Below are 196,248 nucleotides of genomic sequence, written 5' to 3' on the forward strand. Positions count from 1 at the left end.
TAACTGTCAACCATCAGCCGAAACACTGTCGCCCATCAACCGAAGACGAAATGTCAAGCCTCAACCGCACTAATACATCATCCCTGCGCCCCCGGCAGGACTCGAACCTGCGGCCGACCGCTTAGAAGGCGGTTGCTCTATCCGCTGAGCTACGGGGGCAGCGCACTCACCCTAACGGAAAAGCCGCAAACCGATGGACCACCTCAACCCGCCTACCTGCTGGCAAGACAGCTAGTAAAGGGCTCTCGCGTGGACCGACGGCCGACTAGCGTGGTGACGACAGCAGTCACAGCGAGGAGGTTGCGACGGCCCATGAGCGACGTGCCGGAACTCGATGCGGCGGGACTCCCCGAGGAACTCAGCCCGCTGGACCAGATCCTGCACCGTGGCGAGGCCAACCCACGCACCCGATCGGGGATCATGACCGTCGAGATTCTCGACTGCGCTCCGGACTGGGATACGTTCCGCGCCAAGTTCGACACCGCCTCCCGCAAGGTGCTGCGGCTGCGGCAGAAGGTCGTGATGCCGACGCTGCCGACCGTGGCGCCGAGGTGGGTCGTCGACCCCGACTTCAACCTCGATTTCCACCTGCGGCGCGTTCGCGCCCCGGCACCGGGCACCTTCCGCCAGGTGCTCGACATCGCCGAGGTCGCTGCTCAGTCGCCGCTCGACATCTCCCGGCCGCTGTGGACGGCCACGCTCGTCGAGGGGCTCTCCGGCGACCGCGCCGCGCTCGTCGTTCACCTCAGCCATGCGGTCACCGACGGTGTCGGCGGTGTCGAGATGTTCGCCAATCTCTACGACCTCGAGCGTGACCCGCCGCCACAGCCGGTCCCGCCGCTTCCCATCCCGCAGGACCTGTCGCCCAACGACCTGATGCGCCAAGGGATCAACCGGCTGCCCGGCACCATCGCAGGCCGGATGCGCGGAGCGCTGTTCGGCGCCGCGCACGTCGCGGGGGAGGTGATCCGCGATCCGATCTCGCGGTTGGGCAGCGTCGTCGAGTACGCGATGTCGGGCGCGCGAGTGGTCGGTCCCGTCGCGGATCCCTCGCCGGTGCTGCGGCGGCGCAGCCTGTCGTCGCGCAGTGAGGCGATCGACATCGAGTTCGGCATCTTGCACCGGGCCGCCAAGGCGGCGGGTGGCTCGATCAACGACGCGTATCTGGCCGGCGTGTGCGGCGCGCTGCGGCTGTACCACGAAGCCAAGGGTGTGCCGATCGACACGCTGCCGATGGCGGTGCCGGTCAACCTTCGGTCCGACGCCGATCCGGCCGGCGGAAACCGGTTCGCGGGCATCAATCTCGCTGCGCCGATCGGTCTCAGCGATCCCGAGGTGCGCATCCGGCACATCCGCTCGCAGATGACCACCAAGCGCGAGGAACGGGCCATCGACATGGTCGGCGCCATTGCCCCGTTGGTGGGCCTGCTGCCCGACTCGGTGCTCGAGTCGATGGCCGGCTCGTTCGTCAATTCCGATGTCCAGGCCAGCAATGTCCCGGTGTATGCGGGCGACACGTTCATCGCCGGCGCAAAAGTCCTGCGGCAGTACGGGCTCGGCCCGCTGCCGGGGGTGGCGATGATGGTGGTGCTGGTGTCACGCTCCGGCTACTGCACGATCACCAGCCGCTACGACCGCGCTGCAGTCACCGATCAGGAGTTGTGGGCGCGCTGCCTGCTCGCGGGGTTCGATGAGGTCCTCGCCCTCGGTGGCGACGGCCGAGCCGACCCCGCCTCGTTCAGCGTCGACGCGACGTCCGCCGTTTCCTCGTCACCCAATGGGAGTGCAGCGCAATGACTTCGCCAAACGGTCAGTCCTCGCGGCGCACCATGCGGTTGCCGGGCTCGGTCGCCGAGATCCAGGCCAGCCCGCAAGGGCCCGAGGTGGGGGCGTTCTTCGATCTCGATGGGACCCTGGTCGCCGGCTTCACCGGTGTCGTGATGACGCAGGACCGATTCCGCCGCCGTCAGATGTCGATGGGCGAGTTCATCGGCATGGTGCAGGCGGGCCTCAATCACCGACTCGGTCGCTCGGAGTTCGAGGACCTCATCGGCAAGGGTGCGCGCATGCTGCGCGGCAACTCGCTCGCCGACGTCGACGAGCTCGCCGAGCGGCTGTTCGTTCAGAAGATCGTCAGCCGCATCTATCCGGAGATGCGGGAGCTGGTGCGCGCGCACATGTCTCGCGGTCACACCGTCGTGCTCAGCTCATCGGCGCTGACGGTGCAGGTCGAACCCGTCGCGCGGTTTCTAGGCATCGAGAATGTACTGAGCAACAAGTTCGAGATCGAGGAGAACGGATTGCTCACCGGCGAGGTGAAGCGACCGATCATCTGGGGGCCGGGAAAGGCCAGGGCGGTGCAGAAATTCGCCGCCGAGCACGGCGTCGACCTGGCCAAGAGTTACTTCTACGCCGACGGCGACGAGGACGTCGCGCTGATGTACCTCGTCGGTAACCCCCGGCCGACGAACCCGGAGGGCAAGCTCGCCGCGGTGGCGGCCAAACGAGGCTGGCCGGTGCTGCGCTTCACCAGTCGCAGTGGCGCAAGCCCGATTTCGCAACTGCGCACGGCTGCAGGAATCGCGGCGATGGGCCCGATCGCGGCCGGTGCGCTCGGCCTGGGGCTGCTGACCCGTAACAAGCGCACCGGCGTCAACTTCTTCACCGCGGCCTTCGGCCGGACGCTGATGAGCACGATCGGCATCAACGTCAACGTGGTCGGCAAGGAGAACTTGACCAAGCAGCGGCCGGCGGTGTTCCTGTTCAATCACCGCAATCAGGCCGACCCGTTGATCGCGGGCCACCTGGTGGATACCAACTTCACGTCGGTGGGAAAGAAGGAACTGGAGAAGGATCCGATTGTCGGCACCCTCGGCAGGATCATGGACGCCGCGTTCATCGACCGCGAGGATCCACAGAAGGCGGTCGAGGGGCTGAAGAAGGTCGAGGAGTTGGCCCGCAAGGGGCTGTCCATCCTGATCGCCCCGGAAGGCACCCGGTTGGACACCACCGAGGTCGGGCCCTTCAAGAAGGGTCCGTTCCGAATCGCGATGTCGGCCGGAATCCCGATCGTGCCCATCGTGATTCGCAACGCCGAGGTGATCGCCGCCCGCGATTCGAGCACCTTCAACCCCGGAACCGTCGACGTGGTGGTCTACCCGCCGATACCTGTCGACGACTGGACGCACGACAACCTCGCCGAACGCATCGACGAGGTCCGTCAGCTCTACCTCGACACGCTGCGAGACTGGCCGCACGACGAGTTGCCCACCCCGGAGCTGTACACCCGCGGGGTGCCGACGACGAAGAAAGCGGCCGGCAAGAAGCCCGCGCCGAAGAAAGCCGCGAAGAAGACGGCTGCCAAGTCTGCTGCGACCAAGTCTGCGGCGACAAAGACGGCGGCCAAGAAGACGGCGGCCAAGTCTGCGGCCACCAAGACGGCGGCCAAGAAGCCGGCAACGAAGTCGGCAACGAAGTCTGCGGGGAAGGGCCGTCCGTGAAGCCCTCCGCCGACCAGTACGCACCGTTCACGCCCACCGGTGATGCGTTGGTGCTGGCGTCGGCTTCCTCTGCGGCCGAACGGGATCTGCTCGACGACTGGCTCGATCGGCAGCGGCGCGAGAACCCCGGCTCCAAGATCGACGTGCTGCTGTTGCCCGACGATGACCCACCGCCCGGCGTGCTCGCCCAGCTCGTGGGTGAGCTCGAAGCCGGCGATGACCGCTCCGTCGTGCCGGTGCGCGTGTTCTGGGTGCCGGGCGGACTGCCCACCCGCTCCAAGGTGGTCGCGCTGATCTCCGGCCGGGACACCTACCGCCCGCCCGATATCCTGCAGCGCCGCATTCTGCGCCGCGACCCGTCGCGAGCCCGCGTCGTCGCCGGTGAACCCGCGAAGGTCTCCGAGCTTCGCCAGCAGTGGGCCGATACCACCGTCGCCGAAAACCCCCGCGAATTCGCGCGTTTCGTCATCCGCCGGGCGATCCTTGCCATCGAACGCGTCGAGCTGCGGCTGTTGGGCCCGGAGTACAAGTCACCGCGACTCATCAAACCGGAGTTGTTGGCGTCGGCCCGTTTTCGGGAGGGCCTGGAGCGCATCCCGGGCGCAAACCTGGAGACTGCGGGGGAGATGCTCGACGAGCTGTCGACCGGGTGGAGCCGGTTCTCGGTCGACCTGATCCCATCGCTCGGGCGCGCGATATTCAGCCGTGGCTTCGATCCGAACATCGACTACGACCGCGCCGAAGTCGAGGTGATGCGCCGCAATCTGGAAAACCATCCGGCCGTGCTGTTGTTCTCGCACCGGTCCTATCTCGACGGGGTGATCGTGCCGGTTGCGATGCAGGAGAACCGGTTACCGCCGGTGCACACGTTCGCGGGAATCAACCTCTCGTTCGGCTTCATGGGTCCGCTGATGCGCCATTCCGGCGTGATCTTCTTGCGCCGCAAACTCGACGATCCGCTCTACAAGTACGTGCTGCGGCAGTTCGTCGGGTACATCGTGGAGAAGCGGTTCAACCTCAGCTGGTCGATTGAGGGCACCCGGTCGCGAACGGGAAAGATGTTGCCGCCCAAACTCGGACTGCTCGCCTACGTGGCTGACGCCTACCTCGACGGTCGAAGCGAGGACATCCTGTTACAGCCGGTGTCGATCAGCTTCGACCAGTTGCACGAGACAGCCGAATACGCCGCCTACGCCCGGGGTGGCGAGAAAACGCCCGAAGGCTTGTCGTGGTTGTACAACTTCATCAAGGCGCAGGGCGAGCGCAACTACGGCAAGATCTACGCCCGCTTCCCGGAGGCCGTGTCGATGCGCGAATACCTCGGCGCGCCCCACGGGCCGATGACCACCGATTCCGACGCCAAACGCCTTGCGCTACAGAAGATGGCGTTCGAGGTGTCGTGGCGAATTCTGCGCGCCACGCCGGTGAACGCCTCCGCGCTGGTCTCGGCGCTGCTGCTCACCACCCGCGGGGTCGCACTGACGCTCGACCAGATTCATCACACGCTGCAGCTCTCGCTGGACTACCTGGAGCGCAAGCAGACCCCGATGACGAACAGCGCGTTGCGGTTACGCACTCCGGAAGGTGTACGGGCGGCGCTGGACGCGTTGTCCAACCGGCACCCCGTGACGTGTGTCGAAGGGGGCCGCGAGCCCGTTTGGCGGATCGCACCCGAGGATGAACACGAGGCGGCGTTCTACCGCAACACGCTCATCGACGCGTTTCTGGAGACCTCGCTCGTCGAGTTGGCGCTGGCGCACGCCGGACGCGCGGAATCCGATCGGCTCGAAGCGTTCTGGACCCAGGTGATGCGGCTGCGCGACCTGCTGAAGTTCGACTTCTACTTCGCCGACTCGGCGGCGTTCCGTGAGCACGTCGCCGAAGAGTTGTCCTGGCATGACGGTTGGGAAGAGCAGGTCTCGGCGGGCGAGCAACAGGTCGACGCGCTGCTGCGCACCAAACAACCTCTGTTGGCCGCCGCCATGCTGCGACCGTTCTTCGAGGCCTACGAGATCGTCGCCGACGTGCTGCGCGATGCACCCGCCGAGATCGACGAGAAAGACCTGACGAAAAAGGCACTCGGCTTGGGCAACCAGTACGTCGCGCAGAGCAGGGTGCGCAGCAACGAGTCGGTGTCGGCGCTGCTGTTCGCAACGGCCCGCCAGGTTGTCGCCGACCAGCATCTGCTGGAGCCCGCCGCCGATCTGGCCGAGCGGCGCACCGCGTTTCGCGATGAGCTCCGCGCGATCATGCACGATATGGACAAGGTCGAGCAGATCGCCCGCGAGCAGTTCTACGCGCGCGAGGTCGAGCGTCGCGCCGCGCGCCGCGGGACGACCTGAGCCGCTTGTAGAAGCCTGGTCATACGCTGGTGGTATGACCACGGTGGCATCGGGTGTGCGCAGTCGCGCGGTATGGCCGGTGCTCATCGGGGTCGCGGCGTTGGCGGGCGCGGTCGCCGCGGGCATCGGCGCACTGTCGCTGGCTGACGCGTTGAGCGCGACCGGGTTGCCGGATCCCGGCCCGGTCACCACTTACGGGCTGCCGTTCGTGCGGGCCGCCGGTGAGATCGCGGCGGTGATCGCCATCGGATCGTTCCTGTTCGCCGCGTCCCTCACGCCGCCGCAGCCCAACGGTGTGCTCGACGCCGGCGGTTACCGGGCGTTGCGCCTGGGCACCGGCGCGTCGGCGGTGTGGACGGTGTGCGCGGCGCTGATGGTCCCGCTGACGGTGTCCGACGTCTCCGGCCAACCGCTGCGCCAGAACCTCGACCCGCTGGCCGTCTGGTCGGCCGCGAGCCTCGTCGAAACCGCGGGCGCATGGCGGTGGAGCGCGTTCCTCGCCGCGGCCGTCACCGTGGCCAGCCTCCCAGTGCTGCGTTGGTCGTGGACGCCGGTGCTGTTGGCCGGATCATTGACGACCCTCATTCCGCTCGGCCTGACCGGGCACTCCTCGACCGGCGGCGCCCACGACCTGGCGACCAACAGCCTGCTGTTGCACCTCGGCGCCGGGGCGCTGTGGGCGGGCGGGCTGCTCGCCTTGCTGGCGCACGTCATGCGCGGAGGCCGGCATGCCGGTCTGGCTGCGCGCCGTTTCTCGGCCCTCGCGCTGTGGTGCTTCGTGGTGATGGCGATCAGCGGCGTGATCAACGCGCTGGTGCGCATCGAACCCGCCGACCTGCTGCGCACCGAGTACGGCTGGCTGGTCGTCGGCAAAGCGGCGGCGTTGATCCTGCTCGGCCTGTTCGGCTGGCGGCAGCGCCGCAGCGGCCTGGCCGCGCTGGCGGCCGAACCGGAGTCGCGGGGCCCGTTGATTCGGCTGGCGCTGATCGAGGCGGTGCTGTTCGGGGCGACCTTCGGAATCGCCGTCGGACTGGGGCGCACGCCTCCACCGCCGCTGGCCGCACAACCGGGTCCGGTCGAGGTCGCGATCGGATACGACCTCGCCGGGCCGCCCACCTTCGAGCGGATACTCGTCGACTGGCGCTTCGATCTGATTTTCGGCACCGCCGCGATCGTCTTCGCGGTGGTGTATCTGCTGGGGGTACGCCGGCTTCGCCGCCGGGGCGACGCCTGGCCGGTGGGCCGGACGCTGGCCTGGCTGTGCGGGTGCGCGGCGTTGCTGTTCGCGACGTCCTCGGGGTTGGGCAGGTACATGCCCGCGATGTTCTCGATGCACATGATCGCGCACATGGTGCTGTCGATGCTGGTGCCGGTCCTGCTGGTGCTCGGCGCGCCGATGACCCTGGCGCTGCGGGCGCTGCCGGCCGCCGGCCGCGGAGATCCGCCCGGTGCCAGGGAGTGGCTGCTGGCGGCGCTGCATTCGCGGGTGTCGCGGTTCTTCACCAATCCGGCCGTGGCGACGGTGTTGTTCGTCGCGGGTTTCTACGGGCTGTACTTCGGTGGCCTGTTCGACGCCGCGGTCGACAAGCACGGCGCCCACGTGTTGATGAACCTGCACTTTCTGCTCAGCGGATACCTCTTCTATTGGGTCGTGATCGGCATCGATCCAGCGCCGCGGCAGATTCCCCAGCTGGGCAAGGTCGCGATGGTGTTCGCGTCCCTGCCGCTGCATGCGTTCTTCGGCGTGGTCCTGATGGGCATGAAGACGGTGCTGGGGGAGCCGTTCTACCGGTCGCTGCAACTGAGCTGGCACACCGATCTGCTCTCCGATCAACGCACCGGTGGTGGCATCGCGTGGGCGGCGGGCGAGATCCCGCTCGTGCTGGTGATGTTCGCGTTGCTGATCCAGTGGTCCCGCAGCGATCGGCGTACCGCCCAGCGGATAGACCGGGCCGCCGACCGTGACGACGACGCGGAACTCGCCGCTTATAACGCGATGCTCGCCGAACTTGCGCGGCGCGACGGTTCCTCGCGCTGAGTCCGGCATCGTGTGCGCCGAGACCGACGCTTTGGCTGGTTTCCGGCCGTCGAATCGACCATTGCGTCGGTTTCGAGAACAGCGGGAGCCCGACTAATGCCCGACTGCGTCCAAGCAGTGTGGACATTCCGTTCATCGGCAGTGACGCCATAGCCGCCGGCCACCTCACGAGAGCCCGCCTGCGCAGTCAGTATCGGCCGCTGTACCGCGGCATCTACGTGCCGAGACGCTACAACGTCTCGCTGCGCGAGAGGATCGTCGGCGTGGCTCTCGCCGCGCCTGACGCGGTGATCGCGGGCGTGGCCGCATCCTCGCTTCACGGGGCGAAGTGGATCGATGATGACGTTCCGATCGAAGTGGTCAAAGCGATCCGACGCCAGCGCGGGTTGATCGTCCGCGACGAGACGCTGGACGAGAGCGAGGTCACCACGGTCGCGGGCATTCGCGTGACCACCCCGGCCCGAACCGCGGTCGACCTTGCCCGCCACCTCCCGCGCGACAAGGCGGTCGAACGATTGGACGCGTTGATGAGCGCGCGTCCGTTCGCTCCGGAGGATGTGGTGCTGCTGGCGAAACGTCATCGCGGTGCGCGTGGTCTGCGGCGGCTGCCGGTGGCGTTGCCGCTCGTCGACGGCGGCGCCGAGTCGCCGAGAGAAACCTGGCTGCGGCTGCTCTTCATCGATGCCGGGCTACCCCGCCCCACAACGCAATTCGTGGTTCATGACGAATTCGGCCGCTACGTCCGGCGCATTGACATGTGCTGGGAGGAGTTCAAAGTCGGCGCCGAGTACGACGGAGAACAACACCTCAACAGCCGGCGACAATATGTGTTGGACGTCCAGGTCAACCGCGCGCTGCAGCGGCTCCGCTGGCACGTCGTCCACGTCATCAAGGAGGACCGGGCGGCTGACATCGTCGAGCAGGCGCGCACCGCCTTGCTATCGCGGGGCTGGCGGCCGAGCAAATGAGTGCCTCGCTCGAAACCGACGCAATGGTCGATTCGGCGGCCGTAAACCAGCCAAAGCGTCGGTCTCGGCCCGTGACTATTGACCAGAATCGTTTTTTGGTCAACTATTGGACTCGTGAACGCGCGACGGGCACGGGCGGACCGGATCCTCGACACCGCCAAGGACTTGTTGCTGCGCTGGGGTTATCGGCGTATCCGCATTGACGAAGTCGCCAAGCGGTCCGGAGTCGGCAAGGGAACCGTCTACCTGCACTGGCGCACCCGCGAGCAGTTGTTGTCCGCGGTCGGCACGCGAGAGACCGCGGAAATGGTTGACGCCGTAGTGGCCGCGATCCGAGCCGATCCGCTTCAGGTGATGCCGCATCGACTGATGCGTCGGGTTTTCATGGAGGCGATGCACCGGCCCGTGTTGCGCGCGATCTACACCCAGGACACCGACACGATGGACGCGCTCGTCGCCGACAGCTCGCAGAAAGCGATGGGCGGTGCCAACTTCGCCGGCTGGCGCGAGTACTTGTCGATTCTCGATGAGCACGGCTTGCTTGGCGAGGGCCTGACGGCGGACGACGTTCACTATCCCCTCACCGCCAGTGTTTTCGGCTTCTTCGCTGCCGAGCCGATGCTGCCCGACGAGTTGGGCCTGAGCCTGGACGAGAAGGCTGACCAGCTGGCGAACATGTTGCGCCGGGCTTTCGAACCGGCTCGCCCGCCGGCAACCAAGCGCGTGCACGCTGCTGCCGACAAGGTCAGCGCCCTCTACGAACGACTCGCCGACGAATTCCGGACGCTCACCTATGGAGGAGATCACGATGACTCGAAGCGATGATGACAGTTGGGATCTGGCGACGAGCGTCGGCGCCACCGCGACCGTGGTCGCTGCCCAGCGCGCTGTCGCGGCGAAAACTTCGCTGATCGACGATCCGTACGCCGAGCCGCTGGTCCGGGCGGTGAACGCCGATTCCGTGACGCGTCTGCTCGACGGTGGCACCGGCGAAGTCGACGACGGGACCTTCACGGTGCAGCAGGCGGCCGAAGCGATGGCGGTACGCACGCGCTTCTACGACGAACTGTTCACGCGGGCCGCTGCGGCGGGAGTGCGACAGGCGGTCATCTTGGCCTGCGGGCTCGACACCCGCGCCTACCGTTTGCCATGGCCGGCCGGCACGGTCGTATACGAGCTCGATCAGCCGGCGGTGATCGAGTTCAAGTCCAAGACCCTGGCAGATCTCGGGGTACGCCCCACCGCTGAGCGCCGCGCAATCGGGATCGACCTACGCGAGGACTGGCCGAAAGCGCTGCTGGAAAATGGCTTTGACCGATCTGAGCCGGCGGCCTGGATCGCTGAAGGGCTGACGATTTACCTGCCTCCGGAGGCGCAGGACCAGCTGTTCGAGAACATCACCCGGCTCAGCGCGCCGGGCAGCCACCTGGCCACCGAATACGTCCCTGACGCCGCCGTGTTCGCCGACGGCCGGTCGGAACGGGTGTTGGAGGGCTTTCGGAGGTCCGGCCTGGACACCGAGTTGTCTGATCTTGTGTACTCGGGGCGCCGTAGCGACGTCCTCGAATTCCTGGCGGCGCGCGGTTGGGACGTGTCGTCGCAGACCCTCGAAGAGGCGTACGCCATCAACGGCTTCGAGCTACCCGACGAGGACATGTTCGCCGCGTTCGCCGAGGCGCGCATCGTCACGGGGACCCTCACTTAGTCGGTCGATGAGTAACGCCGCGACGATCGTCGCAGCGTGCGACTTTGCGAACCATCCCCAACGCTCGATTCATCCACAGGCCCACCAAGCCGACTGAGCTTGTCGCGTCCCTGTGTCGGTGCCGCGGCGCTCAATGACGGTGTCACCGACGCGCCAACGGGCCGTCGGCAATCAAACAAGTCGAGGGAGATCATCATGTTCGAGACACCGTTCACCATCGTCGGCAACATCGTCACCGACCCGATCCATCGGCGGGTCGGCGATCAGGAGATGGTCCGGTTCCGTGTTGCGAGCAACTCGCGCCGCCGTACCGCCGAGGGAACATGGGAGCCGGGCAATTCGTTGTTCGTCACGGTGAACTGCTGGGGTCGCGTGGTCGCCGGTACCAGTGCAGCTCTGGTCAAGGGCGATCCCGTCATCGTCGTCGGACACGTCTACACCAGCGAGTACGACGATCGTGACGGCAACCGACGCTCATCGGTCGAAGTGCGCGCGACATCCGTCGGCCCCGACCTGGCACGTTGCACAGCACGTATCGATCGGATCAAGCAGCAGACCGACCAGCGGTCCACCGAAACAGACGACCACCCGGTGAATCCGGATGATGACGACGACGCGGAGCAGCCCGACACGGCGCTGCCCCTGACCGCGTAGCGCGGGTAGACGCCCGGCGCGGCCGCCTCGAGTAGCTCTCTCGGCTGCGCCGAGGCGGCCCCGCCTACGATGGTCCGCGAGCATCACCCGAGATTCGCGATTTTCGAAAGGCACATCACGGCATGGCCGAATTCATCTATTCGATGCGGAAGGTCCGCAAGGCGCACGGCGACAAGGTGATCTTGGACGACGTCAGCCTGAACTTTCTTCCGGGCGCGAAGATCGGCGTCGTCGGCCCCAACGGGGCGGGCAAGTCGAGTGTGTTGCGGATCATGGCCGGGCTGGACCAGCCCAACAACGGCGATGCACTACTGCAACCCGGCGCGACCGTGGGCATCCTTCAGCAGGAGCCGCCGCTCAACGAGGAGAAGACCGTTCGCGAGAACGTCGAAGAGGGCGTGGCGATCAAGGAGAAGCTCAACCGCTACAACGAGGTCGCCGAGCTGATGGCCACGGACTACTCCGATGAGCTGATGGAGGAGATGGGGCGGCTGCAGGAGGAACTCGACGCGGCCGACGCCTGGGACATCGACTCCCAGCTCGAGCAGGCGATGGACGCGCTGCGCTGTCCGCCGCCCGACGAACCGGTCACGCACCTGTCCGGTGGTGAGCGCCGCCGGGTCGCGCTGTGCAAGCTGCTGCTGTCCAAACCCGACCTGCTGCTGCTCGACGAGCCGACCAACCACCTGGACGCCGAGAGCGTGCAGTGGCTCGAACAGCACCTCGCTGAGTACAAGGGCGCGATCCTCGCGGTCACCCACGACCGGTACTTCCTGGACAACGTCGCCGAGTGGATCCTCGAACTCGACCGTGGGCGCGCCTACCCGTACGAGGGCAACTACTCGACCTACCTCGAGAAGAAGGCCGAGCGCGTCGCGGTGCAGGGTCGCAAGGACGCCAAGCTGCAGAAGCGGCTCCAAGACGAGCTGGCGTGGGTGCGCTCGGGCGCCAAGGCCCGGCAGGCCAAGAGCAAGGCCCGGCTGCAGCGCTACGAGGAGATGGCCGCGGAGGCCGAGAAGAGCCGCAAGCTCGACTTCGAGGAGATCCAGATCCCGACGCCACCGCGGCTGGGCAACGTCGTCGTCGAGGTCGAGCACCTCGACAAGGGGTTCGGCGGCCGCACCCTCATCAAGGACCTGTCGTTCACGCTGCCGCGCAACGGCATCGTCGGCGTCATCGGCCCCAACGGCGTCGGCAAGACGACGCTGTTCAAGACCATCGTCGGCCTCGAGCAGCCCGACAGCGGCACGGTGAAGGTCGGCGAGACGGTCAAGCTGAGCTACGTCGACCAGAGCCGTGCGGGCATCGACCCGAAGAAGAACGTGTGGGAGGTCGTCTCCGACGGGCTGGACTACATCGAGGTGGGACAGAACGAGATTCCGTCTCGCGCCTATGTGTCCGCGTTCGGTTTCAAGGGCCCCGATCAGCAGAAGCCCGCCGGGGTGCTCTCGGGCGGTGAACGCAACCGGCTCAACCTGGCGCTGACGCTCAAAGAGGGCGGCAACCTGATCCTGCTCGACGAGCCGACCAACGACCTCGACGTGGAGACACTGTCATCGCTGGAGAACGCACTCGAAAGCTTCCCCGGCTGCGCGGTCGTGATCTCCCACGACCGCTGGTTCCTCGATCGCACGTGCACGCACATCCTGGCGTGGGAGGGCGACGAGGACAACGAAGCCAAGTGGTTCTGGTTCGAGGGCAACTTCGGTGCCTACGAGGAGAACAAGGTGGAACGACTCGGTATCGAAGCCGCGCGTCCGCACAGGGTGACCCACCGAAAGCTCACGCGCGACTGATCCGGCGGGGTAAGAGCGAAGCGACTGGGGGAATACTAAGGTCATGTCGGTGACTCCGGGAGCCGACGGAAGTCCGGCCGGCGTGGCCGGGCCGGGACGTTCACCGGCATTGGACGACCAGACCACGGCGCGGCTCTCGCGTGCCTATCTCGAGACGTACCGCGGCCCGCACGCCGACGCGCCCTCGGCGGACGCCGCGGTGACGATGCCGATGACCGTGACGGTGCACGACATGGTTCCCCCCGGCCTCGTCAGCGCGCATCACCGGCTGGCCCGCAGCAGGCGGGCCGGCGACACCCGCGTCGCGGTCTACGCCGCCGACGACCCGGCCGGATTCGGACCCGCGCTGCAGATCGTCACCGAATACACCGCGATGGTCCTCGACTCGGTCACGGTGCTGCTACACCGCTTCGGTGTCGCCTACACCGCGATCATGAACCCGGTCTTCCGGGTCCGTCGAGGACCGGACGGCGAGCTGATCGAGGTGGCGCCGATCGGCGAGGACGGCCGCGACACCCGCGGCGACGAGGTGTGGATACACGTCAAGCTGGCGCCGACGGCGGATATGACGGCCGTCGCCCGCGTGGCGCAGCTACTGCCCAGCGTGCTGGCCGACGCCCGACAGGTCGCGCGCGACTCAGACGCGCTGTCGTCGACGATGCGCTGGCTCGCCCACGAACTCGACGCCGATTCGGGTAACCGGTTCGCCGGCTCGGATCGCGCCGATGTGGCGGCCCTCTTGCGCTGGCTGGCCGACGGACACTTCGTGGTGTTGGGCTACCAGCGCTGTCAGGTCCGCGACGGGCGGTCGGCGGTCGACCCGGCCAGCCGGCTGGGGGTGCTGCGGCTGCGCCACGACGCGCTACCGCAACTGACGAACACCGACGAGTTGCTGGTGCTGGCGCAGGCCACCATTCCGAGCTACCTGCGCTACGGCGCCTACCCGTACATCGTCGTCGTCCGCGAGAACCAGGGCGCCGCGGCGATCGAGCACCGTTTCGTCGGCTTGTTCACGGTCGCGGCGATGAACGCCAACGTCGTGGACATACCGCTGATCTCGCGTCGGGTGAACGAGGCGCTGGCACTGGCCCGGCGCGATCCGAGCCATCCGGGACAGTTGCTGCTCGACATCATGCAGACCATTCCGCGATCCGAGTTGTTCGCGCTGCCAGCCCAGAACCTGCTGGACATGGTGACGGCCGTCGTCGACCTGGGCTCGCGTCGGCGCACCCTGCTCTTCCTGCGCGCCGACTCGCTCGCCCATTTCGTGTCATGCCTGGTGTATCTGCCGCGTGACCGCTACACCACCGCGGTTCGCCTCGAGATGCAGGACATCCTGGTTCGCGAACTGGGCGGCGTCAGTATCGAATACACCGCGCGGGTCAGCGAATCACCCTGGGCGGTAGTGCATTTCTCGGTCCGCATGCCGGACTCGACCAAGCCCCGCGACATCGACACGTCCGCCGACAACGAGACGCGGATCCAAAATCTGCTCACCGAGGCCGCCAGGACATGGGGCGATCGGCTGATCGGCGCGGTCAAGACCGGCTCGATCGACCAGCGCAAGGCGGAGCACTATTCGACGGCGTTCGCCGAGTCGTACAAACAGTCGGTCTCACCGCTCGGCGCGATCGACGACATCGCGATCATCGAAGAGCTGCAGAACAATTCGATCAAACCGGTGCTCGTCGACACCGACGAAGAAGGCACCGCACAGCTCACCCTCTACCTCGGCGGCCACTCAGCATCGCTGTCCGATCTGCTGCCGATGCTGCAGTCGATGGGCGTGGTGGTGCTCGAAGAGCGGCCCTTCACCGTGGTGCGGCCCGACGGGTTGCCGGTGTGGATCTACCAGTTCAAGATCTCGCCGCACAAATCCATCCCCCGCATAGCGCCCGACGAGCGCGACCAGACCGCGGCGCGGTTCGCCGACGCGGTGACCGCGATCTGGCAGGGCCGCGTGGAGATCGACCGGTTCAACGAACTGGTGATGCGGGCAGGCCTGAACTGGCAGCAGGTGAGCGTGCTGCGCAGCTACGCAAAGTATCTGCGGCAGGCGGGTTTTCCCTACAGTCAGTCCCATATCGAGGCGGTCATCAACGACAACGCCAAGACCGCGAGGTCGTTGGTGGAGCTGTTCGAGGCGCTGTTCTTCCCCGCGGCCGACCCCGATGAGAGCACGCCGAAGCGCCGCGACGCCCAGGCCGCCGCGGCAGCGGTGTCGGCCGACATCGACGCGCTCGTCAGCCTGGACACCGACCGGGTGCTGCGCGCGTTCGCGTCGATGATCCAGGCCACGCTGCGCACCAACTACTTCGTCACCAACCCGCAGTCCGCGCGCGCACAGGACGTGCTCTCGTTCAAGCTCAATCCCGCATTGATCGACGAATTGCCGTTGCCGCGGCCCAAATTCGAGATCTTCGTGTACTCGCCGCGGGTGGAGGGCGTCCATCTGCGGTTCGGATACGTCGCCCGCGGCGGTCTGCGCTGGTCGGACCGACGCGAAGACTTCCGCACCGAGATCCTCGGCCTCGTCAAGGCGCAAGCCGTCAAGAACGCGGTGATCGTGCCCGTCGGCGCCAAGGGCGGCTTCGTCGTCAAACAGCCACCGACACCCACCGGCGACCCCGCCGCCGATCGCGATGCGCAGCGCAACGCGGGCGTCGCATGCTACAAGCTGTTCATCGCCGGCCTGCTCGACGTCACCGACAACGTCCACAAGGCCACCGGTGAGGTGGTGCCGCCGCCCGATGTGGTGCGCCGCGACGGTGACGACGCCTATCTCGTCGTCGCCGCCGACAAGGGCACCGCGACCTTCTCCGACATCGCCAACGAGGTCGCGAAGTCCTACGGCTTCTGGCTCGGCGACGCGTTCGCCTCCGGCGGTTCGGTGGGCTATGACCACAAGGCGATGGGCATCACCGCCAAGGGGGCGTGGGAATCGGTCAAGCGCCACTTCCGTGAGATGGGCGTGGACACCCAGTCCGAGGACTTCACCGTCGTCGGCGTCGGCGACATGAGCGGCGACGTGTTCGGCAACGGGATGTTGCTGTCCAAGCACATTCGCCTGCTGGCCGCATTCGACCACCGGCACATCTTCATCGATCCCGACCCGGACGCGGCGCGGTCGTGGGAGGAACGCAAGCGCCTGTTCGATCTGCCCCGGTCCAGTTGGGAGGACTACGACCCGTCGTTGATCAGCGAGGGCGGTGGCGTCTACAGCAGAGAGCACAAGTCCATTCGGATCAGCCCGCAGGCCCGCGACGCGCTCGGAATCGACGGTGGTGCCGAAGAGCTGACGCCGCCCAACCTGATCAAGGCGATCCTGAAGGCTCCCGCCGACCTGCTGTTCAACGGCGGCATCGGCACATACATCAAGGCCGAGACGGAGGCCGACGCCGACGTCGGTGACCGGGCCAACGATCCCGTCCGGGTGAACGGAAACCAGGTGCGCGCCAAAGTGATCGGCGAAGGCGGCAATCTCGGTGTCACGGCGCTGGGGCGCATCGAATTCGACCTCAATGGTGGGCGCATCAACACCGACGCGCTGGACAACTCCGCGGGTGTCGACTGCTCCGACCATGAGGTCAACATCAAGATCCTGATCGACTCGCTGGTCACCGCCGGCAAGGTCAGCGCCGAAGAGCGCACCGACCTGCTGCTGTCGATGACCGACGAGGTCGGCAGGCTGGTGCTCGAGGACAACGAGGACCAGAACGACCTGATGGGCACCAGCCGCGCCAACGCGGCCAGCCTGCTGCCCGTGCACTCGCGGATGATCAAGGAGTTCGTCGCCGACCGCGGGCTCAACCGTGAGCTCGAGGCGTTGCCGTCGGAAAAGGAGATCCGGCGCCGCACCGACATCGGAATCGGGCTCACCTCACCGGAACTCGCGACTCTGATGGCACATGTGAAATTGGCGCTCAAAGCCGATGTGCTGAGCAGCGAGCTGCCTGACCAGGAGGCGTTCGCGGCACGCCTGCCCTGGTACTTCCCCGCAAAACTGCGTGAGCAGTTCAGCAGCGAGATCCGCGCGCATCAACTGCGTCGGGAGATCGTCACCACCATGCTCGTCAACGATCTGGTCGACACCAGCGGCATCACGTACGCCTACCGCATCACCGAGGACGTGGGAGTGGGTCCGGTCGACGCGGTTCGCAGCTATGCCGCCGCCAACGCGATCTTCCGGATCAACGACATCTGGCGCCAGATCCGTGCCGCGAGCGCGACCGGGGTGCCCGTGGCGGTCTCGGACCGGATGACGCTGGATCTACGCCGGCTCGTCGACCGGGCCGGCCGCTGGCTGCTCAACTACCGTCCGCAGCCCTTGGCGGTGGGCGCCGAAACCAACCGGTTCGCCGCGAAGGTCGCCGCGTTGACGCCGCGGATGTCGGAATGGTTGCGCGGCGACGACGAGGCCATCGTCACCAAGGAAGCGGCCGACTTCGCCTCCCAGGGGGTGCCGGAGGATCTGGCGTACCTCATCGCGACGGGGCTCTACCAGTTCAGCCTGCTCGACATCATCGACATCGCCGACATCGCCGACCGGGAACCGGACGAGGTGGCCGACACTTACTTCGCGTTGATGGATAACCTCAACACCGATACCCTGCTCACCGCGGTTTCGCGGCTGCAGCGAGAAGACCGGTGGCATTCGTTGGCGCGGTTGGCGATTCGTGACGACATCTATGGCTCGCTGCGGGCGCTGTGCATCGATGTGCTCGCCGTCGGCGAGCCGGAGGAGACCGGTGAGGAGAAGATCGCCGAGTGGGAGGCGACGAACGGGTCACGGGTGAGCCGCGCGCGCCGCACGCTCACCGAGATCTACGAGAGCGGTGAGCACGACCTGGCGACGCTGTCGGTGGCGGCCCGCCAGATCCGTAGCATGACCCGCACCAGTGGAACGGGGACGTCTCGGTGACCAACGGTTTCGTCGCGCCGGTGCATGTCCGGTGGTCGGACATCGACATGTATCAGCACATCAACCACGCCACCATGGTGACGATCCTCGAGGAAGCCCGGATTCCGTTTCTACGTGAGCCGTTCGGCCCGGAGATCGAAACCATCGGGCTGCTCATCGCCGAGGTCAACATTTCGTACAAAGCTCAACTGCGACTGGTGGACTCACCGCTGCAGGTGACCATGTGGTCCAAACGGGTACGCGCAGTCGATTTCACCATCGGGTACGAAGTGCGCCCGGTTGGTGCAGCCGCCGATGCGAAGCCGGCGGTGATCGCCGACACTCAGTTGGCGGCCGTACACATCAAAGAGCAGCGGCTGCAGCGACTTTCCGAGCAACAACGGGAATACCTGCGGCGCTGGACCCGATGACGCGATCAGAGCGGGGTCTCTGGCTGACGGATACGCCGCACCGCGACGACCTGGCCGCTTTCGCCGAGCGCGCGATGCGCCTCGACGACGCGGCGGTGATCCGGCTGCGCCAACGGCCGGGCAGGCTTGTGGTCGCCTGGGTGGCAACGGGATTCGACGTGCTGGCCAGCCGGGTGGTCAGCGGTGAGGTCAACCCGCCAGATCTGACCGCCGGTGCCGACACGCTGGCCGCCGGGCTGCGCGCGATGGACCGCAGCGGGTATGTCGAACCGGGTTTCGCGCTGGACTCCGCGTGGCACGGCGCGCTACCGCCGGAGTCTGGCTTCGTCCACCTGGACGATGTGCCCGCCCGCGTCATGCTCGACCTCGCCGAGCGTGGTGGGGCGCTGGCCAAGCAACATTCCAGCAACCACGGACCGCCGGTGTCGCTGCTGGACCAGGAGGTGGTCGCGGTGAGTTCGGGCGCGGACAGCGTCGGAATCCCGATGCGATGTGTATTCGCGTTGACGGCAATGGGTTTCCTGCCACAAGCGGGGTCGGCGGTGTCTGCGGAGGAAATCGTGCGGGTGCGGGTACTCCCGACGTGGCTGCGCATCGACGCACGGTTCGGCTCGGTGTATCGCCGCCGCGGCGACCCCGCCGTCGTCCTGCGGTAGTTTCGCTGGCGCGAGTGTGCGAAAGAGAAGAGCTACACCAGCCAGGCGGCGGTGTCCGGCGGCAGCCCGTCGTCGACCAACGCTCCGCTGGCGAGCAAGATCTCGCACTCCGGCAGCGGGATCGATCGGGTGCCCGCGTTGAGCACGCACACCAGCCCGCCGCCGCGGTGGAACACCAGGCTGTCGGCGGGGGAGTCGAGCCACTCGATGGTGGGCCCGTCGAATTCAGCGCGGCTACACCGCAATTGGAAGGCCCCACGAAAGAACGACAGCGTCGACTCCGGATCCTCGAGTTGGCGCGCCACGGTCAACTGCGTCCATTCCGGCGGAATCGGCAGCCAGGTCTCGGGGTACTCGGAGAACCCGAAGGGCGGAGCTTCGCCCTCCCACGGCATCGGGATCCGGCTGCCGTCGCGCCCGCGGCGGGTGTGTCCGGACCGCTCCCACACCGGATCCCGTAACGCTTCGTCGGGCAGGTCGACATTCGGCAAGCCGAGTTCCTCGCCGTTGTAGATGAACACCGCCCCGGGCAGTGCGAGCATCACCAGCGCCATCGCTCGTGCGCGCGCCAGCCCGACGTGTCCGCCGCCGTAACGGGTCGGCACGCGGTCGACGTCGTGATTGGCCAACGTCCACGTGGGCACCGCATCGGCCAATTCTGCTGCGGTGAGTGAGTTTTCGATCGCATGCCGAATGTCTGCGGCGTCGAATGCCGATCGCAGCAGACGGAAGTTGAAGCCGAGGTGCAACTCGTCGGGTCTCACATAGCGGGCGAACTGTCCGTTGTCGTAGACCCAGACTTCGCCGATCGCAACGGCTTGCGGGTAGTCGTCGAACACCCGGCGGATCCGGCGGTGGATCTCGTGCACGCCGTCATTGTTGAAGCGGGGGTCGTCGTCCATTTCGGCCAGCAGCATCTCGCCTTTGACCACCGCCATGTCCGGGAGCCCGGGCGGCTTGGCCATGCCGTGCGCGACGTCGATGCGGAAGCCGTCGATGCCGCGGTCGAGCCAGAACCGCAACGTCCGCTCGAGGTCGTCGAACACCTCGGGGTTCTCCCAGTTGAGGTCGGGCTGCGACGCGTCGAACAGGTGCAGGTACCACTGGCCGGGGTTGCCGTCCGCTTCGATCACCCGTGTCCAGGCCGGCCCGCCGAAGATCGACAACCAGTTGTTCGGCGGGTGCTCACCGTGCGGTCCGGTGCCGTCGCGGAAGATGTACCGCTCGCGCTGGTCGCTGCCGGGGCTCGCGGCGAGCGCCGCCTGAAACCACGGATGCGCCGAGCTGGTGTGGTTGGGCACCAGGTCCATCGTCACCTTCATGCCCAGGTCGTGGGCTGCGGCGGTGAGACGGTCCAGCGCCGCCATGCCGCCGAACAGCGGGTCGACGTCGCGCGGGTCGGCCACGTCGTAGCCGTTGTCGGCCATCGGCGAGACCATCACCGGGTTGAGCCAGATCGCATCGACTCCGAGCGCCTTGAGGTAGTCCAGCCGGGCGGTCACACCGTCGAGATCGCCAACGCCGTCGCCGTCGCTGTCCTGAAACGACCGCGGGTAGACCTGGTAAAACAGCGCGTGCGACCACCAGGGCGTCATCAGAACGGCGAGTTGACCATCGAATCGGCGGCCATCTCCAAGTAGGCCAACAGCTCTTTGCGATGCTCGTCGTCGAGCGTCTGAGAATCGATCTCGGCGATCGCACTGTGCATGCAGCGCAGCCACGCGTCGCGTTCGAGGTAGCCGATGCGGAACGGGGCGTGGCGCATCCGCAGCCGCGGATGCCCGCGCTGGTCGGAATATGTGCGCGGCCCGCCCCAGTACTGCTCCAGGAACATCCGCAGCCGCACCTCGGCGCCTTCCAAGTCCTCCTCGGGATACAGCGGACGCAGAATCTCGTCCTCGCGGACAAGCTCGTAGAACCGCCCCACGATCGCGCGGAACGTCTCGTGGCCACCGACTTCGTCGTAGAACGACTGCAGGGGCTGTGTCACGCCACCATTGTTCCCTGTTGCTGGATTGACCAGGTCAGCCGGTCGGGTCACTCGATGTTCACCGGACTGACCTGCGAACACGCAAAGAATTGTCGTGCGATTGTCCGCGATCCGTGGTGAACTGTCGGACGGAGGACGTATGGCGCATCGCAAGAAAGGCCCGTCCAGAAGGGCCGGCCAGCGGAGTCACGGTGCCGCGACCGCCCTAGCCGGGTCGGTGGTACCGGGCGCGCAAGCGCGCGTCCTACGCAGCGTCGACATCCATCCGCCAAGTACCACCGAGGCCTCGATCTGGGGCCGCCGCCGTGTCCTCCTGCTGAACTCCACCTACGAACCGTTGACCGCTCTGCCCATGCGGCGGGCGGTCATCATGCTGATGTGCGGCAAAGCCGACGTGGTTCACGACGACCCCAGCGGCCCGGTGATCCATTCGGCGACCCGCTCGATTGTGGTGCCGTCGGTGATCCGCCTGCGGTCGTACGTGCGGGTGCCGTACCGCGCGCGCATCCCGATGACCCGCGCGGCGCTGATGCACCGTGACCGGTTTCGCTGCGCATATTGCAGCGGCAAGGCCGACACCGTCGACCATGTGGTGCCGCGCAGCCGCGGCGGAGCCCACTCCTGGGAGAACTGCGTGGCCGCCTGTTCGACGTGCAACCACCGCAAAGCCGACCGGCTACTCGGCGAGCTGGGATGGACGCTGCGCACGGTTCCGATCCCGCCGAAGGGACAGCACTGGCGGCTGCTGTCGAGCCTGAAGGAACTCGACCCGGCGTGGGTGCGATATCTAGGCGAAGGCGCGGCGTAATCGCGGCTGGTATACGGTTTGCGACGTGAGCACCGCACTGACACATGCGCTATTGATATTGGTGCCGCTCGGGCTGACGGCCGTGCTTGCCGCGCTGATCTGGCGCCACAAGGGCCCGCACCCGGCGACCTACAAGATGTCCGAGCCCTGGAAGCACGCCCCGATCCTGTGGGCGTCCGACGAGCCGGCCGATCACGGGCACGGCCACGACACGCATGCGGCGACGATTGGAGGCGGCGCAAGTGGCAAGTGGTGATGTTGCGGTAACCGGCCATCGGGGCGCGGTCGAGCGCTCGGATCTCCCCCTGGGATGGGTGGTCACCTCCAGCGGCCGGATCTCCGGCGTCACCCAGCCGGGGGCGCTGTCGGTCGACTACCCGTTCCCGGTCAAAGACCTGGTGGTTCTCGACGACGCGCTCAAGTACGGCTCCCGTGCGGCCAAGGCGCGCTTCGCCGTCTACATCGGTGACCTCGGAGTCGACACCGCGGCGACTGCACGCGCGATCCTGGCTCAGGTGCCCACCCCCGACAACGCTGTGCTGCTGGCGGTCTCGCCGGACCAGCACGCGATCGAGGTGGTCTACGGCGCCGCCGTCAAGGGACGCGGCATCGAGGAGTCCGCTCCGTTGGGAGTCTCCGCTGCGGCGGCGTCCTTCAAGGACGGCAACCTGATGGACGGGCTGATCAGCGCGGTGCGGGTTATGAGCGCCGGCGTCACCCCGGCGTAATCAGGGTGCGCTGACTGTCAACGCGGCGCGAATCTGGACGTAGCGCTCGAGGAACCGGCGTTCGTCGAGGCGCTTGCGACGCAGCCAGCCGGTCACCTCGTCATTGCACTTGCTGGTGTTGCAGGAGGCGCAGGCGGGCACGACGTTGTCGATCGTGTAGCGGCCACCTCTGCTGATCGCCATCACGCAGTCGCGCTGCAGCGGCCGGTCGGTCACACCGCAATACGCGCAACCACTCCACGCGGCTTTGATGGCCTCCCACTGGGCTGCCGTGAGGTCATGGTCGACGGCGTCGAGCCGGCGCTTCCGTTTGCGGGCAGCCCTCGCGCGACGACTTCTGTTGACAGGCACCTGAAAAGCATGCCCCGCGAGCGACCACCAACTGCACACGAAATGCGGCGTGTCGCTGTACAGACTCGGTCGCTCGCGCGGTAGTGCGGTAGTTAGGACACGTCGAACGCGCGGGCGCGTAGCGCGCGCTCAACACCAGCGCGGCCCTCGATGACCAGCCGATGCAGCGGCGGCGGCACGTCGGGGTCTGCGAGGAACTTGTCGGCGGCGGCCAAGCCGGCCTCGCTGACATCCCACGACGGATACAACCCGATGACAACGGTCTGGGCGACCTCGCTGGACCGTCGTTGCCACACGCCGGAGATCGCCCCGAAGTACTTGGCACTGAACGGCTTCAGCATTTCCTGCTGGCCCGGCCGTACGAAGCCGCCGATGATCGACCGCGCGGTGATGTTCGGCAGCGCGTCGTCCTCGATCACCTGCTGCCAGGCCGCTTCTTTCACCGGTGCCTGAGGCCGGGCCGCCGATGCCGCCGCGGCGTGCCGCTGACCCGCGGCCGTCGGATCCCGTTTCGCCTCGGCGTCGATGAACGGCGTCTCCGGACTCTCGGCGTCGACAGCGCCGGCCGCCGCCAGCGCGGTGACGATGCGCCACCGCAGATCGGTGTCGACGACCAGCCCGGGCAGCCCCTTGGCCGCGGGATCCACCTCCAGCAGTTCCGTCAGCACTTCGATATGACGCCCGCTGAGCACCGAACTGCACAACGCGTTGACATAGGCCAGTTGATGATCCGAGCCCGGCTCTGCCTCGCGCCCCAATTCCAGGAGCCGGTCGGCGAATTCGGGCCAGCCCTGCTCCTGGGCCCACTGCGGATCGGCGTACGCGCTCAGCGCGGTCTGCGCCTGCAGCAGCAACCGTTGCAGCACCCCGACTTCGGTTTCGGCTTGTACGCCGCCGCACACCAGCGACACGAAGTCGCGGGCCTTCAACTCCGCCTCGCGCGTCATCTCCCAGGCCGCCGACCACGCCAACGTGCGCGGCAGCGGGTCAGCGATGTCGGCGATTCGCGTCAGCACCGTCTGCAGCGAGTCCTGGTCCAGCCGCAGCGAGCAGTACGTCAGATCGTCGTCGTTGACCAGGATCAGCTTGCCGCGCGGAACGCCGTGCAGCGCAGGAACATCGGTGCTCGAACCTTCGACATCGAGTTCCTCGCGGTGTACGCGCGTCAGCTTGCCGGAACCATCGTCGTCGTACACTCCGACCGCCAACCGGTGCACCCTGGTCTCCCCGGCGCCGGGGGCGGCGCCGCTCTGGGTGATCGCGAACCGGGTGAACCGCCCGTCGGCATCGAGATCGAAGTCGGGCCGCAGCGTGTTCAGGCCGGTCGTCTTGAGCCACTGCCTGCCCCAGCCCGACAGGTCGCGTCCAGACGCCTTCTCCAGCGCGCCGAGCAGATCACCGAACGTGGCATTGGCGAAGGCGTGGTCGCGGAAGTAGTCGCGCAGCCCCGACAGGAACTCCTCGAGCCCGACATACGCGACCAGTTGCTTGAGCACCGAAGCGCCCTTGGCGTAGGTGATTCCGTCGAAGTTCACCTCGACGGCCGCGAGGTCCGGGATGTCGGCGGCCACCGGGTGTGTCGAGGGTAGTTGGTCCTGCCGATACGCCCACGACTTCTCCACATTGGCGAACGTCGTCCACGCTTGGGTGTACTCGGTGGCCTCGGCCTGGCACAGCACCGAGGCGAACGTCGCGAAAGACTCGTTGAGCCACAGGTCATCCCACCACTGCATGGTGACCAGGTCGCCGAACCACATGTGCGCCATCTCGTGCAGCACGGTCTCGGCGCGGCGCTCGTAGGAGGCACGCGTGACCTTGCTGCGAAAGACGTAGTCCTCGAGGAACGTCACCGCGCCGGCGTTCTCCATCGCCCCGGCGTTGAACTCCGGAACGAACAGCTGGTCGTACTTGCCGAACGCGTAGGGGACACCGAAGTTGTTGTGGTAGAAGCCGAATCCCTGCTTCGTCTCGGCGAACAGCCGGTCGGCGTCCATGTGCTCGGCCAGCGACCTACGGCAGAACAGGCCCAACGGGATGTCGCCGTGCTCGTCGCTGTAGACGTCGTCCCAGCGCGCGTATGGGCCCGCGATCAGCGCCACCAGGTAGGTGCTCATCCTCGGGGTAGCGGCGAACGCGTGCCGGCGGGCCGGCCCGTCGTCGGTGACGTCGATCGTGGCGCCGTTGGACACCACCTCCCAATGCGACGGCGCGATCACCGTGACGTCGAAGGCCGCCTTGAGGTCGGGTTGGTCAAAGCACGCGAACATCCGCTTGGCGTCAGCGGTTTCGAACTGGGAGTACAGGTACACCTCGCCGTCGACCGGGTCGACGAACCGGTGCAGGCCCTCACCGGTGTTGGAGTAGCGGCAGTCGGCCTCGACGACCACGACGTTGTGCCCGGCCAGCCCGGTCAGCGGGACGCCGATGGATTCGTCATAGCCCGACACGTCGATGTCGCGCCCGTTGAGGGTGGCGCTGTGAATGGTGTCGGCCGCGATGTCGATATAGGTGTCGGCGCCGGCGAGCGCGTCGAACTCGACGGTCGTCGTCGACCGGAACGTGCGCTCGCCGGGCTTGCCGCCGCCTTCGGTGACGTCGAGAACAATGCGGTAAGAGTCGACGGTGACGAGGGCGGCGCGTTCAACGGCTTGGTCGCGGGTCAGGTTGGGAAGTGCCACGCGACCAACTTATCGCCCGCCGGGATTAGAAGCCCGGTATGGCCCGCGCAGCCGGGAGCCAGTCCAGCACCGTCCCGTTGCCGATCGACGAGATCGCCTGCGGGCAGTACATCGAGATCGCGATGCCGGTGAAGAAGGCGGCTATCTCGGGCGGGACGCCGTTGTCGGCCACCTGCGAGTACACTCGCGCGACGTTCTTGCCGGGTTCGACGAGCATCGGGCACACGGACCTGCCGAGGGCCACGGTGTCCGTCGGGTTGTCGAAGGCGACCCCCGCGTCGCTCAGCGCGGCGAGGAAGGAGTCGTCGATCGGTTCGGCCTGGGCCGGCGCGGCGACCGTCGTTGCGACCGCCGCCAAACCCACCACAAACGTCATAGCGCGGGCGTAGAGATCAAAGTGTTTGTTCACTTCGGTAACGATTCTTCACATTGGTCACAGGGGCAACACGGTTCGGTCACCGTTCGCACACTTAGGCGTTTCTTATTCGCGTCCGCCGCCGTGCATCGCTAACGGGACACACCATGAAGGGCGGCCGCCTTGAGCGGGGCCGCCATTCATGCCTTCCCTATGGCTTGCGGATCGGATCGCCGGTGCCGACCGTGAGGAGGTTCGGCAGGCTCCGGTTGATGTAGAAGTCCCAGCCTCGCGAGCAGGCCTCGTAGCACTCGACGGTTGGCCGAAGGCCCTCGTGAGTGAACCGCAGACTTGTTCCGCCGGGCGTGGGGTTGATGTCGAAGATCACCTGCGTGCCGGTCCATTCGGTGTGGTCCTCGACGAAGTCGAGCCGGCTGTCGATGACCTGCCACACGATCCGCTTCGGAGGGGTGACTTGGGTCAGGCGAAAACGGCACCAGAGGTCGTTGAAGTCGGTGAAGGTGAATTCTCCGCCGCCGGCGGCGGTTTCGCCGTCGATGCCCTCGCTCCACCACTTGTCGACGTTCGTGACGGCCTCGAAGACCTCCTCGGGGGTGTTCGGCACGACGATCTCGATCGTCAAACTGTTGTCACTCATGTTCCTACTTCCTTTCTTCGGGTTGGGTGGTGCATGACGGTGGGGTGAGTCGGTTGGTGGCCCACGCGACGGGAATCGCGACGAGCGCGATCACGAATCCGGTGACGACGGCCGCGGAGGTGGTGAACGCCGCGAGCGCTACACCGCCGGCGAAGGAGCCGAACGCGATCCCGAGGTTGATCGCCGAGGCGGGCAGCGATTGCGCCAACTGTTCCCCGGGACCAGCCAGCGCGACGACGCGGTACTGCAGCGACGGGCCCAGGCCCATCGAGAAGACGCCCAGCGCCAGTAGGAGTACCGCCACGAGGAACGGGTTGGCGCCGAACAGGTGGAGCGCCGCCAGAGATCCCGCGGCACCGACGGATCCGAAGATCAGGGTGCGCCCGGCGTTCCAGTCGGCGAACCGCCCGCCACCGAACGAACCGACCGCGGTGGCGGCACCGTAGGCCAAGAGGAAGACGCTGACCCAGCCGTCTGAGATCCCGGTGACCTCGTGCAGGAACGGCACGATGTAGGTCAGCGCCGCAAACGTCGAACCGAACACCAGGGCGCACAGGACCAGCACCGCGAGTACCCGCGGGGCGAAGGCGTACCTCGCCTGGTCGCCGACGCCGCCACCGGTGCTGGGCACGGACGGAACAAGCGCCACCGTGGCGACGAGCGTGACCGCGAGCAGCACGACGATGGCGGTGTAAGAGCCCCGCCAGCCGAGCGCTTGGCCGAGCAAGGTGCCTAGCGGCACGCCAACCGCGGCGGAGACCGCGACGCCGGAGATCACCACCGCCAGTGCCCGCCCGGCCCGCGCGGGTGGGACCACGGCGAGGCCGACCGCGAACGCGGTGGCGTCGAACAGACCCGCGAATGCGCCTGTGAGACAACGTGCCACCAGGGTGAGGTCATAGCTGGTGCTGACCGCGACGACGAGGTTGCACGCGATCGACAACGCGAGCGCGCCGCACAGTACCCTGCGCTTGTTCAGCCTGATCGTCAGCGCGGTGAGGATCGGACCGCCGATGGCCAGCACCAGCGCATACGCGGTCACCAGGGTTCCCGCCGTCGAGACGGAGACGCTCAAGTCGTCGGCGACGAGGTCGAGCACCCCGACGACGAGCAGCTCAGAGGTGCCCATGACGAACGCGCCCACGAAAAGCATGGCCAGGGCGCGGGTGGCGCTGGCAGGCACCACAGCCGCTTGCTGAGTACTCACGAGACTTCCCCTTCTGTTCGGTGGGCTTTGCCCTACCGACGAAGGAGGACGGCCGAAATGGACATCGGCCGGACGGGAAATTCGTCAGAGTTGGCGAAGGCGTTCGGCCAGGTAGCGGCGCTCGGCCTCGGTCGGCGCGAGCTTGCGGGCCTCCTCGTAGGCCGCCCTGGCCTCGTCGGTGCGTCCGACTCGGCGCAGCAGGTCCGCCCGGGTGGCGGGCAGCAGGTGGTATCCGTCGAGGCGGCCGGACGCCGCGATCTCGTCGACGAGCGCCAGTCCGGCCGAGATGCCGTCGGCCATCGCGACCGCGACGGCCCGGTTGAGGTCCACGATCGGCGATGGCGCGAGCCGGGCCAGCTCGGTGTACAGGGCGGCGATCTGCCGCCAGTCCGTGCTCGCCACGTCGGGCGCGGTCGCGTGGCAGGCGGCGATCGCGGCCTGCAGCTGGTACGGCCCGGCCCGGCGCATGGCCAACGCCTGATCGAGCGTCTCGGTGCCCTCGGAGATCAGCGACCGATCCCAGCGGGACCGGTCTTGGTGCTCCAGGGTGACCAGCACCCCGTCATCCGTGCGCGTCGCCCGGCGGGCCTCGTGCAACAACATCAGCGCGAGCAGCCCGCGCGGCTCGGGCTCCTGCGGCATCAGCTCGACCAGCACCCGCGTCAGCCGGATGGCCTCGGCGCTCAGCGCCCGGCCCACACCCTGCTCGTCGTAACCCGCGTTGAAGATCAGGTACAGCACGGCGAGCACGGCGGCGAGTCGCTGCGGCAGCAGTTCGGCGGGCGGCACCCGGTACGGGATTCCGGCCTCTTTGATCTTGCGCTTCGCGCGGGTCAGGCGTTTGGCCATCGCCGGCTCAGCGGTCAGGAAAGCGCGGGCGATCTCGGCGGTGCTCAGGCCGGCCAGCGTGCGCAGCGTGAGTGCCACCCGGGCTTCGAACGGCAGCGCCGGGTGGCAGCAGGTGAAGATCAGCCGCAGGCGCTCGTCCGGGATCTCGTCGGGCGGCGGCGCTTCTGGTTCCTGCGTCGCGACCGACTGACGCAGCTTGGCGGCACCGGCGGCATCGCGGCGCAACCGATCGGTCGCCCGATTGCGCGCCGTCGTCGTGAGCCAGGCGCCCGGCCGGTGCGGGACGCCGTCGCGGGGCCAGGTCGTCAGCGCGGCGGCGAACGCGTCCTGGGCGCAGTCCTCGGCCAGGTCCCAATCACCGGTCAGCCCGATCAGCGTCGCGACCACCTGGCCCCACTCGTCGCGGTACGCGGCGTCGACGGCCGTGCGGATGTCGTCGGGTGCGGTCACTCCCATTCCCAGACCGGGCGGATCTCGATGCAGCCCCGGCGCGCGTAGACGTGGCCGGCGGCGATCTGGATCGCCTCGTCCAGGTTCGCGCACTCCAAAATCACGACGCCGCCGACGAAGTCCTTGGTCTCGGCGAACGGTCCGTCCGAAACCAGGGTCTCGCCGTCGCGCACCCGGACGGTGGTCGCGGTCTCCGACGGCCGCAGTCGCTCACCGGCCAGTTCGGCGCCCCGCCGCTGCAGGTCCGCCTCCCAAGCCTGATGCGCCGGGTCCGCGGCCAACTCCTCGTTGGTCGGGGCGTTGACCTCGTCATCGCAGATCAGCAGCACGTACTTCATGCGCCGATTCTGCCCCGACTGTAGGGAGCGGACGGCCGGAAGCCGCCCATCGCGGCAGCGTCGTTACGGTCGGCCCGCAGGTGGGAACATCGACCGGGTGGCCGCAGTTGTCACAACTGACGTCTGAACCCCTGCGCTCGAGAGGACTCCCATGCCCGAGAAGTCAGTCGCCGATTTCTGGTTCGACCCGCTGTGCCCGTGGTGCTGGGTCACGTCGCGCTGGATCCTCGAGGTGGAGAAGGTCCGCGACATCGAGGTCAACTTCCGGGTGATGAGCCTCGCGGTGCTCAACGAGGGTCGTGAGCTTCCCGAGCAGTACCAGGAGGCGATGAAGAAGGCGTGGGGCCCAGTGCGCGTGGCCATCGCGGCCGAACAGGCCAAGGGCCGAGAGATCCTCGGACCGCTGTACGCCGCGATGGGTACCCGTATTCACAATCGGGGATATGGAGAATCGGACCCCGATTTCACGCGGGTGATCGAGGAATCGCTGGCAGAGGTGGGATTGCCCGCCGAGTTGGCCGAAGCCGCCGCCAGCGACAAGTACGACGAGGCGCTGCGCAAGAGCCACCACGAGGGCATGGACGCGGTCGGCGATGATGTGGGCACGCCGACGATCCACGTCAACGGCGTGGCGTTCTTCGGACCGGTGCTGTCGAAGATTCCGCGCGGCGAGGAGGCCGGCAAGTTGTGGGACGCGTCGGTGACGTTCGCGTCGTACCCGCACTTCTGGGAACTCAAGCGCACCCGCACCGAGCCACCGCAGTTCGACTGATCGCACGCGGCGGCACCGCGGATCGCGTCTGCCACAATGGCCGCCATGCGCGTCTACCTGGGAGCCGACCACGCCGGCTTCGACCTCAAGCAGGCCATCATCGAGCACCTGCGCGGCACCGGGCATGAACCCGTGGACTGCGGAGCGTTCGTCAATGACCCCGACGACGACTATCCGGCGTTCTGCATCGCCGCCGCCGAGAAGACGGTGGCCGACCCGGGCAGCCTCGGCATCGTGCTCGGCGGTTCGGGGAACGGAGAACAGATCGCGGCCAACAAGGTGCTCGGTGCCCGGTGCGCATTGGCGTGGAGCGTCGAAACCGCGAAACTGGCGCGCGAACACAACAACGCGCAGCTGATCGGCATCGGCGGGCGGATGCACACCGTCGATGAGGCGTTGGCCATCGTCGACGCCTTTCTGAGCACCGCGTGGTCGGAAGCCCAACGGCACCAACGCCGTATCGACATCCTCGCCGAGTACGAGCGGACCCGCGTAGCGCCTCCCGTGCCCGGCGCTTAGGGATGCCCGAGGGCCACACGCTGCACCGGCTCGCCCGGTTGCACCAGCGCCGCTTCGGTCGCGCGCCGGTGATGGTGTCCAGTCCGCAGGGCAGGTTCGTCGACGGCGCCGCAGCGGTCAACGGGCGAGTGCTCAAGAGGGCCACGGCGTGGGGTAAGCACCTGTTCCACCACTACGAAGGCGGCCGGGTCGTGCATGTCCACCTCGGTCTGTATGGCACGTTCACCGAGGTGCCTCTCCCGATGCCGTTGCCGGTCGGCCAGGTGCGGATGCGGATGATCGGCGCGGAATACGGCACGGATCTGCGCGGGCCGACGGTGTGCGAGGTGCTGGCCGAACCGGAGATCGCCGACGTGATCGCTCGGCTCGGCCCCGATCCGCTGCGTCGCGATGCCGACCCGTCACCGGCGTGGGCGCGAATCCGTAAGTCCCGCAGGCCGATCGGGGCGCTCCTGATGGACCAGTCGGTGATCGCGGGAGTGGGCAACGTGTACCGCAACGAGCTGCTCTACCGGCACGGCATCGACCCGCACCGACCAGGCGCGCACGTCGACGAAGAAGAGTTCGACGCACTGTGGACCGACCTCGTCGCGCTGATGCGAATTGGACTGCGGCGCGGCAAGATTCATACCATCCGCCGCGAGGATGACCACGGGCTGCCGTCGTACGCTCCCGGCCGACCCCGCACCTATGTCTACCGGCGCGCAGGCGAGCCCTGCCGGGTCTGCGGAACCGAGATTCGCACCGAGGTGATGGAGGGCCGCAACGTGTTCTGGTGCCCGAAGGATCAGAGTTAGGGCGTGGCTCTTCGCCGAAACTGAACTTATGTCTGAAAGTCGGGCGGCTGAATCACGTGCACAACTTCAGTTTCAGCGGAGGGTGAGTCAGAAGCCGCCGAAATCGCCGAAGCCGCCGCCCCAGTCGCCGCCGCCGTCACCGCCGCCGCCCCAGTCGCCGCCGTGATCACCGCCGGGGTCCTGTCCCTGATCGAACCCCTGGTCGTAGCCCTGGGCGAAACCTTGCTCGTAGCCGGTTCCGTGCATGCCCGAGAACAGCGCGTCGAACAGCAGCACCGAACCCAGACCCCAGGCGCCGGCGACGAGCGCGGGCTTCCACCACGGCTCGGAGTACCACCCCGCCGGAACGGGACGGCCGGCGACGCGGCCGCCGGGGTAGTAGTTGGGCGTGCGTTCGGACGGCGACGGCGACGCCTCGATCTCGCGACCCTCGAAGTCGACTCTGCGATCCTCGGTCACCGCGCCCGCGGCGCGTTGACCGGCCAGCGTCTCCAGCTCCGGTCCCGGATCCATGCCCATCGCGATGCGCGCGGCGCGCACGTAGTAGAGGCCCTCGAGCGCGCTCTCCTTGGCGAGCAGCGCCTGCTTCGCGGTGTTGGCCTGCTCGATCTGCGAGCCGGCGGCGGTGTAACGCTCGGACGCGTCGGCCAAGGCCTGTTTGGACGCGTCGTCGGTGCCCGTCAGGTTGATGACCTGGCCGCCGAGGCGTTCGATCACGCGACGGGCGTCGGCCTTGGCGTCGTCCAGCGAGGCGGCCTTGCGCCGGTCCGAAGCCTTCATCGCCGCGTAGACAACCACGCCCAGTGCGACGATGACCAGGACAACGAGCACGAGCAGAACGCCGTTCATGACGCCAGCGTACCGAGCAAACCGGCCGAAAAACCGGTGCCGACCTCGACCGGAATTACGCCGACAGCTGAGTGCACGGGGGACACGGATGGTCGGCGAGAACGACGTGAGCGTGATCGCGGCGAAATCGAATCCACATCGCTCGTTTGGAAACCGTAGCCGCGGTTACTGTCGAGTAGGGCCATCTGTGAGGAGGTCTGCGATGACTGTTACGGAAGAAGTCAGCGAGCGACAGGCCAGGGAGTTCGCCGAACAAGCGCGGGAGGCGCAGTGGCGCCAGCCCAGCTTCGGTAAGGAACTGTTCCTCGGCAGATTGCGGTTGGACCTCGTCCATCCCCACCCCAGCGGCTCGGCGGAATCCAGAAAACAGGGTGAGGCCTTCCTGGCCAAGCTCCGGGAGTTCTGCGAGTCGCAGATCGACGCCGCGGTGATTGAGCGCGACGCGCAGATCCCGGACAAAGTGGTCGCCGGCCTCAAGGAGCTCGGGGCGTTCGGCATGAAGATCAGCACCGAGTACGGCGGCCTCGGGCTGTCCCAGGTGTACTACAACAAGGCCCTCATGCTGGTGGGTTCTGTGCACCCCTCGCTGGCCGCGTTGCTCTCGGCGCATCAGTCGATCGGAGTGCCGCAGCCGATCTCGATGTTCGGGACTGACGAGCAGAAGCGAATCTGGCTGCCCCGGTGCGCGCAGGAGATCAGCGCATTTCTGCTCACCGAACCGGACGTCGGCAGCGACCCGGCCCGGCTGCACGCCACCGCGACCCCGGACGGTGACGACTACGTCCTGAACGGAACCAAGCTGTGGACCACCAACGGCGTGGTCGCCGACCTGCTCGTTGTGATGGCTCAAGTACCCAAGAGTGAGGGACACCGCGGTGGGATCACCGCGTTCGTCATGGAGGCGGACACACCGGGCATCGTCGTGGAGAACCGCAACGCTTTCATGGGGTTGCGCGGTATCGAGAACGGCCTCACCCGGCTGACCGACGTGCGGATACCGGCGGCCAACCGGATCGGCCGCGAAGGCGACGGGCTGAAGATCGCGCTATCGACGCTCAACGTGGGACGGCTCTCGTTGCCGGCCATCTGCGCCGGCTCGGCGAAGTGGTGCCTGAAGATCGCGAGGCAGTGGTCCCGCGAGCGGGTGCAGTGGGGCCGGCCGGTCGGTGAGCACGAAGCGGTGGCCGGCAAGGTCGCGTTCATCGCGGCCAGCGCCTACGGCCTGGAAGCTGTGGTCGAACTGGCCAGTGAATTGGCCGATGCCAAGCAGAACGACATTCGGATCGAGGCGGCGCTGGCCAAGCTCTACGGCTCAGAGATGGCTTGGCTGATCGCCGACGAACTGGTGCAGATTCGCGGCGGGCGCGGCTTCGAGACGGCCGATTCGTTGGCCGCCCGTGGCGAGCGCGGAGTGCCCGCCGAGCAGATGCTGCGGGACATGCGCATCAACCGGATCTTCGAAGGCTCCACCGAGATCATGCACCTGCTGATCGCCCGCGAGGCGGTGGATGCGCACTTGTCGGTGGCCGGCGACGTCATCGACCCCGAGGCCGATCTGTCGCGCAAAGCGAAAGCGGCGGCCAATGCCGGCAAGTTCTATGCCCGGTGGTTGCCCACCTTGGTCACCGGCAAGGGCCAGCTGCCCGCGTCGTTCCGGGAATTCGGGCCGCTGGCCACCCATCTGCGCTATGTCGAGCGGGCCAGCCGCCGACTGGCCCGCAGCACCTTCTACGCGATGTCGCGGTGGCAGGGCAAGCTGGAGCAAAAGCAGCGGTTCCTGGGACGGATCGTGGATATCGGCGCGGAGCTGTTCGCGATGACCGCCGTTTGTGTGCGGGCACAACGTGATCGGGAGGACGACAGCGCCGTCGAACTCGCCGCGGCATTCTGCGAGCAGGCCCGAATCCGGACGGAGCAACTGTTCGACCAGCTGTGGCGCAACTGCGACGACTCCGACCGGGCACTTGCTCGCGGCGTGCTCGAGGACCGATTCACATGGCTCGAAGAAGGGATTCTGGACCCGTCGATCGACGGGCCGTGGATCGCCCAGGAAGGCGGCGACGAGAAGCCCGACGTCCACCGCGTCATACGGTGATCACGCCGAGGACTCCCAGCTTGGAGCGGGCGACGGGAATCGAACCCGCGTAGCTAGTTTGGAAGACTAGGGCTCTACCATTGAGCTACGCCCGCGTGTACAGCAAGAGCAGATCGTACCGGCGGCACCCGAATCAAATCCAATTGAAGGCTTCGCGTGTCCAGCCCGTAGTATCTCGCGTGGTCGTTTCGTGTTTTGCGGGCAACCACACGGGCACGGGGTGTAGCGCAGCTTGGTAGCGCATCCGCTTTGGGAGCGGAAGGCCGCAGGTTCAAATCCTGTCACCCCGACTGCGACACCGAACCAGCGCCAGAACCAACGCCAGACCAACAAGGAGCAGATCGTGAAGAGCACCGTCGAGAAGTTGAGCCCGACCCGGGTTCGCATCAACGTGGAGGTGCCCTTCACCGAGCTCGAACCCGACTTCGACCGCGCGTTCGCACAGTTGGCCAAACAGGTCCGGCTGCCCGGCTTCCGTCCGGGCAAGGCGCCCCGCAAGCTGCTCGAGGCCCGCGTCGGCCGCGAGGCGATGCTCGATCAGGTCGTCAGCGACGCCCTGCCCGGCCGCTACAGCGAAGCGGTCACCACCTCCGAGGTGCAGCCGCTCGGCCAACCCGAGATCGAGATCACCAAGAAGGAGTACGGCGAGGACCTGACCTTCACCGCCGAGGTCGACATCCGGCCGGAGATCGAGATCCCCGACCTGTCCGAGCTGAAGGTCACCGTCGACCCCATCGAGGTGACGGACGACGAGGTCGATGCCGAACTGCAGACGCTGCGCGCCCGCTTCGGCACGCTCAAGGGAGTGGACCGTGCCGCCGAGACTGGCGACTTCGTCTCCATCGACCTGTCCGCCACGGTCGACGGCCAGGAGCTACCCGACGCCACCACCGAGGGCCTGTCCCATGAGGTCGGCTCGGGCCAGTTGGTGGAGGGCCTCGACGAAGCGATAATCGGGCTCAAGGAGGGCGAGACCCGCGTCTTCACCACCAAGCTGGCCGCGGGTGAGCACGCCGGCGAGGACGCGCAGGTGACCGTCACCGTCAAGTCGGTCAAGGAGCGTGAGCTGCCCGAGCCCGACGACGAGTTCGCGCAACTGGCAAGCGAATTCGACACCATGGAGGAGCTGAAGAACTCGCTCACCGAGCAGGTGCGTGGGACCAAGCGTGCCCAGCAGGCCGAGCAGATCCGCGACAGAGCCCTCGAGACATTGCTCGATCAGGTCGACGTGCCGCTGCCGGAGAAGGTGGTGCAGGCGCAGATCGACGACACGCTGCACAACGCGATCCACAGCCTCGATCACGACGAGGCCCGCTTCGCCGAGCTTTTGGAGTCTCAGGGCAGCAGCCGCGAGGAGTTCGACGCCGACACCCGCAGCAACGCGGAGAAGGCCGTCAAGACCCAGCTGCTGGTCGACGCGATCGCCGACAAGCTCGACGTCCAGGTCACCCAGAACGACATCACCGAGCGCCTGATGCTGATGTCGCAGCAGTACGGCCTGCAGCCCCAGCAGCTGGTGCAGGCACTGCAGCAGAACAACCAGATGACGGCGCTGTTCGCCGACGTGCGCCGTGGGCTGACGCTCGCCGCCATCGTCGAGGCCGCGACCGTCACCGACTCCGACGGCACCGTGATCGACACCTCGGAGTTCTTCGGGCGCGCGCAGACCGAGAGCGAGGCCGAACAGGCTTCGGGGACCGCCGAAGAGACGACCGAAGCCGCAGCCGACGAGGAATCGGCCGACGCGAAGTGACGCTGTGAGCGAACGCAGCCCGTCTCGGGAGTGCGTGCGCTCGCGGGTTGGTTAGTGTCGGTGAGTATCAAGCTCTTGAAGAAAGCAGGTATCCAGTCGTGACCCACATGCGTGGCGCCTCGCAAGGCCTAAACCTTGTCGACTCGGTCTATGAGCGGTTGCTGGCGGAGCGGATCATCTTCCTGGGCTCACAGGTCGATGACGACATCGCGAACAAGCTGTGCGCGCAGATTCTGCTGCTGTCCGCCGAGGACCCCACCAAGGACATTCACCTCTACATCAACTCGCCCGGCGGCTCCATCAGCGCCGGCATGGCCGTGTACGACACCATGGTGTTGGCGCCGTGCGACGTCGCCACCTATGCGATGGGCATGGCCGCTTCGATGGGTGAGTTCCTGCTCGCCGCGGGCACGAAGGGTAAGCGGTACGCGTTGCCGCACGCGCGGATCCTGATGCACCAGCCGCTGGGCGGCATCACCGGCGGTGCGGCGGACATCGCGATCCAGGCCGAGCAGTTCGCTGTGATCAAAAAGGAGATGTTCCGGTTGAACGCCGAGTTCACCGGGCAACCCATCGAGCGGATCGAGGCGGACTCCGACCGCGACCGCTGGTTCACCGCGCAGGAAGCCCTCGAGTACGGCTTCGTCGACCACATCATCACCAGCGCGAGCATCAACGGCTCGGGACCAGGAGCAGGACTAGACAAATGACCGACCACACTGATCCGCGTCTGGCGCCGCAGGCGCGCTACATCCTGCCGTCGTTCATCGAGCACTCGAGCTTCGGCGTCAAGGAGTCCAACCCGTACAACAAGCTGTTCGAGGAACGCATCATCTTCCTCGGCGTGCAGGTCGACGACGCGTCGGCGAACGACATCATGGCGCAGCTGCTGGTGTTGGAGTCGTTGGATCCGGACCGTGACATCACGATGTACATCAACTCGCCCGGCGGTTCGTTCACCTCGCTGATGGCGATCTACGACACCATGCAGTACGTGCGGGCCGACATTCAGACCGTGTGTCTGGGCCAGGCCGCCTCGGCGGCCGCGGTGCTGCTCGCGGCCGGCACCCCCGGTAAGCGCATGGCGCTGCCCAACGCCCGCGTCCTGATCCATCAGCCCGCGCTGGCCGGTGTCATCCAGGGCCAGTTCTCCGACCTGGAGATCCAGGCGGCCGAGATCGAGCGGATGCGCACGCTGATGGAGGTGACGCTGGCCAACCACACCGGCAAGTCCCCCGAGCAGATCCGCAAGGACACCGACCGCGACAAGATCCTCACCGCCGAAGAGGCCAAGGAATACGGCGTCATCGACACGGTTCTGGAGTACCGCAAGCTGTCGGCGCAGTCCGCCTGACCTTCGGTTGACCCTCATTTTCACCTCCGGCGTCGCGCCCGGCGTCGAGGACAGCGTGCTCTCGGTCGAGTAACGTCGGCGACACGCCAAGGACACGGTCGCGGTTTGGAAGGCCCTACGGCGGATTCAAACGATATGTTCTGCGAACACAGTTAAATACCACCGACGCGATTCGGGTTTATCGGTCGCCCCCCAGGTAACCGAACGGGTAGCGTCGAAGCAGACGTTCGACACGGACCGAGACGGATGACGAACAGGAAGTAGGGACCCCACCACCATGGCGCGCATTGGAGACGGCGGTGACCTGCTGAAGTGCTCGTTCTGCGGAAAGAGTCAGAAGCAGGTCAAGAAACTCATCGCCGGCCCCGGCGTATACATCTGTGACGAGTGCATCGACCTCTGCAACGAGATCATCGAAGAGGAACTGGCAGACGCCGACGACGTCAAACTCGACGAACTTCCCAAGCCGGCCGAGATCCGCGACTTCCTCGAGGGCTATGTCATCGGACAGGACACTGCGAAGCGCACGCTGGCGGTCGCGGTCTACAACCACTACAAGCGAATCCAGGCGGGGGAGAAGACCCGCGATTCGCGGTCCGAACCCGTCGAACTCACCAAGTCCAACATCTTGATGCTGGGCCCGACCGGCTGCGGCAAGACCTATCTCGCGCAAACGCTGGCCAAGATGCTCAACGTTCCGTTCGCGATCGCCGACGCCACCGCGCTGACCGAAGCCGGCTACGTCGGCGAGGACGTGGAGAACATTCTGCTCAAGCTGATCCAGGCCGCCGACTATGACGTCAAGCGCGCCGAGACCGGGATCATCTACATCGACGAGGTCGACAAGATCGCCCGCAAGAGCGAGAATCCGTCGATCACCCGCGACGTGTCCGGCGAGGGCGTCCAGCAGGCGCTGCTGAAGATCCTCGAAGGCACCCAGGCGTCGGTGCCGCCGCAGGGCGGTCGCAAGCATCCGCACCAGGAGTTCATCCAGATCGACACCACCAACGTGTTGTTCATCGTCGCAGGCGCTTTCGCGGGTTTGGAGAAGATCGTCTCCGACCGCGTCGGCAAGCGCGGGCTGGGCTTCGGCGCCGAGGTGCACTCCAAGGCGGAGATCGACACCCAGGACCATTTCGCCGAGGTCATGCCCGAAGACCTGATCAAGTTCGGGCTGATTCCGGAGTTCATCGGCCGGCTGCCGATCGTCGCGTCGGTGACGAACCTCGACAAGGACTCGCTCGTGCAGATCCTGTCCACGCCGAAGAACGCGTTGGTGAAGCAGTACACCCGACTGTTCGAGATGGACGGCGTCGAGCTGGAGTTCACCGATGAGGCCCTGGAAGCGATCGCCGATCAGGCCATCCACCGCGGCACCGGTGCCCGCGGCCTGCGCGCCATCATGGAAGAAGTCCTGCTGCCGGTGATGTATGACATCCCCAGCCGCGACGACGTGGCCAAGGTGGTCGTCACCAAAGAGACGGTCCAGGACAACGTGCTGCCGACCATCGTGCCGCGCAAGCCGTCTCGACCGGAACGCCGCGACAAGTCCGCCTGACGACGATCAAGCGGCGAGGCACGAGCCGCGTTTGAGAAGTCAGGCAATAAGCAGCGCGTAGTTCTCGGGAGGTTTCCCGGAAGTATTGCCGTCGAGATCGACGGTATGGCTGCATTGCGAGCCGGATTGCGACCATTACGTCGGTTTCGCGGCTGGACTGGGAGTCAGCGGGTGATGCGGTCGGGCCGGGTGTAGACGTTCATCGACTCGCCGCGCAGAAATGCGACCAGCGTCAGCCCGGACTGGCTGGCCAAGTCCACCGCCAGCGAGGACGGCGCCGACACCGCCGCCAGCACCGGGACGCCCGCCATCACTGCCTTCTGGGTCAATTCGAACGACGCTCGTCCGCTGACCAGCAGCACCGTGCCGGCCAGTGGAACGCGGCCGTGTTCCACCGCCCATCCGATGACCTTGTCGACGGCGTTGTGCCTGCCGATGTCTTCGCGTACAGCGAGCATGGTGCCGTCGGCCGCGAACACGGCGGCGCCGTGCAGGCCGCCGGTACTGGCGAACACCTTCTGCGCCTTGCGCAATCGGGCCGGCAGTGCCGAGAGCGTGTCGGCGGTGACCGTGGTCGGATCGTCACCAGGACCGTGGCGGCTGCTCAACCGCACCGCCTCCAGCGACGCCTTGCCGCAGACCCCGCAGGACGAGGTGGTGTAGAAGTTGCGCGTCACATCGACGTCGGGTGCCGGAACATGCGCCGCCAGCCGCACATCGAGCACGTTGTACGTGTTCAGATTGTCGGGGCCGGCGCCCTTGCAGTAGCGCGCCGCGAGCACGTCGTCGCGGCCACCGATGACCCCTTCGGTGAGCAGAAAGCCCTGCGCGAGTTCGACATCCGAACCCGGGGTGCGCATCGTCACGGTGATCGGCACACCGTTGACGCGGATCTCCATCGGCTCCTCGACCACCAGGGTTTCGGGCCGCGCGACCGCGGTGTCAGCGGTCATGTGCTGTGCCCGTCGCCTGGCTGTGACCCGACCCATAGGCCCACCCTATGACCTGCGGGTGCGGGCGAGCGTTCCATTGCCGTTCACCCCTCAGGCACGCGCGCCGGGCGGCGGTATCGCCGAAGAGACGGCACAATGTCAGGCGTGCACAACGATCTCGAACCGAAGCGCCATTCGCCGGCCTGGCGTGATCCGCTGTCGGCTGGATTCCGCGCGCACCAACATCTGCTGTTGTTGAAGCTGCGCTGGCACGAGCGCCGAGCGGAATCCCCAGCCGGCCCCGCCGACAGCTGACGCGTCGACCCTGCTAGCTGTCAGCTACTGATCGGTAACCATTTCCTTAGAAAACGTTGTCTCGTGAACGTGACGAACAACACAGTTCTGTCTCATCGGTACCGTCAACACACCGCATGAGCTGTGTGTTCACCTCCACGGAAGCGACGCGCCGTCCGCGAGTCCGGTGAAGGGCTGCCTAAGAGAAGTGCAATAATCGGTACTGGCAGTGACATAAAAACTTTGGTGGCGTTTTCCGGCGGCGCGTCGGCCCGACTGCGACTCGGAGGGCATCGCCAAGACAGCGTGGGAGGCAGGCTTCGTGGCAGCGAAAGACAACGCCGTCAGCCCCGGGACTGCGGGACCCCGGCAGAAGCTCGAGAAGGTCGTCATCCGCTTCGCCGGCGACTCGGGCGACGGCATGCAGCTCACCGGTGACCGGTTCACGTCCGAGGCCGCGTTGTTCGGTAACGACCTGGCCACACAGCCCAACTACCCCGCCGAGATCCGCGCACCGCAGGGCACGCTGCCCGGGGTGTCGTCGTTCCAGATCCAGATCGCCGACTACGACATCCTCACCGCCGGGGACCGGCCCGACGTGCTCGTTGCGATGAATCCCGCCGCGCTGAAGGCCAACGTCTCGGATCTGCCCCGAGGCGGCCTGATCATCGCCAACTCCGACGAGTTCACCAAGCGCAACCTCGCCAAGGTCGGCTACGAGGGCAACCCGCTGGAGAGCGACGAGCTGTCCGACTACGTCGTACAGGCCGTCCCGATGACCACGTTGACGCTGGGCGCGGTCGAGTCGATCGGCGCCTCGAAGAAGGACGGTCAGCGCGCGAAGAACATGTTCGCGCTCGGTCTACTGTCGTGGATGTACGGCCGCGAACTGCGGCATAGCGAGGCGTTCATCCGGGAGAAGTTCGCCCGCAAACCCGACGTCGCCGAGGCCAACGTGCTGGCACTCAAGGCCGGCTGGAACTACGGCGAAACCACCGAGGCGTTCGCCAGCACCTACGAGGTCGCGCCCGCCAAACTGAAAACCGGTGAGTACCGCCAGATTTCCGGCAACACCGCGCTGGCCTACGGCATCGTCACCGCCGGGCAGCTGGCTGATCTGCAGGTCGTGCTCGGGACCTACCCGATCACCCCCGCGTCGGACATCCTGCACGAGCTGTCCAAGCACAAGAACTTCAACGTGCTGACCTTCCAGGCCGAGGACGAGATCGCCGGCATCGGCGCGGCCATCGGCGCCTCCTACGGCGGGGCACTGGGCGTCACCAGCACCTCTGGCCCCGGTATCTCGCTGAAGTCGGAGGCGATCGGGCTGGCCGTGATGACCGAGCTGCCGCTGATCATCATCGACGTCCAGCGCGGCGGCCCGTCGACGGGCCTGCCCACCAAGACCGAGCAGGCCGACCTGCTTCAAGTGATGTACGGCCGCAACGGCGAGTCGCCGGTTGCGGTGGTCGCGCCCCGGTCGCCTTCGGACTGCTTCGACGTGGCTGTCGAGGCTGCCCGCATTGCGGTGAACTACCACACGCCGGTGGTCATCCTGTCCGACGGCGCGATCGCCAACGGCTCTGAGCCATGGCGCATTCCGGACGTCAGCGGCTACGAGCCCATCGAGCACACCTTCGCCAGGCCCGACGAGCCCTTCCAGCCCTACGCCCGCGACCCAGAGACCCTGGCCCGGCAGTTCGCCATCCCCGGCACGCCCGGCCTGGAGCACCGGATCGGCGGACTCGAAGCGGCCAACGGTTCGGGCAACATCTCCTACGAGCCGAAGAACCACGATCTGATGGTCCGGTTGCGGCAGGCCAAGATCGACGGCGTCGCGGTTCCCGACCTCGAGGTCGACGACCCGACCGGTGACGCGGAGTTGCTGATGATCGGCTGGGGCAGCAGCTTCGGGCCGATCGGCGAGGCATGCCGGCGCGCGCGGCGCAAGGGCATCAAGGTCGCCCAGGCGCATCTGCGCAACCTCAACCCGTTCCCGGCGAACCTCGGCGAGGTGCTGCGGCGCTATCCGAACGTCGTGTGTCCGGAGATGAACCTCGGCCAGCTCGCGCTGCTGCTGCGCGGCCGGTACCTGGTCGACGTGCAGTCAGTGACCAAAGTGGAAGGTATGGCGTTCCTGGCCGACGAGGTCGAAGGCATCATCGACGCCGCGTTGGACGGGACGTTGGGTGAGAAGGAAAGTGACAAGGCCAAGTTCGCACGGTTGGCGGCGGCGACCGTCGAGATCGGTGCGACTGGTGTGGGAGCAAGCGCATGACTGACCTGATCGGTAGTGATCTCGGGTTGACGGCAGGCACCAGCCGGGTGCCGACCACCGACCAGCCGCAGAAGTCCAAGGACTTCACCAGCGACCAGGAGGTCCGGTGGTGCCCGGGCTGCGGCGACTACGTCATCCTCAACACCATCCGTAACTTCTTGCCCGAACTGGGGCTGCGGCGCGAGAACATCGCGTTCGTCAGCGGCATCGGGTGCTCGAGCCGTTTCCCCTACTACCTGGAGACCTACGGGTTTCACTCCATCCACGGTCGGGCCCCGACGATCGCCACCGGTCTGGCGCTGGCGCGTGAGGACCTGTCGGTGTGGGTCGTCACCGGTGACGGCGACGCGCTCTCGATCGGCGGCAACCACCTGATCCACGCGCTGCGCCGCAACATCAACATCACGATCCTGCTGTTCAACAACCGGATCTACGGGCTGACCAAAGGTCAGTACTCACCGACCTCGGAGGTCGGCAAGGTCACCAAGTCGACCCCGATGGGCTCACTCGACTACCCGTTCAACCCGGTGTCGCTGGCGCTCGGCGCCGACGCAACGTTCGTCGGCCGGGCGCTGGACTCCGACCGCAAGGGCCTGTCCGAGGTGTTGCGCGCGGCGGCCGCGCACCGCGGCGCCGCGCTCGTCGAGATCCTGCAGGACTGCCCGATCTTCAACGACGGCTCCTTCGACGCGCTGCGCAAGGAAGGCGCCGAGGAGCGGCTGATCAGCCTCACGCACGGCGAGCCGATCACCTTCGGCGCCGACGGCGAGTACTGCGTGGTGAAGTCCGGCTACGGCCTGGAAATCGCCAAGACCGCCGATGTGTCGGCCGAGGAGATCGTGGTCCACGACGCCAATCTCGAGGACCCGGCGTACGCGTTCGCGCTGTCGCGGTTGAGCGAGCAGAACCTCGAGCACATGGTGATGGGCATCTTCCGGCAGGTGAGCAAGCCGACCTACGACGACGCCGCGCGCCAGCAGGTCGTCGCAGCGCGTAACGAGAAGGCGCACGACACGACCGCGCTTCAGTCACTGCTTCGCGGCAAAGACACCTGGACTGTCGACTAACGTCACGGTCATGACGACCGACGTTCCGTTGGCCGCGGTGATCCTGGCGGGCGGGGCTTCCCGCCGCATGGGCCGCGACAAGGCCACGCTGCCGTACGAAGGAAGCACGCTCGTCGAGCGGATGGTCGACATTCTCAAGCCGCGCTGTGCGCCGGTCTTCGTCATCGCGGCGCCCGGGCAGGCGCTGCCCGCGCTCGACGCCGAGGTTTTGCGCGACGAGGTGCGTGGGGTGGGGCCGCTGTTGGCCACCGGGCGAGGGTTGCGGGCGGCCGCCGAGGCAGGGTCGGCCCTGGCGTTCGTCGCCGCGGTCGACATGCCGCTGCTGACCGTCGAACTGATCGACGAACTTGCCGGACCGGCTGAGCGTCTCGGCGCGGACGTGGTGCTTCCGTGGGACGGTCGCGACCATTACCTGGCCGGCGTCTACCGAACTGCACTGGCCGGCCGTGTCGCGGAGTTGGTGGCCGCAGGTGAGCGCAGCATGCGTGCACTGGTCGAGACAGTCGACACGCAGCGGATCGTGCTGCCCGAACAAGCGGCCCTGACCAACGTCAACACGGCCGCCGACCTCGCCGCGATGCGCGGCGAGAAAATCGCCTAGCAAATTCGAATTATAAATTGCGCATAATTCTGAAATTCCCATGCGGAATTCCCGGCAGTGAATTAGTCGGCCTGCAGCCGTGATATACCGCGCGTTTTGCGCATGGATACCGAGCGAATGAACTCAGCCGATGCCGACCGACGCCCTTCCGAATGCCTATGCCCGGCAAGGACTCTCAGGTAGGGCTTGAGCATCGCCGGGCCTAATTCAAGCGACCTGGGGCACGTTTTTCCGCGCTGACGGCCCCAAAAGGGATTCCGACGTCCCGCCTGCAGGCATCGGCGACCGTTCCGAACCTGGCGCCGCGGCGACGGGTGCGCTGTGCCGGCGGCTGAACCTCGGACATGTCCAGGTGAAACACACTGGCGGCCAGTGCAATTGCGGCTGACCGCGATTGACGCACAACGCTCTACGAACATGTTATTGCAAACGAGCGACATCGAGAGCACCTGAGGTGCATGACATTTCGATGATGTCGGTGGTGGGCAGGCCAGCGAACCGGTCTGCCAACACCGCCATTCAACAGCATGTCATTACGATTTGTGCGTTCGCACTGAACGTTTCGACCCATGTCAGCGGTGTCGTGAACGTGGTCCAGCTCACAAACAGCCCGTGAGATGGCTCACGCGCAGCCGCGGTAAGCGGTGCTCGGCAGCTTCGGCAAAGCCCGCTATGACCTGCGATAACGAAAAGGCGGCCGCGTCGTGATCAGTCCGTGATCTCCCCGCGACACGCTCGTCGCGAATATGACTTTCGCCGGATCGGTTTGTACGGTCCCAAACGGCTCTACCCGGAGCAAATAATTTCAAAACCACGAACCTGCGTGTGAGTGGGGCTGTCGGAGGCGTCGCGACCTCCATCGGCCACCGGCGCTGATGCCCGGTGAGGCTCTTCTGGCCTCCCGCTGTCGCACCTGACCGAGACGGTGCGGCCCAACTCCCTGCCTGGATGCCAGGCATGTCCACCCGTGCGCTTTGCGCGGGTGTGTTGGTGCGCGCGTGGCGAAAGGATTGACGTTGAAGAACATCCGCAAGACATTTGGCCTGGCGACCTTTGCCGGTGCGCTCGCGTTGGCGCCGATGGCACTGGCCACGGGCACTGCCAATGCGGACAGCGGTGTGGACTGGGACGCCATCGCGGCGTGCGAGTCGGGTGGCAACTGGTCCATCAACACCGGTAATGGCTACTACGGCGGCCTGCAGTTCACCATGGGGACCTGGCGGGCCAACGGCGGCAGCGGCTCTCCTCACAACGCGAGCCGTGAGGAGCAGATTCGCGTCGCCGAGAACGTGCTGCAGTCGCAGGGGATCGGCGCTTGGCCGTCCTGTGGCGGCAACGGCTGACCAGCCGATCGTCGACAAGAACAGGCGGTGCCGGGACCTCCCGGCACCGCCTCTTCTTTCTCAGAGGGCTCTTACACCAGATAAGTAACGATTAAAACTTTCGACCCTTCCGTAACACGTGACGTTCATCACCCGACAGACCGGATGACCGCAGCGGAGATCGAGGGGTTCTCAGATGCGGGCCTTGTGTCAAACGGTCGGGGAAGGACCGCAGTGATGAACATTCGTACCGCAGTAATCAAGGGCCTGTGGGCCACCGCGATCTCGGGAGCTCTCGCGGTCGTGCCGATGGCGCTGTCAGAGGCTTCGCTGGCCACCGCCAGCGCCGACTCGGTGAACTGGGACGCGATCGCCGAGTGCGAATCCGGCGGGAACTGGGGAATCAACACCGGCAACGGTCACTACGGTGGCCTGCAGTTCAAGCAGGCGACGTGGACTGCCAACGGTGGCGTCGGCAACCCGGCGACGGCGTCGCGCGCCGAGCAGATCCGCGTCGCAGAGAACGTCCTGCGGACCCAGGGGCTCAAGGCGTGGCCCAAGTGTGGCCCTCGCGGCGCGACACCCGCCGTGTGGACCAATCCGTCGGCGCCGACCGCACGGACCACGGCGGCCGCGTCGACCGGCTGCGCGGCGATGCCGTCCAGCGGCCTGTTCGGGTTCGTCAACCCGCGTCAGATGTGTTCGGCCCTGCTCAACCCGATCGGGACGCTCGCCCGCTGAACCGCGGGGTCAAGCCCCAGCCAGACCGCAGTCGGTCGGCAGGGTGAACGCCGACCGCGCCGCCACGGCGGCCAGGTGCCGGGCCACGAGCGTCTCGGGTCCCAGCACGGTCGCGCGGGCGGCCAGCTCGCTGAGCAACGGCGGCAGGTTCATCACACGGCCGATCAATCGCGACTCGCGCACCAGCGACCGGACCCGCGGACGGCGGAACGCCACGAACCGTGCGAATGCCGACGCGGTGTCCTCGTCGCCGTCGAGGAACCTCGCGAGGATCGCGGCGTCTTCCAGGCCTTGGCAGCCGCCCTGTCCGAGATGCGGCCGCATGGGATGCGCGGCGTCGCCGACCGCCACGACCGGACCCCGCGCCCACTGTCGCGCCTCGTCGCGGTCATACAGGTCATTGCGCAATACGGCGGTGGGCTCCGTGGTGGCCAGGATCTCGGGGATCGGCTGCGCCCAGGAGGCGAACCGCTCCCGGAGATAAGCCAACTCACCCTGCGGCGCGGTGTGTCCTTCGGGCAGACGTTCGGTGGCGAACCAATACGTGTTGTGCGCGCCGAGGGGCACGTGGCCGAACTCGACCGCGGGGCCGAGCGTCTCGCCGGCGAGATCGGGGTCGATTCGGCACTGCGCCACGCCGCGCCACGCCGTGTAGCCGACGTACCTGTTGCGCAGCGGCCCGTTGAGGTGGCGCGCCACCATCGAATGGGTCCCGTCCGCCCCGACGACCGCGTCGGCCTCCAGCACCGTGTTGTCCGCCAGCGTGACCCGCACCCCGTCGGCGGTCACCGCCAGCGCGTCCGCGGCCAGTCCGGCGCGCAGCGTGCCCTCGGGGAGCGCGGCCGCGAGTATCGAGGTCAACGCCGAACGCCGGATGACGACCAGCGGCTCGCCGAGCGCTGTGACGATGCGCGCCGGTGCGGGCCGTCGCAGCCAGGTGCCGTCCCGCCAGCGCGCTGCGCCCGCGGTCACGCTGCCACCGGCCTCGCGCACCGGGTCGCCGAGGCCGAGGTCGTCGAGTGCCGCCAACGCGTTCGGCCAGATGCTGATCCCGGCGCCCGACGACGCGTCGGTGCGCTCCTCGATCAACGTGACGTCGTGCCCGCGTTGTTGCAGCGCGACGGCGGTCGCCAGTCCGGCGATACCCGCGCCGATCACCACGATTCGCTTTGGCATTCGTCGAACGTAGCCTGTGCCGCGGTCGTGGCCGCTGCCACGGCTCGACCCGGTCGGTGTGCTACGAACGGGGGATGACCGCGACGACCCCTGGCGCCACGGCCTCCCCGTTCTCCACGCCCTTCGACGACCTCGACGAGTACGTCGCCCTGCCACGGGTGTCGGGGCTGGCGCTCTCACCCGACGGGTCTCGGCTCGTGACCACCGTCGCGGAACTCGACGACAAGAGAACCGAATACGTCAGCGCCGTATGGGAACTCGACCCGGCGGGTGTGCAACCGGCGCGCCGGTTGACGCGCGGGGCCAAGGGCGAGTCGGCGCCGGCCTTCGCCGCCGACGGCGATCTGCTGTTCGTCGCCGTGCGGCCGACGGCCGACGACGACAAGCCGCCTGCCGCGCTGTGGCGGCTACCGGCAGCAGGCGGCGAGGCGGTGGAGGCGCTCTCGCTGCCCGGTGGTGTCGAGGCGGTGCGCCCCGCCCGCGAGGCCGACGTCGCCGTGGTGCGGTCACCGCTGATGCCCTCCGCGCGCACCGTCGAAGACGACCGCCGGTTGCGGGATCTGCGCAAGGACAACAAGATCACCGCGATCCTGCACGCCGGCTATCCCATCCGGCACTGGGACTCCGATCTCGGGCCGGCAGAACCGCACCTGCTCGGCGTCGAGCTGGCCGGCGACCCCAACGGTGATCACGTGCGCGACCTGACCGCCGGCCCGGGAGGCGCGCTGCGCGACTCGGAGTTCGACGTCAGTTCTGACGGGCGCTTCCTTGTGACGACGTGGCAGCGGCCGGCGCCGGGAGCGTCTCGGCACTCGGTGCTCGTGCGTATCGACCTGGACAGTGGTGAGCGCACCGTGCTGGTGGACGAACTGGACGCGGACGTGTGGCGCCCTGCGGTGTCACCGGACGGTTCGACGGTCGTCTATCTTCGCGAGACGTTTTCCACACCCGAGACGGCGCCGCGAATCACGTTGGGCTGCCTGCGCTTCGGCGGTGAACCCGCCGTACTCGCGGCCGACTGGGATCGGTGGCCCGCATCGGCGACATGGTCGCGTGACGGCTCGACGGTGATCGTGACCGCCGATCAGAACGGTCGCTCGCCGGTGTTTCGCGTCGACGTCGCCGATGGCGCGGTGACGCAGGTGACGTTCGACGACTATTGCTACTCCGACGTCGTGACCGCACCGGATGGGGTGATGTTCGCGTTGCGAAGCTCATACGCCGCGCCGCCGCACCCCGTGCGCATCGATCCCGACGGCGCGGTCACCGAATTGCCCTGCGTGACGTTGCCGTCGCTGCCGGGCACGCTGAGCGAGCTCGAGGCGACGGCCGACGACGGCACCCGGCTGCGCTCGTGGCTGGTGCTACCCCCCGGCGACGGCGAGGCGCCGTTGCTGCTGTGGATTCACGGCGGCCCGCTGAGCAGCTGGAACGCCTGGTCATGGCGATGGAACCCGTGGCTGCTCGCCGCGCGGGGATACGCGGTGCTGCTGCCGGATCCCGGGCTGTCCACCGGGTACGGCCAGCGGTTCATCCAACGCGGCTGGGGAGCATGGGGCGGCGCCCCGTTCGACGACCTGATGGCGGCGACCGACGCGGCGTGCGCGCATCCCCGCATCGACGCCGACCGCACGGCGGCGATGGGCGGATCCTTCGGCGGCTACATGGCCAACTGGGTTGCCGGTCACACCGATAGGTTCGACGCGATCGTCACCCACGCCAGCCTCTGGGCGCTGGATCAGTTCGGCGCCACCACCGACTCGTCGTACTACTGGCTGCGTGAGATGACCCGGGAGATGGCACAGAACAACTCGCCGCACCACCATGTCGAGGAAATCCGCACGCCGATGCTGGTGATCCACGGCGACAAGGACTATCGCGTGCCGATCGGCGAAGCACTACGGCTGTGGTACGAGTTGCTGACCCACTCTGCGCTGCCCGCCGACGACGACGGCGACAGCCCGCACCGGTTCCTGTACTTCCCGTCGGAGAATCACTGGGTGCTCACCCCGCAACACGCCAAGATCTGGTATCAGGTGGTGACCGGGTTTTTGGCCCGCCACGTGCTGGGCGAGGACGTCGAGGTGCCCGAGACCCTCGGGTAGGCCGTCTTCGAGTTTCGTTTTTTGTCCAGCCCGAAGATAGTGGTTGGCAACGAGTTGCGGCTGTCCGCGCGTCAATATTCTGCCTGCGCAACGGATTCGACCTGCAAAGATGACACATCGGGCCGATGTGTGCACTGTGAGCGGTACGCCATCGTTCCACTACGTCGCAACTGAGCAGCGCCGCAAACGTAGGCCCCACAACGGAATTGGTTGCCGTTACGGTCGGGCGCCATGACGAAACACAACCCCAACAACTATGACCAGAGCCCGTACGAATCGATCACTCGCCCGGCGCCGTATGGCCGGTATGCCGGCCGACTCGGGGCGTTCGCAATCGCGATGGGCGTCGGGGCCGCCGTCGCCGCGACGCCATGGGTGGCATCCGCGGAACCCTCGGACACCGGTTCCGCCAAGGGGCCCGATGTCAGCGTCTCGACCAATGGCGAAACACGAGTGCAGAAAGGCACTGCGACTGCCACATCCGACGGGACAGGATCGGTAGCGATCGCGCACGGCGACGACAGCTCCGCCACCGCGGTCGGCGGTAACCGCAACAGGGCAATCGTCAACGGCGACAACAGCTCCGCAAGCACATCCAGGGATGGCGTCAGCTACGGCGACGGCAACACCGCACGCGTCGTCGGTGAGGACAGTAGTGCTCTGGCCGGTTTGGGTGATGGCAACACCGCGACGGTGAATGGCGATAGGGGAGTGGCCCAGGCTGGCTTGGGTGACGGCAACACCGCGACCGTGGTCGGCGACGACGGATTGGCCGTGGCCGGTGAAGGCGACGGAAACACCACCACCGTGATCGGCGATGGCAGCGCCGCCGGCGCCGGCGAAGGCGACAACAACACCGCCACCGTCAAGGGTGATGGAAGCAGTGCCGGCGTCGGCGATGGTGACAACAACACCGTCGCCGTCCACGGTGATGGAAGCACGGCCGGGGCCGGCGACGGCGACAACAACACCGCCATCACTCGCGGTGACGGCAGTGCGTCTGGGGCAGGTGAGGGCGACAACAACACCTCGACGGTGAATGGTGACGGCAGCGTTGCCAGCTCCGGCGACGGCGACAATAACACCGCCACCGTCAACGGCGATGGCCTCACCGCCGTTGCGACCGAGGGGGATGGCATCACCGTCGAAGCTCCGTGAGGTGCCTTGACCGAGGAACCTGTATCGGCCGGCGGCCCCGCTGATGTCGGGGCCGCCAGCCGCACCCATTCCCGCGTGTCGGTAGCGTCGCGCACATGAGCACATCGGAGCGGGAATTCGACATCGTCCTCTACGGCGCCACCGGATACGTCGGAAAGCTGACCGCTCAGTATCTGGCGAAGGCGGGTGCGAACGCGCGGGTCGCGCTGGCCGGCCGGTCACCCGACAAGCTGCTCGCGGTGCGCGAGACACTGGGCGAATCCGCACAATCCTGGGAGCTGATCGCGGCCGACGCGTCGCAGCCCTCGACATTGAGCGCAATGGCGGCACGGACGCAGGTGGTGGTGACGACCGTCGGCCCCTACGCGAAGTATGGGCTGCCGCTGGTGGGCGCGTGCGGGGCCGCGGGCACCGACTACGCCGACCTCACCGGTGAAGCGAACTTCGTTCGCGACAGCATCCGCCTGTACCACGAACAGGCGATCGACACGGGCGCCCGGATCGTGCACTCGTGTGGATTCGACTCCGTCCCTTCGGATCTCAGCGTGTTCGCGTTGTATCGGCAGGCGGAGAAGGACAATGCCGGCGAGCTGACCGACACCAACTTCGTCGTGCGGGAGTTCGTCGGCGGCGTCTCGGGCGGCACCCTGGCGTCGATAATGGAAGTGATGCGCGTTGCCTCGACCGACCCCGAGGTGAGGCGAGCGTTGGACGATCCGTACACCCTGTCACCCAATCGCAGTGCCGAACCTGAACTCGGCGCACAGCCCGACGTGCGGTGGCGGCGCGGCCGCGAGGTCGCGCCCGAGCTCGACGGGTACTGGCTCGGACCGTTCATCATGGCGCCGGTGAACACTAGGATCGTCCGACGCAGCAACGCTTTACTGGACTACGCGTACGGACGCCGGCTGGAGTACGGCGAGCAGCAGAGCGTGGGTCGCTCGGTGCTCGCGCCGGTGGCCGCGGCGCTGGCCGCCGGTGGCAACGCCGCAACGTTGGCGCTGGGCAACCGGTTCTTCGACAAGGTGCCGGACAAACTCGTCGAACGCATCATGCCGAAGCCGGGCACGGGGCCCAGCGAACAATCCCGCGAACAGGGCCACTACACCGTCGAGACGTACACCACCACGACCGCCGGCGCACGCTACCGGGCCACCATGGCGCAACAGGGCGACCCGGCATACAAGTCGACTTCGGTCATGCTGGGCGAGAGCGGGCTGGCCCTCGCGCTCGACAGGGATCGCCTCTCGGATCTGCGCGGTGTACTGACCCCGGCGTCGGCGATGGGCGACGCATTGTTGGCTCGATTCCCCGGGGCCGGAGTGATATTCGAGACCACCCGGCTCAACTGATCGGGACTACCCGAACCGCTGTCAATCACGATCCATTGCATTAGTGTCGTCACCGCGGTTGTGCAATTCCCGGCGACATCCCAGCAACGAAGGTGGACATGCAATGGCTGGACTCGACGAACTGTTCGCTCAAATTCCGGTGCAGGACATCGCGAAGAAGGTCGGCGCCGATGAAGGCGAAGTGAACAACGCGATTCGCACGCTGGTACCGGCGCTCGTCGGTGGTGTGGCGGAGAACGTCCAAGCCAACGAGATCGACTCCGGCGACCTCGAGTCAGCTGTTGCTCAGGAGGGCAGCAGCGACCTGCTTGACGGCGGGGTCAACGTCGACGCGGTCGACGCCAACCGAGGCGACCAGTACGTCGCGAAGATCTTCGGCGGCAACGACAGCAATGCGGTCGCGTCGGCGCTGGCCGGCGGCGGCGCAAGCAACAGCGACCTGATCCAGAAGCTGCTGCCGATCCTGGCCCCGATCGTGCTCGCATACATCGGCAAGCAACTGTCCGGCGGGACCACCCCGGCCCAGCCCCAGGCGCAGGAGCCCGCGGCGCAATCCGGCGGCGGCCTGGGCGACGTGCTGGGCAGCATCCTCGGTGGCGCCGGCGGCGCGGGCGGCGGGAACAATCCGCTCGGCAGCATTCTGGGCAGTGTGCTCGGCGGTGGCGGCGGCAAGGGTGGCGGACTCGGCGACATCCTCGGCGGGTTGCTCGGCGGCAAGAGGTAGGCAGTTCACACCGCGTGAGCTCGACCTCGCGCCGTCTCCCTAGAATTGCGGGGTGACCGCCAGCGCTCGTTCCGATTCCGGCACCTCGCCGGTGACCGCTCTGCCCAAGTCCTGGAACCCGGGCGAGGTGGAGAGCGACATCTACGAGGGCTGGGTCAGGGCCGGCTACTTCACCGCCGACGCGGCCAGCAGCAAGCCCGCCTACTCCATCGTGCTGCCCCCGCCGAACGTGACCGGCAATCTGCACATGGGGCACGCGCTGGACCACACGCTGATGGACGCGCTGTGCCGGCGCAAGCGGATGCAGGGCTACGAGGTGCTGTGGCTGCCGGGCATGGACCACGCCGGCATCGCCACCCAGACGGTCGTGGAGAAGCAACTCGCCGTCGACGGCAAGACCAAGGAGGATTTCGGCCGCGAGCTGTTCGTCGACAAGGTCTGGGACTGGAAGCGGGAATCCGGCGGCACGATCGGCGCACAGATGCGTCGCCTCGGCGACGGCGTGGACTGGAGCCGTGACCGGTTCACCATGGACGACGGCCTGTCGCGCGCGGTGCGCACCATCTTCAAGCGCCTCTACGACGCCGGCCTCATCTACCAGGCTGAGCGACTGGTCAACTGGTCGCCGGTGCTCGAGACCGCGATCTCCGACCTCGAGGTCAAATACGACGACATCGAGGGCGAGCTGGTGTCGTTCCGCTACGGCTCACTCAACGATGACGAACCGCACATCGTGGTCGCCACCACCCGCGTCGAGACAATGCTGGGCGACACCGCGATCGCCGTGCACCCCGACGACGAGCGCTACCGCGACCTGGTCGGCAAGACGCTGCCACACCCGTTCATCGACCGCGAGATCGTGATCGTCGCCGACGAGCACGTCGACCCCGAATTCGGCACCGGCGCGGTCAAAGTCACCCCCGCGCACGACCCGAACGACTTCGAGATCGGCCTGCGGCATGCGCTGCCGATGCCGTCGATCATGGACACCAAGGGCCGAATCACCGGCACCGAAACGGAATTCGACGGCCAGGACCGCTTCGAGGCGCGCGTCAAGGTGCGCGAAGCGCTGGCGCGTGAGGGCCGTATCGTCGCCGAGAAGAGGCCGTACGTGCACAGCGTCGGGCACTCCGAGCGCAGTGGTGAGCCGATCGAGCCCCGGCTGTCGTTGCAGTGGTGGGTCAAGGTCGACGCGCTGGCCAAGGCGGCCGGCGACGCGGTTCGCAACGGCGACACCGTGATCCACCCGTCCAGCCTCGAACCGCGCTGGTTCGCGTGGGTTGACAACATGCACGACTGGTGCATCTCCCGGCAGTTGTGGTGGGGCCACCGCATCCCGATCTGGCACGGACCCAACGGCGAGACGGTGTGCGTCGGCCCGGACGAGACACCGCCGCAGGGCTGGGAGCAGGACCCCGACGTGCTCGACACCTGGTTCAGCTCGGCGCTGTGGCCGTTCTCCACGATGGGGTGGCCCGAGCACACCGCCGACCTCGCCAAGTTCTATCCGACCACCGTCCTGGTGACCGGCTACGACATCCTGTTCTTCTGGGTGGCGCGGATGATGATGTTCGGAACATTCGTGTCCGACGATCGGGCGATCACGCTGAACGGTCAGCGTGGCCCGCAGGTCCCGTTCCAGAACGTCTTCCTGCACGGCCTGATCCGCGACGAGCACGGCCGCAAGATGAGCAAGTCGCGCGGCAACGGCATCGACCCTCTGGACTGGGTGGAGCTCTTCGGCGCCGACGCGTTGCGGTTCACGTTGGCGCGGGGCGCCAGCCCCGGCGGCGACCTCTCCATCGGTGAGGACCACGCCCGCGCGTCGCGCAACTTCGCCACCAAGCTGTTCAACGCGACCCGCTTCGCTCTGATGAACGGCGCCGCGCCCGCACCGCTGCCGGACGTCGGCGAACTGACCGACGCCGACCGGTGGATCCTCGGCCGAATGGAACAGGTTCGCGCCGAGGTGGATTCGGCGTTCGAGGCGTACGAGTTCAACCGCGCATGTGAGTCGCTCTACCACTTCGCCTGGGACGAGTTCTGCGACTGGTACGTGGAGCTGGCCAAGGTGCAGCTAGCGTCCCAGCAAGAAAGCAGTGTCGGCCACACGACCGCGGTGTTGGCGGCCGTGCTCGACACCCTGCTCAAGCTGCTGCATCCGGTGATGCCGTTCGTCACCGAGGTGCTGTGGAAGACCCTGACCGGGGGTGAGTCGCTGGTGATCGCCGACTGGCCGACGCCTTCCGGTTTCGAGCTGGATTCGGTTGCCGGGCAGCGGATCGACGATATGCAGAAGCTGATCACCGAGGTGCGTCGCTTCCGCAGCGACCAGGGCCTGGGCGACCGGCAGAAGGTGCCGGCGCGGTTGTCCGACATCGCCGGCGCGGACCTGCGGGCACAGGTGCCCGCGGTCCGGTCGCTTGCCTGGCTGACCGCCGACGGCGATGGATTCCACCCGACCGCAGCAATCGAGGTGCGGCTGTCCCGCGGCACCGTGACCGTCGAAGTGGACACGTCGGGCACGGTGGACCTGGCCGCCGAGCGGCGTCGGCTCGAGAAGGATCTGGCGGGCGCGCAAAAGGAATTGGCCAGCACCACAGGCAAACTCGGAAACGAGGCGTTCCTCGCCAAGGCGCCCGCCGACGTCGTCGAGAAGATCCGCGACCGTCAGCAGCTGGCGCGGGAAGAGGTCGACCGCATCACGGCTCGGCTGGCCGGCCTCCCATGACTGAGCCGGTTCCGACGCCGGACGAAATCGCAGCGCTTCTCCAGGTCGAGCACCTGCTCGACCAGCGCTGGCCCGAAACCAAACTCGAGCCGAGCACGACCCGCATCTCGGCGCTGCTGGAACTGCTCGGCTCGCCGCAGCGTGGCTACCCATCCATCCACATCGCGGGCACCAACGGCAAGACCTCGGTGGCACGGATGGTCGACGCCCTGCTGACCGCGCTGCACCGTCGCACCGGGCGGACCACCAGCCCGCACCTGCAGTCCGCCGTCGAGCGGATCTCGATCGACGGCAAGCCGATCAGCCCGGCGCTGTATGTGCAGACCTACCGCGAGATCGAACCGTTCGTGCAACTGGTCGATCAGCAGTCCGAAGCGGGGCTCCTCGGGGGGGAGGGCCCGCCATTGAGCAAGTTCGAAGTGGTGACCGCGATGGCGTTCGCCGCGTTCGCCGACGCGCCGATCGACGTCGCCGTCGTCGAGGTGGGCCTCGGTGGGCGCTGGGACGCGACGAACGTCGTCAACGCGCCCGTCGCGGTCATCACCCCGATCGGGGTGGACCATGCCGAATACCTCGGCGACACCATCGCCGAGATCGCCGCGGAGAAGGCCGGAATCATCACCAAGCAGGACGACGACCTCGTTCCGACCGACACTGTTGCGGTGATCGGCCGTCAGGCGCCCGAAGCGATGGAGGTGCTGTTGGCCCAGGTGGTGCGCGCGGATGCGGCCGTCGCACGTGAGGACTCCGAGTTCGCGGTGCTGGGCAGGCAGGTCGCGGTCGGCGGGCAGCTGCTCGAATTGCAGGGACTCGGCGGCCGCTACTCCGACATCTTCCTGCCGCTGCACGGCGAACACCAGGCGCACAACGCAGTGCTGGCGCTGGCGGCCGTCGAGGCGTTCTTCGGCGCCGGCGCAGAACGCCAACTCGACGTGGACGCGGTCCGGGCGGGCTTCGCCGCGGTGACCAGTCCGGGGCGACTGGAGCGGATGCGCAGCGCACCAACGGTTTTCATTGATGCCGCCCATAATCCGGCGGGTGCTGCGGCGCTGGCGCAGGCGCTGCAGGAGGAGTTCGACTTCCGCTTCCTCGTCGGCGTCGTTTCGGTGATGGGCGACAAGGACGTCGACGGCATCCTGGCAGCGCTGGAGCCGGCGTTCGACCAGATCGTCATCACCCACAACGGATCCCCCCGCGCGCTCGACGTCGAGGCGCTGGCGGTGCGGGCCGAGGAGAGGTTCGGCCCCGAACGGGTGGTCACCGCCGCCACGCTGCCCGACGCGATCGAGACCGCCACCGCGATCGTCGAGGATGCCAGTGACGAGGGCGAACTGTTCGGCGGCGCCGGGATGGTGATCACCGGCTCGGTGGTCACCGCCGGAGCGGCGCGCACGCTGTTCGGAAAGGACCCGCAGTGACCGACCCTGCGCCCCAGCCGCAACCCGATCCCGATGCCGCCGGCTCCGCGGCTCCGGACCCGTGGCGGAGCTTCCGTGGCGTGATGGCGGGCACGCTGATACTGGAAGCCATCGTGGTGCTGCTGGCACTGCCGGTGGTCGGACGGGTCGGCGGCGGCCTGACCGTGGTCAGCGGCGGCTACCTCGTCGGGCTGGCGGTGGTGTTGGTGCTGCTGGCCGGTGTGCAGGGCAGACCATGGGCCATCTGGGTGAACCTGTTCATGCAGGTGGTGCTGATCGCCGGCGTCGTCGTGCACGGCGCGATCGGCTTCATCGGTGTCGTGTTCCTGGTGGTCTGGCTCGTGATCGCCTATCTGCGCGCCGAGGTGCTGCGCAGGCAGAAGCGTGGCCTTCTGCCGGGACAGCAGCAGCGTCCTCCCGAGTAGTGTTCGGCAGTTATTCTGTCGGCCGTGACTGAGCCGACTGAGCGGACCCTCGTGTTGATCAAGCCCGACGGCGTCAGACGACGCCTCGTCGGCGAGATTCTCGGCCGAATCGAACGCAAGGGCCTGTCCATCGCCGCGCTGCAACTCGTGACCGTCGGCGACGACCTGGCGCGCCGGCACTACGCCGAGCACGAAGGCAAGCCGTTCTTCGGGTCGCTGCTCGACTTCATCACGTCCGGCCCGGTCGTGGCGGCGATCGTCGAGGGGCCGCGCGCGATCGCGGCGTTCCGGCAGATCGCCGGCGGAACCGATCCGGTAGAGAAGGCCACGCCGGGCACCATCCGCGGTGATCTGGCCCTGATCACCCAGGACAACCTGGTGCACGGTTCGGATTCGGCGGAGTCGGCGGCCCGCGAGATCGAACTCTGGTTCCCCGACACGTAGCAAGATCGGGGCCCAGCTCGCACAGCCTGGTCAGGCGGGTTGGCGTGATGTGGGATACTTGGCTCGGGTAGCCGGCCATCAACCGGGGCCGGACGCCCGAATGAAGACTTAGACGTGCGCGACCATCGCCACGCGTGATGCGGCGCCGACCGTCCAGCCATCATTCAGACCGGCACCGGGATGGTTCACCAGTGGACCGCCCGGAGCGAGACCACAACAAGCCCGGGCGAAGTCACCCGGGTCAATAGCGGAAGCCCTCGCGTGGCCGCGTCGATCGAGACGCGCCCGGGGGCTTAAGGAGAATACGTGGCCGAAGATGCCCCAACCGAAGACCTTTCAGAAGACACGCGACACGCGGAGGACAGCCAGCCGGAGGAGTCGGCGACCGAAACCGCCGACGCGGCCGGGCCTCCTTCCGACGGTGACCAGCCCGAATCCCAATTGACCTCGGAAGCGTCCGCGGCGAGCCCCCAGGAGCACGCCGACTACCTTCCGCTGTTCGTGGCGCCGCAACCCGTCCGGTTCGACTACGACGCTGACGCCGCCGACGACGATGACGAGGACGACGACAGCGACGACGGCCAGGACACCGACGATGACCAGTCCGAACGGCCATCCGGACGGCGTCGTCGCCGGGGCCGGCCCGGGCGGGGCCGCGGCCGCGGCGAGCAGAACGGCGACGACGCCGACTCCGACAGCGACAACGACCAGGGCGGCGAGCAGGACAGCGACGACTCGGACGACTCAGATGACGAGTCCGGTGACGACGAGAACGCCGGCGCCGACGGTGCCACCCGCCGCCGCCGCCGCCGACGCCGCCGCAAATCCGGCTCAGGGGACGACAGCGACGGAGGCACGTCGCCCGACGACCCGCCCAACACCGTCGTCCACGAGCGTGAGCCGCGGAAGTCCGCGAGGGGCGACAAGTCCGGCCAAAGTGGCGACGGCGAGATCCAGGGCATCAGCGGATCGACCCGGCTGGAGGCCAAGCGGCAGCGCAGGCGCGACGGCCGCGACGCCGGCAGGCGCCGCCCGCCGATCCTGAGCGAAGCCGAGTTCCTGGCCCGGCGCGAGGCCGTCGAGCGGATGATGGTCGTCCGCGACAAGGTCCGCACCGAACCGCCTCACGAAGGCGCCCGCTACACCCAGATCGCCGTGCTCGAAGACGGCGTCGTGGTGGAGCACTTCGTTACGTCGGCGGCTTCGGCCAGCCTGGTCGGCAACATCTACCTCGGCATCGTGCAGAACGTGCTGCCGTCGATGGAGGCGGCGTTCGTCGACATCGGCCGCGGCCGCAACGGTGTGCTCTACGCCGGCGAGGTGAACTGGGAGGCCGCTGGCCTCGGCGGGCAGAACCGCAAGATCGAGCAGGCCCTCAAGCCGGGCGACTACGTCGTCGTGCAGGTCAGCAAGGACCCGGTCGGCCACAAGGGCGCCCGGCTGACGACGCAGGTGTCGTTGGCCGGCCGCTATCTGGTCTACGTGCCGGGAGCCTCGTCGACCGGCATCAGCCGCAAGCTGCCCGACACCGAGCGTCAGCGGCTCAAGGAGATTCTGCGGGAGGTCGTGCCGCCCGACGCCGGGGTGATCATCCGCACCGCGTCGGAGGGCGTGAAGGAAGAAGACATCCGCAACGACGTCGAACGCCTCGCCAAGCGGTGGGCGGAGATCGAGGCCAAGGCCGCGGAGATCACCGCGAAGAAGGCCGGCGCGGCAGTCGCTCTCTATGAAGAGCCCGATGTGCTGGTCAAGGTGATCCGCGACCTGTTCAACGAGGACTTCACCGGCTTGACAGTGTCCGGCGACGAGGCCTGGAACACCATCAACGAATACGTGAATTCCGTTGCGCCGGAACTGCTTCCGCGCCTGACGAAGTACGAGCCCGTGTCACCCGACGGTCCCGACGTGTTCGCGGTGCACCGCATCGACGAGCAGCTCACCAAGGCGATGGACCGCAAGGTGTGGTTGCCGTCGGGCGGCACGCTGGTCATCGACCGCACCGAGGCGATGACCGTCATCGACGTCAACACCGGCAAGTTCACCGGCTCCGGCGGCAACCTCGAACAGACCGTCACGCGCAACAACCTCGAGGCGGCCGAGGAGATCGTGCGCCAACTGCGGTTGCGTGACATCGGCGGCATCGTCGTCATCGACTTCATCGACATGGTGCTCGAGTCGAACCGCGACCTGGTGCTGCGCAGGCTGACCGAAGCGCTGGCCCGGGACCGCACCCGACACCAGGTCTCCGAGGTGACCTCCTTGGGCCTCGTGCAGTTGACGCGCAAGCGGCTCGGCACCGGTCTGGTGGAGGCGTTCTCGACCTCGTGCACCCACTGCGGCGGGCGGGGGATCGTGCTGCACGGCGACCCGGTTGACTCCATGTCGAGCGCCGGACGCAAGTCCGACGGCGGTGGCGGTCGGCGAGGTAAGCGGGGTAAGCGGGGCGGGAAGTCCGACGATGTGGCGGTCGCCAAGGTGCCGCCGCATCCGGCAGGCGAACACCCGATGTTCAAGGCGATGGCGGCCGCCAACGGTCGTCACGACGAGGACGAGGACGAGACCGAGGAGCAGAAGCCCGTCGAGGAGGTCGCTGCGGCCGATTCGGAGGCCATCCGCGCCGCGGTGACCGAGACCGACGACGAGGACCTCGAGGACGAGGATTACGACGACTCGGACGAGGACTCGGACGACGATTCGGACGAGGACTCCGACGACGATTCGGACGAGGACTCCGACGACGACGAGATCGATCTGGATTCCGACGACGATGAGGACGACATCGACGACGACATCGAGGTCATCGACGAAGACTCCGACGAGTCCGACGACGACGATTCCGATGACGAGTCCGACGACGATTCGGACGAGGATGACGACGATTCGGACGACGACTCGCAGGGGTACGGCGCGAACGGGGCCCCATCGACGGCGACAACGGCCTCCGGTGGGCGGCATCGGCGCCGGGCGGCCGCTCGGGCCGCGGGTCCACCGGCCCACGAGGGCTGACCGGTGGCGTTCGCCGCCCACGACGCGTGACCTGCGGTGATTTGACCCTCGTCCGGCGACTCAAGTAGCCTTGAGCAGTTGTCGCCAGGCTCTGGACCAAGTGGAGTCGGCGACACTCCGAGATCCGGAAACCCAGACATGCGCAGCAGCAAGTCGCGCGCGCCCAGTGAACGACGTAGGAGTAGCAAGACGATGGCAGCCGAAAAGGTTACGTACGCAATCGTCAAGACCGGCGGCAAGCAGTACAAGGTCGCCGTCGGCGACGTGGTGAAGGTCGAGAAGCTCGATTCCGAGCCCGGCTCCAACGTCTCGCTGCCCGTTGCGCTGGTCGTCGACGGGGCGAAGGTCACCGCGGACGCCAAGGCGCTGGAGAAGGTCGCGGTCACCGGCGAGGTGCTCGAGCACACCAAGGGCCCGAAGATCCGCATCCACAAGTTCAAGAACAAGACCGGCTATCACAAGCGGCAGGGACACCGTCAGCAGCTGACGGTCCTCAAGGTCACCGGCATCAAGTAGGAGCGACGACGACATGGCACACAAGAAGGGCGCTTCCAGCTCGCGTAACGGTCGCGACTCCGCCGCACAGCGGCTCGGCGTCAAGCGGTTCGGCGGCCAGATCGTCAAGGCCGGCGAGATCATCGTGCGCCAGCGGGGTACTCATTTCCATCCCGGCACCAACGTCGGCCGTGGCGGCGACGACACGCTGTTCGCGACGGCTCCCGGCGCTGTCACATTCGGCAGCAAGCGCGGCCGCAAGACGGTCAGCGTTCTCCGACCAGAGGCTTAAGCTCGCGAAGGTAACGCTGCGGCGGTCTCGTGAGCTGACGGTCCGCCATGGCGTTTCTTCGAAGGAGTGATCACCGATGCCTCGGTTCGTCGACCGCGTCGTGATCCACGCGCGGGCCGGCAACGGCGGTAACGGCTGCGCCTCGGTCCACCGCGAGAAATTCAAACCGCTCGGCGGCCCCGACGGGGGCAACGGCGGCCGCGGCGGCAGCGTGGTGCTGGTCGTCGATCCGCAGGTGCACACGCTGCTCGACTTCCATTTCCACCCGCATGTCGTGGCGCCGTCCGGCAAGCAAGGCGCGGGCGGCAACCGGGACGGAGCCGCAGGTGCGGACCTCGAGGTCAAGGTCCCCGACGGCACGGTCGTGCTCGACGAGGACGGTCGACTGCTGGCCGATCTGGTCGGTGCCGGCACCCGCTTCGAAGCCGCCGCCGGCGGCCGCGGTGGCCAGGGCAACGCCGCGCTGGCGTCGCGTGCCCGCAAGGCCCCCGGCTTCGCGCTGCTCGGCGAAAAGGGGCAGGTCCGCGACCTCACGCTGGAACTCAAGACCGTGGCCGACGTCGGACTGGTCGGGTTTCCGTCCGCGGGCAAGTCATCGCTGGTGTCGGTCATCTCGGCGGCCAAACCGAAAATCGCGGACTACCCGTTCACCACGCTGGCGCCCAACCTCGGCGTGGTGTCCGCCGGTGAGAACACGTTCACCGTCGCCGACGTGCCCGGCCTGATCCCCGGTGCTTCGCAGGGCCGCGGTCTCGGCCTGGACTTCCTGCGCCACATCGAGCGCTGCGCGGTACTGGTCCATGTGGTGGACTGCGCGACGCTGGAACCGGGACGCGACCCGGTGTCCGACATCGACGCCCTGGAAGCCGAATTGGCCGCCTACACCCCGACGCTGCAGGGCGATGCGGCGCTGGGTGATCTCGGGGAGCGCCCGCGGGCGGTGGTGCTCAACAAGATCGACGTGCCCGATGCGCGCGAGCTGGCCGACTTCGTGCGCGACGAGATCGCGCGCCGATACGGCTGGCCGGTCTTCGAGGTCTCCACCGTGACCCGGGAAGGGTTGCGGCCGTTGACGTTCGCGCTGTGGGAGATGGTGTCGGCCTATCGCGAATCGCAACCCCCGGTGGTGCCGCGCCGGCCCGTCATCCGGCCCGTCGCCGTGGACGAGAGCGGGTTCACCGTCGAGCCCGACGGACACGGCGGCTTCGTCGTCCGCGGCACCCGGCCCGAACGATGGGTTGCCCAAACCGATTTCGACAACGACGAGGCGGTCGGTTATCTCGGTGACCGGCTGGCGCGGCTGGGCGTCGAGGAGGAGCTGTTCAAGCTCGGCGCCCGCCCCGGCTGCGCCGTCACCATCGGAGACGTCACCTTCGACTGGGAGCCGCAGACCCCCGCGGGGGTGGACGTGCCGATGTCGGGTCGCGGCACCGATCAGCGGCTGGAGCAGACCGACCGGGTCGGCGCCGCCGAACGCAAGGCCGCCCGACGGGAGCGGCGACGACCGGGCGGGGAACCCGGATGAGCGCACCGCTGAGCACCCGGGACGCGATCCGCACTGCGCGCAGCATCGTCGTCAAGGTCGGCACCACCGCGCTCACCACGCCGTCAGGGGTGTTCGACGGGCGCCAAGTGGCCACGATGGTCGATGCGATCGAAAAGCGCATGCAGGCGGGTTCGGATGTGGTGATCGTGTCCTCGGGTGCGATCGCGGCGGGTATTGAACCGCTCAAATTGTCCAGGCGACCGACGGATCTGGCCACCAAGCAGGCCGCGGCCAGCGTCGGGCAGGTGGCGCTGGTGAACTCGTGGAGCGCGGCGTTCGATCGCTACGATCGCGTCGTCGGGCAGGTGCTGCTGACCGCGCATGACATCGCGATGCGGGTGCAGCACACCAACGCCCAGCGCACGCTCGACAGGTTGCGCGCGCTGCACGCGGTCGCGATCGTCAACGAGAACGACACGGTGGCCACCAACGAGATCCGGTTCGGCGACAACGACCGGCTCTCGGCGCTGGTGGCCCATCTGGTGGGCGCCGACGCGCTGGTACTGCTGTCGGACATCGACGGGCTCTACGACTCGGATCCTCGAAAGGGCAACGCCCGCTTCATTTCCGAGGTGACGCGTCCGGAGGATCTGGACGGCGTGGTCGCCGGCCGCGGCAGTCATCTGGGCACCGGTGGCATGGCATCGAAGCTGTCGTCCGCGCTGTTGGCGGCCGACGCGGGCGTGCCGGTGCTGCTCGCCGGGGCATCGGACGCCGCCACGGCGCTCACCGACGCGTCGGTGGGCACGGTCTTCGCGCCGCGGCCCGAACGGATGTCGGCGCGCCGGTTCTGGGTGCGCTACGCCGCCGAGGTTGCGGGCGCTCTGACGCTCGACGACGGTGCGGTGCAGGCGGTGGTGCGTCAGCGGCGGTCGCTGCTGCCGGCGGGCATCACCGCGGTGTCGGGCCGCTTCTACGGCGGCGACGTGGTCGAGTTGCGGTCGCAGGACGCGACGATGGTGGCGCGCGGCGTGGTGGCTTACGACCACAGCGAACTTGCCACCATGTTGGGCCGGTCGACGTCGGACCTGCCGCCAGAGCTGCGCCGTCCCGCAGTACACGCCGACGACCTGGTGGCCATCTAGCAGGGATTTCGGTGTCCAAACCGTCGGTCAGCGATCGTTTCGACACCGAAATCGCTAAGAAAGGCGGGCCTGCAGCTTGCCGAGCACCGACCTGATCTGCTCGGCGCGTTCGTCGGCGTCCTCCATGACGTCGTCCTCGGCGGGCGTCACCGACACCGCGTGGGCCTTGGCGGTCGCTTCGAAGCACTGGCGGACGGCGGGATCGGCGAGGATCACCGCGGCGAACATTCCCGGAGCGAGTTCGCGGGTCCACAACAGGCCGTCGTAGCGCACCTCGGCGGGGATCCGGATCTCCAGCGCACCGCCTTCCAGTTGCTGCTTGGCCGCGGCCAGTAGCAGCGTCAGGGCGGCCCGCGAGATCGCGCCGAGCACCTTGCGACGGAACGGGAACCACGGCAGCGGCAGCTTGTCGATCTGCTTGTCGACGCCGCCGGTGAACAGGTACTCGATCAGGCTGCGGGTGCGGATCTCCTCCACTTTCGCCCACTCGACGGTGTCGCCGTCGAATTCGATACCGTCCTCGCTGATCGCCACCCCGCCGAAGTGGTTGAGCTTGCGTACCAGCCAGCGCAACTTGGCCGGCGTCAGCGAGTGCTCGGCGAGCATGTCCCCGACGCCCAGCGCCCACCGGCCGTTGACCGGTCCCGGTTCGGGCCGCCGCCGGTCCAGCAGCGCACGCAGCCACGAGGCGTCGTCGTCGGTGGTTTCCGTCACGCCGTCATTCAAGCCGAAGTGGCGACCTCGGGCAGCTCGTCGGCCAACAACGCCAGCATGGGGGAGCACCCGTTGTCGATCTTCACGGTCGCCAAGCCATCGCCGCGAGTCGGTCCGCGGTTGACGATCGCGATCGGCATGCCCGCCGCCGCGGCGTGCCGCACGAACCGGTAACCCGAATACACCGTCAACGAGGATCCCGCCACCAGCAGCGCATCTGCCGCGTCGACCAAAGAATATGCTTGCGCGACACGGTGCTTGGGCACATTTTCGCCGAAGTAGACGATGTCGGGTTTGAGCATCCCGCCACACTCGGGGCAGTCGACGATGCGGAACGACGCGGTGTCGCGGACGACGGCATCGGCGTCCGGAGCGACAGCGATGCCACCGACGGATCGAGCGGCCTGCCGGGCGAATCCCGGATTGGCTGCCTCCAGCAGATCGGCGAGCACGGCCCGCGGCATCGTGTGCCCGCAGTCCAGGCAGATCACCTGCGCGTAGGTGCCGTGCAGGTTGACGACGTTGCCGCTGCCCGCCTTGGTGTGCAGCAGGTCGACGTTCTGGGTAAGCAGCCCCGACACCACGCCCGCGGCTTCCAGCGCGGCGAGGGCTCGGTGGCCGGCGTTGGGCAGCGTGGCGTCCATGTGGCGCCAGCCGAGGTGGTTACGGGCCCAGTAGCGCTGGCGGAACACCGGGTCGCCGGTGAACTGCCGGATGGTCATCGGATTGCTCGGCGGCGAGTCCGGGCCGCGGTAGTCGGGGATGCCCGAGTCGGTGGAGATGCCCGCACCGGTGAGCACGGCGACCCGGCGGCCACGCAACAGGGCGACGAGCTCGGGCGCTTCCACGTGATCGAGAGTAGGCGCTGTCCGGGCCGTCGAGGGCGCAGAGTCAGTTCATCAGGGCCTGCGGCGACAGCTCCTTGAGCATCGCATTGGCCCAGCGCATCTGCCGCAGCGCCTGCGGATGGCACCGCTGGGTCAGCTTCAGCAGCCGGTCGTCCTTGGCGGCCTGCGCGCCCTGCCCCAGCAGCTCCCAGTCGAGGGAAACGCCGGCCGCCAGGCGGTGCAGCCGCCGCAGGTCGGCGAGCAACAGCAGCGCGGGTTCGGGGCGGCGGCCGACGCGGTCGCTGATCCACTGCTGCGCGGACTCGGTGATCGCCGACGTGCGGGGGTGAGCGCGCAGTCGAACACCGTAGCGCCGGCCGGTTTCGGCGATCAGCTCCAGATGCTCGCGTGACCAGCCGGCAAGACCGAGCGCCACATAGTAGATGGCTTGGTCGTTGTGGTGCCGCGCGGCGGTCGCGTCCAGCGAGCGGGCCAGCCGCAGTTCCGACCGGTGCAACTCCCGCAGCGCCATGCCGAGTTTCATGGTGTCTCCGAAGAGGTCAGGGATTCAGTCGCTTCGGCCGCCGCGCCTCCGCTTGTCGCATCGACGCCGTCGGAAACCGGTGCCGAGGCGGCGGTGGTCGGCGCTGGAGCAGGTGATGACGAACCGGTTACCCGGCGCAGGCTCGCCGCCGCGGTCTTGTAGACGGGCTGTTTGGACACCGGATCCCAGTCCGTGATGGTCAGCTCGTTGGCGGCGCGGTGATGACCGTCGTCGACATCGACATCCCAATAGCCGTAGTGGAACGGCAGGAACAGCACACCGGTGCGGATCCCGCAGATGCGGGCCTTGGCGGTGACCGAGCCCCGCGGCGTGCCGATCTCGACGACGTCGCCCTCTGCAATGGTGAGCCGTTGGGCGTCGGCCTTCGACACCTCCACCCACACCTCCGGGGCGGCGGCCTGCAGTTGCGGCGCGCGGCCGGTTTTGGTGCGGGTGTGGAACTGGTAGAGGGTCCGGCCGGTGATCAACGCGAACGGAAACTCGGGGCGCGGCGGCTCGTGCGGTGAAATGTATTCGGCCGCCTTGATGATCGCCTTGCCGTCCGGATTCATCGCGCGGTATTCGGTGGGCTCCAGTGGTGCACCGGTGATCAGGTCCTTGCCATAGGCCTCGCAGTAATCGGGTGAGGCCCAGAACCGGCCGTTGGCGTACAGTCGCTCCGTTCCGTCGGGATTGTCTGCGTTGCAAGGCCATTGGATGCCGGCGGAGCCACGGAGCTTGTCGTAGCTCAGGCCGGTGTAGTCGCACGGGCGGCCGGCGCTGCAGCGTTTCCATGCTTCGAACGCCGATTCGGCGTCGGTCCACGACGGCAGCGGTGCGCCGTCGTTGTCGCGGAAGTCCATCCGGCGCGCGTAGTCGAGGAAGATGTCCAGGTCGGGCCGAGCCGCGCCGGGCGGATCGACGGCTTTCTCCGAAAGGTGAACGGTGCGGTCGGCGTTGGTGAAGGTGCCGGTCTTCTCACCCCACGCCGCGGCGGGCAGGACCACATCGGCGAGTTCGGTCGTCTCGGTGCGGAAGATGTCCTGCACGATCACAAAAAGCCGGTCCTGGCCCAGAATGCCTCGAATACGTCGCAGCTCGGGAAGCGATACGGCGGGGTTGGTGGCGCTGATCCACAGCAGGCGCAGCGTGCCCTGCTCGGCGTAACGGAACATCTGCATCGCGTGCGTCGGCGGCGCGTAGTGCGGAATCTGCAGTGCGTCGATGTTCCACAGTCGGGCGAGCTCTTCGATGTGGGAGTCGTTGGACCAGTTGCGGAATCCCGCCAGATCGCCGTCCGCGCCGCATTCGCGGGTGTTCTCGGCCGTGGGTTGGCCATTCATCTGCAGGATTCCGCAGCCCGGCTTGCCCAGCATTCCGCGGACGATGTGAATGTTGTTGACCTGCACCGCCGCCGCCGTCGCCTGATGGGACTGGTAAAAGCCCTGCAGGACCGTCGAGAGTAGCCGCTGCGCGGTGCCGAGCCGCCGAGCCGCCTCCCTGATGTCCTCGGCGGGCACGTCGCAGATCTTCGCCACGCGCTCGGCCGGGAACTCGGCCACCCGCTTTCGCAGTTCGTCGAAGCCGACGGCGTGGGCGTCGACGTAGTCATGGTCCACCCAGTCGTTGCGAAGAATTTCGTGCAACAGTCCGTTCATCAACGCCACGTTGGTCCCGGGCAGCGGCGCGAGATGCACTGTGGCGGCCTGCGCGACGGGTGTCGGCCGGGGGTCGACGCACACGATGGCGGGTGGGTCGTCACCGGCGAGTCGGTCGAGCATTCGCATCCACAACACGGTTTGGGTTTCGGCGACGTTGTGCCCGAAAAGGGCGATCACGTCGGCGTGGTCGACGTCGGTGTACGAACCGGGCTGGCCGTCGCAGCCGAACGATTCCTTGAGCGCCTCGGCGGCGGTTGCGGTGCACAACCGGGTGTTGCCGTCGACGTGGTTGGTGCCGATCGCCCCGTGGGCGATCACGCCCTGCGTGTAGTACTCCTCGAGAAACAGCTGACCGCTGGTATAGAACCCGAATGCGCTCGGTCCCACCGTTTCGAGCAGCTCTTTGCTGCGGCGGACGATCCGGTTCATCGCTGTGTCCCAGTCGGTTTCGACCAGCTTGCCGTTCTCGCGCACCAGCGGCATGGTGAGCCGGTCGGTCGACGCGTTGGCCTGCCACCCGAAGAGATCCTTGGTGTCGACCCGGCCGCGGTTGACGCGATCGACGGACCGGCCTCGAATGCCGACGATGCGGCCGTCTTTGACCGCGATGTCGAGGCCGTCACCGTTGGAATGCAGCACAGACGCCGACTGCACCCATCGGTCGACCGCATCGGGGGCCAGCCCGTCGGCCAGGTGCATGTCGACGCGTTCTGGCCAATGTTCGCCTTTTCCGTAAGGCGTCCGAGTGCCCCACGGTTCGGCGATCCGATCGCGCTTGGTGTTGATCATCGGTTTGGTCGGGCTACCCGCGAACCGCTACGTCAAACGCGTCACCGCAAACACTCTGCGACCGGGGTGATGTCGGCGCTCATATTGCTCTTCATCATGGTCAGCGCCGCGTCGCTGAGTTCCGGGTCGATGTGGGCGACCGCATCCGGCGGGACGACGACCGGAAAATGCCGGACGTAGGCGTCCAGCGCGGTGTAGAGGATGCACTGCTCGGTGACCTGGCCGGTGAGGATCACCCGCTCCGGCTTCAGTTGGCTCAGCAGGTACGCCAGCGCGGTGGCGTAGAAGGCGCTGTGACGCACCTTGGTGAGCATCCGGCAACCCTTGCGGGGCACTATCGGCTCGACCAGATCGGGGTGCTCACCTCGCAGCGCCGATTGCACGATATCGCCGAACTCCGCGCTGAAATCGCCGTAGTTGTCGTTGACGTAGATGAGGTCCACGTCGTCGCGATCGTGGGCCGTGTCGACGAGCCGGGCCAGCGGGTCGATGATCTCAGCGACGTGCGGAGCCAACTTCTCGGCGTCGGGGTGACGGTAGGTGTTCATCATGTCGATGACCAGCACAGCGGTCGCACTCATGGGGACTTGCATACCCCGTTCCGTTTTCGGGCAACAATGAGGCATGGACTTCTACTCGGCGTACCGGCACGGCTTCGTCCGCGTCGCCGCCTGTACGCACCATACGGCGCTCGCCGACCCGCAGGCCAACGCCGAGTCCGTGCTGCGGATGGCGCGCGACTGCCACGACGACAGCGTGGCGCTTGCGGTCTTCCCGGAGCTGACGCTGTCGGGGTATTCGATCGAGGACATCGTTATGCAGGACGCGCTGCTCGATGCGGTCGAAGACGCGGTGCTCGACATCGTCGTGGCCTCGGCCGATCTGATGCCGGTGTTGGTGGTCGGCGCGCCGCTGCGCTACCGGCACCGGGTGTACAACACCGCCGTGGTGATCCACCGCGGGCGGGTGCTCGGCGTGGCGCCGAAGTCTTACCTGCCGACGTACCGCGAGTTCTACGAGCGACGCCAGATGGCGCCCGGCGACGACGTGCGCGGGGCGATCCGGATGGGGCGCGGTGATGCCTGGGCGGACGTGCCGTTCGGCCCCGACCTGTTGTTCACCGCGACCGACATGCCGGGTTTCGTGCTGCACGTCGAGATCTGCGAGGACATGTTCGTGCCGATTCCGCCGAGCGCGTCGGCGGCATTGGCCGGTGCAACGGTGTTGGCGAACCTGTCGGGCAGCCCGATCACCATCGGCCGGTCCGAGGACCGCTGCCTGCTGGCCCGCTCCGCTTCGGCGCGCTGTCTGGCCGCATACGTCTATTCCGCGGCGGGGCCGGGGGAGTCGACCACCGACCTCGCCTGGGACGGCCAGACGATGATCTGGGAGAACGGCGAGTGCCTGGCGCAATCCGAGCGGTTCCCGAAGGCTGAGCAACGCTCGATCGCCGACGTCGACCTGGAACGGCTGCGCTCCGAACGCATCCGGATGGGCACCTTCGACGACAACCGGCGTCACCACGGTACGTCGACGGACTCCTACCGGCGGGTGGAGTTCCAGCTCGATCCGCCATCGGGTGACATCGGGCTGCTCCGGCACGTCGAACGCTTCCCGTTCGTTCCGTCGGATCCGCAACGGCTGGAACAGGATTGCTATGAGGCCTACAACATCCAGGTGGCCGGGCTCGAGCAGCGGTTGCGTGCGCTCGACTACCCCAAGGTCGTGCTCGGGTTGTCCGGTGGCCTGGACTCGACGCACGCGCTGATCGTGGCGGCGCGGGCGATGGATCGCGAACAACGGCCGCGCAGCGACATTCTCGCGTTCACCATGCCGGGGTTCGCCACCGGCGACCGCACCAAGGGCAATGCCGTGCGGTTGGCCGAGGCGTTGGGCGTGACATTCGACGAACTCGACATCAAGTCGACCGCGGAACTGATGCTCAAGAACATGGACCATCCGTTCGGGCGCGGCGAGGAGGTCTACGACGTCACGTTCGAAAATGTGCAGGCCGGCCTGCGCACCGACTACCTGTTCCGGTTGGCCAATCAGCGCGGCGGCATCGTGCTGGGCACCGGCGACCTGTCCGAACTCGCGCTCGGGTGGTCGACCTACGGCGTCGGGGACCAGATGTCGCACTACAACGTCAACGGCGGCGTGCCGAAGACGTTGATTCAGCACCTGATTCGCTGGGTGATCACGTCCAAGCAGTTCGACGAGACCGTCAACGAGGTCCTGCAGTCGGTGCTCGACACCGAGATCTCCCCGGAGCTGGTGCCCGCCGGTGAGGACGAGGAGATCCAGAGTAGCGAATCCAAGGTCGGCCCCTATGTGCTGCAAGATTTCTCGTTGTTTCAGGTGCTGCGCTTCGGGTTCCGGCCCTCGAAGGTCGCGTTCCTCGCCTGGCACGCCTGGAGCGATCCCGCGCGCGGCGACTGGCCAACCGGCTATCCCGAGGACAAACGACCGGCGTACTCGCTGAAGGAGATTCGGCACTGGCTGCAGGTGTTCGCGCAGCGATACTACTCGTTCGCGCAGTTCAAGCGGTCGGCGCTGCCCAATGGGCCGAAGGTGTCGCACGGCGGGTCGCTCTCGCCGCGCGGTGACTGGCGGGCGCCGTCGGACATGTCCGCGCGCACCTGGCTCGACGAGATCGAGCGGGAGATCCCCGAGGAGTGACTGTGATTTCGGTGTCGTCGGGTGCGGTCAGCGCAACCAGCTATCCCGAAATCACGCCGATGCCGGGCACGAACCGGCCGACTGTCGCGAGGTAGTCGCGGTAACTGTCGCCGTGCGTCGCGAGCAGATACGGCTCTTCGACGACGCGCACCTGCGCCTCGATCGTCGCGACGAGAAGCGCGAAGCCGATGATAGCTACGAGATTCGGTGTGACGAGGGCGATTCCGAAGCCGAAAGCCATCATCGCGGTGAAGATCGGGTTACGCACCCGGGCGAACACGCCGCTGCGGATCAGAGTCGTGGTCTCGCTTGCGTCGACGCCGATCCGCCAGGAGTCGCCCATGTCGAACTGCGCGTAGAGCGTTGCGCCGATGCCCGCCACGGCCAACGCGATGCCGACGACGTTCAGCCACGGCCGGTCGAGAACTTCCAACGGCGCGACCACGCCGGCGAGCTGCAGGATGGGCGCGAACACGGCGGCGGCCATCGCGACGACGAACCCCACCCCGGCGAACCACTCGGGCGACAGCGGCCGCCCGCTGATGCCACGAAACCCGGTCGATCCGGTCCGGCGCCGTTGACGCCAACTGCGCCAACCGAATCCGAGTACGGCGAACAATCCGAACAGGACGAGTGCGATGATCGGCATGCTGACTCCTTGTAGATGTTCACGCGCAGCAGGGATCACCGCGCCACGCGTCGACGCCTTCGCGGACCGCGATCACCGCGATACCGAGCGCCGCGACGGGATCGGCCCACGACCAGCCGAAGAGGCCGTTGAGCAGCAGGCCTGCCAGCAGGATCGCCGACAGGTAGGTGCACAACAATGTCTGCTTGGAGTCGGCGACGGCCGACGTCGAACCGAACTCACGGCCGGCGCGCCGCTGCGCCAGCGACAGCACGGGCATGATCGCCAGGCTCAGCGCGGCGAGCACGATCCCGACCAGCGACGGCGCGGCCGCGCCGCGGCCGGTCAACGCGAGCACCGCGTCGACGGTTACGTACGCCGCGAGGGCGAAGAACGAGAACGCGATGAAGCGCAGCGCGGTCTTCTCTCGCGTCTCAGGATCGCGCGCCGCGAACTGCCACGCGACGGCCGCCGCGGAGGCGATTTCGACAACTGAGTCCAGCCCGAAGCCGATCAGCGCCGACGACGACACCCGGGTGCCCTCGGCCAGCGCGATGGCCGCCTCGATGACGTTGTAGGTGATCGTGGCGGCCACCAGCCATCGGATACGACGGGCGAGTACCTCGCGCCGGGCGGTGGTGGGCATCAGCAGCAGTCGTCGGCGACCGCGCTCGGGCAGCAGGCCGGATCGACGTCGAGCACGAGGCCGACCAGGTCGTCGAGTGCGTGGGCGATGCGCTCGTCAGCGAGTTCGTAGCGGCTGCGGCGGCCCTCCGGCTGCGCGAGCACCAGTCCGCAGCCCCGCAGACAGGCCAGGTGGTTGGACAGAATCTGGCGGGAGACGCCGATCTTGTCGGCGAGCTCCGAGGGATAGCCGGGCCCGTCGCGCAACATCAGCAGGATCTCGGCGCGGGTCGGGTCCGACAGCGCGGAACCGAACCGCGACAGCGCGTCGCTGTGGGTGACCGTCTGCATGGCCCGATAGTACAGGGAATTCTGTACTATCGGGGCCTCGGTTTGTGGAGCCGCACCGGCGCTCAGCGCCGGTAGCGCTCCACAAATCGCTCGCTAGAGGCGGCCGTCGACACGCAGGTCGGGGTGCACCCAGTCCGGCGAACGGCGCTCCTTGAACGACCGGAAGCCCTCCATCGCCTCGGCCGAGGAGTAGCTGGCCTGCATACCGATGCGGTCGAACAACCCGAGATAGTTGTCCAGGCTCGACTTGACCACGCCGCGGGCGCCGGGAGCGGTCCGACAGCACTGGCCGAGCACCTCGCGCGCCGCATCGAGCAGAGCGTCGTGGGGCACCACGCGCGTCACCATGCCCCACTCCAGCGCCTCCCGCGCCGACAACGTCCGGCCGGTGAACATCAGATCCCGCGTGCGGACCGGGCCGATCAGGCGGGCCAGCATCTGGCTGTAGTACGTGTCGGCGATACCGCGCAGCAGTTCGGGCACCCGGAACGTGGCCCGCTCACTGACGACCGTCATGTCGCTGCACAGCGCGATCTGCAAGCCGCCGCCCTGACACAGCCCGTTGACCGCCGACACCACCGGCTTGACCGACTGCCGCAGGGTCTCGAACGGTGTCACGTCCATGCCGAGCGCCGACCCGAACGTCAGCCAGTTGTCGCTGCCGTCGCCCCCACCCATGTCACCGCCGGGCGCGAAGACGTCGCCGGTGCCGGTGATCAGCAGACCGGCCAGATCCGGATCGGCGTCGACGTGGCGCACCGCGTAACGGATTCCGAAGTACATCGCGGGCGTCATCGCGTTGCGGGCCTCCGGCCGGTCGAGCCGGCACACCCCGAACGGGCCCTCGCGGGTGAACTTCAGGTAGGGGGTGCCGAGCCAGTCGCCCTCGGGTGGCCGCGGGCCGCCGGTGGTGCTCGGCTGGGTGCTCGTCATAACTGCCTTTCCGTCGCTCGATTGGATACCGCGTCGTCGATGGCTTCGGCGTAGGGCGCACAATCGCCGGCCCCCGGAACGAGCGTGGACAATGCGGCGGCGGCGCAGGCCCGGCGCAGCGCGGTCTCGTGGCCGTCGAGCCAGTGCGCGGCGAGCACACCGGCGAACACGTCGCCCGCGCCGGAGGTGTCCACGGCCCGCACGGTGGGTGCCGGGACGACGAAGCGCTCGCCGTCGCCCAGATAACTCGCACCGCGCGGACCCCGGGTGATCACCAGATGCGGGACGGGCCAGTGCCACTCGCCGGCCTCGGTCTCGTTGACCACGACGACGTCGGCTGACTCGGACAGCGCGAGCAGCTCGTGCGGCGGGGCACCGGGCGGTGAGGCGTTGACGATGACGACCGCACCGGCCTCGCGCGCCACCCTCGCGGCGGCGATCGCGGTGGGAAGGGGAATCTCCAATTGCAGCAGCATCACGTCGCAGTCGGCGATGACGCCACGCACGTCCGCGGAATTCACGTCGAGCGCGGCATTCGCCCCCGCCGCGACCACGATCGTGTTCTCTGCCGACGAATCCACCAGGATCACGGCCGATCCGCTCGGCCCAGGCACCGTGATCACGCCGTCCAGACCGACCCCGTTGGCGCTGAGGTGACCCCTCAGCGCCTCGGCCGCCGCGTCGCTACCGAGCGCGGCGACGAGTCGCACCTCCGCGCCCGCCCTCGCCGCGGCCACCGCCTGGTTGCCGCCTTTACCGCCCGGTGAGGTCGACAGGCCGGACGCCAGCACGGTCTGGCCCGCGCGGGGCAGGGCGCTCACCATGAACGTGTGGTCGGCGTTGACACTGCCGACCACACACACCCGCGCCACCATGACCCCCAACGCTAATGCAGCACCGCTACCTGACACGTGTCGAACTCCCGAAGCCCGTTCGATACGCTGGTTTGATGAGTGTGCAGGTCCCCTTGGCTTCTGATGCCGCCGATCTGCGTGGTCAGGTACACGACGCCGCCCGCCGAGCCCGCGTGGCGGCGCGCGCGCTGGCCACCCTCAGCTCGGAAACCAAGAACCGCGCGCTGAACACCGCCGCCGACCACGTGCTGATGTCGACGCGGCAGATCCTCGAGGCCAACGAGCAGGACCTCGCCGCCGCCCGCGCCGCGGGCACCCCCGACGCGATGCTCGACCGGCTCAAGTTGAACCCGGACCGCGTCGACGGCATCGCCGACGGACTGCGCCAGGTGTCGCGGCTCCCCGACCCGCTGGGCGAGGTGCTGCAGGGCCGCACACTGCCCAACGGTCTGCAACTGCGGCAGCTGCGTGTCCCGCTCGGTGTCGTCGGCATCGTCTACGAGGGCAGGCCGAACGTCACCGTCGACGCATTCGGGTTGACGCTGAAGTCCGGCAACGCGGTGTTGCTTCGCGGCAGCTCCTCGGCGGCCAACTCCAACGCCGCGCTGGTGAACGCGCTGCGCGCCGCGCTGGCGACCGAACTGCTCGACGTCGACGCGGTGCAATTGCTGCCCAGCTCCGACCGCGCCAGCGTCACCCACCTGATCCAGGCGCGCGGGCTGGTCGACGTCGTCATCCCGCGCGGTGGCGCAGGGCTGATCGACGCGGTCGTCCGGGACGCGACGGTGCCGACGATCGAGACCGGCGTGGGCAATTGCCATGTGTACGTGCATGAGTCGGCCGATCTCGACGTCGCCGAACGCATCCTGCTCAACGCCAAGACGCGCAGGCCCAGCGTTTGCAACGCGGCCGAATCGGTTCTGGTCGACGCCGCGATCGCCGATCGTGCGGTGCCGCGGCTGACCCGCGCGCTGCGGGACGCCGGTGTCACGGTGCACGACAACCCGTCCGAAGAGGAGTTGCGGGCCGAGTTCCTTTCGATGGACATCGCGTTGGCGGTGGTCAACGGGGTCGACGCGGCCATCGACCACGTCAACGAATTCGGCACCGGCCACACCGAAGCGATCGTCGCCACGGATCTCGCTGCGGCGCAACGGTTCACCGAGCGGGTCGACGCGGCCGCGGTGATGGTGAACGCGTCGACGGCGTTCACCGACGGGGAGCAGTTCGGGTTCGGTGCCGAGATCGGAATCTCCACCCAGAAGCTGCACGCCCGCGGACCCATGGGTTTGCCCGAACTGACGTCAACCAAGTGGATTGTGTGGGGAGACGGCCACACCCGCCCGGCCTGATATAGGAGCCCTATCCGTGAGTGTCCCCGCCCGCCCAGCGCCGCTGTTCGCCGACATCGAGGATGTCGGCAGACGGCTGGCCGAGACCGGCTACCTGCCCGACACCGCAACCGCGACAGCGGTTTTCCTGGCCGACCGGCTCGGCAAGCCGTTGTTGGTGGAAGGACCCGCGGGTGTCGGCAAGACCGAACTGGCTCGCGCGGTCGCGCAGTCGACCGGGTCGGGTCTGGTGCGGCTGCAGTGCTACGAGGGCGTCGACGAGGCTCGTGCCCTCTACGAGTGGAACCACGCCAAGCAGATCCTGCGGATTCAGGCCGGGCACGGGGATTGGGACTCCACCCGCGACGACGTGTTCTCCGAGGAGTTCCTGCTGTCGCGCCCGCTGCTGACCGCGATCCGGCGCACCGAGCCGACCGTGCTGCTGATCGACGAGACCGACAAGGCCGACATCGAGATCGAAGGCCTGCTGCTGGAGGTGCTGTCCGACTTCGCGGTGACCGTGCCGGAACTGGGCACGATCAGTGCGGAGCGCGCGCCGTTCGTCGTCCTGACCTCCAACGCCACCCGCGAGCTGTCCGAGGCGCTCAAGCGCCGGTGCCTGTTCCTGCACATCGACTTTCCCGATCCCGACCTCGAGCGGCGCATCCTGCTGTCCCGCGTGCCGGAGCTGCCCGAGCGGCTCGCCGACGAGCTGGTCAAGATCATCGGCGTGCTGCGCGGAATGCAGCTCAAGAAGCTGCCGTCGGTTGCCGAGACCATCGACTGGGGCCGTACGATCCTGGCCCTGGGGCTGGACACCATCGACGATGCGACGATCGCGGCCACGCTGGGTGTGGTGCTCAAACACCAGGCCGACCAGATCAAGGCCTCCGGCGAGCTGAGGCTGAACTGAGATGGCCGTGCGCCGGACCCGACCGTCGCAGCCGTTGGCGCCGCACGGCCTGCCCGGCCACCTCGTCGGGTTCGTCGAAGCGCTACGGGCACAGGGAATTTCGGTAGGCCCTTCGGAGACCGTCGACGCCGGACAGGTGGTCTCCGTGCTGGGCTTGGCCGATCGGGAGGCATTGCGGGAGGGCATCGCCTGCGCGGTGCTGCGCCGCCCCGACCACCGCGATACCTACGACGCGATGTTCGACCTGTGGTTCCCCGCTGCGCTGGGCGCGCGGACGGTTTTGGTGGACGACGACGGTGAAGCGGACGACAGCGACCCGGGTCTGCCGCCGGAGGACGTCGAGGCTATGCGGTCGGCGCTGCTGGACATGCTGGCCGACAACGAGGATCTGGCGAACCTCGACGAGCGGATGGCCGCCATGATCGCTCAGATCGTCGAGGCGTACGGCCGCTACAACTCCAGTCGAGGGCCGTCGTATTCGTCGTACCAGGCCCTCAAGGCGATGAACCTCGACGACCTCGAGGGCCGGTTGCTCGCCGGCCTGCTGGCTCCGTACGGCGAGGAGCCCACGCCGACGCAGGAGCAGATTGCCAAAGCCCTTGCTGCGCAGCGCATCAACCAGCTACGCAGGATGGTCGAGGCGGAGACCAAACGCCGCACCGCCGAACAACTCGGCCGCGACCACGTACAGATGTACGGTGTGCCGCAGCTCGCCGAGAACGTAGAGTTCCTGCGCGCCTCGGGTGAGCAGTTGCGCCAGATGCGCCGGGTGGTGGCGCCGCTGGCCCGCACGCTGGCGACCCGGCTGGCCGCGCGGCGGCGGCGCTCGCGCGCCGGCGAGATCGACCTGCGCAAGACGCTGCGCAAGTCGATGTCCACCGGCGGGGTGCCGATCGACGTGGTGCTGAAGAAGCCGCATCCCGCCCGGCCCGAACTCGTCGTGCTGTGCGACGTCTCGGGCTCGGTCGCCGGGTTCAGCCACTTCACGCTGCTGCTCGTGCATGCGCTGCGCCAACAGTTCTCTCGCGTGCGCGTCTTCGCCTTCATCGACACCACCGACGAGGTGACCGAGCTGTTCGGACCGGACGCCGACCTCGCGGTGGCGGTACAGCGCATCACCCGGGAAGCGGGTGTGTACACCCGCGACGGGCACTCCGACTACGGCCACGCGTTCGCGTCGTTCATGGACAGATGGCCCAATGTGCTCTCGCCGCGCAGCGCGCTGCTGATCCTCGGCGACGGCCGCAACAACTACCGCAACCCCGAGATCGAGCTGCTCGCGCACATGGTCAACTCCAGCCGGCATGCGCACTGGCTGAACCCCGAACCCCGGCACCTGTGGGGCAGCGGCGACTCGGCGGTGCCGCGGTATGAGGACGTCATCACCATGCACGAATGCCGGTCGGCCAAGCAGTTGGCGTCGGTCATCGATCGGTTGCTGCCGGTCTGAGCCGGCTCGGCCACTCCCGTAAGCTGGCTATTCGTGGCTCCTCGGCGCAGGCTCGGCGTGATGGGTGGGACGTTCGATCCCATCCACAACGGGCACCTCGTCGCGGCCAGCGAGGTCGCCGAACTGTTCGGACTCGACGAGGTGGTGTTCGTCCCGACCGGACAGCCGTGGCAGAAGGACCGCCGAGTCACCGCCGCGGAAGACCGCTACCTGATGACGGTGATCGCAACCGCCTCCAATCCACGGTTCACCGTGAGCCGAGTGGACATCGATCGGAGCGGACCCACCTACACCAAGGACACGTTGCGCGATCTGCGCGCGCTCAACCCCGACGCGGACCTGTTCTTCATCACCGGGGCCGACGCGCTGGCGTCGATCCTGTCGTGGCAGAACTGGGAGGAGATGTTCGCCATCGCGAGTTTCGTCGGGGTGAGCCGGCCGGGGTACGAGCTGGACGGTAAGCACATCGCTGCGGCGATCAAGGAACTGCCCGACGATGCGCTGCAGCTCGTCGAGGTGCCCGCACTGGCGATCTCGTCGACCGACTGTCGTAAGCGCGCCCGGGAGAACCGGCCGATCTGGTATCTGGTGCCCGACGGCGTCGTCCAGTACGTGGCCAAGCGCAAACTCTATGCCGCACAACCGCTCACAACCCAGGGGAAGCACCGATGAGCGCCTCCGACGAAGCCGTCCGCATGGCGACGGTGGCCGCGCAGGCGGCCGCGGCCAAGGTCGCCGACGACGTCGTGGTGATCGACGTGTCGGGCCAACTCGTCATCACCGACTGCTTCGTGATCGCCTCTGCGTCGAACGAACGACAGGTCAACGCCATCGTCGACGAGGTCGAGGAGAAGATGCGCGTCGCCGGCTACAAACCGGCCCGCCGCGAAGGTGCCCGCGAGGGCCGCTGGACCCTGCTCGACTATGTCGACATCGTGGTGCACATCCAGCACGAGGACGAGCGCAACTTCTATGCGCTGGACCGGTTGTGGCGGGACTGCCCGACGATCCCGGTCGATGTGGACGAGCCGCATACGCAAAGTGGGGCCCCGCCCGAAGAGCAGGGGATGACGGAAGAGGACGGCCGACCGTGAGGCGGGTCCGACGCCTGGTCATGCTGCGGCACGGGCAGACCGAGTACAACGCGGGCAGCAGGATGCAGGGCCAGCTGGACACCGACCTGACCGATCTGGGGCGGGAGCAGGCGGTCGCGGCGGCAGAGGTGCTGGCCAAGCGGCAGCCGTTGGCGATTGTGACCTCGGATCTGCGGCGGGCATTCGACACCGCGGTGGTGCTCGGCCACCGCGCCGGCGTGCCCGTTACGGCCGACGTTCGGTTGCGGGAGACACACCTCGGCGAGTGGCAGGGGCTGACCCACCTCGAGGTCGACGCCGCGGCGCCCGGTGCTCGGCTGGCGTGGCGGGACAACTCGCGATGGGCGCCGCCGGGCGGGGAGAGTCGCGTCGACGTCGCCGCGCGCAGCATGCCGCTGGTCGACGAGCTGATCGTCGGACAGCCGGAGTGGGGTTTGCACCAGCCCGGTGGGGATCCGGAACGGCCGGTCGTGCTGGTCGCCCACGGCGGGCTGATCGCGGCGCTGACCTCGGCGCTGCTGAGGCTGCCGGTCGACAACTGGCCGATCCTCGGCGGCATGGGCAACGCCAGCTGGGTGCAGCTGTCCGGCCACAGTGACGTCGACGCGGCGCCCGAGGCCGTACGGTGGCGGCTCGACGTGTGGAACGCTTCGGCACAGGTAGCCAACGATGTCTTGTGAGCGTCCGACCCTTCTGATCTTCTGCGACTCGCTGTCCTACTACGGCCCGACCGGCGGGCTGCCGGCCGACGATCCGCGGATCTGGCCCAACATCGTTGCCGCCCAGCTTGGTTGGGATGTCGAGCTGATCGGTCGGATCGGTTGGACGTGTCGTGACGTGTGGTGGGCGGCGACGCAGGACCCGCGGGCGTGGGCGGCGCTGCCGCGGGCCGGCGCGGTGGTGTTCGCCACGGGCGGCATGGATTCCCTGCCGTCGCCGCTGCCCACCGCGGCGCGTGAACTGATCCGCTACGTGCGCCCGCCATGGCTGCGCCGCTGGGTGCGCGACGGCTACTGCTGGGTGCAGCCGCGGCTCTCACCGGTGGCGCGCGCTGCGCTGCCGCCACACCTGTCCGCGGAGTATCTCGAGATGACCCGCGGCGCCATCGATTTCAACCGGCCCGGGATACCCGTCGTCGCCTGTCTGCCCTCGGTGCACATCGCCGACACGTACGGCAGGGCACATCATGGCCGCGACGGCACCGTCAGAGCGCTCACCGAATGGGCCGACCAGCATGACATTCCGCTCGTCGACCTCAAGGCGGCGGTCGGGGAGTACGTCATGAACGGCCAGGGCAACCCCGACGGCATCCACTGGAACTTCGATGCTCATCAGGCCGTGGCAGACTCCATGCTCAAGGCGCTCGCCGAGGCCGGCGTGCCGTGTCCGTAGTCGTGGTGACCGACTCGTCGTCGCGCCTGACGCCTGACGAGTTGAAGCAGACCGACATCCGGCAGGTGCCGTTGCATGTGCTGGTCGATCTGATCGACCTGCGCGACGGTGTCGACGAGGTGCCGTATGACGTGCATGAGGTGCTGCGCGCGAGCACCGCGGGCGCGACACCCGCCGACCTCGCGGAGATGTACCGCCAGGCGCTGCGGGACAGCGACGGCGACGGCGTTGTCGCCGTGCACCTGTCGGCGGCGCTGTCGAGTTCGTACAGTTCTGCGGTGCAGGCCGCTCGGGAGTTCGGACCGTCGGTACGGGTCGTCAATTCACGCTCGGCGGCGATGGGGGTGGGGTTCACCGCGCTCGCCACCGCGCGCGCCGCCGCCAACGGTTTGGACCTGGATTCGGTTGAGGCCGTTGCGCGTTCGGCGGTACAACGCACGCACGCGTTCATCGTGGTGCACCGGCTGGACAATCTGCGGCGCAGCGGGCGGATCGGAACCGCGGCATCATGGTTGGGCACCGCGTTGTCGGTCAAGCCGCTGCTGTGCATCGACGTCGACGGCCGACTCGTGCTCGACCAACGGATCCGGACGATCGGCAAGGCACACATGACGATGGTGGACCGCGTCGCCGATCTTGTCGGTGACCGCCAGGCGTCGATCGCGGTACACCACGTCGACAACCACGACGGCGCCGACGAGGTCGGCGCCGCGCTGACGGACCGGCTCCCTCAGCTCGAAGCGCTCACCGTGCGGGATATGGGTCCGGTGCTGTCGATCCATGTCGGTGGGGGCGCGATCGGTGTGGTCGTCCAGCTCGCCGACTGATCCGGCCATTGCCCGCGGCTTTGGTAAGTGATAACTTACGGTTCGTGCCGACTTACCAAGATGCCGATGCGTGGGTGGCGATGGCGGACCGCACCCGGCGGTCGATCGTCGAACGTCTCGCGCACCGGCCGATGGCGGTCGGGGAGCTGGCTCGCGATCTTCCGGTCAGCAGGCCCGCGGTGTCCCAGCACCTCAAGGTGCTCAAACGCGCCGGGCTGGTCTGCGACCGCCCCGACGGGACCCGGCGCGTCTACCAGCTCGACCCGGTGGGGCTGGCCGCCATGCGGGCCGACCTCGATCGCTTCTGGGGGCAGGCGCTGGCCGGCTTCAAGGAAATAACCGAACGCGAAGGAGAGCAATGATGACCTCTGCCCAATCCGCGGTCGTCCGCCACGACATCACCGTCAACGCGCCGCTCGAACGGGCGTTCCGGGTGTTCACCGAGCGGTTCGGCGACTTCAAGCCGCGCGAGCACAACCTGTTGGGCACCCCGATCGTCGAGACGGTCTTCGAGCCGCATGTCGGCGGGCGCATCTACGACCGCGGCGAGGACGGCAGTGTCTGCGCTTGGGCGCGGGTGCTCGTCATCGAGCCGCCGCACCGCATCGTCTTCTCGTGGGACATCGGCCCGACGTGGCAGCTCGAATCCGATCCCGGGCGGTGCAGTGAGGTCGAGGTCGTGTTCACCGCCGAGGCCGATGGGTGTACGCGCGTCATCCTCGAGCATCGCCACCTTGAAAGGCACGGCGACGGCTGGGATTCCGTCGCCACCGGCGTCGGCGGTGATGCCGGCTGGCCCCTGTATCTGCGCCGCTACGGCGACCTGTTCGACCGCGAGGCGCCGTGATGTCCATCGACGGCGAACCGAGCCTCAAGGAGTTGGCCCGCGCCGAGCGAGCCGACCTCGCGGCGTTTCTGGCCGAGTTGACGCCCGAGCAGTGGCGCCACCCGAGTCTCTGTAGCCGGTGGACCGTCAAAGACGTTGTCGCGCATGTGGTCAGCTATGAGGAACTCAGCGTCGGCGGTCTGCTGAAGCGGTTCGCCAAGGGGTGGGTGGTGAACGCGAACCAGGTCGGAGTCGACGAGTTCGCCGGGTTCTCGCCCGATGAGCTGGTCGCGTATCTGAACCGGCACCTGTATCCGAGCGGCTTGACCGCCGGCTTCGGCGGCATGATCGGTTTCGTCGACGCCACGGTGCACCACCAGGACATCCGCCGCGCGCTCAACCGGCCGCGCACCATCCCCGCCGATCGCCTCGGGCGCATCCTGCCGTTGATCCCCGGTAATCCACGATTGGGGGCGGGCCGGCGGATCCGCGGGCTGCGCCTGCACGCCACCGACGTCGACTGGTCACACGGGCACGGTGCCGAGGTGATCGGTCCCGGTGAGGCGCTGATGATGGTGATGACGGGTCGTCGGGCAGCGCTCGCGGATCTCGACGGGACAGGTAAAAGTACTCTCGCGCAACGACTCTAGGCTCACGAGCGCACACTGCGGTACGGAAAATGGTCGAGAAACCGTACGCCGCTGTGCCTTCGGCGGTAATTCACACCGCGGCGCGACCGGTGACCGGAGGCAGGTCCTTGAGCGTCACGATGCCCGGCTGCGCCGCCACCACGGCGGGCACGGCGTTGGTCACCGGCAGCGCGGTATAGATCATGCCCAGACCCATGAAACCGGGTTCGGTCCAGTCCTTCGGCGGCAGGCAGTGCAGCACGGTGCGCATGTTGGGAAGCCCGAAAACCTGAATGACATGGCCGTGTTCCAGCGGCTTCGGCGGGGTGACGTGGTCACCCATGATCCAGTTGAATCCGACGCTGACGACGTTCTTCTCGCCCACCCAGCCGCGGTGATAACCGTGGACGCCGGCGACGGTGCCTTCGGGGATCTGCATGAACCCGAGGTCGGAATCCCCTGTCGCTGCTGTGAACGTGACGTCGAAGGTCATCCTGTCGAGTTCCGCGCCGATCGCGTCGGCCATCATCGCAGCGGACTCGGCGAACACCTCGCTTTCCCGCCGTACACTCTCCGCCAGCCCGGGGGTGTCCGGATCCTGTGAGAATCCCATCGCGGTCTGCGTTCCCGCCGATTCGTACGTCGAACAATCCACCGACTCGGTGATGCGGATCTCGTCGACCCGTTCACAGGCGCCGGAGAGCACCATGCCCACCATGTTGCTCATCCCGGGGTGCGCTCCGCTTCCGAAGATCGTCGAATTGCCTGTCATGCAGGCCTTCCGGATTCTGTCGAGGTCCGCCGGTGACTGCTTGCCGCCGGTGATCCACGCCGCGCTCGAACAGACGTTGACACCGGCCTCGAGCAGCCGGCACAACTCGTCGATGTCTGGCCACAGCGGGTTGTAGCAGCAGGCGTCGGGGCGCTGCGCCAGCAGTGCCTCGATGTCGTTGGTGGCCGCGATCCCCGTGGGTTCGGGCCAGCCCGCCAGTTCCGCCGCGTCGACGCCGGCTTTGTCCGGGCTGTGCGCGTAGACGCCGACGAGCTCCATGTCGTCGCGTCCGATGATCGCGTGCAGCGACCGACGGCCGATATTGCCGGTGGTCCACTGGATCACGCGAAGTGGCCGATCGGGTGTGGTCACGAAATCTCCTCGGGGTCAGGGTGACTACATGTGGGTGCCGCCGTCGATGCGGACCTCCGTGCCGGTGACGAAGTAGGCTTCCGGCGCCGCGAGCATGGCGACCACGGCCGCCACCGCGTCGGGCTTGGCGAACATGGCGTCGCCGTCGATGGCGAGCGTCGGCATGATCTTGCCGAACAACGTATAGTCCGCATCTTCCGGCAGTCCAGGTCCGGCGCTCTGCCCGGATTGCCCTGACCCGTCGGTCATTCCAGAGGAGATCGATCCCGGCTGCACGCAGTTGAATCGGATGCCTACCTTGCTGAACTCCAAGGCCAACGTGTGCGTCATGGCCTGGATGCCGCCTTTGGAGGCGGCGTACGCCGACATGTACGGGTGCGCGAAGTTCGCTGAGGTGGAACTGAAGTTGACGACCGCGGGTGCAGTGCCGTCGCGCAGGGCGGGTAGCGCCTCGCGGGTGACGAGAAACGTGCCGATGAGGTTGATCCGCAACACGTGCTCGAAGTCGGCGAGGGTGGTGTCGGCGAAGTGCGAAGACCGAAGGATGCCCGCCGCGTTGACGAGAGCGTCCAGACCGTTCATCGCCGCTACGGCGCGAGACACCCCGGCGGACACGGATTCCTCGCTGCCGACGTCGACCACCACGGTGGTGAGCCGGTCAGCGGCCCCATCCGCCTTGGCCTCGGTGTCGGCCAACCCGGTCTCGCTGACGTCGGCGGCGACGACCGTGCCGCCCTCGTCGAGAATCCGCAGGACCGTCGCCTGGCCGATGCCCGACCCGGCCCCGGTGATCAGCACGCGACGGTCGGTGTATCGCTGCAACGTCGTCACCGGAGGAATGCTAGTGGCTACGTCCGGTTCGGCCGGCTATTCCGGGTCCGGTTCGGTGTTCTCGACCGCGTCAGGCCCGGCCGATTCGTCGGCTTGTTCGGCGAGCGCCTCGGTTTCCGCGGGCAGAAACAGCGCCACGCCGAGTGCCAGGAAGAACAAGATGAACAACGGCCCGCCGAGGTAAAGGTTCATCGGTCCGCCCGGCGAGATGAAGCTCCCCGGCGGTCCGATGATCGTGATCGTCTCGATGAGCTGCTCGACGGCGAAGGCGGCGGCGACGATCCCAAGCCAACGTGGAAAACGACCTTCGTTGGCCGCCAACAAAATCGGTGCGGCAACCATGATGTCGGCCACGGTGAGCATGGGTCCCCACATCGTGACGATGTCGGTGATCGTCCGCGCGGTCCCGGAGCCCAGTTCGCCGGGATGCAACGCCAACCCTGAGGTGAACCAGGTGGCGATGCTGATCTGGACGAGAATCACGCCGGAGCCGATCGTGAACACGAAGGCATACGGCCCCGCCAGCCGGTCGCGCGCATGGCCGAGGACCACCACCAGGGCCAGCGAGCCGAACGCCACCAACAGCGCCTGAGTGCGCATGGCACCGGCGTTCTCCTGGATGTGGGTGACGATGTCGAGACCCGGCTTGTCGATGCCCGGTAGCGCCGGAACCATCAGCAGCGCAACGGTATACAGAACGGCGAATGCGGTGGCCGCGACCATCGGGACTCGACGATCCACAGCAACACTGTAGACCGCCGTTATCCCCAACGCTCACTTCATCCACAGGGCGCGTCGTCGCCTGTCATCGACGGGGCTTGCGGTCGGCGTGCGCACCTATCTTCGGCAACATGCGAACCGAATTGGCCGCCGAGCGCCTGCAGCGCCGGCTGGGCGCAGAAGTAGAGGCCGACACCGACGTCGAGGAGCGCCAACCGGACACGTCGCTGACCCGCTGGCTGCCGGAAACCACCGGAAACGGCGCAGCGGGTTGGATCGCTGCGGTGCGCGCCGATCCCGGTCGCGTCGGTGTCCTTGCGCTCGCCGGGGTAGGAGTCGTCGCGGTGCTGATCACGGTGTTCGTGCTGGTGCGTGACGACACCCCCGCGGTGACAGCGGCCAAACTCCCGCCCGTGCAGATGGTTTCGTCGGCGAGCCCGACAGCGGATGCGGCGAACTCGACGTCGGATGAGCCCGTGGTCGTCAGTGTCGTGGGCCTGGTGCACAAGCCCGGGCTGGTCACGCTCGAAGCGGGCGCCCGGATCGCCGACGCGCTCGCCGCGGCGGGCGGGCCGCTGGAGGGCGCAGACATGGTGGGACTCAACATGGCCAGACGGATCACCGACGGCGAGCAGATCGTCGTCGGTATCGCGGCGCCACCAGGCGAGCCGGCCGCCATGGGCAGCTCGGTCAGTCCGGGTGCGGCGGCGACCGCATCGGCGGACGCACCGCCGACCGGGACCGGCGACAAACCGCCGGGCGAAAAGGTGAACCTGAACACCGCGACCGTCGAACAACTCGACACGCTGCCCGGCATCGGTCCGGTGACCGCTGCGGCGATCGTGGCGTGGCGCGACGCGAATGGCCGGTTCACCAGCGTCGATCAGCTCGGTGACGTGGACGGTATCGGACCGGCGCGGCTGGACAAGCTGCGCAACCTCGTCCATGTCTGACGACGGTGGCGGACGCCGTTGGGACCCCGCTCGATCTACGGCTGGTACCGGCGGCGTTGACCAGCTGGGCGGTGACCGCCGCCGGGATCGTCTGGCACATCGGCGGAGCGGTTGCCGCCGCTGTCGGGGCGGTGGCGACGGCTGCGGCGCTGGGTTGGTGGGGTGGACGTAGTAGCCGCCGAGCGCAGGCCGACGGAACGGGGGCGGGCGCGGGTGTCGGCGCGGTCGCAGTGGTGGCCGCCGCGTTCGCGATCGCGATCGGTCTGCAGGTCGACCAACTGCGCGACCACCCGGTCGCCCAGCGCTACGGCACGGCCGCCGCCGTCGTCGTCGCGCCGACGGAGAGCCCCCGAGCGCTCGGCGGCAACCGGACGGTGTTCCGCGGCTCGCTGCTGCGGTTGGACGGTCGCGAAATGTCGGGCCGGGTGGTGGTCTTCGCGTCGACCTCCGGCGTCGCCGACCTGACGGCCGGCACACCCGTGGCATTCCGGGCCCGAATCGGCCGGCCGACCCGACGCGACCTCAGCGTGGCGGTGCTGTCGGCGACCGGTGAGCCCACCTACGGCGAGGCGGCCGCGGTCCACCGCGCCGCCCACGAAATCCGCGCGACATTCGCCGACGCGGCACGACGGTCACTGCCTGCTGAGCAGGCCGCGATGCTGCCCGCGCTGGTGCTCGGCGACACCTCGGCGGTGCCGAAACAGACGACGGCCGACTTCCGTGCCGCCGGCCTGACGCATCTGACCGCGGTCTCCGGCGCCAACGTGACGATCGTGTGCGGGGCGGTGCTGTTGACGGCTGGACTGGTCGGCCCGCGGGCCGCAGTCGCCCTCGCTGCGGTCGCGTTGCTCGCGTTCGTCGTGGTCGTGCAGCCGACGGCGAGTGTGCTGCGCGCCGCCGTGATGGGCGCGATCACCTTGTTGGCGGTGCTGACGCATCGGCGCCGGCAGGCGATTCCGGCGTTGTCGGCCAGCGTGTTGGTGTTGTTGATCGCATCGCCGGAACTGGCGGTCGACGTCGGTTTCGCGCTGTCGGTGTCGGCGACCGCGGCCCTCGTCGTACTTGCCCCGGTGTGGTCGCGGCGACTCGTCGACCGCGGCTGGCCCAAGCCGGCCGCCGACGCGGTCAGCGTGGCCACCGCCGCGCAACTGGTCACCGCTCCGCTCGTCGCGGGGATGGCAGGCACGTTCAGCATCGTGTCGGTCGCGGCCAATGTCGCGGTCGCGCCGGTGATTCCGCCGATCACCGTCGTCGGCACCGCCGCGGCCGCGCTGGGTCGCGTCTGGCCCTCCGGTGCCGACCTGTTGATTCGCTTCACCGGGCCGGAGCTGTGGTGGCTGTTGCACGTAGCCCGCTGGGCGGCCGGCATTCCCGGATCCTCGGTGCCCGTGCCGTCGGGGCTGCCGGGGGTGGTGCTGCTCGCCGCCGCGGGCGTCGGGGCGGTGGTGGCCTGGCGCTCGCGCTGGGTGCGCGCCGGCGCGTGCGCCGCCGCGGTGTGCCTGCTGGCGTGGACGGTGGCGGGGCTGCTGTCAGGCGGCCGTGACACGATCGTGGGGTGAGCGAAGCGTCGCGATTGCATCTGGTGCTCGGAGACGAGGAATTGCTGGTCGAACGCGCGGTAGCGACGGTTCTGCGGGGCGCGCGCAAGCAGGCAGGCAGCCACGACATCCCGGTTGACCGGTTGCGTGCGGGCGACGTCAGCACAAGCGAACTCGCCGAACTACTGAGCCCGTCGTTGTTCGCCGACGAGCGGGTCGTGGTGCTGGAGTCGGCGGCGGAAGCGGGCAAAGACGCGGTCGCACTGATCGCCGACGCCGCAGCCGATCTGCCGCCCGGCACCGTGCTCGTCGTCGTGCACTCCGGTGGCGGCCGCGCGAAGGTGCTCGCCGATCAACTCAAGAAACTGGGCGCGCAGGTGCATCCCTGCGCGCGGATCGTCAAGGCCGCCGAGCGCGCCGACTTCGTCCGGCGTGAGTTCCGTGCCCTGAAGGTCAAGGTGGGTGACGACACGGTCACCGCAGTGCTCGACGCGATCGGGTCAGACATCCGGGAACTGGCGGCGGCGTGTTCGCAGTTGGTCACCGACACCGGCGGCGCGGTCGACGCGGCGGCGGTGCGCCGCTACCACTCGGGCAAGGCGGAGGTGAAGGGGTTCGACATCGCCGACAAGGCCGTCATCGGGGACGTCGCGGGAGCCGCTGAAGCGCTGCGGTGGGCGATGATGCGCGGCGAACCGCACGTCGTGCTGGCCGATGCGCTGGCCGAAGCCGTGCACACCATCGCCCGGGTGCGGCCGTTGTCGGGCGATCCCTACCGGCTGGCCTCAGAGCTGGGCATGCCGCCGTGGCGGGTGCAGAAGGCGCAAAAGCAGGCGCGGCGGTGGTCGAACACCTCGGTCGCCGAGGCGATGCGGTTGGTGGCCGCGCTCAATGCGGATGTCAAGGGCGCAGCGGCCGACCCGGAATACGCGTTGGAGGCAACCGTCAGGAGCGTCGCCGAACTCGTCGCGGACTGAGCGGCTTGATTGCGTCGAGTGCACGCCTCACGTACCGATTCTCGCGATTCGTGTACACCAGCCGTGCACTCGGCGATAAAGATCAGAGCTTGTTGAACGCCGAGGCCAAAGCCGATTTGCGGTTCGCGGCCTGGTTCTTGTGGATGACGCCCTTGCTGGCGGCCTTGTCGAGCTGGCGGCTGGTCGACGCCAGCAGGTCGCGAGCCTTGTCCTTGTCGCCGGCCTCGACGGCCTCCCGGAATCCGCGGACCGCCGTGTGAAGCGACGACTTGACCGACTTGTTGCGCAGCCTGCGGCGCTCGTTGGTCTTGATCCGCTTTTCCTGCGACTTGATGTTGGCCACGCGTGTAGTCCTTCGTAAATCCCGTTGGAGTTTCCCAAAGTCTGGTAGGCGCCCGGTGTGCGGGCAGCGAGGGTTCAGGTTACCAGCGCAATGGGCAAATGCCCAAAGCGAGCCCGCCGGCCGCCGGCCCGACCCGGTCGGCCGTCGCCCTCACCCGGCCGGCTTCGCGCCGACCCCGGGATGCACTTCGACGCGATGCAGGTCGTCACCGATTTCGATCTGGCGGTCGAACACCGCCGCGGCCAGCGCGCGCCAATCGTCTTCCTGTCCGGCCTCGATGCCCGGCACGTAGTGCGTCAGGATGAGGATCCCGACCCCCGCGCGCGCCGCGGTCGTCGCCGCCTCCTCGACCGAGGAGTGGTAATCGCAGATGTCGCGGATGCGCTGCATGGGCATCTCGTCGATCAGATCCTTGCGAATGACGGTGTGCACCAACGCCCCTGCGCCCGCCGCCAGCTCATCGAGGCTTTCGCATGGCACCGTGTCGCCGGCCAGGACAACTGACGCGTCGGCGTGCTCGACACGGAAGCCGATCGTCGGCGCGACGGGCCGGTGGTCGGTCGGCGCGACCCGGATCCTCACCCCGTCGCTGTTCCACACTTCACCGTCGGTGTACTCGTGCACCTGCACCGGAGGCGGCGTCGTCAGATCGGCGTGGTGGGAGATGCGGTATCCGATGTCGAAGCCGAACGCCTTGAGCGTGGCGTCGACCACCTCGGCGGTGCCCGGCGGCCCGATGATCTGCAACGGGGCGGGGTCGGGGGTGAAGGTGGACACCCAACGGGTGATGATCACGTCGCCCAGATCGGCGATGTGGTCGCTGTGCAGGTGGGTCAGCAGCAGCGCCGACAACCCGTTGGCGGCGGCGCCCGCGGCGGTCAGGCGTTGTTGTACGCCGCGGCCGCAGTCCACCAGAAACGTCTGTCCGCCCGCACGCACCAGAGTCGACGGCCCGGCCCGGCGCGCGTCGGGGATGGGGCTTCCGGTGCCGAGCAGCGTCACCTCGATCATGGCCCACATATACCTGACGGACGCGTCGAAAACTCGCCATTGCCGGCCCGCCGCCGCGCAAAGCAGCGTTGCGCAGGCGTGACCCGGTTGCAACCGTGCAAACCCTTCCGCGTCGACCGCGCCGCACCTAGCCTGTGAGGTACATCACGAGCGGAGGCAAGGATGCGGATCGCGGACGTGTTGCGGAGCAAGGGCGCCGCGGTGGCCACGATTACCCCGGAGACGTCGGTCGCGGGGTTGCTCACCGAGTTGGCCGTGCACAACATCGGCGCGATGGTGGTGGTGTCGCCCGACGGTGTGGTGGGCATCGTCTCCGAGCGCGACGTCGTGCGCGCCCTGCATGCGCACGGCGCCGACCTGCTGCGACGGCCGGTGTCAGAAATCATGACCAGCTTCGTGGCGACCTGCGCACCAGACGATTCGGTCGACAGCCTGAGCGCGTTGATGACGACGAACCGGGTCCGGCACGTGCCCGTGATGGAGAACGGCAGGCTGGCGGGCATCGTCAGCATCGGCGATGTGGTCAAGACGCGGATGGAAGAGCTCGAAACGCAGCAGGAGCAGTTGCAGGCCTACATCACCCGTGGCTGACGTCGAGGTTGCGCCCGCCCGGCGGCGCGATGTCCGCACCTTGTCGGAGGTATTGGGCCGCGCGTTCTATCCGGACCCGGTGATGATGTGGATGCTGCCGGACGACGGCGCACGGGCTCGCGGCCTCGCGCGGATGTTCGCGACCATGACCCGACACCACTTCCTGCGAACCGACGCCGTCGAGGTGGCCGGTGGCGGACGGATCGGCGCCGCAGCGCTGTGGGCTCCGCCGGGACAGTGGAAGCAGGGGCGCCTCGAGGAGCTGCTGATGATGCCCGGCTTCATCCGGGCGTTCGGCTCGCGGGTCAGACGCGGTCAGCAGGTATCCGAGCTGATGAAGAAGCATCATCCGGAGGAGCCGCACTGGTATCTGGCGGTGATCGGCAGCGATCCGAGTGTCCGTGGGACCGGCTTCGGCCAGGCCCTGATGCGCTCGCGACTCGATCGGTGCGACGCCGAGTACGCGCCGGCCTATCTCGAGTCCAGCAACCCCGACAACATCCCGTACTACCAGCGCTTCGGGTTCGAGGTCACCGGCGAGATCAAGTTGCCCGACGGCGGCCCCAGCATGTGGTCGATGTGGCGCGAGCCGCGCTAGCTCTTCGCCGAACAGACGCAAAAACCCCCGCCACGCAGAGAAAATGGAGCACTTTGCGTCTCCTCGCGGCAGGAAAGCGAGTCAGCTCCAGGAGTATTCGGTGCGGAGGCGGGTCGCGACCGCTTCGAACCTCTCGCGCGTGAGGATCGCGCCTTCGCGCCGGATGCCGGCCTCGGGCACGTCGAGCACCCGGTCCAGCCGCACCCAACTCTGCCGGCCCTCGTAGTCCCAGGTGCCGCTGCCGATGCCGATCCAGTTCGGATCCTCGCGATGGTGGTCCTGGCTGGACAGCATCAGGCCGAGCAACGTCGAGCGGTCCCGCCCGACGACCAGCACGGGACGGTCCTTGCCCTGCGTCGGATCGTCCTCGTAGACCACCCACGTCCACACGATCTCGCCGGGGTCGGCGCGGCCGTCCAGGTCCGGCGCGTATACGACCTTGCGGGCGCGGTGTGCGGTCGGCACGAAGTTGCGGCTGACCGGCCGTCCAGCGGTGATCGCGGGCGCCTCCTCTTTCGCGGTGCCGGCGATCGCGTCCAGGCCGATCTTGATGCCCTGCTGGATACCGCGCTGCACGGTGTCGGACTGGCCGATCTGACGGATGAACTTCGGCGCCTCGTTGAACACCAAATTCTCCGCGAACTTCTGGAATGTTCTCCACGGCGGAGCCATGTCCCGAGCATAAGCGAGCGTCCGACCGCGCGATTGTGTGCTCGGGCCTTGCCCTCGATACGCTGTTGGCACCCGCAGGACCGTCCTACCAGGAGATTTCCAATCAGCAATTTCGCCGATCAGACGTTCACGGCGCCGGCGCAGATCCGGAACTTCTGCATCATCGCCCATATTGATCACGGCAAGTCGACGCTGGCCGATCGGATGCTGCAACTCACCGGCGTCGTCGCCGATCGGGACATGCGCGCGCAATACCTCGACCGGATGGACATCGAGCGTGAACGCGGCATCACGATCAAGGCGCAGAACGTCCGGCTGCCGTGGCGCATCGGTGACGACGAATACGTGCTGCACCTGATCGACACTCCCGGCCACGTCGACTTCACCTACGAGGTCTCGCGGGCACTGGAGGCCTGCGAAGGCGCAGTGCTGCTCGTCGACGCCGCCCAGGGCATCGAGGCGCAGACGCTGGCGAACCTTTACCTGGCGCTGGACCGCGACCTGCAGATCATCCCGGTGCTCAACAAGATCGACCTGCCCGCGGCCGACCCGGACCGGTACGCCGCCGAACTCGCCCACATCATCGGTTGTGAGCCCACCGACGTGCTGCGGGTGTCCGGCAAGACCGGCGCCGGGGTGGCCGACCTGCTCGACCACGTCGTGCGCGAGGTGCCGCCGCCGACCGGTGAGGCCGACGTGCCTGCCCGCGCCATGATCTTCGACTCCGTCTACGACACCTACCGCGGCGTGGTGACCTACGTGCGCGTCGTCGACGGCAAGATCATCCCGCGCGAACGCATCAAGATGATGTCCACCGGCGCCACCCACGAACTGCTCGAGGTCGGCATCGTCTCGCCGGAGCCGAAAGCCTCGGCGGGCTTGGGTGTTGGAGAGGTCGGCTACCTCATCACCGGTGTGAAGGACGTGCGCCAGTCCAAGGTCGGTGACACCGTGACGACGGCGCGCCACGGCGCCGCCGAACCGCTCACCGGATACCGCGAACCGCGGCCGATGGTGTACTCGGGGCTGTATCCCGTTGACGGCTCGGATTATCCGGTGCTGCGTGATGCGCTGGACAAGCTGCAACTCAACGACGCCGCGCTGACCTACGAACCGGAAACGTCGGTGGCGCTCGGGTTCGGCTTCCGCAGCGGCTTTCTCGGCCTGCTGCACATGGAGATCACCCGCGAGCGCCTCGAACGCGAGTTCAACCTCGACCTGATCTCGACGTCGCCGAACGTCGTGTATCGCGTTGTGCTGGAAGATGGTTCGGAAGTCGTCGTCACCAATCCGTCGGACTGGCCTGACGGCAAGATTCGCACGGTCTACGAGCCGGTGGTCAAGACCACGATCATCGCGCCCAGCGAGTTCATCGGCACGATCATGGAATTGTGCCAGTCGCGGCGCGGTGAACTCGGCGGCATGGACTACCTGTCGCCGGAGCGGGTGGAGTTGCGCTACACGATGCCGTTGGGCGAGATCATCTTCGACTTCTTCGACGCGTTGAAGTCGCGCACCCGCGGCTACGCCAGCCTCGATTACGAGGAGGCCGGCGAGCAGGAGGCCGAACTCGTCAAGGTCGACATCCTGCTACAGGGCGAGCCGGTCGACGCGTTCTCGGCGATCGTGCACAAGGAGTCGGCGTACGCCTACGGCAACAAGATGACCACCAAGCTCAAGGAGCTGATCCCGCGTCAGCAGTTCGAGGTTCCGGTGCAGGCGGCGATCGGATCGAAGATCATCGCTCGCGAAAACATCCGCGCGATCCGCAAAGACGTGCTATCGAAGTGTTACGGCGGCGACATCACGCGCAAGCGCAAGCTGCTCGAGAAGCAGAAGGAAGGCAAGAAGCGGATGAAGACCATCGGCCGGGTCGAGGTGCCACAGGAGGCGTTCGTCGCCGCCCTGTCCACCGACTCGTCCGCCGACAAGGCCAAGAAGTAGCTGCGATGCGCAGGGCGGCGATGGGGGCGGCGCTGGGCGCGATCGCGGTACTCGCCGGCTGTTCGGCCCCGCCGGCCAAAGCGCCAGTCGTGCACATCGCCGAAGCCGCCAAGCCGTCCCCGCACCGGGCGCTGGACCGGGCGCTGCCGACCGCCGAGGAACTGGCCACCACACTGGGCGCCAGCGGCTTCATGGGCCAACTGGTCACCGGCGGCGCCGACATGCTGTTGCAGGGTGTGCGGGAGGCCGAGGCGACCCCGGTCGACTGTGTGAGCACCGGGTACCGGTTGGAGAAGGTGGTTTACCAGGCCAGCCCGGTGCGCTCGGTGGCAAGCCGGTCATGGGCCGGAGGCGACGCCAACGGCCCGACCGCCACCGGTTTCTTCGGGGTGGTCGAGTTCGGCGATGTCGCGGCCGCGCAAGCCTTCTTCGCCGCTTCGGCCGACAAGTGGCACGGCTGCAACGGGCGGACGCTGGTGCTGCAGCAGCCCGAGCGTGGCGCGCAGGCCACCAGCCGGATCACCGAAGTGGGCATCGACAACCGGATCGTGTCCGCGGTGGTGATGCAGGACGCCGGGTCGACGATTCAGCGCGCGCTCGGCGTCGCCGGGGACTGCATCGTGGACGTGGAAATCACCGACGTGGCCGGACCCAGCGCCACCGGCGCCCGGGATGCCGCCGCGGTCGCGGCCTTGATGCTGCAGAAAATCGGTGCCTCCTGACGCCTCGCGACCGAATTGACGGCCGCGCCACGAATGTGCGGTGAGTCGGTCACAATAACGCGGTGACTCGATTCGGCACGGCGACCCGGATATCCGCCGCGGCGGTCTTCCTGGCGGTATCCGTCTTGCTGGCCGGCTGTGTGAGCACCGTTTCGGGAACCGCGGTGCGCGGGCAGGACGCCGGCCGCCTCGACGTGCCGCCGCTGGCCGAGTCCGACCTCGACGACGTGTTGCTGTCCATCGGTGAACTGAACGGGATCATGGGCGCAACGACGATGAAGGTCACCAGCGAACTCGACGAGATGACCGACCACTCCGAGCAGGTTTCCGACCTCGACTGCCTGGGCGCGATCTACGGCGCCGAGGATCCGGTGTACGCGGGCAGCGGGTGGACCGACGTACGCGACCAAGTGGCGCGCGAACCCGGCGAGGACAACGACCACTGGGTCGAGCAGACCGCGGTGCTCTACCCCTCGGCCGACAAGGCGCAGCGGTTCTTCGACAAGTCCAGGTCGGCGTGGGAAGGCTGCGCCAATTCCTCTGTCGCAGTGGCAGATGGGGGAACCTCGTACCTGTGGGAGGTCGGTGAGGTGAGCGCCGAGGACAACTTGGTCACTCAGCTCACGACGCAGGCGGACGCCGGCGGGTGGGCCTGCCAGCACGCGGTGTCGGTGGTGTCGAACCTGACCGTCGAGGCGTGGGCGTGCAGCTACTCGATAGGCGACGAGGCCGCCACCATCGCCACCGACATGGTCGGCAACGCCGCGAAGAAGTAGCCAACCGTATGCCGTCACATGAGACGCTCGACCGGAGCCCCGATTTTCGAGAGACCGCCAATCTGGCCGGACTACCCGCTATGCGGTTTCGTATCCGATCGCGAAGCGAGCGTCGAGGCTCTCAGCAGTTCCGCCGCTGAATGTTCTGAATCGTCTTTTGGTACACCGACTGCCAATAGCGGGCATTTCCGTTGTCGCCCTGACGAAAATAGTGGTCGGCGTTGGCTTTGGCGTGGCTGGCCGCATTCTGCAGCGCGGCGCAGCTTCCGTCGCGGGGCCTGGCCTCAGCCACGTCAGCTCCGAAGCCGGCGAGTGCTGTGGACATTGCGACTGCCGCGACCGACTTACCGAGAATTTTACGAATCTCCACGGTGAACTTCCTTCGTGATTGCCCGCAAGGCCGATTGCCTAGCGGTGTTCACATCTACTGACGCATTCCGTCGAGAAAGACGCACGATCACATCGGCCGGTGCGTCCGTCGACACACGCATGCGTCAGAACAGGCGTCGAGTACTTCCCCTGAAAGGAGTCACTGTGGCCACCACACGAATCCAGCTCGCGTTGAACGTCGATGACGTTTCGACGGCGACCGCGTTCTACGAGAGCATGTTCGGCGTACCGCCGCACAAGGTGCGTGATGGCTACGCCAACTTCGCGATCGACGACCCGCCGTTGAAGCTGGTGCTGATCGAAAAACCCGGCGCAGACGAGACCCTCAACCATCTCGGCGTCGAAGCTGACACAGCCGAGCAGGTCATCGCGGCACAGGAGCGCTTCAGAGCCGTCGGCCTCGAGATCGCGGTCGCCGAGCACGACGTCTGTTGTCACGCAACACAGGACAAGGTGTTCGTCACCGCGTCCGATGTGCCGCTCGGCTGGTGGGAGTTCTACGCTGTCACCGACGACAACCCGGCGAACCCCGACGCCGCACCCTTGTCCGTATGCGAGGCCAGCTGCGCGGCAACCGATTCCGTCGAAAGCACCTGCTGCTCCTGAAAGAAGCCGAGTCGGGCTGCGGAGTCAGCGCCCAGCGCATTCGCAACCCGGTGGCGGCTCATAGTCCATCGGCATGCCCCGAGCGTCGAGCGTCAGTGCGCAGCACTGCCCGAGCAGCTCGGCGAGCCGTCGGCGCCCGCGCTGCACGCGCGACTTCATCCCGGACAGCGAGACCTCCGCTCGCTGTGCTGCTTCGGCTTGGCTCATCCCATCGAGGTCGATCATCTTCACCGCCATCCGCTGCTCCACCGGCAGCCCGGCGAGAAGCGGGCGCAGGCAAGCGGACAGCTCGTGAAGCGCGGCGGGCTCGTCCTCGTCGGTGAGCGCGGGGGCGGAGTGTTCGGACAAGGTCGTTACCGGGTGTTCTCGGTTCCGGCCTGCTCGTCGGTACTCGTCGACGATCGCGTTTCGGGCGATCCGCAAGGTCCAGTTCGGCAGCTTCTCCTCGTCGTTGAGCGCGCCCACATTCTGGTGAATGCGAAGCAGAATGTCGGCCAGGAGATCGTCGGCCCGGTTGGGGTCGGCGATCCGCCGGCGAACGAAGGTCCGGAGTTGGGGCAACATGTCCCGCCACATCTGTTCGGTGGGTTGATGTAGCGCCGCCGCAGGCGTGGTCTTGGTGCCGTCGATGCTCATGGCCGTCATCCTCTTGGCACCCGCGCGGGCGCCCGACAGTACTGACGACGGTAGCCCGCCAAGGACGCAACAAGTTGCGGATTCGGCCTACATCGGGGCGTTGGCGGGCACGAACACGCCGGAGCTGTCGGCCTCCTCCTCGGCCCGGATTACGTGCACCACCGCGTTGATCAACGCCAGATGGGTGAACGCCTGCGGGAAGTTGCCGAGATGCCGGCCGGTGCGCGGCTCGATCTCCTCGGCGTACAGGTGCAGCGGGCTGGCGAACGACAGCAGCCGCTCGCACAGGTGCTTGGCGCGGCTCACCTCGCCGATCTCGACCAGCGCCGACACCAGCCAGAACGAGCAGATCGTGAAGGTGCCCTCCTCGCCGGACAGCCCGTCATCGGTCTCCTCGACGCGGTAGCGCAGCACCAGGCCTTCCTCGGTGAGCTCGTCGGCGATGGCCAACACGGTGGCGCGCACCCGCGGGTCGTCGGGCGGAAGGAACCGGGTCAGCACCGCCAACAGCAGTGAGGCGTCGAGCGCGTCGTCGCCGTAGCGCTGCGTCAGCACACCGCGCGAGTCGACGCCGTTCTTGAGCACGTCGGCCTTGATCTCCTCGGCGATCGCGCGCCACTGCTGGGCATAGGACTTCTCGCCTTGCAGTTCGGCCAGTTTGGAGCCGCGGTCCAGCGCCACCCAGCACATGATCTTGCTCGAGGTGAAGTGCTGCGGTTCGCCACGCACCTCCCAGATCCCGCGGTCGGGCTGCTTCCAATGCTTGATCGCCTCTTCGACCTGCTGCTTGAGCACCGGCCACAACGTGTCGGAGATCTGCTCGCGCGACTTGGCGTGCAGGTACACCGAATCGAGCATGGTGCCCCAGATGTCGTGCTGCATCTGGTTGTAGGCCCCGTTGCCGATGCGCACGGGTCGCGCGCCGTCGTAACCGGACAGGTGGTGCAGCTCCTCCTCGACCAGTGTGCGCTCCCCGCCGACGGCGTACATCACCTGAAGCGGATGGCGCTCACCGTTGTTCGCTCCGGACACATCGGCGATGAACGCGAAGAAATCGTCGGCCTCGCGGTCCAGGCCCAGCGTGTAGAGGCCCCACAACGCGAACGTCGAGTCGCGCACCCACGCGTAGCGGTAGTCCCAATTGCGTTCGCCCCGAGGCGTTTCCGGTAACGACGTGGTGGGAGCCGCCAACAGCGCGCCGGTCGGGGAGTAGGTCAACCCCTTGAGCGTCAGCGCGCTGCGCTGCAGGTAGGACCGCCATGGATGGTCGGGGAAGTCGCCGACGTTGATCCATTGCCGCCAAGCCTCGCTGGTCTGCCACATGCGGTCGGCAGCCTCGTCGTAGGTCTGCGGCACCGGATGTTTGGACCAGGACAGCGCGACGTAGACGTTGTCACCCTCCTTCATCCGGGTCCGCGCCCGCGCCTCGTGGCCTTCGAGGCCGAGCCGCAGATTTGTCGTCAGCCGCAGCGTCGGGTGCGCGTCGGCGTCGCGGGTGGCCCGCGCGATCGCCTCGCCGTAGGCCTGAGCCGAGTACTCCCAGGTGGCCGGGATCCGGTGGTAGTCGAACGCCGGTTCGCAGTTCATCACCAACTCGACAGTGCCGCTCACACATCGCACGGTGCGCAGCAGGATGTGCTCGGCGTCCCAGTCCATGGGGGTGCGGCGATGGGTGCGCGACCGCGCCTCCAGGTCGTGCCAGGGGCCCATCACCAGCGCGTCGCGCACGATCAGCCAGCCGGTGTGGGTCTGCCACGTCGTCTCGAGGATCAGGCTGCCGGGCAGATAGCGGCGGGCCGAAGGCACCGACACCCCGTACGGGCCGAGCCGGAAGTGGCCGGCGCCGCGGTCCAGGATCGCGCCGAACACGCTGGGCGAGTCGGGCCGCGGCACGCACAGCCACTCGACGGACCCGGCCGAGGAGATCAGGCAGGTGTTCTCGCAGTCGGACAAAAACGCGTAGTCAGCGATCGGCGGAAACGGGTTCCGCAACGCGCCGCCGGGCGCATAGGGCGTCGGGGCGGTCACCGTCAGCGGGGTGTCCGCCACGACGGCGGGCGCGGGTTTCGCCCCGTTTTCGGTCTCCGTGGACCCGTCCGACGGCCCGGTTTGTTGCAGAACCATGCCGACATCATCGACTGCCGATGTGTCCGGCGTCTACTCATCGGCCGGGTAGCCGCGCGCCTCGCGCTGTCAGCGGCGGGCAAAGGCCGGGACGCGTTCGGGCAGGGGCCCGATCGCGACGCCGTAGGCGGCCACCCTCCGCAGCAACGGCAGCCTGGCGGCGGCGCGCACCAGCAGAGGCGGATCGGCCGGTCCTGTTGACGTGACCGCGACCGCGATGACGCGCCGGTGGATCAGCTTCTGGACCGACTGGATCAGCGCCGTCGGCAGCCATCGCCGGGCCTGCACACGCGCCAGATGCCTGGTGGACAGCGTTCCCGAGCGCAACGGGCCGGCCAGGATCCGCCCCGCCGCGACGGCGTCGGCCACCGCGAGGTTGATCCCGACGCCGCCCACCGGCGACATCGCATGGGCAGCGTCACCGATCAGCAGCAAACCATCGGTGTACCAGCGTCTGAGCCGGTTGAGTTGCACATCGAGCAGTTTCACGTCGTCGAACGATGTCACCGCGCCGACGCGGTCGGCCAGCCACGGCACCAGGGCCACCACAGCGCGATGCAACGACTCGATGCCCTTCGCGCGTAGCTGCTCGTCGCGGCCCTTGGGGATGACATACGCGCACTGGAAATAGTCGCCGCGGTCGATGACGATCTGGGCGTGCCCCGCACCGAGCACGCCGGCGAGGCCGTGCGGATCGTCGGCGTCGCGGGACACCCGGAACCACCAGACGTCCATCGGCACGCCGAAGTTTTTCGGTGTCAGACCCATCGCGGTGCGCATCGTCGAAGACCGCCCGTCGCAGGCGACGGTCAGCGCCGCATGCATCTCGCGGACCTCGCCGTCGGCGCCCCGGTAACGGACTCCGGCAACGACACCGTCCTCACAGACCGGCCCCAGCACCTCGGTGCTGCGCAGCAGAGTGAAGGACGGCTCCCGTTCGGCGGCCGACGCCAGCAGTTCGAGGAAGTCCCACTGCGGGACCAGCGCAATGTGCTTGTGCGGACCGGGAATACGTCGCAGATCCATCGCAAACTGCATACCTTGCACGGTCATCGCCAACGTGTCGATCTCGCGGTGCGGCACCGCGGCGAACTCGTCGGACAGCCCCAACTCGTCGAGCAGTCGCAGCGTGCTGGCGTGCACCGTGTCACCGCGGAAGTCGCGAAGGAAATCGGCGTGCTTCTCCATCACCGTGACCTCGACGCCGGCGCGGGCGAGCAACAGCCCGAGCATCACGCCGGCCGGGCCGCCGCCGACAACGACGCAGGTGGTGCGCTCAGCAGGCACGAGGTCATCTTCGCATCGCCTAGGCTGGCCGTGTGGGTGGCTTCCTCAGTTGGTGGGACGGCGTCGAGCTGTGGCTCTCCGGCCTGCCGTTCGTCGCCCAGACCGCGGTGGTGATGCCGGTGGTGCTCGCCCTGGCCTACGGCGTCGCGGTCGTGCTCGACGGCGCGCTTGGCAACGGGATCAGGTTGGTGCGCCACATTCGCCACGACGATGGTGACGTCGACCGGTGAGCGGCGGGATGCCCCGATCGCGGGTGACGCTGGTGCTCGTCATCCTGGTGATCCTGGTGCTCGTCATGTGGCTGGTCACCCGGTGACACCTGCGAATCCCACACCGGGCGGGTTGCGCCAACTCTGTTAGGCTTCGCGCCATGCAAACAGCGTCCGGCAACAAGAGCGGCCATGTGCTGGCCCTCATTGCCGTGGGTTCGAGCGCTGTCGCCGATGTCTGTTGTTGTTGCTGACTCCCTACCCGTCCGCGGTTCGGTGTCGGTGACGGCTGTGGCATGGCGCCCTCGTGCCGATCCATCGCCTTTCCGTCGGAACGGATTCCGTCGAAATCCCCCAACGAAAGGTCACCGATGGGCAACATCCGCACCTCCTGGCGCGCCGCCGCGGCGCTCGCGACCACCGCGACCCTGCTCGTCGCGTGCGGAGGCGGGTCGAGCGATGTGCCGGGCGGGGACCGGCAGGGTGGCGACGCCGAAACCACCCTGACGCTCGTCGCCTATGCCGTGCCCGAACCCGGCTGGAGCAAGATCCTTCCGGCGTTCGCGGCCAGCGAGGAAGGTGACGGCGTGGCGGTCACGACGTCCTACGGTGCGTCGGGTGATCAGTCGCGCGCGGTGGTCGACGGCAAACCCGCCGACGTCGTGAACTTCTCGGTCGAACCCGACATCACCCGGCTGGTGAAGGCGGGCAAGGTCGCCGAGGACTGGAACGCCGGCGTCACGAAGGGCATCCCCTTCGGCTCGGTGGTTTCCCTGGTTGTCCGCGAGGGCAACCCGAAGAACATCAAGGACTGGGACGACCTTCTGCAACCCGGGCTCGAAGTGGTCAGCCCCAGCCCGTTGAGTTCCGGTTCGGCGAAGTGGAACCTGTTGGCGCCGTATGCCGCCAAGAGCAACGGCGGCCAGAACCCGCAGGCCGGCCTCGAGTTCGTGAACCAGCTCGTCACCGAACACATCAAGACCAGGCCGACGTCGGGCCGAGAGGCCAGCGACCTGTTCCTGCAGGGCACCGGCGACGTGCTGCTCAGCTATGAGAACGAGGCGATCAACATAGAGCGGCAGGGCAAGCCCGTCGAACACGTCAACCCTCCGCAGACGTTCAAGATCGAGAATCCCGTCGCGGTGGTGACCTCCAGCGCGCACCAGGACAAGGCGAACGCGCTGAAGAACTTCCTCTACACCCCGGAGGCCCAGAAGATCTGGGCGCAGGCCGGTTTCCGGCCGGTCGATCCGGCGGTCGCCGAGGACTTCGCGGACGACTTCCCGGCCCCGCAGAAGCTGTGGACGATCGCCGACCTGGGTGGCTGGAGCGCCGTCGATCCGGCATTGTTCGACAAGGACAACGGCTCGATCACGAAGATTTACAAACAGGCGACCGGATGACAGCTGCGCTTGGCCCCGGCGTCTTCGCCGGCCGGTACGGCAGCACTCGGCTGCGTGTCGGCGTCGCGACGACGTGGCTGTCGGTGATCGTGCTGCTGCCGCTGGCCGCGATCGTCTGGCAGTCCGCGGGCGGCGGGTGGGCGGCGTTCTGGGAGGCGGTGACGTCCAACGCGGCGCTGGAATCGTTTCGCGTGACGTTGACGATCTCGACGCTTGTCGCGGTGGTGAACCTGTTCTTCGGCCTGCTGGTCGCCTGGGTGCTCACCCGCGACGACTTCCCCGGAAAGCGGCTGGTCGACGCGATCATCGACTTGCCGTTCGCGCTGCCCACCATCGTCGCCAGCCTGGTGATGCTCGCGCTCTACGGCCCGAACAGCCCGGTCGGGGTGCACATCCAGCACACGAAGTGGGGAGTGGCCACCGCGCTGCTGTTCGTCACGCTCCCGTTCGTGGTGCGCTCGGTGCAGCCGGTGCTGCTCGAATTGGACCGGGAAGTGGAGGAGGCCGCTGCGTCGCTGGGCGCCGACAACTTCACCATCTTCCGGCTGGTGATCCTGCCCGCGCTGCTGCCGTCGCTGCTGTCGGGGACCGGCCTGGCGTTCTCGCGCGCGATCGGCGAGTACGGCTCCGTCGTGCTGATCGGCGGAGCGGTGCCGGGGGAGACCGAGGTGTCCTCCCAGTACATAAGGACCCTCATCGAATTCGACGACCGGACCGGGGCCGCCGCGGTTTCCATTGTGCTGCTGTCGTTTTCCTTCGTCGTGTTGTTCATCCTGCGCACCGTCGGGGCCCGGGCCGCCAAGCGCCAGGAGCTCGAGACATGATTCTCTCAGCCGCGGCGCGATACGTGTTGCGCTTCGTCGCGCTCGGCTACCTGCTGGTCCTGCTGGTCGTGCCGGTCGGGCTGATCCTGTGGCGCACGTTCGCTCCCGGCATCGGCACCTTCGTCGAGTCGATCACCACACCGGCGGCGATCTCGGCGCTGCAGCTCTCGCTGCTGGTGGTCGCGATCGTGGTCCCACTCAACGTCATCTTCGGGGTGCCGACGGCATTGGTGCTGGCGCGCAACCGGTTTCGCGGCAAGAGCCTGCTCCAGGCGGTCATCGACCTGCCATTCGCGGTGTCTCCGGTGGTGGTCGGTGTCGCATTGATCCTGTTGTGGGGCAGCGCGGGAGCGTTCGGCTTCGTCGAGAACAACCTCGGGCTCAAGATCATCTTCGGCTTGCCGGGCATCGTGTTGGCGAGCATCTTCGTCACGGTCCCGTACGTCATTCGCGAGGTCGAACCCGTCCTGCACGAGCTGGGCACCGACCAGGAAGAGGCGGCATCGACGCTGGGTTCCAGCTCGTGGCAGACGTTCTGGCGGGTCACCCTGCCCTCCATCAAATGGGGCCTGATGTACGGCGTGGTGCTGACGGTCGCCCGTACCCTCGGCGAGTACGGCGCGGTGATCATGGTGTCGTCGAACCTGCCGGGCACCTCGCAGACGCTGACCCTGCTGGTGTCCGATCGCCATGCGCGCGGCGCGGAATACGGTGCCTACGCGATCTCGACGCTGCTGATGGCGGTGGCGGTGATCGTGTTGATCGCCCAGGTGATTCTCGACGCCCGCCGCCAGAAGACGACCGAGTAGAACAGGAGACGACGGCTGTGCCGAACGCGATCACCGTACAGGGCGCCAACAAGCGCTACGGCGACTTCGCCGCGCTCGACAACGTCGACTTCGACGTGCCCGCCGGCTCGCTCACCGCGCTGCTGGGTCCCAGCGGTTCGGGCAAGTCCACCCTGCTGCGCGCGATCGCCGGGCTGGACCAGCCCGACAGTGGCACGATCACGATCAACGGCCGTGACGTGACCAAGATTCCGCCGCAGCGACGCGGTATCGGTTTCGTCTTCCAGCACTATGCCGCGTTCAAGCACCTCACCGTCCGCGACAACGTCGCGTTCGGACTCAAGATTCGCAAGCGGCCGAAGGCCGAGATCGCCGAAAAGGTCGACAACCTCCTGGAAGTCGTTGGGCTGGCGGGTTTTCAGACCCGCTACCCGAACCAGCTCTCCGGCGGTCAGCGTCAGCGCATGGCGCTTGCCCGCGCGCTCGCAGTGGACCCGCAGGTGCTGCTGCTCGACGAGCCGTTCGGCGCGTTGGACGCCAAGGTGCGCGAGGATCTGCGGGCGTGGCTGCGGCGCCTGCACGACGAGGTGCACGTGACGACCGTGCTGGTCACCCACGACCAGTCCGAGGCCCTCGACGTCGCCGACCGGATCGCGGTGCTCAACAAGGGCCGCATCGAGCAGATCGGTTCGCCGACGCAGGTTTACGACGAGCCGGCGAATGCGTTCGTGATGTCGTTCCTCGGCGCGGTGTCGTCGTTGAACGGAGCCCTGGTGCGCCCGCACGACATCCGGGTGGGGCGCAATCCCGAGATGGCGATCGCCTCGACCGACGACTCGGTGCAGAGCACCGGCGTGGTGCGCGCGGTCATCGACCGGATCGTCATGCTGGGCTTCGAAGTTCGCGTCGAATTGACCAACGCCGCAACGCAGACGCCGTTCACCGCGCAGATCACCCGCGGCGACGCCGAGGCGCTCGGACTGCGTGAAGGCGACACCGTGTACGTGCGCGCCACCCGCGTGCCGTCGATTCCCGCCGACACCGAACTACCGATGGCCGACACACCGCCGACGACGACGAGTCGCTGAGCGGCTACGCCGCGACGAGGTCCTCGGCGACCACCGCGTCGAAGCGGTCCAGCACCGTTGCGGCGACCAGGTTGTGCGAGCCCAGCGGTTCGGCCATCGCAATGCCGTTCGCTGCAGCGTACGCCCTCACCCGGTCGGTGATGCGGCCGTGCGCCAAGAACCAGGGGGCGATGACGAGGCGCTCGGCGCCGTCGGCGCGCAGCCGCTCCGCGGCGTCGGCGACGCCGGGGTAGGCGCCGGTGGCGAACGCGATCTGAGTTCCGCGCCAACGAGTTCCAGTGCCGAGGGTGTGCGCCACCGTGGCGGTGCGTGCGTTGGCGGCTTCCCTGGAGGTGCCGACCGCGACGACGATCACCCCGAGGCCGTCGTCATCGGGGGAGACCCCGGCCTCGGCGAGGCGCCGGCGGAACACCGTCATCAAGGCCGGGTCCTCGCCGAGAACGTCGGCCCGGTCCACCACTGCACCGGACTCCTCGATGACGGTGGGGATGTCGATGCGCGCGTGATAGGCGTCGGCGAGCAGCAACGGGACGACGATGCCGGGGCCGTCCAGCCCACGCAACGTGTCAGTCAGGTACGGCCCGTTCTGTTCGAGGAATGCCGCCCGGACGTCGAGCCACGGCCGCAGCCGTCGAATGCGGCCCGCGACCGCATGTGTCACCGCCGCCGACCGGGGATCGGCGCTGCCGTGGGCCGTCAGCACCAGAGCGCGACGGGTTGGTGCAAGCACCGTCACGACGCGTGCAGCCCGCATTCGATCTTGCCGGTGCCCGCCCACCGGCCACTGCGCGGATCGGCGCCCTCGACCGGCTTCGCCGTGCACGGCGCGCAGCCGATCGACGGATAGCCTTCGTCCACAAGCGGATTGACGAGCACGCTGTTGGCATCGATATAGGCCTGCATGTCCTCATCGGTCCAGGCCGCCAGCGGGTTGATCTTCACCAGGCCGAATGCCTTGTCCCAGCTGATCAGTGGAGCGTTGGCGCGCGTGGGTGCCTCGACCCGGCGGATGCCGGTGACCCATGCGGAGTATCCGCGCAGCGCCGCCGACAGCGGCTCCACCTTGCGCATCCGGCAGCACTCGTTGGGCTCGCGGGCGAACAGGTCCTTGCCGAACAACTCGTCCTGCTCGGCCACGCTGTGCTCCGGTCTGACATTGACGACGTTGACGTCGTAGACCGCCTCGACGGCGTCGCGGGTGCCGATGGTCTCCACGAAGTGGTATCCGGTGTCGAGAAACAGGACGTCGACACCCGGGCGCACCTTGGCGGCCAGGTCGACGAGCACCGCATCCTGCATGTTCGACGCCACGATGTAGCTGTCGCCGAAGTTCTCATCGGTCCAGCGCAGCAGGTCGAGCGCGCTGGCCCCGTCGAGTTCGGCCGCACCGCGCTCGGCCAATGCCTGCAGGTCGGTCTCGTTCATCAACTCCGTCACCTCAGGTCCGCCTCGTCTGCTCGTAGTGCCCACGTAGCGAAACGCTCGCCCTGTTCTCTTTGTTTCACGAAGTTTCGGACGACACGGTCGATGTAGTCACCGAGCTCAGAAGACAGCACCTTGTGCTGGCGCAGCTTGCGGCCGAAACCGCTGTCCAGGCCGAGGCTGCCGCCCAGGTGCACCTGGAAACCCTCGACCGAACCGCCGTTGCCGTCGTCGACCATCTGGCCCTTGAAGCCGATGTCGGCGACCTGGATGCGCGCGCACGAGTTCGGGCAGCCGTTGATGTTGATCGTGATCGGCACGTCGAGCTGGGCGTTGATGTCCTCGAGCCGCTTCTCCAGCTCCGGCACCAGCCCCTGGGCCCGGGTACGCGTCTCGGTGAACGACAGTTTGCAGAACTCGATACCGGTGCAGGCCATCAGGTTCTTGCGCCAGTGCGACGGCTGCGGCGGCAACCCGAGCGCCTCGAGACCGGCCGCCAGTTCGTCGACCTTGTCGTCGGGCACATCGAGGATGATCAGCTTCTGATAGGGCGTGAAGCGGATGCGGTCCGAGCCCGCCGCTTCGGCCAGATCGGCGACCTTCCGCAGGATCGTGCCGGACACGCGGCCCGCGACCGGCGCGACACCCACGGCGTTGCGCCCGTTCTTGAGCTTCTGGATGCCGACGTGGTCGATCGGGTGCTTGACCGGTTCGGGGGCGGGCCCGTCGATGAGCTTGCGCCCGAGGTACTCGTCCTCGAGCACCTGGCGGAACTTTTCTACGCCCCAGTCCTTGATCAGGAACTTCAACCGGGCCTTGGACCGCAGCCGCCGGTACCCGTAGTCGCGGAACACCGCGGTTACGGCCTCCCACACGTCGGGCACCTCGTCGAGCGGAACCCACGCGCCGAGTCGCTGCGCCAGCATCGGGTTGGTGGACAGGCCGCCGCCCACCCACAGATCGAGCCCCGGCCCGTGTTCGGGATGGTCGACCCCGATGAAGGAGACGTCGTTGACCTCGTGGGCGACGTCCTGCAATCCGGAGATCGCGGTCTTGTACTTGCGGGGCAGGTTCGAGTACTCGGGATTGCCGATGTAGCGACGCACGATCTCGTCGAGCGCAGGCGTCGGATCGAGCACCTCGTCGAGGGACAAGCCCGCCAGCGGCGAGCCCAGCATCCCGCGCGGGCAGTCCCCGCAGGCCTCGGTGGTCTGCAGCCCGTGAGCGGCCAGCCGATCCCAGATCTCGGGCACGTTCTCGATCTCGAGCCAGTGATACTGCAGGTTCATCCGGTCGGAGATGTCGGCGGTGTCGCGGGCGAACTCGGTGGAGATCTCGCCCAGCGTGCGCAGCGCGGCGGCGGTGAGGGCCTTGCCGTCGCAGCGCACCCGCATCATGAAGTACTTGGCCTCGAGCAGGTCGGCGTTCTCGTCGCCGGTCCAGGTGCCGTCGTAGCCCTGCTCACGCTGGGTGTACAGGCCCATCCAACGGAAGCGGCCGCGCAGGTCGGTCTTGTCGATGCCGTCGAAGCCGGTCTTGGAGTAGATGTCGACGATGCGGGCGCGCACGTTGAGCGCGTCATCGTCCTTTTTCAGCTGCTCGTTGGCGTTGAGCGGTTCGCGGTAGCCGAGTTTCCACTGGCCCTCGGCGCGGGGGCGTTTGGCGGGCTTCGGCTTGGTTTCCGCTGTGGTCATGGTCGTGGCTCCTCTGTGGAGCCGGATCGCGCGTCATCACCGGGGCTGTCCGGCGGCGCAGATCCGGCGGCCAGCTGAAATTCGGGGTGGGCTGGGTCCTAAGGATCAAGCGTCAGGGCAGACAACAACAGCTACACACGCGCTTGAAATCGACATGCCGCCGCGCCACCAGGGCTACACGCTGGGGGAAGATGCGGACGGCGGTCACGTGCCCAATTGTGCCACGGACACCGACATATGCCCTAACCGGGCAGAATTTACGGTCACGGTGAGCAGAAACCGGGCAGCGAGGCGGCAATCACGCAGCAGAAGTACGAGGAGGCGCCTGCGTGGCGGCAATGTCGCGGCCAGGCGGACAATCGCTTGCATGACCCGAACCGCGGCACCGACTGGACGCTCCTCGCGCGAGCGCTCGTCGGCCGAGTTACCGGTCGTCACGCCGACGCCGGGGCGGCCGTTCGGTGTCTACATCCACGTGCCGTTCTGCGCGACCCGCTGCGGTTACTGCGACTTCAACACCTACACCCCCGCCGAGCTGGGCGGCGCCGACCCCGGCCAGTGGCTGGTCGCGTTGCGTGCCGAGCTGACGTCGGCGGCTCAGCGGCTGGGCAGCGCGCCGCGGGTCGACACCGTGTTCGTCGGCGGTGGCACGCCGTCCCTGCTGGGCGGCGCGGGCCTGGCCGCGGTGCTCGACGCCGTGCGCACGCATTTCCCGCTGGCGCCCGACGCCGAGGTCACCACCGAGGCCAACCCCGAGTCGACGTCGCCGCCGCTGTTCGACCAGCTGCGCGAGGCCGGGTACACCCGGGTGTCGCTGGGGATGCAGTCGGCGGCGCCCCATGTGCTGGCGACGCTGGACCGCACACATTCGCCGGGGCGGGCGCTCGGTGCGGCGCGGGAAGCCCGGGCGGCCGGATTCGAGCACGTCAACCTCGACCTCATCTACGGCACGCCGGGGGAGTCCGACGACGATCTGCTGCGCTCGGTCGACACGGTCGTGGAGGCCGGCGTCGATCACGTCTCGGCCTACGCGCTGGTCGTCGAGGATGGCACCGCGATGGCCCGTCGGGTGCGCCGCGGCGAGCTCGCACCGCCCGACGACGACGTGCTGGCCCGCCGCTACGAGCTGCTCGACGCCCGCCTGACGGACGCCGGTTTCGATTGGTACGAGGTCTCCAACTGGAGTCGGCCGGGCGGTGAATGCCTGCACAACATCGGCTACTGGAACGGCGGCCAGTGGTGGGGCGCCGGGCCGGGAGCGCACGGCTTCGTCGGCGCGGTCCGATGGTGGAACGTCAAGCATCCCAACACCTATGCGCAGATGCTGGCCGACGGCCGGCTGCCGGTGGCCGACTGTGAGCAACTCGACGCCGAAACCATGCACATCGAGGATGTGATGCTGCGGGTGCGGCTGCGCGACGGGCTGCCGACGAGCTTGCTGACCCAATCCGAACGGCGGCGGGCCGACACCGCCGTCGCCGACGGCCTGCTGACCCCGGTGGACAAGCGGCTGGCGCTCACCGACCGCGGCCGCCTGCTGGCCGACGCCGTGGTCCGCGACCTGCTCGACTAAATGCGGCGAGTGCCCGCAACGTGACCGGCACCACCTCCGAGCAGCCCGCGTAGATCACAAAAACCAGCCCGGATATGCCAGTATTGCGGCCATGGCGTGTGGATTCTTAGGCAAGGCTATCCAGAGTCCGGGACTCACCTGACGTGACCCACACCGACGCCTCAACCGACGACTCCACCCGACCCGAGCCGATCGCGATCATCGGGTTGGGCTGCCGGGTGGCCGGTTCGATCGGAACGCCCGAACAGTTCTGGAACTTCCTGCTCGACGGTGGCAGCGACATCCGCGAGGTGCCGGAGGAACGCTGGGAGCCCTATCTTCGCCGCGACCCGCGCAACGCCGCGGTGCTCAAGGACGTCACGCGATGGGGAACGTTCCTCGACGACCTGCCCGGCTTCGACGCCGAGTTCTTCGGGGTGTCACCGCGTGAGGCGGAGCTGATGGACCCCCAGCAGCGGCTGGCGCTCGAGGTGAGCTGGGAGGCGCTCGAACACGCCGGTGTCCAGCCGAAGTCGTTGGCGGGCAGCGACACCGCCGTGCTGATGGGCGTCAACTCCGACGATTACGGCAAGCTGATCATGGAGGACCTGCCCGGTATCGAAGCGTGGACCGGGATCGGCACGTCGCTGTGCGGCATCGCCAACCGGGTGTCTCACCTGCTCGACTTGCGCGGCCCCAGCGTGGCTCTCGACGCCGCATGCGCCGCTTCGCTGGTCGCCGTGCACCAGGCGTGCCAGATGCTGAACACCGGTGAGACGTCGCTGGCGCTGGCGGGCGGGGTCAGTGCGTTGATCGGGCCGGGGCTGACCCGGGTGCTCGACGTAGCGGGTGCGACGGCCCCCGACGGCCGCTGCAAGACCTTCGACGCCGCCGCGGACGGCTACGGACGCGGCGAAGGCGCGGGCGTGGTGGTGCTCAAGCGTCTCGCCGACGCAATCCGCGACGGCGACCACGTGTACGCGGTCGTGCGGGGCGGCGCCGTCGCGCAGGACGGTCGCACTGTCGGCATCATGTCGCCCAACGGCGAAGCGCAGGCCGAGATGTTCCGACGCGCTTGCCAATTCGCCGGCATCGCTCCCGCGAGCGTCGGTTTCATCGAGGCGCACGGCACCGGCACACCGTCCGGCGACCCCACCGAGGTGCGGGCACTCGCATCGGTCTACGGAGTGGACAGACCTGCCGACGAGAAGTGCCGTATCGGGTCGGTCAAGCCCAACGTCGGCCACCTCGAAGGTGGCGCCGGAGTCATCGGGCTCATCAAGGCCGCGCTGACGCTGCATCACCGGACCATCCCGCCGACCGCGGGCCTCACCTCGCTGACGCCCGCGGTGGACTGGGCCGAAAGCGGGTTGCGGGTACCGACGCAGGTCGAGCCGTGGGACGGTGCCGGCGATGCGCCCAGGCGCGCCGCGGTCTGCAGCTACGGCTACGGCGGCACCATCGCACACGTGCTCCTCGAGGAGACGCCGACCAGACGAGCCGCCGCCGAGCCCGCTCGAAACCCGCAGTGTCCCATGGTCATCCCGGTCTCGGCCCGCAGCACCGCCCGCTTGCGCAGCCAGGCGGGTGCGCTCGCGCAGTACCTGCGAAGCGATCCGCCACCGCTGGCCGAGGTCGCGGCCACCCTGTGGACGCGCCGCTCGCACGAGCCGGTCCGCGCCGCGGTGGTCGCCGACGATGTGGACGACGTGGCCGGGGTGGCCGCGCGCTTGGCCGCCCTGGCCGACGACGAACCGGATGCCGCCGTGGTGACCGGGACGGCGCTGCCCGCCGCAGCCGCCGGCGCGGTCTGGGTGTTCTCCGGCCACGGCTCGCACTGGGCCGGTATGGGTCGCGAATTGCTCGCCACAGCACCGGAATTCGCCGACGTGGTGGACACCATCGACCCGGTGTTCACCGCCGAGCTCGGGTTCTCGGCGCGGGAGGCGCTGACCACCGGGCACCTCGGTGGTACAGACCGGGTGCAGGCGTTGACCTTCGCGATGCAGGTCGGCCTGGCCACGATGCTGCGGGCCCGCGGTGTCACACCGGCGGCGGTGATCGGTCACTCGGTCGGGGAGGTCGCCGCATGCGTCACCGCGGGGGTGTTCGACCTGACGGTCGGCGCCGCGGTGGCGTGTTACCGCGCCCGGGGTTTCCGGTCGGTGATGGGACAGGGCGCCATGGCGCTGGTGCGCCTTCCGTTCGGCGAGGCCGATCGGCGGCTGGCCGGACGAACCGATGTGGTGGCCGCGATCAGCGCGTCGCCGGAGTCGACGGTGATCTCCGGCATGACTGGCGCCGTCGACGACATCTGCCAGGAGTGGACCGATCAAGGCGTGATGGTGCGGCGGGTCAACACCGACGTCGCGTTCCACAGCCCCGCGATGGACGCGCTCACCGGCGAGCTCGGCCGCCTCACCGCCCAGCTGCCCCCGCCGCGGCAACCCGAAACCAGGCTTTACACAACGGCGTTGGCCGACCCACGGTCTGCGGCACGCCGCGACCAGCACTACTGGGTGGCGAATCTGCGAGACCGGGTGCGGTTCGCCGAAGCGGTCTCGGCCGCGGTCGAGGACGGGCACCGGCTGTTCCTCGAGGTTTCGGCGCATCCGGTGGTGGCGCACTCGATCGCCGAGACACTCACCGCTGCCGGTGCCGACCAGCACGCCGTCGTCCCGCTGCTGCGGCGGGAGCGGCCTGAAATGCGTTCGGTGGCAACGGCGGTGGCTGCGCTGCACTGCTACGGCGCGCCGGTCGATCCCGGCCTGCCGGCTGCACCGTGGGCGGCTGACCTGCCGGTGACCCAGTGGCAGCACCGGCGGTTCTGGCGCACCCCGACACCACCGCCGGGTGGCCGCGGCGTGCATGACGTCGAGAGCCACACTCTGCTCGGTGGCCGGACAGAGGTGACCGGCGCGGTGGCGTCGAAGATGTGGCAGACCCGGGTCGACCTGGACACCCGCCCGTACCCGGGCAACCATCCGGTGAAAGGCACCGAGATCGTGCCGGCGGCCGTCATCGTCAACACCTTCCTGGGCGCGGCCGCAGAGTTGGATGTGCGTTGCGACCGCGCGGGCGCAGACCTCGTCGACGTCCGGCTGCGCACCCCGGTGGCGCCGGGGCGGGCCCGCGACGTGCAGGTCGTCCTGCAGGACCGCGGGCTGAGCCTGGCCACGCGGCTGGTCGACAACGACGACGAGTCCGACGACGGCGGCTGGCTCACCCACAGCAGCGCGGTGGCCGCCGCCGATGACGACATCGAAGACCTCCTGGGCGAGGTGCTCGACGAGCCCGCCGCCCGCGAGCGGTGTCGCGATCGGCTGCCCTCGAGTCACGTCGTCGATACCCTCGCCACGCTCGGCGTCGCCGCGATGGGATTCGACTGGGAAATCCTCGAATTGGACGGTGGCGACGGCGAACTGCTCGCCAAGGTGGCCGCTCGCGCTGACCACGCGGCGCCGGAAACCTGGGCCCCGCTGCTGGACGCCGCGACGTCCGCGGCCTCCACGGTCTTCGACGGCCCGCCACGGCTGCGGATGCCCGCCCGCATCGACCGGGTCCGGGTGCACGGGCAACCGCCCGCCGTTGCGCTGCTGCATGTTCGACGAAGGCCGGGCACCACCTCGACCGACGTGTTGCTCGCCGAGGAATCCGGCAAGGTGCTCGCCTCACTGACCGGGATGTCCTTCGAGCAACTCGAGAACCCCTCCGGCAGCGACGTGTCCCGGATGCTGCATCACGTGTCGTGGCAACCGGTGTCATGGCGACCGGACGGCCGGCCGCGAGCCGTCGTGGTCGTCGGCGGTGACACCGCCACCCGCGGGTTCGTGGCGCGCGACCTGTCCGCAGCAGAGGTGCCTTACGTGCTGCACGACGACGCGGGCGAACTCGCTTGTGCTGCAGAGTCATTGGATCGCGATGCCGTGGTGCTGGTGCTTCCGCGCAGCCACGACTCGCCGGAGCGGTCGGTCGGCCTGGTGATGCAGACGCTGCGGGCGCTGCTCGACCACGGCGCCGAGGCGCGGATGTGGGTGCTCACCCGTGGCGTGCACGAGGGCGCGAACGTGGCACATGCGCCGCTGTGGGGGTTGGCCAGGGTCGCCGCCGCCGAACACCCGAAAGTGTTCGGCGGGGTGCTCGACGTGGCCGACGATCGGCTTCCGCTCGGCGTGCTGGCCTCTGTGCACGGCCATCCCGTCTTGGTGCTGCGCGACGGCGTCGCACAGTCGGCGCGCCTGGCGCATGCGGGTCGGGGATCCGGTGCGCCGTTGCAGTGCTCGGCAGGCGGCACGTATGTGATCACCGGCGGCACCGGGGTGCTCGGATTGCGGATGGCGCAGCGGTTGGCCGACATCGGCGCGCGCCGCCTGGTCTTGCTGTCGCGTCGCGGTATGCCGGACCGCTCGCAGTGGCAAGCGGATTCGGAGTTGGTGCGCACCGTCGCGGCGCTCGAGGAGCGGGGGGTCTCCGTGCGCGTGGTCGCGATGGACATCGCAGCGCCCTGCGCCGCCGACACGCTGCGCGCCGCGCTGCGCGACCTGCCGCCGGTGCGCGGGGTGATCCACGCGGCCGGTGTCGAGGCCGGCGCGCTGCTGGTGAACACCACGCCGGACGACTTCACCGCGGCGATGCGCCCCAAGGTCGACGGCACGCTGACCCTGCACGAGGTGTTCCCACCCGAACAGCTGGACTGGCTGGTGCTGTTCTCGTCGTGTGGCTACCTGGCGGGTTTCCCGGGTCAGGGCGCGTACGCGTGCGCGAACTCGTTCCTCGACGTGATGGCGCGGCACCGACGCAATCTCGGTGACCGCACCGTCAGCATCGCCTGGACCGCGTGGCGAGGCTTGGGCATGGGTTCGACGTCCGGCTTCGTCGCCGCGCAATTGGACGCGCTGGGCATGGACACCGTCGGGGCGGACGAGGCGATGCGGGCGTTGGACCTCGCGATGCGACATGACGAGCCGAACGTCGTTGTGCTGCCGCTGCTTCCGGCCGCCGCCTCGGTGCCGATGCTTGCCGACGTGGCGCCGACGGACACCGACGAGTGCGACAGCGGGGGACCACCGCCGGTCGGCCTGATCGACGCCGACCCGACGCGCGTCGGACAGGTCGTCGCTGCCGCGGTCGCCGCGCAGTTGGGCGTGTCGGAGGGCGACGTCGACACCGCTCTGCCGTTGGTGGAGGTCGGCGTCGACTCGATCATGACGGTCGGGCTGCTGCGTCAGCTGGAGAAGCAGACCGGCTTGTCGTTGCCGCCGACGCTGCTGTGGGAATACCCGACCGCGGCGGCCGTCAGCGAACGGATCGTCGAACTGCTCGAGGCTCCGGAGCCCGCGGAGCAGGTCGAGGTCTCCTGACCGGACACATCGCGCTCTGACTCCCGCCCAGACTGAAATCATGCGCGAAAAGACGCCGGAATCTGCTGCACAACTTCAGTTTCGGCAGCGCAAGCAGATGTCCCCGCCTCAGGACACCAGCTGCGAGACCACCTTCTTCTTGTCGACCTTGCCGACCGCCGTCTTGGGCAGCGACGGCAGCGGCGCCAGCACGTCGGGCCTGCAGTGCGCCGAAACGCCGCGCTCGTCGAGGTACTTGTTCAGCTCGGCGAGCGTGATCGGCGCGCCCTTGAAAACAACTGCTGCGCAGATCTTCTCGCCGAGGTACTCGTCGGGCAGGGCGACCGCGGCCGCGGCGTAGACCGCTGGGTGCGCGAACAGGTGCTCCTCGAGATCCGACGCCGACACCGTCTCACCGCCACGGTGGATGACATCCTTGATACGACCGGTCACCTCGACGTAGCCGGCCCGCGGACCGTCGGCGAAGATGCGCACGCGGTCACCGCTGCGGTAGAAGCCGTCGGGAGTGAACGACCGCGCGTTCGCCTCATCGGCGCGGTAGTAACCGTTCAGCGTGTAGGGCCCGCGGACCAGCAACTCACCTTCCTCCCCGGGGGCCACCTCAGCGCCGGACTCGTCGACCACGCGCATCTCGTCGTGCGGCGACATCGGTCTGCCCTGCGTGTTGACCACGACGTCGACCGGATCACCGGGGCGGGTGAAGTTCAGCATGCCCTCGGCCATCCCGAAGATCTGCTGCAGGCCCGGCGTGAGCCCGGACAGGATGTACTCGGCCTCCTGCGGAGTCATCCGGGACCCGCCGACCTGCACCAGGCGCAGGGACGTCGGCAGCACGGGTTCCCACTCGCACGCCTGGGTCCACACCTTGGCCAGCGCGTTGACCAGGGCGGTGACCGTCACCTTGTGCCGGTCGATCAGCGCGAACGCGGCTTCGGGGCTGGCGTCGGTGGTGAAAACCGAGGTGGCGCCGACGGTCATCGAACCCAACAGGCCGGGGCATGCCAACGGGAAGTTGTGCCCGGCGGGCAACACGACGAGGTAGACGTCGTCACCGGTCAGGTGGCACTCCTGTGCGCTCGTCCTGGCGGTGTAGAGGTAGTCGTTGTGCGTGCGGGCGATGAGCTTCGGCAGACCCGTCGTACCGCCCGACACCAAGAGCAGGGCCGGCACATCGGGGTCGACGGGCCCGCGCTCGGGCAGCGGGCCCTCGAAATCGGCCAGCGCAGACCAGGATTGGAACCGGCCCGGCTCGCCGTCGACGAATACGTGGCGCAGCTGCGGGTTGTCCCTGACCAGATCCTCGGCCAGTTCGCGGTAGTCGAAGCCGGCGATCGAATCGGGCACGATGAGGCCGACGGCACCGCTGAGCGCGGCGAAGTGGTTCAGTTCGGCGGACCGGTGCCCCGGCAGGCACATGACGGGAACGACGCCGGCGCGCAGCACGCCGAACAACGTGACGGCGAACTCGCAAGTGTTCGGCAGCTGCAGAAGCATCCGATCACCGGGGCCGATGCCGCGGTCGGCCAGCGCCGCCGCGATGCGGTCGGCCCGCCCGTCCAGGTCGGCGAACGTATAGCTGACGTCGGGGTCGATGACCGCGGTGCGCGCCGGCCACGCCGCGGCGGCGTCGCGCAGGATCGAGTCGAGCGGCTCACCGGTCCAGTAGCCGGCCCGTCGGTACTCCTCGGCGCGGTCGGGCGGGAACGGCACGAACCCGGTCATCAAGTCGCCGAAATCGCCGTGCCCAAGCGGCCGATCTCCTGGTGCGCGCTGCTCGAAACCGGTGCTCATGGCGGATGCGGCCCCTCGGGGTAGGTGTGTTTGGTGCCTCGAATATAAGGTAGCGTTCCCGGGGTTAGTTAGGGCAGCCTGTACTAATCTGGAGGATCGCGTGGGTGTTGGTGAGACGGGTTCGGCGTCGACGGAAAACGCCGCCTCTCCGGGACCGGCCGACCGCACCGTCCGCGAGGAGGTCGCCGAACTTCTCGGCGTGAATCCCGACGAGGTCGACCCCGATGCCGACCTGATCGCCTCGGGCCTCGATTCGATTCGCATGATGTCGCTGTCCGGGCGGTGGCGCAAGCAGGGCATCGACGTCAACTTCGCCGCGCTCGCCGAGAACCCGACCGTCGCAGCGTGGTCGGCGCTGGTCTCCGACCGATCCAGCAACGGTGGCCCGGATCGGGTCGCCGAAACCGCGCCCGCCGGCGACGAGAACGAACCGTTCCCGTTGGCGCCGATGCAGCACGCGATGTGGTTGGGCCGCAACGACGATCAGCAGCTCGGCGGCGTGGCCGCGCACCTGTACGTCGAGTTCGACGGTGTCGGCGTCGACCCGGAGCGGCTACGGCGTGCGGCGACGAAACTCGTTGCCCGCCATCCGATGCTGCGCGTCGAGATCCTCCCGGACGGCACGCAGCGGATCGGCGAGCGCGGCCTGCCCGTCACGGTCCACGACCTGCGCGACCTGGACCGCGAGGCGGCCGAGCAGCGCCTCGAGGCCATCCGGCACGAGAAGTCGCATCAGATCCTCGACGGCGATGTCCTCGAGTTGAGCCTGTCGCTGCGCCCGGACGGACGGACGCGGCTGCACGTCGACATGGACATGAACGCCGCGGACGCGGTGAGCTACCGCAAGTTCATGGCCGACCTCGCGGCGTTCTACCGCGGAGGCGAGCTGCCCGACCTCGGTTACACCTACCGCGAATACCGGGCCGCGCTGACCGCGGCGGATCGAGGACCGTCCGCAGAAGACCTGCAGTGGTGGGCCGAGCGGATACCAGAGCTACCCGAATCGCCTGCGCTGCCACTCATTCCGCTCGCCGAACAGCAGGACCCACGGCGCAGCGTGCGGCTCTGGCACATCTTCGACGTCGCGACCCGCGACGCCCTCTTCGCCGCCGCGCACCGCCGTGGGATCACGCCCGCGATGGCCGTCGCGGCCTCGTACGCCAACGCGCTGGCCCGGTGGTCGAGTGGTCCGCGATTCCTGCTCAACCTGCCGATGTTCGGCCGCGAGCCGTTCCATCCCGACGTCGAGAAGCTGGTCGGCTGCTTCACGTCGTCGCTGATGCTCGACATCGACCTCGCCAACACGCGCACACCCACGCAGCGGGCCCGGGCGGTGCAGGAGACGCTGCACTACACCGCGCGGCACTCCAGCTACTCGGGGCTGTCGGTGCTGCGCGACCTCGGCCGTCACCGGGGCAACCAGGTGTTGGCGCCGATCGTCTACACCAGTGCACTCGGGCTCGGCGACCTGTTCGCCGGGGAGGTCACCGACCAGTTCGGCGCCCCGGTGTGGACGATTTCGCAAGGGCCGCAGGTGCTCATCGACGCGCAGGCGACACCGCTCGCAGACGGTCTGATGATCAACTGGGACGTGCGCGTCGACGCGTTCCGGCCGGGCGTCGCGGACGCGATGTTCGCCTACCATCTCGCGGAGCTGACCCGGCTCGCCACCGACGATGCGGCCTGGGACGCGCCCGATCCACCCGCCGTGCCGGAGCCGCAGCGCGCCGTGCGGCAGGCGGTGAACAGCGCGACGGCGCCGCTCAGCAATGAGGCGATTCACGACGGCTTCTTCCGCAACGCGCGGGTGGTCCCGGACGCGCCCGCGATGTTCAGCCGGGACGGCGACCTGACCTACGGCGAACTGCGCGACCGCGCGCTCGGTGTCGCTGCAGCGTTGCGCGACAACGGTGTTCATCCCGGCGACCTGGTCGCGCTGGTCGGACCGAAGTGCGCCGAGCAGATCCCCGCGGTGCTCGGCATCCTGGCGACCGGAGCCGCCTACCTGCCGATCGGCGCGGACCAACCCGCGGAGCGCACCGCGCGGATCCTCGACGCGAGTGCGGTGTCGGCGGTGCTGCTGTGCGGCGGCGCCGACATGGTGCACGCCGACGTGCCGGTCCTCACCGTCTCCGAGGCGACCGCCCGCGACACAGCTGTGCAGCCCGCCGAGGTCGACCCGAATGCGCTTGCCTACGTGCTGTTCACGTCGGGGTCGACCGGCGAACCGAAGGGTGTGGAACTGACCCACGACGCGGTGATGAACACCATCGAGTTCGTCACCGACCACTTCGGCATCGACACGGGCGACCGCAGCCTGGCGCTGGCGTCGTTGGAAGCCGACATGTCGGTGCTGGAGATCTTCGCGATCCTGCGCGCGGGCGGTGCGGTCGTCGTGGTCGACGAGGATCAGCGTCGGAACCCCGACGCCTGGGCGCGGCTGATCCAGCAGCACGGCGTGACGTTTCTGAACTGGATGCCGGGCTGGCTCGACATGCTGCTGGAGGCCGGTGCAGACCGGCTAGCCGGACTGCGGGTGGTATTGCTCGGCGGCGACTGGGTGCGTCCGGAACTCGTTCGGGCGCTGCGCAAATCGGCGCCGAAAGTGCGCGCCGCGGGTCTCGGCGGCGCGACCGAGACCGCCGTGCACGGGACCATCTGCGAGGTCGACGACCCGCCCGCGCACTGGACTTCGGTGCCCTACGGCACACCGTTGCCGAACAACGCCTGCCGCGTGGTGGCCGCCGACGGCAGCGACTGCCCCGACTGGGTGCCCGGTGAATTGTGGTTCACCGGACGCGGCATCGCCCGCGGATACCGCGGGCGGCCCGACCTGACCGCCGAGAAGTTCGTCGAACACGAGGGCCGAACCTGGTACCGCACCGGTGATCTCGTGCGCTACCTGCCTGACGGCACACTCGAGTTCGTCGGTCGCGTCGATCACCGGGTGAAGATCAGCGGTTACCGCATCGAGCTCGGCGAGGTGGAGGCCGCGCTGAAGCGGGTCGGGGGAGTCGACGCGGCGGTCGCCGCGGTCATCCCCGGTGATCGCGATGTGCTGGCTGCGGTGGTGCGCACCGACGACCCCGCCGTCGACGCACGAGCCGTCACGGCGGCGATGGGCGACCTGGTTCCGGCGCACATGATCCCGAAGGTCATCGTGGTGGCCGACCGGATCCCGTTCACCGTGAACGGCAAGATCGACCGGCAGGCCGTCGCGCGCCTGCTCGCCGACGCTGAACCGCCTGCGGCACAAGCTTATCGAGCGCCAGCCACCCCGCTGGAGTCCGCTTTGGTCGCGATCGTGGCCGAGGTGCTCGACATCGAGGCCGCCAAGGTCGGCGTCGACGACGACTTCTTCTCCCTCGGCGGGGATTCCGTGCTGGCGACCCAGGTGATCGCCCGCGTCCGGGACTGGCTCGACACCCCGACCGTGTTGGTCACTGACATGTTCGCCGCCCGGTGCGTGGCGAAGCTGGCCGAGCGACTGCTGGCCCGGGAAGCCGACAGCGAGCGCCTCGACGCCGTCGCCGAGGTGTACCTCGAGGTGGCCGAGATGGACAGCGCCGCCGTGCTGTCCGAACTCGAATCCTCAGCGTAAGGCGGCGGCCAGACGGCGCCACTGATCGCGCGGGAACTCCCGCGGATCGGCGGTGAGCACCTGCACGCAGACGTGGTCGGCGCCGGCGTCGTGGTGCTCACGGACCCGCTCGAGCACCGTCTCCTCGTCGCCCCAGGCGATGAGCGCGTCGAACAACCGGTCGCTGACCGAGGCCACGTCCTCTTCGGTGAAACCCGACCGCAACAGGTTGTTGGCATAGTTCGGCAACGCCAGATACGAACGCAGCCAATCGGTTCCGAGCGCACGCGCCTCGTCGGCGTCGGTGGTGAGCAGCACGGTCTGCTCGGGCAGCAGCAGCGGGCCCTCGCCGAGCTGTTCGCGGGCGTAGCGGGTGTGGTCGGGCGTGACCAGATACGGGTGCGCCCCCCTCGACCGGGTCGCGGCCAGCTCGAGCATCTTCGGGCCGAGCGCGGCGAGTACCCGGTTGCCCACCGGAACCGGTTGCGGTGTCGCGTCGATCCCGTCCAGGTAGGCGCGGGTCGCCGCCAGCGGCTTGCGGTACAGACCCGGCTCCCTGGAGTCGATCAGCGGGGCATGGCTCACCCCGATGCCGAGCAGGAACCGCTCGCCGTGCGTCCCGGTGAGCGACGCGTAGCGGGCGGCCACGTCGGCGGGCTCGTGCATCCAGAGGTTCAGGATGCCGGTGGCGATCACCACCCGCTTGGTCGACGACAGCAGGTGCTCCACCGAATCGAGGACGGGACCACCGACGTCGGGAATCCACAGCGCCGTGAACCCGAGTTCCTCGAGTTCCGCGGCGGCCTCGGCGGCTTCACCCTGGTCGCCGTACCGCAGTTGCGAACTCCACACACCGACGCCGGCCAGCTCCATGCCCGTCCTTCCCTAGGTGACTACCGCCCACGTTACGTAGCGACCGGCACCCTTCACGCGACCGGTAGGGTTAGGCGACCCTTACCCAAGATCAGGAGGGCGCATGACCGCTGTGCAATCCGCACCCGACGTCGAACCGGTCGCGCCGGAAGGGGCGCCCGATGCCGCCAAGCGGGCCGCCACCTACGACAAGCTGGCACTGCAGCAGCTGCTCGCCCCGACGCGGGCTCGCACATCGCGGGCGACGCGCTACCAACTGCTGGCGTCGGCTGCCACCATCGTGCCCTTCATCGGCATCGTGGAGATCGGCCGCGAGCTGCTCGCCGCCGGCCCGCCGGATCAGACCAGGGTGTGGATCGTCGTCGCGGTGGTGATCGTCGCGCTGCTGGTGCGCACGCTCGCCGGTGGCGCCGCGCTGACCATCACGCATTTCGCCGACGTGGACCTGCAGCGGTCACTGCGGCTGCGGATCGTCGACAAGCTCGGCCGGTTGCCGCTGGGCTGGTTCGGCACCCGGTCGTCGGGCGAGGTGAACAAGGCCGTGCAGAACGACGTCGGCGAACTGCATTTCCTGGTCGCGCATTCGGCGGTGGAGAACACGGGCGCGCTGGCCACCCCGCTGTTCGGCCTCATCTACTGCTTCTACCTGGACTGGCGGCTGGGCCTGTTGGCGATGGCCACCGTGCCGTTCTACGTCGGCGTGTACGTCGCGCTGGGCCGTGACTCCCGGGTGCAGATGGAACGCCTCGACCGGGGAGTCGAACGGATCAGCGCCACCATCGTCGAGTTCATCGCCGGCGTGTCGGTGGTCAAGACCTTCGGCGAAGCGGGTAAGGCGCACAAGCGCTTCGCCGACGCCGCCGACGAGTTCAACGACAGCTTCGCCGGCTGGGTGGGACCGCTGGTGCGGGTCAAGGCGGTGTCGTCGATCTTCATCGATACGCCCGTGCTGCTGCTTGCCAATCTCGCCGGCGGCTACTGGTTCGTCCGCAGCGGCTGGGTGACACCGATCGAGGTGCTGGGTTCGACGCTGGTCGCGGTGACGATCCCGGCGGCCGTGCTGACCGTCGGCTATTCGACGCACATCCGCAGGCAGGCGGCGGCCGCGGCGGGTCGCCTCAAGCGCCTGCTCGACACGCCCGTGCTGCCCGTCGCCCGCGATCCGCAGACGCCGCGGGACAACTCGATCCAATTCGAGGGCGTGCAGTTCTCCTACGACGGTCGAAACACCGTCCTGCACGACATCTCGCTCACGCTGCCGGCCGGGACGATCACCGCGCTGGTCGGACCGTCGGGCAGCGGCAAGTCCACGCTGGCGACGCTGGTGCCGCGCTTCCACGACGTCACCGCGGGCACGGTGCGCGTCGGCGGCGTCGACGTCCGCGAGATCGCCCCGGTCGAGTTGTACCGGCACGTCGGGTTCGTGCTGCAGGACGTGCAACTTCTCGGCATCAGCGTCGCCGACAACATCCGGCTCGGCCGGGCCGACGCCACCGACGAAGAGGTCGTCGCCGCGGCGCAGGCGGCCCGCATTCACGACCGAATCCTGCAGTTGCCCAACGGTTATGACTCCGTGGTCGACGAGGACGCGCACTTCTCCGGCGGCGAGGCCCAACGCGTCAGCATCGCGCGCGCACTGCTGGCCGACACGCCGATCCTGGTGCTCGACGAGGCGACCGCGTTCGCCGACCCGGATTCGGAAGCCCAGATCCAGGAAGCGCTTTCGCGGCTCATCGTCGGGCGCACCGTGCTGGTCATCGCGCACCGGCTGGGCTCGATCGTGTCCGCGGACAACATCGTCGTGCTGGACCGTGGGCGCATCGTCGAACAGGGCCGACACGACGATCTGCTTGCCGCCGGCGGGCAGTACTCGCGGATGTGGCAGTCGTACACCGCGGGGCATGCCCGCGAATGGGAGGTGGCCAGATGATCCGGGGCTTTCTGCAGATCCTCGGCCCGCAGCGGGGCCGGATGTTCAGCTTCCTCGCGGTGATGACGGTCTACGGCATCCTGCACGGCGTCGTGATGCTGTTGCTGGTGCCGGTCACGGTGTCGATGTTCGACGGCGACTATGGCGCCACCGCACGATGGTTGGCGCTGATGGCCGTCACGGTGCTGGTCGCATCGGTGCTCAACTACATCGGAGCGAAGCTGGCGATCCGCATGGCGCTGACCACGATGCGCCTGCTGCACCACCGGCTCGGCGATCACATGGTCACCCTTCCGCTCGGTTGGTTCACCCGCGAGACCGTCGGCAGGGTGTCCCAGATCGCGGTCAAGGGAACGGTTTTCGTCGGCACCAGCGGTGGCAACCTGGTCACCCCGCTGGTGGTGAACACGGTCAGCGCGGTCACCGTGGTGGCCGGCCTGTTCTTCTTCGACTGGCGCATCGGGCTCGTCGCCCTGGTCGGCGGTGTGCTGCTGGTGCTGTGCGGGCGGTTCGCCGCGCGGCTGATCGCGACCGCGGAGGTCCGCACCCACGATTCGGCGACCGACGTCAACAACCGCGTGATCGAGTTCGCGCGGTACCAGCCGGTGCTGCGGGCGTTCGGCCGCACCGGCGCCGACTACAAGCCACTCGGCGACGCCCTGGAAGCGCAGCATCGGGCCGGGCGCGCCGCGTTGTGGCAGTCGGTGGCCGGGTTGATGTTGAACGGCGTCGCCGTGCAGGCGGTGTTCTCGGTGCTGATCGCGGCGGGGGCGTGGCTCGCGGTGCGCGGCGACATCAACCCGATCACGCTGGTGGCCATCCTTGGGCTCGCGGCCCGGTTCGCCTCGCCGCTGTCACAGCTGGCCGAACTCGGGTCGGCGATGAGGTTGGCGAGCGCAGAGTTGCAGCGCATCACGTCGATCCTCGACACCGCGTCGCTCTCTGAGCCGGCCACGGCAAACCCCGCCACGGTGCCGGGCCGGGTCGAACTCGACCGCGTCACGTTCGGGTACTCGGACCGCACGGTGCTGTCGGACGTGAGCTTCGCCGCCGAGCCGGGCACCATGACCGCGCTGGTCGGTCCGTCCGGATCGGGCAAGTCGACGATCACCAAGCTGATCGCCCGCTTCTACGACGTCGACTCCGGCGTGGTCCGGGTCGGCGGCCACGACGTGCGCGACCAGCTCACCGCGGACTTGATGGCCCAACTGTCACTGGTGTTCCAGGACGTGTACCTGTTCGACGACACGTTGTGGGAGAACATCCGCATCGGGCGGTCGGACGCCAGCGACGAGGACATCGTCGAGGCGGCCCGCACCGCCGGCCTGCTTTCCGTCGTCGAACGGCTGCCTGACGGTTGGCACACCCGCGTCGGCGAGGGCGGCTCGGCGCTGTCGGGCGGTGAGCGTCAGCGCGTGTCGATTGCACGGGCGCTGGTCAAGAACGCGCCGATCGTGCTGTTCGACGAGGCGACCAGCGCGCTCGACCCGGAGAACGAGCACCACGTCGCCGAATCCATCCGGACCCTCGCCCAGCGCAGCACGGTCATCGTGATCGCGCACAAGCTGTCCACGGTCACCGCGGCCGACAACATCGTGGTGCTCTCCGCGACCGGAGCGGTCGAGGAGCAGGGCACCCATACCGAGCTGATGCAGCGCGGCGGCCGGTACGCGCAGTTCTGGAGCCAGCGCGTGGCCGCGACGGGCTGGGTGATGGCCGCAAGCGACTAGCTGGGCGAAATCACGTGTTCGGTACCGCACGTAGGCGTCTGCGCGCCGAGAAGGATAGGGTAACCTCACTTCCGACTTAGGACAGCCTGCGCTAAATCAACGGAGGAGCTCATGGGGGTATTTCTCGCAGATGCGCAGGCTCGGCCCCGGACTTCTCGCCGACCCATCGACGCGACCCCGACACGATGATCGAACAGAGCCAACTGACCTTCGCGCCCTGGATCAAACGCTCGGCCGGGAAGACCGCCGGCGGCGCGACCGTGATCTTCCCCCACGCGGGTGGCGCGGCGGCGGCCTACCGGTCGTTCGCGTCGGCGTTGGCCGGCGGTGGTGACGACGCGTACGTCGTCCAGTACCCGCAGCGTGCGGATCGGTTGGCCCATCCCGCCCCGGACACCGTGGAGGCGCTGGCCGCCGATCTGTTCGCCGCGGGCGACTGGTCCCGGCTCGGCCCGCTGCGACTGTTCGGGCACTGCATGGGCGCGGTGATCGCGTTCGAATTCGGCCGGGTCGCCGAGCGTCACGGGGTTTCCGTTCGGCAGCTGTGGGTTTCGGCGAGCCAGGCACCTTCCACGATCGCCGGTTCACCGCGGTTGCCCACCGCCGAGGCGGAAATCGTCGCCAACATGGTCGATCTCGGCGGTACGGACCCGCGGCTGGTCGAGGATGAGGAGTTCATCGAGTTGCTCGTCCGAGCGGTGCGGGCGGACTATCTGGCGTTCAACCGCTACGCCTGCGAGCCGGACGCCCGCCTCGCCGCCGACATCCACACCCTCGGTGGCAGCGCCGACCACCGGATCAGCCAGGACATGTTGCGGGGCTGGGAAACTCATACCCAAGGCGCGTTCACACTGTCGCTGTTCGACGGTGGGCACTTCTACATCAACGACCACATCGACGCGGTTGCGGAGTTGGTCAATGCCGGTTAGCGGGCCGGATCACGCTGTCGATGATCCGATCGTCATCGTGGGGATGGCGATCGAGGCGCCGGGAGATGTCGACACCGCCGACGCCTACTGGGACCTGCTGGTCGCACAGCGCGAAGGTCTGTGCCCGTTCCCGCGGGACCGCGGGTGGTCGGTGCGCGACGTGCTCGACGGATCGCAGCGCGACGGGTTCAAATGCATCCACGACCTCGGCGGCTTCCTCTCTGGTGCTGCGGTTTTCGACCCCGAATTCTTCGGAATCTCGCCGCGGGAAGCGGTCGCGATGGACCCGCAGCAGCGGGTCGCGCTGCGGGTGGCGTGGCGAGCGCTGGAGAACAGCGGCATCAACCCCGACGACCTCGCGGGCCACGACACCGGCTGCTATGTGGGCGCCTCGACGATGGGGTACGGTCCCGACCTCGCCGAGTTCTCCAATCTCACCGGACATCTGATGTCGGGAACCGCACTGGGAGTGATCTCCGGGCGGATCGCCTACACGCTCGGACTCGCCGGGCCCGCGCTGACCATCGACACCTCGTGTTCGTCGACACTGACCGCGATCCACACCGCGACGCAGTCACTGCGATCGGGGGACTGCGACCTCGCGCTGGCCGGTGGCGTCTGCGTGATGGGCTCGCCCGGCTTCTTCGTCGAGTTCTCCAAACAACACGCGCTTTCCGACGACGGACACTGCCGGCCGTACAGCGCGCAGGCCAGCGGCACCGTATGGGCCGAGGGCGCAGCGATGTTCGTGCTGCAGCGCCGATCGAGAGCCGTGAGCGACGGTCGTCGGATACTCGCCGAGTTGCGGGCCACCTGCCTGAACCAGGACGGCCGCTCCGTCGGCCTCACCGCACCGAGCGGGCAGGCACAGGCGCGGTTGTTTCAGCGCGCGCTGGAGTACAGCGGGGTGCGGCCCGAAGACATCGGGATGATCGAGGGCCACGGCACCGGCACCCGACTCGGGGACCGCACCGAGCTGATATCGCTCGCCCAGACCTACGGCGCCACCGCACCCGGCGAAGGCGGCCTGCTCGGCTCGGTCAAGTCGAACCTCGGCCACTCGCAGGCCGCGGCGGGCGGACTCGGCCTGGCCAAGGTGCTGATCGCCGCCGAGCACGGAACGATCCCGGCCACCTTGCACAGCAACGAAGCCAGCCGCGAAATCGACTGGGACAGCCAAGGTCTGCGGCTGGCCACCGAGCTGACGCCCTGGCCGGCGGTCGACGGCAGACGTCTCGCGGCGGTGACCGCATTCGGTATGAGCGGCACCAACGCCCACGTGGTGGTGTCGATGCCTGCGACCGAATCCGAGGCGGCATGATGACGTCCACCGGTCTGCCCGACGGCCGGATCCCGGTCGTGTTGAGCTCGCACGCCGAGGAACTCGTTGCCGCCGACGCCGAGGCGATACTGCGTTACCTCGACCGCGACCCGGATGTGCGGGCGGTCGCCGCGGCACTGCTGCGCACCCGCCGGCTGCGCAGACACCGTGCGGTCGTGCGCGCCACCGACACCGCCGAACTAGCCGACGGGCTGCGCGCCGTAATAGCGGGAACCGATCACCCGCTCGTCGTCCGCTCATCGGAAACACGCACCGCCCGGGTAGCTTTCGTGTTTCCTGGACAAGGCAACCAGTGGCCGTCCATGGGCGCGCAGGCATACCGGCAGTCCGCCGTGTACCGGGCGCACGTGGACCGCTGCGCCGAGGCATTCGTCGCCGCGGGCGAGTCGTCGCCGCTGCCGTACCTGACCGCGGAGTCCACTGGCGGACAGTGGTCACAGGCGCAGGTCCAGGCCGCGCAGTTCACCCACGCCGTCGGCCTGGCCCACATCTGGCGGTCATGCGGAATCCAGCCCGACGTCGTCATCGGGCACAGCCTCGGCGAGGTCGCCGCCGCGTACATCGCCGGAAGCATGGCGCTGCCCGCCGCCGCCGGTGTGGTCATCGCGCGCGCCAAGGCGGTGGACCGCCTGTCCGGCGACTACCGCATGGCGGCGCTGGGGGTTTCGCTTCCCGACGCCGAACGGCTGATGTCCACGATCCCCGGTTGGCTCGAGGTGTCCGCGGTCAACGCCGGCGCTTCGGTGGCGGTGTCCGGGCAGCGCGCCGCCGTCGCCGCGCTCGTGGCCGCCGCGACAGAGCAGGGCCTGTTCGCCCGCGAGCTCGACGTGAACTATCCCGGCCACACCAGCGCGCTGGAACGGGTGCGAGACGATCTGCGCGCGATGCTCCCCGATGCCGAATTTACTTCTGCTCCAATACATTTCATTGGCTCGACGACCGCGGATGTGGTGCCCGAAGGCACCGGCTTCACCGACTACTGGTACGACAACCTCCGCAACACGGTGCGGTTCGACCGCGCCGTCGCAGCCGCGAGGCACCGCGGCGCGGAAGCGTTCATCGAGATGTCGGCGCATCCGGCCCTGCTGTTCGCATTGGGTGACCTGCTGGCCGATCAGACCGACGAGCCGCTCGTCGTCGGGTCGGGTCACCGCGACATGTTGCCCATGGAAACGTTGTCGGCCAACATTTCCGCCGTCGCGGTGGCGAATCCCGGCTACCGGTGGGCCGACCTCGTCGACGTCAGCTCGCAGCCACCGTTGCGCGGCTTTCCCAACGCGCCCATGCGGACCGCGCGGTTGTGGGCCGAACCGAAGCCATTGGCACCGGTCTACGGCGTCACCGTCGCCCGCGAGAAATGGGACCGCACCACGCCATCGGCAACGGTGGCGCGGCGCGTCGCGGTCGTCGAGCTCACCGGACCCGGCGGTTCACTCGGTGATCGGCTGCGGACAGCGCTGCGCCGCAGCGGATCCGAACTCGTCGAGGCCCGCACCGCCGACCTCGTCGTCGCGGTGGCCCCCGAGCTGGACCATCCCGACGCCGAACGCGGCGCCCAGGAGATCTCCGGATTGATCGGCGCAGGCTTGCTCGACTACGTCGACGCCGCCGGCCCCGAGACTCGGGCGGTGTGTCTGGTCACCGTCGGCGGTGAGCACGTCCGGCCGGGCGAGCCCGCGGCGTTGCCCGCGCAGGCCGCGCTGGCGGCGATGCACCGCAGTATCGGCTTCGAACGTCCCGAGCAGTCGTTCCGGCATCTCGACCTGCCGTCGTGGGAACCCGACGATGTCGTGGCGGCCGCCGCGGCGGGCGCGCTGCTGGGCGGCGCCGACGAAACCGCCATACGCGACGACGGCTCGGGCCCAGAGGTTTTCGTACGGACCGTGGCCGAATCGGTCGAACCAGCGCCGTCCTGGCAGCTGGATGGGAACTCGCTCGCCGACGTCGTGATCACCGGTGGTAACGGTGCGGTCGGACTTCACTTCGCCCGGTATCTGGCCGCCCACGGCGCCCGTCGCATCGTGTTGCTCAGCCGCAGCGGCGTCGACGCCGCGGTCGTCGCCGAACTGGCGGCAGCGCAGGTCGACGTGGTAGCGCCGCGCTGCGACGTCACCTCCGCCGAGCAGATCGCAGCGGCGGCCGGGCAGTTCGGCGGCGACGGCGCCTCACTGCTTATCCACGCCGCGGGCGCGGCGGCCTTCACGGACCGCGACGCGCTCACGCCCGCCGCGTTCGCCGAAACCTCGGCGGCCAAGATCGGCGGCCTGGCCCGGATGACGGAGCTGTGGCCGATGCGCCCGGACGCGCGAATCCTGCTGTGCTCGTCGGTGTCCGGCGTGTGGGGCGGGCGCGGGCACGCCGCGTATTCGGCCGCCAACCGGATGCTCGACGTGATGGCCGGCCAGCTGCGTGCCAAGGGCCAGCACTGCCTGGCCGCCAGGTACGGGCTGTGGCGCGGCATTGGGATCGCCGGCGCCGGGGAGGTGACCAGGATCGAACGGTCCGGCCTGCTGCCGATGACGCCCGACGCGGCGGTCGAAGCCACCCTGCGTGATCACGGCGAGGACCCGCTGTTGCTGAGCGCCGACCAGGGCCGGCTGCGAATGTTCCTGGAGAGCCGAAGCGCGGATACCATCGAAACCCGGCCGGCCACAAGCGAAGCCGACGTCGACACCGCTGCGCGCGTGCGGACCGAGCTCGCCGCGGTGCTCAACCTCGAGCCGGCCTCGATCGACCTCGACATGTCCCTGCTCGACATGGGCGTCGACTCGCTACTGGCCCTAGACCTACGCAAGCGGCTGCTGCGGACGAGCGGCCGGAAGGTGCCGCTGGCCACCCTGCTCGGCGGCATCACAGGCGGCGAGCTCGTCGCCGACCTCAACAGCACAGAACGATCAGAGAAGGTGGACAACGCGTGACTGACACGGTCGATACCCGCGAGCGGGTCGAGGACCGCCGGCTGGAGTTGCTGCGCCGCAAGTTGGCCGAGCGGGGACTGCGCACGGAGAACCAATCGACCGCTGAGGCGGGCGGGCTGTCCGACGGGCAGCGTCGCATGTGGTTCGTCCAGACGGCAGATCCGACCGGCGCGATCCTCAACATCTGCCTCTCCTACCGGATCACCGGTGAGCTCGACGTCGCCCGACTGCACGACGCCGTCAACGCCGTCGCCGCGCGGCATGCGGTGTTGCGCACCACCTATCAGGCCGACGACGACGGTGAACCGCAACCGACCGTGCATGACGAGCTGAGGCCCGGCTGGGCGGTGCACGATCTGACCGACCTCTCCGAGCACGCGCGCCGACTCCGACTGGAAGTGCTGGCCCAGCGCGAGTTCGGCGCATCCTTCGACCTCGCCACCGAATCGCCGCTGCGGCTCACTGCCGTGCGCACCGCCGCCGACGAGCACGTCCTGCTGTTGGTCGCGCACCACATCGCCTGGGACGACGGCTGCTGGCAGGTGTTCTTCGGCGACCTCACCCGGGCATACACCGGTGCACCGCTCGCACCTGCCGTCAACCCGCCGGCGCACACGCTCGGTTCGGTCGACGAAGACCTCGACTACTGGCGCACGGTGCTGGCCGATCCGCCCGAGCCGCTGGAACTGCCGGGCCCGAACGGTTCTGCGGTACCGACGAATTGGCGGTCTCAGCGCCTCACCCTGCAACTGCCGGACGCAACGGTCGACCGGGTCGCGGCGCTGGCGAAGGAGTCGGGCGCGACGCCGTACATGGTGCTGCTGGCGGCCTTCGGGGTGCTGATGCGGCGCTACACCCACGCCGAGGACTTCCTGGTCGCCACGCCCGTGCTGAACCGCAGCGCCGAGGTCGAGGACGTGATCGGCTACTACGGCAACACGGTCGCCCTGCGGCTGCGACCCGCCGCCCGGCAGAGCTTCCGCGACGTCGTCGCGCACGCGCGTGACACCGCGGTCGGCGCGTTCGCGCATCAACGCGTCAACCTGGACCGGGTGGTGCGCGAACTGAACCCGGATCGTCGGCACGGCGTCGAACGGATGACCCGGGTGACGTTCGGCGCCCGCGGCGCTGACGGCGAAGGCTTCAACCCGCCCGGAATCACCTGCAGCCGAGCGGAATTACGTAGCCATCTGACTCAGCTGCCGTTGGGATTCATGGTGGAGTTCGACGCCCCCGAGGCGCGGGTCGTCGTGGAGGCCGAATATCTCGTCGAGATCCTCGACGCGGCACTGGTCCGCCAGCTTCTCGAGCACTACGCGGTGCTGCTCGACGATGCGCTGCAACGCCCCGATCGCCCCATCGCCGAGCTCGAGGTGATGGGCGCCGCCGACACCGAATGGCTGAACCGGGTGGCGGCCGGCGAGGAGTTCGTCACCGCCTCCTCGACGATGACGGCGCTCGTCGAAGCCCAGGTGGCGCGCACACCCGACGCGGTCGCCGTCGTCTACGAGGGACGCCACTACACCTACCGCGAGCTCAACGAGTCGGCGAACCGGGTGGCGCACTGGCTGATCGAGCAGGGCATCGGCACCGAGGACCGCGTGGCGGTGCTGCTGGACCGCTCGCCGGAACTGGTGATCACCGCGCTCGGGGTGATCAAGGCGGGCGCGGTGTACCAGCCGGTCGACCCGACCTACCCCGAGGACCGGCTGACGTTCATCCTGTCCGACTCCGACCCGAAACTGATTATCCGCGAACCGATCACCGGCCTCGACGGCCACCGCTCCACCGACCCCACCGACGCCGACCGGGTTCGCAGGCTGGATCCGGACAACACCGCGTACCTCATCTACACCTCGGGTTCGACCGGTCTGCCCAAGGGTGTCCCGGTCCCGCACCGGCCGGTCGCCGAGTACTTCGTCTGGTTCAAGGGCGACTACGGGATCGACGACAGAGAGCGGCTCCTGCAGGTCGCATCGCCGAGTTTCGACGTCTCGATCGCCGAGATCTTCGGCATGCTCGCCTGCGGCGGCCGACTCGTGATTCCCCGGCCGGACGGCCTTCGCGACGTCGGCTACCTCACCGAGTTGCTGCACGACGAAGGCATCACCTCGATGCACTTCGTGCCCTCGCTGCTCGGGTTGTTTCTGTCGCTGCCCGGCGTCAACCAGTGGCGCACGCTGCAGCGGGTGCCCATCGGCGGCGAAGCGCTGCCCGGCGAGCTGGCCGACAAGTTCCATGCGACCTTCGATGCGCTGCTGCACAACTTCTACGGGCCGACCGAAACGGTGATCAACGCGAGCCGCTACAAGGTCGAGGGCAAGCAGGGCACCCGGATCGTGCCGATCGGCAGGCCCAAGATCAACACCCAGATCCACCTGCTCGACGACGCACTGCGGCCCGTTCCCGTCGGGGTGATCGGCGAAATCTACATCGGCGGAACGCATGTCGCCCACGGCTATCACCGTCGGGCGGGGCTGACCGCCGAGCGGTTCGTCGCCGACCCGTTCAATTCCGGTGGCCGGCTGTACCGGTCGGGTGATCTGGCCCGCCGCAATGCCGACGGCGACGTCGAGTTCGTCGGCCGCGCCGACGAGCAGGTCAAGATCCGGGGCTACCGCATCGAACTCGGTGAGGTGGCGGCCGCGATCTCCGTCGACCCCAGCGTCGGTCAGGCGGTGGTGGTGGTCAGCGACCTGCCCGGTGTCGGCAAGAGCCTCGTCGGATACGTGACCCCGGCCGAAGCCGTCGAGGACGTGAACGTCGAGCGCATCCGCAACCGCGTCGCGGCCGCGCTGCCGGAGTACATGACGCCGGCGGCGTACGTCGTCGTCGACGAGATTCCGATCACCGCGCACGGCAAGATCGACCGCGCGGCGTTGCCCGATCCCGACATCGACTCGGGTGCGGCCTACCGCGAGCCCGTCGAGGGAACCGAGCGCCGGCTCGCCGACCTGTTCGCCGAACTGCTCGAACGCGACCAGGTCGGCGGCGACGACTCATTCTTCGATCTCGGTGGGCATTCGCTGCTGGCCACGAAACTCGTTGCCGCAGTGCGGGCCGCGTTCAACGTCGACATCGGGGTGCGCGAAGTCTTCGAACTCGGCACCGTGGCCGCGCTGGCGCAGCGGATCGACTCGGCCCTGTCCTCGCAGGCCACCGCGGCCACCCGGCCCCGACTGGTTCCCGTTCCGCACGACGGGCCGCTGCTCATGTCGGCCTCGCAGTTGCGGATGTGGTTCCAGTACCGCATCGACGGTCCCAGCCCGGTCAACAACATCCCGTTCGCCGCGCGCATCAGCGGGCCGTGTGACAGCGACTCGTTCGTGCAGGCGGTGCGCGACGTGGTGGCCCGGCACGAGGTACTACGGACCACCTACCGCGAAATCGACGGTGCCCCATACCAGATCGTCAACGACGGGCTCGAGGTCGCGGTGCGCCGCGCCCGGGGCGACGACGACGCCTGGCTGGACACCGAACTGCACGCCGAGCGCAGGCACGTCTTCGACCTCGAAAGTGACCCGCCGGTGCGGGCCGCGGTGCTGGCGACGCTGGATGCGCACGTGGTCTCGCTGGTGGTGCACCACATCGCCGCCGATCACTGGTCGGCGATGGTGTTGTTCACCGACCTGCTGACGGCATACCGGGCCAGGCGCGCCGGCCACGCTCCCGGGTTCGCGCCGCTACAGGTCCAGTACGCCGACTACGCGGCGTGGCAAGCCGCGCTGCTCGGCCAGACCGACGGCCCCGTCGTGGCAGAGCGTGACTACTGGCGCAGGCAATTGGCCGGCCTGCACGAGGATCCGGGTCTGGCGCCGGACTTCCCGCGTCCGCCGGTGTTGAGCGGGGAAGGCGACGCCGTCCCGTTCGACATCGACGCCGCCACCCGGGCGAAGTTCGCCGAACTGAGCTCCGAAGTCGGGGTCACGGAATTCATGCTGCTGCAGGCGGCGGTGGCCGTCGCGTTGCACAAAGCCGGTGAGCGCCCGGACATTCCGCTGGGCACACCGGTCGCCGGCCGCACCGAAACCGAACTCGACCAGCTCGTCGGGTTCTTCATCAACATCGTGGTGCTGCGCAACGACCTGACCGACAACCCGACGTTGCGTGAGGTGCTGCGCCGGGCCCGCGACACGGCGCTGGAGGCTTACGCCCATCAGGACCTACCGTTCGACCAGGTGGTCGACGCGGTGCGGCCGGCGCGGTCGCTGTCGCGTAACCCGCTGTTCGGGGTCGTCGTGCATGTGCGCGATGCCCTGCCCGCCGACCAGGTCATCGAATCGGGGCCGGACGGCGACACCACGTTCACCGCGCTCGAGCCGCCCTTCGACGTCGCGCACGCCGACCTGTCGGTCAACTTCTTCGGCGGCGAGGACGGCTACCGCGGACACGTCATCTACCGGACCGACCTGTACCGGCGCAGCACCGCCGAACGGTTCGTCGGGTGGTTGTCGCGCGTGCTGACCGCGTTCGCCGACGATCCCGGCCAACGAGTGCGCGACGTGCAGGTCGCCGACCGCGAGGAGCGCCGCGTGGTGCAGCGGTTCAGCGCGTCGGCATCGGCCAGCGTGCTCGATGGCTGGCGCGACCCGGTCGCGATCGGCGTGGTGGGCGACGTCTACGAGCATGTCGTCGACGAGACGGGCGCCGAACTGCGCGCCACCGGCAGGCGGGGGCGGTGGACGGCCGACGGTCAGCTGGAGTTCGTCGAGGCCGCCGACGCGCGTCGCCCGACGACACCGGCGGGTCCGGCCGAACCGGCGCGCACCGAAACCGAACGGGCGCTCGCCGCACTCCTGGCCGAGGTCATCGACGTGCCCGAGGTCAACCGCACCGACAACTTCTTCCAGTTGGGTGGCGATTCAATTCTCGCGGTGCAGCTGGCGGCCAGGGCGCGGGACAGCGGTTTGGCGGTCACGGCGCGAATGGTGTTCGAGCACTCCACACTTCACGAGCTCGCGAGTGTGGTCGACGAGGCCGGCTCGGGAACCGATACACCCGACACCCACCACGAGCCGATGGCTGCCTCCGGGCTGTCGGCGGACGAGTTGGCGGCGGTCACGTCGATGTGGTCGGCATCGCAAGACGGTGCCCCGTGACTTCAACCCGACCCAAGACCGAACCGAAGGTCGCCATCGAGGACGTGATGGCGCTCAGCCCGCTGCAGCAGGGGTTGTTCTCACTGGCGCAGTTGAGCACCGGTGAGGACGGTGGCGAAGACCCGTACGTCATCGCGATGGTCGCCGAAGTCACCGGCGACCTCGACACCGCCCTGCTTCGCGAGTGTGCGGCGGCGATGCTGGCCCGTCACCCCAACCTACGCGCCAGTTTCCTACGCGCGCAGAGCAAACCGGTTCAGGTGGTGCCCGCCCGCGTCGACGTGCCGTGGCGGCACATCACCGCGGCGACCGACGAGGTCGACGCGCTCGAAGCCGACGAACGCCGCCGGCCGTTCAACCTCGAACGCGGCCCGGCGATCCGGTTCGTGCTGATCCAAACACCCGGGCCGCGTTGGCGTTTTATCGTCGTCGCCCACCACATCATCATCGACGGCTGGTCGCTGCCGTTGTTCGTCGGTGAGCTGATCTCGTTGTACCGCTCGGGCGGTGACCCCGCCGTTTTACCGCCGCCGCCGCGGCCGTACCGCGACTACATCGGCTGGCTCGCACACCGGGATCAGGAGAGCAGCCGCAACCTGTGGCGCGAACACCTCGCCGACCTCGGGGGGCCGACACTCGTCACGCCGGCGCTGGCCTCCGGCGAGCCGCCCGCCGGGGAACCGCGCCGCACCGAGATCAACCTGGATCGCGCCGCCTCGCTGGGCCTGGCCGAAGCCGCGAGGTCGCGCGGCGTCACGGTCAACACCCTGGTCCAAATGGCCTGGGCTGCAATGTTGTCCGCGTTCACCGACCGCTCCGACGTGGTGTTCGGAGTAACTGTGTCTGGGCGCCCCGGCGAGCTCGCCGGCGTCGAGACCATGGTCGGGCTGTTCATCAACACCGTGCCGTTGCGGGTCCGGCTTGACCCGGTGGCCCCTGTCGGTGCGCAATGCGTTGCCCTGCAACGGGAAGCGGCCAAGCTGCGCGACCACAGCTATCTGCCCCACAACGAACTGCGTTCGCTGGGTGGCATCGGCGAGATGTTCGACACCCTGCTGGTCTACGAGAACTTCCCGCCCGGCGGTCTGGTCGGCGGCGGCGACTTCGTCGCCAACGGCGCCACGTTCCGTCCGGCCGCGCTGGAGAGCGTGTCGCACTTCCCGATCACGATCGCCGCGCACATGATCGACGACGAGCTCACCGTGCTGGTCGAGGTGATCGACGGTGCGCTCGGCCAGATGAGCCCGGAATCGCTCGGGCGCCGCGTGCTCACCACCGCCCAACGACTGATCATCCACTGGGACAACCCGTTGCGCGACGTCAGTGTCCTGCTCGACGGTGAGGCCGAGACCGCTGCGGCCGGGCTGGCGCCCGCCCCTTCGCACCTCGGCGTGCATACCGCGTTCACCGAGATCGCGAGCAGCAGGCTCGGATCGCCGGCGCTGAGTTGGGACGGCGGCGAACTCACCTATCGGGAACTCGACGAGTCGGCCGACCGGCTGGCCGCCGCGTTGGCGAAGCGCGGGGTGTCCACCGAAACGCCTGTGGCGATACGCCTTTCGCGCGGACCGCAGTACGTGATCGCGATGTTCGCGGTCTTGAAGGCCGGTGGCGTCATCGTGCCGCTGGATCCCGGTATGCCCGCGGAGCGGATCGCCGACATCCTCGGCCAGTGTGGCGCGACGGTCGTCGTGGACGACGAGATGCTCGCCGCGGCGGCGGAAGCGGTCGAGGAGTTCCGCGCGGTGCCTGCGGCGCCGGGCCAGGCCGCGTACATGGTGTTCACCTCGGGCACCACCGGCCGACCGAAAGGGGTCGTCGGCACCCATCAGGCGCTGCTGGCCTACGCCGATGACCACGCCCGAAACGTCCTGCGGCCGGCGGCTGCTCGGCTGCAGCACCCGCTGCGGGTCGCCCACGCCTGGTCGTTCACCTTCGACGCGGCGTGGCAGCCGCTGGCCGCCCTGCTCGACGGGCACGCGGTGCACATCGTCGACGACGCCGTCCAGCGGGACGCCGAGGCGCTGGTCGAGACCATCGCCCGGTACGGGATCGACCTGATCGACACCACGCCGTCGATGTTCGCCCAGCTGCGCGCGGTCGGACTGCTGACCACGGTGCCGCTCGGCGTTCTGGCGCTGGGCGGCGAGGCCGTCGGGATTCCGGCGTGGAACATGATCCGTGACGAGTGCGCGCGGACCGGGATGACGGCCTACAACTGTTACGGCCCAACCGAAACCACCGTGGAAGCCGTTGTGGCCGCGATCGCCGAGCACGAGGAGCCGACCATCGGGCGCCCGACGTCGCCGAGCCGGGCCTACGTGCTGGACTCGTGGCTGCGCCCGGTGCCCGACGGAGTGCCGGGCGAGTTGTATCTGGCGGGTCGTCAGCTGACCCTTGGCTACCTCGGCAGGCACGGCGAGACCGCGGCCCGGTTCGTCGCCGATCCCTTCGCGCCGGGCGAGCGGATGTATCGCACCGGGGACGTCGTGCGCCGCCGACCGGACGCCGCGCTGGAGTTCCTCGGCCGCTCGGATGCGCAGGTGAAGATCCGCGGCTTCCGCGTCGAACCGGCCGAGATCTCGGCGGTTCTGCACACCCATCCCGCGGTGCGGCACGCCCACGTGGCGGTGCGCGAACAGCGGTGGGGTCCTCAGTTGGTGGCCTTCGTCGCTGCGGCGCCGGCGCCGGATGTGGCGGAGCTGCGCACGCTGGTCTCAAAGCGCCTGCCGCGCTACATGGTTCCGCACTCCATCGTGGTGGTCGATCAGATGCCGTTGACGGCGCATGGCAAGGTCGACGAAGCCGCCCTCGCCGAAATCGCCGTTGCCGAAGGGCCGTCGGCTGCCCCGGAGACCGAGACGGAGGCGGCGCTCGCGGCCGTGCTGGCCGAGGTGTTGAACGGCACCGACAGCGGCGACATCGACGTCGCCGCCGACTTCCTCGCGCTCGGCCTGGACAGCATCGTGGCGCTGTCGGTGGTGCAGGCGGCGCGCAGGCGCGGCATCCCGTTACGCGCGCGGTTGATGCTCGAGTGCGCGACGCTGCGCGAGCTCGCCGCGGCCGTCGACAGCGAATCGGCGATCGCCCGCCACGGCGACGATGCGCAGGGCCCCGTCCCCGTGCTGCCCAACGCGCACTGGCTCTATGAGCACGGCCATCCGCGACGGTTGGCGCAGACCGAGGCCATCGCGTTGCCCGACGGCATCACCGGTACGCAGCTCGAGCGGTTGCTGCGCGCGGTCGTCGACGGCCATGAAGTTCTGCGCAGCCGGCTGGACCGGCAGACGATGACGTTCGTCGAGCACCCGGCGCAGGATCTGCTGACCGAGGTGCGGATCGACGGTGACGCCCAAACCCTGGCCGACGCCGTCGCCGAACACGCCCGACGGTCGGTCGAACACCTTGACCCGCAACAAGGCTCGATGTTCGTCGCGGTGTGGCTGCGGCCGCCCAGCGGCGGTGGTGTGCTGCTGCTGACCGCCCACGTGCTGGCGATGGACCCGGCGTCCTGGCGGATCGTGCTGGCCGAACTCGACGCGGCGTGGCACACCGTCGCGTCCGGTCGCGAACCGGCGCCGACACCGGAACACACCAGCTACCGCCGCTGGTCGCGGCTGCTCAGCGAGCGGGCCTACGCGCTTGACACGGCCGACTTCTGGGCCGCCCAGCTCGACGGCGAGGACCCCGCCCTCGGTGCGCGCAGGCTGCGGCCGCAGACCGATCGAGTCGGCGACGTCGTCGTCTCGATGGCAATGACCGAGACCGACCTGACGTTGCGCTTGCTCAACGGGTCCGAACCCGCACCGCACCTGCTGGCCGAAGCCGCGGCGCGCACCGTCACCCGCTGGCGGCTGCACCGGGGGCAGGAGACACCGCCGCCGCTGCTGGCCCTGGAAACCCACGGCCGCGCGGACGGTGTCGTCGACGGCGCCGACACCTCCGACACCGTCGGGCTGCTCACCGCGATCTATCCGCTGCGGGTGCGCGCGGCGCGCGACGTAGGCCAGATACCCGGCGACGGCATCGATTACGGGCTGCTGCGCTATCTGCGGCCGGACACCGCCGAACGGCTGGCCGCCTACCGGGAGCCGCAGCTGCTGCTGAACTTCCTGGGCCGCGTGCACGTCGGCATCGACGGCGGCGCGCTTCGGCCGGACCGTGCGCTGCTCGCCGGGGTGTCGCCGCTTCCTGAGCCGCAGCTGGCGGTTCGGCACGAGTTGACCGTGCTGGCGGCGGTGCTCGGCGATACCGACGCACCGGTGCTGGGCACCCAGTGGCGCACGCTGCCCGACATCCTGACCGCCGATGACGTCACCACGCTGCAGGCGATGTGGCAGGAATCGCTACGAGAGGTCGTCTCATGAGCCGCACACTCGCGGTGGTCGGCGCGGGCGCCAAAGCCGTCGCCGTGGCCGCCAAGGCCGCCGAACTGCGCGACATGGGCCTCGACGTGCCCGATGTCGTCGCGGTCGAGAAGACCGGTGTCGCCGCCAACTGGCAGGCCGACGGCGGCTGGACCGACGGCCAGCACCGGCTGGGCACCAGCCCCGAGAAGGACGTCGGCTTCCCGTACCGCTCGGCGCTGGTGCCGCGCCGCAACGCCGAACTCGACGAACGCATGACCCGGCACAGCTGGCAGCAGTACCTGATCTCGACCGGGCAGTTCGCCGAGTGGATCGACCGCGGCAGGCCCGCACCCACCCACCGCCGGTGGAGCCAGTACCTGCGCTGGGTCGCGGCCAACATCGAGATGACCGTGATCAACGGTGAGGTGCAGGCCATTTCGGTCGACACCGATTCCGGCGGGCCGCGGTGGGCACTGCGCACCCCGGACCGCACGGTGACGGCCGACGGCCTGATGATCACCGGACCCGGGCAGCCCGAGCGTTCGATCCTGCCCGGCAATCCGCGGGTGCTGTCGATCGCGCAGTTCTGGCATCGCGCCGCGCAACACGAGGTGATCCGCGCCGAACGGGTAGCCGTCATCGGCGGTGGCGAGACCGCCGCGTCGATCCTCAATGAGCTTTTCCGCCACCGGGTTTCGACGATCACAGTGATCTCACCCCAGGTGACTTTGTTCACCCGCGGTGAGGGGTTCTTCGAGAACACGCTGTTCTCCGATCCCACCGGCTGGACCAGTCTCACGATGGGGGAGCGGCGCGACGCGTTGATGCGCACCGACCGCGGGGTGTTCTCCGCGCGGGTGCAGGAGGCGCTGCTCGCCGACGACCGGATACGCCACCTGCGCGGCCGGGTCGCGCACGCGGTCGCGCGCGACAGCCGAATCCGGTTGACGCTGAGCACCACTGCGGGCGGGGAGTCGCTGGAGACTGTCCACGGTTTCGATCTGGTCATCGACGGCTCGGGCGCCGACGCCATGTGGTTTGTGCCGCTGCTCGGCCAGGACGCGTTGGATCTGCTGGAACTGGGCATCGGCGCACCGTTGACTCCGGATGCGTTGCAGGAGTCCATCGGCGACGATCTCGCCGTCACCGGCGTGGCGCCGAAGCTGTTCCTGCCGGGCCTGTCCGGCCTCACACAGGGACCCGGATTCCCGAACCTGTCGTGCCTCGGGTTGTTGTCCGACCGCATCCTGGGCGCCGACCTGGCCTCGACCACAGCCGGCGACGACAGCGCGCTGCCCGCGGTACGGCGCGGCTAAGCCCGTTGCGCTTGGGCCCACGCGTCGGCTCGTGTCGGCACATCCATGTCGAACACGCGCGCATGTAACACCGTGCGGTTGCGCAGCGCGGCGCGCACCGCCCGGTGCAACCCGTCCTCCAGATAGCAGATGCCCTTCCATCGCACCGCGTGCGGGAAGAGGTCGCCGTAGAACGTCGAATCCTCCGAAAGCAACCGGTCCAACGCGAGCACCGTGGTGGTGGTGACCAGTTCGTCGAGGCGGATCTGCCGCGGCGGAATCTGCGCCCACTGGCGATGTGACAAGCCGTGGTCGGGATACGGCCTGCCCTCTCTGACTCCCTTGAAAATCATCCGGCGAACGTCCTTCGCGTCGTACCCCCGGGCTGCGGCGTCACGCCGGCATCAGGTGTAAAGGCTAATGCAATTGGCCCGCGCGCGATACGAACAGTGCTCGGGCGCTGTCTGCGCTGTTGGTGCCCTTAAAATGGGTGCTGACGTGACTCGAGGGGTAGGTGATCAGACATGGGTAGCGCCGACGACCGCCGGTTCGAGGTGCTGCGCGCGATCGTCGCCGACTTCGTGGCCACCAAGGAGCCGATCGGATCGAAGACACTCGTCGAGCGGCACAACCTCGGTGTGTCGAGTGCGACCGTGCGCAACGACATGGCGGTGCTGGAAGCCGAGGGCTACATCACCCAGCCCCACACCAGCTCCGGCCGGGTTCCTACCGAGAAGGGCTATCGCGAATTCGTCGACCGGATCGACGAGGTCAAGCCGCTGTCGTCGCCGGAACGCCGCGCGATCCTGGCATTTCTCGAATCCGGTGTGGACCTCGACGACGTGCTACGCCGCGCGGTGCGCCTGCTCGCCCAACTCACGCGCCAGGTCGCGATCGTTCAGTATCCGACGCTGTCGACGTCGTCGGTCCGGCATCTGGAGGTGGTTGCGCTCACCCCGGCCAAGCTGCTGCTGGTGGTGATCACCGACAGCGGCCGGGTGGACCAGCGGATCGTCGAACTCGGGGACGCACTCGACGAGCATGATGTGGTCAAGCTGCGCGACCTGCTCGGGCAGGCGCTCGAGGGCAAGCCGCTGGCCGCCGCGTCGATAGCGGTGTCGGATCTGGCGTCGCAGCTCAACGGGCGAGGCGGGCTCGCCGACGCGGTCGGGCGCTCGGCGACCGTGCTGGTCGAGACCCTCGTCGAGCACAGCGAGGAGCGGTTGCTGCTGGGCGGCACCGCCAACCTCACCCGCAACACCGCCGACTTCGGCGGCTCGCTGCGGTCGGTGCTCGAGGCGCTCGAGGAGCAGGTGGTGGTGCTGCGGTTGCTGGCGGCGCAGCAGGAGGCCGGCAAGGTGACCGTGCGCATCGGCCACGAAACCGAGGCCGAGGAGATGGCGGGTACCTCGGTGGTCACCACGGCTTACGGTAGTTCGGGCAAGGTGTACGGCGGCATGGGGGTGTTGGGCCCCACCCGAATGGACTATCCGGGAACTATCGCTAATGTCGCTGCGGTTGCTCTCTATATCGGGGAAGTCTTAGGCAGCCGGTAGCGGCCGGCACGGTTAACCAGGAAGACAGGCAAGGTCAGCGTGGCACGCGACTATTACGGGCTGCTCGGAGTGAGCAAGGGTGCGTCGGATGCAGAGATCAAGCGCGCCTATCGCAAGCTGGCGCGTGAACTGCATCCCGACATCAACCCGGACGAAGAGGCGCAGGCGCGGTTCAAGGAGATCAGCGTCGCCTATGAGGTGCTCAGCGATCCGGAGAAGCGCCGCATCGTCGACCTCGGCGGCGACCCGCTGGCAACGGCGGGTGCCGCCGGCGGCAACGGGTTCGCCGGCTTCGGCGGTCTCGGCGACGTGTTCGAGGCGTTCTTCGGCGGGGGCGCCACCTCGCGTGGTCCGGTCGGCCGGGTACGCCCGGGTTCGGATTCGCTGCTGCGGATGCGGCTGGACCTCGAGGAGTGCGCGACCGGCGTGACCAAGCAGGTGACCGTCGACACCGCGGTGCTGTGCGACCTCTGTCACGGCAAGGGCACCCACGGCAAATCCAGCCCGGTCACCTGCGACACCTGCGGCGGCCGCGGCGAGATCCAGACCGTGCAGCGTTCTCTGCTGGGCCAGGTCATGACGTCGCGTCCGTGCCCGGTGTGCGGCGGCGTCGGCGAGGTCATTCCGGATCCGTGCCACCGCTGCGGCGGCGACGGCCGTGTGCGCGCCCGCCGGGAGATCAGCGTGAAGATCCCGGCCGGTGTCGGCGACGGGATGCGGGTGCGATTGGCGGCTCAGGGCGAGGTCGGCCCCGGCGGCGGGCCGGCAGGCGACTTGTACGTCGAGGTGCACGAGCAGCCGCATCCGACATTCCTGCGCGACGGCGATGATCTGCACTGCACGATCTCGGTGCCGATGGTCGACGCGGCGCTGGGCACCACGGTCACCGTCGACGCGATCCTCGACGGACCCACCGAGGTCAGCATCCCGTCGGGCACCCAGCCGGGTTCGGTGGTTTCGCTGCGTGGGCACGGCATGCCGCATCTGCGCTCGGGAGTGCGCGGCGATCTGCACGCGCACATCGACGTCGTGGTGCCGTCGCGGCTGGACAACGACGACGTCGAACTGCTGCGGAAGCTCAAGGAGAAGCGGACCCGCGACGTCGCCGAGGTGCGCTCCACGCAGGCGACGGCCACCGGTGGCGGCTTGTTCAGTCGGCTGCGTGAGACGTTCAGCGGCCGCTAGAACGGGCAGTACCTATGCCGAAGATTGCACTCGGGGCTGTGCCGGACCGCAATCGACGACCTTCAGTGCAATCTCGGGCCAATACGCCGTGACCTACGCGCTGTTCTATGTCGACGCCCTGCCTGAAGTGGGTGAGCGCGCGGTCGTCGACGGTGACGAGGGTTTCCACGCCGCCAACGTGCGCCGCATCCGGCCAGGTGAGTCGCTACAGCTCAGCGACGGCGCCGGCGAGCTGGCGCACTGCGAGGTCGACGAGGTCGCCAAGGGCAGGCTGACGGCGCGGGTGCTCGATCGGCGCTTCGTGCCACCCCCGTCGCCGACCGTCACCGTCGTGCAGGCGCTGCCCAAGTCGGATCGCTCCGAGCTGGCCATCGAACTGGCCACCGAGGCCGGAGCGGACGGCTTCGTAGCGTGGCAGGCATCCCGATGCGTGGCGCGGTGGGAGACGGCTGCCAAGGTCGACAAGGGGCTGCGGCGGTGGAGCGCGGTAGCCCGGTCGGCGGCCCGGCAGTCCCGGCGGGCCCGCATCCCGTCGGTCAACGGTGTGGTGTCGACGGCCGAACTGGTCGACCGGCTCGGCGGCGGTTCCGTGGCGCTGGTGTTGCATGAATCGGCGACGCAGCGGCTCACCGACGTGCCGTTGGCGTCGGCCGACTCGCTGATCCTGGTCGTCGGACCGGAAGGCGGGATCACCGACGACGAGCTCGCGGCGCTGTCCGATGCGGGTGCGACGGTCGTGCGGTTGGGTCCGAACGTGCTGCGGACGTCGACCGCCGCGGCGGTCGCACTGGGCGCGGTGGGTGTGCTGACGAGTCGGTGGTGATGACGGTTCACGCCAGCCGATTTCCAGTTTCCGAACCGTGGTTTCCCGCACCGAAATAGGAAGCCCCCAGCAGAATACGAAGTTGGGTTAAGTTGAATTCCCGTGCGGAATCTTGGCTCCGACAAGTACGCCTCGATACCGGTCGTACCGGGCCCGCCGCATGCTACCCGTGGCGGCCGCAACCCAGCGACGCGTTGTGCCCAGCCGAGCGACCCCTGCTTGCTGCTCAGGCGTTCGGCATCGTCATCCACGGCCCGATGGGCTCCAACGACAGCAGGGGGCAGTTATGGGACGTAATCCGTTATGGATGAGGAAGTTTCACAATCGGGAATCAATCGACCGGCCACCGCTGCTGATCTTCCCGCACGCCGGCGCGGGAGCGTCGTGGTACCGGAAATTCTCGGAGGTGCTCTGTGATGACTTCGAAGTCATTGCGCTGCAGTACCCGGGTCGGCAGGACCGTGCGGCTGAGCCGGCGCCGACATCGCTGACCGACATCGCGGCGGGTGCCTTCGCTGAGTTTCAGACCTCGGAGTTCAACCGCGGTATCCCGATCACCACCTTCGGCCACAGTATGGGCGCGCTGGTTTCGTTCGAGTTCGCCAGAATCGCCGAATCCGCCGGGGTGCGAGTACACCAACTCACCATCCTGGCCGCGGTCGCCCCTCACCGGATAGCGGACAAGCCGCCGGCACCGAAAGACGAGGAAAGGCTTCTGCGCCATCTCAGATGGCTCGGGGGCGCTCACGCAGACGTGGTAGCCGACCCCGAACTCGTCGCGCTGACGCTACCGGTCGTCAAGGCCGATCACCGTACCGCAGAAGCCTATTCGTGCGATCCGGCAGCACGCATCGAAGCGCGGATCAGTGTGCTGGGCGGAGATCAGGACCCCATCGTGTCGATGGCGGACCTCCACGGCTGGCGGCAGCACAGCGACGATGTGGAGATAACGATGTTCGACGGTGGACATTTCTTCCTCCTCGACCACGTCGATGACATCCGAGAACACATGACCCAGACCGGAGTTCGGCGGTGACCATGCAAGCGGCGCCCGATATCGACCCCATGGTCGTATCGGGAATGGCTGTGGCAGCGCCGGGCGAAGTCCATACACCGCTGGCGTACTGGTCCGCACTGAGCGAAGCGCGCGAGTTGATCGGTCCGATGCCACGCGATCGCGGCTGGCCGCTGGAGGACATGTTCACTCTGTCCCGCCACGACGGGTGGGCCGACGTGTGTGACGCCGGCGGATTCCTGGCCGACGCGGGCGCGTTCGATCCCGTCTTCTTCAACATCAGCCAACGTGAGGCCGCCGTCACCAATCCGCAGATCCGGCTCGCGATGCGCGTGGCGTGGAAAGCGGTGGAGAACACCGGAATCAACGCCGGCGCGCTTGACGAAGAGGAAGCTGGCTGTTTCGTCGGGGCGTACCCGACGGAGTACGGACCGCTGGGTACGAGGGCTGACGAATACAGCGGCTACCGGACTGTCGGCATGGTGACCGACAGCATTGCTGGACGGGTGTCGCATTCGCTGGGGCTATCCGGCCCGTCGGCTACCGTCAACACCGCCTGCGCGTCGTCGCTGACCGCGCTGCACCTGGCCGCGGCCGCGGTGCGCAACGACGAGTGCGACTGGGCACTGGCAGGGGGCGTGTGCGTGATGGGCAGCCCGGTCATCATCTATGACTTCGCCAAGCACAACGCCCTTGCCGCCGACGGGCATTGCCGCGCCTACGCCGACGACGCGACCGGAACGCTATGGGGCGAGGGTGCGGGCTTTGTCGTCGTCGAACGCGAATCGCGGGCGCGCCGCCTCGGACACCGCATCTTCGGACGGATTCTCGCCAGCCATTACAACCACAACGGCAAGGGCAAGGCGATCCTGACTCCGCGGGCCGACGCGCAGGAGAAGCTGATCCGCCGGGTCATCGACGCAGCAGGCATCGACGCCGCGGACGTCGGCATGATCGAAGGACACGGCACCGCCACCCGCGCCGGCGACCGCGCCGAACTCACCGCACTGGTCAACACCTACGGCGCCGCCCACTCAACGGCTTTCGTGGGATCGTCGAAGTCCAATCTCGGACACGCCCAGGGGGCGGCGGGGATGCTGGGCGTGATCAAGGTGCTACTGGCGGGATGGCACGGCCAGATCCCCGCGTCGCTGTTCACCGACAACCCGACCACCCAGGTGGATTGGGACAGAACCGGCCTTCGGCTGGCCACCAAGCTGCATCCATGGGAAGCCAAGGACGGCAGTCGATATGGCGCGGTGTCCTCCTACGGGGCGGGTGGAGTCAACGCGCACACCATCATCGGCATGCCGATGCGAGAGGAGAACGACGATTTCTGAGTACCGGATGCCCGATGGAACCGTTCCGGTACTGCTGTCGGCGGACACCCCGGACCTACTTCGCGCCGAAGCCTCCGCGCTGATCTCGTATCTGGAGGCTCAGCCCTGGGTCCAGCCCCAGCGCGTCGCCTCGATGTTGTTTCGAACCCGGCTTCCCAGGCGCTACCGCGCGCTTGTCATGGTCACCGATCGTGCCGGCCTCGTCGAAGCGCTGCGCGCGGTGGCCGACGGTCGCCAGCACGCCGCCGTGGTCCGCAACGAGAAGGCGGCGGGCGAGCGCCGGCGCGCGTATGTGCTGCCCGGGCAGGGTGGTCAGCGCCCGGGTATGGGCGCACTGTTCTACCGCGACGTGCCGGCATTCCGGTCCGAAGCCGACCGCTGCGACGGCTATTTCGGCGCACTGTTCGGCGAATCCCCCTTGGGCTACCTGCTGGGCGCCGGCAGCGCCGGCGACGGCACGGTGGTCGTGCAGTCGGCGCTGTTCATGCTGATGGTTGCACTCGGCGCGATGTGGCGCTCGGTCGGTGTCACCGCCGCCGCCGTCGTCGGGCACAGCCAGGGCGAAATCGCCGGGGCCTACCTGTCGGGGAAGATGACGCTCGAGGATGCCGTGACGATCGTCGGCACCCGGGCGCGTGCGGTCGAGACCATCTCATCTGACGACTACGCGATGGCGGTCGTCGCCGCCGACCGCGATGAATGCGAAGCCGTACTGGCCCGCCAAACCGGCTGGGCGCAAGTGTCGGTGGTCAATTCGCCGCGCCTCGTTGGTATATCCGGAGACCGCGACACGGTACGGGCGAGTGTGGACACGCTGGCGGAGTGCGGCCGGTTCACCCGACTCATCCCGGTCCGATACCCGGCGCACACGAGCCGGGTCAACGAATTCCGTGAGGTCATCGAGACCGCTGTGCACTCTCACATCCCGAATGCGCGGTTCCGCGACAGCGAGATCGACTGCATCGGTTCGACACTCGGCGAGCCCGTGTCCGCCGACGTGGCGGTCAGCGACTACTGGTTCTGGAACCTGCGCAACATCGTGCGCTTCGACAAGGCGGTCGCCACCGCGATCGGGGCAAAGGTCGACACCTTCGTCGAACTCGCCGAGCATCCGACACTGCAGCTCGCTATTCAAGAGAACCTCGACACGCTCGACGCGCCGTCGGCGACCGTCGTGGGCACGTCCACCCGGGAGGCTGCCGACCTCACGGAGTTCACCCGCAACCTCGCCCTGCTGGCGGTCGATGACATCGACTACCGATGGGATGTCCTGCGGACCGAACCGACGGAGCCCGCGTCGCTTCCGCTCTTGGACTTCCCGAATACACAGATGAATGAGCAGACCCTGTGGTTGCCGCACCATGGGTTCTCGGCGCTGCCTGCTGATCGGGAGCCGGCGCTGTCGGCTGAAGCGGCACCGCCGCCGGCTGAAGCGGCACCGCCGCCGGCCGAAGCCACGGCACCGCCGCCGGCCGAAGCCACGGCACCGCCGCAGGTCATCGTCGAGGACTGGGTCCCGCTCAAGCGGCGCGCCACGGTGCCGCCCCGATCCTTCGGCATTGTTGACCACATGGGCGGTGATACCGACTTGGTTGCCGCGTTGTGTTCGTCCGCCGCGCAGCAGGGAGTCTTCGCGCGCCCCCTGGGCGACGTGGACGATACCGGCGAAGACATTGACTCCGTTGTGGTCCTGGTGCCCGCGCTCGAGCGCATGAGCCAGGTCGAGGCCGCCGGGCTCGTCGCGAAGTTCTTCGTCGACCGGCAGTGGTGGCTCCCGCGAGCCGCGCCGAAGGAGTACTGGCTGGTCACCGTCGACGGCGAGAACGTGGTCCCGGCGGATGGTGCGCCGCATCCGTACGCCGCGGCGATCAGCGCCGGATTCCGCTGTCTCGGGGGTGAATACCCGGATATCACTTTTCGCCACCTCGACCTCGCGCACCGGTACCCGGGCGCCGAGTCGGCGCAGGCGATCATCGCCGCACTGCACACCGCCGACGAGCCGGACCTCGCATTGCGTGACGGCACCGTGTACGGAAAGCGGCTCGTGGAGGCCATCGCCGCAGACGCGCCGTGGATGCTGAACAGCCGGCACGTGTTGATCACCGGTGGCACCGGCCGGGTGGGGCTGGAGTTCTGCGGGCACGCCGCACGACACGGCGCCCGGCGTATCACGCTGGTGAGCCGGACAGGGGAGACACGCGCCACCACCGAACAGCTCCGTCCCCTGCGGGCGCTCACCGAGATCCGGGTCATCGCCTGCGACGTCGCCGACGTCAGCGACGTACGGCGGATGGCCGCTGACATCGGTGAAGCGCCAGTGGATCTCGTCGTTCATGCGGTGCTAGACGACGCATCCGCCGCGGTGCATACCCTGACTGACCTCACCGAAGGACAGTTCGACAGCGCGCTACGCGGCAAAGCGGTCGGTATCTCGAATGTCCTCGACGCGGTCGCCCTCGCCACCGATTGCCATGTGCTGCTGTGCTCGTCGACGGCGGCGGTGCTCGGCGGTCGCGGCAAGATCGCTTACGCGGCGGCCAACCGGATGCTCGACGCCTATGCGCACGAAGTGCGCGCCGCGGGGCGCGCCTGCAGCTCGGTGCAGTGGGGTCAGTGGGCGATCTACGAGGGGCAGAGCCGCACCGACATCGCGAACCTCGCCGAGATCGGCTACCTGCCCATGCGTTCGGCCGACGCAATCACACTCGGGCTCAGCGGATCCCCTCGCAACATCATGGTGGCGGCTTTCGACTGGGAACGCGCCGGTGCGGTGCTCGGGACACTGGGCTACGGACCGACGCTGTCTCAGCTCGTAGCGACGGTGGCGCGGAATGCCGAAGAGCCGGCTCGCCGCGCGGGCGGCCCAACGACGCCGATACTGCAGTTGCTGGCCGAGGTGATCGGGGCCGGTGACGTGCAGGCGGTCGACAGTACGGCCCCATTGGTGGCGCTCGGGCTGGACTCCCTCAACGCATTGCAGCTGCGCCGGCGTCTCAGAATCGAATTCAGTTGCGAGATAGGAGCTTCCGACCTTCTGGGTGGTATGTCGCTTGACGACGTAGTGAAGGTCGTCAGCGCCGGTGCGGGGGGTCCTGCGCCTACTGTCGCACCCGCCGAACCCGGTGGCACACGCCCGTCGGCACCGGACCGTGGCGTCGAGCAGATCCTGTTGCAGCTGCTGGCCGAGGTGATCGGGACCGACGATGAGAAGGCGCTGGACACCACGACGCCGCTGGTGGCGCTCGGGCTGGATTCGCTCAACGCGTTGCAACTGCGACGGCGGATCAAGTCCGAACTCAACCGTGAGGTCGCGGTCGGGGAATTGCTCGGCGGTGCAAGGCTCGACGACGTGACGGCCATGGTGACCGCGGCGGGGCCGAGCGTGGGCCCGCGGCCTTCAGCGGGTACAGCACCGGCCGTCGCACCGACGCCCGTCGGCAGCCAGCGTGATGCCGACCTCGACGCCGACCAAATCGCCTCCGCACGCGAGGATCTCGACCTGTTCGGGCTCGGCGCCATGTGGCGACTGGTCGAGCCGGTGTTGCGCGACGGTGACGGGCACACCGCCGAAGTGATCGCCGAGCGACTTCACTTCGCCGCCCGGCACCGGTGGGTGCTGCGCCAATGGCTGCACGAGCTGAGCACTCGGGGTTTCGTCGGTCTGGTCCGCGACGACGGCGCCGGCGGCTACCGCAAGCTGCGCGACGTGCCGACGCCGAGCCGTCCCGATCTGGTCGCGGTGTGCACAGATCTCGGATATCCGGCGCCCTACGGCCGATTCCTCGATGATGCCAACAGGTATCTGGTCGATCTCGTCAGCGACGGTCGCAGCGTGCAGGAGCTGCTGTTTCCGGACGGTGCGACGGACCGGGCCGACGCGTTCTACCGCGACAACGCCGTAAGCCGCTACCTCAACCTCGGCGCGCGCACCGCGGTTGCCGACCATGTCCAGCGGCTCGCGGAGGCCGGCCACTCGCCCGTCCAGATCCTGGAACTAGGGGCCGGTGTCGGAGGTATGACCGACGACCTGGTGGCTGCATTGACCGGTTTGCCGGTGCAGTACCGCTTCACCGATGTCTCCACCTTCTTCCTCAACGCGGCCAGGCAGCGCTACGCGAAGCACCCGTGGATGCAGTTCGCGATCGTGGACCTCAACGATGATCTGAGCCGCCAGCCGGCCTGCGACATCGTCGTCGCGGCCAACGTGGTGCACAACGCGCGTGACGTCGGGCGCACCCTGCGGGAGATTCACGACCTGCTGCGGCCCGGCGGTGCGGTCGTGTTCATCGAGGTCTGTAAGGCGAACTGCTCCTTCATGACCTCGGTGTACTTCCTCATGTCGCCTGCTGCGGATCAACCTCAGGTGGGCTTGACCGATGTCCGCGCGGGGACCGACCGAATCCTGCTGACCAGGGCGGAATGGCATCGTGAGCTCACCGCGAGCGGCCTGACGCCGGTCCTCACGCTGCCGGCGGCCGACCATCCGCTCGCGCCGCTCGACCACCACGTTTTTGTGGCTGTGCGGGGTGACGCCGCCTAGGGGCCGATGCGCTGGTGGCGCAAAGCTGGCCGGCCTCTCGCCCGCCTGCCGCGTTAACCATTGGGACTGGTCGCTGACCAGCGGTAAACTGTGAGCATCACATCAGCAACGGCCAGGCCAGAACCAGAAAGTAGGCACTGAACCCTCTTGACGCCCCGCGAGACGACCGCTGACTCTGATCAGTCTTCTGAGTCGGTACGCAGCAGCATCAACGTTCCGCCCGATCTCATCGTGGGCCTACTGGGTTCCGCCGACGAGAATCTACGTGCGCTCGAACGCGCCCTTTCCGCCGATATCCATGCGCGCGGCAATGAGCTCACGCTCTCCGGTGAACCCGCCGACGTCGCGTTGGCCGAGCGGGTGATCTCCGAGCTGATCGCGATCGTCGCCAACGGCCAGTCGTTGACCCCCGAAGTCGTGCGGCACAGCGTCGCGATGCTCACCGGCACCGGCAACGAGTCGCCCGCCGAGGTGCTCACCCTCGACATCCTGTCGCGGCGCGGCAAGACGATCCGGCCGAAGACGTTGAACCAGAAGCGTTATGTCGATGCAATCGACGCGCACACCATCGTGTTCGGCATCGGACCGGCCGGCACCGGTAAGACGTATCTGGCGATGGCCAAGGCGGTCAACGCATTACAGTCCAAGCAGGTGTCGCGGATCATCCTCACCCGTCCCGCCGTGGAAGCCGGTGAGCGCCTCGGCTTTCTGCCGGGCACGCTGAGCGAGAAGATCGACCCGTATCTGCGGCCGCTCTACGACGCGCTGCACGACATGATGGACCCCGAGCTGATCCCAAAGCTGATGAGCGCGGGTGTAATCGAGGTCGCGCCGCTGGCGTACATGCGGGGTAGAACGATCTCGGATGCGTTCATCATTCTCGACGAGGCGCAGAACACCACCGCCGAGCAGATGAAGATGTTCTTGACCCGGCTGGGCTTCAACTCGAAAATCGTTGTGACGGGCGATATCACGCAGGTTGACCTGCCCGGCGGAGCCGCGTCGGGTCTGCACGCGGCGATGCGCATCCTCGAGGGCATCGACGACATCCACTTCGCCGAACTCACCAGCGCCGACGTCGTGCGCCACCGGTTGGTGTCGGAGATCGTCGACGCCTACGCCAGGCACGACGAGCCGGCCCAGTTGAACCGGGCGCAGCGACGCGCCTCCGGCGGCGGCCGGCCGCGGCGGTAGCGGGCATGAGCATTTCGATATGAGCATCGAGGTGTCCAATGAGTCGGGCATCGACGTCTCCGAAGAGGAACTGATCAGCGTCGCCCGCTTCGTCATCCGCAAGATGAACGTCAACCCCGCGGCCGAACTGTCGATGGTGCTGCTCGACACCGCGGCGATGGCCGACCTGCACATGCGGTGGATGGACCTGCCGGGCCCCACCGACGTGATGAGCTTCCCGATGGACGAGCTGGAGCCCGGCGGGCGGCCCGATGCGCCCGAACCCGGCCCGGCCATGCTCGGTGACATCGCGCTGTGCCCGCAGTTCGCCGCCGAACAGGCCACCGCGGCCGGCCACTCGCTGGGCCAGGAACTGGCGCTTCTCACCGTGCACGGAGTGCTGCACCTGCTGGGCTACGACCACGCCGAGCCCGCCGAGGAAAAAGAGATGTTCACCCTGCAGCGCCAACTGCTCGAGGAGTGGGTGGCCGACCAGGTCGAGGCGTACCACCAGGACCGCCAGTCCGAGAAGGAACGCCGGCTCCTCGACAACTCCCGATTCTTCGACGAACTGTGACCGGTGTCGGACAGCTGATCTTCGCGATCGTGCTCGTCGCCTTCGGCGGGCTGTTCGCGGCGATCGACGCCGCGCTGAGCACCGTGTCGATGGCGCGCGTCGAGGAACTCGTCCGCGACGAGCGACCCGGAGCGGTGCGCCTGGCCAAGGTGGTGGCCGAACGCCCGCGCTACATCAACCTGATCGTATTGCTGCGCATCGCCTGCGAAGTCGGCCCGACCGTGCTGCTCGCCGCCTACCTCGACGGCCACCTCGGCGTCACATGGGGACTGTTCGTGGCCGCCTCGATCATGGTCGTGGTCAGCTTCGTCGTGATCGGCGTGGGGCCGCGCACCCTGGGCAGGCAACACGCGTACACGATCGCGTTGCTGGCCGCGCTTCCGCTGCAGGTGCTTTCGGTGCTGCTGACGCCGATCAGCCGGCTGCTGGTGTTGATCGGTAACGCATTGACCCCCGGCCGCGGATTCCGTAACGGCCCGTTCGCCTCCGAGATCGAACTCCGTGAAGTGGTCGACCTGGCGCAGCAGCGCGGTGTGGTGGCCGACGACGAGCGGCGGATGATCCAGTCGGTCTTCGAACTCGGCGACACCCCGGCGCGCGAGGTGATGGTGCCGCGTACCGAGATGGTGTGGATCGAGAGCGACAAGACAGCGGGGCAGGCGACCTCGCTCGCGGTGCGCAGCGGCCACTCCCGCATTCCGGTCATCGGCGAGAACGTCGACGACGTGGTCGGCGTCGTGTATCTCAAAGACCTTGTCCAGCGGACGTATTACTCGACCGACGGCGGTCGCGGCACCAAAGTCTCCGACGTGATGCGCCGCACGGTGTTCGTGCCGGACTCCAAGCCGCTGGACGAGCTGCTGCGCGAGATGCAGCGCGACCGCGTCCACATGGTCCTGCTGGTCGACGAGTACGGTGCCATCGCCGGCCTGGTCACCATCGAGGACGTGCTCGAGGAGATCGTCGGCGAGATCGTCGACGAGTACGACGCCGGCGAAGTGGTGCCCGTAGAAGAGTTGGGCGACAACCGCTATCGGGTGTCTGCCCGGCTGCCGATCGAAGACCTCGGTGAACTGTACGACATCGAATTCGACGACGATCTCGACGTGGACACCGTCGGCGGCCTGGTCGCACTGGAACTCGGCAGGGTGCCGCTGCCTGGCGCCGAGGTGACGTGGGACGGGTTGCGGCTGAAGGCCGAAGGCGGACCGGACCACCGCGGGCGGGTGCGCATCGGCACTGTTCTGGTCAGCCGTACCGAGACTCCCGAAGGAGACGACGACGATGAGTGAGCTCGACGCCGAGGACGCCAAGCTGGTGACCCTGGCCCGCGGCGCGATGGGCCGCGCCGAGGCGGGCAGCGGCGCGGCCGTGCGCGACGTCGAAGGCCGCACCTACGCCGGCGCCCCGGTGGCGTTGAAGACGTTGCAACTCACCGCGCTTCAGGTCGCCGTCGCCGCGGCGGTCGCCAGCGGCGCAACCGGTCTGGAGGCCGCGGTGCTCGTCGGCGGCTCTCTCGACGACGCGGGGGTGGCCGCGGTGCGTGAACTGTCGGCGGACGCCGAGGTGATCGTCACCGATCGAGCCGGCACGGTGATCCCATGACCGTCGAAACTGCGCAGAGATCGCGTTTCTGGCGGATTTCGCGATCTCCCCGCAGTCTCGGCGCGAAATGAGCAGCGAATTCCGCTCCGGCTTCGTCTGTTTCGTCGGGCGGCCGAACACCGGCAAGTCCACGCTGACCAACGCGCTGGTCGGCGCGAAGGTGGCGATCACATCCAACCGGCCGCAGACCACCCGGCACACCATCCGCGGCATCGTGCACCGCGAGGACTTTCAGATCATCCTCGTCGACACACCGGGCCTGCACCGGCCGCGCACCTTGCTGGGGCAGCGGCTCAACGATCTGGTCAAGGACACCTACTCCGAGGTCGACGTCATCGGGTGGTGCATCCCGGCCGACGAGAAGATCGGGCCGGGGGACCGGTGGATCCACGACCAGATCCGCGCCGTCGCGCCCAAGACCACGCTGGTCGCCGTGGTCACCAAGATCGACAAGGTCCCCAAGGACCGCGTCGCCGCACAACTGGTCGCGGTCAGCGAGCTGGTCGGCCCCGACGTGGAGATCGTTCCGGTGTCGGCGACCGCGGCTGACAACCTCGACGTGCTCGTCGACGTGCTGGCCGCCCAACTGCCACCGGGACCGGCGTTCTATCCCGACGGCGAGCTCACCGACGAGCCCGAGGAAACCCTGATGGCCGAGCTGATCCGCGAGGCCGCGCTCGAGGGTGTGCGCGACGAGCTGCCGCACTCGCTGGCCGTCGTCATCGAGGAGGTCACGCCGCGGGAGGACCGCGACGACCTGAACCCGCTTGTTGATGTGTACGCGATCCTGTACGTCGAACGCGACAGCCAAAAGGGCATCGTGATCGGCAAGGGCGGCGCCAGGCTGCGCGAGGTCGGCACCGCGGCCCGCACACAGATCGAGAAGCTGCTGGGCACCAAGGTGTTCCTCGATCTGCGGGTCAAGGTCGCCAAGAACTGGCAGCGCGACCCGAAACAGCTGGGCCGCTTGGGCTTCTAGCTATGGGCGTCTAGCTTTGGGCGCCCGAGCCCGGCTCTCCGAACGGCCGGCCCGGCCCGTGCGCAGGTGGCGCCACATCGCCCTTGCCGTACACCGCGACCACCACGCTGCGGTCGAGCGAGTTCGCCGACCAGACACCGATGTCGACGTTGGAGCAGTCGCTCATGATCGCGTGGTAGTCCGGCCGGTGGTACCACTGGTTGATCAACTCGATGCCGCTGATCGCCAACGCCGGGTTGATCGCCACCGTTTCGGCGACGCCGCCCGCGTAGCCCGCCTTACGCGCACGGTCGGTGACGCTCGACCCGTCCGAGCCGGTGTCGCCGTTCAGCGCCCGGTTGTTCAGCACGTCGTTGGTGTGCCATTCGGCGGCCAGCCGCAGCTTCGGGTTGATCTTGATGTCGGTGTCGCAGCCGGCCTGACGTTGCATGGTGTAGACGTTGGCCACCACGCCGTCGTTGAGCCGTTTGTTGTCAGCGGCGGCGCCCGGAGCACCGGCGACGGCGCCACCCACCAGGCCGCCCATCAAGGCCAGCACCGGAACCGCACGGGTGTAGCGCAGCGCTCTCATTCCGGGAGACTTTACGCGACCTCGTCGGAGACGTCCTCGTGTTCTGGCCGGTCGGGACCCGTTATGGGCACATCGGAGGCCGCCGGCTCAGGATCTGGCGCCGGTTCGGGAAGCCACCAGGGTTCCGGCTGCTTCATCGCCCAGCCGTTGATCGCCTCCAACTCTGCGGCCAGCGAGATCAGCAGCGGCTCGCTGTTCGCCGGTCCCATCAACTGCACGCCGATCGGCAGGCCGTCGCTGGTGAACCCGGCGGGCACGTTGATCGACGGCCAGCCAAGCAGGTTCCACGGCCAGGTGACCGGGCAGGCCTTGATCATCGTGCGGTCGGTCGACAGCCCGCCGAGGCGGTCGAACTCGTGCACCTTGGGCGGGGGTTGTGCGGTGGTCGGCGCCAACACCACGTCGGTGATGTTGAACAGGTAGCCGATCCGGCGGTGCGCGCGGGCTTCGCGAGCGCGGGCCTTGCGCAGCACATGCTCCGAGAGCAACCGGCCCATGCGCATGTTGGCCTTGGTCCGCTTGTCGAGCCTGACGTCGTGGCCGAGCCGGTCGGCCCACTCCAGCAGTCCCGACGTCGACCTGGACAGGAAATTCCACGACATGCCGAGCGTGTACTCGGGGTCCGCCGCGACGACGGTGTGCCCGAGTTGCTGCAGTTGTTCGGCGACGACGTCCATCGCCGCGCGGATCTCCGGATGCAGCGTGGCCCGGAACACCGTGAAAGGAAACTTCGTCGACATCGCGATGCGCAGCGGGCCGGGCGCCTGCGCGACGCACTCCGAAACGTTCACCGGCGGCGGCTGATGACGATCGCCCGCGACGTTTCCGGACGCGGCGTCGAGCACCAGTGCGGCATCGGTGACCGTGCGGGCCAGCACGCCGTTGACCGTGATGCCGTTGAACGCCTCCGGCAGCGGCCATGTCGAGATGCGGCCGCGCTGCGGTTTGATGCCGACCAGATGCGTCCACGCCGCGGGGATGCGCACGCTGCCCGCGCCGTCGGAGCCGATCGCGGCGGTCACCAGTCCGGCCGCCACCGCCGCGGCGCTACCGCCCGAGGACCCACCGGGAGTGTGCTCGCGTGACCACGGGTTGCGCGTGTGCCCGAACGCCGGCCCGCTGGTGAACGGCCACTGACCCAGTTCGCAGGTGTTGGTCTTGCCGACGATGACCGCACCCGCCGCCCGCAACCGCCGCACCACCTCGGCGTCCTGGGCGGCGGGCCGGACCGTACCGTCGGCGCCGAAGCGGGTCGGCACCCCGGCGACGTCGACGTCGTCTTTGACCGCGATCGGAATGCCCAAGAGTGGATGTTTCGAAAGATCCTGGCCCGCGGCACGTTTGCGGTCCGCGCGGGCGGCGTCGGCGAGTGCCCGGTCGGTGAACACCACGCGGAACGCGTTCAGTGTCGGCTGGCTGGCCGTGATGGCGTCGAGCGAGCGCTGGACCAGTTCCACCGACGTGACTGAGCCGCTCGCGAGCTGGAAGAGCTGTTGAGTCAGGGTGGGGAATCGCGCGTCGTTGACCATCACCTCAGAGGATATCGGCGGTGCGAATCGGAATCTGACGGATGGTGGTGGGAGACTGAACCGATGCGGCTGTATCGGGACCGGGCGGTGGTGGTGCGCCAGCACAAGCTCGGCGAGGCCGACCGGATCGTGACACTTCTGACCCGTGACCACGGGTTGGTGCGGGCGGTGGCCAAGGGGGTGCGGCGCACCCGCAGCAAGTTCGGCGCCAGGCTGGAGCCGTTCGCGCACATCGACGTTCAGCTGCATCCCGGCCGGAATCTCGACATCGTCACCCAGGTGCAGGCCATCGACGCGTTCGCCTCCGACATCGTCAGTGACTACGGCCGCTACACCTGCGCATGCGCGGTGCTGGAGACCGCCGAACGTCTGGCCGGTGAGGAACGCGCCCCGATGCCCGCGCTGCACCGGCTGACGGTGGCCGCATTGCGGGCGGTGGCCGACGGCGGCCGACCCCGTGAGCTCGTGCTGGACGCCTACTTGTTGCGGGCCATGGGGATCGCGGGGTGGGCCCCGGCGCTGACCGAATGCGCCCGGTGTGCCGCGCCGGGTCCGCACCGGGCCTTCCATGTGGCGGCCGGGGGCAGCGTGTGCGTGCACTGCCGGCCGTCGGGGTCGGTGACGCCGCCGCAGGGGGTACTGGACTTGATGGCTGCGCTGCACGACGGGGACTGGGAGCACGCCGAGACGTCGACGTCGTCGCACCGGAGCCAGGCCAGTGGGCTGGTCGCCGCGCATCTGCAGTGGCATCTGGAGCGCCAACTGCGGACGTTGCCGCTGGTCGAGCGGGTGTACCGGGTGGACAGGACCCTGGGCGATCACCGCACCGCGGTGGTGGTCGACCAGCATGTGTCGCTGGTCGGGCAGGATGTGCCCCATGGCAAGCGAACGGGCTGGGCGGAGGAAGGCCCCGGCAATCTACCCACAGCTGCCCCCGGCGCCTGACGACTACCCGACGTTCCCCGACAAGTCGACGTGGCCCGTCGTCTTCCCCGAGATCCCGGCAGGCACCAACGGCCGGTTCGCCCGCCCGCCCCAGCACACCTCCAAGGAGGCCGCGCCAAGGATTCCGGCCGACCAGGTGCCCCGCCACGTCGCCGTCGTCATGGACGGCAACGGCCGCTGGGCCACCCAGCGTGGCCTGCACCGCACCGAGGGGCACAAGATGGGGGAGGCCGTGCTCATCGACATCACCTGCGGCGCAATAGAAATCGGTATCAAGCACCTGACGGTGTATGCGTTCTCCACCGAGAACTGGAACCGCAGCACCGAGGAGGTGCGCTTCCTGATGGGCTTCAACCGGGAAGTGGTGCGTCGGCGCAGGGAGAACCTCAACGACATGGGCGTACGGATGCGTTGGGTCGGTTCGCGACCGCGGATGTGGCGCAGCGTGATCAAGGAGTTCGACATCGCCGAGCAGATGACCGTCGGCAACGACGTCATCACGATCAACTACTGCGTCAACTACGGTGGCCGCACCGAGATCGTCGAGGCGACCCGCGAGCTCGCGCAGCTGGCGGCCGACGGCAGGATCAAGCCGAATCGCATCAGCGAGGCCACCTTCGCCAAGCACCTGCACCGCTCCGACATCCCCGACGTCGACCTGTTCATCCGGACCTCGGGGGAGCAGCGCGCCAGCAACTTCCTGCTGTGGCAGGCGGCATACGCCGAGTTCGTGTTCCAGGACAAGCTGTGGCCCGACTACGACCGCCGCGATCTGTGGGCCGCCTGCGGGGAGTACGTCAACCGCAACCGACGCTTCGGTAGGGCGTGATGGCGCTGCAAGATCGGCTCGGCGAGATCCTCGAGGGGGTGCTGCCCGTCACGCGCGAGGCCGACGGCGCGGTGACCGTCCATCACGACGAGACGTTCGCCTCGCTGCGCACGGTTCCGGTCGCCGAAGGACTCGAGTTGGTGTCGCTCACCCAGATCCTGGCCTGGGACCTGCCGCTGGACGCCAAGCTGCGAGCCAAGGTCGCCGAGCATGCCCATAACACGCTGCTGGGCACGGTGTCGCTGGCGGCCAAGAGCGGGCCCAAGGAGGTCGCCGCGGGGGCCAAGCGCAACTCGAAGAAGGCCGCGGATGTGCTGTTGCGCTACAACTTTCCCGCCGCCGGGTTGACCGACGACGCGCTGCGCACGCTCATCCTCATGGTGCTGGCCACCGGTTCCGAGGTGCGTCGCGCGCTAGTCGGCTGAATCGTTCGCGCCGAAACTGAACTTGTGTGCGCCGTCCCGCCGCCGGAATCTCGTGCAGAAGTTCAGTTTCGAGCCCGCGGAGTCTCAGGGCTTCCGGCCGCGCAGTCGCCGCAGACGCCGAAGATTTCGATCGTGTGGCTGACATCGGAGAAGCCGTGTTCGTGGGCGACGTCGGCGGCCCAGGTTTCGACGTCACCGCCCTGAATTTCCACCGTCGACCCGCATACGCGGCACACCAGGTGGTGATGGTGGTCCTCTGAGCAGCGCCGGTACACCGACTCGCCGGTGTCGGTGCGCAACGTGTCGACGACGCCCGCGGTCGCCATCTGCTGCAGGGTGCGGTAGACCGTCGTCAGCCCGATGCCTTCACCGCGGCGCCGCAACTCGTCGTGCAGTTCCTGGGCGGAGCGGAACTCGTCGAGGTTGTCCAGCAGCGCCGCGATGGCCGCCCGCTGCCGGGTGGCGCGCACTCCCATGCTCACTGGCCCGCCTCGGCCGCATGCGTCACCGCCGCGACGACGATCTCGGCGAGGTGGTGATCGACGAGGCGGTACATCACTTCGCGTCCGGATCGCTCGCCGGCCACCACACCAGCGGCCTTGAGGATTCGCAGATGCTGGCTGACCAGCGGTTGCGGTACGGCCAGCGCGTCGACGAGTTCATGCACGCAGCGCGCCGACTCCCGCAGCTGCAGCACGATCGCGATGCGCACCGGGGCGGCCAGTGCCCGCAGCAGGTCGCCGGAAGTGTCGAGCACATCGCGCGGCGGCAGTTCGGGAAACGGTTCGCCGCTGTGGTCGTGGGTGGCTTCAGCGGTCGCGGGGTGTCCGTCAGCCCAAGTGGAAACGGTTTTCATTATGACCGCCACAATACATGCGCTTCGATGCATGTCAACGCCGGAAACCGAGCCACCTTCAGCGCGAGCGACCGTGTCTGTTCGCGAAGTCTGCGGCGTGTCGTGTGCAAATGCGGTCGCTCGCGGGGAATGTGGCGGTCGCTAGGCTGTGCGTTCGTGGCTTCATCTTCTTCGATCATCGACACCGTCGCGAACCTGGCCAAGCGGCGCGGCCTGGTCTACCAATCGGGGGAGATCTACGGCGGCACCAGATCGGCGTGGGATTACGGCCCGCTCGGGGTGGAGCTCAAGGAGAACATCAAGCGCCAGTGGTGGCGCTCGGTGGTCACCAGCCGCGACGACGTCGTTGGCCTCGACTCGGCGATCATCCTGCCGCGCGAGGTGTGGGTGGCCTCCGGGCACGTCGACGTGTTCAACGATCCGCTGGTCGAGTGCCTCAACTGCCACAAGCGCCACCGGCAGGACCACATGCAGGAGGCGTACGCCGAGAAGAAGGGGATCGACGATCCCGACTCGGTGCCGATGAGCGACATCGCCTGCCCGGACTGCGGGACCAAGGGCCAGTGGACCGAGCCGCGCGACTTCAACATGATGCTCAAGACCTACCTCGGGCCGATCGAGACCGAGGAAGGGCTGCACTATCTGCGGCCGGAGACCGCGCAGGGCATCTTCGTCAACTTCACCAATGTCGTTACCACACAACGCAAAAAGCCGCCATTCGGTATCGCCCAGACGGGTAAGAGCTTCCGCAACGAAATCACTCCCGGCAACTTCATCTTCCGGACCCGCGAGTTCGAGCAGATGGAGATGGAGTTCTTCGTCGAGCCGTCGACGGCCCGCGAGTGGCACCAGTATTGGATCGACGAGCGGCTGCAGTGGTACGTCGAACTCGGCATCGACCGCGACAACCTCCGCCTCTACGAGCACCCCAAGGAGAAGCTGTCGCACTACTCCGACCGCACGGTCGACATCGAGTACAAATTCGGCTTCGTCGGCAACCCGTGGGGCGAGCTGGAGGGTGTCGCCAACCGCACCGACTTCGACTTGTCCACGCACACAAAGCATTCCGGCGTCGACCTGTCGTACTACGATCAGGCCAACGACACCCGTTATGTGCCGTACGTGATCGAACCGGCAGCCGGGTTGACGCGGTCGTTCATGGCGTTTCTCGTCGACGCCTACGCCGAGGACGAGGCGCCCAACGCCAAGGGCGGCGTCGACAAGCGCACCGTGCTACGGCTGGATCCGCGGCTCGCGCCGGTCAAAGCCGCTGTGCTGCCGCTGTCGCGTAACGAGGCACTCTCACCGAAGGCGCGCGACCTCGCGGCCGAACTGCGCAAGAACTGGAACGTTGAGTTCGACGACGCCGGAGCGATCGGCCGCCGCTACCGCCGCCAGGACGAGATCGGCACCCCGTTCTGCGTGACGGTCGATTTCGACTCGCTCGAGGACCAGGCCGTGACGATCCGCGAGCGCGACGCGATGACGCAGGACCGCGTCGCCCTCGACAACGTCAGCGACTACCTCGCCGTTCGCCTCAAGGGCTGCTGAACCTCCCGCGACACCTCCCGCGAGCAGACGCAAATTGCCCCTTAAAGCCGCGTTTTCGGGCAATTTGCGTCTGCTCGCGCGGCGCGCGCGGTTAGCGGCTAGAACCGGCCGCCGCCGCCGAACATTCCGCCCCCGCCGCCGGAGCCGCCGAACGAACCGGGACTGAAGCCACCGCCGCCGAAACCGCCGCCGAAACCGCCACGCATTCCTCCGCTGAGGATGTTGCCGATCAGGATCCCGCCGATGATCGCGCCCATGTTGCCCCCGCCGCCCCCGCCGCCGAATGGACCACCCATATACGAGTGACGCGCGTTCTGCATATCGGCGTTGGCGAGGGTCTGCGCCTGCGACGCGAGCATCGCCGCGCCGTTGGCGTGCGCGATGGCCCCGGCCGGATCCGTCGACCGCTTCTCCTCGGCCGCGCCGATCTGTCGGACGGCCTCGGCCAGCCGGGTGCGGGCCTCCGGACCGACGATGCCGCGGCGGGTGTCGATGAAATCCGACACCGACCGAACCCGCGACCGGGCAGTGAACAGCGCTTCGTCCAACGCCCGGTTGAGTCGCTCGGCCGCTTCCCGTTCCTGTTCGACGGCGGCCAGCAGCCGGTCAAGATCCGCGTCGGCCTTCGTCAGCTCGGTGAAGGAGCCCAGCGGGTCAGCCGAATTCGAGCGCTGCGCGGCCGCCACCGCGACCGCCGCAGCGTCGCGGGCCTCAGCCAACTGAGCGGCTTGCGGCACGTTGCCCTGCTTTAGCAGGGCGCCGGCCTGCTTGATGCCGTTCTGAATGTCTTCGATCGCCGCCGGCAGCGTGGCGGCCGCCCGGCGGATGTCACTGGCAGCGCTGTCCACCGCGTCCAGCAGCCCGCGTGCCTGGGCCAAGGCGGCCTCGGCCGCGCGGACACATTCGACGAGTTCGGTCTGGCGCCCCGCCACCGGCCGCTCGGCAAGATCGCGCGCACGGGCGATGTTCTGGTCGGCGAAGGTCAGCAATTCCTTGGCCGCGTCCACATTGCCGGCCACCGAACTCAGCGCCGTCGCCTCGAACTCGCCGTGCAGTTGCTCGAGCTTCTGCTGCGACGGGCCCAGCTGGGCGGTGATGCCGACCACCTGCTGGGTCAATGCGCCCAGGCGCGACGGCGCGTTGATCACCAGATTCCGCAGGTCTGCGAACGCGTCCCGCTGCGCTTCCAGTTCACGATCGGCCTTGGCGGCGGCGACCACCACGCGAGTCAAGAGGTCGCGACGCTGCGCCGGGGATTCCGGAATGGCGTCGTCGAGGATCTGCCGGACGTTGAACGCCTGGCCGAGGGTCGTCTTGGCGTTGTTGACCGCACGCGTGAACGGCTCCGTGCGCTCGGTGCCGAATTCCTCTACGGCGAGCTGCAATTCGTGGTCGCTGGTGCGCACGGCGTTGTCGACTTCGACCACCATCGCGCGCGACAGGTCATCGAGGGCGTCCAGCGACACCGCCGCCAGCGCGTGGGGATCGGTCGGATCCACTCGACGTGCCGCGGCGAACTCGGCCTCCCGGCGCTTGCGCCGCCGCCGCCGTCGCCAGAACATCAACAGCACCACCGCAAGCGCGATCACCCCCAGCGCGACCAGCAACCCGAACCAGCTGATCGTCGAACCCGAGCCGGCGGACTGAGCGAGACCCTCGGCCGCGGCCACCGCCGCACCGACCCAGTCGTCCTGACGCAGTGCGGGTTCGATGTCGTTGCGCCGCACGCTTTCCACTCGGCTGGAACTCAGTTCGGTGGCGCTGCTCGGAACCAGGAAGGCATACGCACGATCGCCTGTCGCGATGGCGAGCAGCGCGTCGAAATCACCCAGGTCGCTCACCCGCATCGTGTTACGCGCCCACGTTTGCGCCGACTGGCCGGAGAACGACTCGACGTAGACGACCCACAACCGGGTCTTGCGGCTCGCGTACAACTCGTCGATCGCCGAGGTCACCTGTGCACGGCCGGCAGCGTTCAGCACGCCCGCGTTGTCGGTGACGTAACCCGGGAGCCGGAACGGAGTCTCAGCCGATGCCGTGGGCGCGACAAGCGCACCGGCGGCGATCGTGGCGAGCACGAGGGTCAGCAAGCGGACAAGGCGCATGCCGTCAATCTAATGTGCGGCACGGTCCGGCCGGTTGGTGCTGGCAGACTATTCGTCGGTGACAGCGAACGCAGATCCCTACGACGAGTTCGACCGCGAGCGACGGGCGGTCGAGCCACCGAAGGGTGCCGCGCTGCCGGGCGCCGACAATCATCACCGCACCGATTTCGCGCGGGACCGGGCCCGGGTGCTGCACTGTGCGGCGCTGCGCCGGCTGGCCGACAAGACGCAGGTGGTCGGGCCGCGCCAGGGCGAGACACCGCGCACGCGGCTGACCCACTCGCTGGAAGTCGCCCAGATCGGCCGCGGGATGGCGATCGGGTTGGGCTGCGACCCCGACCTCGTCGACCTCGCCGGGTTGGCCCACGACATCGGGCATCCGCCCTACGGGCACAACGGCGAGCGCGCGCTGAACGAGATCGCCGCTGACTGCGGCGGCTTCGAGGGCAACGCGCAGAACTTCCGCATCCTGACCCGACTAGAGCCGAAAGTCGTTGCCGCCGATGGCGAAAGCGCGGGCCTGAACCTCACCCGCGCCGCTCTGGACGCCGTCACCAAGTACCCGTGGCGGCGCGGCGAACGGCCGGCCAAGTTCGGTTTCTACGAGGACGACGTGCCCGCCGCCGAGTGGGTGCGCACCGGTGCGCCCGCCGGCAAGCCGTGCTTGGAGGCCCAGGTGATGGACTGGGCCGACGACGTCGCGTATTCCGTGCACGACGTCGAGGACGGCGTGGTGTCCGGTCGCATCGACATGCGGGTGCTGGCCGACAACGACGCGGCCGCCGAGTTGGGCCGGCTGGGGGAGGCGAGCGGGATGGGCGCCGGGCTGCGCTCCGACGATCTGGTGGCCGCGGCGGCGCGACTCTCTGACCTGCCGGTCGTGGCCGCCGTCGGCAAATACGACGGAACCTTGTCGGCCTCGGTCGCGCTCAAACGGTTGACCAGCGAATTGGTCGGCCGGTTCGCCTCCGCGGCCATCGCGGCCACCCGCGAGGAATCCGGACCGGGTCCGGTGGTCCGCTACCAGGCCGACGTGCGCGTCCCGGAACTGGTCCGGGCCGAGGTCGCGGTGCTCAAGATCCTGGCGCTGCAGTTCATCATGTCCGACCCTCGGCATCTGGAGCTGCAGGCACAGCAGCGCGAGCGCGTTCACCGGGTGGTGGCGTGGTTGGCCGCGGGCGCCCCGGCCACCCTCGACCCGATCTTCGTTCCGGCGTTCAACGCCGCAGGCGACGACGGCGCCCGGCTGCGCGTGGTCATCGACCAGGTTGCGTCCTTCACAGAGGGCCGGTTGGAGCGGTTGGAACCGGCCTAAGCGTGATCGCGCCCGACGCCGGGCGCTCTAGACTGGCCCGGTGGCCGGCCGCATTCCTGATCGCGACATCGCGGCCATCCGTGACCAGGTTCGCATCGAGGACGTCGTCGGCGACTACGTGCAGCTGCGGCGGGCCGGTGCAGACTCGATGAAGGGTCTGTGTCCGTTTCACGACGAGAAGTCGCCGTCGTTTCATGTGCGGCCCAACCACGGCCACTTCCACTGTTTCGGCTGCGGTGAGGGTGGCGACGTCTACGCGTTCGTCCAGAAGATCGAACACGTCAGCTTCGTCGAATCGGTCGAACTGCTCGCCGACCGCGTCGGCTACACGATCACCTACACCGGCGCGTCGACCACGAACGTGCAGCGCGACCGCGGCAGCCGCAGCCGGTTGCTTGCGGCCAACGCGGCCGCGCAGGAGTTCTACGCGACCGCGCTGGAGTCCGACGAGGCCGCGCCCGCGCGCCAGTACCTGATCGAACGCAACTTCGACGCTCAGGCGGCCAAGCGGTTCGGCTGCGGCTTCGCCCCGTCCGGCTGGGACACGCTCACAAAACACCTGCTGCGCAAGGGATTCGAGTTCAAGGAGCTCGAGGCGGCCGGGCTGTCCCGCGAAGGCAAACGCGGACCGATGGACCGCTTCCACCGCCGGCTGCTGTGGCCGATCAGGGCCAGCGGCAGCGAGGTGATCGGTTTCGGCGCCCGACGCATCTTCGACGACGACCCGATGGAAGCCAAGTACGTCAACACACCCGAAACCGTGCTGTACAAGAAGTCCTCGGTGCTGTTCGGACTGGACCTGGCCAAGCGCGACATCGCCAAGGGGCATCAGGCCGTGGTGGTCGAGGGCTACACCGACGTAATGGCCATGCACCTGTCCGGGGTGACGACGGCGGTCGCGTCGTGCGGAACCGCGTTCGGCGACGACCACCTGTCGATGCTGCGGCGACTGATGATGGACGACAATTTCTTTCGCGGCGAACTGATCTACGTCTTCGACGGGGACGCCGCGGGGCGCGCCGCGGCGATCAAGGCGTTCGAGGGTGAGCAGAACCTGGCGGGGCAGTCGTTCGTGGCGGTGGCCCCAGAAGAGAAATTAGCCGGGATGGATCCGTGTGACATCCGGCTTCATTTCGGCGAGGGTGCGCTGCGCGATCTGGTGGCGCGACGAACTCCGTTGTTCGAGTTCGCGATTCGCACCGCGCTGGCCGAGCACGACCTCGACAGCGCAGAGGGCCGGGTGTCGGCGCTACGCCGGTGCGTACCGATGGTGGCGCGCATCAAGGAGCCGATGCTGCGCGACGAGTACGCCCGACGGCTGGCGGGCTGGGTCGGCTGGGCCGACGACACGCAGGTGTTGACGCGGGTTCGCGAGGAGGCCCAGAAGCGCGGTCTGCCCGACCGCGGCGGTCGGCGGCGCGGCGCGACCGAACAGGCGCAGCCGCGCAGAGCCCGCACCCCCGAGGCGGGGCCGCGGCCCGATCCGGCCGATCCGACGCTGTGGCCGCAGCGCGAAGCGCTCAAATCCGCGCTGCAGTATCCGGCGCTGGCGGGCCCGGTGTTCGACTCGCTGACCGTCGAGAGCTTCACGCATCCGGGTTATGCCGCGGTGCGACAGGCCATCGAGGCCGCCGGCGGGACGTCGACGGGGCGGTCCGGCGCGGAATGGATCGAGACGGTCCGCTCCAACGTCGCGACGCCCGCGGCGGCGAACCTGGTCAACGAACTGGGAGTCGAGGCCATCAACGTCGACGACGACGAGCGGTTGCCGCGCTACATCGGCGGGGTGCTGGCCCGGCTGCAGGAGGTGTGGGTGGGCCGCCAGATCGCCGAGGTGAAGTCCAAGCTGCAGCGCATGTCGCCGGTTGAGCAGGGCGACGAGTATCACGCGTTGTTCGGGGACCTGGTCGCGATGGAGGCGTATCGCCGCAGCCTGCTGGAACAGGCGAGCGGCGACGACATCTCTGCGTAGCAGGTGGTAACGCGATATGGTGGGCGCGCTATAAACCGTCGGAGACGGTCAGGAAGGCGGGCACGTGACATCGATCAACAACCGGGCGCGGCGGCTCGTCGCTGCAGGCGCGTTCGCGGTGGCCGCGGTCGCGGCTCCGTTCGCGGCAGCCGTGCTGGGATCGACGGCGATTGATGCTCAGGCAGCGCCGGCCTGCCTGGCATGGTTCGGCAACAAGGAAGACGGCAAGTGCCTGTCGTACTCCAACGGCAACGGCGTCAACGTCGGCACACCGGAGGTCGGCCTCAACGGATCGGACGGGGTCGGCATCAACACTTCGCCCATGTTCCCCGGCCAGACCATCAACGACCCGTACCGTTAACGGACCTTCTCTCCTTGCTCGACATCGGGGCCGATCACCGTCGTCCCGTTGTCGATCTCCGTCAACGTGACCATCGGCGGGTCCGGCGACACCCGATCGGCGATCTTGCGCCGACCGGCGTCGATCACGGCTTTGGCCGCCGGGCTCTCGGTGACCGCCTTGTAGGTTCCGGCGATCTGCTCATATCGGCGACGGCCGGCCTTCGAGCCCAGTACATAGCCGACACCCAATACGACGAAATACCCGATCACTGGGTCCCTTCCAGACGACGGTGTGTTCGGTCCCATCCTGCCTCACGTACCTGAGAGCGCGCGGGGCGACGGCGTATTGGCGGGTTCTGCGAGACGTAGGCTAGAGTCAACCCCCGGCCCGCACACTAGCGTGATCGCGGGTGAGCAGTCCCCTGTAGCTCAATTGGCAGAGCATTCGGCTGTTAACCGAAGGGTTGCTGGTTCGAGTCCAGCCGGGGGAGCCACCATCGTCCCGACTCCCCGATCTTCCGCCGTGTCGGCGCCGTCACAGCGCTCGCCGGCAGCGCATGATGGGCGCATGGCCGATGCAGGGTTCTGGATCGCGTGGGGAATCCCCGCGCGCGGACGCGAAGTGCACGCTCTCGAACTCCTCAGACAGTCCACGACGGGCTATCTCGACCGCCTCCAGCGCGACGGGAGAATCGAGCGCTTCGACACCGCGATCCTTCGTCCGCAGAGCGTCGAACTCGGCGGGTTCATCCTGATCCAAGGCTCCCAGGAGCAGATCGACGCTCTGCGCCGCGACGACGAATTCCAGCAGTGGGTCACCCAGATCCAACTGGTGGCCGACCGGGTCGGAATGGTCGACGCCTGGGTCAACGACGGCCTCGGCGAGGCCATGGGACTGTACGACGAAGCGCTGCGCAAGGCCGGCCTGCTCTCCTAGTCGGCGTTGCTGGCCCCGGGGCCAGTCGCCAAAACCCGTACACGATCAGAACCACAGGGACGCTTGTTGCTCATGCGACATTTGTCCTTTTTGCTGCGCGGTGCCTGCCGGTGCTATTAAATGGCGCTAATTGACGGGGAGGGGGATTTCTTTCTCGTGGAGGGGAAGCGTGGGCGCAGCAAGGTACATCGGTCGTGTCGGCGGATTGGCCGTCGCTCTGGGCGTGGGCAGTGCGATTGCCTCGGGACACGGCATCGCAGCGGCCGAAACCACCGACTCACAACCAGGTAACTCCGCCAACTCCGAGCAATCCTCGACAGAGCCGTCGGGCGGATCCGGGACCGGTGCCGCGACTTCAGCGACCGGCGTGACCACGGGTTCCAGTCGGACGTCGACAGAGACAGAGACCGAGACGGAGACCGAGACCGATACCGACGGTCCGTCCGACGCGGACGCCGACGAGTCGAAGAACTCGACGACTACAACCACCGTCACCGGTGGTGTGACGGTCAGCGCGCAGACCAACACCGGGTCGGCGCCCGACGCCAAAGCACCGGAGGTCACCGTCGCCGCCGAGACGACGGCGACACCAGACGAGCCGAAACCGGAACCAGAACCCGAGCCCACCGCGACGACAGAACCCGAACCAACGCGGACGCCGACAGCCGAACCGACCGCGACGCCGACAGCCGAACCGACGGTAACGCCGACAGCCGAGCCGGCCAAGAACTCAGTGGAAACTGCTGCGCGCAAACCGGATTCATCTCCATCGTCACAGTCGAAGCCCGACGGGGCCGCTACTGCGGCGATCGAACAACCGTCCGCCAGCGCTACGGCACGCACGGTACAGTCGGTCTCGAATCCCGCTGCGGCGGTTCAGGAACCGACCAGGTTCGCAGTATTCGCCGATGCCCGTTCGTTGGCGGCGACGACCGACGACGTATCGTCGACGATGGCCGCTTTTCAGCCGACGTCGGCGACTACCCCGACCGCGCCGCCGAACCTGTTCACCACGGTGGCCAATGTCGTGTCCAGCGCGATCAATTGGGTCCTCAACCCGTTGGCCGGCACGGCGCCGACGACGCCCGCGCAACCGCCGCTGATCTGGGGCCTGCTCGCATTCGCTCGCCGCGAATTCGAGAACCTCTTCTCGGCGTTGACGGGGCGGCCCACCCCGACGGCGACGACGCTGGTGGAACCCGCGACCAGGCTGGCGCTCGCAGCAGCGGCGGCGCCGGCGGGACCGCTCTACTCGCCCTTCCCCAACCCACAGGTGAGCCCGTCGACACAATTCGTTTCCTGGGTGACGGGCGCGTACAAATATCCCAACGATCCCCTCAGCGGATATTCGGACCTGATGGCCAACACCGTCGACCGCTACCGGGTGGGCGGCACGGACCTCGGCATCATGTGGGACAACGGCATTCCCGACGATCCGAACACGCCGATCAACGAACACCAGATCCTGATCGCCGTCGGCGACACGTTCGCCGACGGGAACATGTCGGTGGACTGGCGGTCCAACACCATCTTCCGCAGCTCCGACTGGGACCTCGCCAACGGGATCGAGATTCCCAACGGTCAGTGGTACACCGGCAACATGTTCGGCGGCGCGCCGTTGGGACCCGACGGCAACCCGAACCGGGCCAGGCAGGTCATCTTCGCCGAAGGTCTGCCCGCCGGTGTGACGCTCATCCCGACTGCGGGAATCTCGGTACCCACACCGGGCTCGCGGTTCGGCGCCATCCAGTACGTCAGTTTCATGTCGGTGTCCCAGTGGGGCTCACCGGGTTCGTGGACGACGAACTACTCGGCGATCGCGTGGTCCGACGACAACGGCGAGACCTTCCATGTCGCGCCGCAGACCGTCCGCTACAACCAGCCGTGGAGCGGCAACCAGAACTTCCAGCAGTCGGCGTTCGTCCGGCCCGGCGACGGATACGTCTACATGTACGGCACCCCCAACGGTCGACAAGGTGCCGCGTACCTGTCGCGGGTGCCCGAACAGGACATTCTGGACCTGACCAAGTACGAGTACTGGAACGGCGGAAACGCCGGCTTCTTCGGCTGGGGAGCGACCCCGGCCGGCTGGCGCAAGAACGACCCCGCCGCGGCCACGGCCGTGTTCGGAGTAGACCAGGGTGCCTGCGGCGTCGCCAATCCCGGCAACCAGGTCAGCGAAATGTCCGTGCAGTACAACAAGCAGTTGAACAAATATGTGGTGCTCCACGGCGATCAGTTCAACAACATCGTGATGCGGACGTCGGACACCCCGCAGGGCACCTGGTCGAGCGCGAAGGTCCTGATGAGCCAGCAGCCCGGCGGCATCTACGCGCCGATGATGCATCCGTGGTCGCCGTCGACCCAGGGCACCGGTACCGACCTGTACTGGAACCTGTCGTTGTGGGACGACTACAACGTCATGCTGATGCGCACGGACCTGTCCAAGGTGTGAGCATGCTCAGACTGGCGCTCATCGGAATTCTCGTCGCACTGGCCAGCGCGCCGGTGGCCTGCGCTGAACCCGGCGCGCCACCCGGAAGCGGCAGCTGCACAGCGGATCTCGAGGGCGCGATGACGCGGATGCCCGATGCCGACGGCCCGTCGGTGTGCCGGGGTGGTGCATGGCAGCCGGTGACCACGCCGCAACCGCCGGCCGATCGCTGGGTGAGCTTCGGCTCGCCGCTCAAACTGCACGGACAAGGCATGCGCAATCCGGACATGGTCTCGGGCAAATGGACTGCGACGCCTCAGAATTCGGCTGCGCAGTGCCGCGTGCAACAGCAGGAAGTGGTGATTCCCGGCCAGCTCAGCGCACCGGCAACGGCTGTCGGAGAGCCGGGTCAACGCCTGCAGTTCGAGGTGCCGCCCAGGATGTTCTTGATCGAACTGAGCGGCGACTGCCTGTGGGAGCGCCGCTGACCGCTTCTACTTCGGCTCGATCGTGCCCGCGCTGATCGCGTTCTGCTCGGTGTGCTCGTCGGCGTCGGGGATGCGCTCGGGGTGCAGCATCTCGGCGTAACGCAACTGCTCGGGGATGCCGAACCCGTCGACGAGCAGCTCCGCGTACGGCCGCAACGTGCGGCAGCGTTCGTTGATGCCGCGGGTGACGGCCTTGGCGCGCTCGGTGGAGATGTAGCGGTGTTCGATGAACCAGGCCTTGTCCTCTTCGATCACCGACAGCGCATACAAGTCGCACACCATGTTGAGGATCTTGCGGGCCTCCTCGTCCTCACATGAGTCGATACCCGCGACGAACGCTTCCAAGATGATGCGGTCGATGTGGGCGCGGGCGCTGTGCAGCACATGGTCTTGCACGGCGTTGAACGCGTCGAACTCGCTCATCTCCTTGGACTTGCCCTGCAGCCGGCGGGCCACCGTCGAGATCATGTACTCCTCGCGGTCCTCGAACATCTGGACCTGGGTGCCCCGGTTGAACAGGCTGCCTTCCTCCTCGTTGTCCTGCCGCGTGTCGAGGACGGTCTGCATGATCGTTTCGGCGGCAGTGCGTTTGAGCACTCGCTCGCCGGCAAAGTTGGCGGCGAACCGCACCCACTCGACCGGGCTCATGCTCTTGATGTCGTCGGCGTACGCCGTGAGCAGCTCCTTGGCCACCAACTGGGTCAGCACGTGATTGTCGCCCTCGAAGGTGGTGAACACATCGGTGTCGGCTTTCAACGCGATCAGCCGGTTCTCGGCCATATAGCCTGCGCCACCGCATGCTTCGCGGGCTTCCTGGATCGCACGGGTGGCATGCCAGGTGTTGGCCGCCTTCAGGCCGGCCGCGCGCGCCTCCAGCTCACGCTGCTCCTCCGGGTCGGGATCCTCGGCGCTCTGCAGGTCATGGCACTTGGCCACGAGCTCGTTCTGGGCGAACTGCAGCGCATAGGATTTCGCGATCAACGGCAGCAGCCGACGCTGATGGACCAGGTAATCCATGATGAGCACTTCGCCCTCGTCGTCAGGGGCAGTGAATTGCCTGCGCTGCAACGCATATCGAGTTGCGATGTCGAGGGCAACCCGCGCTGCGGCCGCCGCGCTGCCGCCGACGGTGACCCTTCCGCGGATCAAGGTGCCCAACATCGTGAAGAACCGGCGGCCGACGTTCTCGATCGGTGAGCTGTACGTGCCGTCGGCAGCCACGTCGCCGTACTTGTTGAGCAGGTTCTCGCGCGGAACCCGGACGTGGTCGAACTGGATGCGGCCGTTGTCGACGCCCGGCAGGCCACCCTTGTAGTGGCAGTCCGACGTGGTCACCCCCGGCAGGTCGTTTCCCTCGTCGTCGCGGATGGGCACCACGAGGCAGTGCACGCCGTGGCCCACCCCGTCCGGCGTGATCAGCTGTGCGAAAACCGCCGCCACACGTGCGGTTTCGGCGGCGCCACCGATGTAGTCCTTGCGCGACGTCGGCGTGGGGGAGTCGATGATGAACTCCTCGGTGGCCGGATCGTAGGTCGCGGTGGTCTCCAGTGACTGCACGTCGCTGCCGTGCCCGGTTTCGGTCATCGCGAAGCAGCCGAGCAGCTCGAGGTCGATGATCTTCTTGACGTACTTCTCATGGTGGCGCTCGGTGCCGAGGTTTTCGATCGCGCCGCCGAACAGGCCCCACTGCACACCGGCCTTGACCATCAGCGACAGGTCGGACATCGCCAGCATCTCGATCTGGGTGACCGCCGCGCCGACGTTTCCGTTGCCGCCGTGCTCCTTCTTGAACCCGTCCTCGGCCGAACCCTGGGCCGCCATGATCTTCAGCTGCTCGGCCACTTTGGTCCTGGCGATGACGGTGTTCGGGGTGTAGTGCGGGCGGAAGATCTCGTTCGACAGTTCCTCGCGCATCCGGTTCTTCACATCGCGCCAACGGCCGTCGAGCGCATTGCACAGATGTTCCGCAGTGGTGGTCATGACTCGACGGTAGCCTTCTGCGCGGCACCGCAAACTGTGATGTCCTAAACCAAGGTGAACCTGAGTGGATCGCCGTCCCGGCGACCGGAGTTGAATCGAGCCATGAGGAACTCCGACGGGCAGCGTATGCAGTGGCGTCCGCATGATTTCGACCACCGCCACAGCGATGTCAGTGGCGGTTGGCTGCGGGCGGCGACGTTCGGCGCGATGGACGGCCTGGTCTCCAACACCGCGCTGATCGCCGGTGTGGGTGCGACGGCCGCGGCGCACACCGTGGTGCTCAGCGGATTCGCCGGTCTGGCGGCGGGCGCCTTCTCGATGGCGCTCGGCGAATACACCTCGGTGAAGACGGCCAATGAGCAGATCGACTCCGAAGTCCTTGTCGAGCGTCGCGCGTTCCGCATGCATCCGCAGGCCGAACGAGCCGAACTCGCCGACGCGTTGGTGCAGATGGGGATGTCGCCGCAGACCGCGTCGGTGGCCACGGAGGAAATCCACCGCGACGAGAACCGCGCGATCAACTTCCACCTGGTGCAGGAGATCGGCATCGACCCCACCGAGAAGCCGTCGCCGGTCATCGCGGCGGTGTCGTCGTTCGTCACGTTCGCGGTCGGCGCGGTGACGCCGCTGATTCCCTACCTCCTCGGTTTCGAGAACCTGTGGCTCGGGCTGCTCTGCGGCGGGCTCGGGTTGATGATCGCCGGTGGCGTGGCATCGCGCTTCACCAGAAAGCCGCTGTGGTTCGCATCGGCACGCCAACTCGTGTTCGGCGCCGCGGCCATCGCCGCGACGTATGTCGTCGGGCTGCTGGTCGGCTCGGTGGTCACCTGAGACGCGTAACTCAGGTGTCGCTGCCGACGCCGATCGCGGTCGCCTCGCTGAATTCGTCGAGTTCGGCTTCCTCGACGTCGATGCCGACCAGATGTGACCGGGTGAGCGCGAGGACGCCTGCACCCAGCAGCACCGCGCCCGCGCCGACCCAGTACGGCATGTGCACGCTGATCTGCTCTCCGAGCACTCCGGCCAGCCACGGCGCCAGCGCGGCGCCGGAGAACCGCACGAAGCTGTAGGCCGCCGAAGCCACGCCGCGCTCGACGGGCGCGGCCTTCATCACGGTCTCGGTGATCAGCGTGTTGTTGACGCCGATGAACAGCCCCGCCACCACCACGCACGTCGCGAGCGCGGCTTTGTTCTCGGTCGCGACGGCCATCACGATCAGCGTCGCCGTCATCGCCAGCAGGTTGACCAACAGCACGGGCACGGTGCCGAACCGGCGCTGAAGCCGCGGCGCCACCACCACCGACGTGAACGCCAGCGCGACGCCCCAGCCGAAGAAGATCAGACCGATCTGGTGTGCGCTCATGTCGAGCGGAAACGGTGTGAAGGCCAGCAGGGTGAAGAACCCGAAGTTGTACAGCAGAGCAGTGATCGCCACACCCAGCAATCCGCGGTGCCGCAGCGCGCGGAACGGATCGGCAAGTGTGGTCGCACGTTCGGCGGGCGGGGTGGAGGGCAGCATCACCGCTGTCACCACGAGCGCAAAAGCCATCAGCGCCGACACGCCGAAAAACGGTCCGCGCCACGAGATCGACCCGAGTACGCCGCCGACAAGCGGGCCGACCGCGATGCCAAGGCCCAGCGCCGCCTCGTAGAGGATGATGGCCTGCGCCACCGAACCGCGCGCCGAGCTGACGATGGTGGCCAGCGCGGTGGCGATGAACAGTGCGTTGCCCAGCCCCCAAAGTGCCCGCCAGCCAACGATTTCCATCACGGTGTCGGACAGCCCGGCCAGGCCGGCGCCGGCGATGATCACGACCAGACCGACCAGCAGTGTGCGCTTGGGACCGATTCGGCTCGCCATCACACCGGTGACGAGCATGGCCACGCCCATCACCGCCATGTAGCTGGTGAACAACAGTGAGACCTGAGACGGCGACGCGTCGAGGTTCTCGGCGATCGGCTTGAGGATCGGGTCGACGAGGCCGATGCCCATGAACGCGACGACGCAGGCGAAGGCAACGGCCCAGACAGCTTTGGGTTGACGCCACATACGGGCGGGTGCTCCTTTGTTGGTTACTTGGTGATGGTGTTGGGTGTGGCCGCGTCCGCAAGTAGCCGGCGCAGCACGCGCACCGCGTCGCTGAGCGTCTCGCGGTCGGCGGCGTCGAGCCGCTCCAGGTACGGATCGATCGCCGCACCGCGGTCCATCCGGACTTGGCGTAGCGTGTCCACGCCCTTGGGGGTGATGCGGATCAGCACCGCGCGCGCGTCCTCGGGGTCGACGGTGCGCGACACCATGCCCGCGTCCTCGAGCCGGCGGACCTGGGTCGTCATCGTCGGCTGCGAGCAGTGGTCGAGCGCGGCGAGGTCGGAGATGCGGGCCTCGCCCTGGTCTTCGATCGTGGACAGCAACCGTGCCTGGGCATAGCCGAGCGGAAGGCGGACGCGCTGTGTGGCCAGGCGGTTGATCCGGGCGACCACGGACAGCAGATCGGCTCCGAGCGTCGGTGTCATGCCAATTACATTACATAGCTTCGCTATGTGTTTCAAAGCGACGCGTTCATCCGCCGCTCACCGCACCATGAGCGTTGTCGGACTCGCCGGCTGGCAGAATCGTGAAATGACCGTGACCGGGGGCCGAACTCGAGGAAGCGGTCGCTTGCGTCCCGTCGAACTGGCGCAGGCCTCGGTCATGGCAGCGTTGTGCGCGGCCACCGCGATCATCGCGGTGGTGGTCCCGTTCGCGGCCGGGCTGTCACTGCTGGGCACGGTGCCGATGGGCCTGCTGGCGTACCGATACCGGTTGCGGGTCCTGCTCACCGCGACCGTCGCGGGCGGCATCATCGCGTTCCTGATCGCCGGCATGGGCGGCTTCATGACCGTCGTCGACTGTGCCTACATCGGCGGCCTGACCGGCGTCGTCAAGCGCCGCGGCCGTGGCACGCCGACTGTGATCTTCGCCGCACTGATCGCGGGTTCGGTGTTCGGCGCGGCCGTGGTGGTGGCGCTCGCCATCCTGTCGCGACTGCGCCACCTGATCTTCGAGTCGGTGACGGCCAACATCGACGGCCTCGCGGCGGTGATCGCCCGCATCCCGGAAATGGCGGGCGTGGCCGATCGGCTCAAGCGCGACTTTGCGACCGCGCTGGACTATTGGCCCCTGCTGTTCTTCGCCGGCGGGGTGCTTTCCATCACGTTCGTCAGCCTCGTCGGCTGGTGGGCACTGTCGCGGGTGATGGAGCGGCTGGCCGGCATTCCCGATGTGCACAAGCTCGAGTCTTCGAGTGATACCGGTGTGATCGCGCCGGTGCCCACCCGCCTGCACGACGTCCGGTTCCGCTATCCGACCGCCGACCACGACGCGCTGGGTCCGGTCTCGCTGAACGTGGAACCGGGGGAGCATCTCGCCGTGACCGGCGCCAACGGCTCGGGTAAGACGACGTTGATGCTGATGCTTGCCGGGCGCGAACCGACCGCGGGCACCATCGAACGGCCGGGCGCGGTCGGGCTGGGCCGTATCGGCGGCACGGCGGTGATCATGCAGCATCCCGAGAGTCAGGTGCTGGGCACCCGGGTGTCCGACGACGTGGTCTGGGGGCTACCGCCCGGCAAGGCCACCGACGTGGAGCAGTTGCTCGCCGAGGTCGGCCTGAGCGGTCTGGCCGAACGCGACACCGGCGGATTGTCCGGCGGCGAACTACAACGGCTCGCCGTGGCGGCGGCGCTTGCGCGCGAGCCGTCGCTGCTGATCGCCGACGAAGTCACCAGCATGGTCGACCAGCGGGGCCGAGAGGGACTGATGTCGGTGCTGTCGGGGCTGACCCGGCACCACCAGATGTCGCTGGTGCACATCACCCACTACAACGACGAGGCCGACGCTGCGGACCGCGCCGTCAACCTGACCGGAAACGGCGGCGCCGCCGACAACACCGACATGGTGGAATCCGCTGACGCGCCGGCCGCGACCATGCACCGCGGTGCCGGCAACGCCCCGGTGCTGCAACTGCGAGACGTCAGCCACGAGTACGGCAGCGGCACCCCGTGGGCGGCGACGGCGTTGCGCGACATCACGTTCACCGTGCACGAGGGCGACGGCGTGTTGATCCACGGACTGAACGGGTCGGGAAAGTCGACGCTGGCCTGGATCATGGCCGGCCTCATCGAGCCGACCACGGGTGCATGCCTGCTCGACGGGGCGCCGGCATCCGAACAGGTTGGCGCCGTTGCGATCTCCTTCCAGGCCGCCCGATTGCAGCTGATGCGTGCCCGGGTCGACCTCGAGATCGCATCGGCCGCCGGGTTCTCCCCACGCGACCGCGCCCGGGTCGCCGAGGCGCTGTCGACCGTCGGGCTGGATCCGACGATGGCGAGCCGACGCATCGACCAGCTCAGCGGCGGCCAGATGCGCCGCGTGGTCCTCGCCGGGCTGCTCGCCCGCTCGCCGCGCGCGCTGATCCTCGACGAGCCGCTGGCCGGTCTGGACGCCAGCAGCCAACGTGGACTGCTGCGGCTGCTGGAAGACCTACGCCGCCGCGCCGGACTCACCGTCGTCGTGATCTCCCACGACTTCGCGGGACTGGAGGAATTGTGCCCCCGCACATTGCATCTGGCGGGCGGCGTTCTGGTGCCGGCGCCGACGGCGGCGGGAGGCCGCCCATGACGACGGTGTCGACCGGACGGCGTCAGCGCAGGGGCATCGTGCTTCTGCGGCCGGTGCCGGGCAACAGCGTGGTCCACCAACTCTGGGCGGGCACGAAGCTTCTGCTGGTCGCAGCGATCGGCGTGCTGATGACCTTCTATCCGGGATGGGTTCCGATCGGCGCGGTCGCGGTCCTGGTGCTGATCGCGGCATGGCTGGCCGAGATTCCGCGCGGCGTGCTGCCGTCGATACCGCGCTGGCTGTGGATCCTGTTGTTCCTCGGCGGGTTGACGGCCACGTTCGCCGGCGGCAGCCCGGTGATCTCCATGGGCACGGTCGAAGTGGGTCTGGGCGGGCTGCTGAACTTCCTGCGAATCACCGCGCTGTCGGTGGTGCTGCTCGGGCTCGGCGCGATGGTGTCTTGGACCACCAACGTCGCCGAGATCGCCCCCGCCGTCGCAACATTGGGCCGGCCGCTGCGGGCGCTGCGGATACCGGTCGACGAGTGGGCGGTCGCACTGGCGCTGGCGTTGCGGGCCTTCCCGATGCTGATCGACGAGTTCCGGGTGCTCTACGCGGCGCGCAGCCTGCGGCCGAAGCAGATGCCGGCGCGCCGCCGAGGACGGTGGCGCCGATGGTGGCTGGAGGCCATCGACCTGCTCGCGACGGCCATCACCGCCGCGCTGCGGCGCGCCGACGAGATGGGTGACGCGATCACCGCGCGGGGCGGCGCCGGACAGATCTCCGCTGCGCCGTCGCGGCCGAAAACCATTGACTGGTGGGCCTTCCTCATCGTGGCGGTGGTGTGCGGCGCCGCGCTGGCCCTGGAGTTGACCGTCGCCGGGACCAGCGCCGTGACGCGTTGACTCACCGCTGCGCGGCGGCGTTCGCGGCCCGCTGCGCCTCCGTCAGCGTGGTACGCACGTCGCGACGGCCGAGGAACATCTCGTCGAAGTAGGGTTTGAGCGCGTCGAAACCCGCCGCGAATCCCGCGCCGCCGGGCGCGGCGATGCGGGGGCCGTCGAGCACCCTGAAGAACGGGCTCACATCCACGCCGCGCGATCGCCAGTAGTCGTCGTAGACGCGTTGCGCGGCCAGCACCGCCGGAATCGCCGCGCCGCCCGCGCCGAGGTATGCGTTGCCGCGGGTACTGCCCATCCACGCGAGCACCTCACGCACCGCGTCGGGATGCTCGCTGGCCGAGTTGCCGGCCGCAGCAATACCGTTCGTCACGCTGACCCGGCCCGCGGGTCCCGCGGGCAACATCGCGACACCCCAGCGGAAGCGGGCGGCGTCGGCGATCGCCGCCAGGTTGTACGTGCCGGACTGGAACAGCGCCATCCTGCCCTGCAGGAACTGGTTACGGGAGAAGTCGCCGTTGTCGTTGGTCGCCGACGCGGGCGGCGCGACGTGGTCGGTGTTGATCAGCCCCACCAGGTACTCGAACGCGGCCGCGGCCTGCGGATTGTCGAACGCGAACCGGTCGCCGACCGAGAAGACCCCGCCCGCCGAACCGATGTAGTTCAGGTAGATGTTCTGTAAATCATTGGCGGCGTTGTAACCCCACTGCCGGATACGCCGTGGGTCGAAACCCGCTGTGCCCGCGGCCCGGCCGTCGTCGTCCACCGTGAGGCGTGCCAGCAGAGGCCGCAGCGTGTCGACGGCGGGTTCCGGAGACCAGCGCAGCGAGCGCAACTCGCCGGCGTCGACTCCCGCGGCCGCAAGCAGGTCGGCGTTGTAGTACACCGCGATGCCGGCGTCGGTCAACTGCGGCACTGCCCACAGTGCACCGTTGCGGGTGAACTGGTCGACCACCGACGGCTCCCACGCGCGGGATGCGCCCGCGCCCAGGGTGTCTCCGATGTTCAGCAACCGGCCGCTGTCGGCGTATTCGGCGAAGTAGGCGTTGCTGATCCAGAAGATGTCGTCGGCGCCGCCGCCGGCGACGTCGGTGCGCAGAGTGTCGAAGTACGTCGAGTAGGCGACGACGCTCACCCGCACCTCGATGTCGGGGTGCTCGCGACCGAACTCGGCGAACGACGCGCGGTACGCGTCGGCGACCTGCTCGTCCCACAGCCGCACGGTCACCACGGTGCGCCCGGCCGAGTCGCCCGACTGTCCGAGCAGCATGGCGGCCACGAGCAACACCACCGCCGCCAGCACCAATCCCGCCGCGACGAGCGTCGAAAACCGCGGTCGCAAGCTCATTTCAGCCCCGTCACGACGATCGAGCGCACCATGTGGCGGCCCACCGCGACGAACAGCACCAGCAGCGGCACGATCGCCACCGTCGTCGCCGCCATCACCAACGTCCACTGCGCGTTGTACCGCGACTGCAGACCGGCCGTCGCGACCGTCAGTACCTGCCACTCTGCGCCGGTGGTGATCACCAACGGCCACATGAAGCTGTTCCATTGCGAGACAACAGTGATCAGCGCCAGCGTCGCCAGGACCGGTCTGCTCGCGGGCAGCACGACATGCACGATCACGTCGAGCGTGTTGGCGCCGTCGATGCGGGCCGCGTTGATGAGATCGCCCGGAATGGTGCGGAAGTACTCACGCAGCAGGAAGATCGCGTACGGCGAACCGAACATGAACGGAAGCACCAGAGCCCAGAAGGTGTTGCGAAGACCCGCCTCGGCCATCATCAGATACAGCGGGACCACGGTCACGGTCGCCGGCACCATGAGCGTCGCAACGTAGACCCAGAACAGCGCGTCGCGGCCGGGAAACCGCAGACGCGCGAACGCATACGCGGCCAACACGGAGAATGTCAACTGGCCGAGCAGAATGACCGCGGTCATCAGAGCGGTCACCACGACCGCCCGGCCGAACCCGGCGTCGGCCAGGTTCGCGTAGTTCTGCAGGGTCGGCGGGGCCGGCAGCGACAACGGCGACTCGCTGTCGAACCGACGTGGGTCCCGCAGCGAGGTCAGCACGCCGAGCACGAACGGCGCCAGCGTGATCAGCGCGCCGGCAAGCAGAACGGGATAGATGACGACGGCGGAGGCGAACCGGCTAGATGAGGTCATAGCTGATCCGTCGTCGGAAGTACAGATGCTGGACGACCGTCACACCGACCAGCAGGACGAACAGCACCACCGCCATGACCGCGGCCCGTCCCACCGCCGCAGCGCCGAACGCTTCGGCGTAGATGCGGTGCGCCACCAGGTCGGTACGGTTCTGCGGACCGCCGCCGGTCAACGCGTACACCGTGTCGAAAACCTGTGCTGCGCTGATGATCCCGGTCACCAGCACGAAGAACAGCGTCGGCCGCAACATCGGCAGGGTGATGTATCGGAACCGCTGCCATGCCGTCGCGCCGTCGGTGCGCGCCGCGTTGTGGACGTCCTCGGGGATGTTGAGGATGCCGGCGAGAAAGAACAGCGTCACGTAACCCACGTTGGTCCATACGATCACCGCCGAGACGACCGGCAGCGCCAGCGTCGGATCTGTGAGCCACCCGATCTGGTGGCCGAGCATCGCGCTGACCGCGCCGTCGGTGGGAGCGAGGATCCATCGCCACAGCACCGCGATCGCCAGCGGCGCGCAGATCCACGGCAGCACGTACAGCGTCCGGAAGAACCCGCTGCCGGGCAGTCCGCGGGCCAGCAGGGCGGCCGCGGCCAGCCCGAGCAGGGTTTGTGCGGGCACCACGAGCGCGATGAACACCAGCGTGACCACCAACGATGTGCCGAAGGTCGGATCGGTCAGCACCGATTGCCAATTGCGCAGGCCGACATACTGCATCGGGCTCAGCAAGTCCCAGCGGTGCAACGACAGCCACACCACCACGAACATCGGCAGCAGCATGAACGCGACGACTCCGAACAGGCTCGGAGCCAGGAGTGCGTACCCGGTTGCGGTCATGCGGCGGCGCGGTGCCATCCGAGTCATTAAAGCGGGCCGAGCGCGCCACCACTACGGTGGTGGCGTGACAGCCACCCGACGAGTCGATGCCGACTTCCTCGATTTGCCGCGGTATGGGCTGGCCGACGCGGCGATGTCGGCGGCGTTGTCCGCCGGTGCCGGCTACGCGGATCTGCGCATCCACGCGATCACGACGGAGATCGTGCAGTTGCGCGACGGCGAACTGCAGACGGCGGTCGTCGACCGGGAGATCGGTTTCGCGGTGCGGGTGATCGTCGACGGCACGTGGGGGTTCGCCTCGCACGCCGAGCTCAGCACCGCCGTCGCGGCCGAGACTGCGCGCCGCGCCGTGCAGGTGGCCAGGACGCTGGCGCCGCTGAACGCCGAGCGCATCGAGCTGGCGCCCGAACCCGTATACGCCGATGCCAGTTGGGTTTCGGACTACCGGATCGACCCGTTCGATGTGGGTATCAGCGACAAGCTGGCCGTCCTCGGCGAATACTCGGGCCGGCTGCTGGCCGCTGACGGCGTCGACCACGTCTCTGCGGGTCTGCACACCGCGAAGGAGCAGACGTTCTACGCCGACTCATTCGGCTCGACGATCACCCAGCAACGGGTGCGGGTGCAGCCGTCGCTGGATGCGGTCGCCGTCGATCCGGCGGCGGGGACCTTCGAGACGATGCGCACGCTTGCGCCACCCACCGCCCGGGGTTGGGAATACGTGGTCGGCGACGACGTGTGGAACTGGACCGACGAACTCGCCATGCTGCCAACGTGGCTGGCCGAGAAAGTCAAGGCTCCCTCTGTCTCCGCGGGCCCGACGGACCTGGTCATCGACCCATCGAACCTGTGGCTGACGATTCACGAATCCGTCGGCCACGCCACCGAATACGACCGGGCGATCGGCTACGAGGCAGCGTATGCGGGCACGTCCTTCGCCACACCCGACAAGCTCGGCAGCATGCGCTACGGCTCACCGGTGATGAACGTGACCGCCGACCGGACCGTCGAATACGGCCTGGCGACTGTCGGATTCGATGACGAAGGGGTGCAGGCGCAGAAGTGGGACCTGGTCCGCGACGGCATCTTCGTGGGCTATCAACTGGACAGGGTGTTCGCGCCGCGGCTCGGGGTCGGACGGTCCAACGGCTGTGCGTATGCCGACTCGCCGCATCACGTGCCGATCCAGCGGATGCCCAACGTCTCGCTGGAGCCGGCCACCGACGACGTGAGCACCGAGGACCTCATCGCCCGCGTGGATGACGGCATCTACATCGTCGGCGACAAGAGTTGGTCGATCGACATGCAGCGCTACAACTTTCAGTTCACCGGTCAGCGGTTCTTCCGGATCCGCGACGGCCGGCTCGACGGCCAACTGCGCGACGTGGCATACCAAGCGACGACAACAGATTTCTGGGGGTCGCTGGAGGCTGTCGGCGGACCGTCGACGTGGCGGCTCGGCGGGGCGTTCAACTGCGGCAAGGCCCAGCCGGGCCAGGTGGCCGCGGTCAGCCATGGCTGCCCGTCGGCGTTGTTCCGCGGGGTGAACGTGCTCAACACCCGAACCGAGGCAGGGCGGTAGTCGATGATCGGCGCGCAGCAAGTGGTGGAGATCGCGCTGGACGAGGCCGCCCGGCTGGGCAGAGCCGACGAGACGATCGTGGTGGTGACCGACCGCGCCGACGCCTCGCTGCGGTGGGCGGGCAGCTCGATGACCACCAACGGGGAGTCGACGACTCGCTACACGACGGTGATCTCGGTGGTACGCGACGGCAGCGAGTCGCACGTCGGTTCCATGCGCTCCAGCGAGGTGGATCCGACGACGATCGGGGCGCTGGTGGCGGCGTCGCAGGAGGCCGCGCGTTCGGCGCCCGAAGCCCGAGACAGCGCACCGCTGCTGGCGAGTGGTGACATACCACCCGATTGGGACGCCCCCGTACCGAGCGCCGGCGCCGCGGTCTTCTTGCCGGTGGCGGACGGACTGGCCCGCGGGTTCCGCGGCCGCGACCGGTTGTACGGATACGCGCGGCACATCCTCGAGACGACGTTCGTAGCGACCTCGGGTGGGCTGCGACGGCGCTACACGCAGCCGACGGGTTCGGTGGAGATCAACGCCAAGCGGGACGGCGCCAGCGCCTGGGTGGGCGTCAACACCGCTGACTTCAATGATGTGCCAACGGATTCCATGCTCGACGAGCTGTCGATGCGATTGGGGTGGGCGCAACGGGCGGTCGAGTTGCCGGCCGGGCGCTACGAGACGATCCTGCCGCCGTCGGCGGTGGCCGACCTGATGATCTACCTGACGTGGGCGATGGACGGCCGGGGTGCGCAGGAGGGCCGCAGCGCGTTCTCGGCACCGGGCGGCGGTACGCGGGTGGGGGAGAGACTCACCGACCTGCCGCTGACGCTGTATTCCGATCCGTTCGCCGATGGGCTGGCCTGCGCGCCGTTCGTCGCGACGCCGGTGTCGTCGGAACGGGTTTCGGTCTTCGACAACGGGATGGACATCAACCGGGTGGACTGGATACGTGACGGCGCCATCAACGCGTTGGCGTACTCACGGGCGGCGGCCGCGGAGTTCGACACGACCCCGGCGGTGCCGGCGGACAACCTGCTGATGACCGGAGCGCAGGCCGGGCTGGCTGACATGATCGCGGGCACCGAGCGCGGACTGCTGCTGAGCACGCTGTGGTACATCCGCACGGTCGACCCTTCGGTGCTGCTACTGACGGGGCTCACTCGCGACGGCGTCTACCTGGTCGAGGACGGCGAGGTGACGGCTGCCGTCAACAATTTTCGGTTCAACGAGAGCCCGCTCGACCTGTTGCGCCGGGCGACGGAGGCCGGTGTCAGCGAGGTCACGTTGCCGCGCGAGTGGGGCGACTGGGCGACGCGGGCGGCGATGCCGACGCTGCGGATTCCCGACTTTCACATGTCGTCGGTCAGTCAGGCGCAATAATCCCTGGGTGGGCGCTGATGAGTTGGCCGACCGGATCGCCGGATTGGTCGCGATGTCGTCGGGCGATTGCAGGCAGGACACGCTGATCCGGCTGACGTGCGGGCGGGCGTTGTCGTTGCCGCCGCTGCCGGTGGAGGTCGACGTTGTCGACGAGGCCAGCGAAGCCGGTCGGGTGGTGGCGGCGTTCGCCGAGCAGTTCGCGATCGACGTGTCCGGACTCGGCGACAACCAACGCGGGCGGATGTTGGCGACGTTGAGCGACAACGCATTCCGGACAGTTACCGCTATCTTCATCGCCGATTTCGTGCCGCGGGTGTGGGCGGGATGTGAAGCGTTGGGCCTCGGTAGGCCCGGAGATTACAGCGTCGTGGAGTGGGACCACGAGTCGGATCCCGTCGACGCGCTGCTCAACGGATTCGCCCCGGCCGTCGCGCGGTTAGGGGCGCTGGATCCGGTGACCACCGAGATCGTGCGGCTGCGCGGGGCGACGCAGCACAATTGCCGGCTCTGCAAGTCGTTGCGCGAGGGCAACGCGTTGGACTCGGGCGGGTCGGAGGAGTTGTACGAGCAGATCGAGCGCTACGAATCCGCCGCGGGCCTCAGCGACGCGCACAAGGCGGCGCTGCGATACGTCGACGCGTTGATCTGGTCGCCGGCACGGATCGAGGCGGAGGTGGCCGCGGGCGTACGCCGGTACTTTTCGGAGCAGCAGGCCTGGGAGTTGACGCTGGACGTCATGCGCAACGCGACCAACAAGATCGCGGTGTCGCTGGCCGCCGACGCGCCCCGGATCGCCGAGGGCACAGAGCGGTACTCGATCGGCGCCGATGGGCAGCCGGTGTACGCCGACATAGCTTAGGGGGCGCTGGCTGTCGGCGAACTATTGGCCGGTAGCGACAAATTCGCGGGGAGCGAATCAGTCGCTGCGCGGTGCACAGTGGAGCATGTGGGAACATTGGTGCCGCGCAGCGCGCCCGGGGGCGGTAGCTCAGTTGGTTAGAGCCGCGGACTCATAATCCGTTGGTCGCGGGTTCGAGCCCCGCCCGCCCCACCAAGTGTTTGTCCAGCTCAGAGTCTATTTTCGACATTGCGCCGCGGGCCGTTGCGGCCTTGAAAACGCCTCTGTGACAGCGGCGTGACAGCGGTACGGGCCGTAGCAAACTTGGCCCCCAAAGCCGGAACCTTGGCGGGGTCGAGGAAGTAAAAACCCAATTCCCAGTAGGCGCGTCCACCAACGATCTCTACATGGCCGCCGACCCAACGGGTTGGCACCCCGCCTGGGTTCGCCAATCACGCGGAAGGTCCGCGTCGGGCTAGCGGTAGCTGCCATCATCGCAGGCATGCTCGTTTTGATGGGATTCATCAACGACAGCGAAGACGGTCTGCATGCTCTTAACGAGACCAGCCAGAAGTGACCTCGTTCACGTCGGGACCAGATATGGACCCTGCCTTGCGGACTGCGGCCAGAATTCTCCCGAGGGGCTATGCCCTCAGCCGTGGACTTAGGGTGCAGCGTGCGGCTATGACGCTGTTGGGACGCATCCTCGCCGTTCGTGACGTGCCGGTGGTGGCGGTCGATGCTGATGTGAGTGTGCGCCTGCATCGTCCCGCGCGCCTTGCTGATCCGGCGCCTGCGCTGCTGTGGATCCACGGCGGTGGGTTCGTGATGGGCAGCGCGCGACAGGAAGATGGCTTCTGCCGCAGGCTGTCTCACTTGGCAAACGTCGCGATTGCGGCCGTCGATTTCAGGTTGCCGCCCGAACATCCACATCCTGCTCCGCTGGAAGACTGCTACGCGGCGCTGCTGTGGTTGGCGCAGCAGCCTTGGGTTGATTCGTCACGCGTCGCGATCGGCGGTCTCAGCTCCGGTGGTGGGCTAGCAGCGGCATTGGCGTTTCTGGCCCGCGATCGCGGCGAGATCCAGCTGGCCTTTCAATTGCTGTCCCAACCGAACCTCGACGACCGCACCGGCAGTCACGCCACGGGTCGCCGTCGCCTGATCTGGTCGGAGGGTGACAACCGCCAAGCCTGGCGATGGTATCTGGGTGACGCTGACCCGGCGGTCGCGAGCCCGGCGCGGCGTACCGACCTCACCGGGCTGGCACCGGCCTGGATCGGCACCGGCTCGTTGGACTTGCTGCATGACGAGGCCGTCGAGTACGGCAGGCGCCTGAATGAGGCGGGCACGCCCTGTCACGTCGAGATTGCGGCCGGTGCCTTCCACACGTTTGATTTGATCGTGCCGGACGCGCCGGTGTCGTTGACATTCTTCGCCAGCCAACGCGATCAGCTGCGGGCCGCGCTGACTGATTACCCAAAGCCAAGGGACGCAAAGTGATTCAGCCTCGGCTCCGTGACTTCGGCTTCACAGCAGGAGTAGCTGTCAGTTTTCGCGCTAGCTCCGTAGTCGATGCCGGTTCGGGCTCTGGCTCTGGTTCGCTGATGCGTTCGAGGTTCGTCGCGTCTCGGCGCCAAACGTAGCCCGCAACATCGGTGAAATACATCTCCGGTTCTATCGTGTAGTCGGCCTGGTCCGTCTGGTACGCAACAATTGCTGACTGTCCGGGTGCCAAGTGTGAGGGCCAGTCGTCGCGGGTCGAGCCCCGCCCGCCCCACTTCAGACGTGTATTAGTGCGGTTGAGGCTTGACATTTCGGCTTCGGTTGATGGCTGACAGTGTTTCGGCTGATGCTTGACAGTTACTTCGGTTGATTGGTGACACTGCGAGGACAGGGCACGCGGCTTTCTGGCTACGGGTAGTCCACGCGGGGAAACTGTATGGTTTCGGCCTCTTCTTCCGCCTCACGCCGTACCGTGACCTCCCGCGCCCGAGCTTCGGCGGCCAAGGCTCGGGCTTCAGCGGCCTTTGCTTGCGCCCACAACTCGGTTGCGCGGCGTCGCGCTTCGCCCGCCTCCACCCATACGCGTTCTTCTGATCCCAGCGGCGGCAGATTCGGCTCCGAATACATGCTCGCGTGCGGACTGCGTGGTTGACGGTTGCGCTCCTGCGTCTGGTGCTCGGCCTCCTCCTGCTGGGCCGCGCAGACTTCAACGACGATCAGCGCCGCACTGGCCAGCAACAGCAGCGGCACGAACACGTACGGGTAAATGGCCACCCCCGCCAAACCGAGGACCGTCAACGGCACCGCGATCACCCCGACGGCCCACGGATACCGCTCGCTGAATTCGAGGACCCTCGCCCGCATCGCGAGCGCTCGCGCGGTCCATAGACGGAGATCCGGACTGCGAAAGACCTTCTTCGAAGACCCCACGATTCCATCCCTTCGCGGAGACGTGACCTTCCCATTGTGACCGACCGCCCGACGGTCACGTCGATGCCACGCAGCGCCGTCGGCAACGAAGTCATCACAGCACCTCTTCGGGATGAACCTTCGACCGAGCCGGTCAGTTGTCTCGTGGTCGTCGCGAGTAGCGGCTCAGCCGATGGGGGTGAACTCCAGGTGCAGTTCCTTGAGGCGCCGGAAAAGAAAGGTTTGATCCCATTGGAGTCGACGCTCCCCGGCCCGACCGTGTTCGGCTTCCGAAAGCCGAATGTCGGCCATCCGGTCGAGGATGCGCCCCAAGCTCACTCGCGCTTCGGCCCGTGCGATCGGGGCGCCCGGACAGGAGTGCACACCACGGCCGAATGCAATGTGCTGCAATATATTCGGGCGACCAAGGCGGAATTCGTCGGGCTCGTCGAACCGACGTGGATCGCGGTTTGCCGCACCGTTCATCACCAGTACGCTGGTACCAGGCTGTGCTGCGACATCGCCGATCTTGGTGGTCCGCCGCGCCATCCGAAAATTCGACTTTATCGGGCTTTCGAAGCGGAGCATTTCCTCGATGAAGGCCGAGATCTTTGAGCGGTCGGAGCGCAACTCCTCTTGCAGGTTTGGTCGCTCCGCAAGCATCAGCATCGCGAGACTGAGCAGATCGATCGTCGTGCCGTGACCGGCGGCGAACATGAACGTGGCGACCCGGGCGACATCAATCGCGTCGGGTGTCGTGCCGTCGGGAAACTTCGCCAGCGCAAGCTCGGTCAGAACGTCTTCGCGCGGCTCGCGCCGGCGCTCCTCGATGTAGTCGACGAACCATTCCTCTTTCACGCCAACGAATCCGCTGCGTTCACCTTCGAGCCTGCTCGCTCTGGCCGCGCGTCGGAATCGCTCACGGTCGCCCTCGGGTACGTCCAGCAGGTCGGTGATCGCGTCCAGCGTAAAGGGAAAGTTGTAGTCGAGGACGATCTCGCACTTGCCCTTCTCGGCGAAGCGGTTGATCTGTTCGTCGGCCAGACGCCACAGTGAGTCCTCGTTGTTCTTCAACTGTTTCGGGGTGAACAACCGGCTCAACAGAGAGCGGTGCGCGGTGTGCTTGGGAGGGTCAAACGAGATGAAGTAGTCGCCGAACGTAACCCGGTGGCGGTGCTGTTCGATCAGATCTGAGATGTCGTCACGGTCGGCCTCGACCGGGATTCCCGACCATGGTCCGCTGACGATATTGCAGACCGACAGGTTACGGTCGACGTCGACTTGCGCGGCAACGGCCTCGTCGTAGCCGGACACCATCACCACACCATGCGCCGGCTCACGCCATACCGGGCATTGACGGATCGCGTCGTAATAGCCGTATGGATCATCGACGAGTGACTTGTCGGTGAAAAAGTCGAGATTCTCAAGCCCGCCCACTGCTGCGCCTCCCTCGCGTAGCTACACGCATTTTATTCGCTCGCCAGACGCCCGTACATGGCCTTTGGAAAATGTGCGGGACGCGATTGGCTCCCAGCCCGCGGCGGTGCGCGACGCCGGTCAGCCGCACCCATGTTGAGTGCCGCTAGCCTCGACAGGCACGATCAGCAAGTATGACCCCGTCCCGTGCCGCGGCTGTCCGCTCACGTCGGAACCGTCGTCACTTACAGTGCGACACCCGGGCTGCCTCGTCGGCCTCGATGGAACTGTGCACAAGCGGAGGGGCGCCGCAGCGGGTGTGAAGGCTTTGCCGACGCTCACCCGATTCATGGTTGAGGGACGACACTTCCGCGGCCGACTTACGCCGGCTCAAGCCTGCAGTTCGGTCACGTTTTGAGTTGGCGACAGCGAGGCCTCGTTCACTTCCGCATACAGGTCATTGGCGCGAGCCTGTTCTGCTGCAAGCAGTTCCAGAGCCGCGACTGCTCGCCGGAGGAGCTCGAGGGATTCCTCGGCAGTCTCCTTCAGTTCATAGAAATTTGGTATCAAACCCATCGGAGTACCCTCCCATCGCGAGCCGGATCTTCAAGCCGTCTTCTCGATAGTGTTTGCTGTTCCGGATCATCGTGAGCCAGCTGATCGATGATTCGATCACCAGCTTGCGCCCGCGCTGCACTCTCGATACGCGGGATCCTCCACGATGGTAACGTTCCAGAGCTTCCCGGGCGAGGGGAATGGAGCCGGTCGCAGCAAAGAATGAGTGCGGTCGCCGATGACGCGCAGAATGGGCCGAAGCCGAAGCGCTTGCTCATGTTGCTACATCGCGCCGGACGTACCCACACACGCCGAGCGCAGTCAGGATCGTGCCGATCAGCACGAGAATTATGGTAGCTGTCCAGTGCGGTGGCACCTCGGGTACCGCGGCGAGGTGGGCCCATGGCGATAGGTTGGCCACCCAGCGCGGCACGTTAGTTGTCTGCATGATCGCGTTCACCAAAAACCCACCCACAAGCGGCAATGCACCGATTGCGCCGGCAGCGGATGGGAACCATCCGACTCCAACTGCGGCGGCACCCGCCGCCAGCAATGCCACGGGAAGTGAATTCAGCGCGCCCGCAAGGGCGTCGGGGAACTGCAGCGGGGCGCCGGTGATCTTCGCACCGCTCCACATCGCGACTGCCGCTGTGCAATGCAGCGCAAGGACCGCACAAGCGGTGACCGCGATCTCAGCCGACATCAGACGCACGCGCGAAATTGGCTGAGCGAACAGCAGCGTCCAGCGACCGACCTGCTCATCGGCGACGAACGTGGCGAGGCGCATCGCAGCGTAGAGACCGGTGGCCACCGGCAGCAGGCTGAACAGGGGTGCAGCGAAGACATTCACAGAATCGAAGCTGCTGCTGATCCCTGCATCAGCGGCCAATTCAGCGATGTGCGGATTTGTCTGAAAGAACTCGAGGACCAAGGCGAGCAACGCGCCCATCAGAAGGAAAAAGGCGGCGACGCCGACCGCCCACCCGAACGTTATCCGCGCGGCGCGGCGAAGAGCGAACCCGCCGATATTACGCAACAGTCGCGTTCGTGGAGGACGACTTGGCGGCACCGTCACAATCCCGTCGCCCAGATCGCGGTGGCGGGCCGTAAGGAGAGTCGCTCCGGCCAACGCGATCGGAAACGCACTCAACACGGCCAGCGGGAGGGCGCGGTTGTCGGCGTACGGCGCCGCGCGTGCTGCCAGCCCGAACGGGGTCACCCACGCCAACCACGCCAGTCCAGGTGAGGAATCGGCGGCCATGCGCAGCGTCAATCCCACACCCAGAGCCGCAACAGATAATGCCGTCGCACCGGATCTCGCCGGCATGATTTGCGCGGCGAGTAGAGCGGTTGTCGCAAAAGTCAGTGCCACCAACGTGATTCCGCTTGCATAGAGCAGCGCCCCTGCCAGTTCAGTACGTGCCGCCGAGAGGCCCGTCGCGACGGTTACTCCGATCAGCATTGCGGATGCAGCGAGGGCGGTCAGGCAGCGGACGACCAGGTCCTCCATTCGCAGGCGTCCCGCGAGCAGCAAACCCCATCGACCGGCATCCTCCTCACCGCGGGTGATACGTGTGGTTGTCAGGATGATCCAGAGACTGACGAGCACCAAGATGAGTGTGCCGGTGCGCCACACCGTGAAACCGCCGGGATTGTCGAGAGCGACCGGTGGGCCCAACAGAATCTTCTCGGCGGGATTTCCAGCCATCGCACGCATTGCCGATTCATCCAGCAAGCTGTTGATCACCTGGTATTGGCTGGCGACGACCGCCGACATGACGCCGCACACCAAGGCGACCCCAATGGCACCACGGCGAACTTGACGCACAGCCAACCGGCTCACCGCTCGTCCGGGCGCAACGTGCGGCACGGCGGTCACCAGCGAACCGGCCAGCGTGCCGGCTGTCATCGCTGTGCCTCTCCGTAGTAATCGAGAAAGATCTCTTCGAGTGTCGGCTGGTGCATCGAAAGCGCCGTGATGTCGGCGGTGGCCAGAGCTCGAAGTGCGATCGCCGGTGACCCAGTCACGCTGAACCGCAACCGTCCGCCACCGAGTTCCTCGATGTTCGACACCCCCGCGATATCTCCGAGGGACGGCGAGACGCCGTGATAGGAAACCTCGACTACAGTGCGGCGCAATCGGCGTAACTCAGCGAGGCTGTCGACTTCCACGAGTCGCCCGGCACGCAGAATCGCTACCCGGTCGCAGACGGCTTCTACCTCATCCAGCTGATGAGAGCTGAGGAACACCGTCTGGCCTCGCTCGCGCGCTTCTGCGACACAGCTACGAAATACTCTCTCCATCAACGGATCCATGCCGCTCGTCGGCTCGTCAAGCACGAGAAGCGGCGCGCGCGTCACGAATGCTGCGATAAGGGCCACCTTCTGCCTGTTGCCGGTCGAATAGGTCCGGGCCGGCTTGTCGAGATCGAGATGGAATCGGGCGACCAACTCGTCGCGGTACGCCGCGTCAACACCTGGTCCGACGCGGCCGAGCAGCTCGAGAATTTCGGCACCGGTCAGTCGCGGCCAGAGAGAGACATCGGCCGGGACGTATGCGAGGTGACGGTGGGCTCGACGCACGTCTCCCGCTGAGCAACCGAAAATCCTTGCACTGCCTGAATTCGGGCGTATCAATCCGAGTAGCAGACGGATCGTCGTCGACTTGCCGGCACCGTTGGGACCCAAGAACCCGAACACTTCGCCGGGCGCGACGGTCATGCTCAAGTCCTCGACTGCCATCACGCGGCCGAACCGTTTGGTCAGACCGTCGCACCGGATGGCGGGGTCGAAAGCAGTACCTGCCGGGTACTCCACGCCCTGAAGAGTAGGCCACTCGAGGGGCTGTCGGAGGATCCTCTCAGTATTGCTGGTCCATGGCAGCAACGCCGAGCATTTTGTTCGCTGGCATAACTAAGTTGCGACGAAACCACTTCGTCGGATCGGTAGGCCGACGACCGCCAAGTAACGTCCGTAACAGGCGGAAAAGGGTCTGCGGTCACGTCGGGAAGCTGTGTTTGGCGGCCGCCCCCGTGGCGCGCGCGCACGTTACTGAATTATCGCAGAAGTCGAATAGAAAACTTTGCCAAAAGCCACCCGGACGTGCCAGGCGTCAGTAGGGTTCTGCAGAACTGGTTCGGCTACGTTGCGCGCTGAGTGGGTCGGGGGAAGCCGGACTTCTTATATGTGATGCCCTGGCGGGGGTTGGGGGAGTCGGATGGAAATCGGTGACCGCACCTTTCCGCTGACGCGAGGACAGCGCGACATCTGGCTTGCAGAGAAAACGGGCAGCTTCGGTGCGAAGTGGCAGCTGGGCGAGCTCTTGCGAATCGAAGGCAGGGTAGATCCCGATTTGCTCGAGCGGGCGATCACCGAAGCGGTGCGCGAGGCCGAGCCACTCAGAGCCGCCTTCTTCGAGATGGATGGCCATGCTTTTCAACGAACGGTCGACTACCCGCACGTACAGCTAGCTCGCTACGACCTGGTCGCCTCACTGGACCCCGGACACGACGCTTATCAGCTGGCCTCATCGATACAACGGGAATTAATGCCGCTAAGCGGCCCGCTGTTCAAATTCGCGTTGATCCAAACTCGCGTCGATGAATTTTATTGGTTCGTGTGCTGCCATCACATCGTGGTCGACGGAATCGGCCTCGCTCTTGTTTGTCACCGGATCGCGGAAATTTATACGGCAATGGCAAGGAGCGAGCCAATTCCGCCCGCTTTCTTCGGGTCGTTGAGTGATCTCATTCGTTGCGAACTTGAATATGAAGCGTCGACCGATTACCTCAATGATCAGACCTATTGGACGAGGAATCTTCCGCCGGAAAACGAAGCGCGTTATCGGCTGGCATTCGCGGCCGGAGGCGAGCGTGCCGACGAGCCTCCCACGCCGGTTCAAGTGGACCCCTCCGCGGTCGCTGGGATTCAGCAGTTGTCACAAACTTTGGGCGTGCGTCGATCAGCGGTGATCACCGCAGCGTGCGGTCTTCTCGTGCGCGCGTTCGACACCGAGAGTCCGGAGGTGGCGCTCGACTTTCCGGTAAGCCGGCGTGTGCGTCCGGAGATACAGGTGGTCCCCGGAATGATCTCCGGCTTCGTGCCACTGATGTTGAAAGCGTCGCCGAGGGCGGCCGTCACCGATTTCTGCAAGCTTGTCGACACGCAAATGCGGGCGGCCCTTGAGCATCAACGGTTTCCCGTGCACGTTCTCGAGAACAATGCGGGATTGCGGGGCTCCGGACATGCGTCGAACCGGGTCGTCATAAATTTCATTCCGGGTACACATATGGGGCACCTCGGCGATGCCGCTGGATCGGGAACTCTGACCCATGCCGGCCCTGTCCAATTCGGGTTGGTTTTCTTCAGGGACGGTGATCAGCTCTTCATCAGCACCGTGGGCGCTCAACAATTCTTTTCGAATTGTGATGTGGGCGATTTAGCAGAGCGGTTGGCGCGGGTTCTGACGGCGATGGCTGCTGATCCGGGGCGGTCGTTGTCGTCGGTGGATTTGCTTGACGAGTTCGAGCATGCCCGACTCGATGAGATCGGTAACCGTTCGGTCCTGACCGCAGTGGGTCCCGCGCCGGTGTCGATTCCCGCGTTGTTCGCCGCACGGGTGGCCCAGAAACCGGAAGCGATAGCCCTGGTGTGGGAGGGCTGTTCGTGGACCTACCGAGAGGTTGATGAGGCTGCAAATCGGTTGGCTCACCTCCTGGCTGCCGAAGGTGTGGGTCCGGGAACGTGTGTGCTGCTGTTGGTGGAGCGTTCGGCTCAGGCGATCATCGCGATCCTGGCGGTGCTCAAGACCGGAGCGGCATATCTACCGATTGATCCGGCGGCACCGAATGCACGTATCAACTTCATGATTGCCGACGCTGCGCCGGTGGTCGCAATCACCAGCTCCGGTTTGGCCGGGCGGCTGGATGAGTGCGGTGTGGTGGTGATTGATGTTGATGATCCGCGTATTGACAGTCAATCGAGCGGCCCGTTGCCGGTTCCTGGTGGTGATGGAATCGCTTATCTGATTTACACCTCGGGCACTACTGGTACGCCCAAGGGGGTGGCGGTCACCCATGCCAATGTGACGCA

General features: G+C 67.8%; 161 protein-coding genes, 5 tRNA genes and 3 pseudogenes. 111 read left to right on the forward strand and 58 right to left on the reverse strand.

Translation table 11 applies throughout. The annotated features are described in order from the left end of the window. Positions 1-86: 86 nt before the first annotated feature. Positions 87-159 (reverse strand) — tRNA-Arg (locus tag AU185_RS05975). A 153-nt stretch (positions 160-312) separates the two neighbouring features. On the opposite strand from AU185_RS05975, the gene AU185_RS05980 reads away from it, so the two are divergent. The 12 genes from AU185_RS05980 (at position 313) to AU185_RS06035 (ending at position 18,990) form a co-directional block, all read left to right on the forward strand. Further along, complete coding sequence (locus AU185_RS05980; protein ID WP_059102345.1) at positions 313-1,797, forward strand: wax ester/triacylglycerol synthase family O-acyltransferase; 1,485 nt, start codon at positions 313-315, stop codon at positions 1,795-1,797. Further along, positions 1,794-3,500: an HAD-IB family hydrolase/lysophospholipid acyltransferase family protein gene (locus AU185_RS05985; protein ID WP_059102346.1), complete on the forward strand. Its 1,707-nt coding sequence runs from the start codon at positions 1,794-1,796 to the stop codon at positions 3,498-3,500. The genes AU185_RS05980 and AU185_RS05985 overlap by 4 nt, the downstream gene beginning before the upstream one ends. Continuing rightward, positions 3,497-5,842, forward strand: coding sequence for a glycerol-3-phosphate 1-O-acyltransferase (locus AU185_RS05990; RefSeq protein ID WP_059102347.1), 2,346 nt, complete (start codon positions 3,497-3,499; stop codon positions 5,840-5,842). Before AU185_RS05985 ends, AU185_RS05990 begins: the two co-directional genes overlap by 4 nt. A gap of 34 nt (positions 5,843-5,876) precedes the next feature. After that, complete coding sequence (locus AU185_RS05995; RefSeq protein ID WP_059102348.1) at positions 5,877-7,880, forward strand: bifunctional copper resistance protein CopD/cytochrome c oxidase assembly protein; 2,004 nt, start codon at positions 5,877-5,879, stop codon at positions 7,878-7,880. A gap of 119 nt (positions 7,881-7,999) precedes the next feature. Next, positions 8,000-8,848, forward strand: coding sequence for a type IV toxin-antitoxin system AbiEi family antitoxin (locus AU185_RS06000; protein WP_082683760.1), 849 nt, complete (start codon positions 8,000-8,002; stop codon positions 8,846-8,848). Positions 8,849-8,962: 114 nt separating this feature from the next. Beyond that, a complete protein-coding gene (locus AU185_RS06005) occupies positions 8,963-9,673 on the forward strand; it encodes a TetR/AcrR family transcriptional regulator (RefSeq protein WP_231740462.1) in 711 nt (236 codons plus the stop codon). Beyond that, positions 9,657-10,553: a class I SAM-dependent methyltransferase gene (locus tag AU185_RS06010; RefSeq protein WP_059102482.1), complete on the forward strand. Its 897-nt coding sequence runs from the start codon at positions 9,657-9,659 to the stop codon at positions 10,551-10,553. Before AU185_RS06005 ends, AU185_RS06010 begins: the two co-directional genes overlap by 17 nt. Positions 10,554-10,748: 195 nt before the next feature. Continuing rightward, positions 10,749-11,207: a single-stranded DNA-binding protein gene (gene ssb, locus AU185_RS06015; protein ID WP_059102483.1), complete on the forward strand. Its 459-nt coding sequence runs from the start codon at positions 10,749-10,751 to the stop codon at positions 11,205-11,207. Between the two features lie 122 nt (positions 11,208-11,329). Continuing rightward, positions 11,330-13,003, forward strand: coding sequence for an energy-dependent translational throttle protein EttA (gene ettA / locus AU185_RS06020; protein ID WP_059102350.1), 1,674 nt, complete (start codon positions 11,330-11,332; stop codon positions 13,001-13,003). A 43-nt stretch (positions 13,004-13,046) separates the two neighbouring features. Then, a complete protein-coding gene (locus tag AU185_RS06025) occupies positions 13,047-17,924 on the forward strand; it encodes an NAD-glutamate dehydrogenase (protein ID WP_059102351.1) in 4,878 nt (1,625 codons plus the stop codon). Next, complete coding sequence (locus tag AU185_RS06030; RefSeq protein WP_059102352.1) at positions 17,921-18,334, forward strand: acyl-CoA thioesterase; 414 nt, start codon at positions 17,921-17,923, stop codon at positions 18,332-18,334. The genes AU185_RS06025 and AU185_RS06030 overlap by 4 nt, the downstream gene beginning before the upstream one ends. Continuing rightward, complete coding sequence (locus tag AU185_RS06035; protein ID WP_082683761.1) at positions 18,331-18,990, forward strand: DUF8010 domain-containing protein; 660 nt, start codon at positions 18,331-18,333, stop codon at positions 18,988-18,990. The genes AU185_RS06030 and AU185_RS06035 overlap by 4 nt, the downstream gene beginning before the upstream one ends. Positions 18,991-19,022: 32 nt before the next feature. On the opposite strand, the gene AU185_RS06040 is transcribed toward AU185_RS06035, so the two are convergent. Continuing rightward, on the reverse strand, positions 19,023-20,585 hold the full coding sequence (locus AU185_RS06040) for a glycoside hydrolase family 13 protein (RefSeq protein WP_059102353.1): 1,563 nt from the start codon (positions 20,583-20,585) through the stop codon (positions 19,023-19,025). Then, entirely contained in the window at positions 20,585-20,980 is a 396-nt protein-coding gene (locus AU185_RS06045; protein WP_059102354.1) for a globin, read from the reverse strand. Before AU185_RS06045 ends, AU185_RS06040 begins: the two co-directional genes overlap by 1 nt. Before the next feature lie 139 nt (positions 20,981-21,119). On the opposite strand from AU185_RS06045, the gene AU185_RS06050 reads away from it, so the two are divergent. The 3 genes from AU185_RS06050 to AU185_RS06060 are packed head-to-tail and all read left to right on the forward strand — an operon-like array spanning position 21,120 to position 22,516. Beyond that, on the forward strand, positions 21,120-21,788 hold the full coding sequence (locus AU185_RS06050; protein ID WP_059102355.1) for an HNH endonuclease: 669 nt from the start codon (positions 21,120-21,122) through the stop codon (positions 21,786-21,788). Between the two features lie 25 nt (positions 21,789-21,813). Continuing rightward, positions 21,814-22,044, forward strand: coding sequence for an aa3-type cytochrome oxidase subunit CtaJ (ctaJ, locus tag AU185_RS06055; protein ID WP_082683762.1), 231 nt, complete (start codon positions 21,814-21,816; stop codon positions 22,042-22,044). Then, positions 22,031-22,516, forward strand: coding sequence for a DUF5130 domain-containing protein (locus AU185_RS06060; protein WP_059102356.1), 486 nt, complete (start codon positions 22,031-22,033; stop codon positions 22,514-22,516). The genes ctaJ and AU185_RS06060 overlap by 14 nt, the downstream gene beginning before the upstream one ends. Here AU185_RS06060 and AU185_RS06065 read toward each other — a convergent pair whose 3' ends face one another. From AU185_RS06065 to AU185_RS06095, 7 genes are all read right to left on the reverse strand, one after another. Further along, positions 22,517-22,867: an HNH endonuclease gene (locus AU185_RS06065; protein WP_156425419.1), complete on the reverse strand. Its 351-nt coding sequence runs from the start codon at positions 22,865-22,867 to the stop codon at positions 22,517-22,519. Positions 22,868-22,959: 92 nt separating this feature from the next. Further along, positions 22,960-25,545, reverse strand: a complete 2,586-nt coding sequence (gene pepN, locus AU185_RS06070) for an aminopeptidase N (protein WP_059102358.1) — start codon at positions 25,543-25,545, stop codon at positions 22,960-22,962. Positions 25,546-25,570: 25 nt separating this feature from the next. Continuing rightward, positions 25,571-25,921, reverse strand: a complete 351-nt coding sequence (locus AU185_RS06075; protein WP_059102359.1) for a DUF732 domain-containing protein — start codon at positions 25,919-25,921, stop codon at positions 25,571-25,573. A 190-nt stretch (positions 25,922-26,111) separates the two neighbouring features. Beyond that, positions 26,112-26,558: an SRPBCC family protein gene (locus tag AU185_RS06080; RefSeq protein ID WP_059102360.1), complete on the reverse strand. Its 447-nt coding sequence runs from the start codon at positions 26,556-26,558 to the stop codon at positions 26,112-26,114. Between the two features lie 4 nt (positions 26,559-26,562). Then, the gene (locus AU185_RS06085) at positions 26,563-27,765 is read right to left on the reverse strand and encodes an MFS transporter (RefSeq protein WP_059102361.1); all 1,203 of its coding nucleotides are present in this window, start codon (positions 27,763-27,765) and stop codon (positions 26,563-26,565) included. An 84-nt stretch (positions 27,766-27,849) separates the two neighbouring features. Continuing rightward, positions 27,850-29,070 carry an RNA polymerase sigma factor gene (locus AU185_RS06090; protein ID WP_197413466.1) on the reverse strand — a complete coding sequence of 407 codons (1,221 nt, stop codon included), beginning with the start codon at positions 29,068-29,070 and terminating at the stop codon, positions 27,850-27,852. Further along, a complete protein-coding gene (locus AU185_RS06095) occupies positions 29,061-29,402 on the reverse strand; it encodes a YciI family protein (protein ID WP_059102363.1) in 342 nt (113 codons plus the stop codon). Before AU185_RS06095 ends, AU185_RS06090 begins: the two co-directional genes overlap by 10 nt. Positions 29,403-29,553: 151 nt before the next feature. On the opposite strand from AU185_RS06095, the gene AU185_RS06100 reads away from it, so the two are divergent. From AU185_RS06100 to AU185_RS06110, 3 genes are read left to right on the forward strand one after another with little or no spacing between them, the layout of a single operon-like run. Then, the gene (locus AU185_RS06100; RefSeq protein ID WP_059102364.1) at positions 29,554-30,174 is read left to right on the forward strand and encodes a mycothiol-dependent nitroreductase Rv2466c family protein; all 621 of its coding nucleotides are present in this window, start codon (positions 29,554-29,556) and stop codon (positions 30,172-30,174) included. A gap of 45 nt (positions 30,175-30,219) precedes the next feature. After that, positions 30,220-30,693 carry a ribose-5-phosphate isomerase gene (locus AU185_RS06105; protein WP_059102486.1) on the forward strand — a complete coding sequence of 158 codons (474 nt, stop codon included), beginning with the start codon at positions 30,220-30,222 and terminating at the stop codon, positions 30,691-30,693. A gap of 2 nt (positions 30,694-30,695) precedes the next feature. Then, positions 30,696-31,490 (forward strand): Fpg/Nei family DNA glycosylase, encoded by a 795-nt coding sequence (locus AU185_RS06110; protein ID WP_059102365.1) that lies wholly within the window; start codon positions 30,696-30,698, stop codon positions 31,488-31,490. Positions 31,491-31,577: 87 nt separating this feature from the next. Here the strand turns inward: AU185_RS06110 and AU185_RS06115 are convergent, their stop codons facing one another. Continuing rightward, entirely contained in the window at positions 31,578-32,339 is a 762-nt protein-coding gene (locus AU185_RS06115) for a hypothetical protein (RefSeq protein ID WP_059102366.1), read from the reverse strand. A gap of 202 nt (positions 32,340-32,541) precedes the next feature. Between AU185_RS06115 and AU185_RS06120 the strand changes: the two genes are divergently transcribed. Continuing rightward, on the forward strand, positions 32,542-34,434 hold the full coding sequence (locus AU185_RS06120) for an acyl-CoA dehydrogenase family protein (RefSeq protein WP_059102367.1): 1,893 nt from the start codon (positions 32,542-32,544) through the stop codon (positions 34,432-34,434). 21 nt (positions 34,435-34,455) lie between these two features. Here the strand turns inward: AU185_RS06120 and AU185_RS06125 are convergent. After that, positions 34,456-34,529, reverse strand: a tRNA-Gly gene (locus tag AU185_RS06125). A 121-nt stretch (positions 34,530-34,650) separates the two neighbouring features. Here AU185_RS06125 and AU185_RS06130 point away from each other — a divergent pair. The 5 genes from AU185_RS06130 to clpX all read left to right on the forward strand — a co-directional run bounded on the left by AU185_RS06130 (position 34,651) and on the right by clpX (position 39,099). Further along, a tRNA-Pro gene (locus AU185_RS06130) sits at positions 34,651-34,724 on the forward strand. A gap of 53 nt (positions 34,725-34,777) precedes the next feature. Next, positions 34,778-36,187, forward strand: a complete 1,410-nt coding sequence (gene tig / locus AU185_RS06135; protein WP_059102487.1) for a trigger factor — start codon at positions 34,778-34,780, stop codon at positions 36,185-36,187. 47 nt (positions 36,188-36,234) lie between these two features. After that, a complete protein-coding gene (locus AU185_RS06140) occupies positions 36,235-36,897 on the forward strand; it encodes an ATP-dependent Clp protease proteolytic subunit (RefSeq protein ID WP_082683763.1) in 663 nt (220 codons plus the stop codon). Continuing rightward, positions 36,894-37,541 (forward strand): ATP-dependent Clp protease proteolytic subunit, encoded by a 648-nt coding sequence (locus tag AU185_RS06145; RefSeq protein WP_059102369.1) that lies wholly within the window; start codon positions 36,894-36,896, stop codon positions 37,539-37,541. The genes AU185_RS06140 and AU185_RS06145 overlap by 4 nt, the downstream gene beginning before the upstream one ends. Before the next feature lie 277 nt (positions 37,542-37,818). Next, positions 37,819-39,099, forward strand: a complete 1,281-nt coding sequence (clpX, locus tag AU185_RS06150) for an ATP-dependent Clp protease ATP-binding subunit ClpX (protein ID WP_059102370.1) — start codon at positions 37,819-37,821, stop codon at positions 39,097-39,099. 164 nt (positions 39,100-39,263) lie between these two features. On the opposite strand, the gene fdhD is transcribed toward clpX, so the two are convergent. Then, positions 39,264-40,088, reverse strand: coding sequence for a formate dehydrogenase accessory sulfurtransferase FdhD (fdhD, locus tag AU185_RS06155; protein ID WP_059102371.1), 825 nt, complete (start codon positions 40,086-40,088; stop codon positions 39,264-39,266). Between the two features lie 529 nt (positions 40,089-40,617). On the opposite strand from fdhD, the gene AU185_RS06160 reads away from it, so the two are divergent. The 5 genes and pseudogenes from AU185_RS06160 to AU185_RS25525 all read left to right on the forward strand — a co-directional run. Further along, the gene (locus AU185_RS06160) at positions 40,618-42,603 is read left to right on the forward strand and encodes a 2-oxoacid:acceptor oxidoreductase subunit alpha (RefSeq protein ID WP_502687728.1); all 1,986 of its coding nucleotides are present in this window, start codon (positions 40,618-40,620) and stop codon (positions 42,601-42,603) included. Then, positions 42,600-43,670 carry a 2-oxoacid:ferredoxin oxidoreductase subunit beta gene (locus tag AU185_RS06165; protein ID WP_059102373.1) on the forward strand — a complete coding sequence of 357 codons (1,071 nt, stop codon included), beginning with the start codon at positions 42,600-42,602 and terminating at the stop codon, positions 43,668-43,670. Before AU185_RS06160 ends, AU185_RS06165 begins: the two co-directional genes overlap by 4 nt. 10 nt (positions 43,671-43,680) lie before the next feature. Then, complete coding sequence (gene mobA / locus AU185_RS06170) at positions 43,681-44,271, forward strand: molybdenum cofactor guanylyltransferase (RefSeq protein ID WP_082683764.1); 591 nt, start codon at positions 43,681-43,683, stop codon at positions 44,269-44,271. Positions 44,272-45,389: 1,118 nt separating this feature from the next. After that, positions 45,390-45,614: pseudogene (locus AU185_RS06175) on the forward strand (transglycosylase family protein); the annotation flags it as partial. 324 nt (positions 45,615-45,938) lie between these two features. Further along, a pseudogene (locus tag AU185_RS25525) lies at positions 45,939-46,169 on the forward strand (transglycosylase family protein); the annotation flags it as partial. Positions 46,170-46,343: 174 nt separating this feature from the next. Here AU185_RS25525 and AU185_RS06185 read toward each other — a convergent pair. Then, positions 46,344-47,510: an FAD-dependent oxidoreductase gene (locus tag AU185_RS06185; protein ID WP_059102375.1), complete on the reverse strand. Its 1,167-nt coding sequence runs from the start codon at positions 47,508-47,510 to the stop codon at positions 46,344-46,346. Positions 47,511-47,584: 74 nt separating this feature from the next. Between AU185_RS06185 and AU185_RS06190 the strand changes: the two genes are divergently transcribed. The 13 genes from AU185_RS06190 (at position 47,585) to proB (ending at position 64,291) form a co-directional block, all read left to right on the forward strand. Beyond that, positions 47,585-49,615, forward strand: coding sequence for a S9 family peptidase (locus AU185_RS06190; RefSeq protein ID WP_059102376.1), 2,031 nt, complete (start codon positions 47,585-47,587; stop codon positions 49,613-49,615). Positions 49,616-49,954: 339 nt separating this feature from the next. Next, positions 49,955-50,773 (forward strand): hypothetical protein, encoded by an 819-nt coding sequence (locus AU185_RS06195; RefSeq protein WP_156425421.1) that lies wholly within the window; start codon positions 49,955-49,957, stop codon positions 50,771-50,773. Between the two features lie 95 nt (positions 50,774-50,868). After that, positions 50,869-52,125, forward strand: a complete 1,257-nt coding sequence (locus AU185_RS06200; protein ID WP_059102378.1) for a saccharopine dehydrogenase family protein — start codon at positions 50,869-50,871, stop codon at positions 52,123-52,125. A gap of 103 nt (positions 52,126-52,228) precedes the next feature. Next, positions 52,229-52,849, forward strand: a complete 621-nt coding sequence (locus AU185_RS06205; RefSeq protein ID WP_059102379.1) for a DUF937 domain-containing protein — start codon at positions 52,229-52,231, stop codon at positions 52,847-52,849. Positions 52,850-52,901: 52 nt separating this feature from the next. Next, entirely contained in the window at positions 52,902-55,580 is a 2,679-nt protein-coding gene (locus tag AU185_RS06210; RefSeq protein ID WP_197413468.1) for a valine--tRNA ligase, read from the forward strand. Further along, on the forward strand, positions 55,577-56,998 hold the full coding sequence (folC, locus tag AU185_RS06215) for a bifunctional tetrahydrofolate synthase/dihydrofolate synthase (protein WP_059102380.1): 1,422 nt from the start codon (positions 55,577-55,579) through the stop codon (positions 56,996-56,998). Before AU185_RS06210 ends, folC begins: the two co-directional genes overlap by 4 nt. A gap of 83 nt (positions 56,999-57,081) precedes the next feature. Then, on the forward strand, positions 57,082-57,423 hold the full coding sequence (locus AU185_RS06220) for a DUF4233 domain-containing protein (RefSeq protein ID WP_082683772.1): 342 nt from the start codon (positions 57,082-57,084) through the stop codon (positions 57,421-57,423). 24 nt (positions 57,424-57,447) lie between these two features. Continuing rightward, entirely contained in the window at positions 57,448-57,867 is a 420-nt protein-coding gene (gene ndk, locus AU185_RS06225; RefSeq protein WP_156425422.1) for a nucleoside-diphosphate kinase, read from the forward strand. Positions 57,868-58,173: 306 nt separating this feature from the next. Beyond that, positions 58,174-60,873 (forward strand): ribonuclease E, encoded by a 2,700-nt coding sequence (gene rne / locus AU185_RS06230; RefSeq protein WP_059156948.1) that lies wholly within the window; start codon positions 58,174-58,176, stop codon positions 60,871-60,873. A 192-nt stretch (positions 60,874-61,065) separates the two neighbouring features. Next, complete coding sequence (gene rplU / locus AU185_RS06235) at positions 61,066-61,389, forward strand: 50S ribosomal protein L21 (protein WP_059102384.1); 324 nt, start codon at positions 61,066-61,068, stop codon at positions 61,387-61,389. A 13-nt stretch (positions 61,390-61,402) separates the two neighbouring features. After that, positions 61,403-61,660 (forward strand): 50S ribosomal protein L27, encoded by a 258-nt coding sequence (gene rpmA / locus AU185_RS06240; protein ID WP_059102385.1) that lies wholly within the window; start codon positions 61,403-61,405, stop codon positions 61,658-61,660. Between the two features lie 76 nt (positions 61,661-61,736). Then, positions 61,737-63,185 carry a GTPase ObgE gene (obgE, locus tag AU185_RS06245; RefSeq protein ID WP_059102386.1) on the forward strand — a complete coding sequence of 483 codons (1,449 nt, stop codon included), beginning with the start codon at positions 61,737-61,739 and terminating at the stop codon, positions 63,183-63,185. Beyond that, complete coding sequence (proB, locus tag AU185_RS06250) at positions 63,182-64,291, forward strand: glutamate 5-kinase (protein ID WP_059102387.1); 1,110 nt, start codon at positions 63,182-63,184, stop codon at positions 64,289-64,291. The genes obgE and proB overlap by 4 nt, the downstream gene beginning before the upstream one ends. Before the next feature lie 54 nt (positions 64,292-64,345). Here proB and AU185_RS06255 read toward each other — a convergent pair whose 3' ends face one another. Genes AU185_RS06255 through AU185_RS06275 form a run of 5 tightly spaced genes read right to left on the reverse strand, consistent with a single transcriptional unit; the run spans position 64,346 to position 69,407 of the window. Further along, positions 64,346-65,005, reverse strand: coding sequence for a hypothetical protein (locus tag AU185_RS06255; protein ID WP_231740463.1), 660 nt, complete (start codon positions 65,003-65,005; stop codon positions 64,346-64,348). An 8-nt stretch (positions 65,006-65,013) separates the two neighbouring features. After that, positions 65,014-65,853 (reverse strand): NAD-dependent protein deacetylase, encoded by an 840-nt coding sequence (locus AU185_RS06260; protein ID WP_059102388.1) that lies wholly within the window; start codon positions 65,851-65,853, stop codon positions 65,014-65,016. Positions 65,854-65,896: 43 nt separating this feature from the next. After that, positions 65,897-66,376, reverse strand: a complete 480-nt coding sequence (locus AU185_RS06265; RefSeq protein ID WP_059102389.1) for a hypothetical protein — start codon at positions 66,374-66,376, stop codon at positions 65,897-65,899. After that, on the reverse strand, positions 66,373-68,826 hold the full coding sequence (locus AU185_RS06270; RefSeq protein WP_059102390.1) for a molybdopterin oxidoreductase family protein: 2,454 nt from the start codon (positions 68,824-68,826) through the stop codon (positions 66,373-66,375). Before AU185_RS06270 ends, AU185_RS06265 begins: the two co-directional genes overlap by 4 nt. Positions 68,827-68,867: 41 nt before the next feature. Continuing rightward, positions 68,868-69,407, reverse strand: a complete 540-nt coding sequence (locus tag AU185_RS06275; protein WP_059102391.1) for a cysteine hydrolase family protein — start codon at positions 69,405-69,407, stop codon at positions 68,868-68,870. A 43-nt stretch (positions 69,408-69,450) separates the two neighbouring features. Between AU185_RS06275 and AU185_RS06280 the strand changes: the two genes are divergently transcribed. Then, positions 69,451-71,505, forward strand: a complete 2,055-nt coding sequence (locus AU185_RS06280; RefSeq protein ID WP_059102392.1) for an NAD(+) synthase — start codon at positions 69,451-69,453, stop codon at positions 71,503-71,505. A 40-nt stretch (positions 71,506-71,545) separates the two neighbouring features. Here AU185_RS06280 and AU185_RS06285 read toward each other — a convergent pair whose 3' ends face one another. The 5 genes from AU185_RS06285 to AU185_RS06305 form a co-directional block, all read right to left on the reverse strand. Beyond that, positions 71,546-72,154, reverse strand: coding sequence for a methyltransferase family protein (locus tag AU185_RS06285; RefSeq protein ID WP_059102393.1), 609 nt, complete (start codon positions 72,152-72,154; stop codon positions 71,546-71,548). Between the two features lie 19 nt (positions 72,155-72,173). Then, positions 72,174-72,779, reverse strand: coding sequence for a cation efflux transmembrane domain-containing protein (locus AU185_RS06290; RefSeq protein WP_059102394.1), 606 nt, complete (start codon positions 72,777-72,779; stop codon positions 72,174-72,176). Then, on the reverse strand, positions 72,779-73,108 hold the full coding sequence (locus tag AU185_RS06295) for an ArsR/SmtB family transcription factor (protein WP_059102395.1): 330 nt from the start codon (positions 73,106-73,108) through the stop codon (positions 72,779-72,781). The genes AU185_RS06290 and AU185_RS06295 overlap by 1 nt, the downstream gene beginning before the upstream one ends. 93 nt (positions 73,109-73,201) lie before the next feature. Next, positions 73,202-74,041: an enoyl-CoA hydratase/isomerase family protein gene (locus AU185_RS06300; RefSeq protein WP_059102396.1), complete on the reverse strand. Its 840-nt coding sequence runs from the start codon at positions 74,039-74,041 to the stop codon at positions 73,202-73,204. Next, positions 74,038-74,916, reverse strand: a complete 879-nt coding sequence (locus AU185_RS06305) for a ribokinase (RefSeq protein ID WP_082683773.1) — start codon at positions 74,914-74,916, stop codon at positions 74,038-74,040. The genes AU185_RS06300 and AU185_RS06305 overlap by 4 nt, the downstream gene beginning before the upstream one ends. 74 nt (positions 74,917-74,990) lie before the next feature. Here AU185_RS06305 and AU185_RS06310 point away from each other — a divergent pair, with 74 nt between their 5' ends. Genes AU185_RS06310 through AU185_RS06360 form a run of 11 tightly spaced genes read left to right on the forward strand, consistent with a single transcriptional unit; the run spans position 74,991 to position 83,378 of the window. Continuing rightward, the gene (locus AU185_RS06310; RefSeq protein WP_059102397.1) at positions 74,991-76,247 is read left to right on the forward strand and encodes a glutamate-5-semialdehyde dehydrogenase; all 1,257 of its coding nucleotides are present in this window, start codon (positions 74,991-74,993) and stop codon (positions 76,245-76,247) included. Positions 76,248-76,263: 16 nt separating this feature from the next. Beyond that, positions 76,264-77,139 carry an AAA family ATPase gene (locus AU185_RS06315; RefSeq protein ID WP_059102398.1) on the forward strand — a complete coding sequence of 292 codons (876 nt, stop codon included), beginning with the start codon at positions 76,264-76,266 and terminating at the stop codon, positions 77,137-77,139. A 1-nt stretch (position 77,140) separates the two neighbouring features. Then, the gene (locus tag AU185_RS06320; RefSeq protein ID WP_059102399.1) at positions 77,141-78,589 is read left to right on the forward strand and encodes a vWA domain-containing protein; all 1,449 of its coding nucleotides are present in this window, start codon (positions 77,141-77,143) and stop codon (positions 78,587-78,589) included. Positions 78,590-78,622: 33 nt separating this feature from the next. Next, positions 78,623-79,261: a nicotinate-nucleotide adenylyltransferase gene (gene nadD / locus AU185_RS06325; protein WP_082683765.1), complete on the forward strand. Its 639-nt coding sequence runs from the start codon at positions 78,623-78,625 to the stop codon at positions 79,259-79,261. Next, entirely contained in the window at positions 79,258-79,683 is a 426-nt protein-coding gene (gene rsfS, locus AU185_RS06330; RefSeq protein ID WP_059102401.1) for a ribosome silencing factor, read from the forward strand. The genes nadD and rsfS overlap by 4 nt, the downstream gene beginning before the upstream one ends. A gap of 20 nt (positions 79,684-79,703) precedes the next feature. Further along, positions 79,704-80,363, forward strand: coding sequence for a glucosyl-3-phosphoglycerate phosphatase (gene gpgP / locus AU185_RS06335; RefSeq protein WP_059102402.1), 660 nt, complete (start codon positions 79,704-79,706; stop codon positions 80,361-80,363). Next, positions 80,353-81,075, forward strand: coding sequence for a diglucosylglycerate octanoyltransferase (gene octT, locus AU185_RS06340; protein ID WP_059102403.1), 723 nt, complete (start codon positions 80,353-80,355; stop codon positions 81,073-81,075). Before gpgP ends, octT begins: the two co-directional genes overlap by 11 nt. Then, a complete protein-coding gene (locus AU185_RS06345) occupies positions 81,066-81,902 on the forward strand; it encodes a DegV family protein (protein ID WP_059102404.1) in 837 nt (278 codons plus the stop codon). Before octT ends, AU185_RS06345 begins: the two co-directional genes overlap by 10 nt. Positions 81,903-81,946: 44 nt before the next feature. Next, entirely contained in the window at positions 81,947-82,264 is a 318-nt protein-coding gene (locus AU185_RS06350) for an ArsR/SmtB family transcription factor (protein WP_059102405.1), read from the forward strand. Then, the gene (locus AU185_RS06355; RefSeq protein ID WP_059102406.1) at positions 82,264-82,749 is read left to right on the forward strand and encodes an SRPBCC family protein; all 486 of its coding nucleotides are present in this window, start codon (positions 82,264-82,266) and stop codon (positions 82,747-82,749) included. Before AU185_RS06350 ends, AU185_RS06355 begins: the two co-directional genes overlap by 1 nt. Then, entirely contained in the window at positions 82,749-83,378 is a 630-nt protein-coding gene (locus AU185_RS06360) for a maleylpyruvate isomerase family mycothiol-dependent enzyme (protein ID WP_059102407.1), read from the forward strand. The genes AU185_RS06355 and AU185_RS06360 overlap by 1 nt, the downstream gene beginning before the upstream one ends. Positions 83,379-83,448: 70 nt before the next feature. Here the strand turns inward: AU185_RS06360 and AU185_RS06365 are convergent, their stop codons facing one another. Genes AU185_RS06365 through AU185_RS06375 form a run of 3 tightly spaced genes read right to left on the reverse strand, consistent with a single transcriptional unit; the run spans position 83,449 to position 86,073 of the window. Continuing rightward, positions 83,449-84,501, reverse strand: coding sequence for an NAD(P)H-dependent amine dehydrogenase family protein (locus AU185_RS06365; RefSeq protein ID WP_059102408.1), 1,053 nt, complete (start codon positions 84,499-84,501; stop codon positions 83,449-83,451). Positions 84,502-84,525: 24 nt separating this feature from the next. Beyond that, positions 84,526-85,332, reverse strand: coding sequence for an SDR family NAD(P)-dependent oxidoreductase (locus AU185_RS06370; protein ID WP_172800148.1), 807 nt, complete (start codon positions 85,330-85,332; stop codon positions 84,526-84,528). A gap of 36 nt (positions 85,333-85,368) precedes the next feature. Further along, on the reverse strand, positions 85,369-86,073 hold the full coding sequence (locus tag AU185_RS06375; protein ID WP_156425423.1) for a hypothetical protein: 705 nt from the start codon (positions 86,071-86,073) through the stop codon (positions 85,369-85,371). Between the two features lie 110 nt (positions 86,074-86,183). On the opposite strand from AU185_RS06375, the gene AU185_RS06380 reads away from it, so the two are divergent. Genes AU185_RS06380 through holA form a run of 3 tightly spaced genes read left to right on the forward strand, consistent with a single transcriptional unit; the run spans position 86,184 to position 89,520 of the window. After that, positions 86,184-87,005 carry a ComEA family DNA-binding protein gene (locus AU185_RS06380; RefSeq protein ID WP_059156949.1) on the forward strand — a complete coding sequence of 274 codons (822 nt, stop codon included), beginning with the start codon at positions 86,184-86,186 and terminating at the stop codon, positions 87,003-87,005. Between the two features lie 5 nt (positions 87,006-87,010). Beyond that, on the forward strand, positions 87,011-88,564 hold the full coding sequence (locus AU185_RS06385) for a ComEC/Rec2 family competence protein (RefSeq protein ID WP_059102411.1): 1,554 nt from the start codon (positions 87,011-87,013) through the stop codon (positions 88,562-88,564). Between the two features lie 14 nt (positions 88,565-88,578). Further along, entirely contained in the window at positions 88,579-89,520 is a 942-nt protein-coding gene (gene holA, locus AU185_RS06390; RefSeq protein ID WP_172800375.1) for a DNA polymerase III subunit delta, read from the forward strand. An 82-nt stretch (positions 89,521-89,602) separates the two neighbouring features. Here holA and rpsT read toward each other — a convergent pair whose 3' ends face one another. After that, positions 89,603-89,863, reverse strand: coding sequence for a 30S ribosomal protein S20 (gene rpsT, locus AU185_RS06395; protein WP_059102413.1), 261 nt, complete (start codon positions 89,861-89,863; stop codon positions 89,603-89,605). Between the two features lie 150 nt (positions 89,864-90,013). Further along, a complete protein-coding gene (locus tag AU185_RS06400) occupies positions 90,014-90,874 on the reverse strand; it encodes a ribonuclease Z (RefSeq protein WP_059102494.1) in 861 nt (286 codons plus the stop codon). A gap of 162 nt (positions 90,875-91,036) precedes the next feature. Here AU185_RS06400 and AU185_RS06405 point away from each other — a divergent pair, with 162 nt between their 5' ends. After that, positions 91,037-91,465 (forward strand): CBS domain-containing protein, encoded by a 429-nt coding sequence (locus AU185_RS06405; RefSeq protein ID WP_059102414.1) that lies wholly within the window; start codon positions 91,037-91,039, stop codon positions 91,463-91,465. Continuing rightward, positions 91,458-92,063, forward strand: coding sequence for a GNAT family N-acetyltransferase (locus AU185_RS06410; RefSeq protein WP_059102415.1), 606 nt, complete (start codon positions 91,458-91,460; stop codon positions 92,061-92,063). The genes AU185_RS06405 and AU185_RS06410 overlap by 8 nt, the downstream gene beginning before the upstream one ends. An 81-nt stretch (positions 92,064-92,144) precedes the next feature. Here the strand turns inward: AU185_RS06410 and AU185_RS06415 are convergent, their stop codons facing one another. Beyond that, the gene (locus AU185_RS06415; protein WP_059102416.1) at positions 92,145-92,735 is read right to left on the reverse strand and encodes a type II toxin-antitoxin system PemK/MazF family toxin; all 591 of its coding nucleotides are present in this window, start codon (positions 92,733-92,735) and stop codon (positions 92,145-92,147) included. Between AU185_RS06415 and lepA the strand changes: the two are divergent. The 3 genes and pseudogenes from lepA (at position 92,714) to AU185_RS06430 (ending at position 96,177) form a co-directional block, all read left to right on the forward strand. After that, positions 92,714-94,679: pseudogene (gene lepA, locus AU185_RS06420) on the forward strand (translation elongation factor 4). The gene AU185_RS06415 and the pseudogene lepA overlap by 22 nt on opposite strands. Positions 94,680-94,684: 5 nt before the next feature. Continuing rightward, complete coding sequence (locus AU185_RS06425) at positions 94,685-95,401, forward strand: sensor domain-containing protein (RefSeq protein ID WP_059102418.1); 717 nt, start codon at positions 94,685-94,687, stop codon at positions 95,399-95,401. Between the two features lie 62 nt (positions 95,402-95,463). Further along, positions 95,464-96,177, forward strand: a complete 714-nt coding sequence (locus tag AU185_RS06430) for a sensor domain-containing protein (protein WP_059102419.1) — start codon at positions 95,464-95,466, stop codon at positions 96,175-96,177. 121 nt (positions 96,178-96,298) lie between these two features. On the opposite strand, the gene AU185_RS06435 is transcribed toward AU185_RS06430, so the two are convergent. Beyond that, positions 96,299-96,547 carry a hypothetical protein gene (locus tag AU185_RS06435; protein WP_059102420.1) on the reverse strand — a complete coding sequence of 83 codons (249 nt, stop codon included), beginning with the start codon at positions 96,545-96,547 and terminating at the stop codon, positions 96,299-96,301. Positions 96,548-96,711: 164 nt separating this feature from the next. On the opposite strand from AU185_RS06435, the gene AU185_RS06440 reads away from it, so the two are divergent. Further along, entirely contained in the window at positions 96,712-97,173 is a 462-nt protein-coding gene (locus AU185_RS06440; RefSeq protein WP_059156950.1) for an ArsI/CadI family heavy metal resistance metalloenzyme, read from the forward strand. A 24-nt stretch (positions 97,174-97,197) separates the two neighbouring features. Here AU185_RS06440 and AU185_RS06445 read toward each other — a convergent pair whose 3' ends face one another. From AU185_RS06445 to AU185_RS06455, 3 genes are all read right to left on the reverse strand, one after another. Further along, on the reverse strand, positions 97,198-97,809 hold the full coding sequence (locus AU185_RS06445) for a sigma-70 family RNA polymerase sigma factor (protein ID WP_156425424.1): 612 nt from the start codon (positions 97,807-97,809) through the stop codon (positions 97,198-97,200). Positions 97,810-97,896: 87 nt separating this feature from the next. Further along, positions 97,897-99,933 carry a glycoside hydrolase family 15 protein gene (locus AU185_RS06450; RefSeq protein ID WP_059102423.1) on the reverse strand — a complete coding sequence of 679 codons (2,037 nt, stop codon included), beginning with the start codon at positions 99,931-99,933 and terminating at the stop codon, positions 97,897-97,899. 69 nt (positions 99,934-100,002) lie between these two features. Then, the gene (locus AU185_RS06455; protein WP_059102424.1) at positions 100,003-101,220 is read right to left on the reverse strand and encodes an FAD-dependent oxidoreductase; all 1,218 of its coding nucleotides are present in this window, start codon (positions 101,218-101,220) and stop codon (positions 100,003-100,005) included. Between the two features lie 32 nt (positions 101,221-101,252). Between AU185_RS06455 and AU185_RS06460 the strand changes: the two genes are divergently transcribed. From AU185_RS06460 to AU185_RS06480, 6 genes are all read left to right on the forward strand, one after another. Beyond that, positions 101,253-101,450: a hypothetical protein gene (locus tag AU185_RS06460; RefSeq protein ID WP_059102425.1), complete on the forward strand. Its 198-nt coding sequence runs from the start codon at positions 101,253-101,255 to the stop codon at positions 101,448-101,450. Between the two features lie 140 nt (positions 101,451-101,590). Then, a complete protein-coding gene (locus AU185_RS25770) occupies positions 101,591-101,683 on the forward strand; it encodes an Ms4533A family Cys-rich leader peptide (protein WP_353612117.1) in 93 nt (30 codons plus the stop codon). A gap of 117 nt (positions 101,684-101,800) precedes the next feature. Further along, positions 101,801-102,832 (forward strand): sulfate ABC transporter substrate-binding protein, encoded by a 1,032-nt coding sequence (locus AU185_RS06465; RefSeq protein ID WP_059102426.1) that lies wholly within the window; start codon positions 101,801-101,803, stop codon positions 102,830-102,832. After that, the gene (cysT, locus tag AU185_RS06470) at positions 102,829-103,656 is read left to right on the forward strand and encodes a sulfate ABC transporter permease subunit CysT (protein WP_059102427.1); all 828 of its coding nucleotides are present in this window, start codon (positions 102,829-102,831) and stop codon (positions 103,654-103,656) included. Before AU185_RS06465 ends, cysT begins: the two co-directional genes overlap by 4 nt. Then, complete coding sequence (gene cysW, locus AU185_RS06475; protein ID WP_059102428.1) at positions 103,653-104,465, forward strand: sulfate ABC transporter permease subunit CysW; 813 nt, start codon at positions 103,653-103,655, stop codon at positions 104,463-104,465. The genes cysT and cysW overlap by 4 nt, the downstream gene beginning before the upstream one ends. A gap of 17 nt (positions 104,466-104,482) precedes the next feature. Continuing rightward, positions 104,483-105,532 (forward strand): sulfate/molybdate ABC transporter ATP-binding protein, encoded by a 1,050-nt coding sequence (locus AU185_RS06480; protein ID WP_059102429.1) that lies wholly within the window; start codon positions 104,483-104,485, stop codon positions 105,530-105,532. A 4-nt stretch (positions 105,533-105,536) separates the two neighbouring features. Here the strand turns inward: AU185_RS06480 and AU185_RS06485 are convergent, their stop codons facing one another. The 4 genes from AU185_RS06485 to AU185_RS25775 form a co-directional block, all read right to left on the reverse strand. Next, complete coding sequence (locus AU185_RS06485; protein ID WP_059102430.1) at positions 105,537-106,286, reverse strand: sirohydrochlorin chelatase; 750 nt, start codon at positions 106,284-106,286, stop codon at positions 105,537-105,539. Next, a complete protein-coding gene (locus AU185_RS06490; protein WP_059102495.1) occupies positions 106,265-106,957 on the reverse strand; it encodes a phosphoadenylyl-sulfate reductase in 693 nt (230 codons plus the stop codon). Before AU185_RS06490 ends, AU185_RS06485 begins: the two co-directional genes overlap by 22 nt. An 8-nt stretch (positions 106,958-106,965) precedes the next feature. Further along, positions 106,966-108,648: a nitrite/sulfite reductase gene (locus AU185_RS06495; RefSeq protein ID WP_059102431.1), complete on the reverse strand. Its 1,683-nt coding sequence runs from the start codon at positions 108,646-108,648 to the stop codon at positions 106,966-106,968. Positions 108,649-108,760: 112 nt separating this feature from the next. Continuing rightward, on the reverse strand, positions 108,761-108,856 hold the full coding sequence (locus AU185_RS25775; protein ID WP_353612186.1) for an Ms4527A family Cys-rich leader peptide: 96 nt from the start codon (positions 108,854-108,856) through the stop codon (positions 108,761-108,763). A gap of 159 nt (positions 108,857-109,015) precedes the next feature. Between AU185_RS25775 and hemW the strand changes: the two genes are divergently transcribed. Together hemW and AU185_RS06505 are read left to right on the forward strand one after the other, a co-directional pair. Next, the gene (gene hemW, locus AU185_RS06500) at positions 109,016-110,221 is read left to right on the forward strand and encodes a radical SAM family heme chaperone HemW (RefSeq protein WP_059102432.1); all 1,206 of its coding nucleotides are present in this window, start codon (positions 109,016-109,018) and stop codon (positions 110,219-110,221) included. A 143-nt stretch (positions 110,222-110,364) separates the two neighbouring features. Further along, positions 110,365-115,560 carry a type I polyketide synthase gene (locus AU185_RS06505; RefSeq protein ID WP_059102433.1) on the forward strand — a complete coding sequence of 1,732 codons (5,196 nt, stop codon included), beginning with the start codon at positions 110,365-110,367 and terminating at the stop codon, positions 115,558-115,560. Positions 115,561-115,668: 108 nt separating this feature from the next. Here the strand turns inward: AU185_RS06505 and AU185_RS06510 are convergent, their stop codons facing one another. Continuing rightward, entirely contained in the window at positions 115,669-117,351 is a 1,683-nt protein-coding gene (locus AU185_RS06510; protein WP_059102434.1) for a (2,3-dihydroxybenzoyl)adenylate synthase, read from the reverse strand. Positions 117,352-117,451: 100 nt separating this feature from the next. Between AU185_RS06510 and AU185_RS06515 the strand changes: the two genes are divergently transcribed. Continuing rightward, positions 117,452-120,952 carry a non-ribosomal peptide synthetase gene (locus AU185_RS06515; RefSeq protein ID WP_059102435.1) on the forward strand — a complete coding sequence of 1,167 codons (3,501 nt, stop codon included), beginning with the start codon at positions 117,452-117,454 and terminating at the stop codon, positions 120,950-120,952. On the opposite strand, the gene AU185_RS06520 is transcribed toward AU185_RS06515, so the two are convergent. Beyond that, positions 120,944-121,804, reverse strand: coding sequence for an LLM class F420-dependent oxidoreductase (locus AU185_RS06520; RefSeq protein ID WP_059102436.1), 861 nt, complete (start codon positions 121,802-121,804; stop codon positions 120,944-120,946). The genes AU185_RS06515 and AU185_RS06520 overlap by 9 nt on opposite strands. A 103-nt stretch (positions 121,805-121,907) precedes the next feature. Between AU185_RS06520 and AU185_RS06525 the strand changes: the two genes are divergently transcribed. The 8 genes from AU185_RS06525 (at position 121,908) to mbtG (ending at position 141,417) form a co-directional block, all read left to right on the forward strand. Further along, the gene (locus tag AU185_RS06525) at positions 121,908-123,734 is read left to right on the forward strand and encodes an ABC transporter ATP-binding protein (RefSeq protein ID WP_059102437.1); all 1,827 of its coding nucleotides are present in this window, start codon (positions 121,908-121,910) and stop codon (positions 123,732-123,734) included. After that, positions 123,731-125,464 (forward strand): ABC transporter ATP-binding protein, encoded by a 1,734-nt coding sequence (locus AU185_RS06530; RefSeq protein WP_059102496.1) that lies wholly within the window; start codon positions 123,731-123,733, stop codon positions 125,462-125,464. The genes AU185_RS06525 and AU185_RS06530 overlap by 4 nt, the downstream gene beginning before the upstream one ends. A 185-nt stretch (positions 125,465-125,649) precedes the next feature. Next, positions 125,650-126,393 carry a thioesterase II family protein gene (locus AU185_RS06535; RefSeq protein WP_059102438.1) on the forward strand — a complete coding sequence of 248 codons (744 nt, stop codon included), beginning with the start codon at positions 125,650-125,652 and terminating at the stop codon, positions 126,391-126,393. Then, positions 126,383-127,714: a beta-ketoacyl [acyl carrier protein] synthase domain-containing protein gene (locus AU185_RS06540; RefSeq protein ID WP_059102439.1), complete on the forward strand. Its 1,332-nt coding sequence runs from the start codon at positions 126,383-126,385 to the stop codon at positions 127,712-127,714. Before AU185_RS06535 ends, AU185_RS06540 begins: the two co-directional genes overlap by 11 nt. Further along, complete coding sequence (mbtD, locus tag AU185_RS06545; protein ID WP_059102497.1) at positions 127,714-130,653, forward strand: mycobactin polyketide synthase MbtD; 2,940 nt, start codon at positions 127,714-127,716, stop codon at positions 130,651-130,653. The genes AU185_RS06540 and mbtD overlap by 1 nt, the downstream gene beginning before the upstream one ends. Continuing rightward, positions 130,650-135,752, forward strand: a complete 5,103-nt coding sequence (locus AU185_RS06550; protein WP_059156951.1) for a non-ribosomal peptide synthetase — start codon at positions 130,650-130,652, stop codon at positions 135,750-135,752. The genes mbtD and AU185_RS06550 overlap by 4 nt, the downstream gene beginning before the upstream one ends. 47 nt (positions 135,753-135,799) lie before the next feature. Beyond that, positions 135,800-140,119: a non-ribosomal peptide synthetase gene (locus AU185_RS06555; protein WP_059102498.1), complete on the forward strand. Its 4,320-nt coding sequence runs from the start codon at positions 135,800-135,802 to the stop codon at positions 140,117-140,119. Further along, on the forward strand, positions 140,116-141,417 hold the full coding sequence (mbtG, locus tag AU185_RS06560) for an NADPH-dependent L-lysine N(6)-monooxygenase MbtG (RefSeq protein WP_059102441.1): 1,302 nt from the start codon (positions 140,116-140,118) through the stop codon (positions 141,415-141,417). Before AU185_RS06555 ends, mbtG begins: the two co-directional genes overlap by 4 nt. On the opposite strand, the gene AU185_RS06565 is transcribed toward mbtG, so the two are convergent. Beyond that, complete coding sequence (locus AU185_RS06565; RefSeq protein WP_059102442.1) at positions 141,414-141,749, reverse strand: type II toxin-antitoxin system VapB family antitoxin; 336 nt, start codon at positions 141,747-141,749, stop codon at positions 141,414-141,416. The two genes, mbtG and AU185_RS06565, sit on opposite strands and share 4 nt — an antisense overlap. 171 nt (positions 141,750-141,920) lie before the next feature. Here AU185_RS06565 and hrcA point away from each other — a divergent pair, with 171 nt between their 5' ends. From hrcA to era, 11 genes are all read left to right on the forward strand, one after another. After that, complete coding sequence (gene hrcA / locus AU185_RS06570) at positions 141,921-142,952, forward strand: heat-inducible transcriptional repressor HrcA (protein WP_059102443.1); 1,032 nt, start codon at positions 141,921-141,923, stop codon at positions 142,950-142,952. A gap of 39 nt (positions 142,953-142,991) precedes the next feature. Beyond that, positions 142,992-144,137 carry a molecular chaperone DnaJ gene (gene dnaJ / locus AU185_RS06575; RefSeq protein WP_059102444.1) on the forward strand — a complete coding sequence of 382 codons (1,146 nt, stop codon included), beginning with the start codon at positions 142,992-142,994 and terminating at the stop codon, positions 144,135-144,137. A gap of 88 nt (positions 144,138-144,225) precedes the next feature. Then, on the forward strand, positions 144,226-144,960 hold the full coding sequence (locus AU185_RS06580; RefSeq protein WP_059102445.1) for a 16S rRNA (uracil(1498)-N(3))-methyltransferase: 735 nt from the start codon (positions 144,226-144,228) through the stop codon (positions 144,958-144,960). 286 nt (positions 144,961-145,246) lie between these two features. After that, entirely contained in the window at positions 145,247-145,996 is a 750-nt protein-coding gene (locus AU185_RS06585; RefSeq protein WP_059102446.1) for a thioesterase II family protein, read from the forward strand. A 2-nt stretch (positions 145,997-145,998) separates the two neighbouring features. Continuing rightward, positions 145,999-147,315: a beta-ketoacyl [acyl carrier protein] synthase domain-containing protein gene (locus tag AU185_RS06590; protein WP_059102499.1), complete on the forward strand. Its 1,317-nt coding sequence runs from the start codon at positions 145,999-146,001 to the stop codon at positions 147,313-147,315. A gap of 7 nt (positions 147,316-147,322) precedes the next feature. Then, positions 147,323-151,855, forward strand: a complete 4,533-nt coding sequence (nbtC, locus tag AU185_RS06595; RefSeq protein ID WP_231740465.1) for a nocobactin polyketide synthase NbtC — start codon at positions 147,323-147,325, stop codon at positions 151,853-151,855. Between the two features lie 147 nt (positions 151,856-152,002). Further along, on the forward strand, positions 152,003-153,049 hold the full coding sequence (locus AU185_RS06600) for a PhoH family protein (protein ID WP_059102447.1): 1,047 nt from the start codon (positions 152,003-152,005) through the stop codon (positions 153,047-153,049). Positions 153,050-153,068: 19 nt separating this feature from the next. Then, a complete protein-coding gene (ybeY, locus tag AU185_RS06605; protein WP_059102448.1) occupies positions 153,069-153,605 on the forward strand; it encodes an rRNA maturation RNase YbeY in 537 nt (178 codons plus the stop codon). Next, positions 153,602-154,897 carry a hemolysin family protein gene (locus AU185_RS06610; RefSeq protein WP_059102449.1) on the forward strand — a complete coding sequence of 432 codons (1,296 nt, stop codon included), beginning with the start codon at positions 153,602-153,604 and terminating at the stop codon, positions 154,895-154,897. The genes ybeY and AU185_RS06610 overlap by 4 nt, the downstream gene beginning before the upstream one ends. Next, positions 154,890-155,210, forward strand: a complete 321-nt coding sequence (locus tag AU185_RS06615) for a cytidine deaminase-like protein (RefSeq protein ID WP_059102450.1) — start codon at positions 154,890-154,892, stop codon at positions 155,208-155,210. Before AU185_RS06610 ends, AU185_RS06615 begins: the two co-directional genes overlap by 8 nt. Positions 155,211-155,277: 67 nt before the next feature. Continuing rightward, positions 155,278-156,189: a GTPase Era gene (gene era / locus AU185_RS06620; protein ID WP_059102451.1), complete on the forward strand. Its 912-nt coding sequence runs from the start codon at positions 155,278-155,280 to the stop codon at positions 156,187-156,189. Positions 156,190-156,199: 10 nt separating this feature from the next. On the opposite strand, the gene AU185_RS06625 is transcribed toward era, so the two are convergent. Together AU185_RS06625 and AU185_RS06630 are read right to left on the reverse strand one after the other, a co-directional pair. After that, positions 156,200-156,760, reverse strand: coding sequence for a CAP domain-containing protein (locus AU185_RS06625; protein WP_059102452.1), 561 nt, complete (start codon positions 156,758-156,760; stop codon positions 156,200-156,202). A gap of 11 nt (positions 156,761-156,771) precedes the next feature. Further along, positions 156,772-158,289 (reverse strand): amidase, encoded by a 1,518-nt coding sequence (locus AU185_RS06630; RefSeq protein WP_059102453.1) that lies wholly within the window; start codon positions 158,287-158,289, stop codon positions 156,772-156,774. A gap of 63 nt (positions 158,290-158,352) precedes the next feature. Between AU185_RS06630 and recO the strand changes: the two genes are divergently transcribed. Genes recO through AU185_RS06645 form a run of 3 tightly spaced genes read left to right on the forward strand, consistent with a single transcriptional unit; the run spans position 158,353 to position 160,488 of the window. Beyond that, complete coding sequence (gene recO / locus AU185_RS06635) at positions 158,353-159,234, forward strand: DNA repair protein RecO (RefSeq protein ID WP_059102454.1); 882 nt, start codon at positions 158,353-158,355, stop codon at positions 159,232-159,234. After that, positions 159,167-160,063: a decaprenyl diphosphate synthase gene (locus AU185_RS06640; RefSeq protein ID WP_059102455.1), complete on the forward strand. Its 897-nt coding sequence runs from the start codon at positions 159,167-159,169 to the stop codon at positions 160,061-160,063. Before recO ends, AU185_RS06640 begins: the two co-directional genes overlap by 68 nt. Continuing rightward, complete coding sequence (locus AU185_RS06645) at positions 160,063-160,488, forward strand: hypothetical protein (RefSeq protein WP_059102456.1); 426 nt, start codon at positions 160,063-160,065, stop codon at positions 160,486-160,488. The genes AU185_RS06640 and AU185_RS06645 overlap by 1 nt, the downstream gene beginning before the upstream one ends. A 62-nt stretch (positions 160,489-160,550) precedes the next feature. Here AU185_RS06645 and AU185_RS06650 read toward each other — a convergent pair whose 3' ends face one another. Together AU185_RS06650 and AU185_RS06655 are read right to left on the reverse strand one after the other, a co-directional pair. After that, complete coding sequence (locus AU185_RS06650) at positions 160,551-160,964, reverse strand: Fur family transcriptional regulator (RefSeq protein ID WP_172800153.1); 414 nt, start codon at positions 160,962-160,964, stop codon at positions 160,551-160,553. A gap of 2 nt (positions 160,965-160,966) precedes the next feature. Further along, entirely contained in the window at positions 160,967-161,344 is a 378-nt protein-coding gene (locus AU185_RS06655; protein ID WP_059102458.1) for an ArsR/SmtB family transcription factor, read from the reverse strand. Positions 161,345-161,473: 129 nt separating this feature from the next. Here AU185_RS06655 and AU185_RS06660 point away from each other — a divergent pair, with 129 nt between their 5' ends. Then, the gene (locus AU185_RS06660; protein ID WP_059102459.1) at positions 161,474-162,895 is read left to right on the forward strand and encodes a glycine--tRNA ligase; all 1,422 of its coding nucleotides are present in this window, start codon (positions 161,474-161,476) and stop codon (positions 162,893-162,895) included. Between the two features lie 98 nt (positions 162,896-162,993). Here the strand turns inward: AU185_RS06660 and AU185_RS06665 are convergent, their stop codons facing one another. Next, entirely contained in the window at positions 162,994-165,000 is a 2,007-nt protein-coding gene (locus AU185_RS06665; RefSeq protein WP_059102460.1) for a TPM domain-containing protein, read from the reverse strand. A gap of 58 nt (positions 165,001-165,058) precedes the next feature. On the opposite strand from AU185_RS06665, the gene AU185_RS06670 reads away from it, so the two are divergent. The 3 genes from AU185_RS06670 to AU185_RS06680 all read left to right on the forward strand — a co-directional run bounded on the left by AU185_RS06670 (position 165,059) and on the right by AU185_RS06680 (position 168,648). Next, a complete protein-coding gene (locus AU185_RS06670) occupies positions 165,059-166,315 on the forward strand; it encodes a deoxyguanosinetriphosphate triphosphohydrolase (RefSeq protein WP_059102501.1) in 1,257 nt (418 codons plus the stop codon). A gap of 40 nt (positions 166,316-166,355) precedes the next feature. Continuing rightward, the gene (gene dnaG, locus AU185_RS06675) at positions 166,356-168,287 is read left to right on the forward strand and encodes a DNA primase (RefSeq protein ID WP_059102461.1); all 1,932 of its coding nucleotides are present in this window, start codon (positions 166,356-166,358) and stop codon (positions 168,285-168,287) included. A gap of 64 nt (positions 168,288-168,351) precedes the next feature. Next, the gene (locus AU185_RS06680) at positions 168,352-168,648 is read left to right on the forward strand and encodes a DUF7155 family protein (protein ID WP_059102462.1); all 297 of its coding nucleotides are present in this window, start codon (positions 168,352-168,354) and stop codon (positions 168,646-168,648) included. Here AU185_RS06680 and AU185_RS06685 read toward each other — a convergent pair. Continuing rightward, positions 168,645-168,899, reverse strand: coding sequence for a hypothetical protein (locus AU185_RS06685; protein ID WP_059102463.1), 255 nt, complete (start codon positions 168,897-168,899; stop codon positions 168,645-168,647). The two genes, AU185_RS06680 and AU185_RS06685, sit on opposite strands and share 4 nt — an antisense overlap. 148 nt (positions 168,900-169,047) lie before the next feature. Between AU185_RS06685 and AU185_RS06690 the strand changes: the two genes are divergently transcribed. The 4 genes from AU185_RS06690 (at position 169,048) to AU185_RS06705 (ending at position 172,488) form a co-directional block, all read left to right on the forward strand. Then, positions 169,048-169,123: transfer RNA gene (locus AU185_RS06690), tRNA-Asn, on the forward strand. A gap of 74 nt (positions 169,124-169,197) precedes the next feature. After that, positions 169,198-169,566, forward strand: a complete 369-nt coding sequence (locus AU185_RS06695; protein WP_059102464.1) for a hypothetical protein — start codon at positions 169,198-169,200, stop codon at positions 169,564-169,566. 169 nt (positions 169,567-169,735) lie between these two features. Then, positions 169,736-172,021: a DUF5005 domain-containing protein gene (locus AU185_RS06700; RefSeq protein WP_059102465.1), complete on the forward strand. Its 2,286-nt coding sequence runs from the start codon at positions 169,736-169,738 to the stop codon at positions 172,019-172,021. A 2-nt stretch (positions 172,022-172,023) separates the two neighbouring features. Next, positions 172,024-172,488 carry a hypothetical protein gene (locus AU185_RS06705; RefSeq protein ID WP_059102466.1) on the forward strand — a complete coding sequence of 155 codons (465 nt, stop codon included), beginning with the start codon at positions 172,024-172,026 and terminating at the stop codon, positions 172,486-172,488. A 6-nt stretch (positions 172,489-172,494) separates the two neighbouring features. Here AU185_RS06705 and AU185_RS06710 read toward each other — a convergent pair whose 3' ends face one another. Then, positions 172,495-174,468 carry an acyl-CoA dehydrogenase family protein gene (locus AU185_RS06710; RefSeq protein WP_059102467.1) on the reverse strand — a complete coding sequence of 658 codons (1,974 nt, stop codon included), beginning with the start codon at positions 174,466-174,468 and terminating at the stop codon, positions 172,495-172,497. A gap of 102 nt (positions 174,469-174,570) precedes the next feature. Here AU185_RS06710 and AU185_RS06715 point away from each other — a divergent pair, with 102 nt between their 5' ends. Next, positions 174,571-175,299: a VIT1/CCC1 transporter family protein gene (locus AU185_RS06715; protein ID WP_059102468.1), complete on the forward strand. Its 729-nt coding sequence runs from the start codon at positions 174,571-174,573 to the stop codon at positions 175,297-175,299. A gap of 10 nt (positions 175,300-175,309) precedes the next feature. Here AU185_RS06715 and AU185_RS06720 read toward each other — a convergent pair whose 3' ends face one another. Together AU185_RS06720 and AU185_RS06725 are read right to left on the reverse strand one after the other, a co-directional pair. Further along, the gene (locus AU185_RS06720; RefSeq protein ID WP_059102469.1) at positions 175,310-176,518 is read right to left on the reverse strand and encodes an MFS transporter; all 1,209 of its coding nucleotides are present in this window, start codon (positions 176,516-176,518) and stop codon (positions 175,310-175,312) included. A gap of 23 nt (positions 176,519-176,541) precedes the next feature. After that, positions 176,542-176,982: a MarR family winged helix-turn-helix transcriptional regulator gene (locus AU185_RS06725; RefSeq protein ID WP_059102470.1), complete on the reverse strand. Its 441-nt coding sequence runs from the start codon at positions 176,980-176,982 to the stop codon at positions 176,542-176,544. A gap of 106 nt (positions 176,983-177,088) precedes the next feature. Between AU185_RS06725 and AU185_RS06730 the strand changes: the two genes are divergently transcribed. Both AU185_RS06730 and AU185_RS06735 read left to right on the forward strand, forming a co-directional pair. After that, entirely contained in the window at positions 177,089-179,128 is a 2,040-nt protein-coding gene (locus tag AU185_RS06730) for an ATP-binding cassette domain-containing protein (protein ID WP_059102502.1), read from the forward strand. Further along, the gene (locus tag AU185_RS06735) at positions 179,125-179,973 is read left to right on the forward strand and encodes a CbiQ family ECF transporter T component (RefSeq protein ID WP_059102471.1); all 849 of its coding nucleotides are present in this window, start codon (positions 179,125-179,127) and stop codon (positions 179,971-179,973) included. The genes AU185_RS06730 and AU185_RS06735 overlap by 4 nt, the downstream gene beginning before the upstream one ends. Before the next feature lies 1 nt (position 179,974). Here AU185_RS06735 and AU185_RS06740 read toward each other — a convergent pair whose 3' ends face one another. The 3 genes from AU185_RS06740 to AU185_RS06750 are packed head-to-tail and all read right to left on the reverse strand — an operon-like array spanning position 179,975 to position 183,004. Next, positions 179,975-181,315, reverse strand: coding sequence for an ABC transporter substrate-binding protein (locus tag AU185_RS06740; protein WP_059102472.1), 1,341 nt, complete (start codon positions 181,313-181,315; stop codon positions 179,975-179,977). Next, positions 181,312-182,139, reverse strand: coding sequence for a carbohydrate ABC transporter permease (locus AU185_RS06745; RefSeq protein WP_059102473.1), 828 nt, complete (start codon positions 182,137-182,139; stop codon positions 181,312-181,314). Before AU185_RS06745 ends, AU185_RS06740 begins: the two co-directional genes overlap by 4 nt. Beyond that, the gene (locus tag AU185_RS06750) at positions 182,126-183,004 is read right to left on the reverse strand and encodes a carbohydrate ABC transporter permease (RefSeq protein WP_059102474.1); all 879 of its coding nucleotides are present in this window, start codon (positions 183,002-183,004) and stop codon (positions 182,126-182,128) included. The genes AU185_RS06745 and AU185_RS06750 overlap by 14 nt, the downstream gene beginning before the upstream one ends. 106 nt (positions 183,005-183,110) lie before the next feature. Between AU185_RS06750 and AU185_RS06755 the strand changes: the two genes are divergently transcribed. The 5 genes from AU185_RS06755 (at position 183,111) to AU185_RS06775 (ending at position 188,274) form a co-directional block, all read left to right on the forward strand. Then, positions 183,111-184,559, forward strand: a complete 1,449-nt coding sequence (locus AU185_RS06755) for a TldD/PmbA family protein (RefSeq protein WP_502687729.1) — start codon at positions 183,111-183,113, stop codon at positions 184,557-184,559. Between the two features lie 3 nt (positions 184,560-184,562). Continuing rightward, positions 184,563-185,936, forward strand: a complete 1,374-nt coding sequence (locus tag AU185_RS06760; protein WP_059102476.1) for a metallopeptidase TldD-related protein — start codon at positions 184,563-184,565, stop codon at positions 185,934-185,936. Positions 185,937-185,988: 52 nt separating this feature from the next. Continuing rightward, the gene (locus tag AU185_RS06765) at positions 185,989-186,795 is read left to right on the forward strand and encodes a carboxymuconolactone decarboxylase family protein (RefSeq protein WP_059102503.1); all 807 of its coding nucleotides are present in this window, start codon (positions 185,989-185,991) and stop codon (positions 186,793-186,795) included. A 118-nt stretch (positions 186,796-186,913) separates the two neighbouring features. After that, positions 186,914-186,990 (forward strand) — tRNA-Ile (locus AU185_RS06770). A 384-nt stretch (positions 186,991-187,374) separates the two neighbouring features. Continuing rightward, positions 187,375-188,274, forward strand: a complete 900-nt coding sequence (locus AU185_RS06775) for an alpha/beta hydrolase (protein ID WP_059102477.1) — start codon at positions 187,375-187,377, stop codon at positions 188,272-188,274. A 411-nt stretch (positions 188,275-188,685) separates the two neighbouring features. Here AU185_RS06775 and AU185_RS06780 read toward each other — a convergent pair whose 3' ends face one another. The 5 genes from AU185_RS06780 to AU185_RS06795 all read right to left on the reverse strand — a co-directional run bounded on the left by AU185_RS06780 (position 188,686) and on the right by AU185_RS06795 (position 193,899). After that, positions 188,686-189,207, reverse strand: a complete 522-nt coding sequence (locus AU185_RS06780; protein ID WP_156425426.1) for a hypothetical protein — start codon at positions 189,205-189,207, stop codon at positions 188,686-188,688. 165 nt (positions 189,208-189,372) lie between these two features. Then, positions 189,373-190,623, reverse strand: a complete 1,251-nt coding sequence (locus AU185_RS06785; protein WP_059102479.1) for a cytochrome P450 — start codon at positions 190,621-190,623, stop codon at positions 189,373-189,375. A gap of 369 nt (positions 190,624-190,992) precedes the next feature. Further along, positions 190,993-191,178: a hypothetical protein gene (locus AU185_RS25045; protein ID WP_156425427.1), complete on the reverse strand. Its 186-nt coding sequence runs from the start codon at positions 191,176-191,178 to the stop codon at positions 190,993-190,995. Between the two features lie 253 nt (positions 191,179-191,431). Next, positions 191,432-193,066 (reverse strand): ABC transporter permease, encoded by a 1,635-nt coding sequence (locus AU185_RS06790; RefSeq protein WP_059102480.1) that lies wholly within the window; start codon positions 193,064-193,066, stop codon positions 191,432-191,434. Beyond that, positions 193,063-193,899 (reverse strand): ABC transporter ATP-binding protein, encoded by an 837-nt coding sequence (locus AU185_RS06795; protein ID WP_172800154.1) that lies wholly within the window; start codon positions 193,897-193,899, stop codon positions 193,063-193,065. The genes AU185_RS06790 and AU185_RS06795 overlap by 4 nt, the downstream gene beginning before the upstream one ends. A 475-nt stretch (positions 193,900-194,374) precedes the next feature. Here AU185_RS06795 and AU185_RS06800 point away from each other — a divergent pair. Then, positions 194,375-196,248 (forward strand): condensation domain-containing protein (locus tag AU185_RS06800; protein ID WP_082683771.1); only part of this gene is annotated, 1,874 nt, incomplete at its 3' end.

Source organism: Mycobacterium sp. GA-0227b, from assembly GCF_001499855.1.
In the GTDB taxonomy this organism is placed as follows: domain Bacteria; phylum Actinomycetota; class Actinomycetes; order Mycobacteriales; family Mycobacteriaceae; genus Mycobacterium.

Excerpts from the sequence above, each read along its gene's own strand:
- AU185_RS06630 (WP_059102453.1), bottom strand. The coding sequence starts at position 158,289 with ATGGTCAACGACGCGCGATTCCCCACCCTGACTCAACAGCTCTTCCAG.
- AU185_RS06740 (WP_059102472.1), bottom strand. The coding sequence starts at position 181,315 with ATGAGCTTGCGACCGCGGTTTTCGACGCTCGTCGCGGCGGGATTGGTG.
- AU185_RS06465 (WP_059102426.1), top strand. The coding sequence starts at position 101,801 with ATGGGCAACATCCGCACCTCCTGGCGCGCCGCCGCGGCGCTCGCGACC.
- AU185_RS06725 (WP_059102470.1), bottom strand. The coding sequence starts at position 176,982 with ATGACACCGACGCTCGGAGCCGATCTGCTGTCCGTGGTCGCCCGGATC.
- AU185_RS06290 (WP_059102394.1), bottom strand. The coding sequence starts at position 72,779 with ATGCCCACCACCGCCCGGCGCGAGGTACTCGCCCGTCGTATCCGATGG.
- mbtD (WP_059102497.1), top strand. The coding sequence starts at position 127,714 with ATGACGTCCACCGGTCTGCCCGACGGCCGGATCCCGGTCGTGTTGAGC.
- AU185_RS06640 (WP_059102455.1), top strand. The coding sequence starts at position 159,167 with ATGGCAAGCGAACGGGCTGGGCGGAGGAAGGCCCCGGCAATCTACCCA.
- AU185_RS06320 (WP_059102399.1), top strand. The coding sequence starts at position 77,141 with ATGGCCGTGCGCCGGACCCGACCGTCGCAGCCGTTGGCGCCGCACGGC.
- AU185_RS06025 (WP_059102351.1), top strand. The coding sequence starts at position 13,047 with ATGTCGGTGACTCCGGGAGCCGACGGAAGTCCGGCCGGCGTGGCCGGG.
- mobA (WP_082683764.1), top strand. The coding sequence starts at position 43,681 with ATGACGACCGACGTTCCGTTGGCCGCGGTGATCCTGGCGGGCGGGGCT.
- AU185_RS06090 (WP_197413466.1), bottom strand. The coding sequence starts at position 29,070 with ATGGGAGTGACCGCACCCGACGACATCCGCACGGCCGTCGACGCCGCG.
- AU185_RS06200 (WP_059102378.1), top strand. The coding sequence starts at position 50,869 with ATGAGCACATCGGAGCGGGAATTCGACATCGTCCTCTACGGCGCCACC.
- AU185_RS06405 (WP_059102414.1), top strand. The coding sequence starts at position 91,037 with ATGCGGATCGCGGACGTGTTGCGGAGCAAGGGCGCCGCGGTGGCCACG.
- AU185_RS25770 (WP_353612117.1), top strand. The coding sequence starts at position 101,591 with ATGCAAACAGCGTCCGGCAACAAGAGCGGCCATGTGCTGGCCCTCATT.
- AU185_RS06100 (WP_059102364.1), top strand. The coding sequence starts at position 29,554 with ATGCCCGAGAAGTCAGTCGCCGATTTCTGGTTCGACCCGCTGTGCCCG.
- folC (WP_059102380.1), top strand. The coding sequence starts at position 55,577 with ATGACTGAGCCGGTTCCGACGCCGGACGAAATCGCAGCGCTTCTCCAG.
- AU185_RS06660 (WP_059102459.1), top strand. The coding sequence starts at position 161,474 with ATGTGGCGGTCGCTAGGCTGTGCGTTCGTGGCTTCATCTTCTTCGATC.
- ybeY (WP_059102448.1), top strand. The coding sequence starts at position 153,069 with ATGAGCATCGAGGTGTCCAATGAGTCGGGCATCGACGTCTCCGAAGAG.
- AU185_RS06415 (WP_059102416.1), bottom strand. The coding sequence starts at position 92,735 with ATGGCTCCGCCGTGGAGAACATTCCAGAAGTTCGCGGAGAATTTGGTG.
- AU185_RS06120 (WP_059102367.1), top strand. The coding sequence starts at position 32,542 with ATGACTGTTACGGAAGAAGTCAGCGAGCGACAGGCCAGGGAGTTCGCC.
- AU185_RS06760 (WP_059102476.1), top strand. The coding sequence starts at position 184,563 with ATGATCGGCGCGCAGCAAGTGGTGGAGATCGCGCTGGACGAGGCCGCC.
- AU185_RS06360 (WP_059102407.1), top strand. The coding sequence starts at position 82,749 with ATGTCCATCGACGGCGAACCGAGCCTCAAGGAGTTGGCCCGCGCCGAG.
- AU185_RS06755 (WP_502687729.1), top strand. The coding sequence starts at position 183,111 with ATGTCGGCGGCGTTGTCCGCCGGTGCCGGCTACGCGGATCTGCGCATC.
- AU185_RS06705 (WP_059102466.1), top strand. The coding sequence starts at position 172,024 with ATGCTCAGACTGGCGCTCATCGGAATTCTCGTCGCACTGGCCAGCGCG.
- AU185_RS06790 (WP_059102480.1), bottom strand. The coding sequence starts at position 193,066 with ATGACAGCCGGCACGCTGGCCGGTTCGCTGGTGACCGCCGTGCCGCAC.
- AU185_RS06010 (WP_059102482.1), top strand. The coding sequence starts at position 9,657 with ATGACTCGAAGCGATGATGACAGTTGGGATCTGGCGACGAGCGTCGGC.
- rplU (WP_059102384.1), top strand. The coding sequence starts at position 61,066 with ATGGCAGCCGAAAAGGTTACGTACGCAATCGTCAAGACCGGCGGCAAG.
- AU185_RS06775 (WP_059102477.1), top strand. The coding sequence starts at position 187,375 with ATGGACCCTGCCTTGCGGACTGCGGCCAGAATTCTCCCGAGGGGCTAT.
- AU185_RS06265 (WP_059102389.1), bottom strand. The coding sequence starts at position 66,376 with ATGAAACTCGGCATGGCGCTGCGGGAGTTGCACCGGTCGGAACTGCGG.
- AU185_RS06645 (WP_059102456.1), top strand. The coding sequence starts at position 160,063 with ATGGCGCTGCAAGATCGGCTCGGCGAGATCCTCGAGGGGGTGCTGCCC.
- AU185_RS06145 (WP_059102369.1), top strand. The coding sequence starts at position 36,894 with ATGACCGACCACACTGATCCGCGTCTGGCGCCGCAGGCGCGCTACATC.
- AU185_RS06795 (WP_172800154.1), bottom strand. The coding sequence starts at position 193,899 with ATGGCAGTCGAGGACTTGAGCATGACCGTCGCGCCCGGCGAAGTGTTC.
- AU185_RS06535 (WP_059102438.1), top strand. The coding sequence starts at position 125,650 with ATGATCGAACAGAGCCAACTGACCTTCGCGCCCTGGATCAAACGCTCG.
- AU185_RS06425 (WP_059102418.1), top strand. The coding sequence starts at position 94,685 with ATGCGCAGGGCGGCGATGGGGGCGGCGCTGGGCGCGATCGCGGTACTC.
- AU185_RS06270 (WP_059102390.1), bottom strand. The coding sequence starts at position 68,826 with ATGATCAACACCAAGCGCGATCGGATCGCCGAACCGTGGGGCACTCGG.
- AU185_RS06310 (WP_059102397.1), top strand. The coding sequence starts at position 74,991 with ATGAGTGTGCAGGTCCCCTTGGCTTCTGATGCCGCCGATCTGCGTGGT.
- octT (WP_059102403.1), top strand. The coding sequence starts at position 80,353 with ATGTCTTGTGAGCGTCCGACCCTTCTGATCTTCTGCGACTCGCTGTCC.
- AU185_RS06295 (WP_059102395.1), bottom strand. The coding sequence starts at position 73,108 with ATGCAGACGGTCACCCACAGCGACGCGCTGTCGCGGTTCGGTTCCGCG.
- AU185_RS06565 (WP_059102442.1), bottom strand. The coding sequence starts at position 141,749 with ATGATTTTCAAGGGAGTCAGAGAGGGCAGGCCGTATCCCGACCACGGC.
- AU185_RS06520 (WP_059102436.1), bottom strand. The coding sequence starts at position 121,804 with ATGGAGCTGGCCGGCGTCGGTGTGTGGAGTTCGCAACTGCGGTACGGC.
- AU185_RS06745 (WP_059102473.1), bottom strand. The coding sequence starts at position 182,139 with ATGACCTCATCTAGCCGGTTCGCCTCCGCCGTCGTCATCTATCCCGTT.
- AU185_RS06495 (WP_059102431.1), bottom strand. The coding sequence starts at position 108,648 with ATGACCACAGCGGAAACCAAGCCGAAGCCCGCCAAACGCCCCCGCGCC.
- AU185_RS06615 (WP_059102450.1), top strand. The coding sequence starts at position 154,890 with ATGAGTGAGCTCGACGCCGAGGACGCCAAGCTGGTGACCCTGGCCCGC.
- AU185_RS06205 (WP_059102379.1), top strand. The coding sequence starts at position 52,229 with ATGGCTGGACTCGACGAACTGTTCGCTCAAATTCCGGTGCAGGACATC.
- AU185_RS06540 (WP_059102439.1), top strand. The coding sequence starts at position 126,383 with ATGCCGGTTAGCGGGCCGGATCACGCTGTCGATGATCCGATCGTCATC.
- AU185_RS06275 (WP_059102391.1), bottom strand. The coding sequence starts at position 69,407 with ATGAGTGCGACCGCTGTGCTGGTCATCGACATGATGAACACCTACCGT.
- AU185_RS05980 (WP_059102345.1), top strand. The coding sequence starts at position 313 with ATGAGCGACGTGCCGGAACTCGATGCGGCGGGACTCCCCGAGGAACTC.
- AU185_RS06765 (WP_059102503.1), top strand. The coding sequence starts at position 185,989 with ATGTCGTCGGGCGATTGCAGGCAGGACACGCTGATCCGGCTGACGTGC.
- AU185_RS06750 (WP_059102474.1), bottom strand. The coding sequence starts at position 183,004 with ATGACTCGGATGGCACCGCGCCGCCGCATGACCGCAACCGGGTACGCA.
- AU185_RS06110 (WP_059102365.1), top strand. The coding sequence starts at position 30,696 with ATGCCCGAGGGCCACACGCTGCACCGGCTCGCCCGGTTGCACCAGCGC.
- AU185_RS06190 (WP_059102376.1), top strand. The coding sequence starts at position 47,585 with ATGACCGCGACGACCCCTGGCGCCACGGCCTCCCCGTTCTCCACGCCC.
- AU185_RS06220 (WP_082683772.1), top strand. The coding sequence starts at position 57,082 with ATGGCGGGCACGCTGATACTGGAAGCCATCGTGGTGCTGCTGGCACTG.
- obgE (WP_059102386.1), top strand. The coding sequence starts at position 61,737 with ATGCCTCGGTTCGTCGACCGCGTCGTGATCCACGCGCGGGCCGGCAAC.
- AU185_RS06710 (WP_059102467.1), bottom strand. The coding sequence starts at position 174,468 with ATGACCACCACTGCGGAACATCTGTGCAATGCGCTCGACGGCCGTTGG.
- mbtG (WP_059102441.1), top strand. The coding sequence starts at position 140,116 with ATGAGCCGCACACTCGCGGTGGTCGGCGCGGGCGCCAAAGCCGTCGCC.
- AU185_RS06585 (WP_059102446.1), top strand. The coding sequence starts at position 145,247 with ATGGGACGTAATCCGTTATGGATGAGGAAGTTTCACAATCGGGAATCA.
- AU185_RS06720 (WP_059102469.1), bottom strand. The coding sequence starts at position 176,518 with ATGTGGCGTCAACCCAAAGCTGTCTGGGCCGTTGCCTTCGCCTGCGTC.
- AU185_RS06095 (WP_059102363.1), bottom strand. The coding sequence starts at position 29,402 with ATGAAGTACGTGCTGCTGATCTGCGATGACGAGGTCAACGCCCCGACC.
- AU185_RS06300 (WP_059102396.1), bottom strand. The coding sequence starts at position 74,041 with ATGACGAGCACCCAGCCGAGCACCACCGGCGGCCCGCGGCCACCCGAG.
- rpmA (WP_059102385.1), top strand. The coding sequence starts at position 61,403 with ATGGCACACAAGAAGGGCGCTTCCAGCTCGCGTAACGGTCGCGACTCC.
- AU185_RS25045 (WP_156425427.1), bottom strand. The coding sequence starts at position 191,178 with ATGGGTTTGATACCAAATTTCTATGAACTGAAGGAGACTGCCGAGGAA.
- rsfS (WP_059102401.1), top strand. The coding sequence starts at position 79,258 with ATGAGCGCCTCCGACGAAGCCGTCCGCATGGCGACGGTGGCCGCGCAG.
- AU185_RS06715 (WP_059102468.1), top strand. The coding sequence starts at position 174,571 with ATGAGGAACTCCGACGGGCAGCGTATGCAGTGGCGTCCGCATGATTTC.
- AU185_RS06400 (WP_059102494.1), bottom strand. The coding sequence starts at position 90,874 with ATGATCGAGGTGACGCTGCTCGGCACCGGAAGCCCCATCCCCGACGCG.
- fdhD (WP_059102371.1), bottom strand. The coding sequence starts at position 40,088 with ATGGGTCGGGTCACAGCCAGGCGACGGGCACAGCACATGACCGCTGAC.
- AU185_RS06040 (WP_059102353.1), bottom strand. The coding sequence starts at position 20,585 with ATGACGCCCTGGTGGTCGCACGCGCTGTTTTACCAGGTCTACCCGCGG.
- AU185_RS05985 (WP_059102346.1), top strand. The coding sequence starts at position 1,794 with ATGACTTCGCCAAACGGTCAGTCCTCGCGGCGCACCATGCGGTTGCCG.
- ettA (WP_059102350.1), top strand. The coding sequence starts at position 11,330 with ATGGCCGAATTCATCTATTCGATGCGGAAGGTCCGCAAGGCGCACGGC.
- AU185_RS06185 (WP_059102375.1), bottom strand. The coding sequence starts at position 47,510 with ATGCCAAAGCGAATCGTGGTGATCGGCGCGGGTATCGCCGGACTGGCG.
- AU185_RS06115 (WP_059102366.1), bottom strand. The coding sequence starts at position 32,339 with ATGAACGGCGTTCTGCTCGTGCTCGTTGTCCTGGTCATCGTCGCACTG.
- AU185_RS06445 (WP_156425424.1), bottom strand. The coding sequence starts at position 97,809 with ATGAGCATCGACGGCACCAAGACCACGCCTGCGGCGGCGCTACATCAA.
- AU185_RS05995 (WP_059102348.1), top strand. The coding sequence starts at position 5,877 with ATGACCACGGTGGCATCGGGTGTGCGCAGTCGCGCGGTATGGCCGGTG.
- AU185_RS06665 (WP_059102460.1), bottom strand. The coding sequence starts at position 165,000 with ATGCGCCTTGTCCGCTTGCTGACCCTCGTGCTCGCCACGATCGCCGCC.
- AU185_RS06490 (WP_059102495.1), bottom strand. The coding sequence starts at position 106,957 with ATGAACGAGACCGACCTGCAGGCATTGGCCGAGCGCGGTGCGGCCGAA.
- AU185_RS06530 (WP_059102496.1), top strand. The coding sequence starts at position 123,731 with ATGATCCGGGGCTTTCTGCAGATCCTCGGCCCGCAGCGGGGCCGGATG.
- AU185_RS06050 (WP_059102355.1), top strand. The coding sequence starts at position 21,120 with ATGGCGCATCGCAAGAAAGGCCCGTCCAGAAGGGCCGGCCAGCGGAGT.
- cysW (WP_059102428.1), top strand. The coding sequence starts at position 103,653 with ATGATTCTCTCAGCCGCGGCGCGATACGTGTTGCGCTTCGTCGCGCTC.
- AU185_RS06735 (WP_059102471.1), top strand. The coding sequence starts at position 179,125 with ATGACGACGGTGTCGACCGGACGGCGTCAGCGCAGGGGCATCGTGCTT.
- AU185_RS06105 (WP_059102486.1), top strand. The coding sequence starts at position 30,220 with ATGCGCGTCTACCTGGGAGCCGACCACGCCGGCTTCGACCTCAAGCAG.
- AU185_RS06555 (WP_059102498.1), top strand. The coding sequence starts at position 135,800 with ATGGCGCTCAGCCCGCTGCAGCAGGGGTTGTTCTCACTGGCGCAGTTG.
- clpX (WP_059102370.1), top strand. The coding sequence starts at position 37,819 with ATGGCGCGCATTGGAGACGGCGGTGACCTGCTGAAGTGCTCGTTCTGC.
- cysT (WP_059102427.1), top strand. The coding sequence starts at position 102,829 with ATGACAGCTGCGCTTGGCCCCGGCGTCTTCGCCGGCCGGTACGGCAGC.
- AU185_RS06380 (WP_059156949.1), top strand. The coding sequence starts at position 86,184 with ATGCGAACCGAATTGGCCGCCGAGCGCCTGCAGCGCCGGCTGGGCGCA.
- AU185_RS06305 (WP_082683773.1), bottom strand. The coding sequence starts at position 74,916 with ATGGTGGCGCGGGTGTGTGTGGTCGGCAGTGTCAACGCCGACCACACG.
- recO (WP_059102454.1), top strand. The coding sequence starts at position 158,353 with ATGCGGCTGTATCGGGACCGGGCGGTGGTGGTGCGCCAGCACAAGCTC.
- AU185_RS06195 (WP_156425421.1), top strand. The coding sequence starts at position 49,955 with ATGGGCGTCGGGGCCGCCGTCGCCGCGACGCCATGGGTGGCATCCGCG.
- hrcA (WP_059102443.1), top strand. The coding sequence starts at position 141,921 with ATGGGTAGCGCCGACGACCGCCGGTTCGAGGTGCTGCGCGCGATCGTC.
- gpgP (WP_059102402.1), top strand. The coding sequence starts at position 79,704 with ATGCTGCGGCACGGGCAGACCGAGTACAACGCGGGCAGCAGGATGCAG.
- AU185_RS06525 (WP_059102437.1), top strand. The coding sequence starts at position 121,908 with ATGACCGCTGTGCAATCCGCACCCGACGTCGAACCGGTCGCGCCGGAA.
- proB (WP_059102387.1), top strand. The coding sequence starts at position 63,182 with ATGAGCGCACCGCTGAGCACCCGGGACGCGATCCGCACTGCGCGCAGC.
- AU185_RS06695 (WP_059102464.1), top strand. The coding sequence starts at position 169,198 with ATGGCCGATGCAGGGTTCTGGATCGCGTGGGGAATCCCCGCGCGCGGA.
- AU185_RS06285 (WP_059102393.1), bottom strand. The coding sequence starts at position 72,154 with ATGCCGATCATCGCACTCGTCCTGTTCGGATTGTTCGCCGTACTCGGA.
- AU185_RS06650 (WP_172800153.1), bottom strand. The coding sequence starts at position 160,964 with ATGGGAGTGCGCGCCACCCGGCAGCGGGCGGCCATCGCGGCGCTGCTG.
- AU185_RS06035 (WP_082683761.1), top strand. The coding sequence starts at position 18,331 with ATGACGCGATCAGAGCGGGGTCTCTGGCTGACGGATACGCCGCACCGC.
- AU185_RS06450 (WP_059102423.1), bottom strand. The coding sequence starts at position 99,933 with ATGGTTCTGCAACAAACCGGGCCGTCGGACGGGTCCACGGAGACCGAA.
- era (WP_059102451.1), top strand. The coding sequence starts at position 155,278 with ATGAGCAGCGAATTCCGCTCCGGCTTCGTCTGTTTCGTCGGGCGGCCG.
- nbtC (WP_231740465.1), top strand. The coding sequence starts at position 147,323 with ATGCCCGATGGAACCGTTCCGGTACTGCTGTCGGCGGACACCCCGGAC.
- AU185_RS06165 (WP_059102373.1), top strand. The coding sequence starts at position 42,600 with ATGACTGACCTGATCGGTAGTGATCTCGGGTTGACGGCAGGCACCAGC.
- AU185_RS06485 (WP_059102430.1), bottom strand. The coding sequence starts at position 106,286 with ATGCGGGCTGCACGCGTCGTGACGGTGCTTGCACCAACCCGTCGCGCT.
- AU185_RS06355 (WP_059102406.1), top strand. The coding sequence starts at position 82,264 with ATGACCTCTGCCCAATCCGCGGTCGTCCGCCACGACATCACCGTCAAC.
- AU185_RS06655 (WP_059102458.1), bottom strand. The coding sequence starts at position 161,344 with ATGAAAACCGTTTCCACTTGGGCTGACGGACACCCCGCGACCGCTGAA.
- hemW (WP_059102432.1), top strand. The coding sequence starts at position 109,016 with ATGACCCGAACCGCGGCACCGACTGGACGCTCCTCGCGCGAGCGCTCG.
- AU185_RS06590 (WP_059102499.1), top strand. The coding sequence starts at position 145,999 with ATGCAAGCGGCGCCCGATATCGACCCCATGGTCGTATCGGGAATGGCT.
- AU185_RS06730 (WP_059102502.1), top strand. The coding sequence starts at position 177,089 with ATGACCGTGACCGGGGGCCGAACTCGAGGAAGCGGTCGCTTGCGTCCC.
- ssb (WP_059102483.1), top strand. The coding sequence starts at position 10,749 with ATGTTCGAGACACCGTTCACCATCGTCGGCAACATCGTCACCGACCCG.
- AU185_RS06080 (WP_059102360.1), bottom strand. The coding sequence starts at position 26,558 with ATGAGTGACAACAGTTTGACGATCGAGATCGTCGTGCCGAACACCCCC.
- AU185_RS06625 (WP_059102452.1), bottom strand. The coding sequence starts at position 156,760 with ATGAGAGCGCTGCGCTACACCCGTGCGGTTCCGGTGCTGGCCTTGATG.
- AU185_RS06510 (WP_059102434.1), bottom strand. The coding sequence starts at position 117,351 with ATGAGCACCGGTTTCGAGCAGCGCGCACCAGGAGATCGGCCGCTTGGG.
- AU185_RS06280 (WP_059102392.1), top strand. The coding sequence starts at position 69,451 with ATGGACTTCTACTCGGCGTACCGGCACGGCTTCGTCCGCGTCGCCGCC.
- AU185_RS06075 (WP_059102359.1), bottom strand. The coding sequence starts at position 25,921 with ATGACGTTTGTGGTGGGTTTGGCGGCGGTCGCAACGACGGTCGCCGCG.